Source organism: Pseudomonas sp. SJZ077 (assembly GCF_007993905.1).
Taxonomy (GTDB): domain Bacteria; phylum Pseudomonadota; class Gammaproteobacteria; order Pseudomonadales; family Pseudomonadaceae; genus Aquipseudomonas; species Aquipseudomonas mandelii.
Genome location: NZ_VIUJ01000011.1, coordinates 1 through 219,393, shown reverse-complemented (window position 1 = coordinate 219,393; position 219,393 = coordinate 1). Strand labels below are relative to the sequence as shown.

208 protein-coding genes, 4 tRNA genes and 1 pseudogene are annotated in these 219,393 nt (G+C 59.7%); 119 read left to right on the top strand and 94 right to left on the bottom strand.

Annotated elements, in window-relative coordinates:
• On the bottom strand, positions 1-1,115 hold a 1,115-nt coding region (locus FBY01_RS18345; RefSeq protein ID WP_145308864.1), incomplete at its 3' end, for an aldehyde dehydrogenase family protein.
• Between the two features lie 316 nt (positions 1,116-1,431).
• On the opposite strand from FBY01_RS18345, the gene FBY01_RS18340 reads away from it, so the two are divergent.
• The 4 genes from FBY01_RS18340 to FBY01_RS18320 all read left to right on the top strand — a co-directional run bounded on the left by FBY01_RS18340 (position 1,432) and on the right by FBY01_RS18320 (position 5,784).
• A complete protein-coding gene (locus tag FBY01_RS18340) occupies positions 1,432-3,345 on the top strand; it encodes a sigma-54-dependent Fis family transcriptional regulator (protein ID WP_010467347.1) in 1,914 nt (637 codons plus the stop codon).
• Positions 3,346-3,528: 183 nt separating this feature from the next.
• The gene (gene mpl, locus FBY01_RS18330) at positions 3,529-4,878 is read left to right on the top strand and encodes a UDP-N-acetylmuramate:L-alanyl-gamma-D-glutamyl-meso-diaminopimelate ligase (protein ID WP_145308862.1); all 1,350 of its coding nucleotides are present in this window, start codon (positions 3,529-3,531) and stop codon (positions 4,876-4,878) included.
• Complete coding sequence (ubiX, locus tag FBY01_RS18325; protein ID WP_010467349.1) at positions 4,875-5,507, top strand: flavin prenyltransferase UbiX; 633 nt, start codon at positions 4,875-4,877, stop codon at positions 5,505-5,507. The genes mpl and ubiX overlap by 4 nt, the downstream gene beginning before the upstream one ends.
• Positions 5,500-5,784 (top strand): YceK/YidQ family lipoprotein, encoded by a 285-nt coding sequence (locus FBY01_RS18320; RefSeq protein ID WP_083375680.1) that lies wholly within the window; start codon positions 5,500-5,502, stop codon positions 5,782-5,784. Before ubiX ends, FBY01_RS18320 begins: the two co-directional genes overlap by 8 nt.
• A gap of 117 nt (positions 5,785-5,901) precedes the next feature.
• Here FBY01_RS18320 and FBY01_RS18315 read toward each other — a convergent pair whose 3' ends face one another.
• From FBY01_RS18315 to FBY01_RS18305, 3 genes are all read right to left on the bottom strand, one after another.
• Positions 5,902-6,543: an oxidoreductase gene (locus tag FBY01_RS18315; RefSeq protein ID WP_010467351.1), complete on the bottom strand. Its 642-nt coding sequence runs from the start codon at positions 6,541-6,543 to the stop codon at positions 5,902-5,904.
• Positions 6,544-6,570: 27 nt separating this feature from the next.
• Entirely contained in the window at positions 6,571-8,289 is a 1,719-nt protein-coding gene (locus tag FBY01_RS18310) for a C13 family peptidase (RefSeq protein WP_077749937.1), read from the bottom strand.
• A gap of 115 nt (positions 8,290-8,404) precedes the next feature.
• Positions 8,405-8,860, bottom strand: a complete 456-nt coding sequence (locus FBY01_RS18305) for a MaoC family dehydratase (protein ID WP_010467353.1) — start codon at positions 8,858-8,860, stop codon at positions 8,405-8,407.
• A 197-nt stretch (positions 8,861-9,057) separates the two neighbouring features.
• On the opposite strand from FBY01_RS18305, the gene FBY01_RS18300 reads away from it, so the two are divergent.
• From FBY01_RS18300 to FBY01_RS18280, 5 genes are all read left to right on the top strand, one after another.
• Entirely contained in the window at positions 9,058-9,420 is a 363-nt protein-coding gene (locus FBY01_RS18300; protein WP_010467354.1) for a CidA/LrgA family protein, read from the top strand.
• Complete coding sequence (locus FBY01_RS18295) at positions 9,417-10,133, top strand: LrgB family protein (protein ID WP_010467355.1); 717 nt, start codon at positions 9,417-9,419, stop codon at positions 10,131-10,133. Before FBY01_RS18300 ends, FBY01_RS18295 begins: the two co-directional genes overlap by 4 nt.
• A gap of 10 nt (positions 10,134-10,143) precedes the next feature.
• The gene (locus FBY01_RS18290) at positions 10,144-10,734 is read left to right on the top strand and encodes an LON peptidase substrate-binding domain-containing protein (protein ID WP_145308860.1); all 591 of its coding nucleotides are present in this window, start codon (positions 10,144-10,146) and stop codon (positions 10,732-10,734) included.
• A 112-nt stretch (positions 10,735-10,846) separates the two neighbouring features.
• Complete coding sequence (locus FBY01_RS18285) at positions 10,847-11,062, top strand: hypothetical protein (protein ID WP_102594344.1); 216 nt, start codon at positions 10,847-10,849, stop codon at positions 11,060-11,062.
• Between the two features lie 88 nt (positions 11,063-11,150).
• A complete protein-coding gene (locus FBY01_RS18280) occupies positions 11,151-11,729 on the top strand; it encodes a hypothetical protein (RefSeq protein WP_145308858.1) in 579 nt (192 codons plus the stop codon).
• Positions 11,730-11,782: 53 nt separating this feature from the next.
• Here the strand turns inward: FBY01_RS18280 and FBY01_RS18275 are convergent, their stop codons facing one another.
• Both FBY01_RS18275 and FBY01_RS18270 read right to left on the bottom strand, forming a co-directional pair.
• A complete protein-coding gene (locus FBY01_RS18275; RefSeq protein WP_010467359.1) occupies positions 11,783-13,099 on the bottom strand; it encodes a bifunctional DedA family/phosphatase PAP2 family protein in 1,317 nt (438 codons plus the stop codon).
• Positions 13,100-13,275: 176 nt separating this feature from the next.
• Positions 13,276-13,974 (bottom strand): DNA-3-methyladenine glycosylase, encoded by a 699-nt coding sequence (locus FBY01_RS18270; protein WP_145308856.1) that lies wholly within the window; start codon positions 13,972-13,974, stop codon positions 13,276-13,278.
• Positions 13,975-14,163: 189 nt separating this feature from the next.
• On the opposite strand from FBY01_RS18270, the gene FBY01_RS18265 reads away from it, so the two are divergent.
• From FBY01_RS18265 to FBY01_RS18205, 13 genes are all read left to right on the top strand, one after another.
• Positions 14,164-15,435, top strand: coding sequence for a glutamate-5-semialdehyde dehydrogenase (locus FBY01_RS18265; RefSeq protein ID WP_102594339.1), 1,272 nt, complete (start codon positions 14,164-14,166; stop codon positions 15,433-15,435).
• 1 nt (position 15,436) lies between these two features.
• Positions 15,437-16,126, top strand: a complete 690-nt coding sequence (gene nadD / locus FBY01_RS18260) for a nicotinate-nucleotide adenylyltransferase (RefSeq protein ID WP_178113266.1) — start codon at positions 15,437-15,439, stop codon at positions 16,124-16,126.
• Between the two features lie 73 nt (positions 16,127-16,199).
• Positions 16,200-16,694 carry a ribosome silencing factor gene (rsfS, locus tag FBY01_RS18255; RefSeq protein WP_010467363.1) on the top strand — a complete coding sequence of 165 codons (495 nt, stop codon included), beginning with the start codon at positions 16,200-16,202 and terminating at the stop codon, positions 16,692-16,694.
• Positions 16,695-16,703: 9 nt separating this feature from the next.
• Positions 16,704-17,171, top strand: a complete 468-nt coding sequence (rlmH, locus tag FBY01_RS18250; RefSeq protein WP_007937439.1) for a 23S rRNA (pseudouridine(1915)-N(3))-methyltransferase RlmH — start codon at positions 16,704-16,706, stop codon at positions 17,169-17,171.
• A gap of 10 nt (positions 17,172-17,181) precedes the next feature.
• Positions 17,182-19,077, top strand: coding sequence for a penicillin-binding protein 2 (gene mrdA, locus FBY01_RS18245; RefSeq protein ID WP_010467364.1), 1,896 nt, complete (start codon positions 17,182-17,184; stop codon positions 19,075-19,077).
• 31 nt (positions 19,078-19,108) lie between these two features.
• On the top strand, positions 19,109-20,212 hold the full coding sequence (gene rodA, locus FBY01_RS18240) for a rod shape-determining protein RodA (RefSeq protein WP_049870746.1): 1,104 nt from the start codon (positions 19,109-19,111) through the stop codon (positions 20,210-20,212).
• A gap of 17 nt (positions 20,213-20,229) precedes the next feature.
• Positions 20,230-21,240 carry a lytic murein transglycosylase B gene (gene mltB, locus FBY01_RS18235; protein WP_010467366.1) on the top strand — a complete coding sequence of 337 codons (1,011 nt, stop codon included), beginning with the start codon at positions 20,230-20,232 and terminating at the stop codon, positions 21,238-21,240.
• Positions 21,240-22,250, top strand: a complete 1,011-nt coding sequence (locus tag FBY01_RS18230; RefSeq protein WP_102594337.1) for a septal ring lytic transglycosylase RlpA family protein — start codon at positions 21,240-21,242, stop codon at positions 22,248-22,250. The genes mltB and FBY01_RS18230 overlap by 1 nt, the downstream gene beginning before the upstream one ends.
• Positions 22,251-22,431: 181 nt before the next feature.
• Positions 22,432-23,589 (top strand): D-alanyl-D-alanine carboxypeptidase family protein, encoded by a 1,158-nt coding sequence (locus FBY01_RS18225; RefSeq protein ID WP_010467368.1) that lies wholly within the window; start codon positions 22,432-22,434, stop codon positions 23,587-23,589.
• Positions 23,590-23,669: 80 nt separating this feature from the next.
• Positions 23,670-23,945 (top strand): DUF493 domain-containing protein, encoded by a 276-nt coding sequence (locus FBY01_RS18220; RefSeq protein WP_010467369.1) that lies wholly within the window; start codon positions 23,670-23,672, stop codon positions 23,943-23,945.
• Complete coding sequence (gene lipB, locus FBY01_RS18215) at positions 23,945-24,592, top strand: lipoyl(octanoyl) transferase LipB (RefSeq protein WP_145308852.1); 648 nt, start codon at positions 23,945-23,947, stop codon at positions 24,590-24,592. The genes FBY01_RS18220 and lipB overlap by 1 nt, the downstream gene beginning before the upstream one ends.
• Before the next feature lies 1 nt (position 24,593).
• Complete coding sequence (gene lipA / locus FBY01_RS18210) at positions 24,594-25,619, top strand: lipoyl synthase (protein ID WP_010467371.1); 1,026 nt, start codon at positions 24,594-24,596, stop codon at positions 25,617-25,619.
• A gap of 162 nt (positions 25,620-25,781) precedes the next feature.
• Positions 25,782-26,732, top strand: coding sequence for an LD-carboxypeptidase (locus tag FBY01_RS18205; protein WP_077749945.1), 951 nt, complete (start codon positions 25,782-25,784; stop codon positions 26,730-26,732).
• 93 nt (positions 26,733-26,825) lie between these two features.
• Here the strand turns inward: FBY01_RS18205 and FBY01_RS18200 are convergent, their stop codons facing one another.
• The 5 genes from FBY01_RS18200 to leuS form a co-directional block, all read right to left on the bottom strand.
• The gene (locus tag FBY01_RS18200; RefSeq protein ID WP_010467373.1) at positions 26,826-28,148 is read right to left on the bottom strand and encodes a lytic murein transglycosylase; all 1,323 of its coding nucleotides are present in this window, start codon (positions 28,146-28,148) and stop codon (positions 26,826-26,828) included.
• Positions 28,149-28,210: 62 nt separating this feature from the next.
• On the bottom strand, positions 28,211-28,375 hold the full coding sequence (gene arfA / locus FBY01_RS18195; protein WP_003176285.1) for an alternative ribosome rescue factor ArfA: 165 nt from the start codon (positions 28,373-28,375) through the stop codon (positions 28,211-28,213).
• Positions 28,376-28,585: 210 nt separating this feature from the next.
• Complete coding sequence (holA, locus tag FBY01_RS18190; protein ID WP_010467374.1) at positions 28,586-29,623, bottom strand: DNA polymerase III subunit delta; 1,038 nt, start codon at positions 29,621-29,623, stop codon at positions 28,586-28,588.
• Positions 29,624-29,662: 39 nt separating this feature from the next.
• Positions 29,663-30,268, bottom strand: a complete 606-nt coding sequence (lptE, locus tag FBY01_RS18185; RefSeq protein ID WP_102594334.1) for an LPS assembly lipoprotein LptE — start codon at positions 30,266-30,268, stop codon at positions 29,663-29,665.
• An 89-nt stretch (positions 30,269-30,357) separates the two neighbouring features.
• Positions 30,358-32,964 carry a leucine--tRNA ligase gene (leuS, locus tag FBY01_RS18180; RefSeq protein ID WP_145308850.1) on the bottom strand — a complete coding sequence of 869 codons (2,607 nt, stop codon included), beginning with the start codon at positions 32,962-32,964 and terminating at the stop codon, positions 30,358-30,360.
• 279 nt (positions 32,965-33,243) lie between these two features.
• On the opposite strand from leuS, the gene FBY01_RS18175 reads away from it, so the two are divergent.
• Both FBY01_RS18175 and FBY01_RS18170 read left to right on the top strand, forming a co-directional pair.
• Positions 33,244-33,564, top strand: a complete 321-nt coding sequence (locus FBY01_RS18175) for a hypothetical protein (protein ID WP_010467377.1) — start codon at positions 33,244-33,246, stop codon at positions 33,562-33,564.
• 104 nt (positions 33,565-33,668) lie between these two features.
• Positions 33,669-34,427 (top strand): YdcF family protein, encoded by a 759-nt coding sequence (locus tag FBY01_RS18170; RefSeq protein ID WP_010467378.1) that lies wholly within the window; start codon positions 33,669-33,671, stop codon positions 34,425-34,427.
• A gap of 140 nt (positions 34,428-34,567) precedes the next feature.
• Here the strand turns inward: FBY01_RS18170 and lnt are convergent, their stop codons facing one another.
• From lnt to miaB, 5 genes are all read right to left on the bottom strand, one after another.
• Positions 34,568-36,091: an apolipoprotein N-acyltransferase gene (lnt, locus tag FBY01_RS18165; RefSeq protein ID WP_077749950.1), complete on the bottom strand. Its 1,524-nt coding sequence runs from the start codon at positions 36,089-36,091 to the stop codon at positions 34,568-34,570.
• 14 nt (positions 36,092-36,105) lie between these two features.
• On the bottom strand, positions 36,106-36,945 hold the full coding sequence (locus FBY01_RS18160; protein WP_010467380.1) for an HlyC/CorC family transporter: 840 nt from the start codon (positions 36,943-36,945) through the stop codon (positions 36,106-36,108).
• Between the two features lie 5 nt (positions 36,946-36,950).
• Positions 36,951-37,445: an rRNA maturation RNase YbeY gene (gene ybeY, locus FBY01_RS18155; RefSeq protein ID WP_010467381.1), complete on the bottom strand. Its 495-nt coding sequence runs from the start codon at positions 37,443-37,445 to the stop codon at positions 36,951-36,953.
• Positions 37,438-38,442: a PhoH family protein gene (locus tag FBY01_RS18150; protein ID WP_010467382.1), complete on the bottom strand. Its 1,005-nt coding sequence runs from the start codon at positions 38,440-38,442 to the stop codon at positions 37,438-37,440. The genes ybeY and FBY01_RS18150 overlap by 8 nt, the downstream gene beginning before the upstream one ends.
• A gap of 206 nt (positions 38,443-38,648) precedes the next feature.
• Positions 38,649-39,977 carry a tRNA (N6-isopentenyl adenosine(37)-C2)-methylthiotransferase MiaB gene (gene miaB / locus FBY01_RS18145; RefSeq protein WP_010467383.1) on the bottom strand — a complete coding sequence of 443 codons (1,329 nt, stop codon included), beginning with the start codon at positions 39,975-39,977 and terminating at the stop codon, positions 38,649-38,651.
• A gap of 134 nt (positions 39,978-40,111) precedes the next feature.
• Between miaB and FBY01_RS18140 the strand changes: the two genes are divergently transcribed.
• Positions 40,112-40,441, top strand: coding sequence for a DUF1820 family protein (locus FBY01_RS18140; protein ID WP_007894425.1), 330 nt, complete (start codon positions 40,112-40,114; stop codon positions 40,439-40,441).
• A gap of 179 nt (positions 40,442-40,620) precedes the next feature.
• Here the strand turns inward: FBY01_RS18140 and FBY01_RS18135 are convergent, their stop codons facing one another.
• The 4 genes from FBY01_RS18135 to FBY01_RS18115 form a co-directional block, all read right to left on the bottom strand.
• Positions 40,621-41,175: a tetratricopeptide repeat protein gene (locus FBY01_RS18135; protein ID WP_010467384.1), complete on the bottom strand. Its 555-nt coding sequence runs from the start codon at positions 41,173-41,175 to the stop codon at positions 40,621-40,623.
• Positions 41,176-41,401: 226 nt separating this feature from the next.
• Entirely contained in the window at positions 41,402-42,685 is a 1,284-nt protein-coding gene (hemL, locus tag FBY01_RS18125) for a glutamate-1-semialdehyde 2,1-aminomutase (protein ID WP_010467385.1), read from the bottom strand.
• 15 nt (positions 42,686-42,700) lie between these two features.
• Complete coding sequence (gene thiE, locus FBY01_RS18120; RefSeq protein WP_010467386.1) at positions 42,701-43,324, bottom strand: thiamine phosphate synthase; 624 nt, start codon at positions 43,322-43,324, stop codon at positions 42,701-42,703.
• A gap of 32 nt (positions 43,325-43,356) precedes the next feature.
• On the bottom strand, positions 43,357-44,154 hold the full coding sequence (locus tag FBY01_RS18115) for a hydroxymethylpyrimidine/phosphomethylpyrimidine kinase (RefSeq protein WP_145308848.1): 798 nt from the start codon (positions 44,152-44,154) through the stop codon (positions 43,357-43,359).
• A 417-nt stretch (positions 44,155-44,571) separates the two neighbouring features.
• Here FBY01_RS18115 and FBY01_RS18110 point away from each other — a divergent pair, with 417 nt between their 5' ends.
• The 4 genes from FBY01_RS18110 (at position 44,572) to FBY01_RS18095 (ending at position 51,071) form a co-directional block, all read left to right on the top strand.
• On the top strand, positions 44,572-46,956 hold the full coding sequence (locus tag FBY01_RS18110; protein WP_145308846.1) for a hybrid sensor histidine kinase/response regulator: 2,385 nt from the start codon (positions 44,572-44,574) through the stop codon (positions 46,954-46,956).
• A gap of 73 nt (positions 46,957-47,029) precedes the next feature.
• Positions 47,030-48,679 (top strand): acyl-CoA dehydrogenase family protein, encoded by a 1,650-nt coding sequence (locus tag FBY01_RS18105; protein ID WP_145308844.1) that lies wholly within the window; start codon positions 47,030-47,032, stop codon positions 48,677-48,679.
• Positions 48,680-48,859: 180 nt separating this feature from the next.
• Entirely contained in the window at positions 48,860-50,359 is a 1,500-nt protein-coding gene (amn, locus tag FBY01_RS18100; protein WP_169858286.1) for an AMP nucleosidase, read from the top strand.
• A 70-nt stretch (positions 50,360-50,429) separates the two neighbouring features.
• On the top strand, positions 50,430-51,071 hold the full coding sequence (locus FBY01_RS18095; RefSeq protein ID WP_145308842.1) for a pseudouridine synthase: 642 nt from the start codon (positions 50,430-50,432) through the stop codon (positions 51,069-51,071).
• On the opposite strand, the gene FBY01_RS18090 is transcribed toward FBY01_RS18095, so the two are convergent.
• Together FBY01_RS18090 and FBY01_RS18085 are read right to left on the bottom strand one after the other, a co-directional pair.
• Positions 51,066-51,275 (bottom strand): DUF2788 domain-containing protein, encoded by a 210-nt coding sequence (locus tag FBY01_RS18090; RefSeq protein WP_010467392.1) that lies wholly within the window; start codon positions 51,273-51,275, stop codon positions 51,066-51,068. The two genes, FBY01_RS18095 and FBY01_RS18090, sit on opposite strands and share 6 nt — an antisense overlap.
• Positions 51,276-51,469: 194 nt before the next feature.
• The gene (locus tag FBY01_RS18085) at positions 51,470-51,949 is read right to left on the bottom strand and encodes an Lrp/AsnC family transcriptional regulator (protein WP_007894448.1); all 480 of its coding nucleotides are present in this window, start codon (positions 51,947-51,949) and stop codon (positions 51,470-51,472) included.
• Between the two features lie 435 nt (positions 51,950-52,384).
• Here FBY01_RS18085 and FBY01_RS18080 point away from each other — a divergent pair, with 435 nt between their 5' ends.
• Positions 52,385-53,401: a DUF6515 family protein gene (locus FBY01_RS18080; protein WP_145308840.1), complete on the top strand. Its 1,017-nt coding sequence runs from the start codon at positions 52,385-52,387 to the stop codon at positions 53,399-53,401.
• On the opposite strand, the gene FBY01_RS18075 is transcribed toward FBY01_RS18080, so the two are convergent.
• Together FBY01_RS18075 and FBY01_RS18070 are read right to left on the bottom strand one after the other, a co-directional pair.
• Positions 53,386-54,291: a cation diffusion facilitator family transporter gene (locus tag FBY01_RS18075; RefSeq protein WP_010467394.1), complete on the bottom strand. Its 906-nt coding sequence runs from the start codon at positions 54,289-54,291 to the stop codon at positions 53,386-53,388. The genes FBY01_RS18080 and FBY01_RS18075 overlap by 16 nt on opposite strands.
• 29 nt (positions 54,292-54,320) lie before the next feature.
• Positions 54,321-54,740 (bottom strand): hypothetical protein, encoded by a 420-nt coding sequence (locus FBY01_RS18070; protein WP_010467395.1) that lies wholly within the window; start codon positions 54,738-54,740, stop codon positions 54,321-54,323.
• Between the two features lie 109 nt (positions 54,741-54,849).
• Between FBY01_RS18070 and hrpB the strand changes: the two genes are divergently transcribed.
• Positions 54,850-57,366: an ATP-dependent helicase HrpB gene (hrpB, locus tag FBY01_RS18065; RefSeq protein WP_145308838.1), complete on the top strand. Its 2,517-nt coding sequence runs from the start codon at positions 54,850-54,852 to the stop codon at positions 57,364-57,366.
• 170 nt (positions 57,367-57,536) lie between these two features.
• Here the strand turns inward: hrpB and FBY01_RS18060 are convergent, their stop codons facing one another.
• A complete protein-coding gene (locus FBY01_RS18060; protein WP_083377264.1) occupies positions 57,537-58,457 on the bottom strand; it encodes a LysR substrate-binding domain-containing protein in 921 nt (306 codons plus the stop codon).
• Positions 58,458-58,682: 225 nt separating this feature from the next.
• On the opposite strand from FBY01_RS18060, the gene FBY01_RS18055 reads away from it, so the two are divergent.
• From FBY01_RS18055 to FBY01_RS18035, 5 genes are all read left to right on the top strand, one after another.
• The gene (locus FBY01_RS18055; protein ID WP_145308866.1) at positions 58,683-60,176 is read left to right on the top strand and encodes an aldehyde dehydrogenase; all 1,494 of its coding nucleotides are present in this window, start codon (positions 58,683-58,685) and stop codon (positions 60,174-60,176) included.
• A 31-nt stretch (positions 60,177-60,207) separates the two neighbouring features.
• Positions 60,208-61,578 (top strand): aspartate aminotransferase family protein, encoded by a 1,371-nt coding sequence (locus FBY01_RS18050; RefSeq protein WP_145308836.1) that lies wholly within the window; start codon positions 60,208-60,210, stop codon positions 61,576-61,578.
• A gap of 393 nt (positions 61,579-61,971) precedes the next feature.
• Positions 61,972-62,958 carry an ABC transporter substrate-binding protein gene (locus FBY01_RS18045; protein ID WP_010467401.1) on the top strand — a complete coding sequence of 329 codons (987 nt, stop codon included), beginning with the start codon at positions 61,972-61,974 and terminating at the stop codon, positions 62,956-62,958.
• A 9-nt stretch (positions 62,959-62,967) separates the two neighbouring features.
• Positions 62,968-63,771 carry an ABC transporter permease gene (locus tag FBY01_RS18040; RefSeq protein WP_010467403.1) on the top strand — a complete coding sequence of 268 codons (804 nt, stop codon included), beginning with the start codon at positions 62,968-62,970 and terminating at the stop codon, positions 63,769-63,771.
• Positions 63,759-64,595 carry an ABC transporter ATP-binding protein gene (locus tag FBY01_RS18035; RefSeq protein WP_010467405.1) on the top strand — a complete coding sequence of 279 codons (837 nt, stop codon included), beginning with the start codon at positions 63,759-63,761 and terminating at the stop codon, positions 64,593-64,595. Before FBY01_RS18040 ends, FBY01_RS18035 begins: the two co-directional genes overlap by 13 nt.
• Positions 64,596-64,644: 49 nt before the next feature.
• On the opposite strand, the gene FBY01_RS18030 is transcribed toward FBY01_RS18035, so the two are convergent.
• Together FBY01_RS18030 and FBY01_RS18025 are read right to left on the bottom strand one after the other, a co-directional pair.
• On the bottom strand, positions 64,645-65,724 hold the full coding sequence (locus tag FBY01_RS18030) for an endonuclease/exonuclease/phosphatase family protein (protein WP_010467407.1): 1,080 nt from the start codon (positions 65,722-65,724) through the stop codon (positions 64,645-64,647).
• A 67-nt stretch (positions 65,725-65,791) separates the two neighbouring features.
• On the bottom strand, positions 65,792-66,466 hold the full coding sequence (locus FBY01_RS18025) for a YciC family protein (RefSeq protein WP_042933001.1): 675 nt from the start codon (positions 66,464-66,466) through the stop codon (positions 65,792-65,794).
• Between the two features lie 178 nt (positions 66,467-66,644).
• On the opposite strand from FBY01_RS18025, the gene FBY01_RS18020 reads away from it, so the two are divergent.
• From FBY01_RS18020 to FBY01_RS18010, 3 genes are all read left to right on the top strand, one after another.
• Positions 66,645-67,412, top strand: coding sequence for a DUF2076 domain-containing protein (locus FBY01_RS18020; protein ID WP_083375696.1), 768 nt, complete (start codon positions 66,645-66,647; stop codon positions 67,410-67,412).
• Between the two features lie 196 nt (positions 67,413-67,608).
• Entirely contained in the window at positions 67,609-68,088 is a 480-nt protein-coding gene (locus tag FBY01_RS18015; RefSeq protein ID WP_010467410.1) for an NYN domain-containing protein, read from the top strand.
• A 22-nt stretch (positions 68,089-68,110) separates the two neighbouring features.
• Positions 68,111-68,722 (top strand): PolC-type DNA polymerase III, encoded by a 612-nt coding sequence (locus FBY01_RS18010; RefSeq protein ID WP_077749914.1) that lies wholly within the window; start codon positions 68,111-68,113, stop codon positions 68,720-68,722.
• Between the two features lie 651 nt (positions 68,723-69,373).
• Here the strand turns inward: FBY01_RS18010 and FBY01_RS18005 are convergent.
• Positions 69,374-70,593, bottom strand: a protein-coding gene (locus FBY01_RS18005; RefSeq protein ID WP_372241875.1) for an IS3 family transposase whose coding sequence is annotated in 2 segments (ribosomal slippage) — positions 69,374-70,248 and positions 70,248-70,593 — 1,221 coding nt in all. Because the reading frame shifts where the segments join, the coding sequence is not laid out codon by codon here.
• Between the two features lie 72 nt (positions 70,594-70,665).
• Here FBY01_RS18005 and FBY01_RS18000 point away from each other — a divergent pair.
• Entirely contained in the window at positions 70,666-71,196 is a 531-nt protein-coding gene (locus tag FBY01_RS18000; protein ID WP_145308834.1) for a Bro-N domain-containing protein, read from the top strand.
• A 288-nt stretch (positions 71,197-71,484) separates the two neighbouring features.
• Here FBY01_RS18000 and FBY01_RS17990 read toward each other — a convergent pair whose 3' ends face one another.
• Positions 71,485-71,940: an Lrp/AsnC family transcriptional regulator gene (locus FBY01_RS17990; RefSeq protein ID WP_010467415.1), complete on the bottom strand. Its 456-nt coding sequence runs from the start codon at positions 71,938-71,940 to the stop codon at positions 71,485-71,487.
• Positions 71,941-72,103: 163 nt separating this feature from the next.
• Between FBY01_RS17990 and yedA the strand changes: the two genes are divergently transcribed.
• The gene (gene yedA, locus FBY01_RS17985; protein ID WP_145308832.1) at positions 72,104-73,030 is read left to right on the top strand and encodes a drug/metabolite exporter YedA; all 927 of its coding nucleotides are present in this window, start codon (positions 72,104-72,106) and stop codon (positions 73,028-73,030) included.
• A 77-nt stretch (positions 73,031-73,107) separates the two neighbouring features.
• Complete coding sequence (locus tag FBY01_RS17980; protein ID WP_010467419.1) at positions 73,108-74,442, top strand: DEAD/DEAH box helicase; 1,335 nt, start codon at positions 73,108-73,110, stop codon at positions 74,440-74,442.
• A gap of 117 nt (positions 74,443-74,559) precedes the next feature.
• Here FBY01_RS17980 and FBY01_RS17975 read toward each other — a convergent pair whose 3' ends face one another.
• Positions 74,560-75,801 carry a TIGR03862 family flavoprotein gene (locus tag FBY01_RS17975; protein WP_178113264.1) on the bottom strand — a complete coding sequence of 414 codons (1,242 nt, stop codon included), beginning with the start codon at positions 75,799-75,801 and terminating at the stop codon, positions 74,560-74,562.
• A 282-nt stretch (positions 75,802-76,083) separates the two neighbouring features.
• Positions 76,084-77,004 (bottom strand): histone deacetylase, encoded by a 921-nt coding sequence (locus FBY01_RS17970; protein ID WP_010467425.1) that lies wholly within the window; start codon positions 77,002-77,004, stop codon positions 76,084-76,086.
• A 73-nt stretch (positions 77,005-77,077) separates the two neighbouring features.
• On the opposite strand from FBY01_RS17970, the gene FBY01_RS17965 reads away from it, so the two are divergent.
• The 3 genes from FBY01_RS17965 (at position 77,078) to FBY01_RS17955 (ending at position 79,210) form a co-directional block, all read left to right on the top strand.
• Positions 77,078-77,647, top strand: coding sequence for a GNAT family N-acetyltransferase (locus FBY01_RS17965; protein ID WP_010467427.1), 570 nt, complete (start codon positions 77,078-77,080; stop codon positions 77,645-77,647).
• 103 nt (positions 77,648-77,750) lie between these two features.
• Positions 77,751-78,620 carry an acyl-CoA thioesterase II gene (tesB, locus tag FBY01_RS17960; protein WP_145308828.1) on the top strand — a complete coding sequence of 290 codons (870 nt, stop codon included), beginning with the start codon at positions 77,751-77,753 and terminating at the stop codon, positions 78,618-78,620.
• Positions 78,617-79,210, top strand: coding sequence for an HAD family hydrolase (locus FBY01_RS17955; protein WP_010467429.1), 594 nt, complete (start codon positions 78,617-78,619; stop codon positions 79,208-79,210). The genes tesB and FBY01_RS17955 overlap by 4 nt, the downstream gene beginning before the upstream one ends.
• A gap of 98 nt (positions 79,211-79,308) precedes the next feature.
• On the opposite strand, the gene FBY01_RS17950 is transcribed toward FBY01_RS17955, so the two are convergent.
• Entirely contained in the window at positions 79,309-80,268 is a 960-nt protein-coding gene (locus tag FBY01_RS17950; protein WP_145308826.1) for an alpha/beta fold hydrolase, read from the bottom strand.
• Complete coding sequence (locus FBY01_RS17945) at positions 80,269-81,162, bottom strand: neutral zinc metallopeptidase (RefSeq protein WP_077749423.1); 894 nt, start codon at positions 81,160-81,162, stop codon at positions 80,269-80,271.
• Between the two features lie 253 nt (positions 81,163-81,415).
• Between FBY01_RS17945 and FBY01_RS17940 the strand changes: the two genes are divergently transcribed.
• The gene (locus tag FBY01_RS17940) at positions 81,416-82,192 is read left to right on the top strand and encodes an IclR family transcriptional regulator (RefSeq protein WP_010467435.1); all 777 of its coding nucleotides are present in this window, start codon (positions 81,416-81,418) and stop codon (positions 82,190-82,192) included.
• Positions 82,193-82,419: 227 nt separating this feature from the next.
• Entirely contained in the window at positions 82,420-83,298 is an 879-nt protein-coding gene (locus FBY01_RS17930; protein WP_010467437.1) for a DMT family transporter, read from the top strand.
• 49 nt (positions 83,299-83,347) lie between these two features.
• Here FBY01_RS17930 and FBY01_RS17925 read toward each other — a convergent pair whose 3' ends face one another.
• Positions 83,348-84,649 (bottom strand): MFS transporter, encoded by a 1,302-nt coding sequence (locus FBY01_RS17925; protein ID WP_010467439.1) that lies wholly within the window; start codon positions 84,647-84,649, stop codon positions 83,348-83,350.
• 386 nt (positions 84,650-85,035) lie between these two features.
• Between FBY01_RS17925 and quiC the strand changes: the two genes are divergently transcribed.
• A complete protein-coding gene (gene quiC, locus FBY01_RS17920; protein ID WP_145308824.1) occupies positions 85,036-86,937 on the top strand; it encodes a 3-dehydroshikimate dehydratase QuiC in 1,902 nt (633 codons plus the stop codon).
• A gap of 102 nt (positions 86,938-87,039) precedes the next feature.
• Complete coding sequence (locus tag FBY01_RS17915; RefSeq protein ID WP_042932539.1) at positions 87,040-87,717, top strand: TetR/AcrR family transcriptional regulator; 678 nt, start codon at positions 87,040-87,042, stop codon at positions 87,715-87,717.
• A gap of 71 nt (positions 87,718-87,788) precedes the next feature.
• Here the strand turns inward: FBY01_RS17915 and FBY01_RS17910 are convergent, their stop codons facing one another.
• From FBY01_RS17910 to FBY01_RS17900, 3 genes are all read right to left on the bottom strand, one after another.
• Positions 87,789-88,643 (bottom strand): shikimate dehydrogenase, encoded by an 855-nt coding sequence (locus tag FBY01_RS17910; protein ID WP_145308821.1) that lies wholly within the window; start codon positions 88,641-88,643, stop codon positions 87,789-87,791.
• A 5-nt stretch (positions 88,644-88,648) separates the two neighbouring features.
• Positions 88,649-89,089 (bottom strand): type II 3-dehydroquinate dehydratase, encoded by a 441-nt coding sequence (aroQ, locus tag FBY01_RS17905; RefSeq protein WP_077749419.1) that lies wholly within the window; start codon positions 89,087-89,089, stop codon positions 88,649-88,651.
• Between the two features lie 140 nt (positions 89,090-89,229).
• Positions 89,230-90,141 carry a LysR family transcriptional regulator gene (locus FBY01_RS17900; RefSeq protein ID WP_010467449.1) on the bottom strand — a complete coding sequence of 304 codons (912 nt, stop codon included), beginning with the start codon at positions 90,139-90,141 and terminating at the stop codon, positions 89,230-89,232.
• Between the two features lie 115 nt (positions 90,142-90,256).
• Between FBY01_RS17900 and FBY01_RS17895 the strand changes: the two genes are divergently transcribed.
• The 3 genes from FBY01_RS17895 to FBY01_RS17885 all read left to right on the top strand — a co-directional run bounded on the left by FBY01_RS17895 (position 90,257) and on the right by FBY01_RS17885 (position 91,546).
• The gene (locus FBY01_RS17895) at positions 90,257-90,463 is read left to right on the top strand and encodes a 4-oxalocrotonate tautomerase family protein (RefSeq protein WP_010467451.1); all 207 of its coding nucleotides are present in this window, start codon (positions 90,257-90,259) and stop codon (positions 90,461-90,463) included.
• 211 nt (positions 90,464-90,674) lie between these two features.
• Positions 90,675-91,103: a DUF4160 domain-containing protein gene (locus FBY01_RS17890; RefSeq protein ID WP_145308820.1), complete on the top strand. Its 429-nt coding sequence runs from the start codon at positions 90,675-90,677 to the stop codon at positions 91,101-91,103.
• Positions 91,100-91,546, top strand: coding sequence for a DUF2442 domain-containing protein (locus FBY01_RS17885; protein ID WP_145308818.1), 447 nt, complete (start codon positions 91,100-91,102; stop codon positions 91,544-91,546). Before FBY01_RS17890 ends, FBY01_RS17885 begins: the two co-directional genes overlap by 4 nt.
• Positions 91,547-91,600: 54 nt before the next feature.
• Here the strand turns inward: FBY01_RS17885 and trmA are convergent, their stop codons facing one another.
• The gene (gene trmA / locus FBY01_RS17880; RefSeq protein ID WP_145308815.1) at positions 91,601-92,680 is read right to left on the bottom strand and encodes a tRNA (uridine(54)-C5)-methyltransferase TrmA; all 1,080 of its coding nucleotides are present in this window, start codon (positions 92,678-92,680) and stop codon (positions 91,601-91,603) included.
• Positions 92,677-93,972 carry an NCS2 family permease gene (locus tag FBY01_RS17875; RefSeq protein WP_010467459.1) on the bottom strand — a complete coding sequence of 432 codons (1,296 nt, stop codon included), beginning with the start codon at positions 93,970-93,972 and terminating at the stop codon, positions 92,677-92,679. The genes trmA and FBY01_RS17875 overlap by 4 nt, the downstream gene beginning before the upstream one ends.
• 215 nt (positions 93,973-94,187) lie before the next feature.
• On the opposite strand from FBY01_RS17875, the gene FBY01_RS17870 reads away from it, so the two are divergent.
• From FBY01_RS17870 to FBY01_RS17850, 5 genes are all read left to right on the top strand, one after another.
• Positions 94,188-94,646, top strand: coding sequence for a DUF4879 domain-containing protein (locus FBY01_RS17870; protein ID WP_145308813.1), 459 nt, complete (start codon positions 94,188-94,190; stop codon positions 94,644-94,646).
• A 67-nt stretch (positions 94,647-94,713) separates the two neighbouring features.
• Positions 94,714-95,265: a DJ-1 family glyoxalase III gene (locus FBY01_RS17865; RefSeq protein WP_145308811.1), complete on the top strand. Its 552-nt coding sequence runs from the start codon at positions 94,714-94,716 to the stop codon at positions 95,263-95,265.
• 182 nt (positions 95,266-95,447) lie between these two features.
• A complete protein-coding gene (locus FBY01_RS17860) occupies positions 95,448-95,978 on the top strand; it encodes a (2Fe-2S)-binding protein (RefSeq protein WP_145308809.1) in 531 nt (176 codons plus the stop codon).
• Positions 95,975-96,964 (top strand): xanthine dehydrogenase family protein subunit M, encoded by a 990-nt coding sequence (locus tag FBY01_RS17855; RefSeq protein WP_145308807.1) that lies wholly within the window; start codon positions 95,975-95,977, stop codon positions 96,962-96,964. Before FBY01_RS17860 ends, FBY01_RS17855 begins: the two co-directional genes overlap by 4 nt.
• Entirely contained in the window at positions 96,961-99,162 is a 2,202-nt protein-coding gene (locus FBY01_RS17850) for a xanthine dehydrogenase family protein molybdopterin-binding subunit (RefSeq protein WP_145308805.1), read from the top strand. The genes FBY01_RS17855 and FBY01_RS17850 overlap by 4 nt, the downstream gene beginning before the upstream one ends.
• Here FBY01_RS17850 and FBY01_RS17845 read toward each other — a convergent pair.
• On the bottom strand, positions 99,159-100,397 hold the full coding sequence (locus FBY01_RS17845) for an MFS transporter (protein ID WP_083375710.1): 1,239 nt from the start codon (positions 100,395-100,397) through the stop codon (positions 99,159-99,161). The two genes, FBY01_RS17850 and FBY01_RS17845, sit on opposite strands and share 4 nt — an antisense overlap.
• Before the next feature lie 486 nt (positions 100,398-100,883).
• On the opposite strand from FBY01_RS17845, the gene FBY01_RS17840 reads away from it, so the two are divergent.
• From FBY01_RS17840 to FBY01_RS17830, 3 genes are read left to right on the top strand one after another with little or no spacing between them, the layout of a single operon-like run.
• On the top strand, positions 100,884-102,323 hold the full coding sequence (locus FBY01_RS17840) for a cytochrome ubiquinol oxidase subunit I (RefSeq protein WP_145308803.1): 1,440 nt from the start codon (positions 100,884-100,886) through the stop codon (positions 102,321-102,323).
• Between the two features lie 3 nt (positions 102,324-102,326).
• Positions 102,327-103,334, top strand: a complete 1,008-nt coding sequence (gene cydB, locus FBY01_RS17835; protein WP_083375711.1) for a cytochrome d ubiquinol oxidase subunit II — start codon at positions 102,327-102,329, stop codon at positions 103,332-103,334.
• A 57-nt stretch (positions 103,335-103,391) separates the two neighbouring features.
• Positions 103,392-103,559, top strand: coding sequence for a DUF2474 domain-containing protein (locus FBY01_RS17830; protein WP_010467474.1), 168 nt, complete (start codon positions 103,392-103,394; stop codon positions 103,557-103,559).
• Between the two features lie 79 nt (positions 103,560-103,638).
• Here the strand turns inward: FBY01_RS17830 and FBY01_RS17825 are convergent, their stop codons facing one another.
• Both FBY01_RS17825 and FBY01_RS17820 read right to left on the bottom strand, forming a co-directional pair.
• Complete coding sequence (locus FBY01_RS17825) at positions 103,639-104,763, bottom strand: class I SAM-dependent methyltransferase (protein ID WP_145308801.1); 1,125 nt, start codon at positions 104,761-104,763, stop codon at positions 103,639-103,641.
• A 188-nt stretch (positions 104,764-104,951) separates the two neighbouring features.
• A complete protein-coding gene (locus FBY01_RS17820) occupies positions 104,952-105,662 on the bottom strand; it encodes an autoinducer binding domain-containing protein (RefSeq protein WP_077749409.1) in 711 nt (236 codons plus the stop codon).
• Between the two features lie 345 nt (positions 105,663-106,007).
• Between FBY01_RS17820 and FBY01_RS17815 the strand changes: the two genes are divergently transcribed.
• Positions 106,008-106,784, top strand: coding sequence for a ferredoxin--NADP reductase (locus FBY01_RS17815; protein ID WP_010467481.1), 777 nt, complete (start codon positions 106,008-106,010; stop codon positions 106,782-106,784).
• Between the two features lie 47 nt (positions 106,785-106,831).
• Here the strand turns inward: FBY01_RS17815 and mscL are convergent, their stop codons facing one another.
• Positions 106,832-107,245: a large-conductance mechanosensitive channel protein MscL gene (gene mscL / locus FBY01_RS17810; protein WP_010467482.1), complete on the bottom strand. Its 414-nt coding sequence runs from the start codon at positions 107,243-107,245 to the stop codon at positions 106,832-106,834.
• Between the two features lie 285 nt (positions 107,246-107,530).
• Between mscL and katB the strand changes: the two genes are divergently transcribed.
• The 3 genes from katB to radA are packed head-to-tail and all read left to right on the top strand — an operon-like array spanning position 107,531 to position 111,088.
• On the top strand, positions 107,531-109,072 hold the full coding sequence (gene katB / locus FBY01_RS17805; protein WP_145308799.1) for a catalase KatB: 1,542 nt from the start codon (positions 107,531-107,533) through the stop codon (positions 109,070-109,072).
• Between the two features lie 60 nt (positions 109,073-109,132).
• Positions 109,133-109,675 (top strand): ankyrin repeat domain-containing protein, encoded by a 543-nt coding sequence (locus tag FBY01_RS17800; RefSeq protein ID WP_145308797.1) that lies wholly within the window; start codon positions 109,133-109,135, stop codon positions 109,673-109,675.
• A gap of 45 nt (positions 109,676-109,720) precedes the next feature.
• Positions 109,721-111,088 (top strand): DNA repair protein RadA, encoded by a 1,368-nt coding sequence (gene radA, locus FBY01_RS17795; protein ID WP_010467488.1) that lies wholly within the window; start codon positions 109,721-109,723, stop codon positions 111,086-111,088.
• Positions 111,089-111,216: 128 nt separating this feature from the next.
• Here the strand turns inward: radA and FBY01_RS17790 are convergent, their stop codons facing one another.
• A complete protein-coding gene (locus FBY01_RS17790) occupies positions 111,217-111,585 on the bottom strand; it encodes a PilZ domain-containing protein (RefSeq protein ID WP_010467490.1) in 369 nt (122 codons plus the stop codon).
• Between the two features lie 159 nt (positions 111,586-111,744).
• Here FBY01_RS17790 and FBY01_RS17785 point away from each other — a divergent pair, with 159 nt between their 5' ends.
• The 3 genes from FBY01_RS17785 (at position 111,745) to yjiA (ending at position 115,154) form a co-directional block, all read left to right on the top strand.
• Positions 111,745-113,811: a carbon starvation CstA family protein gene (locus tag FBY01_RS17785; protein WP_145308794.1), complete on the top strand. Its 2,067-nt coding sequence runs from the start codon at positions 111,745-111,747 to the stop codon at positions 113,809-113,811.
• A gap of 14 nt (positions 113,812-113,825) precedes the next feature.
• Entirely contained in the window at positions 113,826-114,023 is a 198-nt protein-coding gene (locus tag FBY01_RS17780; protein ID WP_010467494.1) for a YbdD/YjiX family protein, read from the top strand.
• 162 nt (positions 114,024-114,185) lie between these two features.
• Entirely contained in the window at positions 114,186-115,154 is a 969-nt protein-coding gene (gene yjiA / locus FBY01_RS17775; protein WP_145308792.1) for a GTPase, read from the top strand.
• Positions 115,155-115,253: 99 nt separating this feature from the next.
• On the opposite strand, the gene FBY01_RS17770 is transcribed toward yjiA, so the two are convergent.
• From FBY01_RS17770 to FBY01_RS17745, 5 genes are all read right to left on the bottom strand, one after another.
• Complete coding sequence (locus tag FBY01_RS17770; protein WP_145308790.1) at positions 115,254-115,937, bottom strand: GntR family transcriptional regulator; 684 nt, start codon at positions 115,935-115,937, stop codon at positions 115,254-115,256.
• Positions 115,938-115,962: 25 nt separating this feature from the next.
• Complete coding sequence (locus FBY01_RS17765) at positions 115,963-116,667, bottom strand: FadR/GntR family transcriptional regulator (protein WP_010467500.1); 705 nt, start codon at positions 116,665-116,667, stop codon at positions 115,963-115,965.
• Between the two features lie 67 nt (positions 116,668-116,734).
• Positions 116,735-118,048 carry a C4-dicarboxylate transporter DctA gene (locus FBY01_RS17760; RefSeq protein WP_010467502.1) on the bottom strand — a complete coding sequence of 438 codons (1,314 nt, stop codon included), beginning with the start codon at positions 118,046-118,048 and terminating at the stop codon, positions 116,735-116,737.
• 254 nt (positions 118,049-118,302) lie between these two features.
• Entirely contained in the window at positions 118,303-119,556 is a 1,254-nt protein-coding gene (glyA, locus tag FBY01_RS17750) for a serine hydroxymethyltransferase (protein ID WP_102593912.1), read from the bottom strand.
• 217 nt (positions 119,557-119,773) lie between these two features.
• Positions 119,774-123,622 (bottom strand): bifunctional diguanylate cyclase/phosphodiesterase, encoded by a 3,849-nt coding sequence (locus FBY01_RS17745; RefSeq protein ID WP_145308788.1) that lies wholly within the window; start codon positions 123,620-123,622, stop codon positions 119,774-119,776.
• A gap of 286 nt (positions 123,623-123,908) precedes the next feature.
• Between FBY01_RS17745 and ettA the strand changes: the two genes are divergently transcribed.
• Positions 123,909-125,573: an energy-dependent translational throttle protein EttA gene (gene ettA, locus FBY01_RS17740; RefSeq protein ID WP_145308786.1), complete on the top strand. Its 1,665-nt coding sequence runs from the start codon at positions 123,909-123,911 to the stop codon at positions 125,571-125,573.
• Positions 125,574-125,740: 167 nt separating this feature from the next.
• On the opposite strand, the gene FBY01_RS17735 is transcribed toward ettA, so the two are convergent.
• From FBY01_RS17735 to FBY01_RS17720, 4 genes are all read right to left on the bottom strand, one after another.
• Complete coding sequence (locus tag FBY01_RS17735) at positions 125,741-126,235, bottom strand: GreA/GreB family elongation factor (protein ID WP_145308784.1); 495 nt, start codon at positions 126,233-126,235, stop codon at positions 125,741-125,743.
• A gap of 70 nt (positions 126,236-126,305) precedes the next feature.
• Complete coding sequence (locus FBY01_RS17730; RefSeq protein WP_145308782.1) at positions 126,306-126,662, bottom strand: hypothetical protein; 357 nt, start codon at positions 126,660-126,662, stop codon at positions 126,306-126,308.
• Positions 126,663-126,782: 120 nt separating this feature from the next.
• On the bottom strand, positions 126,783-128,636 hold the full coding sequence (locus FBY01_RS17725; RefSeq protein WP_010467514.1) for a DUF4105 domain-containing protein: 1,854 nt from the start codon (positions 128,634-128,636) through the stop codon (positions 126,783-126,785).
• Between the two features lie 93 nt (positions 128,637-128,729).
• A complete protein-coding gene (locus FBY01_RS17720) occupies positions 128,730-129,218 on the bottom strand; it encodes a DUF3015 domain-containing protein (protein ID WP_010467516.1) in 489 nt (162 codons plus the stop codon).
• A 276-nt stretch (positions 129,219-129,494) separates the two neighbouring features.
• On the opposite strand from FBY01_RS17720, the gene FBY01_RS17715 reads away from it, so the two are divergent.
• Positions 129,495-131,933, top strand: a complete 2,439-nt coding sequence (locus FBY01_RS17715) for a Lon protease family protein (RefSeq protein ID WP_010467518.1) — start codon at positions 129,495-129,497, stop codon at positions 131,931-131,933.
• Between the two features lie 317 nt (positions 131,934-132,250).
• Positions 132,251-132,571 (top strand): hypothetical protein, encoded by a 321-nt coding sequence (locus tag FBY01_RS17710; RefSeq protein WP_010467520.1) that lies wholly within the window; start codon positions 132,251-132,253, stop codon positions 132,569-132,571.
• Between the two features lie 24 nt (positions 132,572-132,595).
• Here the strand turns inward: FBY01_RS17710 and FBY01_RS17705 are convergent, their stop codons facing one another.
• Positions 132,596-134,425 carry a hypothetical protein gene (locus tag FBY01_RS17705; protein WP_145308780.1) on the bottom strand — a complete coding sequence of 610 codons (1,830 nt, stop codon included), beginning with the start codon at positions 134,423-134,425 and terminating at the stop codon, positions 132,596-132,598.
• 171 nt (positions 134,426-134,596) lie between these two features.
• Between FBY01_RS17705 and FBY01_RS17700 the strand changes: the two genes are divergently transcribed.
• The 3 genes from FBY01_RS17700 to FBY01_RS17690 all read left to right on the top strand — a co-directional run bounded on the left by FBY01_RS17700 (position 134,597) and on the right by FBY01_RS17690 (position 136,344).
• Positions 134,597-135,085: a TIGR00645 family protein gene (locus tag FBY01_RS17700; protein WP_007943976.1), complete on the top strand. Its 489-nt coding sequence runs from the start codon at positions 134,597-134,599 to the stop codon at positions 135,083-135,085.
• 209 nt (positions 135,086-135,294) lie between these two features.
• A complete protein-coding gene (locus tag FBY01_RS17695) occupies positions 135,295-135,600 on the top strand; it encodes a DUF6482 family protein (RefSeq protein WP_145308778.1) in 306 nt (101 codons plus the stop codon).
• 126 nt (positions 135,601-135,726) lie between these two features.
• Positions 135,727-136,344: an FKBP-type peptidyl-prolyl cis-trans isomerase gene (locus FBY01_RS17690; protein ID WP_010467525.1), complete on the top strand. Its 618-nt coding sequence runs from the start codon at positions 135,727-135,729 to the stop codon at positions 136,342-136,344.
• Positions 136,345-136,460: 116 nt separating this feature from the next.
• Here FBY01_RS17690 and FBY01_RS17685 read toward each other — a convergent pair whose 3' ends face one another.
• The 3 genes from FBY01_RS17685 to FBY01_RS17675 form a co-directional block, all read right to left on the bottom strand.
• On the bottom strand, positions 136,461-136,718 hold the full coding sequence (locus FBY01_RS17685) for a hypothetical protein (protein WP_010467526.1): 258 nt from the start codon (positions 136,716-136,718) through the stop codon (positions 136,461-136,463).
• Positions 136,719-136,923: 205 nt separating this feature from the next.
• A complete protein-coding gene (locus FBY01_RS17680; protein WP_010467527.1) occupies positions 136,924-137,265 on the bottom strand; it encodes a zinc ribbon domain-containing protein YjdM in 342 nt (113 codons plus the stop codon).
• Positions 137,266-137,445: 180 nt separating this feature from the next.
• Positions 137,446-138,414, bottom strand: coding sequence for a polyprenyl synthetase family protein (locus tag FBY01_RS17675; protein ID WP_010467528.1), 969 nt, complete (start codon positions 138,412-138,414; stop codon positions 137,446-137,448).
• Positions 138,415-138,654: 240 nt separating this feature from the next.
• Here FBY01_RS17675 and rplU point away from each other — a divergent pair, with 240 nt between their 5' ends.
• From rplU to FBY01_RS17650, 5 genes are all read left to right on the top strand, one after another.
• Complete coding sequence (gene rplU / locus FBY01_RS17670; protein WP_003176051.1) at positions 138,655-138,969, top strand: 50S ribosomal protein L21; 315 nt, start codon at positions 138,655-138,657, stop codon at positions 138,967-138,969.
• Between the two features lie 34 nt (positions 138,970-139,003).
• A complete protein-coding gene (gene rpmA, locus FBY01_RS17665; protein WP_003215862.1) occupies positions 139,004-139,279 on the top strand; it encodes a 50S ribosomal protein L27 in 276 nt (91 codons plus the stop codon).
• Between the two features lie 193 nt (positions 139,280-139,472).
• Positions 139,473-140,696, top strand: coding sequence for an Obg family GTPase CgtA (gene cgtA / locus FBY01_RS17660; protein ID WP_010467530.1), 1,224 nt, complete (start codon positions 139,473-139,475; stop codon positions 140,694-140,696).
• 123 nt (positions 140,697-140,819) lie between these two features.
• Complete coding sequence (gene proB, locus FBY01_RS17655; RefSeq protein WP_010467532.1) at positions 140,820-141,938, top strand: glutamate 5-kinase; 1,119 nt, start codon at positions 140,820-140,822, stop codon at positions 141,936-141,938.
• A gap of 12 nt (positions 141,939-141,950) precedes the next feature.
• Positions 141,951-142,415, top strand: a complete 465-nt coding sequence (locus FBY01_RS17650; RefSeq protein WP_010467533.1) for a CreA family protein — start codon at positions 141,951-141,953, stop codon at positions 142,413-142,415.
• 184 nt (positions 142,416-142,599) lie between these two features.
• Here FBY01_RS17650 and rpsT read toward each other — a convergent pair whose 3' ends face one another.
• Complete coding sequence (rpsT, locus tag FBY01_RS17645) at positions 142,600-142,878, bottom strand: 30S ribosomal protein S20 (protein ID WP_008154937.1); 279 nt, start codon at positions 142,876-142,878, stop codon at positions 142,600-142,602.
• Positions 142,879-143,130: 252 nt separating this feature from the next.
• Between rpsT and murJ the strand changes: the two genes are divergently transcribed.
• From murJ to ispH, 6 genes are all read left to right on the top strand, one after another.
• Positions 143,131-144,669, top strand: a complete 1,539-nt coding sequence (gene murJ, locus FBY01_RS17635; protein WP_145308776.1) for a murein biosynthesis integral membrane protein MurJ — start codon at positions 143,131-143,133, stop codon at positions 144,667-144,669.
• 129 nt (positions 144,670-144,798) lie between these two features.
• On the top strand, positions 144,799-145,749 hold the full coding sequence (ribF, locus tag FBY01_RS17630) for a bifunctional riboflavin kinase/FAD synthetase (RefSeq protein WP_010467535.1): 951 nt from the start codon (positions 144,799-144,801) through the stop codon (positions 145,747-145,749).
• Positions 145,750-148,581 carry an isoleucine--tRNA ligase gene (ileS, locus tag FBY01_RS17625; RefSeq protein ID WP_010467536.1) on the top strand — a complete coding sequence of 944 codons (2,832 nt, stop codon included), beginning with the start codon at positions 145,750-145,752 and terminating at the stop codon, positions 148,579-148,581.
• Positions 148,574-149,086 carry a signal peptidase II gene (gene lspA, locus FBY01_RS17620; protein ID WP_010467537.1) on the top strand — a complete coding sequence of 171 codons (513 nt, stop codon included), beginning with the start codon at positions 148,574-148,576 and terminating at the stop codon, positions 149,084-149,086. The genes ileS and lspA overlap by 8 nt, the downstream gene beginning before the upstream one ends.
• Positions 149,087-149,093: 7 nt before the next feature.
• Positions 149,094-149,531, top strand: a complete 438-nt coding sequence (gene fkpB / locus FBY01_RS17615; RefSeq protein WP_010467538.1) for an FKBP-type peptidyl-prolyl cis-trans isomerase — start codon at positions 149,094-149,096, stop codon at positions 149,529-149,531.
• A gap of 157 nt (positions 149,532-149,688) precedes the next feature.
• Positions 149,689-150,636 (top strand): 4-hydroxy-3-methylbut-2-enyl diphosphate reductase, encoded by a 948-nt coding sequence (gene ispH, locus FBY01_RS17610; RefSeq protein ID WP_145308774.1) that lies wholly within the window; start codon positions 149,689-149,691, stop codon positions 150,634-150,636.
• Here the strand turns inward: ispH and FBY01_RS17605 are convergent.
• Positions 150,605-151,162, bottom strand: coding sequence for a GspH/FimT family pseudopilin (locus FBY01_RS17605; protein ID WP_145308772.1), 558 nt, complete (start codon positions 151,160-151,162; stop codon positions 150,605-150,607). The two genes, ispH and FBY01_RS17605, sit on opposite strands and share 32 nt — an antisense overlap.
• 131 nt (positions 151,163-151,293) lie before the next feature.
• On the opposite strand from FBY01_RS17605, the gene FBY01_RS17600 reads away from it, so the two are divergent.
• The 7 genes from FBY01_RS17600 to thiO are packed head-to-tail and all read left to right on the top strand — an operon-like array spanning position 151,294 to position 158,062.
• Entirely contained in the window at positions 151,294-151,767 is a 474-nt protein-coding gene (locus FBY01_RS17600) for a GspH/FimT family pseudopilin (RefSeq protein WP_077749393.1), read from the top strand.
• Positions 151,764-152,213, top strand: a complete 450-nt coding sequence (pilV, locus tag FBY01_RS17595) for a type IV pilus modification protein PilV (RefSeq protein WP_077749392.1) — start codon at positions 151,764-151,766, stop codon at positions 152,211-152,213. Before FBY01_RS17600 ends, pilV begins: the two co-directional genes overlap by 4 nt.
• A complete protein-coding gene (locus tag FBY01_RS17590; RefSeq protein ID WP_077749391.1) occupies positions 152,210-152,923 on the top strand; it encodes a PilW family protein in 714 nt (237 codons plus the stop codon). The genes pilV and FBY01_RS17590 overlap by 4 nt, the downstream gene beginning before the upstream one ends.
• Positions 152,920-153,390, top strand: coding sequence for a PilX N-terminal domain-containing pilus assembly protein (locus FBY01_RS17585; protein WP_042932549.1), 471 nt, complete (start codon positions 152,920-152,922; stop codon positions 153,388-153,390). Before FBY01_RS17590 ends, FBY01_RS17585 begins: the two co-directional genes overlap by 4 nt.
• Entirely contained in the window at positions 153,377-156,487 is a 3,111-nt protein-coding gene (locus tag FBY01_RS17580; RefSeq protein ID WP_145308770.1) for a pilus assembly protein, read from the top strand. The genes FBY01_RS17585 and FBY01_RS17580 overlap by 14 nt, the downstream gene beginning before the upstream one ends.
• Before the next feature lie 14 nt (positions 156,488-156,501).
• Complete coding sequence (locus FBY01_RS17575) at positions 156,502-156,903, top strand: type IV pilin protein (RefSeq protein ID WP_145308768.1); 402 nt, start codon at positions 156,502-156,504, stop codon at positions 156,901-156,903.
• A gap of 58 nt (positions 156,904-156,961) precedes the next feature.
• A complete protein-coding gene (thiO, locus tag FBY01_RS17570) occupies positions 156,962-158,062 on the top strand; it encodes a glycine oxidase ThiO (protein ID WP_010467551.1) in 1,101 nt (366 codons plus the stop codon).
• Between the two features lie 129 nt (positions 158,063-158,191).
• Here thiO and FBY01_RS17565 read toward each other — a convergent pair whose 3' ends face one another.
• The 4 genes from FBY01_RS17565 to FBY01_RS17550 all read right to left on the bottom strand — a co-directional run bounded on the left by FBY01_RS17565 (position 158,192) and on the right by FBY01_RS17550 (position 162,483).
• Positions 158,192-159,532, bottom strand: coding sequence for a sigma-54 dependent transcriptional regulator (locus tag FBY01_RS17565; protein ID WP_010467552.1), 1,341 nt, complete (start codon positions 159,530-159,532; stop codon positions 158,192-158,194).
• A 2-nt stretch (positions 159,533-159,534) separates the two neighbouring features.
• Positions 159,535-161,124, bottom strand: coding sequence for a PAS domain-containing sensor histidine kinase (locus tag FBY01_RS17560; protein WP_010467553.1), 1,590 nt, complete (start codon positions 161,122-161,124; stop codon positions 159,535-159,537).
• The gene (locus FBY01_RS17555; protein WP_010467554.1) at positions 161,114-161,347 is read right to left on the bottom strand and encodes a PP0621 family protein; all 234 of its coding nucleotides are present in this window, start codon (positions 161,345-161,347) and stop codon (positions 161,114-161,116) included. Before FBY01_RS17555 ends, FBY01_RS17560 begins: the two co-directional genes overlap by 11 nt.
• Before the next feature lie 113 nt (positions 161,348-161,460).
• On the bottom strand, positions 161,461-162,483 hold the full coding sequence (locus FBY01_RS17550; protein WP_010467556.1) for an outer membrane protein assembly factor BamD: 1,023 nt from the start codon (positions 162,481-162,483) through the stop codon (positions 161,461-161,463).
• 151 nt (positions 162,484-162,634) lie between these two features.
• Between FBY01_RS17550 and rluD the strand changes: the two genes are divergently transcribed.
• The 7 genes from rluD (at position 162,635) to FBY01_RS17515 (ending at position 167,749) form a co-directional block, all read left to right on the top strand.
• Positions 162,635-163,597: a 23S rRNA pseudouridine(1911/1915/1917) synthase RluD gene (gene rluD / locus FBY01_RS17545; protein WP_007942311.1), complete on the top strand. Its 963-nt coding sequence runs from the start codon at positions 162,635-162,637 to the stop codon at positions 163,595-163,597.
• Positions 163,594-164,313: a peptidoglycan editing factor PgeF gene (gene pgeF, locus FBY01_RS17540; RefSeq protein WP_077749385.1), complete on the top strand. Its 720-nt coding sequence runs from the start codon at positions 163,594-163,596 to the stop codon at positions 164,311-164,313. Before rluD ends, pgeF begins: the two co-directional genes overlap by 4 nt.
• Positions 164,314-164,469: 156 nt before the next feature.
• On the top strand, positions 164,470-167,034 hold the full coding sequence (gene clpB / locus FBY01_RS17535) for an ATP-dependent chaperone ClpB (RefSeq protein ID WP_010467561.1): 2,565 nt from the start codon (positions 164,470-164,472) through the stop codon (positions 167,032-167,034).
• Positions 167,035-167,334: 300 nt separating this feature from the next.
• A tRNA-Asn gene (locus tag FBY01_RS17530) sits at positions 167,335-167,410 on the top strand.
• 9 nt (positions 167,411-167,419) lie between these two features.
• Positions 167,420-167,496 (top strand) — tRNA-Pro (locus tag FBY01_RS17525).
• A 5-nt stretch (positions 167,497-167,501) separates the two neighbouring features.
• Positions 167,502-167,577, top strand: a tRNA-Lys gene (locus tag FBY01_RS17520).
• A 95-nt stretch (positions 167,578-167,672) separates the two neighbouring features.
• Positions 167,673-167,749: transfer RNA gene (locus tag FBY01_RS17515), tRNA-Pro, on the top strand.
• Between the two features lie 162 nt (positions 167,750-167,911).
• Here the strand turns inward: FBY01_RS17515 and FBY01_RS17510 are convergent.
• Together FBY01_RS17510 and FBY01_RS17505 are read right to left on the bottom strand one after the other, a co-directional pair.
• The gene (locus FBY01_RS17510) at positions 167,912-168,310 is read right to left on the bottom strand and encodes a hypothetical protein (protein WP_010467563.1); all 399 of its coding nucleotides are present in this window, start codon (positions 168,308-168,310) and stop codon (positions 167,912-167,914) included.
• A 304-nt stretch (positions 168,311-168,614) separates the two neighbouring features.
• Positions 168,615-168,923, bottom strand: a pseudogene (locus tag FBY01_RS17505) (FAD-dependent oxidoreductase); the annotation flags it as partial.
• Positions 168,924-169,113: 190 nt separating this feature from the next.
• Here FBY01_RS17505 and FBY01_RS17500 point away from each other — a divergent pair.
• Positions 169,114-169,434, top strand: coding sequence for a hypothetical protein (locus FBY01_RS17500; protein ID WP_145308766.1), 321 nt, complete (start codon positions 169,114-169,116; stop codon positions 169,432-169,434).
• A 75-nt stretch (positions 169,435-169,509) separates the two neighbouring features.
• On the opposite strand, the gene FBY01_RS17495 is transcribed toward FBY01_RS17500, so the two are convergent.
• The 4 genes from FBY01_RS17495 to FBY01_RS17480 are packed head-to-tail and all read right to left on the bottom strand — an operon-like array spanning position 169,510 to position 172,244.
• The gene (locus tag FBY01_RS17495; RefSeq protein WP_145308764.1) at positions 169,510-170,808 is read right to left on the bottom strand and encodes an NAD(P)/FAD-dependent oxidoreductase; all 1,299 of its coding nucleotides are present in this window, start codon (positions 170,806-170,808) and stop codon (positions 169,510-169,512) included.
• Positions 170,809-170,868: 60 nt separating this feature from the next.
• Positions 170,869-171,042, bottom strand: a complete 174-nt coding sequence (locus FBY01_RS17490; protein WP_008028730.1) for a DUF3094 domain-containing protein — start codon at positions 171,040-171,042, stop codon at positions 170,869-170,871.
• Positions 171,043-171,093: 51 nt separating this feature from the next.
• On the bottom strand, positions 171,094-171,621 hold the full coding sequence (locus tag FBY01_RS17485) for an MOSC domain-containing protein (RefSeq protein WP_010467568.1): 528 nt from the start codon (positions 171,619-171,621) through the stop codon (positions 171,094-171,096).
• Positions 171,618-172,244: a DUF1780 domain-containing protein gene (locus FBY01_RS17480; RefSeq protein ID WP_007970534.1), complete on the bottom strand. Its 627-nt coding sequence runs from the start codon at positions 172,242-172,244 to the stop codon at positions 171,618-171,620. Before FBY01_RS17480 ends, FBY01_RS17485 begins: the two co-directional genes overlap by 4 nt.
• 130 nt (positions 172,245-172,374) lie before the next feature.
• Here FBY01_RS17480 and FBY01_RS17475 point away from each other — a divergent pair, with 130 nt between their 5' ends.
• The 3 genes from FBY01_RS17475 to FBY01_RS17465 all read left to right on the top strand — a co-directional run bounded on the left by FBY01_RS17475 (position 172,375) and on the right by FBY01_RS17465 (position 173,807).
• On the top strand, positions 172,375-172,842 hold the full coding sequence (locus FBY01_RS17475) for an FAD/FMN-containing dehydrogenase (RefSeq protein WP_145308762.1): 468 nt from the start codon (positions 172,375-172,377) through the stop codon (positions 172,840-172,842).
• Positions 172,839-173,528 (top strand): energy-coupling factor ABC transporter permease, encoded by a 690-nt coding sequence (locus FBY01_RS17470; RefSeq protein ID WP_083375730.1) that lies wholly within the window; start codon positions 172,839-172,841, stop codon positions 173,526-173,528. Before FBY01_RS17475 ends, FBY01_RS17470 begins: the two co-directional genes overlap by 4 nt.
• A 63-nt stretch (positions 173,529-173,591) precedes the next feature.
• Positions 173,592-173,807, top strand: a complete 216-nt coding sequence (locus FBY01_RS17465; RefSeq protein ID WP_145308760.1) for a hypothetical protein — start codon at positions 173,592-173,594, stop codon at positions 173,805-173,807.
• A 3-nt stretch (positions 173,808-173,810) separates the two neighbouring features.
• Here the strand turns inward: FBY01_RS17465 and yacG are convergent, their stop codons facing one another.
• The 5 genes from yacG to pilB are packed head-to-tail and all read right to left on the bottom strand — an operon-like array spanning position 173,811 to position 178,422.
• Positions 173,811-174,011 (bottom strand): DNA gyrase inhibitor YacG, encoded by a 201-nt coding sequence (gene yacG, locus FBY01_RS17460; RefSeq protein WP_077750267.1) that lies wholly within the window; start codon positions 174,009-174,011, stop codon positions 173,811-173,813.
• Positions 174,008-174,631: a dephospho-CoA kinase gene (coaE, locus tag FBY01_RS17455; protein ID WP_145308758.1), complete on the bottom strand. Its 624-nt coding sequence runs from the start codon at positions 174,629-174,631 to the stop codon at positions 174,008-174,010. Before coaE ends, yacG begins: the two co-directional genes overlap by 4 nt.
• Positions 174,628-175,500 (bottom strand): A24 family peptidase, encoded by an 873-nt coding sequence (locus FBY01_RS17450; protein WP_145308756.1) that lies wholly within the window; start codon positions 175,498-175,500, stop codon positions 174,628-174,630. Before FBY01_RS17450 ends, coaE begins: the two co-directional genes overlap by 4 nt.
• 1 nt (position 175,501) lies before the next feature.
• A complete protein-coding gene (locus tag FBY01_RS17445) occupies positions 175,502-176,719 on the bottom strand; it encodes a type II secretion system F family protein (RefSeq protein ID WP_010467583.1) in 1,218 nt (405 codons plus the stop codon).
• Between the two features lie 2 nt (positions 176,720-176,721).
• Positions 176,722-178,422: a type IV-A pilus assembly ATPase PilB gene (pilB, locus tag FBY01_RS17440; RefSeq protein WP_083375734.1), complete on the bottom strand. Its 1,701-nt coding sequence runs from the start codon at positions 178,420-178,422 to the stop codon at positions 176,722-176,724.
• A 225-nt stretch (positions 178,423-178,647) separates the two neighbouring features.
• Here pilB and FBY01_RS17435 point away from each other — a divergent pair, with 225 nt between their 5' ends.
• Together FBY01_RS17435 and FBY01_RS17430 are read left to right on the top strand one after the other, a co-directional pair.
• Positions 178,648-179,055 (top strand): pilin, encoded by a 408-nt coding sequence (locus FBY01_RS17435; RefSeq protein ID WP_145308754.1) that lies wholly within the window; start codon positions 178,648-178,650, stop codon positions 179,053-179,055.
• 312 nt (positions 179,056-179,367) lie between these two features.
• Positions 179,368-179,721 carry a BON domain-containing protein gene (locus FBY01_RS17430; protein ID WP_010467586.1) on the top strand — a complete coding sequence of 118 codons (354 nt, stop codon included), beginning with the start codon at positions 179,368-179,370 and terminating at the stop codon, positions 179,719-179,721.
• Between the two features lie 285 nt (positions 179,722-180,006).
• Here the strand turns inward: FBY01_RS17430 and FBY01_RS17425 are convergent, their stop codons facing one another.
• The 15 genes from FBY01_RS17425 to dksA all read right to left on the bottom strand — a co-directional run bounded on the left by FBY01_RS17425 (position 180,007) and on the right by dksA (position 199,931).
• Positions 180,007-180,303 carry a DUF2845 domain-containing protein gene (locus tag FBY01_RS17425; RefSeq protein ID WP_083375735.1) on the bottom strand — a complete coding sequence of 99 codons (297 nt, stop codon included), beginning with the start codon at positions 180,301-180,303 and terminating at the stop codon, positions 180,007-180,009.
• Positions 180,303-183,257 (bottom strand): DUF748 domain-containing protein, encoded by a 2,955-nt coding sequence (locus FBY01_RS17420; RefSeq protein WP_145308752.1) that lies wholly within the window; start codon positions 183,255-183,257, stop codon positions 180,303-180,305. The genes FBY01_RS17425 and FBY01_RS17420 overlap by 1 nt, the downstream gene beginning before the upstream one ends.
• Before the next feature lie 104 nt (positions 183,258-183,361).
• Complete coding sequence (locus tag FBY01_RS17415) at positions 183,362-184,378, bottom strand: class I SAM-dependent rRNA methyltransferase (RefSeq protein WP_145308750.1); 1,017 nt, start codon at positions 184,376-184,378, stop codon at positions 183,362-183,364.
• A gap of 174 nt (positions 184,379-184,552) precedes the next feature.
• The gene (acs, locus tag FBY01_RS17410) at positions 184,553-186,490 is read right to left on the bottom strand and encodes an acetate--CoA ligase (RefSeq protein ID WP_010467593.1); all 1,938 of its coding nucleotides are present in this window, start codon (positions 186,488-186,490) and stop codon (positions 184,553-184,555) included.
• Between the two features lie 143 nt (positions 186,491-186,633).
• Positions 186,634-188,298 carry a glucose-6-phosphate isomerase gene (pgi, locus tag FBY01_RS17405; RefSeq protein ID WP_010467595.1) on the bottom strand — a complete coding sequence of 555 codons (1,665 nt, stop codon included), beginning with the start codon at positions 188,296-188,298 and terminating at the stop codon, positions 186,634-186,636.
• A 225-nt stretch (positions 188,299-188,523) separates the two neighbouring features.
• The gene (gene panD, locus FBY01_RS17400) at positions 188,524-188,904 is read right to left on the bottom strand and encodes an aspartate 1-decarboxylase (protein WP_003228271.1); all 381 of its coding nucleotides are present in this window, start codon (positions 188,902-188,904) and stop codon (positions 188,524-188,526) included.
• Between the two features lie 194 nt (positions 188,905-189,098).
• On the bottom strand, positions 189,099-189,959 hold the full coding sequence (panC, locus tag FBY01_RS17395; RefSeq protein WP_083375737.1) for a pantoate--beta-alanine ligase: 861 nt from the start codon (positions 189,957-189,959) through the stop codon (positions 189,099-189,101).
• The gene (gene panB / locus FBY01_RS17390; RefSeq protein ID WP_010467597.1) at positions 189,956-190,756 is read right to left on the bottom strand and encodes a 3-methyl-2-oxobutanoate hydroxymethyltransferase; all 801 of its coding nucleotides are present in this window, start codon (positions 190,754-190,756) and stop codon (positions 189,956-189,958) included. The genes panC and panB overlap by 4 nt, the downstream gene beginning before the upstream one ends.
• A gap of 364 nt (positions 190,757-191,120) precedes the next feature.
• On the bottom strand, positions 191,121-191,606 hold the full coding sequence (folK, locus tag FBY01_RS17385) for a 2-amino-4-hydroxy-6-hydroxymethyldihydropteridine diphosphokinase (protein ID WP_083375738.1): 486 nt from the start codon (positions 191,604-191,606) through the stop codon (positions 191,121-191,123).
• A 3-nt stretch (positions 191,607-191,609) separates the two neighbouring features.
• Positions 191,610-193,010 (bottom strand): polynucleotide adenylyltransferase PcnB, encoded by a 1,401-nt coding sequence (locus tag FBY01_RS17380; protein ID WP_010467601.1) that lies wholly within the window; start codon positions 193,008-193,010, stop codon positions 191,610-191,612.
• Positions 193,011-193,748: 738 nt separating this feature from the next.
• A complete protein-coding gene (locus tag FBY01_RS17375) occupies positions 193,749-195,185 on the bottom strand; it encodes a sigma-54 dependent transcriptional regulator (protein ID WP_010467604.1) in 1,437 nt (478 codons plus the stop codon).
• Positions 195,186-195,207: 22 nt separating this feature from the next.
• Positions 195,208-198,162 carry a sensor histidine kinase gene (locus FBY01_RS17370; protein ID WP_031319123.1) on the bottom strand — a complete coding sequence of 985 codons (2,955 nt, stop codon included), beginning with the start codon at positions 198,160-198,162 and terminating at the stop codon, positions 195,208-195,210.
• Complete coding sequence (locus FBY01_RS17365) at positions 198,146-198,322, bottom strand: hypothetical protein (RefSeq protein WP_003176118.1); 177 nt, start codon at positions 198,320-198,322, stop codon at positions 198,146-198,148. The genes FBY01_RS17370 and FBY01_RS17365 overlap by 17 nt, the downstream gene beginning before the upstream one ends.
• Before the next feature lie 77 nt (positions 198,323-198,399).
• The gene (gene gluQRS / locus FBY01_RS17360; RefSeq protein WP_145308748.1) at positions 198,400-199,296 is read right to left on the bottom strand and encodes a tRNA glutamyl-Q(34) synthetase GluQRS; all 897 of its coding nucleotides are present in this window, start codon (positions 199,294-199,296) and stop codon (positions 198,400-198,402) included.
• A 194-nt stretch (positions 199,297-199,490) separates the two neighbouring features.
• The gene (gene dksA / locus FBY01_RS17355; protein ID WP_007902025.1) at positions 199,491-199,931 is read right to left on the bottom strand and encodes an RNA polymerase-binding protein DksA; all 441 of its coding nucleotides are present in this window, start codon (positions 199,929-199,931) and stop codon (positions 199,491-199,493) included.
• Between the two features lie 333 nt (positions 199,932-200,264).
• Here dksA and FBY01_RS17350 point away from each other — a divergent pair, with 333 nt between their 5' ends.
• Together FBY01_RS17350 and sfsA are read left to right on the top strand one after the other, a co-directional pair.
• Positions 200,265-201,437, top strand: coding sequence for a pyridoxal phosphate-dependent aminotransferase (locus FBY01_RS17350; protein WP_010467611.1), 1,173 nt, complete (start codon positions 200,265-200,267; stop codon positions 201,435-201,437).
• Positions 201,437-202,150 (top strand): DNA/RNA nuclease SfsA, encoded by a 714-nt coding sequence (sfsA, locus tag FBY01_RS17345; protein WP_010467613.1) that lies wholly within the window; start codon positions 201,437-201,439, stop codon positions 202,148-202,150. The genes FBY01_RS17350 and sfsA overlap by 1 nt, the downstream gene beginning before the upstream one ends.
• Here the strand turns inward: sfsA and FBY01_RS17340 are convergent.
• Positions 202,147-202,464, bottom strand: a complete 318-nt coding sequence (locus tag FBY01_RS17340) for a Rieske (2Fe-2S) protein (RefSeq protein WP_145308746.1) — start codon at positions 202,462-202,464, stop codon at positions 202,147-202,149. The two genes, sfsA and FBY01_RS17340, sit on opposite strands and share 4 nt — an antisense overlap.
• A gap of 166 nt (positions 202,465-202,630) precedes the next feature.
• Between FBY01_RS17340 and FBY01_RS17335 the strand changes: the two genes are divergently transcribed.
• From FBY01_RS17335 to FBY01_RS17320, 4 genes are read left to right on the top strand one after another with little or no spacing between them, the layout of a single operon-like run.
• Positions 202,631-203,503, top strand: a complete 873-nt coding sequence (locus FBY01_RS17335) for a hemin ABC transporter substrate-binding protein (RefSeq protein WP_145308744.1) — start codon at positions 202,631-202,633, stop codon at positions 203,501-203,503.
• Entirely contained in the window at positions 203,500-204,537 is a 1,038-nt protein-coding gene (locus tag FBY01_RS17330) for an iron ABC transporter permease (protein WP_145308742.1), read from the top strand. Before FBY01_RS17335 ends, FBY01_RS17330 begins: the two co-directional genes overlap by 4 nt.
• Positions 204,537-205,304, top strand: a complete 768-nt coding sequence (locus tag FBY01_RS17325) for a heme ABC transporter ATP-binding protein (RefSeq protein ID WP_010467621.1) — start codon at positions 204,537-204,539, stop codon at positions 205,302-205,304. Before FBY01_RS17330 ends, FBY01_RS17325 begins: the two co-directional genes overlap by 1 nt.
• A 19-nt stretch (positions 205,305-205,323) precedes the next feature.
• The gene (locus FBY01_RS17320; RefSeq protein ID WP_145308740.1) at positions 205,324-206,175 is read left to right on the top strand and encodes a ChaN family lipoprotein; all 852 of its coding nucleotides are present in this window, start codon (positions 205,324-205,326) and stop codon (positions 206,173-206,175) included.
• Positions 206,176-206,440: 265 nt separating this feature from the next.
• On the opposite strand, the gene FBY01_RS17315 is transcribed toward FBY01_RS17320, so the two are convergent.
• From FBY01_RS17315 to FBY01_RS17305, 3 genes are all read right to left on the bottom strand, one after another.
• On the bottom strand, positions 206,441-206,713 hold the full coding sequence (locus FBY01_RS17315; protein WP_010467623.1) for a TfoX/Sxy family protein: 273 nt from the start codon (positions 206,711-206,713) through the stop codon (positions 206,441-206,443).
• A 243-nt stretch (positions 206,714-206,956) separates the two neighbouring features.
• On the bottom strand, positions 206,957-207,301 hold the full coding sequence (locus tag FBY01_RS17310) for a pentapeptide repeat-containing protein (protein ID WP_010467624.1): 345 nt from the start codon (positions 207,299-207,301) through the stop codon (positions 206,957-206,959).
• Between the two features lie 90 nt (positions 207,302-207,391).
• Positions 207,392-208,948: a bifunctional aminoglycoside phosphotransferase/ATP-binding protein gene (locus FBY01_RS17305; protein ID WP_145308738.1), complete on the bottom strand. Its 1,557-nt coding sequence runs from the start codon at positions 208,946-208,948 to the stop codon at positions 207,392-207,394.
• Between the two features lie 118 nt (positions 208,949-209,066).
• Between FBY01_RS17305 and mrcB the strand changes: the two genes are divergently transcribed.
• The 3 genes from mrcB to FBY01_RS17290 are packed head-to-tail and all read left to right on the top strand — an operon-like array spanning position 209,067 to position 212,477.
• Positions 209,067-211,391 (top strand): penicillin-binding protein 1B, encoded by a 2,325-nt coding sequence (gene mrcB / locus FBY01_RS17300; protein WP_077750439.1) that lies wholly within the window; start codon positions 209,067-209,069, stop codon positions 211,389-211,391.
• 16 nt (positions 211,392-211,407) lie between these two features.
• Positions 211,408-212,142, top strand: a complete 735-nt coding sequence (locus FBY01_RS17295) for a tetratricopeptide repeat protein (RefSeq protein ID WP_145308736.1) — start codon at positions 211,408-211,410, stop codon at positions 212,140-212,142.
• Positions 212,142-212,477, top strand: a complete 336-nt coding sequence (locus FBY01_RS17290; RefSeq protein ID WP_010467628.1) for a YqcC family protein — start codon at positions 212,142-212,144, stop codon at positions 212,475-212,477. The genes FBY01_RS17295 and FBY01_RS17290 overlap by 1 nt, the downstream gene beginning before the upstream one ends.
• 18 nt (positions 212,478-212,495) lie before the next feature.
• Here the strand turns inward: FBY01_RS17290 and FBY01_RS17285 are convergent, their stop codons facing one another.
• Positions 212,496-212,909 (bottom strand): DUF4124 domain-containing protein, encoded by a 414-nt coding sequence (locus FBY01_RS17285; protein ID WP_145308734.1) that lies wholly within the window; start codon positions 212,907-212,909, stop codon positions 212,496-212,498.
• A gap of 399 nt (positions 212,910-213,308) precedes the next feature.
• On the opposite strand from FBY01_RS17285, the gene FBY01_RS17280 reads away from it, so the two are divergent.
• The 6 genes from FBY01_RS17280 (at position 213,309) to msrQ (ending at position 219,292) form a co-directional block, all read left to right on the top strand.
• Complete coding sequence (locus tag FBY01_RS17280) at positions 213,309-215,033, top strand: acetolactate synthase 3 large subunit (RefSeq protein ID WP_010467631.1); 1,725 nt, start codon at positions 213,309-213,311, stop codon at positions 215,031-215,033.
• A gap of 2 nt (positions 215,034-215,035) precedes the next feature.
• Positions 215,036-215,527, top strand: coding sequence for an acetolactate synthase small subunit (ilvN, locus tag FBY01_RS17275; protein WP_003205610.1), 492 nt, complete (start codon positions 215,036-215,038; stop codon positions 215,525-215,527).
• A 48-nt stretch (positions 215,528-215,575) separates the two neighbouring features.
• Complete coding sequence (gene ilvC / locus FBY01_RS17270; RefSeq protein WP_007948647.1) at positions 215,576-216,592, top strand: ketol-acid reductoisomerase; 1,017 nt, start codon at positions 215,576-215,578, stop codon at positions 216,590-216,592.
• A gap of 145 nt (positions 216,593-216,737) precedes the next feature.
• Positions 216,738-217,595 (top strand): CDP-diacylglycerol--serine O-phosphatidyltransferase, encoded by an 858-nt coding sequence (pssA, locus tag FBY01_RS17265; protein WP_010467638.1) that lies wholly within the window; start codon positions 216,738-216,740, stop codon positions 217,593-217,595.
• 63 nt (positions 217,596-217,658) lie between these two features.
• A complete protein-coding gene (gene msrP, locus FBY01_RS17260; RefSeq protein ID WP_145308732.1) occupies positions 217,659-218,672 on the top strand; it encodes a protein-methionine-sulfoxide reductase catalytic subunit MsrP in 1,014 nt (337 codons plus the stop codon).
• Complete coding sequence (msrQ, locus tag FBY01_RS17255; protein WP_010467642.1) at positions 218,672-219,292, top strand: protein-methionine-sulfoxide reductase heme-binding subunit MsrQ; 621 nt, start codon at positions 218,672-218,674, stop codon at positions 219,290-219,292. Before msrP ends, msrQ begins: the two co-directional genes overlap by 1 nt.
• The last annotated feature ends 101 nt before the right edge of the window (positions 219,293-219,393 follow it).

Here is a 219,393-nt window from a genome sequence, read left to right as displayed (position 1 = left end):
ACCTTGCCGCCGGTCAGCAGCTCGGCGCCTTCGCCCTTGGCGATTTCCAGGTACGACAGGATTTTGTCGAATTGCTGCTCGGACGCCTGGGCGCCGACCATGGTGTCGGTGTCCAGCGGGTCGCCACGTTTGATCGACAGGACTTTCTTCATCACCACTTTCATGAAGTCGTCGTAGATCGACTCCTGCACCAGCGCGCGGGAAGGGCAGGTGCAGACTTCGCCCTGGTTGAAGAACGCCAGCACCAGGCCTTCAGCGGCTTTTTCGATGAAGGAAGGTTCGGCCTTCATGATGTCTTCGAAGAAGATGTTCGGCGACTTGCCACCCAGCTCCACGGTGGACGGAATGATGTTTTCGGCGGCGCATTTCATGATGTGCGAGCCGACCGGGGTCGAGCCGGTGAAGGCGATCTTGGCGATGCGTTTGCTGGTGGCCAGGGCTTCGCCGGCTTCTTTGCCAAAGCCTTGAACGACGTTCAGCACGCCCGGCGGCAGCAGGTCGCCGATCAGCTCCATCAGCACGGTGATGCCCAGCGGGGTTTGCTCGGCAGGCTTGAGCACCACGCAGTTACCGGCGGCCAGGGCCGGGGCGAGTTTCCAGGCGGCCATCAGGATCGGGAAGTTCCAGGGGATGATTTGCCCGACCACGCCCAGCGGTTCGTGGATGTGATAGGCCACGGTGTTGCCATCGATCTCGGCGGCGCTGCCTTCCTGGGCGCGGATGCAACCGGCGAAGTAGCGGAAATGGTCGGCGGCCAGCGGGATGTCGGCGTTGAGGGTTTCACGCACGGCTTTGCCGTTGTCCCAGGATTCGGTGATTGCCAGGACTTCCAGGTTCTGTTCAATGCGGTCGGCGATTTTCAGCAGCACCAGCGAGCGCGCCTGGGCGGACGTGGCGCCCCAGGCATCGGCAGCGGCGTGGGCGGCGTCCAGGGCTTTGTCGATGTCTTCGGCCGTGGAGCGCGGGAATTCGGCAATCGGTTGGCCATTCACTGGCGAGGTATTGGTGAAGTACTGACCTTTGACAGGCGCGACGAACTCGCCGCCGATGTAGTTACCGTATTTGCTCTTGAACGAAACGATAGCGCCTTCAGTACCGGGGTGAGCGTAACGCATGGTGATTTCTCCTTGGCTTTTTGTGCTTATAAGGGAGAGCGCATGTGCGCTTGCTATAAGCGTAGAGCAAAGGTCGGGCCACTGCCCTGCAGGTCAGGCAAATCAAGGTCTTGCGCGTTTTTTGTCGGACGGGCGGGCGGCGTCTGTGACGCTATCGGTACAGCCCTCGTGACACTTTGTACCGCTTGTGGCACAGCTTGTGACCGGGCGGTCTTGCCAGCATTGCAATGCGCCGATGGCTGGAGGATGCTGGGCCACAAGATGTGTGTCAGCCCTTGATGGGGTTCAGCACAGCTCTCGGAGAGAACAATAAGAAATGCACGACAACCATTTGAGTCGCCATGCCCAACAAGTCTTGACCGTCACCCAGGGCAAATCCCACCTGCACGGTCCTGGCAGCGACCCGTCCATCGCCCGTTCATGGCTGCGCTGCCTTGAGGATTATCACCTCGACCCGGCCCTGACGATGGCGCCGACGGTGCTGGAACACGGCCGGGTGCTGGAAAGCCGCGAACGCTTGCAGCAAGTGCTGCACATCGCCGGCAGCGAAATGACCAGTCTGCATCAGCAACTTTCCGGCGCCGGCCACGCCGTGCTGCTCACCGACGCCCGTGGGGTGATCCTCAACTGCGTCACCGCACCGGCCGAACGGAAAATCTTCGAGCGCGCCGGCCTGTGGCTTGGCGCCGACTGGAGCGAAGCCTGCGAAGGCACCAACGGCATCGGCACCTGCCTGGTGGAGCGCCAGTCGCTGACCATTCACCAGGATGAACACTTTCGCGGCCGCCACACCGGCCTGACGTGCTCGGCGAGCCCGGTGTTCGACCCTCACGGCGAGCTGCTGGCGGTTCTCGATGTGTCCTCGGCGCGTCACGAAGTCTCACGTCAAAGCCAGTTCCACACCATGGCCCTGGTCAATCTCTCGGCGAAGATGATCGAGAGCTGCTATTTCCTGCGCTACTTCGACAATCAATGGTTGCTGCGCTTTCACCTGCAAGCCGAATCCGTCGGGCTGTTCAGCGAAGGCTTGCTGGCGTTCGACGGGGAGGGGCGGATCAGCGCGGTCAACCAGAGTGCGCTGAACTTGCTGGGGCATATTCGCGGTGGATTGCTGGGCAAGCCGGTGGAGGCGTTTTTCGATTGCTCGCTGGATGACTTGCTCGGCCGCGCCAGTGTCAACGCCAGCGCCAGTTGGCCGTTGCGCACCCGTGATGGGCGGAGTCTGTTTGCCGTGTTGCGCGGGCAGCCGCGCAGCATTCCGGTGCCGGTGGTGCCAGGTCCGACAATTGCCGAGCGTCCGCGCCTGTCGGGCATCTGCCTGGGCGACGCCGCGTTGCAGGAAGATTTCCGAAAATCCTTGAGAGTTTTCGAGCGAGACGTGCCGCTGTTGATCAATGGCGAAACCGGTTCCGGCAAAGAAGCCTTTGCCAAAGCCGTGCATCAGGCCAGCCAGCGGGCCGACAAGGCCTTCGTCGCCCTTAACTGCGCGGCGATCCCTGAAAGCCTGATCGAGAGCGAACTGTTTGGTTATCGCGGCGGCAGCTTTACCGGCGCGCGCAAGGAAGGCATGCGCGGCAAGTTGCAGCAGGCGGACGGCGGCACACTGTTCCTCGATGAAATCGGCGACATGCCGTTGGCGTTGCAAACCCGGCTATTAAGGGTGCTGGAAGATCGTCAGGTGGTGCCGATTGGCGGCGAGCCGGAGTCGGTCAATGTGCGGATCATCAGCGCCACTCACCGCCATTTACTGGAGCGGGTGCAGGACGGCAGCTTCCGCGAGGATTTGTATTACCGGCTCAATGGGCTGGAGATCGCATTGCCGGCGTTGCGTGAGCGAAGTGATAAATCGCAGTTGCTTGATTTTCTGCTGGCCGAGGAAGCGGGCGCAGAGACGGTGCTGATCGATGAGCCGGCCCGGCAAGCCTTGTTGGGTTTCGCCTGGCCGGGGAACGTGCGGCAGTTGCGCAATGTGCTGCGCACCTTGGCGGCGTTGTGTGACGACGGGCGGATCGGGCTGGAGGATTTGCCGGTGATGATTCGTCAGGTTCGACCGGTGCCGGTTGTGGCCGTTGAAGAGACTTCCGAACATCCGCTGGACGATGCCGAGCGGCTGGCGTTGCTCAATGCGCTGGAACAGACCCGTTGGCACATGACCCATACCGCCGAGCAGCTCGGCGTCAGCCGTAACACCCTCTATCGAAAACTGCGCAAACACGGCATCGCCCGCTAGGCCCGCCGTCACACTGCAGGAGCGAGGCTTGCCCGCGAAGAACGATTACGCGGTGTACTGGCGGAATCGTGTTATGGGCTTCGCGGGCAAGCCTCGCTGCTGCGGGTTTTGCGTTGACCCGAAACAAAGGTGCGAATTTTCCCACCCTACGCTAACCTGCGGCCATGTTTTACGAGGTCGACTATGCATATTCATATTCTTGGTATCTGCGGCACTTTCATGGGTTCGATGGCGGTTCTGGCCAAAGAGCTGGGCCATCACGTGACGGGCTCCGATGCCAACGTCTATCCGCCGATGAGCACTCAGCTTGAAGCGCAGGGCATTGAGTTGACCCAAGGCTACGACCCCGCCCAACTCGATCCGGCGCCGGATCTGGTGGTGATCGGCAACGCCATGTCGCGCGGCAACCCGGCCGTCGAATACGTGTTGAACAAAGGCCTGCCCTACGTCTCCGGCCCGCAATGGCTGGCCGACCACGTGCTGCAAGGTCGCTGGGTCCTGGCCGTCGCCGGCACCCATGGTAAAACCACCACCAGCAGCATGCTTGCCTGGGTCCTGGAGCACGCGGGCATGAGCCCGGGCTTCCTGATCGGCGGCGTGCCGCAGAACTTCTCGGTGTCGGCGCGTCTGGGTGACACACCGTTCTTCGTCATCGAAGCCGACGAGTACGACAGCGCGTTCTTCGACAAGCGCTCCAAGTTCGTTCACTACCGCCCGCGCACGGCCATTCTGAACAACCTGGAATACGATCACGCCGACATCTTCCCGGATTTGCCCGCCATTGAGCGGCAGTTCCACCACTTGGTGCGAACCATCCCGAGCGAAGGCCTGGTGATTCACCCGACCACCGAGCCAGCGTTGCAGCGCGTCATCGAGATGGGCTGCTGGACCCCGGTGCAAACCACCGGTGCCGGCGGTCAGTGGCAGGTCAAGCTGCTGAGCGAAGACGGCTCCAAGTTCGAAGTGATGTTCGAAGGCGTTGCCCAAGGCGTCGTCGATTGGGACATGACCGGCCAGCACAACGTCGCCAACGCCCTGGCCACCCTGGCGGCTGCTCGCCACGTCGGCGTTGTACCGTCGATGGGCATCGCTGCATTGAGCGTCTTTAAAAGCGTGAAACGCCGGATGGAGAAAGTCGCCGAGGTTCGCGGCATTACCATCTACGACGACTTCGCTCACCACCCGACGGCCATTGCGACGACCCTCGACGGCCTGCGCAAACGCATCGGTGATGCGCCGTTGATTGCGATCATCGAGCCGCGCTCCAACTCCATGAAGCTCGGCGCTCACCGCGACGGCTTGCCGGAAAGCGTGGTCGATGCCGATCAAGTGATCTGGTATGCCCCCGCCAACCTCGGTTGGGACCTGGGCGCGACCGCCGCGTTGTGCACGGTGCCGTCGGTCGTCAGCGACTCCCTGGAAGGCATCATCGAGCGCGTGAAGAGCCAGGCCCAGCCCGGCACCCACGTGGTGATCATGAGCAACGGCGGCTTCGGCGGCCTGCACGGCAAACTCGCCGAGGCGCTGCAATGAACAACGGCCCGGAACGCATCACCCTCGCGATGACGGGCGCTTCGGGCGCCCAGTACGGTTTACGTCTGCTCGACTGCCTGATCCGCGAAGACCGCGAGGTGCATTTCCTGATCTCCAAGGCGGCGCAACTGGTGATGGCTACCGAGACTGACGTCACGCTGCCGGCCAAACCGCAGACGATGCAGGCTTTCCTCACTGAATACACCGGCGCGGCCGCCGGGCAGATCAAGGTGTACGGCAAGGAAGACTGGATGTCGCCAGTGGCCTCGGGGTCTGGTGCGCCCGCGGCGATGGTGGTGGTGCCGTGTTCCACCGGAACCTTGTCCGCGATCGCGACCGGTGCCTGCAACAACCTGATCGAGCGGGCTGCCGACGTGACGTTGAAAGAGCGTCGCCAGCTGATTCTGGTGCCGCGTGAAGCGCCGTATTCGAGCATTCATCTGGAGCATATGCTCAAGCTGTCGAACATGGGCGTGACGATATTGCCGGCGTCGCCGGGCTTTTATCATCAGCCGCAGACGATCGATGACTTGATCGACTTTGTCGTGGCGCGGATTCTCAATCTGCTGAACATCCCGCAAGACATGCTGCCGCGTTGGGGCGAACACCATTTGAGCAGCGATGAATAAGCTGCTGATTGTTCTGCTGGCCCTGCAATTGGGGGGCTGCGCCACGGCGCGCACGCTGGACGCGGCCAAGCCTGGGGCGCCAGTGGTGTACGCGGGGACGCGCCTGGATTTGTATGCCATGAATGGCGGTTGTTGCGCGATGGACCGGTTTGGCGCCGAAGCGCCGAGCTACCCCGGCGTCGACCTGCCGGCCAGCGCGTTGCTCGACACGCTGTTATTGCCGTTGTCATTGCTGACGGTGATCGGGGTGAGTTTCCAGGCGACGGGCGGGTTGTAGCGTTCGGCTTTGAATCGGTGTGCGCCCTTCGCGGGCAAGCCTCGCTCCTACGGGTTCTCCGTTGCCTGTGTAGGAGCGAGGCCTGCCCGCGAAGGCGCCCTCTCAGACACCAAAGGATTATTTGCCTAGCTTGCGCAGTTCATCCGATTCGACAATCCGTACCCCATCCTGCTCTTCCAGCGCCAGTCTCCACATGGCGCGAGCCAGTTGGCAGGCTTCGATGCCGCGGTACTTGCCAGGGATCAAGCGCGACAACGGCCCGACGAGTTGCTCGGCCGTGCGCGGTTCCAGTCGATCGCCCAGCAACAACGAAGGTCGGCAAATGGTCAGCTGCGGCCAGTCCTGCGCGCGCAATGCGTACTCCATCTCGCCTTTGACCCGGTTGTAGAAAATCGAGGATCTGCGATCGGCCCCCAGGGCACTGATCACGATCAGGTGCCGGGCACCCATTTCCCGTGCACGTTTGGCGAACGCCACCACCATGTCCAGGTCGACCGCACGAAAGGCTTGTTCGGAGCCAGCCTGCTTGATTGTGGTGCCGAGGCAGCAGTAGGCGATGTCGACGCGACCGTTCAGTTGCGGCAGAAACGCCGCCGCGTCGCCGACCGGGTTTTCCAGATGGGGATGCTCGGCCAGTGGCCGGCGTGAGGGGGCCAGTACCCTTGAAATCGTTGGCTCATTGAGCAGGCGATCAAGCAGATGTTCGCCGGTCAACCCGGTAGCTCCGGCAAGCAGTACATGCTGAGGCGTCAAGTACATAGTGTTTCCCCCTTGATACTGTTCAGCTTAGTTGCTCTTTGCATCCTTGCTGCTGATAGAGACACTTTGTAGCGCTTTTCGTGCCTGCTGTTTGCGCAAGAGTTGCCAGTGCGAGAGGACCGTTTTCGGCGCCCAGAGCTGCGGTTCAGAGGCCTCGAAGCCGTCAGCGAGTTCACGCTCTGCCACCGTGGCCTTGGCCAGCTTAAAGGCATGCTCCAGGTCGTCGGTCTGGTTCAGCGCCTGGGCGAACAGCGCGTCGCCGAAGTAGGTGAAATTGGCTTCTTCCGAGCAACCGAAGGACACCCGATCAGCGCGCGAGGCGGTCATGATCAGCGTGCGTTCATCCTTGAGCGCGGGGATGAAGCCGCCGGAATAGCAGGACGAAATCACCACAATCTTGTCGCGGTTCTTCAAGGGCGCGAGCACGGCGGCGAGTTCGTCGGCCGGCAGGTCGGCCAGCTCCATGCGCGGCTGGTCGAGCACCAGTTCATGTTCGCTGCTGCCATGGCTGGTCAGGTAGATGAAGATCAAGTCTTCCGGGCCACTGCGTTCGGCCAGGGTCATCGCGGCGCGGCGCAGGTTTTCCCGGGTGGCCATCGGCCGGTCGACGAGGTGATCGCGATGGTTCACCAGGCGGATCTGGCCGAAGGCGCCGAAGCGGCTGCTGAGCATGTTGCTGACGTAATCGGACTCGCGCAGGAACACGCTCTGCTTGCCGTCGCCGCCCAGGGTCAAGGTGTACAGCTCGACCATCGGGGTCGAGGCTGGCACGTTGGACAGAGCGTCATCGAGTAACCGGCCCTGGGCCAGCAAGCCGAGCTCCAGGGTGTCGGGCAGCAACTTGCCGTCGGCATCGCGAACACGCTGGCCATTGACCCACGTTCCGCTTTGCACCGTGCCGTCGGTGAGCACCAGGGTGCCGCGCCCCGAGTAGCTGTCATTGTCGAACTGGCCGATGTAGAAGCTGCCGTCGGGCAGGTTCAATCGACCCTGGCCGGTAAAACGCCAGTCGCTGAACTGGCCGATGTAATGACTGCCGTCAGCGCCGATCAACTCGCCCTTGCCGTTCAGCGAGCCTTCCTTGAACTGGCCCAGCCAGACATCGCCGTCGGCGTTTTCGTAGCGGCCCTTGCCGTGCAGTTGATTGTTCTTGAAGCCGCCGACATAGATGTCGCCGTCGGCGCTGTTGAAGGTTCCGTTGCCTTCCAGCTGACCGTCCTTGAAGTGCCCGGTGAACTGATTGCCACTGGCGTCGCCGCGCTGCCCTTCACCGTTGGGTTTGCCATTGGCGAACTGGCCCTGGTAGGAACTGCCGTCGTCGAGTTCGAGACGCCCGAGCCCTGAATATTGATCGGCCTTGAATTCACCGCGATAGGTCATCGCGTTTTCTTTTAGCGTGCCTTCACCGTCACGGCGGCCGAGTTTGAATCCGCCGGTGTAGCTGCTGCCGCTGGTGGTCAGTGTGCCCTTGCCGTCAAACAGGCCTTGATTGAATTGGCCCCGATAGACTTCGCCGTTGCTGCCATGCCACTCGCCCTGGCCATGCCATTGCCCCTTGTCGAACTCGCCGGCGTACCAACTGCCGTTGGGGTAGTCGATGCGGCCCTGGCCTTGCAACAAGCCGTTGACCAGATCACCGCGATAGCGCCCGCCGTCCGGCAAGCGGGCATCCGGGGGCAGCAGCGATTCGCCATCGCCGCAAGCGGTGAGCAATAGGGTCAGGGCGAGGAGTGCAAGTGAGCGCATAGCGGGATCCGGGCAATTATGCGACGGAGTATGCCGCAGCTATGTGTCGCATTTATAGAGACACGGCAGAGACACGGCGCGAAACAGCGTGAGCTGTTTCGCAATCAGACCTGTGTCAGACGAAACAGAGGGACAGCGGCTCGGCGATATACGCTGGTTTGTCCGAGCCTTCGATTTCAAGCGTGGCGGTGGCTTTGAGCAGCCATTGGCCGGGTTTTTTCTCGATGACTTCGTTCATGTCGACCTTGAGCCGAACCCTGGAGTTGACCTTTACTGGCTGGATGAAGCGCACGCTGTCCAGGCCATAGTTGACCACCATCTTCGCCCCTTGAGGGAGGATCAGGATGTCTTCCATCAGTTTCGGGATCAGCGACAGTGACAGGAATCCGTGTGCAATGGTGCTGCCAAATGGCGTTTGCGCGGCTTTGACCGGGTCGACGTGAATAAACTGATAATCGCCTGTGGCTTCCGCGAACAGGTTGATGCGCTCCTGATCGATGGTGAGCCATTCGGAACGTCCGAGTTCCTTGCCGACATAATCTTTGAGCTCTGCAACGGGAACATAGGGCATTGAGACTCTCCTTGGGTTTCATCGGATTTATAGTTTTTCGAGTGGGGGGATTTGGCCTCCCTGTGAACCACTTTAGATCAACATGGCAAATTGCTCCGGTCAACTGACCATGCTTTTGGCGAATGCCGATCCATAGCGTTGACGTGCTTATAATGCCCGGCCCCTTTTTTGTGGGGCGCGCGTGCGGGAGATGCTGGATGTTGTTACGTGGCCTGACCTGGCTGGTGCTGTTCCAATTGCTGGGCACAGCCATCAACCATTTGTTTTTACCGGTACTGCCCGGGCCGATTGTCGGCCTGCTGCTGTTGCTGGTGTACCTGATTTCGCGCGGGCAAGTCGGCGAGCCGTTGAACCTGGCCGCCAGCAGCCTGCTGCGTTATTTGCCTTTGCTGTTGGTGCCGCCGGCCGTGGGCGTGATGGTTTACGCCAAGGACATCGCCGCAGACTTCTGGGCCATTGCCGGCGCGCTGGTGTTGTCGCTGGTGCTGTCCATGGCGTTTGTCGGGGTGCTGATGCAGCGCATGGTCAAGCGTCATGCCCATCGCGGAGATCGCTCATGATCCTCGATTGGCAGGGTGCGCTGGACTCGGTGATTCATCACCCGTTGTTCGGCCTCGGCATTACGTTGGGCGCTTATCAACTGGTGCTGGCAGCCTTTGAAAAAACCCGCTGGATCTTTCTGCAACCGGTGCTGGTCTCCATGCTGTTGGTGATCGGTGTGCTGACGGTCTGTGGGATCACGTTTGTCGAGTACCGCAAGAGCACCGAGATCCTCAGCATCTTGCTCGGACCTGCGACCGTTGCGCTGGCAGTGCCGCTGTATCTCAATCTGCGACGCATTCGGCAGTTGTTCTGGCCGATTTTTACTACGCTGGTGATAGGCGGCGTGGTTGCCACGGGCATGGGCGTGTTGCTGGGTTGGTGGTTTGGCGCCGAACACATGATCCTGATGACGATGGCGCCGAAGTCAGTGACGTCGCCGATTGCCATGTTGGTGGCTGAGCAGATCGGTGGTGTCGCGGCGTTGGCCGCGGTGTTCGTGTTGATCACCGGCGTGATCGGTGCGATCTTCGGTCCGAGTATGCTGACCCGGCTGGGCGTGCACAGCCCTGAAGCCCGGGGCATGGCGCTGGGCATGACCGCCCATGCAGTCGGCACCTCGGTGGCCTTGCAGGAAAGTGAAGAATGCGGCGCTTTCGCGGCGCTGGCGATGAGTCTGATGGGCGTGGCCACGGCGGTGTTCCTGCCGTTGGCGGTGTCGATGGTGGTTTAAGGATATGTCTATGAGCTTGCCGCTTTTTCCGCTGAACACTGTGCTGTTTCCTGGCTGCATCCTCGACTTGCAGATCTTCGAGGCGCGCTACCTGGACATGATCGGCAGTTGCATGAAAAAGGGCGTCGGCTTCGGCGTTGTGTGCATTCTCGACGGCGAAGAAGTGGGCATCGCACCTGCGGGCTATGCGCTGGTCGGCTGCGAAGCGTTGATCACTGATTTCAAACAACAGGACAATGGCCTGCTGGGCATTCGCGTGCAGGGCGGACGGCGTTTTCATGTGTTGCGCACCGAGGTACAGCGCGATCAATTGACCGTCGCTGACGTCGAGTGGCTGGAAGACGAACCTGAACAGCCGCTGCAGGATGAGGATGCGGACCTGGTCGCCCTGCTCAAGGCATTGGCCGAACACCCGATGGTCGAAGCCTTGAACATGGGCACCGAAGCGACCGGGCAACAGTCACTGGCCAATCAGCTGGCCTATCTGCTGCCGTTTGCCGAAGTGGACAAGATCGACCTGCTGCAACTCGATGATCCCCAGCAGCGGCTGGATGCGATCCAGGCGCTGTTGGACGAGTTGCAAGGTGAGTTGTTTGCCTAGTTGTACTTTGTATTAAGTTCTTCGGTTCGCCACTATTGTCTTCGTAAAGCTCAGTCAGTAGTTTGCAGTTATTCGCATGGAGCGGATAACGGTTAACTATATGGATGTGGTTATGACGCTATATGAAGATGAATGGATGTTCTGGGATGATATTGCCGGGCGCTATATTTTAAAGCACGCGAGCAACGATCCGAATACGGCTAATATTATTGATGCCGCTGCTTACTATGCCGATTCAATGGTTGTCGCTCGACGTAAGCGCAAGCGCGTAAAACTTCCAGTCTCCGGTACTGCCGTCGATACTTCAAACGCTCCGACGGCTCTTTAGTACACGACTTATAAACTATTCGGCAACGGACTGGGTTTTGCGCGTCTTGCTGAAAAAAAATTGAGTGAACAGCATCTTGAGGTGATTGATGTCCCTGGAAAATCAAAGCAGTGCATTTACCGCTAACCTTTACGTCAACGGCACGCCGGTGGTGCTCAACCAGCAGCGCCTGAAGCTTAGGCTGCGTGACCCGCGAATCACCCGGCGCGAACGCCTGGACGTGGAGGTGGCATTGGCGAGTGACGACAGCACAAGTATTCTGACGCTCGCCGATCATGAGGATGATAAGCCTCTATTGTTGAAGTTTGTGCCCAAGGCTGGCAAGTATGAAGTGCTGGCCGTTATTCGAGGCGCCTATGAAGGTGGTCATTTGACGGTTAATGTCGGAACCCGTCATCTATATATGAATAGCGCTTCGGAAGGTGCCAGGTTTTCGATACGTAAGCATGGGGTGGACCAAGCGAGTTTTGATGATTTTGCTGCCGGTCCAGGGTATGTGCAGCTCGTGAGTGAGCTTAATGGTCGGCCGCTCTATCTGGCAAACGACAAGGGGAAAGTGCATTTTAAAGATGTTGATCCTAATACCTCCAAGCATGATGCGTTCAACAATGATCCCGTCAACTTCGTGATCAAGATTGTTGATAAGCCGGGTGAGGAGCGCAAATAAAAAAACGCCATCAGTTTTGCAAGCTGATGGCGTGTACCTCATCAGGCAACAGCCTAATACGCATATCTCAACATTGCATTCGGCAAATGTCGCAATGCAAAGAACCCGAACAACGCCACCATCGCCGGCAATACCAGCCACCAGATCTTGGGTGGCATGGCATTGAGCGGTGTCTGGCGCTGGCTCAGCCACAAGCTGGCGGCACACACGCACGCCGCCAGCATCGCACCGGCCAATATATCCGTTGGCCAATGTGCGCCCAGGTACACCCGGGACAGGGCGATTGTCAGGGCCGGCAAACAACCCAGCAGCAACCAGGTCAGGCGCATCCGCGGCGGCTGACCGCGACCGGCCAGCACGGCGAGGGTCAGGAACAACGCGAAGGCGCCCGATGCATGGCCGCTGGGCATGCTGTAGCTGGTCAGTGGATCGCTCAGTACTTCCGGGCGCACGCGGGCGAAAAATTGTTTGGTGAACGTGTTGCCGAGCGCGGTGAAGAGCAGGGTGCCACCGGCGAAAATCGCCTGGCGCCACTGCCGGGTGAGCAACAGCAAGCCGGTCAGCAGGGCGCTGAACACCAGCATGTTGCGGAATTCGCCGATCAGCGTGAAGGTGACGGCCAGTTCATCGAGCATCGGGCTGCGATGTTCCTGCACCAGGGTCATCACGCCTTGGTCGAGCGCGGTGAGGTGCGGGTAGCCGATAAACAGCCCTGCCAGAATTAACAGGCCGAGGCCGGCTATATAGGCGGTGGCGTGGCGATGGCGGCGCAGGCTGCTGGTCACGCTCAAGCCGATCATTACCGCAATGCTGCCGGCGACGATCCCTGCCTCAGGCCAGAACCCGTCGGGCAATGGCAAGCGAATCGCTGCGCCCGTGGCCCAGCCAGGCAGTAAGTAAGCGACGCTCCAGCCCGCGGCGGCCAGCAAACTTACAGCGGCGAAACGCGGGAACGGCATGTCGAACATCCCGGCAACCATCGGCAGCATCGGGCGTAGCGGGCCGATAAAACGTCCGACCAACAGGCTGGCAATACCGTATCGCTGGAAATACGCCTCGGCGCCGGCGATCCATTCCGGATGGTGGCGTAACCCCGGCAGGCGCCGGATATTCTGGTGAAAATGTCGACCGATGAAGTACGAAACGATGTCGCCCAGCACGCCAGCGGTAAACCCCAGCAATAGCGTTTCGCTCAATGACAGCGCCCCGCTGCCGGCCAGTACCGCCACGGCGAACAGCAACACCGTGCCGGGCACAATCAGCCCGGCAATCGCCAGGCACTCCACGAATGCCACGATGAACACCGCCGCGGCCAGCCATTGCGGGTTAGCCGCCAGCCAACCGGTCACGCTATCGAGCCATGGGCCCATAAAAACAACTCCCTCTGATGTTCAATTGGGCTCGAAAGGCGCGCACGCAACCTTCCAGGCACCACAAGTCCCCTGTAGGAGCGAGCCTGCTCGCGATAGCGGACTGACATTCGAAACCGATGTCGCCTGATACTTGCTATCGCGATCAGGCTCGCTCCCACAGCGATTTTCCATCTTCAAGTCAGCAAAAAATAATCGCGACCTTCGACCTGCCCCCGTCGTAGCGGGTTCCGCGTGCAATGTGGCGCGTAAGCCGCATCGACGAAGCGATACATCAAATGTTCGTCGCGTCCGTGGGGAATGCCCAGGCGCGTGGTCTGGATGATGTGAGCAGGCGCCGGGCCGACGTCTTCGACCAGCAACACATCATGGTCAAAACGCTTGGCATCCCAGACGGGCACCTTCAACCCCAGCGACTTGCACAACAACGTCTGCCCGGCGCAGAGCTTTTGCGTCGGGCGAGGACGACCCTGGGCGTCGGGATTGTTCAACAGCATCTGCGCCAGGCTCGCTGGCCCGCTTAGCTCGTCGACCCACGGATAGGCAGATTTGATCAGCACCGCGTTGCCCGGCCCCTGGGCGCTGAAGTTCAGGGAATCACCGCCGCGGGCGTAATACATATAGATGTGCCCGCCATCCAGAAACAAAGCCTTACGCTTTTCTGTGTAGCCGAGGGACGCGTGACTGCCTTTTTCTTCGCAGTAATAGGCTTCGGTTTCGATAATCCGGGCGCTCAGCCACAGGTCGCCGACCCTATGACGGATGACCTTGCCCAGTAAATCCCGGGCCAGGGTTTGCGCATCGCGGTCAAAAAATGCGTCCGGGAGCCCCATGGGCAGGCGTGCAGCGGACGCTCGAACAGTCAGGTTGGACATGATGAACGGTGTTTATCAAGGCTGATTGAGTCGTGATGATAACAATGTGCAGCTTAATCCCGGCTGAACGTCGGCAAATTGCCCTCCATTTCGACCATCCGCCCGTCACCGCTGTTAGTCCCGGGACGCGACAGCTATAATCTGCCGCTTTACTCTTTACCAAGACCTTAGCAAAGACCCCCACAGACCATGACTGAGTCCGTTCTTGACTATATGACCCGCCTGGGTCGCGCCGCCCGCGAGGCTTCTCGCGTCATTGGCCGTGCCAGCACTGCGCAGAAGAACCGCGCGTTGCAGGCGGCTGCCAATGCGCTGGACGCTGCACGCGCCGAGCTGACGGCTGCCAATGAACTGGATTTGGCCGCAGGCCGCGCCAATGGTCTTGAGCCGGCATTGCTTGAGCGTCTGGCGCTGACCCCGGAGCGCATCGACGGCATGATCGTCGGTTTGCGTCAGGTGGCGGCACTTCCGGACCCGGTTGGCGCGATTCGCGACATGAGTTTCCGGCCGTCGGGCATCCAGGTCGGCAAGATGCGCGTGCCGTTGGGCGTGATCGGGATCATCTACGAATCCCGGCCGAACGTAACCATCGACGCTGCGAGCCTTTGCCTGAAGTCGGGCAATGCGACGATCCTGCGTGGCGGTTCCGAGGCAATCAATTCCAATCGCGCCATTGCCGCCTGCATCCAGCGCGGCCTGGCCGAAGCCGAGCTGCCGGCTGCCGTGGTGCAAGTGGTCGAAACCACCGATCGTGCGGCCGTTGGCGCGTTGATCACCATGCCGGAATACGTCGACGTCATCGTGCCCCGTGGTGGCCGTGGCCTGATCGAACGCGTCAGCCGCGATGCCCGCGTGCCGGTGATCAAACACCTGGACGGTATCTGCCACGTCTACGTCAGCGCCCACGCCGATCTGCCGAAAGCCCAGCGCATCGCCTTCAATGCCAAGACTTACCGTTACGGCATCTGCGGTGCGATGGAAACGCTGCTGGTGGATCAAGCCGTTGCCAAGGATTTCCTGCCGTCGATGGCTGCACAGTTCCGCGAAAAAGGCGTCGAACTGCGCGGTTGCGAACGTACCCGGGCGATCATCGATGCCGTGGCGGCCAGCGAAGAAGACTGGAGCACCGAATACCTGGCGCCGATTCTTTCGATCCGCGTCGTTGACGGGCTGGACCAGGCGATCGAACACATCAATCAGTACGGTTCGCATCACACCGACTCGATCGTCAGCGAAAACCTCGCTGACACCCGGCGTTTTGTGGCGGAGGTCGATTCGTCATCGGTGATGATCAACACGCCGACCTGCTTCGCCGATGGCTTTGAATACGGATTGGGTGCCGAGATTGGCATTTCTACTGATAAGCTGCACGCCCGCGGCCCGGTGGGTCTCGAAGGTCTGACCTGCGAGAAGTACATCGTGGTCGGTGATGGCCAGTTGCGCGGCCAGGCGTCGGTCTGACTTGGGCGACCTCAAACCGTCAGCACCGCAAGCTGCCAGCGAGCCTGCGCCAAGACGCATTGGCGTGCTGGGCGGGACGTTCGACCCGGTGCACATCGGCCATTTGCGCGGTGCGCTGGAAGTCGCCGAGTCGCTGTCGCTCGATGAGTTACGCCTGACACCCAGTGCCAGGCCGCCGCATCGCGGTACGCCGCAGGTGTCGGCAAAGGACCGTCTGGCGATGGTCGAGTGCGCGGTGGCCGGTGTGGCGCCGTTGGTGGTGGACGCCCGCGAATTGCAGCGGGACAAACCGTCCTACACCATCGACACCCTGGAACTGATGCGCGCCGAACTGGCCGTCTCTGACCAGGTTTTTCTACTTTTGGGCTGGGACGCATTTTGCGGCCTGCCCACTTGGCACCGCTGGGAAGAGTTGCTCCAGCATTGCCACATCCTGGTGCTGCAACGCCCGGATGCCGACAGCGAACCGCCGGATGCCTTGCGCAATCTGTTGGCGGCACGCTCGGTGAGCGACCCGCTGGCCCTCAAAGGGCCGAGCGGACAGATTGCATTCGTCTGGCAGACGCCGCTCGCGGTATCCGCCACCCAGATCCGTCAACTGCTGGCCAGCGGTAAGTCGGTACGTTTCCTGGTGCCCGACGCGGTCCTGGCCTACATCGATGCGCACGGTCTCTACCGTGCGTCGAACTGAAAAGAGGGCACGCTTCCAGGCACGTAATGACGTGTATTGAAGCGCCCGAACATACGAGCAAAACGAGTTTTATATGACGAACAAAGACGTAACTAAAGTAAAGCGCAAAGGCACGTTCAAAAGCGCCCCGCTGCCTGAGCCGGTTCTCACCACTGAACCTCTGAAAGGTGACGAGCTGGTCAAGGTGGCCGTAGCCGCCCTGGAAGACGTGAAGGGCCAGGACATCCAGGTCATCGACGTTCGTGAAAAGCAGAGCATCACTGACTACATGATCATCGCGACCGGTACCTCCAACCGCCAGATCGGCGCGATGCTGGACAAGGTTCGCGAAGCCGTCAAAGCCCTGGGCGTCAAGCCACTGGGTGAAGAAGGCAAGGGCGACAGCGACTGGGTGCTGCTGGATATGGATGATGTCATCGTGCACATGATGACCGCCTCGGCTCGTCAGTTTTACGACCTCGAGCGTCTGTGGTCCGGTGCAGAGCAGAGCCGTGCTCTGAACGCGGCTCACCACAGTCCGGAAAACACCCATGAGCACTTCGTCAAGCTCAACAAAGACCAGCAATAAGGGACCGCTGTGCGACTGCGACTGATCGCCGTCGGCTCCCGCATGCCCAAGTGGGTGGAAGAAGGCTGGCATGAATATGCCAAGCGTCTTCCGTCCGAGCTGGCGCTGGAACTGGTGGAAATACCGCTCAACACCCGTGGCAAGAACGCCGACGTGGCGCGCTTCATCCGTCAGGAAGGCGAAGCCATGCTGGCCAAGGTCGGGCCGAATGAGCGTGTTGTGACCCTGGAAGTCCACGGCAAGCCTTGGAGCACCGAGCAGTTGGCGGTCGAGCTCGATCGCTGGCGGCTGGACTCGCGCACGGTGAACTTCATGGTCGGCGGCCCCGAAGGGCTGGCGCCGGAAGTCTGTGCGCGGGCCGATCAGCGCTGGTCGTTGTCGCCGTTGACGTTGCCGCACCCGCTGGTGCGGATTCTGATCGGTGAACAGCTGTATCGTGCCTGGACAGTTCTGTCCGGCCACCCTTACCACAAGTAGTTCTGCCCTCATGCCCCAGCCGATCCGCATCAAGGACCACGAAAAAGACGCCCGTCTGGTGCGTGGCCGCGTCGTGTTCGGGGCTATTGCGGTGGTATTGCTGATCTGCGTGCTGATCGCGCGGCTGTATTTCCTCCAGGTGATTCAATACGAGTACCACTCGACCCTGTCGGAAAACAACCGCGTCCACGTACAGCCGATTCCGCCGACCCGCGGGTTGATCTTCGACCGCAATGGCGTGGTGGTGGCCGATAACCGGCCCAGCTTCAGCCTGAGCATGACCCGCGAACGGTCCGGTGACTGGCAGCAAGTGCTCGACGTGATCGTCGAAGTGCTGGAGCTGACGCCCGAGGACCGGGTGATCTTCGAGAAGCGCATGCGTCAGGGGCGTCGTCCGTTCGAGCCGGTGCCGATCCTGTTCGAGCTGTCAGAGGAGCAGATCGCCCGTATCGCGGTGAATCAGTTCCGTCTGCCGGGCGTGGAAGTGGTCGCGCAGTTGGTGCGTCACTACCCGCAGGGCCCGCACTTTGCGCACTCGGTGGGTTACATGGGGCGGATCAACGAGAAAGAGCTGAAGTCTCTCGATCCGGTCAATTACAGCGGCACGCACCACATCGGCAAAACCGGCATCGAGCGTTTCTACGAGCCGGAGCTGCACGGTCAAGTGGGCTACGAAGAAGTCGAAACCAACGCTCGCGGCCGCGTACTGCGCGTACTCAAGCGTACCGATCCGATTCCCGGCAAGGACATCGTCCTGAGCCTGGACATCAAATTGCAAGAAGCCGCCGAAGCCGCACTTGGCGGTCGTCGTGGCGCCGTGGTGGCGCTCGATCCGAAAACCGGCGAGGTGCTGGCGATGGTCAGTGCGCCGAGTTTCGATCCGAACCTGTTCGTCACCGGCATCAGCTTCAAGGCCTATGCCGAACTGCGCGATTCCATCGACCGGCCGCTGTTCAACCGCGTGCTGCGCGGTTTGTACCCGCCGGGTTCGACCATCAAGCCGGCGGTGGCGATTGCCGGCCTGGATGCCGGTGTCGTGACTGCATCAAGTCGGGTGTACGACCCCGGCTACTACCAGCTGCCCAACTATGACCACAAATACCGTAACTGGAACCGTACCGGTGACGGCTACGTGGACCTCGACACGGCGATCATGCGGTCCAACGACACCTATTTCTACGATCTGGCTCACAAACTGGGGATCGATCGGCTGTCGGCTTATATGAGCAAGTTCGGTATCGGCCAGAAGGTTTCGCTGGACATGTTCGAGGAGTCGCCGGGGCTGATGCCAACACGTGAGTGGAAGCGTGCAACCCGGCGTCAGGCCTGGTTCCCGGGCGAAACGCTGATTCTCGGGATTGGTCAGGGCTACATGCAATCAACGCCATTGCAATTGGCCCAAGCCACAGCGCTGGTCGCGAGCAAGGGTGTCTGGAACCGTCCGCACCTGGCCAAGACCGTCGAAGGCGAGCGGCCGAAGGATGACAACCCGATGCCGGACATCATCCTGCGCGACCCGTCCGACTGGACCAAGGTCAACCATGGCATGCAGCAGGTGATGCACGGCGCCCGGGGTACGGCGCGCAAAGCGGCGATCGGTGCGCAATACCGCATCGCGGGCAAAAGTGGTACGGCCCAGGTGGTCGCGATCAAGCAGGGTGAGAAGTATGACCGCTCCAAGGTTCAGGAGCGCCATCGTGACCACGCCTTGTTCGTCGGCTTCGCACCGGCTGACAACCCGCAAATCGTGGTGTCGGTGATGGTCGAGAACGGCGAGTCCGGTTCCGGCGTCGCAGCGCCTGTGGTGCGTCAGATCATGGACGCCTGGCTTCTGGACCAGGACGGTCGGTTGAAGGCCGAATACGCCAGCCCTATCAGTGCGGAGGCTACGGCCCGTGAAGAGTAATTTCGATCGCATCCTCTCCAGTGAGGATGTGATGCGTCGCCGTGCGACGCTGTTGCAACGCATGCACATCGACGGCCCGTTGCTGATCCTGTTGCTTACCCTCGCCGCCGGCAGTCTGTTCGTGCTGTATTCGGCCAGTGGCAAGAGCTGGGACCTGCTGGCCAAGCAAGCCACTTCGTTCGGCATCGGCCTGGTGTCGATGATCGTCATCGCCCAGTTCGAGCCGCGATTCATGGCGCGTTGGGTGCCGGTCGGTTACGTGATCGGCGTGCTGTTGCTGGTGGTGGTGGACGTCATGGGCCACAACGCCATGGGCGCCACGCGCTGGATCAACATCCCGGGGGTGATCCGTTTCCAGCCTTCGGAGTTCATGAAGATTCTGATGCCGGCGACCATCGCCTGGTACTTGTCCAAGCGCACGTTGCCGCCGCAGCTCAAGCATGTGGGGGTCAGTCTGTTCCTGATCGGCTTGCCCTTCATCCTGATCGTGCGTCAGCCGGACCTCGGCACTTCGCTGCTGATTCTCGCCGGTGGCGCCTTCGTCTTGTTCATGGGCGGGTTGCGCTGGCGCTGGATTCTCAGCGTGATTGCTGCCGCCGTGCCGGTGTCTGTGGCCATGTGGTACTTCGTGATGCACGACTACCAGAAGCAGCGCGTCCTGACGTTCCTTGATCCCGAGAGCGATCCGCTCGGCACCGGCTGGAACATCATTCAATCGAAAGCCGCCATCGGTTCCGGCGGCGTGTTCGGCAAAGGCTGGCTGCTCGGCACTCAGTCGCACTTGGACTTCCTGCCGGAAAGCCACACCGACTTCATTATTGCAGTGATGGGCGAAGAATTCGGCCTGGTGGGCATCTGCGCACTGCTGTTGATTTACCTGTTGTTGATCGGTCGTGGGCTGGTGATAACCGCCCAGGCCCAGACATTGTTCGGCAAATTGCTCGCGGGCAGCCTGACCATGACGTTTTTTGTTTACGTTTTCGTCAACATCGGTATGGTCAGTGGCCTGTTGCCGGTCGTGGGGGTGCCGTTGCCGTTCATTAGCTACGGAGGAACTTCGCTGGTGACGCTGCTGTCAGCGTTTGGGGTTTTGATGTCGATCCATACCCATCGTAAGTGGATCGCACAGGTTTGAATAAGGTGAAGATGTCAATGCAAGTAATGCGCGGCTGGGCGACTCGATACGCGCCATGGGTCGGCCTGGTAAGCATCCTTGGCACAACGCAGGACGCGTTGGCCGGCGATTACGAAGGTTCACCCCAGGTGGCCGAATTCGTCGGTGAAATGACCCGCGACTACGGTTTTGCCGGTGAACAGCTGATGGGCGTGTTCCGCGAAGCCGAGCGCAAGCAGTCGATTCTGGACGCGATCTCGAAACCCGCCGAGCGGGTCAAGCAGTGGAACGAATATCGCCCGATGTTCATCACCGACGCGCGCATCGCCCGTGGTGTGGACTTCTGGCGTCAGCACGAAGCGGTACTGGCCCGTGCCGAGCAGGAGTATGGCGTGCCGGCTCAGGTTATCGTCTCGATCATCGGGGTTGAGACCTTTTTCGGCCGCAATACCGGCAATTTCCGGGTAATCGACGCTTTGTCGACCCTGGGTTTCGACTATCCTCCCCGTGCCGAATTCTTCCGCAAGGAGTTGCGTGAGTTCCTGTTGCTGGCCCGTGAGGAGCAGGTCGATCCGCTGACTCTCAAAGGCTCTTACGCAGGCGCCATGGGTTTGCCGCAGTTCATGCCGAGCAGCTTTCGCGCCTATGCGGTGGACTTCGACGGTGACGGCCACATTAATATCTGGACCAACCCGGACGATGCCATCGGCAGCGTCGCCAGTTATTTCAAGCGTCACGGCTGGGTCGCCGGCGAGCCGGTGGTCAGTCGCGCGGATGTGCGTGGCGAGCAAGTGGATGAAGGTTTGACGACGGGCATCGAGCCGACTAAAACGGTCGGGGAGTTGCGAGCCTTGGGCTGGTCGAGTCATGATGCGCTGCGCGATGATATGCCGGTCACGGCTTTCCGCCTGGAAGGTGACAATGGCCCGGAGTACTGGATGGGCCTGAAGAATTTTTACGCAATCACGCGATATAACCGCAGCGTGATGTACGCCATGGCGGTACATCAACTGTCTGAACAGCTGGTCCAAGCACGGGGCGTCAAGTAATGCGGGCATTGCCTATGAATAAACCCCTGAAGCTGATGGCATTCGCCGCGTTGGCGGTGCTGGTCGCCAGTTGTTCGACCAGCCGCGCGCCGACGCAAAAGCCTTCAACGGCTGTGCGCGCAACGCCTGGCCTGGACATCAACCGTGCGCACAAAGACGGCGCGCCATGGTGGGACGTCGACGTATCGCGCATCCCGGATGCCACGCCGACCCTGCACTCCGGTCCTTACAAAGCCAATCCTTACACCGTGCTGGGCAAGACTTACTTTCCGCTGCAAGAATCCAAGACCTACGTCGCCTCGGGCACGGCGTCCTGGTACGGCACCAAATTCCACGGTCAGAACACCGCCAATGGCGAGGTGTACGACCTGTACGGCATGAGTGCCGCCCACAAGACATTGCCACTGCCAAGTTACGTCCGGGTGACCAACCTGGACAACCACAAGACCGTGATCCTGCGGGTCAACGACCGCGGGCCGTTCTACTCGGACCGCATCATCGACTTGTCCTACGCCGCCGCGAAAAAACTCGGTTACGCCGAAACCGGCACCGCACGGGTGAAAGTCGAGGGTATCGATCCGCAACAGTGGTGGGCACAAAAGGGCCGTCCGGCGCCTTTGATGCTCAACGAACCGCAAGTAGCGCAAAATGCCGCGCCGACGATTACCGCTTCGGCGGGCACCGTCGAGCAATGGACGCCACCGCCGCAGCAACACGCGGCGGCCGTGGTGCCCGTGCAGATTGATGCAAAAAAAAACGCTTCTGTACCAGCCTCTGGCCAGTATCTGCAGGTGGGCGCGTTCGCCAACCCGGACGCTGCAGAGCTCCTGAGATCGAAGCTCAGCGGGATGGTGAGCGCTCCGGTGTTCATCAGCTCGATCGTGCGTAATCAACAGACGCTACATCGGGTGCGCCTGGGGCCGATCGGTTCGCCGGGTGAAATCCAGCAAGTGCAGAACAGTGTGCGCCTGGCCAATCTCGGTTCGCCGAGCGTGGTCACCGCCGAATAATACGTAGTACTTGATTGACGGTTCGCTTGCGGTTTGGGGGGTGGACCTGGTTGTTGGCTCGTTGAAGAACAAAAGCCCGGCAAGGGTTCTGAGTGAGCAACTGAACACGCGATGGCCCGTTAGAAGGCCATCTGATTAGTTTTGCCTTCGGGCAGTTTCCATTAGCGATTTCGAGAGACGGATGAACATCACCACCTTTGCCAAACGCCTGTGTCTGCTAGTCCCGCTGCTCCTCTCGCCTGCCGCGTTCGCGGTCGAGATGATGCCGTCGCCACCACAACTGGCCGCTAAATCCTACGTACTCATGGACGCCAGCAGCGGCAACGTGCTGGTCGAGAACAACGGTGACCAGCGTCTGCCACCGGCCAGCCTGACCAAGCTGATGACCGCGTACATCGCGACCCTGGAAATCCGTCGTGGCCAGATCGGTGAAAACGATCCGGTGACCGTCAGCGAAAACGCCTGGCGTACCGGCGGTTCGCGGATGTTCATCAAGGTGGGTTCGCAAGTCACTGTCAGCGACCTGCTGCACGGCATCATCATCCAGTCGGGTAACGACGCCAGTGTTGCGCTCGCCGAGCACATCGCCGGCAGCGAAGACGCGTTCGCCGACATGATGAACAAAACCGTGGCCGATCTGGGCATGACCAACAGCCACTTCATGAACCCGACCGGTCTGCCGAACCCTGAGCACTACTCGTCGGCACACGACATGGCGGTGCTGGCTCGCGCGATCATCCACGAAGACCCGGCTCACTATGCGATCTACTCGCAGAAAGAGTTCTTCTGGAACGGCATCAAGCAGCCTAACCGCAACCTGCTGCTGTGGCGTGACAAGACTGTCGACGGTCTGAAAACCGGTCACACCGACGAAGCCGGCTACTGCATGGTGTCTTCGGCTGTACGTGATGGCATGCGCCTGATCGCCGTGGTGTTCGGCACCAACAGCGAAGTGGCCCGTGCTTCTGAAACCCAGAAGCTGCTGACCTACGGTTTCCGCTTCTTCGAAACCCAGACCTTCTATCAGAAAGGCGCCGAGCTGGCTCAGGCCCCTGTCTGGAAAGGCAGCACCAATCAAGTCAAGGCCGGCCTGGCTGAAGACCTGACCATGACCCTGCCAAAAGGCCAGCTGAAAAAGCTCGCCGCCAGCATGACCATGAACCCGCAACTGGTTGCGCCTATCGCCAAGGGCGACGTAATCGGTAAAGTCGAAGTGAAACTGGACGACAAAGTGGTGCATAGCGCCGACCTGATCGCCCTGGACGCTGTCGAGGAGGGTGGTATCTTCCGCCGCATGTGGGATAGCATCCGTCTATTCTTCTACGGCTTGTTCAACTGAATTAGTGTGGACTTGCATGGCCCCGTTCCAATCCGGAGCGGGGCCATGTCCGTTGCCACGGCTTACGAGGCCGTTACGCCATGACAGATACCGAAGTAAAGGCGCCAAAGATCGAATTTCCTTCCAATGATTACCCGATCAAAGTGATCGGCGACACCATTGTGGACATCAAGCAAAAGATCATCGATATCGTTAAGAAGCACGCAACGATCAACGATGAAAGGGTGGACGAACGCCAGAGCAGCAACGGCAAGTACACCACCATCCAGTTGCACATCATCGCCACCGGTCAAGACCAGCTGTACGACATCAACAGCGAACTGCGGGCTACCGGTTTCGTGCACATGGTGCTGTGATGTCTGGCACGCTGGGCTTTCGCGAGCTCGGCCAGATGGCTTACGAGCCGGTCTGGCATGCCATGCAACGCTTCACCAACGAACGCGGCAGCAATGCCGCGGACGAGATCTGGCTGGTCGAACACCCGCCGGTGTTCACCCAGGGCCAGGCCGGCAAGGCCGAGCACTTGCTGCTGCCGGGGGATATCCCGGTGGTGCAGGTCGATCGCGGTGGTCAGGTGACTTACCACGGTCCCGGCCAGTTGGTGGCCTACCTGTTGCTCGACGTGCGCAAACTGGGTTTCGGCGTGCGTGACCTGGTCACCCGCATGGAACACTGCCTGATCGAGCTGCTGGCCAGCTATGGCGTGACCGCAGCGGCCAAGCCTGATGCGCCGGGTGTCTATGTCAATGGGGCGAAAATCGCCTCCCTGGGTCTGCGGATCCACCACGGTTGTTCCTTTCATGGCCTGGCCCTGAACGTGGACATGAACCTGGAACCGTTTCGACGGATTAATCCCTGCGGCTACGCCGGGCTGGCGATGACCCAGCTGAGCGATCACGCAGGATCGATTGAATTTGCCGAGGTAAGTGCCCGGCTGCGCGCGCAGCTCGTCAAACACCTCGACTATGCTGAGCAGACGACCCTAACGGGCGGAATCGACTGATATGACTACTGATGCAGTGCAAACCATGATCCCGACGCTGGATGTTACCGAGCGTCCGGCCCCGCGTGCCAAGGTTGAAGCCGGCGTCAAGCTGCGCGGCGCCGAGAAGGTTGCACGTATCCCGGTAAAGATCATTCCGACCACCGAACTGCCGAAAAAACCTGACTGGATCCGCGTGCGCATCCCGGTTTCGCCGGAAGTCGACCGCATCAAGGCCCTGCTGCGCAAACACAAGCTGCACAGCGTGTGCGAAGAGGCGTCCTGCCCGAACCTCGGCGAGTGCTTCTCCGGCGGCACCGCGACCTTCATGATCATGGGCGACATCTGCACCCGTCGCTGCCCGTTCTGCGACGTTGGCCACGGTCGTCCGAAGCCTCTGGACGTCAATGAGCCGGAAAGCCTGGCCATCGCCATCGCCGACCTGAAACTCAAGTACGTGGTGATCACCTCGGTCGACCGCGACGACCTGCGTGACGGCGGTGCCCAGCACTTTGCCGACTGCATCCGCGAGATCCGCAAACTGTCGCCGAACGTGCAGCTCGAAACTCTGGTCCCGGACTACCGCGGCCGCATGGACGTTGCGCTGGAAATCACTGCCGCCGAGCCACCGGATGTGTTCAACCACAACCTGGAAACCGTGCCGCGCCTGTACAAGGCTGCGCGTCCGGGTTCGGATTACCAGTGGTCGCTGACCCTGCTGCAACGCTTCAAGCAGATGATGCCGCACATTCCGACCAAGTCCGGCCTGATGCTGGGTCTGGGCGAAACCGACGAAGAAGTCATCGAAGTCATGAAGCGCATGCGCGAACACGACATCGACATGCTGACCCTCGGCCAGTACCTGCAACCGTCGCGCAGTCACTTGCCGGTGGAGCGTTTTGTGCATCCGGATACCTTCGCCTGGTTCGCCGAGGAAGGCTACAAAATGGGCTTCAAAAACGTCGCTTCCGGCCCGTTGGTGCGTTCCTCGTACCACGCCGACGAGCAGGCGAAGCTGGTCAAAGCTGAACTGATGTCGTCTCTGTAATAAAGCGCCCGCAAGGCTTTTCAGCCTTGCGGGCGTTTTTGTTGGCCGTGCCTACGGCCGCAACCGTCTTTTCCTGCAACCTGCGGGGCGATTGATCCTCTTCTGTTTGTCCCCGTTCCTGACTACTGTGTGCTGAAGCTTTTCACGCAGGGAGATTCATGGATGACTGTTCGACCGACCCACACGTTGTTTCCTCACTCAGCCGTTCCGGCCTTGCCCTCGGAAGGGCTGATCGGCGTGATTGCGCCCGCCGGGCCTGCCGGGCTGGACACCGATAAAGCCGTTGCCTGGATGCGCGCTCGCGGTTATGCGCTGCGGATATTTCCCGGGGTGTACGAACAGGATGGCTACCTGGCCGGCAGCGACGACGTGCGGCTCAATGACTTGCACGCCGCGTTCGCCGACACGGAAGTCGACGCGATCATTTGCCTGCGGGGCGGTTACGGTACGCCGCGTTTGCTCGATCGTATCGATTTCGAATTGCTGCAAAACAACGCCAAGCCGTTTATCGGCTACAGCGACATCACTGCGCTGCACGTGGCGATCAGCCGTTACGCCGGTTTTGTGACCTTTCATGGTCCTCTGCTTAATGCCGATTTGCTGGGCGAGAAGCAAAAACCGACCGAGTCTTCGTTTTTCAACATGCTCAGAGGGCAGGTGAAGGCGGGCAGTGTGCTTTCGCACCCGGTGGCCTGGCCGCTGACCACGATCGAGCCCGGCATCGCTCACGGCCGGTTGCTGGGGGGCAATCTGTCGATGATTGCCGCAACCATGGGCACGCCATTTGAGATGGAGGCTGAAGGCGTCATTCTTTTCATTGAGGACATCAACGAACCGCTGTATCGCATCGACCGCTTGCTGACTCATCTGCGCCTGGCCGGCACGCTGGGCAAGTTGCGTGGGGTGCTGGTGGGCGACGTGGCGGGGGTTGATACGGTTGCGCTGGAGCGGTTGCTCAAGCAGACGTTCGAGCCGTTGCGGATACCGGTGTTGGCAGGGTGGCGCAGCGGGCACTGCGATCCGAACCTGACGTTGCCGATGGGCGCGCTGGTTCGGCTGGATGCGGGGAAGAAGGAATTGGTGTTGGAACAGGATGTGGTCGTCAAGCGGTAGTGCGATAGCGCCTGTCAGTAAGTCTTCGCGGGCAAACCTCTCTCCTGCAGGATAGTGTGATCCCGTAGGAGCGAGGCTTGCCCGCGAAGCTTTTTAGCGGTTACGCAGGCCTTCAAGCAACTTGTGCGTCGGATACCCATCCGCCGGCCAACCAAACGACTGCTGGGCACTGCGGATCGCCTTGCGAGTGTTCGCGCCGATGATCCCGTCAGCCGTGCCCGCATCGTAATTCTGCGCACTCAGCAGGCTTTGCAGTTCGATTCGCTCAGTGCGGCTCAACGGCAAGTCATCTTTTGGCCACGTGCCATTGATCAGGCCGCCGCCACTGAAACGCTCGGACAACAGGCTCACCGCCAATGCATAAGACGACGAGTTGTTGTACTTGAGGATTGCGCGGAAGTTGTCGAGCACCAGGAACGCCGGGCCACGATAACCGGCCGGCAGCAGCAGGGCGGCGGACAGGTGTTCGGAACCTGCCGGAACCTGGGCGCCATTAGGCAGCGAGACCCCCAACTGTTGCCATTCGGCGACGCTCTTGCGAATCGTACCGTCGGCCAGGACGTAGTTGAAACTGCCTGGTAGCTGCACTTCAAAGCCCCACGGTTGGCCTTTCTGCCAGCCGGAGCTTTGCAGATAGTGCGCCGTCGAGGCCAGCGCATCGGCCGGGCTGCCCCAGATGTCGCGGCGGCCGTCACCGTCGAAATCCACGGCGTGGGTGTTGTAGGTGGTCGGGATGAACTGGGTCTGACCCATGGCGCCGGCCCAGGAACCGAGCATTTTCTCCGGTTCGATATCGCCTTGTTGCAGGATTTGCAGGGCGGCGATCAGTTGCGCATGAGCAAAGCCCGGACGCCGGCCTTCGTAGGCCAGGGTCGCCAGGGAGTTGATCACTGACTTGTTGCCCTGGAACTGCCCGAAATTACTCTCCATGCCCCACACCGACACCAAGGCCTGGCGATCGACGCCGTAGCGCTGCTCGATGCTTTGCAGAATGTCAGCGTATTGGCCGACCAGCGCCTGACCTTTGCGTACCCGCAGCGGCGACAGGGCGCCGTCGAGGTATTCCCACACCGGGCGGGAGAACTCGGGTTGGCTGCGATCGGCACGGATCACGCTGGTGTCGAGGCTGACATTGGCGAAGGCGCGGTCGAAGAGATCGGCGCGGATGCCGGCGGTTAGCGCGTCTTTGCGGAAACCCGCCTGCCATTCGGCGAAGGTCTGGGTGGGCTGGAGGTCGAGGTTTTCACCGGTCGGCACCACGGGCGGAATGACCGCAGGGGCTGTCGATACGGGAAGGGTCTGAAGCGGCTGGGCGTCGGCGGCGGTCGGTTTTTCCGCGCAGGCGACAAGCAAAATGAGGCTGGAGGCAGCGATCAGTTGGCGCAGGGGCCAACGACGGGAAATACAAAGGGGCATGCACAGGTCCAGGGAATACGAATCAGGTGCAGACCTTAACATGTTGAGCGATGGCTTGCCTTTCAGGCCGCCAGAAAGTAAGAAGCCTCCCAGCTATTAGACTGGAAGGCTTCGCGGCGGTAGCTGCCTTTGCCCTTGCCGGCTCGTTCCTGACGGCTGCGGAACAGTGGCTGGGCGATGATGGATTTGGCCTTGTTGGGGCCATGCTTGGATGGCTTTTTGCTCATGATCAGATCTCTCGATTGAGTGGGTTTTGCGGGGGAAATAATCTGCTGAAGTTGGGGTTCTGTCTAGTCCCCACATTGCGTAGGACCTTTCGGATGCGTTCGCGGGCAAGCCTCGCTCCTACAGGTTGGAGTCGTACACATAATGATGGGCCGACTGAGGCCTGTAGGAGCGGGGCTTGCCCGCGAATGGCCGTTATGCGTTCGGAAAGCTCACTCGGCGGGTAGCGACAATCTCTGGCCTGCCATCAACAACGACAACCGACTCAAACTCATCCACGGTGACCCGGCAGCCTGACCCTTGATCTGCGCATCAATCCGCTGCGCTTCCAGCAACAACTGCGCCCAGCGTTGCGCCGGATAGCGTTGCAGGGCTTTGCTCATCAGCGGTTTGCGCTTGTCCCAGACCGGCGGTCGAGCCTGGCTGAAGGCTTTGTCCAGCGGCACACCCTGGCTGTATTGCAGCGAAAGGTTGGCCAGCAGACGCAGCTCCCGGGCCAGCGCCCAGAGAATCACCGGTGGCTCGACGCCTTCACCCCGCAACCCTTCAAGGATGCGCAGGGCATGGGCGGCTTCGCCGTTGAGAATCGCGTCGGTCAGGCCAAACACATCGAAGCGCGCACTGTCGGCCACTGCTGCTTGCACGGTTTCGACGGTGATCTGGCCACCTTCGGCCATCAGCTTGAGCTTTTCGATTTCCTGGGCGGCGGCCAGCAGGTTGCCCTCGACCCGCGCGGCAATCAGTTCCACGGCGTCCTGGCTGGCGGAAAGCCCGGCCTGGGACAACCGTTGACGAATCCAGCTGGGCAACTGGTTGGCATCCACCGGCCAGATCTGCACGAACTGCGTCTGCTGCCCTTCGACCAGCGCCTTGCCCCACTTGGTCTTCTGTGCACTGCCATCCAGCTTGGGCAGGCTGATCAGCAGCACCGTGTCTTCGGCCGGGCGCGAGCAGTACTCGATGAAGGCAGCGGCGCCTTTGTCACCGGGTTTGCCGGATGGCAACCGCAGCTCCAGCAGGCGCTTTTCAGCGAACAGCGACATGCTTGCACCGGCTTGCAGCAACGTCCCCCAGTCGAAACTGGCGTCGGCGGCGAAGACCTGGCGTTCGTCGAAACCCTGTTGGCGAGCGGCGGCACGAATGGCGTCGGCGGCTTCCTGGCACAGCAACGGGTCATCGCCGCTGATGACGTAGACCGGCGCGAGGGCACCTTGCAGGTGTTTGGCGAGTTGGGCGGGGGCGAGTTTCATAAGAAAGGGCGAACGGGGCGCCTGGGCGCCCCGTAAGTCTTATTGCTGCGGGATTTCGATAGGCGACTGACGCGGGGTTTCCGCTTCAGCTTTCTGCGCCGCTTCCAGTGCCTGGGCTTCGGCTTTTGCCTTGGCGTCGGCGGTCTGTTGCAACTGATCCAACTGAGTCGGCGTGAGTTGTGACAGGCGCAGCATCATGCGTTGAACCAACTCGCGACGGGTTTCTGTGCGAGCCGTATTGGCTTCCTGGTCGGAACCCACCAGGTTGTTGCCGTCGTGGATGAACATCTTCTGCACTTCGAGCTTGTCGCTCAGCAGCGGCAGGCCTTGCGCACCCCGGATGTCGTAGCTCAGCACGGTGCTCACCTGATACTCGCCAGTACGGCCGGCACCGGCGTAGCTGAGGATGCGCTGGCTTTCCTGCTCATCCGTCAACACAAGCTTGTACGGCGCTCCGGCGTAAACCTTGACGCCGCTGCTTTGCAGTACCTGACGCAATTGCGTCACGGTTTCGCCGTAGGCGTTGCGGGCGCTCAGATCGAGCTCCCTGATCGCCATTTCATTGGTGCCGGTGCCGCGCAGCTGGAACCCGCAGGCGCTCAACAGGACCGCGAGGCCCATCACCAGCAAATTGCGTTTGATCATCTTGTTGCTCCCCTTGAAACCATGTGGGCCGATCGTGCGGCCCGAAAGGTTTTACTCGGCGCCAGGCTCACCTGGCGCCTGATCCAATTTTAGCTGGCGACGATATTGACCAGTTTCCCGGGCACTACAATCACTTTACGAATAGTCAGGCCGTCGACGAAGCGCAGCACGTTCTCGTTGACCCGGGCAGCGGCTTCGACTTCTTCGCGAGTCGCGGTCGCCGGCATTTCGATCTGGCCGCGCAGCTTGCCGTTGACTTGGATGACCAGCGTCAGGCTGTCCTGCACCAGCGCGGTTTCGTCCACCACCGGCCAACCGGCGTCGATCACCGGGCCAGCGTGACCCAGTTGATGCCACAGCTCGTGGCTGATGTGCGGGGTGATCGGAGCCAGCAGCAACGTCACGGCTTCCAGACCTTCGTGAACCAGTGCGCGATCCTGTTCGGTGCCTTGTGCGGCTTTCTCCAGCACGTTCATCAGCGTCATCACTTGGGCGATGGCGGTGTTGAATTTGTGGTTCTGGCCGACGTCGTGGCTGGCCTGCTTGATGGCCAGGTGGATCGAACGACGAATGGCTTTCTGCTCGTCGTTCAGGCTGGCGACGTCCAGTTTGCCCGGCAAACCCTGAGTGACATGGGCTTGAGCCAGGCGCCAGACGCGCTTGAGGAAACGGTGCGAACCCTCGACGCCAGAGTCGGACCATTCCGCGCTCATGTCAGGTGGCGAGGCGAACATCATGAACAGACGGCAGGTGTCGGCGCCGAACTGGTCGATCATCGACTGTGGGTCGACGCCGTTGTTCTTCGACTTGGCCATCTTCTCGGTGCCGCCGATTTCCACCGGCAGACCGTCTGCAATCAGCTTGGCGCTGATGACCTTGGCCTTGCTGTCGCGTTCGAGTTCGACGTCCGCCGGGTTGAACCAGGTGTAAGCACCGTTGGCTTCACGACGGTAGTAAGTCTCGGCGATCACCATGCCCTGGGTCAGCAGGTTCTTGAACGGCTCGTTGGAGCTCACCAGGCCTTCGTCGCGCATCAACTTGTGGAAGAAACGCGCGTACAGCAGGTGAAGAATGGCATGTTCGATACCGCCGATGTACTGATCCACCGGCAACCAGTGGTCAGCCGCCGATTTTTCAACCAGACCGTCTTCATAGTGTGGCGAGGCGTAACGGGCGTAGTACCACGAGGACTCGACGAAGGTGTCCATGGTGTCGGTTTCACGCTTGGCCGGTGCGCCACATTTCGGGCAAGCGCACTCGTAGAACTCAGGCATGCGCGCCAATGGCGAGCCCGCGCCGTCCGGCACCACGTCTTCCGGCAGTACCACAGGCAGTTGATCTTCCGGGACCGGCACATCACCGCAGGTGGTGCAGTGGATGATCGGAATCGGGCAGCCCCAGTAACGCTGACGGCTGATGCCCCAGTCGCGCAGGCGGAACTGGGTGCGCGAGGCGCCGAGGTTTTTCTTGATCAGCGCAACTTCAATGGCGTCGAACGCGCCAGCGAAGTCGAGGCCGTCGAACTCGCCGGAGTTGATCAGCGTGCCGTGCTCGCCGTAGGCGTCCTGCCATGGAGCCGGGTTGGTATCACCTGCGCTTGTGCGCACCACGGACTTGATCGGCAGGTTGTACTTGGTGGCGAACTCGAAATCACGTTCGTCGTGAGCCGGAACCGCCATCACCGCGCCATCGCCGTAGTGCATCAGCACATAGTTGGCGACCCACACCGGGAGTTTTTCACCGGTCAGCGGGTGCTCGACGAACAGCGAGGTCGGCAGGCCTTTTTTCTCTTGGGTGGCGACGTCGGCTTCGGCAACGCTGCCGCCCTTGCATTCAGCGATGAACGCTTGCAGCTCAGGGTTGTTCTGCGCGGCCAGGGTGGCCAGCGGGTGTTCGGCGGCCACGGCGACGTAAGTCGCGCCCATCAGGGTGTCTGGACGGGTGGTGAAGACTTTAAGCGCGCCGGTTTCGCCGATGGAATCGACGTGGTACGGGAACTGCACTTCCATGCCGCGGGATTTGCCGATCCAGTTGCGCTGCATGGTCTTGACCTGTTCAGGCCAGCCCGTCAGTTCGTCGAGGCTCTCCAGCAGCTCATCCGCGTAGGCGGTGATCTTGAAGTAGTACATCGGGATTTCGCGCTTCTCGATCAGCGCGCCGGAACGCCAGCCGCGACCGTCGATCACCTGTTCGTTGGCCAGGACGGTCTGGTCGACCGGGTCCCAGTTCACGGTGCCGCTTTTCTTGTAGATCACGCCTTTTTCGAACAGGCGAGTGAACAGCCATTGTTCCCAGCGGTAGTAATCAGGCTTGCAGGTGGTCACTTCGCGGGACCAGTCCACCGCGAGACCCAGGCTGCGCAGCTGGGTTTTCATGTAGGCGATGTTTTCGTAGGTCCACTTGGCGGGCGCTACGTTGTTCTTCATCGCGGCGTTTTCCGCCGGCATGCCGAAGGCGTCCCAACCCATGGGTTGCAGGACGTTCTTGCCTTGCATGCGCTGGTAGCGGGAGATCACGTCGCCGATGGTGTAGTTGCGCACGTGCCCCATGTGTAGCTTGCCGCTGGGGTAAGGGAACATCGACAGGCAGTAGAACGTCTCCTTGCCTGGCTGTTCACTGACTTCAAAGGACTTTTGCTCGTCCCAGAACGATTGGGCGGCGGCTTCGATTTCACGGGGCTGATATTGTTCGTGCATGGCTACTTTTGAACTGAATAGGGGTGGCCTAATCCTCTTCAATGCAACGCTGGACGGTGACGACGCCAAATCGACGTTTCAGTGCCCGAACGAGCTGGAAGTGGAGTTACAGGAAGCGCCGTAGCATACATGACCGCACTCTACCGAGGGAAACCCTGATTACTGCCGCGCGTCTTGCGAAAACTGCCGCGAGGGCCGTTGGTCGCGGCATCCAGCCGGTTTGTTCATGGAAGCTAAGCTCTAAATGGGGAGCGAGTCTTATCTTCAATGAGGTGAGGGATGGTTGAGTCACAGCAAAAAGTCACGAAACCGCAGCTGTACGAAAGACTGATCGATCGTCTGGGGATGGCCCTGGACGCTGCAAAAACCGCTGACCGGCTACGCGATGAGCGTCCCCTGGAGCTGGAACTGCGTGGTTTGAGCCCCGCAGAGTTTGCACTGGTCAAAGCCTATCTGGATCGCAGTGAACGTGAGACGCACGGATGCTTGTCTGCAGCAGTGAAGCAACTCGACGCACCACGTTCGGCCAAGATCATCTGGCTCAAGGACAAGGCACCTGGCAGGGACGCGGAAAAGGTCCGGTCTCTGCAATTCAAATAACGGCTGCAAGCCATTACCCATGTTTTTTAAAGCATAGTCCTTCCGCATTTGTTGTCGCATTGCGTCAACCCACTTAGGCTTCGGGCATCTTATGGAGATGCTCGATGCCTTTTCGTTATTTCGTGAAACAACTTCTGTTGCCTCCCGGCATTCTTTTGCTGCTGTTGATGCTCGCGTGGTGGTTGCGCCGCTCAAGGCCGCGGCTTGCGGGTGTGTGCTTTGCCTTGGGGTTCGGCGGCTTCCTGTTAATGAGTTTGCCGGTGGTGGTGCAGTGGGGCGCCAAGGCCCTGGAAAGTGAGCCGCCACTGGCGCGCGAGGAATGGGCCACTCTGAGTCAGCGTGCGGATGCGATTGTGGTGTTGGGTTCGGGGCGTGAGCGGGGCGATATTGCCTGGGGGGCTGATCAGCCGACAGGCGTAGGTCTTGAGCGCGAACGGTATGCGGCACGCCTGGCCAAGGCCTCCGGGTTGCCCATTCTTACCAGCGGCGGCCTGCATTACGGTACGCCGCCGACCGAAGCGAAGTTGATGGCGGATTCATTGCTTGATGATTTTGGCGTCACCGTGCGCTGGCAGGAAGGGCGCAGCCGCACGACGTGGGAGAACGCGCAGTTCAGCGCCGAGGTGTTGCTGCCGCAGGGAATCAAACGGGTGGTGGTGGTGACGCAGGCCTGGCACATGCCGCGATCAGTCTGGAGCTTTCAGCAGGCGGGATTTGAAGTGGTGCCGGCACCGGTGGGCTTTTTAGGCGTGGACAACGCCCGGCCACTGGGCGGCTGGATGCCGGAATTCAAGTCGATCTGGCAGAGCGGGCAGTTGCTGAATGAGGCGGTGGGGCAGATCGGGTATTCAATGTTTTACTGATGACCTGTGGCGAGGGAGCTTGCTCCCGCCGGGCTGCGAAGCAGCCCTGAGTCCGGCTAATCCATTTCTGGCTGACAAAGCGCATTAACCGGTATTGCGGCTGCTGCGCAGCCGAGCGGGAGCATGCTCCCTCGCCAGAGTCAGACGGTCTTGGCCATCCGGTTCGCCACCAGTGCCCAGCCAAACAACAACACACAAACGATGATCAGCGGCCACGAGCGCCATTGCAGGTAAGGCGTCAGGTTGTGCATCGGCACGACTTCGCCGTACAGGATGCCGCGTTCGAACTGCGGGATCTGCACCGTGATCTGCCCGAACGGGTTGATCAGGCCGGTGACGCCGTTGTTGGTGGCGCGGATCATCCAGCGGCCCGCCTCCAGTGCGCGCATCTGCGCCATCTGCAAATGTTGCAGCGGGCCGATGGAGGTGCCGAACCAGGTGTCGTTGCTGATGGTCAGCAGCAATTCACTGCGGGCCGCCAGGCTGGCGGCGAATTCCGGGTAGACCACTTCGTAGCAGATGAACGGCGCGATCTGATAACCCTTGGCTTGCAGCATCGGCTGGTCAGCCGGGCCACGGGCAAAGTCGGACATCGGCAGGTCGAAGAACGCGATCAGCCCACGCAGTACTTCCTGCAACGGAACATATTCGCCAAACGGCACCAGCTTCTGCTTGAGATAAGTGCCGTCGCCTTCACCGAGGACGGTGATGCCGTTGAAGAAGCGCTTCTCGTGTCGGACTTCCTGACGGATCGGTACGCCGGTAATCAGCGCAGATTTACGCTCGGCGGCGAAATTCCCCATCATGTTCAGGTATCCCTCGGCGGACTCCTTGAGCACCGGGACGGCTGTTTCCGGCCAGATCAGCAGGTCGACCCGTTTGGAGCTGAAACTCATGTCACGGTACAGCGCCAGCTGCGCGTTGAGCTGCGCCGGGTCCCACTTCATGCTTTGTTCGATATTGCCCTGAAGGGCGGCAACGCTCAGCGCCGGGCCCGCCGGGCTGGTCCAGGCGTGTTCCTTCAGCGCCATGCCGGCCACCCAGGGGCCGACCAGCAGCAATACGCCAGCGGCGATGAAACCTTTACGGCCCGTGCGCACCAGGCGCATGGCGTTATAGATCAGCGCCGCCGTCAGGGCCAGGGTGAAGGAAATCAGCCACATTCCGCCGACGGGTGCGAGCCCCGCCAATGGGCCGTCGAGCTGGCTGTAACCGGAATAGAGCCATGGGAAACCGGTGAGAAACCAGCCACGAAAAGCTTCCTGGCCAACCCACAGCGCGGCAAACGCCAAGGCATCGGCCAGCGGCGCTTCGTTGCGACGCAGCCAGCGCGCCCAGATCCAGGCGGGCAGGGCGAAGAACCAGGCAATCGCGGCCGTGAAGATCAGCATCAGGAAACCGGCCAGCAGCACTGACGCGCCGCCGAAGTGGTGAATGCTGTAATAGATCCAGCTGGTACCCGCGCCAAACAAGCCAAAACCGAAACACCAGCCACGGCCCAGGGCCTGACGGGGACTCAGTTCGCGCAAACCGGCATAGAAGAACCCGACCGCCAGCAACGCCAACGGCCAGATATCGAACGGCGCCAGGGCCAGGGTGGTGAGTGCACCGGCCGCCACGGCCAGCAGGTTACCGGGCCAGCCGGGGCGGGTCATACGATGCATTTCAATCCTTGGATTTATCGGGCGATAGGGGTCAGGCGCAGCAAGTGAATCCGACGGCTGTCGGCGTTCAGGATGCGGAAGCGATAAGGGCCGATTTCAGTGATTTCGTTGCGTTTTGGCAAGTGCCCGAACGCGCTCATCACCAGGCCGCCAACGGTGTCGAATTCGTCGTCGGAGAATTCGCTGTCGAAGAACTCGTTGAAGTTCTCGATCGGCGTCAGGGCCTTGATCAGGAAGTCACCGCTGGGCAGCGGCTTGATGTAGCTGTCTTCTTCGACGTCGTGCTCGTCTTCGATGTCGCCGACGATCTGTTCCAGCACATCTTCAATGGTCACCAGGCCTGCCACACCGCCGTATTCGTCAATGACGATGGCCATGTGATTGTGGTTGGCGCGGAACTCGCGCAGCAGCACATTCAGGCGCTTGGACTCGGGCACGAAGGTCGCCGGACGCAGCAGGTCCCTGATGTTGAAGCTGTCACCGTTCTCCTTGAGGATCAGCGGCAGCAAGTCCTTGGCCAGCAACACGCCCATCACATCATCGTGGCTTTCGCCGATGACCGGGTAGCGGGAGTGGGCCGAGTCGACCACGGCAGGCAGGAACTCGCGAGGTGTCTGGGTCGCCTTGATGCTGATCATCTGCGAGCGCGGGACCATGATGTCCCGTACTTGCAGGTCAGCGACCTGGATGGCGCCTTCGACGATGGCCAGCGCTTCGCTGTCCAACAGTTTGTTCTGGTGTGCGTCGCGCAGCAGCTCCAGCAGCTCCTGGCGGTTCTTCGGCTCGTGGGCAAAAGCCTGGGTGAGCTTACCCAGCCAAGACTTTTGCCCGTTGCTCGATCGATCTTCGCTCATAGCGATTACTCTGAATCCTTTGTTGTAACGATAGGGGTTGTGTCTGTTTCGTCGTCCGCATAAGGGTCGGGAAAGCCCAACTCGGCAAGCAACGTTCGTTCCAGTGCTTCCATTTCTTCGGCTTCGTCATCATCTATATGGTCGTAACCCAGCAGATGCAAGCAGCCATGAATCACCAGATGCGCCCAATGGGCCTTTAGTTCCTTGCCCTGTTCGGCGGCTTCGCGCTCGACCACGGCCACGCAGATCACCAGATCGCCCAGCAGCGGGATGTCGAGAAACTCGTCAGGCACATCGGCCGGAAACGACAGGACGTTGGTGGCGTAATTCTTTTGCCGCCAGGTGTGGTTCAGCTCGCGGGCCTCTTCGTCATCGACCAGGCGAATGGTCATTTCAGAGTCGGCAGTGCGCTGGCGCAGGGCCAGTTCGCACCATTGGCGGAACTCGGCTTCGCTGGGTGCAGGCGCCTCGGTAGCCAGTTGCAGATCAAGCTCAAGCATCGCGGCGACTGTCCTTTGGTGTTTCATCTGCCGCGCGATTCTCGAAGCGCTCGTAGGCTTCGACGATACGTTGCACCAATGGATGGCGCACAACGTCCTTGGGCATGAAATGGGTGAAGCTGATACCCGGCACGTCTTTGAGTACTTCAATCACATGGTGCAGCCCGGACTTGGTGCCTTTCGGCAGGTCGACCTGGGTGATGTCACCGGTGATGACGGCCGTGGAGCCGAAGCCGATCCGGGTCAGGAACATCTTCATCTGCTCGACGGTGGTGTTCTGGCTTTCGTCGAGGATGATGAAACTGTTGTTCAGCGTGCGACCGCGCATGTAGGCCAGTGGCGCAACTTCGATCACCTGGCGTTCGATGAGCTTGGCGACGTGTTCAAAGCCGAGCATCTCGTAGAGTGCGTCGTAGAGCGGGCGCAGGTATGGGTCGATCTTTTGCGACAGGTCGCCGGGCAGGAAGCCAAGCTTCTCGCCCGCTTCAACCGCCGGACGCACCAGCAGGATGCGGCGAATCTGCTCGCGTTCCAGCGCGTCTACCGCACAGGCAACGGCCAGATAGGTCTTGCCGGTACCGGCCGGGCCGATGCCGAAATTGATGTCGTTACCGAGGATTTCCTTCACGTAGCGCAGCTGATTCAAGCCGCGAGGGCGAATCATGCCTTTTTTGGTGCGCAGGGCGACGGAGGGTTCGGACGGGGAGACGTTGTCCAGCTCTTCGACGGCCGATTCCTGCAGGAACAGGTGAACCGTGTCCGGCGACAGCTCTGTACCTTTGGTTTCCCGATACAGACGACGAATCAGATTTTCCGCGGAGGTGGTGTGTTTGGGCTCGCCGATCAGCTCGAACTGGTTTCCGCGGTTGCGGATCTCGATGGTCAGGCGCTGTTCGATCAAGCGCAGATGCTCGTCGAATTGCCCGCACAGATTGGCGAAGCGACGGGCCTCAAAGGGCTCGAGGATAAAACGATGTGGTTCTATGGGTGCGTTCAAGGTCGTATTTAGCCGCCCTGGGGCAATTAAGATGAAATCAAGGATAACGCCAGTGGGCTGGGTGCGAAAGCTCTTAAATAATCCAGCGCCAAACACCGGCCCTGTAGGAGCGAAGCTTGCCCGCGAAGGCGGTATTTCAGACGACTCATGTGGTGAGTGTCAGTCCGCCTTCGCGGGCAAGCCTCGTTCCTACAGGTTTTACGGTGTTACGAAATCAGCGAGCCCCGCAGCGAGTGCGGCTGTGCGGCGTCGATGTGCACGTCGGCGAACTGGCCGATCAAGGTCGGATTGTCGCAGCGGAAGTTGACGATCCGGTTATTCTCGGTCCGGCCTTGCAGTTCGCCGGGGTCTTTTTTCGAATAATCCGTGACCAGAATCCGCTGGATCGAACCGACCATTTGTCGGCTGATCTCGAAACCTTGCTGGTTCAAGCGATGTTGCAGCGCGTTCAACCGTTCTTTCTTCAGTTCTTCCGGCGTCTCGTCGGCCAGATCCGCAGCCGGGGTGCCAGGGCGCTGGCTGTAGACGAACGAGTAGGAGAAGTCGAAACCGACGTCTTCGATCAGCTTCATGGTCTGTTCGAAGTCTTTCTCGGTCTCGCCCGGGAAGCCGACGATGAAGTCCGAACTGATGCAGATCCCTGGGACAGCTGCCCGCAGCTTGCGCAGTTTGGATTTGTATTCCAGCGCGGTGTGATTGCGTTTCATCGCCGAGAGAATGCGGTCCGAGCCCGATTGCACCGGCAAGTGCAGGTGTTTTACCAGTTCCGGCACGTCGGCGTGGGCCTGGATCAGGCTGTCGGAGAACTCCAGCGGGTGCGAGGTGGTGTAGCGAATCCGGTCGATGCCATCGACGGCGGCCACCACACGAATCAGCTCGGCCAGATCGGCCAAACGTCCGTCGTGCGTGGTCCCGCGATAGCCGTTGACGTTCTGGCCCAGCAGTGTCACTTCGCGCACGCCGTTTTCGGCCAGGTGCATGATCTCGGCAATGACGTCATCAAACGGCCGACTGACTTCTTCACCGCGGGTATAAGGCACCACGCAGAAGGTGCAGTATTTGCTGCAGCCTTCCATGACCGACACATAAGCGCTCGGGCCATCGATGCGCGGCTCGGGCAGATGGTCGAATTTTTCAATTTCCGGGAACGAGACGTCGACTTGCGGCAGCTTGGTGGCGCGCGCGGCGTCGATCATTTCCGGCAGGCGATGCAGGGTTTGCGGGCCGAACACCACGTCCACATACGGCGCGCGATCGCGAATGGCCGCGCCTTCCTGGCTGGCCACGCAGCCGCCGACGGCGATCACCATGTCCGGGTTGGCCAGTTTCAGTTCGCGCCAGCGGCCGAGCTGGGAGTACACCCGGTCCTGGGCGCGTTCACGAATGGAGCAGGTGTTGAGCAGGATCACGTCGGCGTCTTCAGCGCGAGCGGTCACTTCCAGGGCCTGATGTTCACCCAGCAGATCGACCATGCGCGAGCTGTCGTACTCGTTCATCTGGCAACCGTGGGTTTCGATGTAAAGCTTCTTGGCCATGGACAGAGTCATCACGTGATTCAAAGAACCGCGCATTATAGGGAACATGTCCCAAGGTTCCTACCGCTGTGCGTCCGGCGGCTATGCTATAGTTCGCGCCCTCATTTTTATCCCCTATGTGTTGCCCGCCCACCATGACCAAACGTGAAGCCCCAATCTACAAGGTGATTTTCCTCAACCAGGGCCAGGTGTACGAAATGTATGCCAAGCAGATCTATCAAAGTGATCTGTGGGGCTTCCTGGAAGTGGAAGAGTTCGTCTTTGGCGAGCGCACGCAAGTGGTCGTCGACCCGAGCGAAGAGAAGTTGAAAGCTCAGTTCGAAGGCGTGGTGCGCAGTTTTGTGCCGATGCATTCGATTGTGCGCATCGACGAAGTGGAACGCCTCGGCACACCGAAAATCAGCGAAGCCCGCGGCGCGGTCGGCAATGTCATGCCGTTTCCGATGCCGATGCCTGAGAAGTAAGCAGGAAAGCTTTTGAAATGAACTGGGTTGTTTGTGGCGAGGGAGCTTGCTCCCGCTGGGGCGCGAAGCGGCCCTAAACTCTGCAAACACCGTTTTTCTGATTCACCGCATTGTTTGACGTTACGACTGCTGCGCAGCCGAGCGGGAGCAAGCTCCCTCGCCACAGGGGCCTGCGTCAATCAGGGCAGTGGCGAAAACGGCGTACGCCCATCGGCGCTCTGCAATTCCATCAGGTATTTACGGAAGATTTGCCCAAGCACCTGAGTCGCCATTTCAAGGTCTTCGCGGGGCATCTTCTCGGCCACTTCGTCGGCCGTATCCAGTGCCTCTTCAGCACCGTTGACCGCGGCCATTTTCAGCACGATATACGCCTGAACGTTATTGGCCGGTACGCCTTCGCCGTGAAAGAACATGGTGCCGAGTTTGAATTGCGCTTGGGCGTGGCCTTGCAACGAAGCTTTTTCAAAATAGCCCAGGGCCTTATTGAGGTCGCGCGGGGTGTTTTTGCCGTCGTAGTAGAACTCACCTAACTCGTATTGCGCTTGTGCATCCCCTTCATCCGACGCTTTCTGGCAGGCAGCGAGCGCTTGCGTCAGGTCTTGCGGCTGAGTATTGAGGGTGCAGCGACCCATCGCTGGGATTAACAACGAGTTGCCGCCTGCTTGTGCGAGCGCGAGCAGGGGCTGAAGGAGCAACAGGCAGCCCAGTGCAAGGGCGCGGCCGGTGCGGTTCATGGGAATCGACTTACCTCTGAAGGGCGCGCGGACCCATCGAGGGGATCCAATAAGCGCGCATTATGAAATAAGCAGGGCCAACCTTACAAAGTCTTTACTCGTTTTTCTGCTGCACGGGGAATATATCGCCCGATTGACGGGGGATTATTAGCAGAAGCGTAGGAATAAAGGTGTAAATCCAGGTGAAAGCTGACGCTGGCAATCGCCAACGTCAGCGGGCACAGCGTTATTTCAATGCGGCGAAGGCACGCTCGGCGGCATCCAGCGTCAGTTTCAACTCGGCTTCGCCATGAGCGATCGAGGTGAAGCCGGCTTCGAAAGCGCTCGGCGCCAGGTACACGCCGCCCTCGAGCATCAAGTGGAAGAAACGACCGAACAGCTTGGCGTCGCTGGCCATCACGTCATCGAAAGTCACGATGTCGTCGGCACCGCTGAAGTACAGGCCAAACATACCGCCAGCCTGCGTGGTCACGAACGGAATGCCAGCGGCATCGGCGCGCTGTTGCAGGCCATCGAGCAAGCGGCTGGTGTAGTCGGTCAGCTCGTCGTGGAAACCGGGACGGCTGATCAGGCGCAACGTCGTCAGGCCCGCAGCCATTGCCAATGGGTTACCCGACAAGGTGCCTGCCTGATACACCGGACCCAGTGGCGCGATGTGCGACATGATTTCGCGCTTGCCGCCGAAGCAGCCGACCGGCATGCCGCCACCGATGATCTTGCCAAAGGTGCTCAGGTCCGGCGTCACGCCGAAGTGCGCTTGTGCACCGCCGAGGGCAACTCGGAAACCGGTCATCACTTCGTCGAAAATCAGCACTACGCCGTGTTTGTCGCACAGGGTCCGCAGGCCTTCGAGGAAACCTGGCGCCGGCGGAACGCAGTTCATGTTGCCGGCCACCGGCTCAACGATGATGCAGGCCACGTCCTGGCCGACGTCAGCGAGCATGGCTTCGACCGCGTCGATGTCATTGAACGGCAGAGTCAGGGTGTGCTTGGCGAAATCCGCCGGCACACCGGCCGAGCTCGGCACGCCTTGGGTCAGCGCGCCGGAGCCGGCCTTGACCAGCAGGCTATCGGAGTGACCGTGATAGCAGCCTTCGAACTTGATGATGTTGTCGCGACCGGTGAAACCACGGGCCAGACGGATGGCACTCATGGTCGCTTCGGTGCCGGAGCTGACCATGCGCACCATTTCCATCGACGGCACGATCGAGCAGACCAGGTCGGCCATCTCGGTTTCCATCGCGGTCGGGGCGCCGTAGGACAAGCCGTGCTCCAGTTGTTTACGCACAGCGTCCAGCACGTCCGGGTGGCTGTGACCGAGAATCATCGGGCCCCAGGAACCGACGTAGTCAACGTAACGCTTGTCGTCTTCGTCGGTGACGTAGGCGCCTTCGGCGTGTTTGAAGAACAGCGGCGTGCCGCCCACACTTTTGAACGCGCGAACAGGCGAGTTCACGCCACCGGGGATGTGTTTCTGGGCGTTGGCAAACAGGGTTTCGGAACGAGACATGATCGGGCTCTCAAATCAGATTTTCAGTAATTCGTTAAAGGCGCGGGCACGGCGTGTCACTTCAGCCGTGCTCTCGGCGCCAAACAGGCCATGCACCACCGCCAGCAAGTCGACCCCGTGGGCCACCAGCGGGGCGGCGTTGTCGAGGGTGATGCCGCCGATCGCGCAGATCGGCAGGTGCAGTTTGCTGCGGGCCTGGTCCAGCAGTTCGAGGCTGCAGGTCGGTGCGCCGGGTTTGGTATTGGAATTGAAGAAGCGGCCGAAGGCGACGTAACTGGCGCCTTCCTTGGCTGCTTGCTCGGCGAGTTCGAGTTGCGCGTGACAGGTCGAACCGATGATTGCCTGGCGACCGAGCAGCGCACGGGTCGGCGACAGCGGGCCATCGGTCTGGCCCAGGTGTACGCCGACGTTCAAGCGAGCGGCCAGTTCGGCGTCGTCATTGATAATCAGCTGAGTCTTGTAGCGGTCGCACAGATTGCGCAGGGCTTCGGCCTCACGCAAACGTCGGGCCTCGTCGCTGCTTTTGTCGCGGTATTGCAGCAGGGTGACGCCGCCTTCCAGCGCCGCTTCCACGTACGAAAGAAATTTACCGGCCAGCAACTGGCTGTCGGTAATGGCGTACAGGCCACGTAGTTTCATCGGACAAGCCTCACCGCAGTGCGAATAGAAAGTTACGAACAGAAATCCAGCGGCAGGCGACGCGGCACGAACTGGCCTTTGCCCAACTGCTCGGCATCCCGCAGGGTACGCCACGTGTAGTTAAGCGCGGTCTGCACGGCACTGACGAGATTTTCACCCTGGGCCAGACGACCGGCCAGGGCACTGGCCAAGGTGCAACCGGAGCCGTGATAACTGCCGGGCAAGCGTTGGCAAGTAAAGGTTTTGCGGTGACCATCGCGGCTGTACAGGCGATTGTGGATTTCGTGTTCGTCGCCATGGCCGCCGGTGATCAGCAGGTGCTTGACGAACGGCAGGAGTTTTTCAGCGCACTCGTCCGCGGTGCCTTCGGGCAGTTCGGCGAGGATGCGGGCTTCGGGCAGGTTAGGGGTGGCGATGATGGACAGGGGCAGCAGGCGTTCGCGCATGGCGTAGCCGACTTCATCCTTACCCAGGCGTCCGCCGCCACCGGCGCGCAGCACCGGGTCGCAGACCACCGGCAAGTGCGGGTGCGCCGAGAGCAGTTCGACCACGGTGTCGACCATCTCCAGGGAACCGAGCATGCCCAGTTTCACGGCAGCGACTTCGGAGTCGTTGAGCACGGCGTTGGCCTGGGCCAGCACCCACTCGCGGTCGAGCACGCGAAAGTCAGTGACGTTGACCGTGTCTTGCACGGTCAGGGCGGTGACGGCCGGGGCCGCATGACAACCCTGGGCGAGCAGGGCTTCGATATCTGCCTGCAAGCCGGCGCCACCACTGGGGTCGTGGCCGGAGAGACAGAGGACAACGGGGCGAGAGCTGTAGATATTCATGGTGCGCGAGCTTACCACCAAACATCGATTTTCGGGTGCAGTGGTCGCCAGGTCTGCCGATACATTGTGGTGAGAGGGCTGGCCCCGTTCCGCTGCGAAGCCGTGGTGAATCTGGCGACGCAATGTTACCGACCGAATGCAAAGGGTGGGGCGCTGCGCACCTCAATGTGAGCAAGCTCCCTCGCCTCAGGTGTTGCATATAGCCATAAGCTGACCGTGTAAACAGATTTTCCTGAAGTTCGTCGCTGGAACGCCCGTACTAGAGCCCTTGTAGGAAAAATTTCAATGGTGCTCAATGGCCATCAGCGGCTATGCTAGAGTGGATCCAAACCAATAACAGGTAATACCGGTTTTACGTCTACTCAAAGGGAATGAGGGGCTTCCTGAGATAACCGGACAGGCCACGCTGGGGCTTAAATGCGCTATTTGCTGATGTTGCTGTTGTGCTTGCCCCTCATGGCGAGCGCCGTCGAATTCGATGAATTCACCCAGAGCCTTCCCCTGGGCCGAACCCTGCAGGTCTACGAAGACGCGGGCGGTCAGGCGACCATCGCCGATGTCCGTGCGCAAGCCGCGGCCGGTAACTTCAAGCCCCACGATAAAGCCACCCTCAACGCCGGTTACTCGCGTTCGGTGTTCTGGCTGAAAATCGATCTGCATTACCGTCCGTCGAACCCGGCGGCGCAACGGACCTGGCTGCTGGAACTGGCCTATCCACCCCTCGATCACCTCGATCTCTACTTGCCCGATGCTGGCGGTGACTTTCGATTGGCCCGGCAAACAGGCGATGCGTTGCCGTTTGCCAGTCGCGAGTTCCGCCAGAACAACTACCTGTTCGATCTCGATTTCCTGCCTGACCAGGCGCAAACCGTGTACTTGCGCCTGCAAAGCGAAGGGTCGATCCAGGCGCCCGTCACCTTGTGGTCGAGCACCGCTTACCTCGAAGAACAGCCGGTCCGCCTTTATGTGCTGGGGCTGATTTATGGCGTGTTGTTGGGGATGCTGGTCTACAACCTGTTCATCTACCTCAGCGTGCGCGACACCAGCTATCTCTATTACATCTTCTACATCGCTTCCTTCGGCCTGTATCAACTGTCAGTGAACGGCGCAGCCGTGGAGTATTTCTGGCCGGACAATCCGTGGTGGGCCAACGCCGCGACGCCATTCTTCATCGGTTGTGCTGGACTGTTCGGCAGCCAGTTCGCCCGCAGCTTCTTGCAGACGGCCAACCACAGTCGCTGGCTCGACCGTTTACTGTTGGCGCTGGTGGCGTTCAGTGCGCTCGTGGTCGGGTTGTCGTTGATGACCAGCTACGCCTTGGCCTTGCGCCTGGCAACAGCCTTGGCGTTGGTTTTCACCGTGGCGATTTTCATCGCCGGGCTATGCGCCTGGCTGGGTGGCTTGCGGGTGGCCCGATATTTCATCATTGCCTGGTCGGCCTTCCTGCTCGGCGGCATCGTCAACACCCTCATGGTGTTGGGATACCTGCCGAACGTGTTCCTGACCATGTATTCCAGCCAGATCGGTTCGGCCATCGAAGTGGCGCTGCTGTCCCTCGCCTTGGCCGACCGCATCAACGCCATGCGCGAGCAGCAAGCGCAGACGCTGTTCGATGCCGGTCAGAAACTCGAGGTGCTGAACCAGCAACTGGCCCACAGTAACAAGCTCAAGGATGAATTCCTCGCCACCCTGACCCACGAATTGCGCACGCCCATGAACGGTGTGATCGGTTCGCTGGAGTTGATGCAAACCGTCGAGATGGACCCGGAGCTGGAGCAATACCAGCAAACTGCCGCCGGTTCCGCGCGGGACATGATGCGCATGGTCAACGGCATCCTGACCCTCACCGAGTTGCAGGCCGGCAAGCTTAAAGTCATCCCGGCAACGTTCAGTCTGCGTGGCGTGGTCGACACCTTGCGCACCCAATTCGAGGGCAATGCTTCAGGCAAGTCCCTGGACTTCAAAGTCGAAGTGATGCCGGGCCTGCCGGATCGCTTGAACGGTGACAGCGCCAAGTTGGCGCAATGCCTGGAATGCCTGCTGGATAACGCCATCAAATTCACCCGGGTCGGTGGGCTGGCCCTTCGCGTGACGGGCAAACCGGTGGAAACCGGCCGGGTGTCGCTGTCGTTTGCGGTGATCGACACCGGTATCGGTTTTACCGATCTGGGAGAGGCGACGCTGTATCAGCGCTTCTTCCAGCTCGACGGCTCGATGACCCGTGAATACGGCGGTCTGGGCGTAGGCCTGGCGATCTGTCGGCAACTGGTCGAATTGCTCGGCGGGCGCCTGACCCATCGATCCGAGCCCGGCAGCGGCAGCCGTTTCCAGTTGGACGTCGAGTTCGAACTGCCTGTGGTCGAGCGGCCGGCAGTGCCCTTGATGACCCGCGAGTTTCCGCGTCTTCGATTGCCACAGGACTGCACGGTGCTGCTGGTGGATGACAACAGCATCAATCAATTGGTGATGCGTGGCATGTTGCTCAAGCTCGGGTTCCGGGTGCGCGCCACCGACAGCGGCGCTGCCGCGCTCGACCTCTTGCAGCGTGAAAGCTTCGATGCTGTCCTGCTCGATGGTCAGTTGCCGACGCTGGATGGCACCGCCTTTTGCTGCCAGATCCGCGGCTTGCCGGGCTGTGCCGACTTGCCGGTGTTCGTGATTGCCGTGAGCGCCGACCGGGAACGCTGCCCGACGGGAGCCTTGATCGATCACCTGAGCAAACCGGTGAAATTCGAGGATCTGCAAGCGGCGCTCTATCGCCGGGTACTCTGTTCGGGGCAAGGCGAAAGCGCCGACATTTAGGCGGGTATGACACTTTGTTCGGCCAAGAGGCGGTGCTTAACTGAATCCCTTGGCTGACCAAAGGAGCCCCGTCATGAACCTGCATCAGTTCGCCGAAACCCACGAAGTCACCAATCAGCCCCCGTCGCTGGACGGCGCCAACCTCTATCGCATCGACCTGCCTTTGCAAGAATGGTCTCGGCGTTTCGGGGCGGGTTGGGCCGAGTCGCGGATCGACGCTTATGGTGCATTGGCCGGCGGGCCGCTGATGGAAGCAGGATTCCTGGCCAATCAGAACAAACCGGTGTTCGTCAGCCATGACCGATACGGGCATCGCATCGACCTGGTGGAATTTCACCCGGCGTATCACCAGTTGATGCGCACGGCGGTCGAGCACGGCTTGACCTCATTACCTTGGGCACATCCGCAACCTGGCGCCCATGTGGCTCGCGCATCGATGACGTACCTGCACAGCCAGGCCGAAGCCGGCAGCGGTTGCCCGTTGACCATGACCTTCGCCAGCGTCCCGGCGATGCGCCTGCAACCGGACCTGGCCAAGCAATGGCTGCCGAAAATCCTCTCGACCGAATACGACCCGCGCAATGTCGGCATGGCCCACAAGGCCGGTGTCACCATCGGCATGGCGATGACCGAGAAACAGGGCGGCACCGACGTGCGGGCCAACACCACCAAGGCGTACCCGGTCGGCGCCAGTGGCCCGGGCCAGGCTTATGAATTGGTCGGGCACAAGTGGTTCTGTTCCGCGCCGATGTGCGACGCCTTCCTGACGTTGGCGCAGACGGACAAGGGTTTGACCTGTTTCCTGCTGCCACGCCATCGCCCGGACGACACGCGCAATCAGTTCTACATCCAGCGCCTGAAGAACAAACTCGGCAACTGCTCCAATGCCTCCAGCGAAGTGGAGTTCCGCGGCGCGCTGGCGTGGATGGTCGGTGAAGAAGGGCGCGGGGTTCCGACCATCATTGAGATGGTGGCGATGACTCGCTTCGATTGCATGGTCGGTTCCAGCTCGCTGATGCGTCAGGCGCTGACCCAGGCCAGCCATCACTGCGCACATCGCATGGTCGGCGGCAAGTTGCTCAGCGAACAGCCGTTGATGCAAAACGTACTCGCTGATCTGGCGCTGGAAAGCGAAGCGGCCCTGGCCTTGAGCCTGCGCATGGGCAAGGCGCTGGATCATCTGGATGACAGCCACGAAGCCAAATTCGCCCGGTTGGTGACGGCGGTGGGCAAGTACTGGATCTGCAAGCGCGCCCCGGCAATGATCAACGAAGCCGCCGAATGCATGGGCGGTGCGGGCTATGTCGAGGAAAGCATCCTCCCGCGCCTCTACCGTGAGGCACCGGTCAATTCGACGTGGGAAGGTTCCGGCAACGTGCAGTGCCTGGACGTGCTGCGGGCGCTATCGAAGGAGCCAGGTGTGCTTGATGTGTTGTTCAGCGAGTTGGGTGATGGTCACGGTGATAAGCGCCTGGCTGCGCACATCAGCCAGTTGCAGACGGCGTTCAAGGACACCAGCGACATTCAATACCGTGCGCGGCAGCTGACTGAAGACATTGCGCTGGGGCTTCAGGCCAAACTGTTGCTGGAAGCCGGCAACTCGGCAGTCAGCGATGCGTTCATCGCCAGTCGCCTCGGCTCGGCCGGTCGGGTGTATGGCGCGTTGCCGCGTGGGCTGGAAGTGGAAGCGATCGTCGCCCGCTCGACTCCGCAGGGTTTTTGACCACGATGGCATGAACCACACAGAACCCCTGTAGGAGTGAGCCTGCTCGCGATAGCGTTGGCACATCCAACATCTATGTGACTGACAAGCCGTTATCGCGAGCAGGCTCACTCCTACAGGGGCTATCAGTGACATATAGCCAACACGCCACTGTTCCCGTGAAGCGACGATGCAGGCAAGATGAAGCTCTGCAAGTCAGAACACAGGATGCTGATCGTGACCGAAGCTTTTATTGTCGTTCAAACCGCCGAGCAAGCCGTGGACCGGCTTGCGCTCTTGCACAATCGTGCAACCACTGCGCTGAACCAGGCGCTCAAGCGTTATCTCAAGGACCGAGTCGAGCCGGACGCTGAACAGCGTGCGATGTTTCGTTATCCCGAACTGCGTCTGACCTACCACTGCCAGGGCGAAGTCCCACAGACCACCCGCGCTTACGCCAAGGTTCAGCTGCCTGGGACCTACAGTGTCACCGTCACCCATCCGGCGGCGTTCCGTAAATACCTGCTGGAACAACTCGTGCCGTTGATGCACGACTTCACCGTGACCGTCGAAGTCGGCATCAGCCAGCAAAACATTCCTTATCCTTACGTGGTCGAGCAGGGCGATGAACTGGCCGGCTCCGGCGTCACCGCCGCCGTGCTGGCGCGGGTGTTCCCGAGCACCGACTTGTCCGCCGCGACCGACGGCATTGCCGATGGCTTGTACGACTGGGAGAACACCGATCCGCTGCCACTGGCCCTGTTCGATGCCGCGCGGGTGGATTTCTCCCTGCGTCGACTGGTGCATTACACCGGCAGCGACTGGCGTCATGTGCAGCCGTGGATTCTGCTGACCAACTACCACCGGTACGTTGACCAATTCATCGTCCATGGTTTGGAGCAGTTGCGCAGTGACCCGCGTTTCGTGCGCATGGTATTGCCCGGCAACGTGATCATCGAAAAGAGCATGGACCACGGCGAAGCCTCGGCGATTGCTGCGGGCGTGGTGTGGCACCGCTATCAGATGCCGGCCTATCACCTGATTGCCAGCGATGGCCATGGCGTGACCCTGGTGAACATCGGCGTCGGTCCATCCAACGCCAAGAACATCACCGACCATTTGGCGGTGTTGCGTCCACATTGCTGGTTGATGATCGGCCACTGTGGCGGTTTGCGTCAGTCGCAGACCATTGGCGACTACGTGTTGGCGCACGCTTACATGCGTCGTGACGGGATTCTCGACCGGGTGGTGCCGCCGAACATTCCGATCCCGGCCCTGGCCGAAGTGCAGATGGCCTTGCAGCAAGCGGCCGCCAACATTACCGGCGAAAAGGGCGACGAGCTGAAAAAGCGCCTGCGCACCGGCACCGTGTTGACCTACGACGACCGTAACTGGGAATTGCGCTGGGCCCAGGAGCGTCCGCTGATCAACTTGTCCCGCGCCGTGGCGGTGGACATGGAAAGCGGCACCATCGCCGCCCAAGGCTATCGCCTGCGGGTGCCCTATGGCACGTTGCTCTGTGTGTCGGACAAACCGCTGCACAGCGAAATCAAGCTGCCGGGTTCGGCCAACGCCTTCTATGAGCGCGCGGTCAGCCAGCACTTGAAGATCGGCATCGAGGCGGTGGATCTGTTGCGCACCGAACTCAACTCGTTGCACTCGCGCAAACTGCGCAGCTTCGACGAGCCGCCGTTCCGCTGATTCGTGATGGTCATTTGACGGTCAGGGCACTAGCATTGGCAGCCCTGACCGTTAGATGCTCCTCTTTCCCATGTCCCGTCCACAACGTCCCGTTTCTCGCCGCCCTGGCGCGAAGCCTGCGCCATCCTCCCCAGCCCCGCGCCGTGTCGCCAAAGCGCCGCCGGCCGAGCCGAAGCTGATCCTGTTCAACAAACCCTTCGATGTGCTGACCCAGTTCAGTGACGAAGGAGGGCGGGCGACGCTCAAGGATTACATCGAGATTCCGGGGATCTATCCGGCAGGACGGCTGGACCGCGACAGCGAAGGATTACTGCTGCTGACCAACGATGGCCAGCTGCAAGCGCGAATCGCCGACCCGAAACACAAATTGGCCAAGACCTATTGGGTGCAGGTGGAGGGTGAGCCGAGCGCTGAGCAGTTGCAGCGTTTGCGTGACGGCGTCGAACTGAATGACGGCATTACCTTGCCGGCCGAGGCGCGGCAATTGGAGGAGCCCGAGCTGTGGCCACGCAACCCGCCGGTGCGCTTTCGCAAAAGCGTGCCGACCAGTTGGCTGGAGTTGGTGATTCGCGAGGGGCGCAACCGTCAGGTGCGGCGCATGACAGCGGCCGTCGGCTTGCCGACGTTGCGCCTGGTACGGGTCAGAATCGGCGACTGGACAATCGAAGGACTCGATCAGGGCCAGTGGAAGGAAGTGCCGGCGCGCTTATAACGTGCCGGTTTCGATCAGGCCGATGACCACGCTTTTGATCACGAACGCAGCCACGCCCAGACCCAGTACGAAGAACAGAATGAACGAGCCAAAACGTCCGGCCTTGGATTTTTTCGCCAGATCCCAGACGATGAAACCCATGAAAATGATCAGGACGCTGACCAGTCCGGTCATCATCCACTCTTCGAGTACGGCAGGATCCATTGAATATCTCCAGCGCGGGCGGGGCTAAAAGGCGCTGGAGTATACGGCATGGGGACGGGCTGGAGGATTGACCTGCGGCAGTGTGTCGCAGTCATTCGTCGCCTGTGCCGGCCTTATCGCGAGCAGGCTCCTACAAGGGGTCTTCGGTGTTCAGGAGATCCACTGTAGGAGTGAGCCTGCTCGCGATGGGGACATCAGCTGCGCAGATGAGTTAACGGCAGCTCGGTACTATTGAGCACCTGATTCAACACAAAACTCGAACGAACGCTGGTCACCCCTTCAATCCGGGTCAAATGCCCCAGCAGCAGTTTCTGGTAGTGATCCATATCCGGCACCACAACCTTGAGTTGATAATCCGCATCCATCCCCGTCACCAAGCTGCATTCCAGCACCTGCGGCAACGTTCGAATCGCGGCTTCAAAGTTCTCGAAACGCTCCGGCGTATGGCGGTCCATGCCGATCAGCACGTAAGCCGTGAGGCTCAAGCCGAGCATCTTGCGGTCCAGCAGCGCCACCTGGCGGGTGATGTAGCCGTCGTCTTCCAGTTGCTTGACCCGGCGCGAGCAAGGCGAAGGCGACAGGCCGATGCGTTCGGCCAGCTCCTGGTTGGAGATGCGCGCGTCACGCTGCAATTCCGCCAAAATGCTCAAGTCGTATCGGTCGAGTTTGCTCATCAATCAGGCCTTTGTCATAACTATTGCGGCAGATTATCTATCCAGGGTTAAAAATTGCGCAAGTGATGTTTAATTGAGCAATCTTCGCAATCCTATGCCGGCACTCGCGGCCTATTCTTATCACCAGAATCACTGCTCGGACAAACAGTCCATAGCCGCTCGCCGAATCAGGCCGGCGGCGGCCGCCACCCCCACAGGGGATGTGCCGGCCTCCGAGCTACACACTGTCCAGAAGACGGCGTGAGGTGAGCCGACGTCATAAGCGTCGAGCACGGACGAAGTTCTCTAAGGGAGGCCGACGGGTCTCCCTTTTCTTTTGCCTGGAATTTGAGAGCGGCCCTCAATAAATAAGTTGCGCGACTGATAACCTGTTGCAGAACCGCCCTGTACTTTCCCAGTCTTACGTACAGGCTCTAACCCGCAGTGAGGAAAAGCATGAAGTCGCGCATCTGGCGTTTGGCCGGTGTTGGTTTGCTGTGTGTGAGTGTCACTGCGCAATCGCTGGCCGATGATCAGCAAAACCGTGGTCCCGATGGCGGGCAACGTGGATCGGACGGCCATCAGGGCAACAATCAGGGGCATGGCGGCAATAATCAGCCGCGCCCGCAGGACAACGACATCATTCGTGGCGACAACAGCCGCCAGTTCGAGCACAACGGCCAGACTCAGAACAATGGCCAATGGCAGAACCGTCCGCAGCCCGACTACAACAATCCTGTTCGCTCACCGCCACCACCCCCGCAGCTCCCGGCCAATGACCTGCCGATCCAGGGTCGCCCCGACGCGGTGCGCCAGACCCAGCAGCCACAGCGTGGTTACTATCAGGACAATCCACAGCGCAACAATTACAACCAGCAATGGCAGAACAACGGTCCGCGTCCCGATGATCGTCGTTGGGCGGGTCGTCCGGATGGGCACGGTAATGGCTGGGGCCCCGGCCCGCAATATCGCCCGGGTCATGTGATCGACCGCTTCCCGGACCGTGACTACCGCGTGCCTTACGGTGGTCGGGATTATTTCTATTCCGGCGGCTATTGGTATCGCCCACAAGGCCCGCGTTATGTGGTGGTTCAACCGCCTCGCGGGATTCGAGTCAGTTACTTGCCCGATTACGCGCGTGAGGTGTGGATCGGCGGGGCGCTGCTGTTCCTGGCGGCTGGTTCGTATTACGCCTACCAGGAAAACACTCAGGACTACGTGGTGGTCGAGCCGCCGGTGCAAATGCAGCCGCAGCCGGTCAGCAACAGCTACGACGTGGAGGCCTATCCGGCCAACGGCCAGTCGCCGGAGCAGGTCAACCAGGACGGTTACGAGTGTTATCAATACGCGGTGCAGCAAAGTGGCTTCAATCCGCGGACGGCCACCTACCAGCCAGACCCGTCGGTGGTGCAAGCCTACCGCCAGGCTCAAGGTAACTGCCTGAGCAGTCGCGGCTATCAGGTTTCTTTCTGAGTCTTTGCCGCCAGTACCACTTCCTGCGGGTCGGCGTGCACCAGCACTTCGGCTCGCGGGTAAGCGGCGTGAATCGCATCGGCGGCCTGATCGCTGATGCCGTGGGCGACTGACAGGGTCAGGTCCCCCGGCAATTCCAGGTGCAACTGCACGAACCACTGGTTGCCGGAAATCCGCGTGCGCAGGTCATGCGCGCCCAGCACCCCCGGAACGCCGCAGGCCAGCTCAAGCATGTGCTGGCTCACCTCCGGCGGCAGTTCCTCATCCATCAGCACCGTAAAACTTTCCTTGGCGATCTGAATCGCGCTCCAGAAGATGTACGCAGCGATTGCCAGGCCGAACCAGGGGTCGACCTGATGCCAGCCAAACCCGGCCAACACCAGCGCCAGCAGAATGCTGCCATTGAGCAGCAAGTCCGAGCGGTAGTGCAGGGAGTCGGCGCGCACCGCGTTGGAGCCGGTGGCCTTGACCACCCGATGTTGCAACATCAGCAACGCCACGGTCAGCGCCAGGGAGAACACAATCACGCCGATGCTGATCCACGGCGCGCCCACCGGTTCCGGATGTTTCAGCCGCTCGATCGCCTGCAAAGAAATCAGCACCGCACTGCCGCCAATGAACAACGCTTGAGCCATGCCCGCCAGCGACTCGGCCTTGCCGTGCCCGTAACGGTGATCGTCATCGGCCGGGCGCAACGCGTAATGCACCGCCAGCAGATTGAGCAAGGAGGTGACGCCGTCGAGCGCCGAGTCGGTCAACCCGGCGAGCATGCTCACCGAACCGCTCAACCACCAGGCGATGGCTTTGGCGACGATCAGCGTACACGCCACCGCCACCGAGGCACGAGTCGCCAGCCGCAGCAGGCGGGCGTGTTCGGAGCTGGAAATCATAGGGGCGGCTATTCCTTTACGTGCACGGATTACGCGGCGGGTTGCAGGCCTAACAGGGCCAGTTGCTGGGTGCTGCCTTTGTGTTGAATCAGGCGTGGGTCATCCAGCGGGAAGCTGCGGCCCAACTCGGTTTCGAGAATAGTCTGCAACTTATGGTTATCAACTTTGCCGTCGGCGCCGATCGCTTCCTTGAGTTTTTCCGGGGCCACCTGCGCGGTCTCACCGGGCGCGTAGTAAATCGCGCCAGTGGCGAAGTCCACGGCGAACGCGATCAGGCCGGGGATGATGTAGAACAGCAGGCCCACGGCATCGAGCGCGGCGATGGCCGGGTCGATCTTGCCGTCAATCTGACCACGACGGTCAGGGTAGAAAATCGATCCGCAAGCCGTCACCTGGGTCAGCAACGTCGCGACCAATACACCGCCAATCAAGCGAAAGGGAACACGCATATGAAATCTCCTGGATAATTTCAAAACGAAAGGACGCCTGTATGAATTAGGACCGTCATTAACGCCGAGCAGTTCGCCGTTATACTCGCCGCTCTGTTTTGGAGCCAGCATGATTTCTTTGCCGATTGATGAAGTTTTACCCGCCCTGCGTGAAGCCTTGGCTACACGTCACGAAGCCGTGCTCGAAGCACCGCCCGGCGCCGGTAAAACCACCCGTGTTCCGCTGGCCTTGCTCAACGAGCCGTGGCTGGCCGGGCAGACCATTCTGATGCTTGAGCCGCGCCGTTTGGCAGCGCGGGCGGCGGCGGAGCGTTTGGCCAGTGAGCTGGGCGAGAAGGTCGGTGAAACCGTTGGCTACCGGATCCGGCTGGACAGCAAAGTCGGCCCCAAGACCCGTATTGAAGTGGTCACTGAAGGCATTCTCACCCGACGTTTGCAGGATGACCCGGCACTCGACGGCGTTGGCCTGCTGATTTTCGACGAATTCCACGAGCGCAGCCTCGACGCGGACCTGGCATTGGCCCTGAGCCTGAATGGCCGGGAGCTGTTTCGCGACGACCAGCCGCTGAAAATCCTTTTGATGTCTGCAACGCTTGAAGGCGAACGCCTGGCCGGGTTGCTCGATGACGCGCCGATCCTGCGCAGTGAAGGCCGTATGTACCCGGTGGCGATGCGCTGGGGTCGGCCGTTCCAGCCCGGCGAATTCATCGAGCCGCGCCTGGTGCAGACGATTCTCGAAGCCTTGAATGATGAGACCGGCAGCGTGCTGGTGTTCCTGCCGGGGCAGGCGGAAATCCGTCGCGTGCATCAACAATTGGCGGATGCGCTGGGCGAGAGCACACAGGTGTTGCTCTGCCCGTTGCACGGTGAACTGGACCTCGCCGCCCAACGCGCGGCAATCGATCCGGCACCGGCGGGCAAGCGCAAAGTGGTGCTGGCGACCAACATCGCCGAGACCAGCCTGACCATCGACGGCGTGCGTGTGGTGATTGATGCCGGGCTGGCGCGGGTGCCGCGTTTCGATCCCGGTAGCGGCATGACCAGGCTCGATACCCAACGAATTTCAAAAGCCAGTGCCACTCAACGTGCCGGCCGGGCAGGGCGCCTGGAGCCGGGCGTGTGTTATCGGTTGTGGTCGCAGGATCAGCACGAGCAATTGGCGGCCTATGCCAGCGCGGAGATTCTCTCGGCCGACCTTGCCGGTCTGGCCTTGCAGCTCGGGCGCTGGGGCGTGACACCGACGCAATTGGTGTGGCTCGACGTGCCGCCCGCCGCCGCTTATGCACAGGCTCAGGATCTGCTTGATCGTCTGGGCGCATTGGACGGCGACGCGCTGACCCGTCACGGTCAGGCCATGGCCGAATTGCCGGCGCATCCGCGCATCGCCCATTTGTTGTTGCGCGGTCAGGCGCTCGGTTTGGCCGACATGGCCTGCGATGTTGCGGCATTGCTCGGTGAGCGGGACATCTTGCGTGGCGCCGGAGCGGATCTGCACAGCCGATTGGTGCTGTTGTCCGGCGAAGAGCGTGCGGCTCGCGGTGCTCAGGGTGGCGTGCAACGTGCCCGGCAACTGGCGCGGCAGTATCGCGGTTACCTGCGTGGCAAAGCGTCGGAGCCGGTCAGCGATCCGGATCATCCGCGCTGGCTCGGCGCCCTGTTGGCGTTGGCCTATCCAGACCGTGTCGCCCAGCAACGCCGCGCCGGTGGCGCTGAATATCGCCTGGCCAACGGCCGTGCGGCGTTGTTCGCTGAAGCAGACAGTCTGATGAAGCAAGCGTGGTTGGTGATTGCGGATCTGGGCAGTCGTCAGGGGCAGCGCGAGGAACGGATTTATCTGGCGGCGGATTTTGATCCGGCGCTGTTCGATTCCGTACTGGCCGAGCAAGTGCGCGTGGTCGATCAACTGGATTGGGATGAGCGCGAAGGTGTGTTGCGCGCCGAGCGTCAGCGCAAGGTTGGTGAATTGATCCTCAGCCGTGAGCCGCTGACCGGCCTCGACGAAACAGCGCGCAGCCAGGCGCTGGTCAATCTGGTACGCCGCAAGGGGCTGGAGTTGTTGCCGTGGACCCCGGAGCTGCGTCAGTGGCAGGCGCGAGTGGCATTGCTGCGACAGCTGGACCTCGGCAGTAAGGGTGAAAGTGAATGGCCGGATGTCAGCGATGCCGCACTGCTCAAAAACCTTGAGCACTGGCTGATGCCGTACCTGGGCAAAGTCTCACGCCTCAGTCATTTCGCCAATCTGGACCTGTCGAGCATCGTCCATAACTTGCTGCCCTGGCCGCTGCCGCAACGGCTGGATGAACAGGCGCCGCATCACCTGAGTGTGCCGTCGGGTTCTTCGATTCGTCTGGACTACAGCGAACAGCCGCCGATTCTGGCGGTGCGTTTACAGGAGCTGTTCGGCCTGTCCGATACCCCGCGCATTGCCGGGGGCCGGCAAGTGGTGAAGCTGCATCTGCTGTCCCCGGCGCGGCGGCCGGTGCAGGTGACTCAGGACTTGGCGAACTTCTGGCGCAGTACCTACGCCGAGGTGAAGAAGGATTTGAAGGGGCGGTATCCGAAGCATTATTGGCCGGATGATCCGTTGGTGGCCGAAGCCACCGCTCGGATCAAACCCCGCAAGTAACTCTTGGGGTAGAACACAAAAACTGTGGCGAGGGAGCTTGCTCCCGTTGGTCCACGAAGCGGCCCCATAATCGGCCGCCTGAATGTGTCAGATACACCGCATGCAATGGAGATGCGACTGCTGCGCAGTCGAACGGGAGCAAGCTCCCTCGCCACAGGATTTCACTTGTCTCATGTGCTTGCCCCGGCCTTGGCAGTGAGTTGCTCCCGGCAATAATCGGCAAACAACTGCGCCGGTTTGGTCAGTTGCCCGCGCTTCAACCATGCCGCCACCAATCCCGAACCAGTGACCTCTTCGACGATATCCACGCACACCACTTTCTTCCCGTCGTAAGTGCATTCCGAATGCGGCCGCGTCACCAGGATCGAGAAGCCGAACCCTTGCCCGACCATCCCCCGCACCATCTCGATCGACGGTGAGCTGAAGGCGATGTTCGGTGACAGGTTCAGTTCTTCGAACAGGCTGACGAAGTAGGTCCGGCTCGGTTGCACGTCCAGCAGAATCATCGGTTCCAGGCACAGATCACGTAGTGATACTTGTTTGAGCTGGGCGAAGCGATGGTCCGCCGGCAGCAACGCATAAGGCCGTTGCGCCGGCATCAGCGGTTCGGTCTGAATGGTGGCGTCGAGCTCGTGCTCATACAGAATCGCCAGGTCGAAGGTGCCCGACGTCAGGCCTTGCACCAGCTCTTGCTGCTCGCCGTCGCGGATGCGGATTTTCACCCCCGGATACAGCGCCGAAAACCCGGCAATCAGTTGCGGCAGGTACAGCGGTGCGACCGTTTCGAAGCAGCCGATATCGATTTGCCCGGCCACCACGTCGTTGTCGGCGAGGGCGTTCTGTTCGAACTCCTTGGCCATGCGCAGCAGTTCCTGGGCTTTGCGATAGAAGCGTGCGCCGCTTGGTGTCAGGGACACGCCCTGAGCGTGATGGCGGATCAGCAGTTGCACGCCGAAGCTGTCTTCCAGGCCTTTGATCGCCGTGGAGATCGCCGGTTGGGCGATGTACAGCTTGCGCGAGGCCTCGGCGACGCTGCCGCATTCGACGGTGGTGATGAAGTATTTCAATTGACGCAGGTTGTAGGCAGCCACGGCAAACCTCGGGGTGGATGGACTCGACATCCAGGCAATTTTCGCGCCGACTGCATCCGTTCTGACGACGGTGTTGTTGTGCCTGAACAATAACCACATACCGCGCCACCGGGGAGATTGGCTGCCCAGTTTTTTCATGGTCTGCGAAGACATTTTTATTATTTTTACTGGACTCGGGCCTGGGCCACCATTCAGACACAAGAAAAGCCCATGGAGCATCTGAACGTGTTCGAGCTTGCATATTGGCAAAACAAAGCCGCCGCGCTGCGGTTTCCCGACCAGGCCCTGATCGACGGCAAACCCCGTTCGGCGCAGTCGGGTCAGACCTTCACAGCAATCGACCCCGCCACTGGCCAACGTCTGGCGAACGTGACCGCTTGCGGTGATGAAGAGGTGGACGCGGCGGTACGCAATGCGCGGGGGGTATTCGAAGCCGGCACCTGGTCGGCGCGTTCGCCGAGCGAGCGCAAGCACGTGTTGCTGCGTCTGGCGGAGCTGATCATGACCCACCGCGAAGAACTGGCGCTGCTCGACTCGCTGAACATGGGCAAGCCGGTGATGGACGCCTACAACATCGACGTGCCGGGCGCCGCCGGGGTGTTTCGCTGGTACGCCGAAAGCCTCGACAAACTCTACGACCAGATCGCCCCCAGTGCGCAAAACGTGCTGGCGACCATCACCCGCGAAGCACTGGGTGTGGTCGCTGCGGTGGTGCCGTGGAATTTCCCGTTGGACATGGCCGCGTGGAAACTCGCGCCAGCCTTGGCCGCAGGCAATTCGGTGATCCTCAAGCCCGCCGAGCAATCACCGTTCTCCGCCCTGCGTCTGGCTGAGCTTGCATTGGAAGCCGGTCTACCACCGGGCGTGCTCAACGTGCTGCCGGGCCTCGGCGAGCAGACCGGCAAAGCCCTCGGTCTGCACTCGGATGTCGATTGCCTGGTGTTCACCGGCTCCACCGAAGTCGGCAAGTATTTCATGCAGTATTCGGCGCAATCGAACCTGAAACAGGTGTGGCTGGAGTGCGGCGGCAAGAGCGCCAATCTGGTGTTCGCCGATTGCCAGGACCTGGACCTGGCCGCCGAGAAAGCCGCGTTCGGCATCTTCTTCAATCAGGGTGAAGTCTGCTCGGCCAACTCACGCTTGCTGGTGCAGCGTTCGATTCATGATGAGTTCGTCGAGCGCCTGAAAGTGCAGGCCGAGCGTTGGCAGCCGGGGGATCCGCTGGACCCGTCGAGCAGCGCCGGGGCAATCGTCGACAGCCGTCAGACCGCGCGCATCATGAAGTTCATCCAACAGGCCGAACGCCTGGGCGCGACCAGGGTTTGCGGGGGCAGGCAGTCGATCTTCAACGGCTCCGACAACTTCATTCAGCCGACGATTTTTACCGGCGTGCGCCCGGACATGCCGCTGTTTCGCGAGGAAGTGTTCGGCCCGGTGCTGGCGGTCACGGCGTTCGACGACGAGGCCCACGCCTTGCAACTGGCCAACGACAGCGTCTACGGCCTGGCGGCTTCGCTGTGGACCGACGACCTCAACCGCGCCCACCGTGTGGCGCGGCAATTGCGAGCGGGCACGGTGTCGGTCAACAGCGTCGATGCACTGGACGTGACCGTGCCTTTTGGCGGCGGCAAACAGTCCGGATTCGGTCGCGACCTGTCGCTGCACTCATTCGATAAATACACCCAGTTGAAGACCACCTGGTTTCAGCTGCGCGCATAACAGCCGCTCATAACAAAACGGAGAACTGGCGATGACCACACCACGTGAAACCCGCGACTACCAGGCCGCCGACGCTGCGCACCACATCCACGCATTCGTCGATCAAAAAGCACTCAATGACGAAGGGCCGCGGGTGATGGTCCGCGGTGAGCGCCTGCACCTGTGGGACAACGATGGTCGGCGTTACCTCGACGGCATGTCCGGGTTGTGGTGCACCAACCTCGGTTACGGCCGCAAGGATCTGGCGGCTGCGGCGACCCGGCAGCTTGAGCAGTTGCCGTACTACAACATGTTTTTCCACACCACTCACCCGCAGGTGATCGAGCTCTCGGAGCTGCTGTTCAGCCTGTTGCCGGGGCACTACAGCCACGCGATCTACACCAACTCCGGTTCCGAAGCCAACGAGGTGCTGATCCGCACTGTGCGGCGTTACTGGACGATCCTCGGCAAGCCCGAGAAGAAAATCATGATCGGTCGCTGGAACGGTTACCACGGCTCGACCCTGGCGGCGACGGCGCTCGGCGGCATGAAGTTCATGCATGAAATGGGCGGCATGATCCCCGATATCGAACACATCGACGAGCCGTACTTTTTCGCCCACGAGGGCAATCTGACCCCGGCCGAATTCGGCGTGCGGGCGGCGCAGCAACTGGAAGCGAAGATTCTCGAACTGGGTGCGGACAAGGTCGCCGGGTTTATCGCCGAACCGTTCCAGGGCGCCGGCGGAATGATCTTCCCGCCTGAGAGTTACTGGCCGGAAATTCAGCGGATCTGCCGCAAGTATGACGTGCTGTTGTGCGCCGACGAAGTGATCGGCGGCTTCGGTCGTACCGGCGAATGGTTCGCTCACGAGCACTTCGGTTTCGAGCCGGACACGCTGTCGATTGCCAAGGGTTTGACCTCCGGTTACATCCCCATGGGGGGGTTGATTCTGTCGAAGAAAATGGCTCAGGTGTTGGTGGAGCAGGGCGGGGTATTTGCCCACGGTTTGACTTACTCCGGGCACCCGGTGGCGGCGGCGGTGGCGATTGCCAACCTCACGGCGTTGCGCGATGAGGGCGTGGTGACGCGGGTCAAGGATGACATCGGACCGTACCTGCAACAGTGCCTGCGCGAGGTGTTCGGCAATCACCCGTTGGTGGGCGATATTCAGGGTGTCGGCATGGTCGCGGCGTTGCAATTGGCCGAGGACAAAAGCAGTCGCAAGCGTTTTGCCAATGAGAACGACATTGCCTGGCGTTGCCGCACGATTGGCTTTGAGGAAGGGGTGATTATTCGTTCGACGCTGGGGCGGATGATCATGGCGCCGGCGTTGATTGCCAGCCGGGAGGAGATTGATGAGCTGGTGGGCAAGACCTTGAAAGCGATTGATCGGACGGCTCAGGAATACGGCCGGCTTTGATCTTGTAGCGCTCTTGTGATCCTCTTCGCGGGCAAGCCTCGCTCCTACAGGTTATGTGTCGTGCCCAATTCCGCGGCCGACATAAACCCTGCAGGAGCGAGGCTTGCCCGCGAATGCTGTGGTCGATTCAACACTCATTTCATGTTTTGCACCTCCCCCGTGCATCCCCGCCAACCCCGCCCTTTTACGGCGCGCGCTACCCAGTTTTTTCATCACTCCCAACGACATATTTCCTGATTTTCCTTATCCCGCCCCTGGTCCAACATCGACTTCGCCAGTCAGCCGAATGCTGACCACCGAAAGGTCCATCAGAGACCACCGGTGGCAACTGATCCAAGGCCACTGGCCGTACTGCCCATGACAAAACTAAATCAACAGCTTTGGGAGTGCTCCATGATCAAGTCCTTGCTTAACCGCGTCGCTCATCCACTGGCGATCACCGCCATCGCCGCCACGGTCGCCACCAGCGCCCAGGCCGGCACCCTGTCCATCGGCCACACCACGTGGGTCGGCTACGGCACGCTCTACCTGGCCCAGGATCTGGGTTACTTCAAGGAAGGCGGTTTGACCGTCGAATTGCCCGTCGTTGAAGAAGCTTCGATGTACATGGCCGCCCAGGCTTCGGGCGAGTTGTCGGGCTCGGCGTCGACCATCGACGAAGTGCTCAAGTACCGCCCGCAATTCTGCTTCAAGGCCGTCGCCGCACTCGATGACAGCCATGGTGGCGACGGTGTTCTGGTGGGCAAGGACGTCAAGAGTTTGCAGGAGCTCAAAGGCAAGGCAGTGGCGGTGAACGAAGGGTCGACCTCGCAGTTCTGGCTGTCGTACCTGCTGAAAAAACACGGCATGAGCATGAGCGACATCACCGTGCAGAACATGACGGCCGATGACGCTGCCACCGCGTTCATCGCCGGCCGTGTGCCGGCCGCCGTGACCTGGGAGCCGCACCTGTCGATGGTCCGCAACAAGCAACAAGGCAAAGTGCTGATCGACAGCAGCAGCACGCCGGGAGTGATTGTCGACGTGGTCGCGCTCAACTGCACGGTCATCGAGAAGCAACCGGAAGACGTCAAGGCCTTGGTTGCCGGTCTCTACAAAGCGGTGCAGTACACCAAGGACCATCCGAAGGAAGCTTACAAAATCATGGCCAAAGGCGTCGGCGGTTACCTCGCCGATCCGAAGGAACTGGAAGCCGCCGCGCAAGGCGTGCGCTTCTACGATCAGGCCATGAGCGAAAAGCTCTTGGGGTCTCCGGGTAAGCCGGGCGACAGCGAGCCACTGATCAAACTGGCCAACGAAACCGCCAGCGAATTGCAGGGCAAGCCCTACAACGTCAGCAATGACGACCTGATCGACAACCGCTTCGTCAGCCCGCTGTAGGAGGTCCGCATGTTCAAGCGCAATTCATGGCTGAGCCGCTGCATCACGCCCAAGACCGGCCTCCCGGTGCAGGTGATCTGGAGCGCGAGCGGCCTGGCCTGGGTGTTGTTGATCGGCCTGTGGGCCGGGTTGTCCTACGGCGGCGTGGTGCCAGGCATGTTCCTGCCGACACCGGGGGCGGTGGCCGAAGCCGCCGTGCGCCTGAGCCGCGACGGCACCCTTGGCCTGCATGTGTGGGCCAGCCTCGAAGTGGTGATGGTCGGCTTCATTGTCTCGTCGCTGGTGGCGGTGCCGTTGGGGTTGCTGATGGGCAGCTTCCGCATCGTCCAGGCGTTCCTTGAACCGATGGTCAATTTCATCCGCTACCTGCCGGTGACCTCGTTCGTGCCGCTGTTCATTCTGTGGATCGGCATCGGTCTGGAACAGCGGGTGTCGGTGATCATCTTCGGCGTGTTTTTCCAGCAACTGGTGATGATCGCCGACGTGTCCAAGGGCATCTCCAAGGACCTGATCAACGCGTCGTACACCTTGGGTTCGACCCGCCGCGATGCGGTGCTGCATGTGATTGCCCCGGCGTCGTTGCCGGGTGTGCTCGACACGTTGCGTGTGACCATGGGCTGGGCCTGGACCTATCTGGTGGTCGCCGAGCTGGTCGCCGCGTCCAGTGGCCTGGGTTACTTAAGCCTGAAAGCCATGCGCGGTTTTCAAGTGGATGTGATTTTCCTCGCCATCGCAATCATCGGCCTGCTGGGCCTGGTCACCGATCAACTGTTCCGTTTTCTCCGTCTGAGGATTGCCGCATGGGCTCAGTAAGCGCCGTCAACCCGCGTTTCATCACACCCACGGCCGCCCCGGTGCAAGCCGCGCCACGGCTGCAGGTGGACAAGGTCAGTCTGCGTTATCAGAAACCTGACGGCGGCATGTTCACCGCGCTGGAGCAGGTGTCGTTCGAAGTGCCGGATCAACAATTCGCCGTGCTGGTCGGGCCGTCTGGCTGTGGCAAGTCGAGTCTGCTGTACCTCACGGCCGGCCTGAACGAGCCCACGGAAGGCGAGATTTATGTCGGCGGCCAGCAAGTGCAGGGGCCGGGTGCGGATCGGGGTATGGTGTTCCAGAGCTACACGCTGTTCCCGTGGCTGACCGTGCGGCAGAACGTCGAGTTCGGCCTCAAGCGGCGCGGCATGGCGGCCGCTCAGCGCAAGGAGATCGTCGATTACTACGTCAATGAAGTGGGGCTGACCGGGTTCGCCGACAACTACGCCAAGCAGTTGTCCGGCGGCATGATGCAGCGCGTGGCGATTGCCCGGGCCTTGGCCAATGACCCGCAAATCCTCTTGATGGACGAACCCTTCGGCGCGCTCGACAGCCAGACGCGCCTGCAAATGCAGCAGCTGTTGTTGCGGGTCTGGGGCAACAGCAAGAAGACCGTGCTGTTCGTGACCCACGATATCGATGAGGCGATTCTGTTGGGGGATCGGGTGTACGTGATGGGCGCCAGGCCCGGGCGGATCAAGCAGATCCTGGACGTGCCGATCGAACGCCCGCGTAACCTGGACATGGTCATGGAGCGCTCGTTCATCGACATGAAACGCAAGATCTTCGGGCTGTTGCATGACGATCTGGAAGAGGTTCATTGAGCCGATTTACCGTCATGCCCAAATCCCCTCTGGGAGCGTTGATCCGGCTCTATGGGGCCGCAGGCAGGAGGAACCGCGCAATCACCGGCAAATGATCGGAGATCCGCAAGGTATCGTCCTGCCTCACCATCGCCTCGACCCGTTTGATCCGCGGGCTGTAGAACAGGTAATCAACCGTCCGGTCCGGGCCATTCAAGCCTGGATCGTTCGGGTAGTGGGTCAGCCACCGCGCCCGGTCGATCCCGCTGGCTTCGTTGTTGGTCGGGATCATCGGGTATTTGTCCCACAGCACATGCAAGGCACTGTCGACGGAGTAGGGCGTGCGTTGTTCGTCGGGCAGGCGTCGATACTGACCCAGCGGCAACAGGTTGAAGTCGCCACCGATCAACCACGGGGTGCCATGGCTTTCATATTTGTCGAGCACCTTGGCCACGGCGGTCACTTGGGCCAGCAGGGTTTCATCAGGTTGGATGACGCGGTCCAGATGGGTATTGAGTACCGCGATCTGCCCACCGCCGCCCAATGGCAGGTAAGTCGCCAGCAAGGCGTTTTTCGGTGTGAACTGACGGCTGATGAAGTTGGCCGACGCGATCGGCAATTGCAGGCGTTCGGCGTGTTCGATCTGGTATCGGCTGAGGGTTGCCAGTTGTCGGCCGACACTGCCGAAGATGTGCGGCAGCGGCACAAAGTCAGCTTTCCAGTCGAAGGCATGAGCGCTGCACGGATAAAGGTCGGCGACCCGTTCCTGAAGCAACTTGAACTGGTTTTGATAATCGCTGGCCTTGGCGCCGTCATCCAGCTCCTGCAACAGCACAATGTCCGGTTGCTCGTCACGAATGACCCGTGCCACCTCATCGAGGCTGAAGGCCATGTCTTCGGCGGTGGGGCGGTCGTCGTCGCCTTTGGCCAGGTCATTCCAGAACACGTAGCGCTTGCCCGCCAGGTACTGGACGTTCCAGGTCATGACTTTCAGGGCCTGGCCGGGGACCAGCGTGGGCGCCTGAGCGCTGCAGCCGACCGGTGCTGCTTCTTTGGCACCGGGACGCCAGGTCAGGTTGTAAATCAGCAAGGCAATCAGGCCCGCCGCGATCAGCAGGCCCAGCAGGGTGTAGCGCAGTAGACGGGTCATGGCTCGGCTTATAGCGTTACAAAAGATGAACCCGAGCATAACCGAGCGTCGGGCTTAAGCCCATGGGTCATAGCGGCCCGTCAATTTTCTCGGGGGCATCGGCAATCAGCATGAACAGGCGGAACAGCACCACGCTGGTGAACAGTTGCAAAAAGCTGTGCGCGCTGTCGATCAGCAGCGAAATCACCGGGTTCTGCGGATCCGGGTAAATCGAAAGGGTCGCGCCCTTGAGCACCCACAACGGGCCCATCACACACAGAATGCACACCAGGATGCGCAGGAAATGGCCGCGGGTCAGACGCAGGCTTTCCTTCATCGCCGCCAACGGGGCCAGGCCGCGCAGCACCAACAGATACTCGCCGAACGCCAGGGTCACCATCAGCCAGATGCCCGGCAGGAAATACAGCGACAAGCCAATCAGGATCAGCAAGGTGTTGAGGGCGGTGAGCAGGGCGAAGCGCGGCCACAGATAGGCCGACCTCGACAGCAACTCGCGGGTGCTCGGTGATTCGCCACGGCTGCGTGCATCGAGAAACAGGATCAGTGCGGCGGTGTACAGCGGATAGACCAGCAAGCCGACCATCACGCTGATGCCGGGGAAACTGTCCGGCTCGGTGGAGCGATCGACCACCTGTTGCAGCAGCGCCTCGAAAATCACCAGCGGCAGGCACAGGCGCACGATCTGGCCCAGATTGCGCTTGAAGAAATACAGAGAGTCACGCAGTACATCGAACGAATTCATCAGTCGGTATCGCAGGTTGAAAGCAGTGGCCCACTTTAACCGATGAAGCCCTTTGGGGCGCAAACGTAAACGTTCGGTAAAGGTCATTGAAACAACTTGTTTCAGCCTCCATTAAGGTCGAGCACCTTATCCTCTTTGGTAAAGGTCAACGATTTCTCCGGCAATCTACGAGGTCGCCATGAACAGCGAAGAACAAACCCTGATCGATGGACTGTTTTCCCGGTTGCAACAAGCCGAAACGGACTCAGCCCCGCGTGACGCCCAGGCTGAAGCGCGGATCAAGGAGCACCTGACTCGCCAACCGGCGGCAGGTTATTTCATGACCCAGGCGATTCTGGTTCAGGAAGCGGCCATCAAAAGCCTCGACGCGCAGAACAAGCAACTCGCTCAGCAAGTTCAGCAATTGCAGGCCGAGCTGCAATCGGCCAAGGCTCAGCCGTCGGCGCCTGCCAGCGGTGGTTTCCTGTCGAGCATTTTCGGTGGCGGTTCACGTGATCCGCAGCCCGCACCGACGCAAAGCGCGCCGTCCTCCAATGGTGGATGGCGTGAGCAGGGGCGGCCGTCGTTCAATTCGCAGCCGCCGCAGCAACAGAACTTCGGTGCTGCACCGCCACAGCAGAATTACGCGCCGCAGCAGCAAGCCCCCGGGATTGGCAGTGGTTTCCTTGGCGGCGCACTGAAAACCGCCGCCGGTGTGGCCGGTGGCGTGATGCTGGCGCAAGGCATCAGCAGCCTGTTCCACAGCAATCAGCAACCGCAGGAAGTCGTCGAAGTCATCAAGGAAGAACCGGCTCAGGTCAATGATCAGAGCGACAGCGGCAACGGTTGGGGCAACGACGAGCGCGTGGCTGACAACAACGCCAACGATCAGGGAGGCTTCACCGACGCCGACTACAGCGATGACAGCTCTTCGTTCTTTGGCGGCGACGACGATTCCTTCGTCTGATTCAACGTTACAGGTGTAACACTGAACCCGTGGTCAGGGAGCTTGCTCCCTCGCCACAGGTTGCCATTCGTCCGAGGCTCCAAGAGGCTTCGGGCCGATTATTCGCGGAACAATCCTTCAGGCTGGCATACTGGGCCACTTTTCGGGCCTGGTGCCTGACCCAGCCTGCGCGCGACTGCGCCAAAGAGGATGCACGGTGAAAAAAATCGCAGTGTTCGCCGACGTTCAAAACCTCTATTACACCGTGCGTCAGGCCTATGGTTGCCACTTCAACTACGCCGCGCTGTGGGCTGATATCAGCAAACAGGGCGAGATCGTCGAGGCCTACGCCTACGCGATTGATCGCGGCGACAGCAAACAGCAGCAATTCCAGCAGATCCTGCGCAACCTCGGCTTCATCGTGAAGCTCAAGCCCTACATCCAGCGCAGCGACGGCTCGGCCAAAGGCGACTGGGACGTGGGCATCACCCTCGACATCATGGACGCCGCCGATCATGTCGACGAAGTGGTGCTGGCTTCCGGCGACGGTGATTTCGACATGCTGCTGGAACGCATCATCACCAAGCACGGGGTGCAAGCCGTGGCTTACGGCGTGCCGGGCCTGACGGCCAACTCGCTGATCCGCGCCGCCAGCCGCTACGTGCCGATCGAAGGCGCGTTGCTGCTCAAGAATTGATTTTTACGGAGTTGAAACAGGTTTGGAACGCATAGCAGTCATCGACTTTGAAACCACCGGGATCTCCCCGAGCAGCAGCTGCCGGGCCACGGAAATTGCCGTGGTGATCCTTGAACAGGGGCGCATCGTCGAGCGTTACCAGAGCCTGATGAACGCCGGCGTGCGCGTCCCGGCCTTCATCGAACAACTGACCGGCATCAGCAACGCCATGCTGCGCACCGCGCCCTCGGCAGAGCAGGTGATGAACGAGGTCAACGAATTCGTCGGGATCACGCCGCTGCTGGCACACAACGCCGCGTTCGACCAGAAGTTCTGGGACTTCGAACTCAGCCGCATCAAGCGCACCCGCTTGCAGAACTTCGCCTGCTCGCTGCTACTGGCCCGCCGCCTGATGCCCGCCGCGCCGAACCACAAACTCGGCACCCTCACCACCTTCGCCAGCCTGCCCAACACCGGCAAGGCCCACCGGGCCATGGCCGATGCCGAAATGGCGGCCAACCTCACGGCGCACCTGGCGCAAGAGCTGCGGCACAAGCACGGGTTGCGCGAGTTGTCCCATGATTTGCTGGTCAGCTTGCAGAAAGTGCCGGCGGCGAAGATCAACGAACACCTCAAGCGCCATCGCGGATTCTGAAGACGCCGCAAATCCCCTGTGGGAGCGAGCCTGCTCGCGATAACGGAGTGTCAGTCGACATAACTGTTGAAGATGAACCGCTATCGCGAGCAGGCTCGCTTGTATGTTTAGACTTGAAGGGGTGGGTGGGACTAAAGCTCGTCATCTGACTCTAACCAGTACAGACCGTGGGAGACTTCGTCCCACCCCTTCAAGTCTAAACATACAAGATTCTATGTTTGGGGGGAACACCCAAACATAGAATCTCCCACAGGTCGGTGTTCGATCTCAATCCTTGTGTTTAACCACGCCTCAAAATCGACGATTGCTCCTACCAAATATTAGGAATTTGTCCGTCTTGCCCCGTACCTGTCGCATCGATAACCTCTGGGACGTCGCTGCCAATTCAGCGACCGGGTCTGCAAGCCCGCCGATAATTTGTTAGGCGCCTACCGGCGCACCTATAATCGCGTCGCTTTACCTAGCGACCATCGATTTATGGTGGCTGTGTGCGGGAGACCTTCGGGTCTGCCGAGGTTGCCTAACGACTCGGTCTTGCAGACCCGCACACAGCTGCCACCCATCATCTGCAAGTGATGCTGGCATCCCCAACGTTCGTTAGGATATTCGCCATGTGGACTTGCCCCTACCAAAACGGACACCAACTCCCCGTTAAATTGATGCCACTGCTAAGCGCCTGAACTCCCTCGGTGAGCGATAGTTCAAGGCGCTGTGCGGATGCTGCTCGTTGTAATGTTCGAAGGCAATGGCCAGGTTACGCAGCGCCGTTTCTCGATCCGGCTTGGGCATGTGCGCCACGTAATCACGTTTGATCGTCTTCACGAAGCTCTCGGCCATGCCGTTGCTCTGCGGGCTGCGTACTGGGGTGGTCACCGGCTGCAAGCCGATCTGTCGAGCAAACAGGCGCGTCTGTTCGGCGGTGTAGGCCGAACCGTTATCGCTGAGCCACTGCACCGGCGTTGCAGGCAGTTGATCACCGAAGCGCTTCTCCACGCTTTCCAACATCAAGTCGCGGATGTCATCGCCGCTGTACCCGGTTGGGCTGGCGACCCAGCCGATGGCTTCGCGGTCACAGCAGTCCAGGGCGAAGGTCACGCTCAGTTTGGCGCCGTCCTCACAACGGAATTCAAAGCCGTCCGAGCACCAACGCGTATCGCTGGTTTGCACCGCAATACGGCCTTCGTGCCGACGCGGCACGCCGGGTTGTTTGATCCGGCGTTCAAGTAGCAGGTTGTGATCACGCATCACCCGGTAAACCCGCTTCACGTTGATCGCGGGTAGCAACTGGGTTTCACGGGCGCGACGCAGCAATCCCCAGACTCGACGGTAGCCATAGCTGGGCAGTTCACTGACCTGTTGCTGGATTTCGGCCACCAACTCAGCGTCGTTCACAGGCCTGCTTCGCCGTGTCTTGGGCGATACCGATTGCTTGATTCGAACCGTTAATTGCGAGCGCGCCACACCGAGACATTCGCTGACCAGCTTCACTGGTCGTCCCCCGGCAACAAGGGTGAGTGCGCAATCCATTTTCGCGACCGGGCGATCTCCACGGCCTCTTTGAGGATTTCTGCTTCCATCGTTTTCTTGCCCAGCATCCGTTGCAGTTCACGGATCTGCTTGAGCGCATCGCTCAACTCGGAGGCAGGCACCACGGCTTCGCCGGCACTGACCGCCGACAGGCTGCCGTCCTGATAAAGCTTGCGCCACAGAAACAGCTGATTGGCATTGATGCCGTTGCGCCGAGCGACGACCGACACACTTTGTCCTGGTTCAAGGCTCTCGCGAACCATGGCCAGCTTTTGCTCTGGGCTCCAGCGGCGCCGCCGCTCCTGGCCCAAAAGCTCCCCACTCTTATCGTTGCTGTTAGTCATAAACATAACCGTTTGCCTATCCCTTATCGTAAGGGGGAAACGGTGTCCTGTCTTTCATGGGGCTCGTTCACCATGATCAAAGTTACCCCCAATCCCCCTGAAGATTTAGATCAGTCCTTAATACTGCAAACAGCTGCATGCGCAGCTCACTTCACCCACAAAACATTCATCCGTCACCACATCCAGCTGCGCGCACTGTTGATGCACGCAGAGCCCTGGTTTTGCGCCCGCGATATCGGTCGATTGATGGGGGTGGACATAAATGGAAGGCAAGTGCTCAAGCTTGATGCGGATCAGAAGCAACTGATGTGTCTGTCCGGAAATGATGACCTCGAAGAGACCTTGATGCTGAGTGAATCGGGCGTATACGCGATGTTGGTGTACCACTACTGCCCGGAAAACCGCCATTTACGACGTTGGCTGACCCACGACGTGGTGCCGATGTTGCGGGAGGAAGTCGGGTCCATTTCGAATCAAGCGCCGCATATGCGGGCGATGGAATGGGCGGGCGGAACGCTGCGACTGCTGCATTGGCGCAAAGAACCTTGGGTGCGCCTGCGGGATATGCCGGGCTTGTTGCCTGCAAGTTACTGCGGCGTCTGACAGATCGCTTCGCGGGCAAGTCGAATCGTCGCACCGCCGCTCCCACAGGAATCAGGTGACATCCGTGGGGGTGGGGTTGTGGACAGGCTCACCGGGCCATGGCCGATGCTGAAATGGCGGCCAACCTGACGTCGCACCTGGCCTTAAGCGTCATCGCGGGTTCTAAGTACGCTGCAAATCCCCTGTGGGAGTGAGCCTGCTCGCGATAGCGATTTATCATTCAACGTTGATGTCGACTGATACTCCGCTATCGCGAGCAGGCTCGCTCCTACAGGGACTGCGCCGTTTTCAGACTTTGCTGTTGCCTTCCAATTGCCCCAGCGGCACGCGCTTCTCTATCGCGCTCGACAGCACAATCGAGGTCTTGCTGAACCCGAACTTGGCGATCCGGTTGATCAGCTCTTCCAGCTCCGGCATCGAGCCCACCGCAGCCTGCATGATCACGCACGGATCACCCGTGACCCGGTGGCATTCAGTTAGCTGTGGGATTTTGATCAGGTCGTCGTAGGCTTTTTGATTTCCATGCTGGTTCAAACGCAACTCGATCACGCACTGGATCGGCAGCCCAAGCTTGGCCATGTCGACTTTCGCCTGGTAACCGGTAATTACCCCGCTGGCTTCGAGTTTGGCCACGCGCTCGGCCACGGCCGGGGCGGACAGGTTGACCTTGCGCGCCAGGTCGGCGTAGGACGCACGGCCGTTTTCCAGCAGGGCGCTGAGCAGCATGCGGTCGTATTTATCCATCGTCGTATACCTGAAAAATGACTGACTTTCGAAAACACGGCTTATAGCGTCAATCTCCGTGTTTTGAAAAGTGTACCGGCGCTATAAACAGGTTTTGTAACTTATTTTAAGCCGCTGGCCTTTCTAGAATAGCCGTTCACATTGTCCTGTCATCGAGCTGCCCATGCCTGGCTTACGTCGTTTCCCCTTACCGTTGATCGCCGCCTTTTTCGCGTTGTACGTGATTTGGGGCTCGACTTACCTGGTGATCCGCATCGGCGTGGCGTACTGGCCGCCGTTGCTGCTCGCCGGCATCCGTTTCGTGATCGCCGGGAGTTTGATGTACGCCTTCCTGCGCTGGCGCGGGGCACCGGCCCCGACCTGGGCGCAGTGGAAAGCCGCCGGGATCATCGGGATTTTGCTGCTGACGTGCGGTAACGGCGCGGTCAGTGTGGCCGAACACACAGGTGTCGCTTCCGGTGTCGCGGCACTGGCGGTGGCGACAGTGCCGCTGTTTACCTTGCTCTGCGGCTATTTCTGGGGCGCGCGCAATACCCGTCTCGAATGGGCCGGCATTGTGCTCGGGCTGATCGGCATCGCCATGCTTAACCTCGGTTCCAACCTGCAATCGAGCCCGCTGGGTGCGGCGTTGCTGGTGTTCGCGGCCGCGTCCTGGGCGTTCGGCTCGGTCTGGAGCAAACAATTGCCATTGCCTCAGGGCGCCATGGCCAGTGCCGTGGAAATGCTGGTGGGCGGCGTGGCATTGCTGATCGGCAGCGCGCTGAGCGGCGAGCATCTGCAGGCGATGCCGCCGATCGAAGGCTGGGCAGCCCTGGCCTACCTGACCTTCTTCGGTTCGATCATCGCCTTCAACGCTTACATGTACCTGTTGAAAAACGTGCGTCCGGCGGCGGCGACCAGTTATGCCTACGTCAACCCGGCGGTCGCGGTGTTGCTGGGGATCGTATTTGCCGGGGAGACCATTGGCATCGAAGAAGCGCTGGCCATGTTGGTGATTATCAGTGCCGTGGTGTTGATCGGATTGCCGCAGTGGCGTGGGGCACCGGAACGACCTGCTGCTGTGGTGCAGACAGAATCGAGTGTGAATTAGGGTAAACTGCGCGCCATTGCATCTTTTTCGCACACTTGTTTTGAAAAACCCGCGCTGAATTTTCCTACGGTAATCCCATGACTTTCGCCACCCTTGGCCTGATCGAACCCTTGCTGCGCTCTCTCGAGACGCTCGGCTACCAGACCCCGACGCCGGTTCAGGCGCAAGCCATTCCGGCGGTGCTGGCCGGTCGCGACCTGATGGCCGCCGCCCAGACCGGCACTGGCAAGACCGCCGGCTTCGCGCTGCCGCTCCTGCAATTGTTGGCCATGGAAGGGCCGAAAGTGGCGTCTAACTCGGTGCGCGCACTGATCCTGGTGCCGACCCGCGAACTGGCCGAACAGGTTCACGAAGCCGTGCGTCAGTACGCCGAGAACCTGCCGTTGAGCACTTATGCCGTGTACGGCGGCGTCAGCATCAACCCGCAAATGATGAAGCTGCGCAAGGGTGTTGACGTGCTGGTGGCGACGCCGGGTCGTTTGCTCGATCTGTATCGCCAGAAGGCCCTCAAGTTCAATCAGCTGCAAACCCTGATTCTGGATGAAGCCGATCGCATGCTTGATCTGGGTTTCTCCGAGGAGCTGGGGAATATCTACCGCGTGCTGCCCAAGCAACGTCAGACGCTGCTGTTCTCCGCAACGTTCTCCGACGCGATCCGCTTGCTGGCTGGACAAATGCTCAACGATCCGCTGAGCATCGAAGTCAGCCCGCGCAACGTCGCTGCCAGCACCGTCAAGCAGTGGGTCGTGGTGGTGGACAAGAAGCGCAAGCCTGAACTGTTCGTTCACTTGATGCGCAAGGGCAAGTGGAAGCAGGTGCTGGTGTTCGCCAAGACCCGCAATGGTGTGGACGCGCTGGTGGAAAAACTCCAGGGCCTGGGCATCAATGCCGACGGCATCCACGGCGACAAACCGCAGGCAACCCGTCAGCGTGCGCTGGACCGGTTCAAGGCCAGTGAAGTGCAGATTCTTGTGGCCACCGACGTTGCGGCCCGTGGTCTGGATATCGAAGATTTGCCATTGGTGGTCAACTTCGACCTGCCGATCGTGGCGGAGGACTACATCCACCGGATCGGTCGTACCGGTCGCGCGGGTGCAAGCGGGCAGGCCATTTCGCTGGTGTGTGCCGATGAAGTGAATCTGCTGTCGGCCATCGAGACGTTGACCCGTCAGACATTGCCACGGCAGATGGAACATGACTTCGAACCTGAGCACCGGGTGCCGGATACCGACGCCAGCGGTCAGGTCGTCAAGAAGCCGAAAAAACCGAAGAAGCCGAAGACCTCCGGTGGCGGTAAACGCAATCTGGGTAAGTGGGTCGAGAGTGGGGATGCTTCGGCGCCGGAGCCTTCGATCAAGCCTGTGCGCAAAGTGCCGGTGTTTAACACTGGGCCGCGTAAGCGTAAGCCTTAAAAAGCTTCGGCGTCTGTCAGGACGCCTTCGCGAGCAGGCTCGCTCCCACAGGGGATTTGTGAACGACACAGATCCAGTGTGGAAGTGAGCCTGCTCGCGATGGGCACGACTCGGTCTTCAAGCCTTGCGCTTCAACCACTCCACCATCCCCAACCCCGCCGCACGCCCACTGGCGAAACACGCGGTCAGCAGATAGCCACCGGTCGGCGCTTCCCAATCGAGCATTTCCCCCGCGCAGAACACCCCAGGCAATTGCTTGAGCATCAGCCGTTCATCCATCGACTCGAACATCACGCCTCCGGCGCTGCTGATGGCCTCGTCCAGTGGACGGGTTTTAACCAGCATCAGGGGCAACGCCTTGATCGCCCTGGCCAGCAACGCCGGATCAGCAAAGCTTTCGGCCGGTGTGAGTTCGCGTAGTAACGCCGCTTTCACCCCATCGATCCCGAGCTGGCTGTGCAGGTGTTTGGACATGGAGCGGGAGCCACGGGGTTTGCTCAGCGCCGCCTGAACTTTATCCACAGGCCGGCCCGGCAACAGGTCAAGATGAACGGTGGCGGAGCCGTGCTGATTGATGGCCTCGCGAATCGGTGCCGAGAGGGCGTAGATCAAGCTGCCTTCGATCCCGGTCGCGGTGATCACGCATTCGCCCAAGCGCGGCACGTCGTCATTGAGACCGATGGCGATGTTCTTCAGCGGCGCGCCAGCAAATTTGCTGACCATCAACTCGCTCCAGGCCTGCACCTCGAAGCCGCAATTGCTCGGTTGCAACGGCATCAGTCCTACGCTTCGCTGCTCCAATGGCAGCATCCACGCGCCGTCCGAACCGAGGCGTGACCAGCTGCCTCCGCCGAGGGCCAGCAAGGTGGCGTCGGGCTTGATGATGGTTTCGCCGTCGGGGCTGTCGATGCGTAACCCACCGTGGTCATCCCAGCCGAGCCAGCGGTGGCGGGTGTGGATAACGACGCCGGCCTCGCGCAGACGCTTGAGCCAGGCGCGCAACAGGGGGGCCGCTTTCATGTCGGTCGGAAACACCCGGCCGGAGCTGCCGACGAAGGTTTCGATGCCCAGGTCTTGAATCCACTGGCACAACGCATCAGCGCCGAATGAGCGAAGCAGCGGGGCAATCTGCGGCGCGCGTTCGGCATAGCGCGAGAGAAACGCCGGGTAGGCTTCGGAATGGGTGATGTTCATGCCGCCGACACCGGCCAGCAGGAATTTTCGCCCCACCGACGGCATGCCGTCGTACAGGTCGACCTTGATCCCGGCCTGGCTCAGCACTTCGGCCGCCATCAGACCGGCGGGGCCGCCGCCGATGATGGCGACGTGAGAAGGGGAGGAGGTCGAGGGCTGGGTCATGGAGTGCGCTGCGGTTCGGCGGAATAAGCCGGGCATTCTATCAGCACAGATCCCTGTGGGAGTGAGCCTGCTCGCGATGGCCGTGGGTCAGTCAAAATCGATGTTGGATGTGATGGACTCATCGCGAGCAGGCTCGCTCCCACATTGGTTCCGGGGTGTTCATAAAATAGTGATCAAAAAACAACCAGTGCTCTGCATGCTATATGAAGCATGGCCTGCAGACCCTTTCACTCAGGTTATCCACAGGCAGTTCCACAGGCATTGTGGGTAAAGACTCACACCTCAATGACACCCTGATGACTGCCAGACCCGTTGCGCGCTGTGATGCAGGATGCCGTGGCGGCGCGCCAGGGCCTGGCGGTCCTTGCTGTAGCCGCCGCCAATCACTCCTACCACCGGAATATCCCGACCCAGGCAGTGGCGCATCACGCTTTCATCGCGAGCGGCCACGCCTTCGTCGGTCAGCTTCAGGTAACCGAGGGCGTCGTCCTTGTGCACGTCGACGCCGGCGTCATACAACACCAGATCCGGTTGGTAGAGCGGTAGCAAATAATTCAGCGCGTCATCCACCACCTTCAGGTAATCGGCATCGCCCATGCCTTTTGGCAGCGGGATGTCCCAGTCGCTTTCAGCCTTGCGTGCAGGAAAATTCTTTTCGCAGTGCAGGGAAACAGTCACCGCCTCCGGGGTGTTGTGCAGAATCCGTGCAGTCCCGTCGCCCTGGTGCACGTCGCAATCGAAGATCAGCACCCGATTCACACGGCCGCTTTCCAGCAGGAAATGGCTGATCACCGCCAGGTCATTGAAGATGCAGAAACCCGCCGGATAGTCGTAATGCGCGTGATGGGTGCCTCCGGCCAAATGACAGGCCAGCCCATGTTCCAGCGCCTGTTCTGCCGCAAGCAACGATCCGCCGACCGCCCGCACGGTGCGTCGGGCCAGCGCTTCGCTCCAGGGCAGGCCGAGGCGCCGCTGGTCTTCGCGGGACAACTCGCCGCTCATGTAGCGTTCGATATAGGCAGCGTCATGGGCGAGGGCGAGAATCTCCGGGGGGCAGAGCTCCGGGCGCAGCAGGTCGGCGTCCCGGGTCAGGCCGCTGTCCACCAAGTGATCGCGCAGCAGGCGAAATTTGTCCATGGGGAAGCGGTGATCCGCCGGGAATTCGGGGCTGTAGTCTTCGTGGTAGATCAGCGGCAGCGGCATAACGAATTCAGGTAGGAATGAGTGAAGGATCCTACCAGCGTTGTAGACTTGCGGCATGGAAAGGGGAGGAAAGATGGAGCCGATACTGGAACTCGAGAGCGCACGACTGCTGTTGCGGCAGTGGCGCGATGAGGATTTGCCGGAGTTTGCGGCGATGTGCGCCGATCCACAGGTGATGCGATATTTTCCGGCGCCTTTAAGTCGTCTGGAAAGTGCGTCGCTGATCGGACGGATTCGCGGGCATTTTGCCGAACATGGCTTTGGTCTCTGGGCGCTGGAGCGCAAGGACACCGGGGCATTCATCGGTTTCACCGGCCTCGGTGTGGTTGGTTTCGATGCGCCGTTCACCCCGGCGACCGAAATCGGCTGGCGCCTGGCGCGCGAGCATTGGGGCTTGGGTTATGCCAGTGAGGCGGCGTGGACCGCTCTGCGCTGCGGCTTTGATCGGTTGGCGCTGCAAGAAGTCGTGTCGTTTACCGCCAAAGACAACCTGCCTTCGGAAAAAGTCATGCAGGCGATCGGCATGCACCATGATTCAGCCGATGACTTTGACCATCCCAAGCTCGCGGCTGATCATCCCCTGCGTCACCATGTGCTGTATCGCATCTCCCGTGAACAATGGCTGCAAACCTTGCATGGATAAGCAGTCACGGACGTTTACAATGGCTGCCATGGGCCCTGGCCATAAACTGAATCGACCGCCGCAGCCAAGACTGCGCGGCAAGCTTTGTGTGAGGAGAGTCTGAATGAGCCAAGTGTTGGATGATCTGGTCGATTTGCTGACCCTGGAACCGATCGAAGAAAACCTGTTTCGTGGCCGCAGTCAGGACCTGGGTTTTCGTCAGTTGTTCGGCGGTCAGGTGATCGGTCAGTCGTTGTCGGCGGCCAGTCAGACAGTCGAAGAAGCGCGCCATGTGCATTCGATGCACGGTTATTTCCTGCGCCCGGGCGATTCCGCGTTGCCTGTGGTGTATCAGGTTGACCGGGTGCGTGATGGCGGCAGTTTCAGCACGCGTCGGGTGACGGCGATCCAGAAAGGCAACCCGATCTTTACCTGCAGCGCCTCGTTCCAGTACGACGAAAAAGGCTTCGAGCATCAGGCCGAGATGCCGACCGTGGTCGGCCCGGAAAACCTGCCCTCGGAACTGGAACTCGCCCAGCAGCGTGCGCACCTGATCCCTGAGCACATGCGCGAGAAATTTCTGTGCCCCAAGCCGATCGAATTCCGACCGATCACCGAGAAAGATCCCTACAACCCGCAACCGTCAGATCCGATCAAGTACGTCTGGTTTCGCGCCGACGGTGCTTTGGCCGACTCTCCGGCGTTGCACAAATACCTGCTGGCCTATGCCTCGGACTTCGGTCTGCTGACCACCTCGATGCAGCCCCATGGAAAATCGGTCTGGCAGAAAGACATGCAAGTCGCCAGCCTCGATCACTCGCTGTGGTTCCATGCGGACCTGCGCGCCGATGACTGGTTGCTGTACGCGATGGACAGCCCCTGGGCCGGCAATTCTCGCGGGTTCACCCGTGGCAGCGTGTTCAACCGTGCCGGGCAACTGGTGGCGTCGGTGACGCAGGAAGGCTTGATCCGTCACCGCAAGGATTGGGCATGAGCCTGGCCGAGGTGCGGCACTGGGTGTTCGACATGGACGGCACCCTGACGGTGGCCGTGCATGACTTCGCGGCGATCCGCGTGGCGTTGGCGATTCCCGCCGAAGACGACATCCTGACCCACCTCGCGGCGCTGCCGGCCGATGAAGCGGCCGCCAAGCATGCTTGGCTGCTGGAGCACGAACGGGACTTGGCGCTGGGTTCGAAACCGGCGCCGGGTGCGGTGGAGCTGGTGCGGGAGTTGGCCGGGCGCGGTTATCGTCTTGGCATTCTCACGCGCAATGCTCGGGAGCTGGCGCACGTAACCCTGGAAGCGATCGGCCTGGCTGACTGTTTTGCCGTGGAGGATGTGCTGGGGCGTGATGAAGCACCGCCTAAACCGCATCCCGGTGGTTTATTGAAACTGGCCGAGGCCTGGCACGTGCCGGCGAGCGAGATGGTGATGGTCGGTGATTACCGCTTTGATCTGGATTGCGGCCGAGCGGCGGGGGCGCGGACGGTGTTGGTGAATCTGCCGGATAACCCTTGGCCGGAGCTGACGGATTGGCATGCGGCGGATTGTGCGGTGTTGCGGGAGATGCTTTCGGCTTGAGGGCCCCTTCGCTGGCAAGCCTCGCTCCTACAGTGGGGCGCGCTGCCTTTGTAGGAGCGAGGCTTGCCCGCGAAGATGTCAGATCAGGCCATACAAACTCACTGACCAAACAATACCTTCTGCCCCTCCGGTGACGTCAGCATCCCATCCCCGTTATGCCCGACCCCTGGCACTTCAACCAGCCGCTGATTCACCCCTTTCGGATTACGACGCAGCAGGTAATTGAAAAAATTCTTCCCGCGAACCAGACGATAAGCACCTTGGGCTTCGGCCTCGCAACTTTTGTCCAGCGCCGGATGCTGCGGGTCGGTGTCTTGCTGCCCGAGCAGATAAGTCACGTCCCGTTTGACGTAATTTCCTTCAATCTGTGGTGCCGTTTGCCCACTGGCATATACCGGTAAATCCGTCAGCCCGTATTTCCAGCGATTGAAACCGGGGCACGCCGCATGGTTGAACGCCACTGGCCGCTGCTCATTGAAATACGCATAGGACGAAGCGTTGGCGACCACGTAGCGAAGCTTCACGCCGGCGGCCGTCAAGGCCGGTTGCTCGCGGGCCAGCAACGCATATCGCTGCACCACCTGAGCGCCACCGGAGTGGCCTGCGAGGATGATTTCCTTCACGTCCGGAAACTGTCGATGGTCGCCGACTCGCTCGATGATTTGATCGAGGGCTGCAAAGGAACTCAGCGCAAAAGGAGCGGTGGATAAACCTCCTGCCATCCAGTCATTGCCCTGCCAGCGCAACACCGTGTCTGCCACAGGATGAAGTGCGATGTCGGTTTCGTTGAGGAATTGCGGCGCGATCACCAGGGTGCTTGCACTTTGCCCGGCCAGTTCCGCTGCGCGCTCGGCGCTCTGGCGATAGGTTTCAGCGTTGCGCAGACGACCATGGATGATGATCAGCACGCGTTCGATTTTCGCGGGCGCCGGGCCGAGGCTCACTGCCATCTCACCTTCTTTCAACAACAACCGCCCGGGGCTGAGCTCTTTGACGCCATGCTCCGCAGCCTGGGTGCTCGCGCAGGTGAACAACAACATCAACAACCACTTATTCATTTAAAGGTTTTTCGCCGCAAAGGTATCGCACTGGCCCACCTGGCCTTGCGCAAATCCGGTTTTGAACCAGCGCACCCTTTGCGCCGATGTGCCATGGGTAAACGAGTCCGGTACCACCCGACCCTGCCCCTGTTGTTGCAAACGGTCATCGCCGATGGCGTTGGCCGCGTTCAAGGCTTCTTCGATGTCACCCGGTTCCAGCCAGTTCAGACGCTGCTGCGCATTGTTGGCCCAGACGCCGGCCAGGCAATCGGCCTGCAACTCCTGACGCACCAACAAGCCGCCATCACCTTCCATCTGCCGGCCTTGCTGGCGAGCTGTCTGAATTTTCGCGGAAACGCCGAGCAATGTCTGAACGTGGTGTCCGACTTCATGAGCGATCACGTAGGCCTGGGCGAAGTCACCGGCCGCGGAAAAGCGTTGCGACATTTCCTGGAAAAAAGCCATGTCCAGGTAGACCTTCTGGTCGGCCGGGCAATAGAACGGTCCGGTCGCCGATGTCGCCAGACCACAGGCCGAATTAACCCGGTTGCTGAACAGCACCAGCGTCGGGTTTTTATACTGCCGACCGGCCTGCTGGAAAATCTGGCCCCAGGTGTCTTCGGTATCGCCGAGGATCGAGCGCACGAATTCGGCGCCTTCATCATTGGCCGGCGGCGCCTTGCGGCTCTGGTTGGTGGCCGGTGCCGATTGCTCGGTCATTTGTCCGGTCAGTTGCCCGAGGATTTGCATCGGGTCCTGGCCGGTGAGCCAGCCGATCCCCACAATCAGGATGATCGCGGTCAGGCTCAGGCCTTTGCCGCCACCAAAACGCATCCCACCGCCACCGCTGCCGGCATCATCACCACGGGCGTCGACCACGTTGTCGCTGCGTCGGCCTTTTTTCCATAGCATGTGGGAATCCTCTGATTGTCCGTGGTGATGAGTGTTGCTGGTGTGGGGGGGCGGCGCCAGTCCGGCTGTCCGGCATTTCGTTCACTGGCCGGAAGAATCGCTGACTGTAGGAACATGGATCACCCATTGAATTCCGTCAGGGCGCGGATTTTTATCGAACGGGCGACCCGCGGGTCTGTCGAGCATCGGGTTCCAGATTTCGCATTACAGGGTTCATCTTCTAGAATCAGGCAAATTGTAGGTGGAACCTCCCATGGCCGGCAGTCAGATCGAACGTGTCTTCAATGTGCTCGAAAGCCTCACCAGTGACCCTCGCGGTCTGCCGATGCAGATGCTCGCGGAGCAACTGGACATCCCGAAAAGCGCAACTCACCGCCTGCTCGCGGAACTGATCAGGTTGGGTTATGTGCGGCAGAATCCGGAGAACCTGCGGTATCACTTGTCCACCAAACTGGTGGCGATGGGGTTTCGTTATTTGTCGGGCAGCGGCGCCGATATCGTTCAGCCAGTGCTGGATCGCCTGGCCCAGGACACCGGGGAGTTGGTGCGTCTGGGGGTGATTGAAGGTGAGCGGCAGATCTGGATTGCCAAGTCCCAGGGGGCCCGTTCCGGCCTGCGCTACGACCCGGAAATGGGCCGCGATGCGCCGTTGTTTTATACCGCGTCGGGCCATGCGTGGCTGGCGTGCATGAGCGATGCCGAAGCGTTGTCGCTGGTTGAGCGCCAGGGCGGCGAGCAGCCAAAAGACCTCGGGCCGAATGCTCCGCGATCCAACATTGAACTGCTCGAACGTCTGCGTTTGGCGCGGGAGCAGGGCTATGCCTGGGTCGAGGAAAGCTCGGCGGTGGGCACCTCGGCGATCGCGGCGGTGGTGCGGCACCCGAGCGAGGGTCGTGTGATCGGTGTGCTGAGCATCGCCGGACCGAGTGCGCGGATGCCGGGGGCGCGGTTGCATGAATTGGCGCCGCTGTTGTTGAGGTATACCGAGGAATTGGCGGCGGCGAGTCTGGCGTCGGAGTTGTTCAGCTAATTTACGGGGAGCGAGCCTGCTCGCGAAAGTGAACTTTCAAATAGCTCAAATGTTGAATGTCAGTCCGCCATCGCGAGCAGGCTCACTTCCACGGTTGATTTTTATTGATCGTGAAACTGTGCGGTATTCGAACACTTTCGGCTGAAGCTTGTGTTGGAATCTGGAACCAGGTTCTAAATTATTGGAACTCGCCGCCCGAGACACGTTGCACTTCTCAAGGGAAACCCATGACCGCCAGCACTCCGCTCTCCGGCGTTAACCAGCCCTTCAAAGGGATTTTGCTGATTGTCGTCGCCACTTTCCTGTTTTCCAGCCATGACGCCTTTTCGAAATACCTCTCGGGCTTCTATCCGATCGTGATGGTGGTCTGGGCTCGTTATGTGGTGCACACCTTGTTGATGGCCGGGATTTTTCTGCCGCAGTCCGGGTTGCGCGTCCTACGGACCAAACGACCGATGCTGCAGTTGGTGAGGGCGTTGTGCCTGTTGGGCACCAGTTTGTTTTTTACCACCGGCCTGCAGTACATCCCGTTGGCTGAAGCGACGGCGGTCAACTTTCTTGCGCCGGTTCTGGTGACTGCGCTCTCGGTGCCGCTGTTGGGGGAGCGCGTGACACGTGGCCAATGGATCGCGGTGATTTGCGGGTTTGTCGGCGTATTGATCATCGTCCACCCCGGTGGCGATCTGTTCACGCCGGCGGTGCTGCTGCCGCTCTGTTCAGCGCTGTTTTTCTGCTTTTATCAGTTGCTTACTCGCAAGCTCAGCAACATCGACAGCCCGACCACCAGCAACTTCTTCGCCGGCTTGTGCAACACCCTGGTGATGAGCGCGCTGGTGCCGTTCTTCTGGCAAGTGCCGACACTGGGGCATGGTTTCATGATGGTGGCGCTGGGGACCTGCGGGATGACCGCGCATTTGTTTCTGACTCAGGCCTTCCGCCACGCCGCGCCCGCGTTGTTGGCGCCGTTCGGTTACTGCCAGATCGTCTTTGCCGGTTTGCTGGGCTGGCTGCTGTTCTCCCACACACCGACCCTGACCACGGTGATCGGGATCGCGGTGATTTGCTGCAGCGGGTTGGCGGCGGCGTGGCAACAGAGTCGTCGGTAGGAAAATCAAACAGGCAGGCCTGGAACCAGGCCTGCCAAGGGAGGGGACTTTACTCGGTGACAGTAGGAATCTTGCGCGGTGCCATGAAGTACATCCAGGTCAGGGCAATGAAGTACATCGCCGGAATCAGGGTGAACAGCACGGTGTAGTTGTTGTTGGTGACCGTCAGGATGTGGCCGACCAACTGAGTCATGAACATACCGCCGATGGCTGCGCACATGCCGCCGAATCCAAATACCGTACTCATCATGTGTTTAGGCGTGTAGTCCATCACCAGGCTCCAGATGTTGGCGGTCCAGGCCTGGTGCGCACCGATGGCCAGGGAGATGGCGAACACCGCGACCCACAGACTGCTCGAACCCGCCGCCATGATTACGCCGACGATGCAGCAGGCGAACAGGAACATGGACAACAGGCGCGCCTTGATCGGATTCATGCCGCGGCCGATCAGGAGCGAGGACAGGATCCCGCCGCCGACGCTGCCGAAGTCTGCAGTCAGGTAGATGATGATCAGCGGGATACCCATCTGGGTCACGTTGATCCCCAGGTTGTATTGCTGATTGAGAAACGGCGGCAGCCAGTACAGGTAGAACCAGAACACCGGTGCGGTGATGGAGTAGGCGAGGGCGAAGGCCCAGGTGCCACGCATGCGCAGGATTTTCGAGAACGGTACACGGGTCTGCTCCGGCTCGACTTCCTTCTGGATGTAGTCCAGTTCCGATTGTTTGACGCTCGGATGGTCTTCCGGGTTGAAGTACTTCAAACCCCAGAACAGCAACCAGATCCCGCCCAGTGACGCCATGCACAGGAACGCGGCTTGCCAGCCCCACACGTGCAGGATCAGCGGCAGCAGCATCGGCGTGAACATTGCGCCGACGTTGGTGCCGGCGTTGAAGATGCCGGTGGCCACGGCGCGCTCGCCGGCCGGGAACCACAAGCGCGTGGTTTTCACGCAAGCCGGGTAGTTGGCGGCTTCGGTCAAACCGAGGATGAACCGGCAGACCATGAAGCCGACCGCCGACGTGGCCAGGCCGTGGGCGCCGGTCGCCAGGCTCCAGAGCAACACTGCGCAGAAGAACACGCGCTTCACACCGACCCGATCGATCAACCGGCCTTGCAGCACGAAACCGATGGCGTAGCCGACCTGGAACCAGAAGTTGATGTTGGCGTAGTCCATCGCCGTCCAGCTCATTTCCTTGGCGAGGATAGGCTGCATGACGCCCAGTGCAGCGCGGTCGATGTAGTTGAGCGTGGTGGCAAAAAACACCAGTGCCAGCATGCCCCAACGGGTCTTGCCGACCGCCATGGCGCCGCGAATCTTGTCGCCGATACCGCCGCTGGCAGGAGTCATGGAGGAACGCTCCACGGGAGAGCTTTGAGAAGGAGTCATGTAGGCCACCGATTATTTTTATGTGGTGTTCTGAGTCTTTGGTCATCGAGACCGATGTGTGTGACCGGGCTCAATGTGTCGTCGATGTTGGGCAGTGGACGAAAAATCGTCAATTCGCCAAGGGCCATTGTGTTCGATAATCGCACGCAAAACTAACTGGGTAGTACACTTTAAATTGCTGTGTTCGACTGCCAAGCCAATAATTCCCCCGAGAGAAACGCGATCCCTGTAGGAGCCAGGCTTGCCGGCGATGGCGTCCTCAAGATCGCCTTCGCGAGCAAGCTTCGCTCCTGCAAAAAGGGTGCGACGCCTTTAATAAGATTGTCTCCACCACCGGGAGCCGAAATATGCAGCGTTCCATTGCCACCGTTTCCTTGAGCGGTACCCTGCCGGAAAAACTCGAAGCCATTGCCGCCGCCGGGTTCGACGGGGTGGAGATCTTCGAAAACGACCTTCTCTACTACGACGGCAGCCCGCGGGAAATCAAGCAGATGTGCGCCGATCTCGGGATCGCGATCACACTGTTTCAACCCTTTCGGGACTTTGAAGGCTGCCGCCGCGACCGTTTGCATCGCAATCTGGAACGGGCCGAGCGCAAGTTCGACCTGATGCAGGAACTGGGCACCGACCTGGTGCTGGTGTGCAGCAACGCGTCCGCCGATTCCATCGGTGATGAAAATATCCTCATCGACGACTTGCGCCTGCTGGCCGAACGCGCCGGCGCACGCGGGTTGCGGATTGGCTACGAAGCGCTGGCCTGGGGCCGGCATGTGAACACCTGGCAACAGGTGTGGAACATCGTCCGTCAGGCCGATCACCCAAGCCTCGGTGTGCTGCTGGACAGCTTTCACACGCTGTCGCTCAAGGGTGATCCGAGTTCGATCGCCGAGATCCCTGGCGATAAAATCTTCTTCGTACAAATGGCCGACGCACCGATTCTGGCGATGGACGTGCTCGAGTGGAGCCGGCATTTCCGCTGCTTCCCAGGTCAGGGCGAATTCGATTTGCCGGGCTTCCTGGCTCCGATCATCAAGAGTGGGTACACCGGGCCGCTGTCGCTGGAAATCTTCAACGACGGTTTCCGTGCCGCGCCGCCTCGGGCCAATGCCGCCGACGGTTTGCGTTCGTTGCTGTATCTGGAGGAGAAAACCCGTCAGCGTCTGGCACAGGAAACGACACCGGCGGTCAGCCTCGACATACTGTTCGAAACGCCCAAGGCCAGCGAATACAACGGCATCGAGTTTCTCGAATTCGCTGTGGACGAAAGCCTTGGCGCCAAGCTTTCCCATTGGCTGGAGCGACTGGGTTTCGTCAAAGCCGGGCAACATCGCTCCAAGAGCGTGAGCCTGCTGCGTCAAGGTGACATCAACCTGATCCTCAATTCCGAGCCTTACTCGTTTGCCCACAGTTTTTTCGAAGCGCACGGTCCGTCGCTGTGCGCCACCGCCGTGCGGGTCAAGGACAGCGCCTGTGCGCTCGCTCGGGCCGTGGCTTACAAGGGGCAACCGTATCGCGGACTGGTCGGTCCCAATGAACTTGAGCTCGCTGCCGTGCGCGCACCGGATGGCAGCCTGATTTATCTGGTGGATCAGGACGCCGATGTCTACGGCACTGATTTCCATCTGCAACCGGCTGCCGTGGCCGGTGGTGGCCTCAAACGCATCGACCACATGGCGATGGCATTGCCGGCCGACAGTCTCGACAGTTGGGTGCTGTTCTATAAGAGCCTGCTGGATTTCGAAGCCGATGACGAAGTGGTGCTGCCCGATCCTTACGGTTTGGTGAAAAGTCGAGCGTTGCGCAGTCGTGACAGTTCGATTCGCCTGCCGCTGAACATTTCCGAAAACCGCAACACCGCGATCTCACACGCGCTGTCGAGTTATCGCGGCTCCGGCGTGCATCACATCGCGTTTGATTGCGATGACATCTTTGCCGAAGTCAGTCGTGCCAAAGAGGCGGGCGTGCCGCTGCTGGATATTCCGCTCAACTATTACGATGACCTCGCTGCACGGTTCGATTTCGACGACGAATTCCTCAGTGAACTGGCGTATTTCAACGTTCTTTATGACCGCGATGCCCAGGGCGGCGAGCTGTTCCATGTGTACACGGAGCCGTTCGAAGGGCGGTTCTTCTTTGAAATCATCCAGCGCAAAAATGGCTACGCCGGTTACGGTGCGGCCAATGTGGCGGTACGCCTGGCGGCCATGGCCAAGTCCCGAAGTGGTGCGGTACGTCCGGCAAAGTTGTAGGAAAATCGTAAACACGGCGACAAACCGCTGCCGCGCGGCTTCCTTCACTGTGCGGCGCGGCCCATAATCGCCAGCCTGTGCAGTGATGGCCGTGAGCCCGCAATGACGATAACTTCAGAACTCTCCGCAGTGCCCGCCGAACCGATTGCCGGGCCGCGCAAGAGTCGCAAGAACAACCCGGAAAAGACCCGCGAGAACATCCTTCAAGAGGCGATTGTCGAATTCGTCCAGCAAGGGCTTTCCGGTGCTCGCGTCGATGCCATCGCCGAGCGCATCCACACTTCCAAACGCATGATTTATTACTACTTCGGCAGTAAGGAACAGCTGTACGTCGAGGTGCTGGAGAAACTCTACGGCGACATCCGCAACACGGAAAACCATCTGCACCTGGCCGAACTGGCGCCGGTGGAGGCGATTCGGCGACTGGTGGAATTCACCTTCGACCACCATGACCGCAACGTCGATTTCGTGCGCATCGTCAGCATCGAGAACATTCACAACGCGGAGTACGTGAAGCGTTCCGATGCGATCAAGGCGATGAACAACACCATCCTCGATTCCCTGGGCGTGATTTTGCGTCGCGGGGCTGAAGAGGGCGTGTTCCGTTCAGGGCTTGAGCCGCTGGATGTGCATCTGCTGATCAGCTCGTTTTGCTTTTATCGCGTGTCCAACCGTCATACCTTCGGTGAGATTTTTCAGATCGACTTGCCGGACGAAAGCATCAAGCAGCGTCATCGGGAGATGATCTGCGAGTCGGTCTTGCGATACCTGCAAGCCTGACCTGTGGCGAGGGGGCGTCGGAACACCGCATCGCCCCGTTGGGCTGCGATGCAGCCCTCATACTTTCAACCTTAGCCATTCATGCTCTGAAAATGCGCCAACATCCGCTGCGCATCCGGCACCACGCCACTGAACAACTCAAACGCCTTCACCGCCTGAAACACCGCCATGTTGCCGCCATCCAGCGTTCGGCAACCCAAGGCGCGGGCATTGCGTAGCAACTCGGTTTCCAGCGGAAAATAAACAATCTCCGCCACCCACAATTCACTTCGCAGCAACTCCACGGGCACCGGCATGCCCGGCAGTTTCTTCATGCCCATGGGCGTGGTGTTCACTAACCCATCCGCCTGGCCCAGCGTGCTCGGCAAATCATGCCCCGCCACGGCCCGGCCAGCGCCGAAGTGTTGATTGAGATTGTCCGCCAAGGACTGCGCACGGCTGATTTCCACATCGAAAATACTCAGCAGCTGTACGCCTTCACTCAATAGCGCATGGGCCACTGCCGCCCCGGCCCCGCCAGCGCCCATCTGGACCACACGCTCGCGGGCAACGTCCTTCAAGCCCCGGCGAAAACCCTCGGCAAAACCGAGGCAATCGGTGTTGTGGCCGATGCGCTTGCCGTCCTTCAGCACGACCGTGTTCACCGCCCCGATGCCGCGAGCTTCCGGCGACAATTCGTCGAGCAACGGGATGATCGCCTGCTTGCACGGGAAGGTGATATTCAGGCCGGTGAAGTTCATGCGTTCGGCGGCCATCAACAGATCGGGCAGGGCGCTGCTGTCGAGTTTCAACTGATCGAGGTCGATCAAGCGATACAGATAACGCAAACCCTGGGCATCACCTTCATGCTCGTGCAGTGCCGGAGTACGGGAAGCCTGGATGCCGGCGCCGATCAGCCCGGCCAGTACCGCGTTGTTCTGAGTCACGGTGCTTACCCCTTCAAACGTTGGCTGAAGTAATCCAGCGCCAGGCGATAACCATGGCTGCCGAAACCGGCCATCACCGCTGTGGCAATGGCGGAAACGAAGGAGTGATGCCGGAAGGGTTCGCGGGCGTGAACGTTGGACAGGTGAACTTCGACCACTGGCAATTCGCTGGCGACCAAGGCATCGCGGATCGCGACTGACGTGTGCGTCCAGGCCGCCGGGTTGATGACAATCCCGGCGCAACGGCCACGGGCCGCGTGAATCCAGTCGAGCAATTCGCCTTCATGGTTGGTTTGGCGAAACTCCACTGCCAAGCCGAATTCTTCGGCGGCGCGTCCGCACAGGGCAGAGATATCGGCCAGGGTTTCGTGACCATAAGTCGCCGGTTCGCGGGTGCCAAGCAGGTTCAGATTCGGGCCGTTGAGCACCAGAACGATAGGGGACATCGAAGTCTCTCCACATATTATTTTTGGAATGGGCTGAGGTGATCAGCCTGTGGAGATAAATTGTACTAGCTGGTTAGTTCGGTCAATTGAAGAGCGGTTTCAGTGAGGTTTTGTGTGCGGTGATCGGACAGTCGCACGACTTATCGCGGCAGATGCTCGACCAGGAAATCGATAAATGCCCGCAGTCTAAGCGGCATATGACGGGTCTGTGGATAGAGCAGGGTGAAGGGGCGCGAGCGTCCGCCATACGGCTTGAGCACTTCCACCAATGAGCCATCGGCCAGTTCGTTTTCAACGATGAAGCGGTAGGTTTGAAAAAGCCCCGCCCCGTGTTTGGCCAGGGTCACGCCGCCGAGTACGTCGTCAGAACAACTGAGGCTGCCCTCGGCAAGAATCTCCCGCGGGACGCCGTCGTCGTTGAACAGCCAGGCAATGCGCCGACCGCTGCTGGGCAATTCGTATTGAATGCATTCGTGCTGCGCAAGGTCGTCCAGGCTTTGCGGGGTGCCCGCGCGCTTCAGGTAATCGGGGCTGGCAATCATCACCAGGGCGGCGTCCTCAAGGTGCCGGGCGATGAGCCCGGAATCCGGAATCGCCCGCACGCGGATCGCCATGTCATAGCCTTCGCCGACAAAATCGATGTTGCGATTGCTGATGTGCGATTCGACTTTCACGTCTGGAAAACGCGCCCGGAATGCCGGCAACAACGGCAAGATCCGATGGTGCGCATACGTCGTGGGAATACTGATGCGCAGTGTCCCGGACGGTTGCTGTTGCTGGCCCATGACCTCGCGCTGAGCCTCCACCAACTGCGCCAGGGCCTGACGACATTCCTCGTAATAGCGCCGACCGCTGTCGGTCAGCTTGACGCTGCGGGTGGTACGCGCAAACAGCCGCACGCCCAGACGTTCTTCCATGCGCGACACCGATCGACTCACGGCGGCCGGTGTGACGCCCGCCACCAACGCGGCCGCCGTAAAGCTGCCGGCCTCGGCGGCGAGGCAAAACAGTTCGATGCTGCCCAGCTGAAGATCGTCGAATACTCGCTGCATGATGGATGACACCGGGGGTCAATGAGGGACTGGATTTCGCCACTGTAGATGAAATCGGCCCGGCGGTGCTTTACTTGACCGGCGTCTTCCTTGATAACCGGCCAGGAGCAGCATCATGCCTTTCGTCAGCGTGCGTATTACCCGTGACGGCGTCACCCGGGAGCAGAAAGCCCAAGTCATCGCCGAGATTACCGACACCTTGGAGCGAGTCCTCGGCAAGGATCCGAAATTGACCCACATCGTGATCGAAGAAGTCGACACCGATAACTGGGGTTATGCCGGCATGACCACCACCGAGTATCGAAAAAACCTGCCGGGATGAGGGTGTTACACGCCCGCAGAGCCGTCCTCGTGACGGCTTTTTTGTGGGCGCGGCGAAAGGATTGCTTACTATTTTGCGCCGTTATCCACCGGTCCAAGGCGAGGCTTGGCGCTAGTCTCAGAGGCGTAAAGGCGATTTGGCGTCGCGCCAATTGTCGGTTTTCCAGGGAATGTCGGGTCTTCGGATTCCTTAACCTAACGGATGGGTTGGTATGCGGTTATTCAGCTACAAAGGGTTTTCAATGGTGATCATGTTGCGTGATGAGCACTGTCCGCCTCACGCACATGTGGACGCCGGAAGCTGGAGCGCACGCTTCAAATTCTGCTTTTGGCACAACAGTGTCGAGCTGTGGGATGTGATTCCTCATTCAAATCGGCCGCCAGTGGCCGTGCTGGAAGGATTGCGTCACGCACTCGGCCAACCCGCCCACTTGCGCCGCGCCCGTGCCATCTGGTGGGGCGAGTTGCACACGGTCTGTCTTGATCATCAGATTTGGGACTGGCAGGCCAGCGAAGTCGTGGTGATAAAAAGGATTGCGAGTACGACCTGGATGATTGGCTCGGCTTGCTATGAACCCGAGACGAACAAGACCCTGTTGGCGCTGATCGGCGCTCCTGAGGGTGTGGAGATCCAACTATGAAAACGATACAGGCAGGCATGCTGGTCGATCGGCCTGTCACCGAGGCCGTGCTGGATGAAGCCATCCAGCGCGGGCAAGTGCGCCAGAAGAGCGGATTGCAGGCGACTTCGGTGAGGTTTGTGGAGCCTTGTCTGGCGGTCAGTTTCATTGATGGCAGTGGCGTGCTGCTGCCCGTGCAGCACTATCCGGAATTTGATGATTTTGACGTCGAGGATTTCGCAGACCTCAAAGTCGGCTTTTCCGGAACCGCCCTGTGCCATGAGGGCAAGGATCTGCACGTGTCCATCGCTGGGATGATTTCGGCGAGCAAGCCGTTGATGGACATGGCTGCCTCGGTCATCGCCTCGCGCAATGGTCGCCAAAGCAGCGCCGCCAAAGCCGAGGCCGCGCGGGCCAATGGCCGAAAAGGCGGGCGTCCGCGCAGGACAGATGTCACCGATTGAGCACCCACAAAAAAGCCGTCGTGATGACGGCTGATTTGTCTAAGCGACTGACCTTCAACGACGGGTCAGCAACACCCCGGATTCCATGTGATGTGTCCACGGAAACTGGTCGAATATCGCGCACTGGGTGATGCGATGGGTGTCGTGCAACTGGGCGATGTTGGCGGCCAGGGTTTCCGGGTTGCAGGAGATATAGAGGATGTTGTCGAAGCGCCGGGTCAGTTCGCAGGTGTCCGGGTCCATGCCGGCGCGAGGCGGATCGACGAAGACGCTACCGAATTCGTAGCTCTTCAGGTCGATCCCCTGCAGGCGACGGAACGGGCGAACTTCGTTCAGGGCTTCGGTCAGCTCTTCTGCGGACAACCGCACCAGGGTTACGTTATCCACAGCGTTTTCGCTGAGGTTGCTCAGTGCGGCGTTGACCGAAGTCTTGCTGATTTCCGTGGCCAGCACTTTGCGCACACGGGTCGCCAGCGGCAGGGTGAAGTTGCCGTTGCCGCAATACAGCTCCAGCAAATCGTCAGGGCGATCGCCGAGGGCGTCGTAAGCCCAGTTGAGCATCTTCTGGTTCACGGTGCCGTTGGGCTGGGTGAATGCACCTTCGGGCTGGCGGTAGCTGAACGTGCGGCCACCGACGTCGAGTTTCTCGACCACGTAATCATGGCCAATCACTTCGCGTTTGCCTTTCGAACGACCGATAACGCTGACGTTCAGGTCGGTGGCCAGTTTCGATGCCGCCGCGTGCCAGTGTTCATCCAGTGGACGGTGATAGCACAAGGTGATCATCGCATCGCCGGCCAGGGTGGTCAGAAACTCCACCTGAAACAGCTTGTGGCTCAGCGCCGCACTTGCCTTCCAGGCCGCCTTGAGCTGCGGCATCAGTTCATTGATGCGCAGGCTGGCGATCGGGAACGCTTCGATCAGGATCGGCGTGCGTTTGTCTTCCTGGGAAAACATCGCGTAATGCCGATCGCCGCCTTCGCGCCACAGGCGGAATTCGGCACGCAGGCGGAAATTTTTCAGCGGCGAGTCAAACACCGCAGGTTCCGGTGCATCGAACGGAGCCAGCAGATCGCGCAGGCGCGTGACCTTTTCTTCGAGCTGAACGGCGTAGGCCTGGGAATCAAAAGTCATGCGTTGAACCAACCCAACTTGATCACAAACAGAATCGAAAGAATCACCAGCGCCGGGTTCAGCTCACGGCCGCGGCCGGACAGCAACTTGATCGCGGTCCAGGAGATGAAACCGAAGGCGATGCCGTTGGCGATGGAGTACGTAAACGGCATGGCCAGCGTAGTGACCACGACCGGTGCGGCGACGGTGATGTCATCCCAGTCTATTTCGGCCAGACCGGATGTCATCAACACCGCGACGAACAGCAGCGCCGGTGCGGTGGCGAACGCCGGAACACTGGCGGCCAACGGCGAGAAGAACAGCGCAAGCAGGAACAGGATCGCCACCACGACGGCCGTGAGGCCGGTACGGCCACCGGCACTCACGCCAGCGGCGGATTCGATGTAGCTGGTGGTGGTCGAGGTGCCCAGCAGCGAACCGGCCATGGCCGCGGTGCTGTCGGCGATCAGGGCGCGGCCCATTTTTGGCATGTGGCCGTCCTTGCCCATCAGGCCGGCGCGCTTGGCGACGCCGATCAGGGTGCCGGAGTTATCGAACAGGTCGACGAACAGGAAAGCGAAAATCACGCTGACCAGACCGATGTCGAGCGCACCTTTGATGTCCAGTTGCAGGAAGGTCGGCGCCAGGGACGGCGGCATCGACATCACGCCGCCGAACGGCGTGAAGCCCAATGCGATGGACGCGATGGTCACGACCAGAATGCCGATCAGCACCGCACCGCGCACGGCGAGCGCTTCGAGGGCAACGATCAGGGCAAAACCGAGGGTCGCGAGGATCGGAGCGGGTTGCTTCAAATCACCGAGGCCAACCATGGTCGCCGGGTTGCTGACGACGATGCCGGCGTTATGCAGGGCGATCAGCGCCAGGAACAGGCCGATACCGGCGGCAATCGCTGAGCGTAGCGGCAGCGGTATGCTGTTGATGATCCATTCGCGGATGCGGAAGATCGACAACAGGAAGAACAGCACCGCCGAGATGAACACCGCCCCCAGCGCCACTTGCCAGGTGTGGCCCATGTGCAGGACCACGGTGTAGGTAAAGAAGGCGTTCAGGCCCATGCCCGGCGCGAGTGCGATCGGGTAGTTGGCGATCAGGCCCATCACCGTGGAGCCGATGGCTGCTGCCAGGCAGGTCGCGACAAACACCGCGCCCTTGTCCATGCCGGTCTCGCCGAGGATGCTCGGGTTGACGAACAGAATGTAGGCCATGGCCAAGAAGGTCGTGACGCCCGCCAGAATCTCGGTCCGCACGTTGGTGTTGTGTGCCTTGAGTTGAAACAGCCTTTCCAGCATGTCTGCTCCCCGTGGCGCGCCGGGCGCCGTGAATGTATCGACCTCAACAGCAAAGCACAGACCGCTGATAGCGCCTGGTAATTTTCTGTGGGCCGGAAAAAGCCGCGCATCATACCAGCAGCGTGGGGCTATGGCTGCTTATGGCTGCGATCGTCGTCGATGTTTTGCCGTAAAGCGAAGTGAGCCATACTGCGCGCTGGTTTTGGGGGGGCGTTATGAAGTGCATTAAAAAGCGTGGGATTGCGGTGGTGGGCGTCGCGATGGCGTTGTGGCTGGGGGCGCAAACTGCTTCGGCGGCGATGGCGGCTCCGTTGAGCCAGGTGAAAGTGATCAAGGTCCAATCGCCGGGCTGTGGTCTTGAAAACATTGTCGAGAAACAGGAGCAGACGAGCTGCGACCACAGTGGTCCGGACATCAAGGTCTACGTTCTGGAAATTGGATATGGCAGCCTTAGTCCGCACGTCGCGCTGGATGGTTTTAACGTAGACGGCACCCGGACGGCGGTGTGTGCCTATCAAACCGGCAACCTGAGGGAGTGCGCATCCGGAGAAACAACCGTCGGCTATCTGTACATCTTCGATCTGAAGGGCAAGCAGGACGGCATCTTCACCTTCAGCAACACGTCCATCAACGCGCCCCGCAACACGATGTCGACACAGCTTTACATCAAGTAACGGCTGCGTTCGAACAAGGGTCAGGAAAGCTGACTACGCTTTAAAGATCATTCTGTGGACCGCGCCCATGACCTTTAGAGCTTTGATTACCCTCGCCGAGGGCATCGACGACCTGCAAACCGTCACCCTGATCGATGTATTGCGCCGCGCCAAGGTTGAGGTGGTGGCGGCGAGCATCGAGGGGCGACGCATGATCACTTGTGCCCGCGGTACCCGCCTGACCGCCGATGCAATGCTGGTGGACTTGCTGGCCCAGCCGTTCGACCTTCTCGTATTGCCTGGAGGCGAGGTGGGCTCCCAGCACCTCGCCGCACATCAACCCCTGCAACAGTTGATCAAGGACCAGGCCGCCGCCGGGCGTCTGTTCGCCGGCATTGGTGAATCCCCCGCGCTGGCGTTGCAAGCCTTTGGCGTCTTGCGTCAGCGGCGCATGACCTGCCTGCCATCGGCCAGCCATCAATTGTCGGGCTGCAATTTTGTCGACCAGCCCGTGGTGGTCGACGGCAATTGCATCACTGCCCAGGGATCGGGGGCGGCGCTGCCGTTTGCGCTGGCGCTGGTGGAGCAACTGTGCGGTAAAGCTGCTCGGGCTGCGGTGGCGGTTGAGTTGGTGGTCTGACTGTTCGTGGTTTCAAGTTGCGCGAACCTTTTAATAACAGCCAAACGAACACTTCGCCCGCTCCAATACTGGTCTTTCCGCGCCCATCAGTTTCCTTGAACACTCTCGCCACCCCGAAGTCGTACCCCTTATGACGGCGGTTTGCCAAAACGCCGCTTATTACGACTAACCGTGAGGTGTTTATGAGTGCGACCACCCCCGAGGCGGCGCAGCCGTCCTTCGTTCGTCACCCGTTACGCCTGACCCTCAACGGTCAGGAGCGTCAACTGGAGGTCTTGCCCTGGACCACGCTTTTGGACCTGCTGCGCGAGCAATTGGACCTGATCGGCACCAAAAAAGGTTGCGATCATGGCCAGTGTGGCGCCTGCACGGTGTTGCTCAACGGCAAGCGGGTGAACGCCTGCCTGACGCTGGCGGTGATGTGCCACGGCGCAGAGCTGGTCACCATTGAAGGGCTGGCAAACGGCGATGAGTTACACCCCATGCAGCAAGCCTTCATCAAGCACGATGCCTTTCAGTGCGGTTATTGCACGCCGGGGCAGATCTGTTCGGCGGTCGGTCTGGCGAATGAAGGGCGGGCGCACTCCCGCGCGGACATTCAGGAGCTGATGAGCGGAAACCTCTGCCGTTGCGGTGCCTACAACAATATTCGCGATGCCATCGAAGAGGTACTTCCCTCCTGCCGCCAGCCTGGGCAAGGAGGTGGTCAATGAATCCTTTCCACTACAGCAAACCCGATTCGGTGCAGGACGCCGTGCACCTCGCCAGTCCGGCGTCGCGCTTCATCGCCGGCGGTACGAATCTGCTGGATTTGATGAAAGAGAACCTCACTCGCCCCGAACATTTGATCGATATCACCGGTTTGCCACTACGCGAGGTCAAGGAAACGGCCAGCGGAGGCGTGATGATTGGCGCCTTGGTCAGCAATGCCGATCTGGCCTGGCATCCGCTGATTGAACAGCGTTACCCGCTGTTATCCCAGGCGATCCTGGCAGGCGCTTCGCCGCAATTGCGCAACATGGCCAGCACCGGCGGCAATCTTCTGCAACGCACTCGCTGCTATTACTTCTACGACGCCAGCGTGCCGTGCAATAAGCGGGAGCCCGGCAGTGGTTGCCCTGCACGGGACGGTCTCAACCGGATTCACGCGATCCTCGGCGCCAGTACGCATTGCGTCGCCACCCATCCTTCCGACATGTGTGTGGCGTTGGCGGCGTTGGAGGCAATCGTCCACGTCCAGGGGCGCGACGGTGCCAGAACCATTGCGTTTGCCGACTTCCACCGATTGCCGGGCGATGCCCCTGAGCGCGATAACCAACTGGCCGACGATGAACTCATTACCGCAGTCGAGTTGCCCGCCGCCGGTTTTGCCGAGTACAGCCATTATTTGAAGATTCGCGATCGCGCCTCTTACGCCTTCGCCCTGGTGTCGGTCGCCGCAGCGCTGGACTTGTCCGGGCCGGCCATTCGCGAAGCGCGTTTGGTCCTCGGTGGCGTGGCGCACAAACCGTGGCGTGACAATGCCGTCGAGCAATGGCTGGAGGGTAGGGCGGCCAACCATGAAACCTTCTGCGCCGCTGCCGACATGCTCCTGCAAAAGGCCGAACCGCTCGAACATAACGCCTTTAAGGTCAAACTGGCGCGAGAGGCAATTGTTCGCGCCTTGAGCGATGCCGCGCGAGGAGGGCAAGCCCGATGAACACATTTACCTTACCCATGGGCCAACCACTGGACCGGGTCGACGGTCCTCTCAAAGTTACCGGCCAGGCCCGCTACGCCGGTGAGTTTCCTGAGGAGGGCCTGCTCCACGGCAGCGTTGTCTCAAGTTCTATCGCCTGCGGTCGCGTGCTGAGCATTGACGCCTCCGAGGCGCTGGCATTGCCCGGTGTTGTCGCGGTGATCGATCACCTCCAGCGTCCGACAATCGCCAGTTATGACAAGGATTACGAAGACGCCGACTCGGCTGAGGGATCGCCGTTTCGTCCGTTGTACAACGATAAGGTCCTGTACAGCGGCCAGCCGCTGGCGCTCGTCGTTGCGGATAACCTTGAGTTGGCGCGTTATGCCGGTTCGCTGGTAAGGATTGAATACGACACCGAGTCTCATCAGACCGATCTGTTGAGCCTGCAAGGCGAAGCCAAACCGGCACCCGCCGAACTGCCTGAACCTCGTGGGAACTTCCAGGCCGAATTTGCCGGTGCCGCCCTGAGTCTGGATCTGAACTACAGCACGCCGATCGAACACCACAACCCGATGGAACCGCACGCCAGCACAGTGCTTTATCAGGCGGATGGCAGTCTGCATATCCATGACAAGACTCAGGGTCCGCAGAACTGTCAGTCATACGTGCAAAAGGTGTTCGGGCTTGAGAAAGAGCAGGTCAGAATTTTCGCCGCGTATGTCGGCGGTGCGTTTGGCTCTGGCCTGCGTCCGCAGTACCAACTGGCGCTGGCCGTGATGGCCGCGCTGCACCTCAAGCGTTCGGTGCGAGTGACATTGACTCGGCAGCAGATGTTCACCTTCGGCTACCGTCCGCGCACTTTGCAACGTTTGCAATTGGGCGCTGCGGCCAATGGACGCTTGTTGGCGGTGGCTCATACCGCCATCGGCCAGACCTCGCGTTTCGAGGATTTCACCGAGCATGTGGTGGAGTGGAGCGGCATGCTCTATCACTGCGACAACGTGCAGTTGACCTACAAACTTGTGCCACTGGACGTGTTCACGCCCCTCGACATGCGAGCGCCAGGCGCGGCGCTGGGGTTGATTGGCCTTGAATGTGCGATGGACGAACTGGCCTGTGCGTTGGCTATCGATCCGGTGCAGCTGCGGTTGATCAATTATTCCGAGCGCAATCAGAACGAAGACAAACCGTATTCCAGCAAAGCCTTGCGCGAATGTTACGCCCAAGGTGCCAAACGTTTTGGCTGGGATCAGCGCGATCCCGAACCGCGCAGCATGCGTCAGGGTCGACAGTTAGTGGGCTGGGGCATGGCCGGCGGTGTCTGGGAAGCGATGCAGCAGAAGGCCAGCGCCAAGGCTTCGCTTGATCACAACGGCAAGCTGATCGTCAGTAGCGCCACCACCGATATCGGCACGGGCACCTACACGGTCATGACGCAAATTGCCGCGCAGGCGTCAGGCGTTTCGGTAGAGGATGTCACTTTTATCCTTGGCGACTCTTCATTGCCAACCGCGCCATTGCAGGGCGGATCGTTCACGGTGTCGTCGGTCGGCACGGCCGTTCAGCAGGCTTGCGAAGCCTTAAAGGAAAAGCTGCTCGCCGTTGCGCGGCAAACCTCACCCGCGTTCAGTGGTGTGACCTCGGAACAAGCGGCTTTTGAAGACGGATATCTGACATTTGGCGATGCGCGGGTAAAACTGGCCGACCTGGCCCGGGACTGCGGCGAAGACACCCTCGAGGTTCAGGTTGATGCCGAGCCTGACGAGAAGCGCGAAGCCTACGCCACCGCCACCCATTCAGCGGTGTTCGTCGAAGTGCTGGTGGATGAGGACTTGGGCACGGTGAAGGTGAACCGGGTGGTCAGCGCGATTGCGGCGGGTCGAGTGGTCAATCCGAAAATGGCCCGCAGCCAGATTCTCGGTGGCGTGGTGTGGGGCATCGGCATGGCCTTGCACGAGGAGACGCAGACCGACCATGCGCTGGGTCGTCACATGAATCACAGCCTGGCCGAATACCACATTCCGGTAAACGCTGATATCGGCGACATTGACGTGCTGTTTGTCGAAGAACACGACGAGATCGTCAATGCCCTGGGTTCCAAGGGCGTGGGCGAGATCGGCATCGTCGGCGTGGCGGCAGCGGTAGCCAATGCGATCTATCACGCGACTGGCAAACGGGTGAGGGATTTCCCCATCACCCTGGACAAACTGCTCTAGGCCTTGGCTTCTTCGATTGGCACATGCATACGGTCGCGGTTGGCCAGGGTCGGGAACAATTTGATCCACGCCCCCGTCACCACCAGCGTGCCGATACCGCCCATGACCACCGCCGGCACGGTGCCGAACCAATGGGCGGTGAGGCCGGATTCGAACTCGCCCAACTGGTTCGAAGCACCGATGAACAAACCGTTCACGGCGCTGACCCGGCCGCGCATTTCGTCCGGGGTTTCCAGTTGCACGAAGGAGGCGCGGATCACCATGCTGATCATGTCCGCTGCGCCCAACACCACCAGCACGGCCAGGGAAAACCAGAACGAAGTCGAGAGGCCGAACGCGATGGTCGCGACGCCGAACACGCCGACGGCCGTGAACATTACCCGCCCGACTTGGCGCTCCACGGCAAATCGCGCCAGGTACAGCGACATCAGCAGCGCACCGACGGCCGGGGCTGAGCGCAACAGACCCAGGCCCCAGGGGCCAGTCAACAAGATGTCTTTGGCGAACACCGGCAGCAGTGCCGTTGCCCCGCCGAGCAATACCGCAAACAGGTCCAGGGAAATCGCCCCGAGAATGTCCGGCCGACTGCGAATGAAGCGGATGCCTGCGAGCAATGAGTCCAGCGTCGCCTTGCCCTTGTTCAACGGTGTTTGCCGGGCGGGCAGGTTGAGCATCAACAAGCAGGCAATGAGGTAGAGGATCACGGTCGGGCCATACACCCAGACGCTGCCGAAGGCATAGAGCAAACCGCCAAGGGCCGGGGCGACGATGGTGGCTGATTGTTGAGCCGACTGCGCGGCGGCGACGGCGCGGGGGAACAGCGCGCTGGGCACGATGCTCGGCAGCAGGGCCTGAGTGGTCGGCATCTCGAAGGAGCGTGCGGCGCCGAGCAGGAACGCGAGGATGAAGATCATCTCGCGGGTGACATGGTCGGTTGCGCTGCCGATGGCCAGGGAGAGGGCAATCAACGCTTGAAGAGACTGGCAGATCGCCGCGACCTTGCGCCGGTCGTAGCGGTCCGCGACATGCCCGGTGTGCAACATGAACAACACCCGAGGGGCAAATTCCACCAGCCCTACCAGGCCCAGGTCGAGCACATTGCCGGTCAGTTGATACAGATTCCAGCCGATGGCCACGGTGAGCATCTGAAAACCGCTGGCGGTAAACACCCGAGCCAGCCAGAACGCGATAAAAGGGCGGTGATGGCGTAACAGCAAGGGCGCTTGGCTGGGCATCTGAGGGCAGGTCTTGAGCGAGGTGAGGGTCGAGATTATCACCAAGCTGTAACCAGAAGTTGCAGGCTGGGAAAATTTAGTTAGCTAGACACCGATCTCCAAAAACACCGACATTCCCCTTTGGGAGCGAGCCTGCTCGTGATGATGGAGTATCAGTCGACACCTCTGCTGCCTGACACACTGCTTCGCGAGCCGGCTCGCTCCCACCGGTAATGTGTTTCAGTTCATGAGCAGGGCTATGAGGCAACCTGTCACGCGGCAAAAGACCACACCGTCCATCGTCAAAAATGGGACTACTCTTTTAACCATTGCTTGATCCAGATCAAGACCCTTGTGGAAATGATCCGGTGGCCAGATGGCCAGACTCCCTACGTTGTGACGTTTGTAAAAAAAGAACGAATTCTAATTCGCCACACTCCATATCCGTGGGGGCAGTGGGTGCAGGCCGCAAGCCTTCAGCCGGTATTACCTGACAGAGGAAGACTTATGTTCGGTTTGGAGGCGCTTGATCTCGCCCGAATTCAGTTTGCGTTCACCATCTCGTTCCACATCCTGTTCCCGGCTATCACCATTGGCCTGGCGAGTTACCTGGCGGTACTCGAAGGTTTGTGGCTGAAGACGAACAACGACACTTACCGCGATCTGTACCATTTCTGGTCGAAGATCTTTGCCGTCAACTTCGGCATGGGTGTGGTGTCCGGGTTGGTCATGGCGTATCAGTTCGGCACCAACTGGAGCCGCTTCTCGGATTTCGCCGGTTCCGTGACCGGGCCGTTGCTGACGTACGAAGTCCTCACAGCGTTCTTCCTTGAGGCCGGTTTCCTCGGCGTCATGCTGTTCGGCTGGAACAAGGTCGGGCGCAATCTGCACTTCTTCGCCACGGTCATGGTTGCCATCGGCACGCTGATATCGACCTTCTGGATTCTCGCCTCCAACAGTTGGATGCAGACCCCGCAAGGATTCGAAATCATCAATGGCCAGGTCATTCCCACCGACTGGTTCGCCGTGATCTTCAACCCCTCATTCCCCTACCGTCTGATGCACATGGCGACGGCCGCGTTCGTCGCGACTGCCTTCTTCGTCGGCTCTTCCGCGGCCTGGCATTTGCTGCGCGGCAAGGACAACCCGGCGATCCGCACCATGCTCTCGATGGCCATGTGGATGGCATTGATCGTGGCGCCGATTCAGGCGGTCATCGGTGACTTTCACGGGCTCAACACGCTCAAGCACCAGCCGGCGAAAATCGCTGCGATCGAAGGTCACTGGGAAAATCACGGCGATGAGCCGACCCCGCTGATCCTGTTCGGCTGGCCCGACATGAAAGAAGAGCGGACCAAATACGCGGTAGAAATTCCCTACCTGGGCAGCCTGATCCTGACCCATTCCCTGGACAAGCAAGTGCCGGCGCTCAAGGACTTCCCGCCTGAAGACCGGCCGAATTCCACCATTGTGTTCTGGTCGTTCCGGATCATGGTGGGTCTGGGCATGCTGATGATCTTTACAGGATTGTGGAGCCTGTGGCTGCGCAAGCGCGACAAGTTGTACACCTCGCGTCCGTTCCTATATCTGGCGTTGTGGATGGGCCCATCCGGCCTGATCGCGATCCTCGCGGGCTGGTTCACCACTGAAATCGGTCGTCAGCCGTGGGTGGTCTATGGGCTGATGCGCACGGCGGATGCGTCCTCCAATCACAGCTTCCTGCAGATGAGCATCACGCTAGTCCTGTTCGTGGTGGTGTATTTCGCGCTGTTCGGTGCCGGTCTGGGCTACATGATGCGCCTGGTGCGCAAAGGGCCGAAGATCGACGAAGGCAAGGAAACGCCCGAAGGTGGTCCAGGCAAGAAGCGCACGCCGGCCCGTCCGCTGTCCGCCGCCGACGATTCCGCCGACGACGACCACGGTCCCAGCCTGACCAAGGAGATTTGAGTCATGGGTATTGATCTTCCGCTGATCTGGGCCGTGATCATCATCTTCGGCATCATGATGTACGTGGTCATGGACGGTTTCGACCTGGGGATCGGGATTCTCTTCCCGTTCATCCCGGGCAAGACCGACCGTGACGTGATGATGAACACCGTCGCCCCGGTCTGGGACGGCAACGAAACCTGGCTGGTACTGGGTGGCGCGGCGTTGTTCGGCGCGTTCCCGCTGGCCTATTCGGTGGTGCTCTCGGCGCTGTACCTGCCGCTGATTTTCATGCTGATCGGGCTGATTTTCCGGGGCGTTGCGTTTGAGTTCCGCTTCAAGGCCAAGGACGACAAGCGTCATCTGTGGGACAAGGCGTTTATCGGTGGTTCGATTGCTGCAACCTTCTTCCAGGGGGTGGCCCTGGGGGCATTCATCGATGGGTTGCCGGTGGTCAATCGCCAGTTTGCCGGTGGTTCACTGGACTGGCTGACACCGTTCACCCTGTTCTGCGGCCTCGCGCTGGTGGTGGCTTATGCGCTGCTGGGTTGCACCTGGCTGATCATGAAGACCGAAGGCAAGTTGCAGCAGCAGATGCATGATCTGGCGCGGCCGTTGGCGTTCGTGGTGTTGGCGGTGATCGGTATCGTCAGTATCTGGACCCCGTTGGCCCATGCCGAGATCGCGGCTCGCTGGTTTACCCTGCCGAACCTGTTCTGGTTCCTGCCGGTACCGATCCTGGTGCTGGTGACCATGTACGGTCTGATCCGCGCCGTGGCCCGCAATGCGAACTACACACCATTCCTGCTGACGTTGGTGCTGATCTTCCTCGGCTACAGCGGTCTGGGCATCAGCCTGTGGCCCAACATCGTACCGCCTTCGATCTCGATCTGGGACGCTGCTGCACCGCCGCAAAGCCAGGGCTTCATGCTGGTCGGTACGCTGTTCATCATCCCGTTCATCCTGGGTTACACCTTCTGGAGCTACTACGTGTTCCGCGGCAAGGTGACCCACGAAGACGGTTATCACTAGCGCACACGACAATGGCGCAGGGCTTGAACCTGCGCCGTTTCAGAGGAGGTCAAGATGATGGCTGGCAAACATTCCCTGGAGGAAATCAAGGCGGCAGAGAAAAAACCGCTTTGGCAGCGGCTCGGTTGGTTGGCCTTGATTTGGGTCGGTAGCGTGGGGGCCCTGTTTATCGTGGCCAGCCTGATGCGCATGTTCATGAACGCCGCAGGTCTGTCCACGCACTGAAACACCCGACATTCCCATCCCCGTTGCCTTGCGGCACGGATTCAAACCCTCCTGTACGGAGGGTTTTTTTTACCTGCGATTATTTGCGGGCTTTGAGAATGACGAATTTCGGCGTGGCCGCCACTTGCTCGACGCCACGGAACAGCCGCGCGAGCTTGCTGTGGTAACCCAGGTGACGGTTGCCGACGATGTACAGCGCACCGCCGGTTACCAGAGCTTCGCGCGCTTGCTGGAACATCCGCCAGGCGAGAAAGTCGCCTACGACTTGTTGCTGGTGAAACGGTGGATTGCACAGCACCACGTCCAGCGATTGCGGTTCTTGTCCGGCCAGGCCATCGTCGGCGCGGACGATCACGTCACGATCACCCAGTGCTGCGCGCCAGTTTTCGGCGGCCGATTGCACCGCCATGAATGACTCGTCCACCAGCGTGTAATGGGCCTCAGGGTTTTGCAGAGCGCTGGCGATTGCCAGTACGCCGTTACCACAACCGAGATCGGCAACGCGGGCTGTCCCGAGGTTCTGTGGCAAGTGTGGAAGAAATGCGCGAGTGCCGATGTCCAGCCCTTCGCGGCAGAACACATTGGCGTGGTTCAGCAGTTCGATCGCCGGTGTGTCGAGTTGATAGCGTGAAGGGTAGGGGGACACGGCTGGGCTTTTGGCTTCAGGCGTTGCGATCAGCAGCCGGGCTTTTTTCACCGCCAACGAGGCTTGCACCGGGCCGATGTAACGCTCCAGCAGATCACCGGCGGCACGGGGCAGATGCTTGACCATCGCTGCTGCAATCACCTGAGCACCCGGGGCCAGTTGGCTTTGCAGGCGAATCAGTTGCTCTTCCAGCAAGGCCAGGGTTTTCGGCACCCGGATCAACACGCGGTCAAACGGCCCCGCAAAGGCTTCGTTGGCCGGTACGCTCGGCACGGCATCAAAGGCCTGGCCGTTGCGGATCAGATTCTTTTCCAGGCCCTGGAAGGCCAGAAACGAGTCGCCGCTGCTGGTCACCACAACGCGCCCCGCCAGGCTCGCGGCCAACGCGCCGAAGCTATCGTTGAGCACCAGCACGCGGGTGTCCGCGGCCGGTTGCTGCTCGGCCAGATAATTGAGCATGTACTCGTCTGCGGCATCGAAAGCTTGCAGTGGTTCGTTCTGCTGTTCTGGCTGACGGATCAGATCGAGTTGGGCGAAGGGCGTTTCGAGCAGGGGCATGAGGCGGGGCTCTGGGTAGTCAACGGGTGTGGTGTCCCGCTGCCTGAAGCGTTGTAGCGGGCGGGACCGTCCGAGTGGACTGCGACGTAATGGTGCATTCGTCAACACTCTGGAGGAGCCGCAAATGGTACGTTTTTTTCTTTTGGATTACCCGCAGGTTTTTCCTCCTGGGTATTCGGGCGTACTGCTCAGATCAAGCACGCCCTGGTGGCTGCGACCACTGCCGCAAGCTTGTTGTTGACGCCCAGTTTCATTATTACTCGGTGAATATGAAAATTCGTGGTGCGTTCAGTGATGCATAGGATGATGCCTATCTCGTAGGCGGTTTTGCCATCGGCTGACAGTTTCAATATCTCGATCTCGCGTGCCGATAAATGCGGTTTGCAGTAATCCTTCACGCGATCAGGCAATTTTTTAGCGACGAGCCCATGCAGGTGGTTGCTGATGAACATCGTGTAGCCCAGTTTTTCATACCATTCATAAGGGGTGATGGGGCAGTCGCTTCTTGCCAGGCTGAGCATGCTGCGCAGCCCGTTGTCGCCATGGAGCGATTGCGACCAGCCATACTGCAAACCGAGTTGTTTCTGTGCTTGCCACAGCGTTGGTGTCTTCGAATAAACCTTCTCTTCCCATAAAATGGGCATTGTTGAATGATTGCAATGAGCTACTACTGGGTCTATTTCTCTGAAGTGATTTTGTTCATATTCCGCGTTCCAGCCACTTGGGTAGTTGTTGAAATTCACTCTATCGAAGTGTGGGCCTCGCAAGTGAGAAGTGATTGAAAATGCACAAAAATTAAAGCCAAGGCTTTTGACGAAATCCAGTGATATCTCATAGGCATCTCCAACGTCTCTCGCTTCAGATATCTGTCTTAAACGTGATTCCTTCCACATTTCCATTGGCGTAACTCCATACGGGGTATCTGGGGGGTGCACATTGGATCCGAAATCCGGCACGTCACGAGTGTAGGAGTATTCCTACGAAGAGGCTGCAATTTTTTTGCTCTTGAAAAGGTTGAAAAGTAAATAACTGGTTCTTAGTCAGGATTAACAACGTTATATGTTGTACCCAATGCTTCTATTGAATTTTGTGTTGTACCCTTTGGTTAGTGTGACAGGAGGGGCACTTACAATCGCATCAGTAACCCCAGGACATGGGTGCCTCGTCTAAAGCCACTACAAATCACCGGTGTTTACATCACTCGCTTTGCGGGACACTGGGGCATCTGTTGAATGGAGCACCCCATGACCGCCAGCGCAGAAAAATTCACTCGCCAGACCCTGACCGACGTTCAGCCGTTGACCCCCAACCTGTTCACGTTGCGGGCCACCCGAGACCCCGGTTTTCGTTTTCGGGCGGGGCAATTTGCCCGGTTGGGCGTTACCCGGACCGATGGCAGCACGGTATGGCGCGCCTATTCAATGGTCTCCTCGCCCCATGACGAATTTCTCGAGTTCTTTTCCATCGTGGTGCCAGGCGGGGAGTTCACCAGCGAACTGAGTCGGCTGGAGGTCGGCGATACGCTGTTGGTGGACCGTCAGGCCTTCGGCTACCTGACGCTGGATCGTTTCGTCGACGGTCGTGATCTCTGGTTGCTATCCACTGGCACCGGCGTGGCGCCATTTTTGTCGATCCTGCAGGACTTTGAGGTGTGGGAGAAATTCGAGCGGATCATCCTGGTGTACAGCGTAAGGGAAGCCCGCGAGCTGGCTTATCAGGCGCTGATCGCGGGGCTGGCGCAGCGCGACTATCTGGCCGAATACGCGCACAAGTTGCAGTTCATCGCGACCGTCACGCGCGAGGAGCACCCCGGCGCCCTTAACGGGCGAATCACGACGCTGATAGACAACGGAGAACTGGAGCGGGTGGCGGGGGTGGCGCTGACGCCCGAGCACTCGCGGGTCATGCTCTGCGGCAACCCCCAGATGATCGATGACACACGCAAGCTGCTCAAGCAGCGGGACATGCACTTGAGCCTCAGTCGACGACCCGGCCAAGTGGCGGTGGAGAACTTCTGGTAAAAAAAACGGCGCCCCGAAGGCGCCGTTCTTTTGCACGCAACCAGCCTTCAGGGCTGATTGTTCTGGGCCTTGAGCAGGTCACGAATCTCGCTCAACAGCTCTTCTTCCTTGGTTGGAACCGGCGGCAGGGTGGGCGCCACGGCCTCCTCGCGTTTCAGACGGTTGATGGCTTTGACGCCCATGAAGATCGCGAAGGCGACGATGATGAAGTCGATCAGGCTCTGGATGAACTTGCCGTAGGCCAGCACCACCGCCGGGATATCGCCGTTGGCTGCCTTGAGGGTAACCGCCAGGTCACTGAAGTCCACCCCACCGATCAGCAGGCCGATTGGCGGCATCACCACGTCGCCGACAAACGATGAAACGATCTTGCCGAACGCGGCGCCGATGATGATACCGACGGCCATGTCGACCACATTACCTTTGACCGCGAAGGCCTTGAACTCACTTATCACGCCCATAGGTTATTTCCTTGTTACAGATGAGGTTGGTGAACGCAGTGTAAATCAGCAAATCCTGTCCTGCTCGAAACGCCTTCTTACAATGCCCATGTTTATCGACACATTTGCAGGTATTTAGTTTGCAAAGTGCCAGCAATCGCGCGCGAACTACGCGCTAACAGGCTGATTAGCCACACAATTCTCTGAATCATCGCATTACGTTCTTTCTATTTATGTTCTGCGCTCCGGGCCACTAGCCTCTGGGCAGCGCACTTGGAGTGCGCCTTGAAAACAGAGGAACCTGATATGACTTCGACCCTTGGCCTTGGGGCTTTCCCCCATCGGCGTACCCTTGGCGTATTAACCGCCAGCCTGCTGACCTTCTCCGTTCACGCTGCCCCCCTGACCCGCGATAACGGTGCTGCCGTCGGCGACAACCAGAACTCGCAAACCGCCGGTGCCAATGGCCCGGTGCTGCTACAGGACGTGCAACTGATCCAGAAGCTCCAACGCTTTGATCGTGAGCGCATTCCCGAGCGCGTCGTGCATGCCCGCGGCACCGGTGCCCACGGCACCTTCACTGTGACGGACGACCTGAGTGACCTGACCAAGGCCAAGGTGTTCGCTGGCGGTCAAAGTACGCCGGTGTTTGTGCGTTTCTCGGCGGTCGTCCACGGCAACCATTCGCCAGAAACCCTGCGTGACCCCCGGGGCTTTGCCACCAAGTTCTATACGGCGGACGGCAACTGGGACCTGGTCGGCAACAATTTTCCGACCTTCTTCATTCGTGATGCCATCAAATTCCCGGACATGGTCCACGCCTTCAAGCCGGACCCACGTACCAACCTGGACGATGATGCCCGCCGCTTCGATTTCTTTTCCCATGTTCCAGAGGCCACTCGCACGCTGACGGAGTTGTATTCCAATTCCGGTACACCCGCCAGTTATCGGGAAATGGACGGTAACGGTGTTCATGCTTACAAGTTAGTTAATGCCAAGGGTGAAGTTCACTACGTGAAGTTTCACTGGAAAAGTCTGCAGGGGATTAATAACCTCGATCCAAAAGCAGTAACCAACGTTCAAGGTCGAGACTACAGTCATATGACTAATGATTTGGTGTCTCATATTAACAAGGGTAACTTTCCAAAATGGGACTTGTACGTCCAGGTGTTAAATCCTAAAGACTTGTACAAGTTTGATTTCGATCCATTGGACGCAACCAAAATCTGGCCCGGAGTTCCTGAACGAAAAGTTGGACAAATGGTGTTGAACCGAAATCCGGCAAATGTCTTCCAGGAAACAGAACAAGTTGCCATGGCACCGGCCAATCTTGTTCCTGGCATCGAACCTTCCGAAGATCGCTTATTACAAGGACGGGTGTTCTCTTATGCCGATACTCAACTGTATCGCCTGGGCGCCAATGCACTGCAGTTGCCAATCAATGCACCCAAGGTCGCCGTGAACAACGGTAATCAGGATGGCGCGATGAACATCGGCCATAGCAGCAGCGGCGTGAATTATCAGCCGAGCCGTTTACTGCCTCGTGGCGAGCCGCAAACCGCACGTTACAGCCAGTCGGCCCTGTCGGGCAGCACGCAGCAGGCGAAGATCCAGCGTGAGCAGAACTTCAAGCAAGCCGGCGATCTGTATCGCTCGTTCAGCAAGAAAGAACGCAAGGACCTGATCGAGAGCTTCGGCGGCTCACTGGCCACCACCGATGACGAGAGCAAGCACATCATCCTGTCCTTCCTTTATAAGGCCGACCCGGAATACGGGAGCGGCGTGACCAAGGTGGCCAAGGGTGATCTGGGCCGGGTCAAGGCACTGGCGGCCAAGCTGGCGGACTGATCGCATTTGCCTGAAAAAGCGGGGCCTCTGACGAGGTCCCGTCAGACCAAGGAGCTTGCCATGCGTTTTTGTCTATCGCTGTTTCTGGCGTGCGTGTCGTTCAGCGTATTCGGCGCGCCGGCCGAAGATCCCGCAGCGCTGAAGGCTCAACTGAAAAATTATTACTTCGACGCCGCCCGCCGTGGCGATGTGCCGATGCTCGATACCTTCATTGAGGCTGGTTACGCCCTCGATACCCGCGACAGCAAGGGTTACACCGCGCTGATTCTTGCGGCCTATCATGGCCAGACAGCCGCCGTGGACCGTTTGCTCGCGGCCGGGGCCGACGCCTGCGCGCAGGATCAGCGCGGCAACACCGCCCTGATGGGCGCCATTTTCAAGGGCGAAATCCAGATCGCCAAAACCCTGTTGGCCGCCCATTGCAGCCCCGACCAACGTAACGGCGCTGGCCAGACGGCCGCGATGTACGCGGGACTGTTCAAGCGAGTCGAATTGCTGGATGAGCTCAAGGCCAAGGGCGCCGACCTGAATGCCGAAGATCCGTTGGGCAACAGCGCCGCGCGTCTGGCCAACGGTGAAATCCGCACAGCGGTGCCGCGCTGATCCGCGTCAGCTGAGCTATCATCGCGGTTTTTGCCGGGAGTTCAGATGGCCAAGGCCAAGCGCATGTACGGCTGCACCGAGTGCGGCTCAACCTTCCCCAAGTGGGCCGGCCAGTGCGGCGAGTGCGGGGCCTGGAACACGCTGACCGAAACCATGGTCGAGAGCGGCGGCGCCGCAGCACCCAGCGGTCGCACCGGTTGGACCGGCCAGCAGGCTCAGATCAAGACCCTGGCCGAAGTCAGCGTCGAAGAGATTCCGCGCTTCTCTACCGCGTCCAGCGAACTCGATCGGGTGTTGGGCGGTGGGCTGGTGGATGGTTCGGTGGTGCTGATCGGCGGTGATCCGGGCATCGGCAAGTCGACCATTCTCCTGCAAACCTTGTGCAACCTCGCCAAAGTCATGCCGGCGCTGTACGTCACCGGTGAAGAATCCCAGCAGCAGGTGGCCATGCGCGCCCGACGTCTGGGCCTGCCGCAGGATCAACTGCGGGTGATGACCGAAACCTGCATCGAAACCATCATTGCCACCGCCCGGGTCGAAAAGCCCAAGGTCATGGTGATCGACTCCATTCAGACCATCTTCACCGAACAACTGCAATCGGCACCGGGCGGCGTGTCGCAGGTGAGGGAAAGTGCCGCGTTGCTGGTGCGGTATGCCAAGCAGAGCGGCACAGCGATTTTCCTGGTCGGCCACGTGACAAAAGAAGGCGCCTTGGCCGGGCCGCGCGTGCTGGAGCACATGGTCGATACGGTGCTGTATTTCGAAGGCGAATCCGATGGACGGCTGCGTCTGTTGCGCGCGGTGAAAAACCGTTTCGGCGCTGTCAACGAGTTGGGCGTTTTCGGCATGACCGACAAGGGCCTGAAAGAAGTCTCCAACCCGTCAGCGATTTTTCTCACTCGTGCGCAAGAAGAAGTTCCCGGCAGCGTGGTCATGGCGACGTGGGAAGGAACGCGACCGATGCTGGTGGAAGTCCAGGCGCTGGTGGATGACAGCCATTTGGCGAACCCGCGTCGGGTCACGCTGGGGCTGGATCAGAATCGTCTGGCGATGTTGCTGGCGGTACTGCATCGTCACGGCGGAATTCCGACCCACGATCAGGACGTCTTCCTCAACGTGGTCGGCGGGGTGAAGGTGCTGGAAACGGCCTCCGACCTGGCGTTGATGGCCGCGGTCATGTCCAGTTTGCGCAACCGCCCGCTGCCCCATGATTTGCTGGTGTTCGGTGAAGTCGGGCTGTCAGGCGAAGTGCGCCCGGTGCCGAGTGGCCAGGAACGCTTGAAGGAAGCCGCCAAGCACGGCTTCAAACGCGCCATCGTGCCCAAGGGCAATGCGCCCAAGGAAGCGCCGCCGGGGTTGCAGATTATTGCCGTGACCCGTCTGGAGCAGGCCCTCGACGCATTGTTCGAGTAGTCGCAGGCAGCGCACAATCCTGTGGGAGCGAGCCTGCTCGCGATAGCGATCTGACATTCAACATTTATGTCGACTGGCATTCCGCTATCGCGAGCAGGCTCGCTTCACATTGGATCAGTGTTGAGCCTTCAGACTTCTATGAGCGCGCCCAATTCGCGCTCCAGTTCCTTGGGATCGCCCAGGTTGAACTCGATCAACCGCCGCAGGCGTTCAATCGATTCCAGGCTGATGTGTTTGCAGACGAACCCGAGTTGACCATGATCATCGTGGGTCAACATCACATCCATCTTGATCTCGACGTCTTCGTTAAGATGAATATCGACCAGGAAATGCCAGTCCGGATTACCCAGCCACGGCTCGGGCTTCTCGATCAGCAGTCCCTTGAGTGACAGGTCGATCAGCTTCACCGGCCAGGTGAACTCTCCCTGGCTCAGCTCTGTTCTGGCATCGAACGCAATACGTTTGAAGCGGCGGCGATCGGCGGGGAGCTCACTCATGGCGCAATCCTCTTGATGTTCGCTGACTATAGACCGCCACGGTCAAAGCCTGCCAGTGAGGACAGTCGTCTAGACCAATGTCGGGGTATGGCCTTTGCCGTCAGGCGAGCTAAACTCGGGGTGGCTGTCTTTCTTGTCCACCCTGGCTGGAATCATAAAATGAAAAATAATAATAGCCTGCTACGCCATCTACCCTGGCTGCTGCTGGCAATCGTGGGAGCGTGCGCCCTTGGTGTCGTGGCATTGCGTCGAGGCGAGGCGATCAACGCCTTGTGGATTGTGGTCGCAGCCGTGGCCATTTATCTGGTTGCATACCGTTACTACAGTCTGTTCATCGCCAACAATGTGATGCAACTCGACCCGCGACGGGCCACCCCCGCCGTGCTCAACAATGATGGTCTGGACTACGTCCCCACCAACAAACACATTCTTTTTGGTCACCACTTCGCTGCCATCGCTGGCGCGGGGCCGCTGGTCGGTCCGGTATTGGCTGCACAGATGGGCTATTTGCCCGGTACGCTGTGGCTGATTGCCGGCGTGGTCCTGGCCGGTGCGGTTCAGGACTTTATGGTCCTGTTCATGTCCACTCGCCGCAACGGCCGTTCCTTGGGCGACATGGTCCGTGAAGAAATGGGCCGCATCCCCGGGACCATTGCGCTGTTTGGCTGCTTCCTGATCATGATCATCATCCTCGCGGTGCTGGCATTGATTGTCGTGAAAGCTCTGGCCGAAAGTCCTTGGGGCATATTCACGGTGATGGCGACCATCCCGATCGCGATGTTCATGGGCATTTACATGCGCTACATCCGCCCGGGCCGCATTGGCGAAATCTCCGTGGTCGGGGTGCTGTTGCTGCTGGGCTCGATCTGGCTCGGTGGGCAGATTGCCGCCGATCCGGTCTGGGCCAAAGCCTTTACCTTCACTGGCGTACAGATTACGTGGATGCTGGTCGGTTATGGTTTTGTAGCCGCCTCGCTGCCGGTCTGGCTGATTCTGGCACCGCGCGACTACCTCTCGACCTTCCTGAAAATCGGCACCATCGTGGCCTTGGCGATCGGCATCCTGGTCACCATGCCTGAGCTGAAAATGCCGGCACTGACCCAGTTCATCGACGGCACTGGCCCGGTGTGGAAAGGCGGGTTGTTCCCGTTCCTGTTTATCACTATCGCCTGCGGCGCGGTCTCGGGTTTCCACGCGCTGATCTCCTCCGGCACCACGCCGAAATTGCTGGATAACGAAGTCAACGCCCGTTACATCGGTTACGGCGGCATGCTGATGGAATCCTTCGTCGCCATCATGGCGATGGTGGCGGCTTCGGTGATCGAGCCAGGTGTGTATTTCGCCATGAACAGCCCGGCGGCAGTCGTCGGCGGCGATGTGGTGACCGTGGCCCAAACCGTCAGCAGCTGGGGCTTTGCAATCACCCCGGAAGCGCTGCAAGCGGTGGCCAAGGACATCGGTGAAACCACGATCCTGGCCCGTGCCGGCGGTGCGCCGACCCTGGCGGTCGGTATCGCGCAGATCCTGCACAGTGTCCTGCCGGGTGAAAACACCATGGCGTTCTGGTATCACTTCGCGATTCTGTTTGAAGCGCTGTTCATCCTGACGGCCGTTGATGCCGGCACCCGTGCCGGGCGTTTCATGCTGCAGGATTTGCTCGGTTCCTTCGTGCCGGCGCTGAAACGCACCGAATCCTGGACCGCCAACCTGATCGCGACCGCTGGTTGCGTGGCGATGTGGGGCTGGTTGTTGTACCAGGGCGTCATCGATCCACTGGGCGGCATCAACACCTTGTGGCCGTTGTTCGGTATCTCCAACCAGATGCTGGCCGGTATCGCGCTGATGCTCGGCACCGTTGTGCTGATCAAAATGAAACGCCAACGTTACGTCTGGGTGACCATGCTGCCAGCCGTGTGGCTGCTGATCTGCACCACCACCGCCGGTTTCATCAAGCTGTTCGACGCCAACCCGGCGATCGGCTTCCTGTCGCTGGCGAAAAAATACAGCGATGCGCTGGCCAACGGTCAGATCCTCGCCCCGGCCAAGGACATCACTCAGATGCAGCACGTGATCTTCAACGCTTACACCAACGCAACGCTGACCGCGCTGTTCCTGTTCGTGGTCTTCAGCATCCTGTTCTATGCGCTCAAGGTCGGTATCTCCGCCTGGGGCAGCAAAGGACGCACGGATAAAGAAGCACCGTTCCAGGCGGTGCCAGATGCGTAATCGAGGATTGCACCATGTTCAATGACCTGAGTCGCCTCGGTAAATACCTCGGTCAGGCCGCGCGCCTGATGGTCGGCATGCCCGACTACGACAACTACGTCGAGCATATGCAAACCAAACACCCGGACAAACCGATGATGAGCTACGAGATGTTCTTCCGGGAACGCCAAGAGGCTCGTTACGGTGGCAAGGGTGGGCCGAAGTGCTGTTGACCCGGTTGTCGGGTTAACTGCAATCCTTGTGGGAGCTAGCCTGCTAGCGATGGCGGCTGAACATTCAACATCACTGTTGATTGACAGTCCGCCATCGCTGGCAGGCTAGCTCCCACATTTGTTTTGTGTTGCTTTTTAATTTTGTGAAACAGGAGATTCCAGTTGTCCTCTCCCATCCCGGTAACCATCCTCAGCGGCTTCCTCGGCGCCGGTAAAACCACGCTGCTGCGCCACCTGCTCAAAGCCGAGCACGGCCTGAAAATCGCGGTGATCGAGAACGAATTCAGTGACGCCGGTATCGACACCCAGCTGTTGGGCGATGAACCGGTGCAAGTGATGACGCTGTCCAACGGCTGCGTCTGCTGCACCATCCACACCGACCTGACCAAGGCCTTGTACCTGCTGCTCGAACGCCTGGACAGCGGCGAAATCGCCTTTGACCGTCTGGTGATCGAATGCACCGGCCTGGCCGACCCGGCGCCAGTGGCGCAAACCTTTTTCATCGATGAAGAGCTGCGCGAGCGTTACATCCTCGACGGCATCATCACCCTGGTAGACGCGGCGCACGCCGACACTCACCTGACGCAAACCATCGCCCAGGCGCAAATCGGTTTTGCCGACCGCGTGCTGGTGAGCAAGCGCGATCTGGTGGACGAAGCGACGTTTACCGCGTTGAGCGAGCGCCTGACCCGCATCAACCGTCGCGCGCCGATTCGAGTGGTCGAACACGGCAAGATCGACCTGGCCGAATTGCTCGACGTGCGCGGTTTCAACCTGAATGCCGACCTCGGCGGCGTCAGCCTGCGTCCGGTGACCAAGGCGCCCTCCATCGACCGGATCTCCAGCCTGGTGCTGCGCACCGACAAGCCGCTGGATATCGACAAGCTCAGCGAGTTCATGAACGAGCTGCTGGAAGACCATGGCAAGCAATTGCTGCGCTACAAAGGTGTATTGAGCATTGTGGGCGAGCCGCGGCGCATGGTGTTTCAGGGCGTGTTGAAGCTTTACGGATTCGACTGGGACACCGAATGGGTAGAGGACGAGGCCCGCGAAAGCGTGATCGTGTTCATTGCCGATGATTTGCCGGAAGAGAAAATCCGTGAGGGGTTTGCGCGGGTGGCGGCGGATTGAAAGAGTGTGTTCATCGGTGATGACGCCTTCGCGGGCAAGCCTCGTTCCTACAGGTTCTGCGTAGCCCTTGTAGGCGCGAGGCTTGCCCGCGAAGGCGATCTAACCGGCAACACGATTTTTGCCAGGGATGGGTACCGGATCTAGCAACATCTGTTCAAGAATATCGAGGTGGCGGTTTAGCAAAGCCTCGGCAGTCACCGCATCCCCACGCTCCAGCGCATTGATAATGTCCTCATGCCACGCGCAAGGGGCCTCCATCTGCGCATCAAACTGCGCAATCGCCAATGAAGTCAGCGGCACCAAGCTGCCAAGAAAATGCGCCAATGGTGCATTTCCCGCCATTTCCGCCAACAGCAAATGAAACTCCCCATACAACCGGATCGCCGGGCCGCGCTCTGTACAGTGGCGTTCGCGTTCAAGCAGGGCATGCAGGCGGTTCAAGGGTTGCGCACGAGGTTGTCGGCAGGCCAGCCGCACCAAGGTGGTCTCGGTCAGTCGTCGGGCATGCAGCGTCTGCCGAGTCTGTTCTGCATCGAGCGTGGCAACGCGGGGCCGATGGTTCGCCCGAAGGACGATGATTTGTTGATGAGACAGACGCGTCAGCACGCCACGAATGTCACTGCGTCGAACGCTGAACATCCGCGCCAGGCTTTCTTCGGTAAAGCGGCTGGACGCATTGAGGCGCTGTTCGAGAATGGCGTCGAAGATCCGCGAATAAAGATCTTCCGCCCGCGGTGGAAGGGGCAGGGCAGTGAGTGTTTGCGGTGAAGCGAAGCTGTTCATGGCCTGTCTCCGGTTCGAAGAAGTTTTAACTGCCGAAGTTGTCGTCTGGAATATTCAGTTCTATGCCCATCCGCTGGCCTTCCCGCAGGATGTGCCGACGCATCTCGGCACTGGCCTGGGCGCTGTTTTTGCTGCGAATCGCGCGCACCACGGCTTCGTTCTCCTCAAGGCGCTCAGCCAGATGCTCGGGGGAGTTGCGCAGCACCTCGGCGCTTTGCTTGAGGGCATTGCTGGTCTGCTGCACCACGCTCTGGAAAATCGGGTTCGAGGTCAGCGTGAACAGTTCTTCGTGGAACGCGATGTAGGCATTCACCCCGGCCTCGCTGTCGTTGGCCTCCAGCGCTTCGCGCATGTCCATCAAGGTCAGGCGCAGTTGCCCGACCTCCTTGCTGCTGATCGACTGCGCGACCAGGCCGACGATGAACGGCTCGAGGGTGTAGCGCAGTTGCAAGACATCTTCCAGGCTGGCGCCGGCGACCGCGCTGTCATGGCTTTGGCTGTCGCTGAGATGGGCGTCCAGCACCACCACGCCTTTGCCGGGCATCGAGCGCACCAGGCCAAGGGTTTCCAGCACGATCACCGCTTCACGCAGGCTCGGGCGGCTGATGCCCAGTTGTTCGGCCAGCTCACGCTGCCCAGGCAGCATTTCGCCGGAGCGCCACTGACCACGGGCCAAAGCGGCCCGGAGTTTTTCTACGACTGAGTTCACAACGGTCGACGAGGTAATCACTGTTCGCTCCATGAGCATCCAAAACGGTTGTTGACCGTGCCTGCCCGAAGACAGGCACGGCGTTTATTCAGAATTCCTGCTGATGTGCCGGGGCGACGGGTTTTCTCGGCTGGAAGGTATACCCCACCTGGCCGGAAAGCACTTTGTTCGCCCGTTGAATATCGATGTCCTTCTCCCAGCGGGCGATGGCCACGGTGGCGACGCAGTTGCCGATCAGGTTGGTCAGCGCCCGGCCGATGCCCATGAACCAGTCCACCGCCAGCACCAATACCAGGCCGACCACCGGAATCGCCGGGATCGCCGTGAGTGTCGCTGCCAGAATCACCAGCGCCGAACCGGGAATCCCGTGGGCCCCTTTTGAGGTAATCAGCGAGACCAGCAGAATCGTCAGCAAGTCGGTCATGGCCAGCGGCGTGCCGGTGGCGTTGGCGATGAAGACGATGGCGAGGGTCAGGTAGATCGAGAACCCGTCGAGGTTGAACGAGTAACCCGTCGGAATCACCAACCCCACTGTCGAACTGCCGATGCCCAGATGCTCAAGCTTGCGCATGATTTGTGGCAGCACGGCGTCGGACGAAGCGGTGCCCATGACGATCAGCAGTTCTTCGCGCAGGTACTTGAGCAACGGCCACATCTTCAGGCCCGAAAGGCGCATCACCAGGCCGAGAATCAATGTCACAAACGCCACGCAGGTCAGGTAAAACAGGCCGACCAGGCTGCCCAGGTGTTGCAGGGAATCCAGGCCATATTTGCTGGTGGTGAAGGCGATGGCGCCGAACACGCCGATCGGCGCCAGGCGCACGATCATGCCCATGATGCGGAAGATTACGTGGCTCAGCTCATTGATCAGCCGGGAAATCCCCGACGCTGCTTCGCCCACCAGGTTCAGCGCACTGCCGAACAGCACTGAAAACAGCAGGACTTGCAGGATGTTGTTCTCCGCGAAGGCGCCGATGACCGAGGTGGGGATCAGGTTCATCAAGAACTGGGAGGTGGTTTGCATGTGCTGGCCGCGCTGGGCGATGTCGCCCATGTCGGCAGCGGAAAGCTGATCCAGATGAATGTTCGCGCCGCTGCCGATGCCGGTGGTGAATGCGAACACCAGACCAATCACCAGGGCGATGGTGGTCAGGATTTCGAAGTAGATCACCGATTTCAGGCCGATGCGCCCGACCTTCTTCAAGTCGCCGGCACCGCTGATACCGCTGACCACTACGCAGAACACAATCAGGCCGATGAGCATCTTGATCAGTTTGATGAAGCCATCGCCGAGCGGTTTGAGCTGGGCGGAGTATTCAGGAAGGGTCAGCCCGCAGACGATGCCGAGCACCAGTCCGAGAACCACTTGGAGGAAGATTGAACGCGAGCACCATCTGAGCATGGGAGGAATCCTGGTCGGTGTCCTGGCTGCCGTGCGCTTGAGTGGGCGCATCAGATTCAGGACTTAATTATTGTGGTCTTACCGGTATGTCCAGTGCAGGCGCAGTCTAGGCGCTGTTTTTGGGTGATCGCAAGCGGAAATTACATAATTGGCATGACCGGTCTGACCAGTGGTGCAGACTCCTACAAATCCAGGGCGAAAAAAAACCGGCCATCACGTGGCCGGTTTTTTATGGCTGCGGTTTAGCGCCGCAATTAAGCGCCGTACACCGGCAGTTTCTTGCAGATGGCCTTGACCTTCTCACGAACGGCATCGATCACCGCTTCGTTGTTCAGGTCAGCCAGGATGTCGCAGATCCAGCCGGCCAGTTCTTTGCACTCTGCTTCCTTGAAGCCGCGAGTGGTCACAGCCGGAGTACCGAAGCGCAGGCCGGAGGTGACGAACGGGGAGCGTGGGTCGTTTGGCACGGAGTTCTTGTTCACGGTGATGAACGCTTTGCCCAGAGCGGCGTCGGCGTCTTTACCGGAGATTTCCTGCTTGATCAGCGACAGCAGGAACAGGTGGTTCTTGGTCCCGCCGGAAACCACATCGAAACCACGTTCGATGAACACTTCGGCCATGGCCTGGGCGTTTTTCACCACTTGTTGCTGGTAGGTCTTGAACTCAGGCTGCAGCGCTTCCTTGAAGCAGATCGCTTTGGCGGCGATCACGTGCTCCAGCGGGCCACCCTGGGCGCCCGGGAATACCGCGGAGTTCAGCTTCTTCTCGATGTCGGCGTTGGCGCGAGCCAGGATCAGGCCGCCACGTGGACCGCGCAGGGTCTTGTGCGTGGTGGTGGTCACGACGTCAGCGAACGGAACCGGGTTCGGGTAGACGCCAGCGGCGACCAGACCGGCCACGTGGGCCATGTCGACGAACAGGTAGGCACCGACTTTGTCAGCGATTTCGCGGAAACGCGGGAAGTCCAGAATCTGCGAGTAGGCAGAGAAACCGGCCACGATCATTTTTGGCTTGTGCTCAACCGCCAGACGCTCGACTTCGTCGTAGTCGATCAGGCCGTTGGCGTCGATGCCGTATTGAACGGCGTTGTACAGCTTGCCGGAGGAGGAAACGCTGGCGCCGTGGGTCAGGTGACCGCCGTGGGCCAGGCTCATGCCCAGGATGGTGTCGCCCGCTTGCAGCAGTGCCAGGTACACGGCGCTGTTGGCTTGGGAACCGGCGTGTGGCTGAACGTTGGCGTAATCGGCGCCGAACAGTTCTTTGGCGCGGTCGATGGCCAGTTGCTCAACCACGTCGACGAACTCGCAACCACCGTAGTAGCGCTTGCCCGGGTAGCCTTCGGCGTACTTGTTGGTCAGTACCGAGCCTTGAGCTTCCATCACCGCTGGGCTGGTGTAGTTTTCCGAAGCGATCAGCTCGATGTGTTCTTCCTGGCGCTGAGCTTCTTGCTCCATGGCGGCAAAAAGATCGGCGTCGTACTTGGCAATAGTCAAATCACGGCTGAACATGGCGGTCCTCAAGGATCGGGGCAGAAAAGGGGGGCATTCTAACTCAACCGCTTTTAGATGGCATATGAAAGGACATCATGTCGCAGACGAAAGGAATTCAGCTTCTGGCTGTAAGCCTCAAGCGGCAAGTCAAAAGCGGACCGGCCACTGCTTGAAGCTTGCCACTTGAAGCTTCCAGCTTTCTTCATGTTTGATTGATTGGAGCTGTTGACTCCAATCAATCAAACATGAAGAGCGCATCATTGCTGAACTGCGCCTCAAACCGGCTCGCCGGCATCGGCCGGCCGAACAGATACCCCTGAACCTCATCGCAACCATGCTCACGCAGGAAATCGAGCTGCTCGTGGGTTTCCACGCCTTCGGCGATCACCGCCAGATTCAGGCTGTGGGCCATCGCAATGATCGCCCGGGCAATCTGCGCATCCTGTTCACCCGACGGCAGGCCATCTACGAAGGTGCGGTCGATTTTCAGCACGTCGATCGGGAATTGCTTGAGGTAGTTGAGCGAGGAATACCCGGTGCCGAAGTCATCGACCGCAATACTCAGGCCGAGGTTTTTCAATCCGGCGAGGATCTGCATCGCTTCGCTGACTTCGCGCATCAGGATACTCTCGGTCAGCTCCAGCTCCAGGCACGCCGGCGGCAGGCCGGTCTCCTTGAGGATGGTGGCAATCCGCGTCCCGAGTTGGCCGTCGGAGAATTGCCGGGCCGAAATGTTCACCGACACCTTAGGCACCCGCACCTTGGCCTGATGCCAGGTCTTGAGCTGACGGCAGGCTTCGCTGATCACCCAGTCACCGACATCCACCACCAGCCCGAGCTCTTCGAGCACCGGAATGAAATCCCCCGGCGGCACCAGGCCGCGACGTGGATGACGCCAGCGCAGCAGCGCTTCGGCGCCGGTCAGGCGTTTGCCGTCGCCGCTGAACTGCGGCTGGTAGTACAGAACGAATTCGTCTTGTTCCAGGGCATGGCGCAAGTCGCTTTCCAGCTCCAGGCGCTCCAGGGCGCTGGCGTTCATGTCCGCCTGATAGAACTGGAAGTTGTTCTTGCCGCGCTCCTTGGCGTGGTACATCGCGGTGTCGGCGTTTTTCATCAGCTGACTGAGTTCGTTGCCATCCTGCGGGCTCAGCGCGATGCCGATACTGGCGGTGACGAAGAACTCGCGGCCTTCCAGCACGAACGGTTTCACCAGGCTGGCGAGGATCTGCTCGGCGACATGGATCGCCCGGTTCAAGGCGACCTCACGGTTGGCCCGCGGTTGGAGCAGCAAGGTGAATTCATCGCCGCCCATGCGCGCCACGGTGTCGTCATCATCGACGCAACCGAGCAGGCGCGTGGCCATTTCCTTGAGCATGCGGTCGCCGGCGGCGTGGCCGAGGGAGTCGTTGATCGGCTTGAAACGGTCGAGGTCGAGGAACATCAGCACGACCCAGGACTTCTGCCGCTCGGCCGATTGCAGCGCGGTGTGCAGGCGGTCCTGGAACAGCGTGCGGTTGGGCAGGTGGGTCAGGGCGTCGTAGTAGGCGAGGCGGTGAATCCGCTGTTCGCTGGCCTTGCGCTCGCTGATGTCGCTGAAGAAGCACACGTAACTGGCCAGGTCACCTTCATCGTCGAGCACCGCCGTTATGCCGACCCAGGCCGGGTAATGCTCGCCGTTGCGCCGCTTGAGCCAGACTTCGCCTTCCCAGGTGCTGTTCTGATGCAGTTGTTTGAGCACATAACGCAGATGGGCTTCCTGCTGCTCGTCGACGGTCAGCATGTTTGGCAACTGGTCCAGCACCTGCTCCACGGCATAACCGCTGACCCGACTGAACGCTTCGTTGGCCTGGACGATGTAGCCGGCCGGGTCGGTGATCAGGATCGCCGACGTCGAATGTTCGAAAACCGTGGCCGCCATGCGCAGGTCTTTTTCGGCCCTGCGTTGCTGGCTGATGTCGCGTCCGACGCCGAGCACGCCTTCGAAGGCCCCGTGTTCGTCCCAGACCAGCACCAGCCGTAGCTCGATCGGGATCTTGCGCCCGTCGGCCCGCAGGCAATCGAACAGGAACAGTTGGGTCTGCACCTGAGTGCGCAGCAGCGCCAGTTGCTCGGGTTTATCCAGCGCTTTGCTGACCCGATCCATCAGGCCGTAAATGCCGGTCAGTTGCTGCGGGTTGGCGATGGTCGATTGCCAGCCGTTCTGGAAGATCCACTCGGCGTCGTAGCCCAGCACGGCATGCACCGACGGGCTGACGTAATTGAGTGCCATTTTGCTGTCGGTGGAGAAAATCACGTCGCTGATGCTTTCGGCGAGCATCCGGTAGCGCTGCTCGCTGTCACGCAGGGATTCACTGGCTTCGATCTGTTCGGTGATGTCCTTGGCCACGCCGATGATCCGCGTGACTTGATCGTGTTTGTCCCGCGCCAGTGCCTGTTCGCGAATGTCGAAACGCCGCCACTTGCCGTCACGATGACGGAACCGCAACTGGCATTGCAGCAATTGGGTGTAACCCCCGTGACGCTGGGCCTGGCGCGAGCGGTGGTAGTCATCGGCATCTTCGGGGTGCAGGAGGATTTCCCAGAAGTACTCGCCCATCTGGTGCAACTCGGTACGGTTGTAACCGAGGGTCTGGCCCAGGTGGTGGTTACTGAAAATCATCCGCTGGCTGATCACGTCCTGCACGTACAGGTGGTCCGGCACAGTGCGCACCACATCGGACCAGAACCCTTCGCGTTCCAGCAGCGACAGTTCGATGAGTTTACGGCTGGTAATGTCGGTGATGCTCAGGATCACCGCTTTATAGTCGGCGTAATCTTCCGGCAGGCGCAGCACCAGCCACAGGTGCTGGTCGCGGCCATTGAGGTCCTGGAGTTTGATTTCCAGCTCGAGCTGTCTCTGCTGGTTGAACACCGTTTCGATCACTTGGTGGCCGATGGCGGTGCCGTCCAGCGGGCAACCGTCAATCAACAGTTTCCAGGCCTGAGCGCAAGAGTTGACGTTGAGCAGTTGCAGGGCGACCTGGTTGACCTCGGTGATGCGCAGTTCCTGGAGCAGTTGCTCGCGTTGCTCCGGTATGTCGAGCCACGCCTTGAGTTGCTCGCTGCTGTGCAGTTGGGCTTTGTCGAAGAAGGTCTTGAGCCCGGAGACGTCCAGTACGCACAGGGCAACGCCCGTGCCTTCGAAAATATCGTGATAGCGGCGGCGGCCTTCATGCAACTGGCGCTGACGGCGGCGAATGTTCAGCAACACGATGAACGGCAGCAGGGAGAAGGCCAGGCCCAGCAGGCATTTGCCGATGAATGCCGGCAACAGTTGTTCGAGCACTTGCTGGCGATCGAACAGTCCGCGCAGTTGCCAGTCGCTGCTGCTCAGGGGCACTGTCAGCACACTTTTGGCCAGATCGTCGGGGGATAACGCGCTCGGTTTGACCGAAGGCGACGCTTCATCGCGGCTGATGATCTGGTGATTGACCCGGTTTTCCACCAGCCACAGCGGACGGATGCCGGCTTCGTTTTGTTTGGTCAGTGACGAGAAAAACGTCGGTGTCAGGCGCAGGGCCCAGTAGCCACGACTGCTGCCGCTGGCTTGATGCAGCAGCAGATGCACCACTGAACCGTCGTCGGCATTGCTGAAATAGTGGGCCTGGGCGCGGCTGCGCCGGACCAGTTCACCCAGGTAATCGGCATCCTGGGCGTCGGCGGCGCTGTCACTGAGGACTTTGCCGGAAGGACTGAGTAGCGCCAGGCTGCGCAGGTCAGGCAGCGATTGTTGCAGTTTGCGCAGTAGCGCCTGCTGTTCGTCGGCACTTTGCGGTTGTTCGACGATCGGTAGCAGGTTCAGTGCAATCTGGGCGTTGAGCGCCATGTTCAGGCTGACTTGCGCGGCCAGATCGGCGGTGTAGTCGATGGTGTATTGCCGCTGGTGCTTCTGTGTTTCGCGCAGCTGATCCAGCAGCTGCCAGAACAGCAAGGCGAGCAACAACAGCACGAGTATCGCCAGCGCACCCTTCAAGGATCCGCGCAGGGGCGCGCCGGGCGCAGGATGAGGTGCGCTCACGGACGAAGGCGGAGAGACATTGGACAAACTGTAATCCTGCGGTTTGGCTGGACTGGCGCGACGTGCACTATAAGCCGGACGCCCGGAGGGCGGCTAGCATGCCTTGTGTTGTGGCGAAGTGCCAGCCCCTGCCGGCTGGACTGCCATCTGTCATTCAGGTAGCTTTGCCGGTTACGCGGGAGCGTTCCAGCTCCTAGACTCAGACTTTTTCAGCGCTCATGCATTGATACATTATCAATCTGACGACGCGCACAGTCTGGCCAGGCATCGCCTGCGCTCCAATCATTCATCTGTCACTGACCCAAGGTTCTCCATGGCTCAATACGTCTTCACCATGCATCGGCTGGGCAAAGTTGTTCCGCCGAAGCGGGAAATCCTGAAAAATATTTCGCTGTCCTTCTTCCCCGGCGCCAAGATCGGCGTGCTCGGCCTCAACGGTTCGGGTAAGTCCACGCTGTTGAAAATCATGGCGGGCGTCGACACCGAGTTCGAGGGCGAAGCGCGTCCGATGCCGGAGCTGAACATCGGCTACCTGCCACAAGAGCCGATCCTGGACCCGACCAAGACCGTGCGTGAAGTGGTCGAGGAAGCGGTCAGCGTGATCAAGACCGCCCAGGCTCGCCTGGACGAGGTCTACGCCGCTTACGCTGATGAAGATGCCGACTTCGACAAACTGGCCGCCGAACAGGCCAAGCTCGAAGCCATCCTGCAAGCCAGCGACGGTCACAACCTGGATCGCCAGCTGGAAGTCGCCGCCGATGCGCTGCGTCTGCCGGCCTGGGATGCCAAGATCGAATTCCTCTCCGGTGGTGAGAAGCGTCGCGTGGCCCTGTGCCGCCTGCTGCTGTCTGCTCCGGACATGCTGCTGCTCGACGAACCGACCAACCACCTGGACGCCGATTCCGTCGCCTGGCTGGAGCACTTCCTGCACGACTTCCCGGGCACCGTAGTCGCGATCACGCACGACCGGTACTTCCTGGACAACGTCGCCGGCTGGATCCTCGAGCTCGACCGCGGCGCCGGTATCCCTTACGAGGGCAACTATTCGGGTTGGCTGGAAGCCAAGTCCGACCGTCTGGCTGCCGAATCCAAGCAGCAGTCGGCCCACGAAAAAGCCATGAAGGAGGAACTGGAGTGGGTGCGTAAAGGCGCCAAGGCCCGCCAGTCCAAATCCAAGGCTCGTCTGCAACGCTTCGAAGAAATGCAGTCGCAGGAATTCCAGAAGCGCAGCGAAACCAACGAGATCTACATCCCGGCCGGTCCACGCCTGGGTGACAAGGTCATCGAGTTCAAGAACGTTTCCAAGGGTTACGGCGATCGCGTGTTGATCGACAACCTGTCGTTCTCCATGCCCAAAGGCGCCATCGTTGGCGTGATCGGCGGTAACGGTGCCGGTAAATCGACCCTGTTCCGCATGTTGATGGGCAAGGAAACGCCGGATTCGGGCAGCATCGAAGTCGGCGAAACCGTGCAGCTGGCGTGCGTCGATCAGAGCCGCGAAGACCTGGACGGCAGCAAGACGGTGTTCCAGCAAATCTCCGACGGCTCCGATCAGATCCGCATCGGCAACTACGAGATCCCGTCGCGTACCTACGTCGGTCGCTTCAACTTCAAGGGCGGCGACCAGCAGAAGTTCGTCAAGGACCTGTCCGGTGGTGAGCGCGGTCGCTTGCACCTGGCCCTGACCTTGAAAGAGGGCGGCAACGTCCTGCTGCTCGACGAACCGTCCAACGACCTCGACGTTGAAACCTTGCGTTCCCTGGAAGAAGCCCTATTGGACTTCCCGGGCGCCGCGATTGTGATCTCTCACGATCGGTGGTTCCTTGACCGCGTCGCGACGCACATCCTGGCTTACGAAGACGACTCGCAAGCGGTGTTCTTCGAAGGTAACTACACCGAGTACGAAGCCGATCGCAAGAAACGCCTCGGCGAAGCGGCTTCCCAGCCGCATCGTGTACGGCACAAGAAACTGGCCTGATATCGGGCGGGTTGCATGAAAAAACGGAGCCTTCGGGGCTCCGTTTTTTTATGGGTTTTTGCGACACCGCGGCGCGGCCATCGCCAGCAGGCTGGCTCCCACAGGGGATATGTGAGCGGCACAAATCCACTGTGGCAGCTAGCCTGCTAGCGATGACGGCCTGACGATCACTCGATCTCTATGCTCAACACCTCAATCATCAAATCCCCCACCGGCCGCTTCCACACCACTTCATCCCCGACCTGCGCGCCCAACAACGCCCGCCCCAGCGGCGAGCCCCAGTTGATCAGCCCACTCGCCGCATCCGCCTGATCCTCACCCACCAACTGCACGCGCTGTTCGTGGCCCTGTTCATCGGCAAACGTTACCCACGCGCCAATCTGGACTTTATCGGTCGAGGAGGCCGGTACGACTAACTGAGCGCTTTGCAGACGTTGATTGAAATATCGCCAGTCACGCTCCAGATCGGCCTGGCGCTGTTTGTCCGCGAATTCGCCTTTCGCACTCTGTCCATTGAGCAGGTTTTGCACTTCGGCGACTTTCGCCTGAAGCTGCGCCAGCCCGGCGGGCGTGACGTAATTGGGCTGTGTGCTGACTTGCCGTTCGACCGGCTGATCGGCTTGCGCGGCGGCGTTATCTTCATTGACGAAAGCGCGACTCATGGTTTTCTCCCGTTATAGGGTTTGGGCCATGGTTGCAGGCTTTTAGTTTCGATGGATGTCTGTCCGCGACTCATTGCGAGCGATAGGCACGGGCGGCGTCCTGGTCCTTTTGTTGCTGCCAGGCTTTGTCGCGCTCGTCCCAGTGGTGGCTGCGATAGTCCTCGCGATCCTCGCTTTCGCGCATGGCCTGGCACTGGCGAAAACCGTCGCTCCAGCCTTCGGCGTACTGCTTGTCCTTGAGATAACGCGGGACGTTCTTGCGAAATTCCCCGGTGATTGCCCCGGCAGCTTGTCGGCCACTGCTGCAACCGTCATCGAAACCATCGGCGAACGCCGGTGGATAACCCTTGGCGATCAAATCCTCGTGGGTCGTCTGGCAACCCGCGATCAACATCAACAATCCCAGCACACCTGCGCAACGCCACATCTGCGACTCCCGTGCCGTTGGACGGCCTATGGGTGAAGTCTAGGAGTGGATTCGTGAGGCAGTTGTGAAAGGTGTGTGATTAATCTGTTGGCCACCCCACAGGGACGGTGGGGTGTCAGGTCAATAGTGGTACCACTTCACCTCAAGCATCACTTCGTTCTCGGGCGAGGCGAGGTGGCTGAATTCGCGCTGGGCACTCAGGCGCAGGCCCAGGTTGCGCGACAGTTCCCACTGCTGGTTGAGGCTCACACTGCGGCGCACCTCGCCGTTGGTGAAGAAATCGCCCTTGGTTTCCAGGCTGAAGTTGCCCAGTGGGTTTTTCCACAGCAGACCGCTATTGAAACCTGCCGCCGGTGCGATAAAGCCCGCGAAGTCGTTGTTGTGTTCGACACGCACGGTGCCCAGTGCAAAGCCGAGCATGTCTTCACCCAACTGCCAGGTGCCGCCACCACCACCGTTGACGTGGCTGACCAGCGTTTCATCGTCATGCTTGCCTGGCACGCGTTCCAGGCCGCCCGTGACTTGCCACGATAATGGCTTCAACAACTCATTGCGAGGCGTCAGGGAGCGAATGGTCGCCAGGTCCAGTTGCTGGAACTGCCAGTCATTGCCTTCGTACTGGCGCAGTTTCATCTGCAGGATTTCGATCTGCGCACCGAGCGGGAAGCTCTCGGCGTTATCGTTGAGGTCGTGATACGCCATGCGCAGGCCATATTCGCCAAAGGCCTTGTCGCCCCGGGTGCCGATGCCGGCCTGCCAGGTGCGGGATTCATGACCGTCCTCGGGCAGGCCTGGCCTCGGGATGTCCAGCTCAGGGGCGGGGTTCTGGTTGATCGCCCGCAGCAGTTCGAAACTGCGTTGCGCCCTCTCAGGATCGCGCTCCTGACCGTTGGCGCGATAGCGTTCGAGGCGGTAAGACGCATCGATGATCAGCGCCTGGCGGTCGCGCGGTTGAGCCTTGAACGCCGGTGTCTGCAATTGCTTTTGGTCGGCGCTGACTTTCAGCACCCACTCCTGTTCTTCGTCAGTCAACGGCTCGGCGCGGCTCAGCAGTTCCCGTTCACGGGACGGACGATACTGAATGGATTCCACCAGCCCGGCTTCTTTCACCGCTTTGACGGTATCGGTCGGAATGGCCGTCAGTGGAAACTGTTCGGTCAGGCGCAGGCTTGGCCGCGCCACCTGCAGCAGCTCAAGCAGGCGATAGGAGCAGTTTTCGTCGAAAAAGAAATAGTCGAACTGGATCTGCTTCAACTCCCAGACGTGCTCGACCATGCGCTCGGTTTCTGCCTGCGTCAGGTTCAGCCGGTACTCCCACAGGTCCCGGTTTTCGAGGCTGCGGTATTCCGAGAGTTTTTCCTGATACGGCACCAGCGCGAACAGCCCCGGATAGCCGCCCATCAAGCCTTTCCAGGCGTAGAGGATGCTGTTGTCCGAACCTTCGATGTAGGCGCCGAAGTTGATCGCGTAACTGAGCAGCGCGGTGTGATCACTCTGCACATCGGCCTGGTCGATGCGCAGCAAGGTATGGCCGAACATCGATGACGGACTGTTCAGGTAAGCCGCCGGGAAAATCATCACCGCGCTATGGGGCGAGACATCCTTGAACCATTGCTTGAACTCAGTGCAATCGAGCGCCGGCAAATCAGTCAGGTTGAGCTGCGCTTTCAACCAGCGGGTGCGCGCCGGGTACACACATTGGGCATGTTGTTCGCCCGCACTGGCCGGGGCGTACAGCGCCTGCACGGTGGCCGCCAGTTCGCGGTCGGGGTGTTCGTTACCGTCGGGTGCGAGAAAGAACTTTTTGTCGCTGACATAGCTGCGCCAGCCGCCCAGCTTGGCGGTTTCGTAATGGCCCAGGGAAATCCAGAAAGGGTCGTTGGCCAGTTGCTGCAAACGTTGATTGTCGACATGTGGCGCGGCGGACAGCGGGGCGCAGACACAGAGCGCCAGCCAGGCAAGGCGTTTGAGCATAGTGAGCAACTTAAGTCGAAAAAAAATAAAGACCCAAGGGGGGCAGGTCCAAAAAATAAAACCCGCCCCCCGAAAGGAGCGGGTGGGTCGAGCTTAAGCTTGAGTAGCGTACTTGGCCAGACGTGGATCGTTCTTCAGAACGGCCAGGGTGTTGGTATGCACGTCGTCAGCGGTCACGTCAGCCTTGCTGAAGATCTGCTGGAAGTGCTGGTGAGTCACAGCGGCGAAGTGCGCACGGTCTTCCGGCGCCACGCCCAGTACCACGGCATAGGTCGTCAGCGCTTCGCCGTTACCTTTGGCCATGTCTTCGGACAGCTCGTTCATCATGCCATTCATGGCAAACCAGGATTTGCCGCCATAAGTCAGCGACGCATTAGTCGAGCAACCGTTGGTACCAGAAGTCATACCGAACGTTGCGTTACCGGAAGTGCCGTTGGTGGTGGATGCCAGGAAGTGAGCCGGGGTGCCACGCTGACCTTCGAACAGCATGTTGCCCCAACCGCAATCCGGGCCGCCTGGCGCTTGGGCCATGGCGTTGATGGATACAGCGGTGAAGAGAGTACCGAGAAGAATCCGTTTCATAGCTTTGTTCTCTTTATGTGCATACCAATGGACAAGGGGTCTGGCCCAATCCGGCGCCAGTGGGCCAGTTATTAATCCAGCCGCGCAGTTTGGAGTTTAGGCACGTTCCCGGGGTTCCGTGATTTTTTGCAAAACATTCGTTGAAATCATTGATTTGTCCCCGGCCGGCCTGGAGATGACGGTTTGTCTATGCTTTGGCTGGAGGCGCGCCTTGCAAGTGAGGTATGGGCAGCGCCAGAATGCCGCTATCTGCCCCGCCTGATGTAAGGAAGCCCGATGCCTGATCCTGTTGCTGCCAGCTTGCGTCTAGCGCCTGAAGCGCTGACCCGTCCGTTTTCCGCTGAACAGTTCAGCTTCTCTACCACCAATGATCTGGAGCCCTTTCGCGGTGTGCTTGGCCAGGAACGTGCGGTCGAAGCCTTGCAGTTCGGCGTGGCCATGCCACGCCCCGGTTACAACGTATTTGTCATGGGTGAGCCCGGCACCGGCCGGTTTTCGTTCGTCAAACGCTACCTGAAAGCCGAAGGCAAGCGCCTGCAGACCCCGGCCGACTGGGTCTACGTCAATAATTTCGATGAGCCTCGCGAGCCTCGTGCACTGGAATTGCCATCGGGCACTGCTGGCGCCTTCATCGGTGACATCAACGGCTTGATCGACAACCTGCTGGCGACTTTTCCGGCAGTGTTCGAGCACCCGTCCTACCAGCAGAAAAAAAGCGCCATCGACCGCGCCTTCAACCAGCGCTACGACAAGGCACTGGACGTGATCGAGCGCCTGGCGCTGGAGAAGGAGGTCGCGCTTTACCGCGACGCCAGCAACATCGCGTTCACGCCCATGAGCGAAGGCAAGGCCCTGGACGAAGCGGAATTCGCCCAGTTGCCGGAAGCCGATCGCGAGCGTTTCCACGACGATATTTCCGGTCTGGAGGAGCGACTGAACGAAGAGCTCGCCAGCCTGCCGCAATGGAAGCGCGAGTCGAGCAATCAGCTGCGCCACCTCAACGAAGAAACCATCACGTTGGCCTTGCAGCCGTTGCTGTCGCCGTTGTCGGAGAAATACGCCGAGAACGCCGCCGTTTGCGGTTACCTGCAAGCCATGCAGGTCTACCTGCTCAAGACCGTGGTCGAGCAACTGGTGGACGACAGCAAGACCGACGCCGTCGCCCGCAAATTGCTGGAAGAGCAATACGCCCCGAGCCTGGTGGTCGGTCATTCGTCCAGCGGCGGTGCGCCGGTGGTCTTCGAGCCGCACCCGACTTACGAAAACCTGTTTGGCCGCATTGAATACAGCACCGATCAGGGCGCGATGTACACGACCTATCGGCAACTGCGGCCGGGCGCATTGCACCGGGCCAACGGCGGTTTTCTGATCCTTGAAGCGGAAAAAATGCTCAGCGAGCCGTTCGTGTGGGATGCGCTCAAGCGCGCCCTGCAATCGCGCAAGCTGAAGATGGAATCGCCGCTTGGTGAGCTGGGCCGCCTGGCCACCGTGACCCTGACGCCGCAACACATTCCGTTGCAGGTCAAAGTCGTCATCATCGGTGCGCGTCAGCTGTATTACACGCTGCAAGACCTCGATCCGGACTTCCAGGAGATGTTCCGCGTCCTGGTGGATTTCGACGAAGACATCCCGATGGTCGACGAGAGCCTGGAGCAGTTCGCCCAGTTGCTCAAAACCCGCACCTCGGAAGAAGGCATGGCGCCGCTGACGGCCGATGCCGTGGCGCGCCTGGCGACTTACAGCGCGCGCCTGGCCGAACACCAGGGGCGTTTGTCGGCGCGCATCGGTGATCTGTTCCAACTGGTCAGCGAGGCGGACTTCATTCGTCACCTGGCGGGGGACGAGATGACCGATGCCGGGCATATCGAACGGGCGCTAAAGGCCAAGGCCACCCGTACCGGGCGGGTCTCTGCGCGGATTCTCGATGACATGCTCGCCGGGATCATCCTGATCGACACGGACGGCGCCGCCGTCGGCAAGTGCAACGGGCTGACCGTGCTGGAAGTCGGCGACTCGGCGTTCGGTGTGCCGGCGCGGATTTCCGCCACGGTCTACCCGGGCGGCAGCGGCATCGTCGACATCGAGCGCGAGGTCAACCTCGGCCAGCCGATCCACTCCAAGGGCGTGATGATCCTCACCGGGTATCTGGGCAGTCGTTACGCCCAGGAATTCCCGCTGGCGATTTCCGCGAGTATCGCGCTGGAGCAGTCCTACGGTTACGTCGATGGCGACAGTGCGTCGCTGGGCGAGGCGTGCACGCTGATTTCGGCCCTGTCGAAAACGCCGCTCAAGCAATGCTTTGCGATCACCGGCTCGATCAACCAGTTCGGTGAAGTGCAGGCGGTAGGCGGGGTCAACGAGAAGATCGAAGGCTTCTTCCGACTCTGCGAAGCCCGTGGGCTGACCGGTGAGCAGGGGGCGATCATTCCTCACGCCAACGTCGCTACGCTGATGCTCGACGAGAAGGTGCTCTCGGCGGTGCGTGCGGGGCAGTTCCATGTCTACGCCGTGCGCCAGGCTGACGAGGCGTTGAGCCTGTTGGTTGGCGAACCGGCCGGTGCACCGGATGCCGATGGCCAGTTCCCCGAAGGCAGCGTTAACGCACGGGTGGTGGAACGCTTGCGCGTGATCGCGGAAATGATCAGCGAAGAAGACCTCAAGGAAGCCGAGAAGGAAGCGGCGCTGGAAGCCCTGGTGGAGGCCAAACCGGCCTGACCGATCTGAGGATCACCCCGATCCACAGTGGGAGTGAGTCTGCCCGCGATGTGGCACTTTCATCCAACACATGTGTTGGCTGAAAGTTCGCTATCGCGGGCAGGCTCAGTCCCACATTTGTGATGTGTCCACTTCAAGAAAGTGCCATCACTCTGACGTCAATATTCACACAATGACCATTCGGCGCCTTCTGGTCTGACTTGACGTGCTAGTCAGACTTTTCTTCTATTCTCAGCTCAAGGATATCGACAGTAATCACTGGATCGAGACAGCCTTCCCGTGGGGGCTGAACACCGGATCTACCGAGGGTCGCCGCCATGTCGCGCAACCTCTGCCTCACCCGTCAATGCCTGGGCCTTGTGACCCGTATCGAGTGTGCCATCCGTCCGTTGGCGGGGGATACGGGCATGTGGACCTTGCTCTTCGCCGCCGGAATGGCCGGCGAACAACCTTCCGCCATCAAGGCGCAGGGACCGTTTCATGGGCCTTTCGTGGCGGAGTCCATCCTCGACACGATTGTTGAAAGCCTGACGCTGCATGGCTACGAACTGGCCGATGACCCACAAATCTGGTGCCTGCACCTGCAAGCCCAGCTGCGGGAAATCAACGGGGGCCGTTGCCGCAACCTCAATGGCTGAGTTCGGCGCGGCCACTGAAACCGGTTATTGATCAAGGTGGCTCAAATCCGCCTTGGTCAGTTTGACCTCGAAACCATATTGCACCGTGGTGAGGTCGGTTCGCTGATAGGTTTCCAGACGTGTTGGCTGGCCATAGAAGTAATGCACGGCAAATAGCGCCGGGCCTTCTGCGCTCGCGTCGTGAGTGACCGAAAGGATTTCTTTCAGATAGTTTCCAGAGTCGTCCTTGGCGAAAAAACGCCACTCCTGGGCAGGAAACAGCTTCAAATCAACCACCAAGGCATTGCCTTTGAGTTCCAGGCCTTTGGGCAACGTATGGGCGTCGAGCGTTTGTTTGGCCACCGTCGCCAGAAACAGCGGCATGGAGCCCACTGCATAGGCCGGTGTTTCCGGAAACAGGTTCAAGTCATAGGTGATGGCGCCACGTAGCGGATCGACCTCGTAAGCCTCAAGCGGCAGCTCGATCGGCCCATCGCGCTTGCCACTGCCATCCTCCGTAAAGAACGTGACCGGGCTATCGCCAGCGCTGAACGATGTACCGAGCATCTCGTCATTGAAGCTTCTGGGGTGGTCGAATTCAATGCGTGCGGCGCTGGGGTCATCCACCGACTGACTGACGATGATGCCCTTCTTCAGCTGTTCCTCACTCAATGTCGCGCCCTTGAGCCAGGTCGGGGCCTGATCGTCATACACCACCACCGGTAGGGTCAGTGGCTGGATGGTTTTTGCCGTGGTGTGTGAGTCGAAGCGGCGCACCGGCAGGTTCAGGTCCTTGTGGGTCACCGTGACGGCCGAGAAATCCAGAACGCTCACTTCAACGGTTTCGACCGGACCGTTGAAATACACTTTGGTGTAATGATTCTTCTGCTGCGCCTCGAAGGTGCGCTGTTCTTCGTCGATCTGCTTTTCGAAAGTCTCGCTCCAGGCTTTCTGCTGCTGAATTTTCGCCAGTTGTTTTTGATAGAAGGCAATTTGCGCAGCGGTTTCGTTGATCGAACCCGATCGCGAGAGGAATTGCCCGGTGATGTCCCTGGCCTGGACGATCAGCGGATTCAACGGTGTTTCGCTGACTTCAGGAGCCAGTGGTGCGCTGTTGTTGAATTCGATTTCGGCGTAGTTGTTGCCCAGTTTCAGCAAGGTGACGCTGAGGTTGTCGTTGGTGCGGGTCTGGCCAACGTCTTTTTTCTTCAGGTCGAAGGTGTAGAGCCGGCGCGGGGCGATGACCTCGACCTTGCCTTGCAGGCTCACCGGTTGAGGCTGGTTCTTGTTGTCCATGTCCAGACCGTCGATGAACGGATAGGTCACCGTCAGATCATCCGGGTTGGTCAGGTTGGAACTGGAGGGGCTCAGTTGAATGCCGGGATCGGTTTCCGACCATTCCGGCTGGAACGCGATGACGCGCTTGTTGCTCAAGGTCACCGATTGCCATTCCAGGCCATGGGGAAAGAGAAACGCTGCCGGAATGTTGAAGTTGAAAGGGAACACCGGTTGCAGGTCGGTCAGGTAGTCGGAACTGGAATCCTTGTGCAGCACGAACAGGCCGTTGATGTAGGTGTCGACCAAAGCCTGAGGCGTGGGGTAGTGCTTGAGCACGGCGAGAACGTCTTCGCCGTATTCGGTTTCCACGGGTTTGCTGTCGAGCTTGAGTTGCGCACGCTCGAGCAACAGCAGTGAACCGCCGAGTTCGGCAACGGCATCCTTGAGCTTTGGATCCTCAATCGCATCCAGAGACTTCTCGAACTGCGCGGTCTTTTCCTCGAGGCTAGTCTGGCGCTTCTCATCGCTGGGTGAGCAGCCGCCCAGCAGCAGAGCCAGGCAAATGCCGGCACTCGTTATTGGCAATCGCACATCCATTTCCAGTCTTCCTGTCCGATGTCGCTGAGCTGTCAATAGTCTGGACACTAGCAGAAAAACTTTGTGGCACACGCGCAGGTCGCGGATTTGCCGAAGGTTTCTGGCTGCTTCAGGGTATAGACAGGGGGCTGGTATACTTGCGGCCATTTTCAACATCACGTGTGAGATTCAATGGAACGCTTTATCGAAAATGCAATGTATGCCTCCCGCTGGCTGCTGGCACCGATCTACTTCGGTCTGTCCCTTGGGCTACTGGCGCTGGCGCTGAAATTCTTCCAGGAAGTTTTCCACGTCATTCCCAACGTATTCTCGATGGCCGAGTCGGACCTGATCCTGGTGCTGCTGTCGCTGATCGACATGGCACTGGTGGGTGGCTTGCTGGTGATGGTGATGATCTCCGGTTACGAGAACTTCGTTTCCCAGCTGGACATCGACGACAGCAAGGAAAAGCTCAACTGGCTGGGCACCATGGATTCGTCTTCGCTGAAGATGAAAGTGGCGGCCTCCATCGTGGCGATTTCGTCGATCCACCTGCTGCGGATCTTCATGGACGCCAAGAACGTCGATCCCGAGCATTTGAAGTGGTACGTGATTATTCACATGACGTTCGTCGTGTCGGCGTTTGCCATGGGTTATCTGGATAAGCTGACCAAGCACTGACGCTCACAAAGCCCTGTAGGAGCGAGGCTTGCCCGCGAAGGGGCCGTGTCAGTCGATACAGTTGTTGCCAGTCACACAGCCTTCGCGGGCAAGCCTCGCTCCTACAGTCAGGTGCAAACAGACGGGCGGTGTCGTTTGTGGCTTGTACTTTGAGGTGCCGAAGCCTATGCATGTATTGATATTGGCTTGACACCGTATGAGGTGCATTCATGAACCTTGTTGAATTACGTGCATATGCCATCGCAGGGAAAGTCGATGAGCTGAACCTGATTTCTATGGAAGGCGGGATCTACCTGCTGGAGGCGCGCATGCATGGGGCGGCGTATCCGTTAAGTGATGCCCACGACCATATGCTCCACCTGCGTTCGGTGGAGCATGCGCGTCAAGTGCTGCACCGCTTCCCCACCTTGCCTTTCAACCTTGTGCACACGTCGGTCCATGATGAAATGTGCGGACTCGGTGCCAGTGCAGAAGAGGGCCTGAAGGTGCCGATCGCCTTCAGTTCTCGCTGGTAGCAATGACCCCCTGATCAGCGCAACGGCATCTGTGCTAGTCTGCTGGCCCTTTTGGTTCCGGGCGCTCCGGGACGCGCTGTGCACGCACGGCAAGTTCCCGGGCCGTCCGCACAGCGGAGCAGTGTCATGTCCGAAGTAAATCTGTCCACCGACGAAACCCGCGTCAGCTACGGCATTGGCCGTCAGTTGGGCGACCAACTGCGCGACAACCCGCCACCGGGCGTTAACCTGGACGCGATCCTGGCTGGCCTGACCGACGCGTTCGCCGGTAAGCCTAGCCGTGTAGGTCAGGAAGAAATGTCCGCCAGCTTCAAGGTGATCCGCGAAATCATGCAGGCCGAAGCAGCTGCAAAAGCCGAAGCGGCCGCTGGCGAAGGCCTGGCTTTCCTGGCTGAAAACGCCAAGCGTGACGGCATCACCACCCTGGCCTCGGGCCTGCAATTCGAAGTGCTGACTCAAGGTGAAGGCGCCAAGCCAACCCGTGAAGATCAAGTGCGCACTCACTACCACGGCACCCTGATCGACGGCACTGTGTTCGACAGCTCCTACGATCGTGGCCAGCCTGCAGAATTCCCGGTTGGCGGCGTGATCGCTGGCTGGACCGAAGCCCTGCAACTGATGAATGCCGGTAGCAAATGGCGCCTGTACGTGCCGAGCGAACTGGCTTACGGCGCTCAAGGCGTTGGCAGCATTCCGCCGCATAGCGTTCTGGTATTCGACGTCGAACTGCTCGACGTTTTGTAAGCTCTTGATTCTGTAGGAGTGAAGCTTGCTCGCGAATGCATCACCTCGGTTTCAAGTCAGAACCGAGTTGTCAGGTTCGCGGGCAAGCCTCGCTTCTACGGGGTTTGTAGTGCTACTCATACTTCGATCTTGTGGTTCAGATCGCTCGTCGGGCGCAACGCCCGGGCGTAGCAGAACAGAAACAGATTGCGCACCAGTTCCTTGAGCACCACCGGCTCGCAGGAACTCAAGCCATTGACGTCCAGATCACCCTGATCCTGCAGCTCGTTCAAGGCTTCTTCTTCAAGTACTGCACAGACTTCCCCGGTTTCCCGATGCAGGATCCTGAGGTAGGGGTGTGGGCGGTCCAGCCAGGCATCGATCAAATAAGTCATGGGTCTCATCTCCATTGATGGGTTTCAATGAGAATAATTCTTATTCATCAAATAGCAAGGACCTATTGGCGGTTTGTGATTTATTCCGGGTAAAGATTGCGTAAGGTCAAAACGGCTGGCGTTTGGCTATTGCGAGGATATGTGGGGAGAGGCGGGGCGGGTGAAGCACCATCCCACGCAGGGCGCGGGATGGAAGACAACAGAATCAGACTTTTCTGACGAACTCGGACTTGAGCTTCATCGGGCCGATGCCGTCGATCTTGCAGTCGATGTCGTGATCGCCATCGCACAGGCGGATGTTCTTGACCTTGGTGCCGACCTTGACCACCAGCGACGTGCCTTTGACCTTCAGGTCCTTGATCACGGTTATGGTGTCGCCGTCCTGCAGGACGTTGCCGACCGAATCTTTTTTCACGGTGTCATCGGACGCCGCTTCGGCTTCGCCGCTGGCGGACCACTCGTGGGCGCACTCGGGGCAGATCAGCTGAGCGCCGTCTTCGTAGGTGTATTCGGAATTGCATTTTGGGCAGGGTGGCAACGTGCTCACTAAAGCTCCTTGGATTCAGGATCGCTAAAAAGCGCACATTATATAGGGTTTTAGCTGGGAGGGGGGCGACGCCAAAAACTGTGGGAGCGAGCCAGCTCGCGAAAGCGGTGTGCCAGTCAGCATTCGACTGACAGATTGCTTTCGCGAGCAGGCTTGCTCCCACAGGGTATTACGGTGCAGTTAGTGCGTACGGGCGACCGCAAACTCACTGAGCTCAACCAATGCATCGCGGTATTCGCTGGCGGGCAACGCGTCGAGGCATTTGATTGCACGGGCTACGTAATCGCGGGCCAGTTGCGCGGTGTAATCCAGCGAACCGGACGCTTCCACGGCTTCGCGGATGCTTTCCAGGTCTTCGATACCGCCTTTCTGGATCGCCTTGCGCACCAGTGCAGCCTGCTCCGGCGTGCCTTCGCGCATGGTGTAGATCAGCGGCAGGGTCGGCTTGCCTTCGGCCAGGTCGTCACCGACGTTCTTGCCCAGGGTTTCCGCGTCGCCACGGTAGTCCAGCAGGTCGTCGACGAGTTGGAAGGCCACGCCCAGATGATCGCCGAAGGTGCGTAGCGCTTCGCTCTGTTCCGGTGTGGCACCAGCCAGGGCTGCCGCACTGTGGGTCGAAGCTTCGAAGAGCATCGCGGTTTTGCCGCGGATGACTTCCATGTAGGTTTCTTCGGTGGTGCTGGCATCACGCACTTTGGACAGCTGCAACACTTCGCCTTCGGCGATGATGCGCGTGGCTTGCGAAAGGATCTTCATCACCGGCATGGAGCCCAGTTCGACCATCATTTCGAAGGAACGCGAATACAGGAAGTCGCCCACCAGCACGCTTGGCGCGTTGCCCCACATGGCGTTGGCGGTCGAGCGGCCACGGCGCATGCCGGACATGTCGACCACGTCGTCGTGCAGCAGGGTGGCGGTGTGCAGGAACTCGATGGTCGCGGCCAGCAGGCGCAGGTCATCGCCTTCGCGACCCAGTGCCTTGCCACACAGCAACACTAATAGAGGACGCAGGCGTTTACCGCCAGCCGAGGTAATGTAATCGCCGATTTTCGATACCAGCGGCACTCGGGAAGTCAGCTGCTTCTTGATGATGCCGTCGACGGCGCTAAAATCGTCCGCCACCGCGCGGTAGAAAGCTTGGGGTTGCATCAGCGACAGTTGCTCCAGAAGGGTTGCGCGGCATGCTAGGACCCACGTCGGCGGGTGTCAAGGCACGATGGACGGCCTCTTGCATCGCCCCGGCAGCTTGCGTACAATCGCGCACCCTGAACTTCCTGGGCAGCACCTGCCTTACGCAATTGCAAACAGGCCTTCCAGCCTTATGCAGCCATGCCAGCCAATACCTCTTCTTATAAAGAGCTGGGTGAGCAGGATTATCGGAGAAATACCATGTCGTACGCAGTAATTGTTACTGGTGGCAAGCAATACAAGGTCGCCCCAGGTGAATACCTGAAGATCGAAAAACTGGAAATCGCTACCGGCGAATCCGTTACTTTTGATCGCGTTCTGTTGGTCGCCAATGGCGATGACGTGAACATCGGCGCTCCAGTTGTTGCTGGCGCTACCGTTGTGGCTGAAGTGATCTCCCAAGGTCGTCACGATAAAGTCCGCATCATCAAGTTCCGTCGTCGTAAGCACCACATGAAGCGTATGGGCCACCGCCAGTGGTACACCGAGATCAAAATCACCGGTATTCAGGCTTAATTTCAGCCTAATTCCTCACTAGGAGAATTGACTCATGGCACACAAAAAAGCTGGTGGTAGTACCCGTAACGGTCGCGACTCAGAAGCCAAACGCCTTGGCGTGAAGATGTATGGCGGCCAGGTTATCATTCCGGGCAACATCATCGTGCGTCAGCGCGGCACCCAATTCCACGCCGGTTACGGTGTTGGCATGGGTAAAGATCACACTCTGTTCGCTAAAATCGACGGCGTGATCAAGTTCGAAGTAAAAGGCGCTTTCAACCGCCGTTACGTGAGCATTGTCCCGAAGACTGAAGTCGTCGCGGCATAATTGCGTAGTTGCTGGAAAAGCCCTGTCTCGCGACGGGGCTTTTTCGTTTGTGGGGTGAGTCTCTTGCAAAGCTGTTTGTGATGGGCTCCAGCGCTGGATTTGCGGTCGTTGATTGAGGTCGCTGCGCTCATTTTTGCAAGAGTCTTATGTCTAGATTTTTTCGGCTCGTCCGTATGACGAGAGGCGTTTTGTTATGAAGTTTGTTGACGAAGTATCGATTCGAGTAAAAGCCGGTGACGGCGGCAACGGTTGCATGAGCTTCCGTCGCGAGAAATTCATTGAAAACGGCGGCCCGAACGGCGGTGACGGTGGTGATGGCGGCTCGGTCTACATGATCGCCGACGAAAACCTCAACACCTTGGTGGACTACCGTTACACCCGGCACTTCGATGCCGAGCGCGGTTCCAACGGCGGCAGCACCGACTGCACCGGCAAGAAAGGTGAAGAGTTGGTGCTGCGTGTTCCGGTTGGCACCACCGTCATCGACTCCGCCACTCAGGAAGTGATCGGCGACCTGACCAAGGCTGGCCAGAAACTGCTGGTGGCTCATGGCGGCTGGCACGGTCTGGGTAACACCCGTTTCAAATCCAGTACCAACCGTGCTCCGCGCCAGACCACTCCGGGTAAACCGGGCGAGGCGCGTGATCTCAAGCTGGAAATGAAAGTATTGGCTGATGTCGGTCTGCTGGGTTTGCCGAACGCCGGTAAAAGTACCTTCATTCGCTCCGTATCGGCCGCCAAGCCGAAAGTCGCCGACTACCCGTTCACCACGCTGGTGCCGAACCTGGGTGTGGTCAGCGTCGATCGCTGGAAGAGCTTCGTGGTCGCGGACATTCCGGGCCTGATCGAAGGTGCTTCCGATGGCGCTGGCCTGGGGATTCGCTTCCTCAAGCACTTGTCGCGTACCCGTTTGCTGTTGCACCTCGTGGACATGGCGCCGCTGGATGACGCCAGCGCTCCGGATGCTGCTGAAGTGATCGTCAGCGAGCTGACCAAGTTCAGTCCGTCCCTGGCTGAGCGTGATCGCTGGTTGGTGCTGAACAAGTGCGACCAGATCCTTGAAGAAGAGCATGACGCTCGCGTCAAGGAAATCGTTGATCGCCTGGAGTGGACCGGTCCGGTCTATGTGATCTCCGCCATCTCCAAGCTGGGCACCGAGCGTCTGTGCCACGACATCATGCGTTACATGGAAGATCGTGCTGACCGTCTGGCTAACGACCCGGTTTACAAGGAAGAGCTGGCCGAGCTCGATCAGCGCATCGAAGACGAAGCCCGTGCCCAGTTGCAAGCGCTGGATGACCAGCGTGCCCTGCGTCGCAGCGGCGTGAAGTCGGTCCATGACATCGGCGACGATGACTGGGACGAAGAAGATGTGGATGACGAAGACGGTCCGGAAATCATTTACGTGCGTGACTGATTCGTTGCAGTAAACTTAAGCGCCGCTCAATCGAGCGGCGTTTTAGTATCTGGAAATCGGTAGTCACGAATAACGTTACGGGCGGCGCTGGGTCGCGCTGCCCTCAAGCTAAGGTTGAAGATGATGCGGAGCAAGGTGACAGGTGCGCAGCGTTGGGTCGTGAAGATCGGCAGCGCTTTGCTGACGGCTGACGGCAAGGGCCTGGATCGCGCGGCAATGAGTGTCTGGGTCGAGCAGATGGTGGCTTTGCATGAGGCGGGCGTCGAACTGGTGCTGGTGTCCTCCGGGGCAGTAGCGGCGGGGATGAGTCGCCTGGGCTGGACCGTGCGACCCAGTGCAATGCACGAGCTGCAGGCCGCTGCCGCTATCGGTCAGATGGGTCTGGTGCAAGCCTGGGAGTCGAGCTTTGCCGAGCATGGCCGGCATACCGCGCAGATTCTCCTGACGCACGATGACTTGTCTGACCGCAAGCGTTACCTGAATGCCCGCAGCACCCTGCGTGCGTTGGTCGAGCTGAAAGTGATCCCGGTGATCAACGAAAACGACACCGTGGTCACCGACGAGATCCGCTTCGGCGACAACGACACCCTGGCGGCGCTGGTGGCCAACCTGGTTGAGGCTGACTTGCTGGTGATCCTTACCGATCGCGACGGCATGTTCGACGCCGATCCGCGCAACAACCCCGACGCCAACCTGATTTACGAGGCGCGTGCGGATGATCCGGCGCTGGATGCCGTCGCTGGCGGTACCGGTGGTGCGTTGGGTCGGGGCGGCATGCAGACCAAATTACGTGCCGCACGTCTGGCGGCGCGTTCCGGTGCGCACACCATCATCGTCGGTGGGCGCATTGAACGTGTGCTGGATCGCCTGAAGGCGGGCGAGCGCATCGGCACCTTGTTGTCACCTGAGCGCGGCATGCTGGCGGCGCGCAAGCAATGGCTGGCCGGTCATCTGCAGACCCGTGGCACCCTGGTGCTGGATGCGGGTGCAGTGACCGCGCTGTCCCAGGGCAACAAAAGTTTGCTGCCGGTTGGCGTCAAACTGGTTCAAGGCAGTTTCCGGCGCGGTGAAATGGTGGTGTGCGTGGCGCCGGACGGTCGTGAAATTGCCCGTGGCCTGGCCAACTACAGCGCGCTGGAAGCACAAAAAATCATCGGTCAGTCGTCTGAGGCGATTGTCGGTCTGTTGGGTTACATGGCGGAGCCGGAACTGGTTCACCGCGATAACCTGATTCTGGTCTGAAGGAATATTTGAATGCGTGTGGCAAAAGGATTGTTGGGTCTGCTGTTGGCAATGCCGCTGCTGGCTTCGGCTGAGGAGATTGGCCAAGTGTCGACGGTGTTCAAGTTCGTCGGCCCGAACGACCGTATCGTCGTCGAGGCGTTCGATGATCCGAAGGTCGAGGGCGTGACTTGCTACCTCTCGCGGGCTAAGACGGGCGGTGTGAAAGGTGGGCTGGGTTTGGCGGAAGATCGCGCTGAAGCGTCTATCGCGTGCCGTCAGGTAGGTCCGATCAGCTTCAAGGGTGAGCTGAAGGATGGCGATGAGGTGTTCAAGGAGCGCACGTCGCTGGTGTTCAAGACCATGCAGGTGGTGCGCTTCCTCGACAAGAAGCGCAATACGCTGGTGTATCTGGTCTACAGCGATCGCTTGATCGAAGGCAGCCCGCAGAATGCGGTGACGGCGATCCCGATCCTGCCGTGGACGCACGCCCAATAAGCTGGCGCAAATCGAAATGTGGGAGTGAGTCTGCTCGCGATAGCGGTGTAACAGTCGGCATCAATGTTGAGTGTTGCACCGCTATCGCGAGCAGGCCCACTCCCACATTTTTTTACGCGGCGTTTACCAAATCGCAGGCAATAAAAAACCGACCCTGAGGTCGGTTTTTCAACAAGCTTATCGCTTATGCGGCTACAGCAAGGTTCAGAGCCTTGACGTGACCGTTCAGGCGGCTCTTATGACGAGCTGCCTTGTTCTTGTGGATGATGCCTTTATCGGCCATACGGTCGATAACTGGCACAGCCAGAACGTAAGCTGCTTGAGCTTTTTCAGCGTCTTTTGCGTCGATGGCCTTAACTACATTCTTGATGTAGGTACGAACCATGGAACGCAGGCTGGCGTTGTGGCTGCGACGCTTCTCAGCCTGTTTTGCACGTTTTTTGGCGGAAGGTGTGTTGGCCACCGTCGAGCTCCTCGAAAGACTTTTTAGGAAATAGCAAACAAAATAGGCCGCGAATCATGCCGATGAGTTGATGTCTTGTCAAGGGCGGTTGAGACGTTCCGCTAAGTGGTAGGTATAAAGAGGCGGGATATTTATTTCCGGCGCTTGACCTGTAAACTCGCGAGCTTTGGCTCTGTGCTGCTGCGGCGCGGAGTATCGCATAAGTAGGCGCTTTGTTCGCCTGCTGTTTATCGACAGGCACAAACTCTTTCAATGAATCTGCTCAAATCGTTGGCCGCCGTCAGCTCTATCACGATGCTTTCCCGGATTCTGGGGTTCGTTCGTGACACCCTCATCGCACGCACATTTGGCGCCGGGATGGCGACGGACGCCTTCTTTATCGCCTTCAAACTGCCCAATCTGCTGCGAAGAATCTTCGCCGAGGGTGCCTTTTCCCAGGCATTCGTGCCGATTCTTGCTGAATACAAGAGCCAGAAGGGCGAGGAGGCGACGCGAACGTTCATCGCTTACGTGTCTGGCTTGCTGACGCTGGTACTGGCCCTGGTTACCGCGCTGGGCATCCTCGCCGCGCCGTGGGTCATCTGGGCCACCGCGCCGGGTTTTACCGATACCCCGGAAAAATTCGAGCTGACGACCGATCTGTTGCGCGTGACTTTTCCTTATATATTGTTGATCTCCCTGTCTTCATTGGCCGGTGCGGTCCTCAATACGTACAACCGATTCTCGGTGCCGGCTTTCGTGCCGACGTTGCTCAACGTCAGCATGATCGTCTTTTCGGTATTCCTCACGCCATACTTCGACCCTCCCGTCATGGCCTTGGGTTGGGCGGTACTGGTGGGTGGCCTGGCGCAGTTGCTTTATCAGCTGCCCCACCTGAAAAAGATCGGCATGCTCGTGCTGCCACGCCTGAATCTGCGTGACAGCGGTGTCTGGCGGGTGATGAAGCAGATGTTACCGGCGATTCTCGGCGTGTCAGTGAGCCAGATTTCCCTGATCATCAACACCATCTTCGCCTCGTTCCTGGTCGCCGGCTCCGTGTCGTGGATGTATTACGCCGACCGTTTGATGGAGTTGCCGTCCGGCGTACTGGGCGTAGCGTTGGGCACCATTCTGCTGCCGACCCTGGCCAAGACCTACGCCAGCAAAGATCGCCACGAATATTCGCGAATCCTCGATTGGGGCCTGCGTCTGTGCTTCGTGCTGGTGTTGCCGTGTTCTCTGGCACTGGGGATTCTGGCCGAGCCGCTGACCGTTTCGCTGTTCCAGTACGGCCAATTCAGCGCGTTTGATGCCTCCATGACACAGCGGGCGTTGATCGCTTATTCAGTCGGTTTGCTCGGGATTATCGTGATCAAAGTGCTGGCGCCGGGCTTTTATGCGCAACAAAACATCCGCACTCCGGTAAAAATCGCGATTTTCACCCTGGTCGTTACTCAGCTGTTCAACCTCGTGCTCATCGGCCCGCTGGCTCACGCCGGTCTGGCCCTGGCCATCAGCATCGGTGCCTGCATCAACGCCGGGCTATTGTTCTATCAACTGCGCAAGCAGCAGATGTATCAGCCGCAACCGGGTTGGGCCAAATTCGGCCTGAAGCTTGTGATTGCGGTGTTGGTGATGTCTGCTGTCCTGCTGGCCGGGATGCACTTCATGCCGGCCTGGGATCAGGGGCATATGCTGGAGCGGTTCCTGCGCCTGGGCGCGTTGGTCGCTGCCGGGGTGATCAGTTATTTCGGCATGCTGCTGTTGATGGGCTTTCGTTTGCGCGACTTCAATCGCAAGGCGCTGAGCTGAGGCTTGGGCCTCGATAAACATGGGCGAACCGGCAGTTTTGTCGGCTCGATTACTTTGGGTTACGGTGTTGCCTGTCGTCGGCCGCCGGGTGTGGTTATAATCGACCACTTTATGAGCAAGAAGCGCGTTATGCAGCTGGTTCGAGGCCTCCACAACCTGCGCCCCCAGCATCGGGGCTGTGTCGCCACTATTGGCAACTTTGACGGTGTTCACCGTGGCCACCAGGCTATCCTGGCGAGGCTGCGTGAGCGCGCTATCGAGTTGGGCGTGCCTAGCTGCGTGGTGATTTTCGAACCACAGCCGCGAGAGTTCTTCGCCCCGGACACGGCCCCGGCCCGTCTGGCCCGGCTGCGGGACAAACTGCAGCTGCTGGCCGACGAAGGTGTCGACCGGGTCCTGTGCCTGGCCTTCAACCACCGGCTGAGCAAGCTCAGTGCCAGTGAATTCGTCGATGCCATTCTGGTCGACGGTCTCGGCGTCCAGCACCTGGAGGTCGGTGACGACTTCCGGTTCGGCTGTGACCGGGTAGGGGATTTCGATTTCCTGCAGCAGGCTGGCATCGTTCAGGGCTTTACCGTTGAAGCGGCGCAAACCGTCGAGCTGGACGGCATTCGCGTCAGCAGCACGCAGGTCCGCAATGCCCTGGCCGCTGCCGATTTTGCCTTGGCCGAGCGGCTGCTCGGGCGTCCGTTCCAGATCACCGGGCGGGTCCTTCATGGCCAGAAGCTGGCGCGCCAACTGGGTACGCCCACCGCCAACATTCAACTCAAGCGTCGTCGCGTGCCCTTGACCGGGGTGTACCTGGTCAACGTCGATATCGACGGCAAGACCTGGCCCGGCGTCGCCAACATTGGCGTGCGGCCCACGGTACAAGGTGATGGCAAAGCCCACCTCGAAGTGCACCTTTTAGATTTTGCCGGCGATCTGTATGACCGGCGTTTGACGGTGGTTTTCCACCACAAGCTGCGTGAAGAGCAGCGTTTCGCCTCTCTGGAGGCGCTTAAGACGGCGATCAATGCGGATGTTGCCGCCGCCCGTGCCCTGTCGCACCTAGCGCCAATCGCTAATGAAGAGCCTTAAATGACCGACTATAAAGCCACGCTAAACCTTCCGGACACCGCCTTCCCAATGAAGGCCGGCCTGCCTCAGCGCGAACCGCAGATTCTGCAGCGCTGGGACAGCATTGGCCTGTACGGTAAGTTGCGCGAAATTGGCAAGGATCGTCCGAAGTTCGTACTTCATGATGGTCCTCCTTACGCCAACGGCACGATTCACATCGGTCATGCGCTGAACAAGATTCTCAAGGACATGATCATCCGCTCGAAAACCCTGTCGGGGTTCGACGCGCCTTATGTTCCGGGCTGGGATTGCCACGGTCTGCCGATCGAACACAAAGTCGAAGTGACCCATGGCAAAAACCTGGGCGCGGACAAAACCCGCGAACTGTGTCGCGCCTACGCCACCGAGCAGATCGAAGGCCAGAAATCCGAATTCATCCGTCTGGGCGTGTTGGGCGACTTCGCCAACCCGTACAAGACCATGGACTTCAAGAACGAGGCCGGTGAAATCCGCGCGCTCGCCGAAATCGTCAAGGGCGGTTTCGTGTTCAAGGGCCTGAAGCCCGTGAACTGGTGCTTCGACTGCGGTTCAGCCCTGGCTGAAGCGGAAGTCGAGTACGAAAACAAAAAGTCCTCGACCATCGACGTGGCCTTTCCGATTGCCGACGAAGCCAAGCTGGCTGCCGCTTTCGGTCTGGCGTCCCTGGCCAAACCTGCCTCGATCGTGATCTGGACTACCACCCCGTGGACCATCCCGGCCAACCAGGCGCTGAACGTTCACCCGGAATTCAACTACGCCCTGGTCGACGTCGGCGACAAACTGCTGGTGCTGGCTGAAGAGCTGGTCGAGTCGTGCCTTGCCCGCTACAGCCTGGAAGGCTCGGTCATCGCGACCACCACCGGTAAAGAACTGGAACTGATCAACTTCCGTCACCCGTTCTACGATCGCCTGTCGCCGGTTTACCTGGCCGATTACGTTGAGCTGGGCGCTGGCACCGGCGTGGTTCACTCCGCCCCGGCCTATGGCGTGGACGACTTCGTGACCTGCAAGAAGTACGGCATGGTCAACGACGACATCCTCAACCCGGTACAGAGCAACGGCGTCTACGTGACATCGCTGGAGTTCTTCGGCGGCCAGTTCATCTGGAAAGCCAACCCGGCCATCGTCGACAAACTGACCGAAGTCGGTGCGCTGCTGCACACCACCATCATCGAACACAGCTACATGCACTGCTGGCGTCACAAGACCCCGCTGATCTACCGCGCCACCGCGCAGTGGTTCATCGGCATGGATAAAGAGCCTGTCAGCGGCGACACCCTGCGCAAGCGCGCACTGAAAGCCATCGAAGAGACTCAGTTCGTCCCGGCCTGGGGCCAGGCACGTCTGCACTCGATGATCGCCAACCGTCCAGACTGGTGCATCTCCCGTCAGCGCAACTGGGGCGTGCCGATCCCGTTCTTCCTGAACAAGGAAAGCGGCGAGCTGCACCCGCGCACTGCCGAGCTGATGGAAGAAGTCGCCAAGCGTGTTGAAGTCGAAGGCATCGAAGCGTGGTTCAAGATGGACGCTGCCGAACTGCTGGGTGACGAGGCGCCGCTGTACGACAAGATCAGCGACACCTTGGACGTCTGGTTCGATTCGGGCACCACGCACTGGCACGTCCTGCGCGGTTCGCACCCGATGGGCCACGAGACCGGCCCGCGCGCCGACTTGTACCTGGAAGGTTCGGACCAACACCGTGGCTGGTTCCACTCGTCCTTGCTGACTGGTTGCGCCATCGACAACCATGCGCCGTACCGCGAGCTGCTGACCCACGGTTTCACCGTCGATGAGTCCGGTCGCAAGATGTCCAAGTCGCTGGGCAACGTGATCGCGCCGCAAAAGGTCAACGACACCCTGGGCGCCGACATCATGCGGCTGTGGGTGGCTTCCACCGATTACTCGGGTGAAATGGCGGTTTCCGAGCAGATTCTGCAACGCAGTGCGGACGCCTACCGGCGTATCCGTAACACCGCGCGCTTCCTGCTCTCCAACCTGACCGGGTTCAATCCGGCCACCGACATCCTGCCGGCCGAGGAAATGCTCGCCCTGGACCGTTGGGCCGTGGACCGCACCCTGCTGCTGCAACGCGAGTTGCAAGAGCACTACGGCGAATACCGCTTCTGGAACGTCTACTCCAAGATCCACAACTTCTGCGTGCAGGAGCTGGGCGGTTTCTACCTCGACATCATCAAGGACCGTCAGTACACCACTGGCGCCAACAGCAAGGCGCGCCGCTCGGCGCAAACTGCGCTGTACCACATCTCCGAAGCGCTGGTGCGCTGGATCGCGCCGATCCTCGCCTTCACCGCCGACGAGCTGTGGGAATACCTGCCGGGCGAGCGCAACGAATCGGTGATGCTCAACACCTGGTACGAAGGCCTGACCGAACTGCCGGACAACGTCGAACTGGGCCGCGCCTACTGGGAGCGGATCATGGCGGTGAAGGTCGCGGTCAACAAGGAAATGGAAATCCAGCGCGCGGCCAAGGCCGTCGGTGGCAACCTGCAAGCCGAGGTGACGCTGTTCGCCGAAGAAGCGCTGAGCGCCGACCTGGCCAAGCTGAGCAACGAACTGCGCTTCGTGCTGATCACCTCGACCGCCAGCGTGGCGCCTTTTGTTCAGGCACCTGCGGACGCGGTAGTCACCGAAGTCAGCGGCCTGAAGCTGAAAATCGTCAAGTCGGCCTTCGCCAAGTGCGCCCGTTGCTGGCACTGCCGTGAAGACGTCGGCGTGAACCCGGAGCATCCGGAAATCTGCGGTCGTTGCGTCGACAACATCAGCGGTGCGGGCGAGGTTCGTCATTATGCCTAACGCTGCTGGCCGTTTCGGACGGCTGAGCTGGCTCTGGTTGAGCTTGCTGGTCCTGGTCATCGACCAGGCCAGCAAGTTCTACTTCGAAGGCTCGTTGAAGATGTACCAGCAAATCGTGGTGATTCCCGATTATTTCAGCTGGACCCTGGCCTACAACACCGGCGCGGCATTCAGCTTCCTGGCCGACAGCTCCGGCTGGCAGCGCTGGTTGTTTGCCCTGATCGCCGTGGTGGTCAGTGCGGTGCTGGTGGTGTGGCTCAAGCGTCTGGGGCGCAACGAAACCTGGCTGGCCGTCGCTTTGGCGCTGGTGCTGGGCGGGGCGCTGGGCAATCTGTACGACCGCATCGCCCTGGGCCATGTGATCGACTTCATTCTGGTGCATTGGCAGAACCGCTGGTATTTCCCGGCGTTCAACTTTGCCGACAGCGCCATCAGCGTCGGGGCCGTTATGCTCGCGCTGGACATGTTCAAAAGTAAAAAGACCGGAGAAGCCGTTCATGACTGAACAGGTATTGGCTGAGCAACGCATCCGCCAGAACACGGAAGTCACTTTGCACTTTGCACTGCGCCTGGAGAACGGCGACACCGTCGACAGCACCTTCGACAAAGCCCCGGCGACCTTCCAGGTCGGCGATGGCAACCTGTTGCCAGGTTTCGAAGCAGCGCTGTTCGGCTTCAAGGCAGGCGACAAGCGCACGCTGACGATTCAGCCGGAAAACGCGTTTGGCCAGCCGAACCCGCAAAACGTGCAGATCATCCCGCGTTCGCAGTTCAAGGACATGGAACTGTCGCCGGGTTTGCTGGTGATCTTCAACGATGCGGCCAATACTGAGCTGCCTGGCGTGGTGAAGGAATTCGATGACGAGCAAGTGACCATCGACTTCAACCACCCGCTGGCCGGCAAGACATTGACCTTTGACGTAGAAATCATCAGCGTCAAATCGCTGTAACTGACCGAATGCGGTCCAATGTAGGGGCAGAGCTTGCTCGCGAAGGCGTCATCACATTCACCATCAATGTCGACTGACACACCGCTTTCGCGAGCAAGCTTCGCTGCTACAGGGATGTAATGTTCTAATTTCTTGCGCGCAAGACACGAGGCACAGCATGCAAATCAAACTCGCCAACCCCCGTGGCTTCTGCGCCGGCGTGGACCGGGCGATCGAAATCGTCAACCGCGCCCTGGAAGTCTTCGGGCCGCCTATCTATGTGCGCCACGAAGTGGTCCACAACAAATTCGTCGTCGAGGACCTGCGTGCTCGCGGGGCGATCTTCGTCGAAGAACTGGATCAGGTGCCGGACGATGTCATCTTGATCTTCAGTGCCCACGGGGTTTCCCAGGCTGTGCGTACCGAAGCCGCTGGCCGTGGCCTGAAAGTGTTCGACGCGACCTGCCCGCTGGTGACCAAGGTGCACATCGAAGTCGCGCGTTACAGCCGTGACGGCCGTGAATGCATTCTCATCGGCCACGCCGGTCACCCGGAAGTCGAAGGCACCATGGGGCAGTACGATGGCAGCAACGGTGGTGCCATCTATCTGGTTGAAGACGAGAAAGACGTCGCCGCGCTGCAGGTGGTCAATCCCGAAAAACTCGCGTTCGTGACCCAGACCACGCTGTCCATGGACGACACCAGCCGCGTGATCGACGCTCTGCGTGCACGCTTCCCGGCGATCGGTGGTCCGCGCAAGGACGATATCTGCTACGCCACGCAAAACCGTCAGGACGCCGTCAAACAACTGGCCGACGAATGTGACGTGGTCTTGGTGGTCGGCAGCCCGAACAGCTCCAACTCCAACCGCTTGCGTGAACTCGCCGAGCGCATGGCCACCCCGGCTTATCTGATCGACGGCGCCGAAGACCTGCAAAAAAGCTGGTTCGACGGTGTCGAGCGTATCGGCATCACCGCTGGCGCCTCCGCACCGGAAGTGCTGGTGCGTGGCGTGATCCAGCAGTTGCAGGCCTGGGGTGCTACCGGGGCCGATGAATTGGCGGGTCGCGAGGAGAACATCACGTTCTCCATGCCTAAAGAATTGCGCGTGCGCTCCCTGCTTTAATTTTTTTTCCTCCCGGACATAGCGCCTGCTCAGCCTTATCGCTGCGCAGGCTGACGCGACCGGTCGCGGCCAGCACCACCTGAAGCTGGCTAACCGGTTCGCGGACTGTGCAAACGTGCAGCGTCCCCGCTTGAAACGCCCGGCCAGGCATCTGTGGCTCGCCGATACGGCTGAAACGGATGTATCGTCTGACCGGCCAATTGCCAACAATCGGCACCCGAGCGCCACTCACGCGCTCAATCAGCAGCGGATTGCTGCTGTCCTCCGGCCCTTTGCCGCTGATATCCAGAATGATGCGCCAGCCCTGACCCCAGTCGTCGTTGATGCCATGAATGACGATGGTCTGATTTCGCGCGAGAGCTTCGCTTCTGGCGCTGCGAATACCACTGGCAAGAGACTTTGCCGCCGCCTCGCGATGATTCGATTCTGTAAGGGCCGCGAACGCCGGACTGACCAACAGCAGAACAATCCCGGCAATTGTCAGTCCCATGAGCAGTTCGATCAGGCTGAAACCTCGCTGATGCATGTCATCTCCCTCCGTGGAGTGCTGCGGCCCGCGCATTCCGTGCGCGAGTAATGGCAAATCAACCGCACGCCGGGCGGTCGAATGTTCTAGCGTGTAGAAGCAGGTATAGCCGACGGCAACGGAGGGCATCGATGGATCATCGTACAAAAGGTTTCACGCTGATCGAGCTGCTGGTCTCGCTCGCGGTCTTTTTGATCCTGATCACCCTGGCCGTACCGGCGTTCACCCGGTCGGTGCAAGGCACCAAGGCAGACACCGAAATCGGCGACCTGCAACGCGGCCTCAATTTCGCACGACTTGAGGCCATCGACCGGGGCGTCTCCATTCGGGTTCGTCCGATCGCTGTTGGTGGCGCCTGGACCGGTGACTTGGCGGTATATGACAGTACGAACACCCCGGCCAATGTATTGCGGGTTGTTCCAGCACTGAGCAGCGGCGCGAGTCTGACGCTACCCTCAGGAGTGACCGCCATCGATTTCAACAATCTGGGTGGTTTGTCAGCGCCAGCCACACCCGTGGTGATCAGCTATGTATTGGGGGCGCAAACCAGGACGCTGAATGTGTGTTTGAACGGACGAATTCTATTGGGTGGAAGTTGCGGATGAGGGAACGGGGCAAACATGCACAGGAGGGCATGACGCTGATCGAAGTGCTGGTCGCGTTGGTGATTCTGACCGTGGGGCTGCTGGGCGCGGCGGCGATTCAGCTCAATGCGCTGAAATACACCGACAGCTCGCGGATGACCAGCCAGGCGAGTTTTATCGCCTACGACATGATGGACCGTATCCGCGCCAATTCCGGCGCCGACTACACTGTGACGCCTCCGACGTCGGGCAACCTGAACGTCGCCCGCGATCAGGACCTCTACGACTTCACCACCAATATCGTCAATTTCGGCGGTGCGACGGCCACTGGCACCATTACGCTGAATCAGCGCGTGTACACCATCACCATCACCTGGGATGACTCGCGCGCCGCCAATATCGCCAACTCGCGCCGCAGCTTTGTCTTGACCAGTCGCGCCACGGTCGACCCGGTGGCAACTCCATGAGGCGGTCCAGCAGAGGTTTCGGGCTGATCGAGTTGTTGATTGCCCTCGCGTTGAGTTTGATTGTGGTGCTGGGCGTGGCGCAGATCTTCATCGCCGCCAAGAACACCTACATCAGCCAGAACGCCGCCGCCGCCATGCAGGAAGATGCGCGTTTTGTGCTCAGCAAGATGATTCAGGAAATCCGCATGGTCGGCATGTTTGGCTGCCTGGGGACGATCACCGATTCAAGTACAGGGGGGAGCTTCGCTGCCAGTCAGATAACGCCGATCAGCTGGGATAATGCCAACCAGAAATTGACCCTGGTGGCCGCCGATGTGGGAGCGGGTGGCGGGGCGCCAGCCTGGACAGTGGTTTCCGACTGTCGAAATACGGCGACGGCGTATACGAATCCACCGGCGCTGACATCGGGGCAGTTGGCGTTTCCGATACGGCGGCTGATCTACAGCTTCAGCAATAACAAAATCATGATGGGCTCCGGTCCCGGCACGCCGGCCCAGTTCGTACTGGTCGATAACGTCAGTGCCTTCAGCGTGCTCTTCGGCCTCGCCAATTCGGCCACCGATGTAGCCGCTTCCAGCTACAGCGCCAACCCGTCCGACCCCGCGCGAATTCGCAGTGTGCGCCTGACGATGACTCTCTACGACCCGAACAGTCGGGTTAAAAATCAAACCTTCACCGTGGTTGCCGCCTTGCGCAACAGGTTGCCATGAGGGAGGCCTCCATGACGTTTCATGCCCAGCGGGGTATGGCGCTGCTGGTCAGCCTGGTGTTTCTGCTGTTGCTGACCTTGATCGGTCTTTCATCGATGCAGAACGCCACGCTGCAGGAAAAAATGGCCGGCAGCGTGAGCTTGCGCAACCAGTCGTTCCAGGGCGCCGAAGCTGCATTACGCGTGGGAGAAAGCGCGGTGCAACTGGACAGCTATTCATTGCCGGTCTGCAGCCAGTGCGCGCCACCGTCGGACGCGTTGACGGTCACTGCCGCCGGCCCCGGTTCGACCCCCGGCGTGACCTGGATCGCCTCGGGCAAGGGCTTTTACGGGGTGCAGAATATCGGCACTACGGTCAACGCCGTGAATGTGCCGAGCAACACCTCGGCGACGCTTTACCGGGTGACCGCTGTCGGCATCGCGGGCAACTCGCGCAGCGTCGTGGAGAGTATTTATGCGAAGTACTGAAGGGCGCCGTGGCGTGTGGCAGCTGCTTTACGGCGTGGTACTGGGGCTTTACCTGTCCGCACCGGCGTATGCCTTCACGCCGTCGGATTCACCGCTGTTGAGCGGCGCAGCCGTCCCTCCGAACGTCATGCTGCTGATCGATGACTCGGGGAGCATGAACAATATCATTTGGGCGTCGGGGTTCAATCCGGCGGCCAACTATGGGCAGATCGCGATTTGCAGTTCCAACACCTCCTGTTTAAGCGGTCAGAACCTGAACATGAGTGATACCAATATTTTGCTGTCGAGCCTCAATCGCGGCGGTTGCTCGACCAACGGCAACTGGTACGGTTTTTATCGCGGCTTTCTCGGTTTGACACCCATCTGTCTGAAGCTGCCGGATCCGGTGGGCAATGAAAATACGCGCTACACCGCCGACTACCTGGCTTATCTGCTGGGGTTGGCCAACGGTTCGAGCAAGGATTTCACCACGGGCGCCAGCGCGATCCCCAATGAATACCGGATCAGCGTGGCCCAGGATGTCTCCACAAGCCTGGTCTCCAGCAATCGCTCGCTGCGTATAGGTCTTGCGACGTTCAATCCGCCTACAACCAGCAACTCCGGTGGTGGTGGCTTTATCGCCCGATCGATCAGCGATCTCTCTGCGGTGAGCGGCAGCGTCACCCAATCCCAGGCGGATACCAACTACAACAACCTGATCTCTGCCATCAACGGCTTGAGTGCCGTGGCCAATACACCGCTGGCGGAAACCTACTATGAAATAAACCGTTATTTTCGAGGCCTGGCGCCGGTCTACAACTCGACACCGGCGACTTACAGCAGCCCGATCCAGTATCGCTGCCAGAAAAACTATGGCGTGGTGATCACCGATGGCTTGCCGACCTTTGACCGGACTTTTCCGGGCACCGACCCACTGGCGGGCGCTCGCCTTCCAAACTGGGATGGCGTGAATAACGATGGCGACAACCTCAATGGTGATGGAGAAGGCGACACGCTGTATCTGGACGACATCGCCAAGTTTGGCTTCGACATCGACATGCGTTCCACGGGAACCGATCTGGCAGGCAAAAGCTGGAACGCTGGGGATTTTCCCAAGCAGAACATCAACACCTATACCGTGGGCTTCACCGCCGCGAACCAAATGCTGTCGGACGCCGCCAACTACGGACAGGGCAAGTACTACCAGGCGACCGACAGCGCAGGACTCAGCAGTGCGCTGTCCTCGGCGCTGAGCGACATTACCTCCAAGGCCGGTTCCGGTGGCAGCGGCGTCACAAGCGGCACCACCCTGGCCAGCAATTCGAGTTACTTTCAGACCATTTATGACCCCAAGGACTGGCGCGGCACGATCAAGTCCTTTGGCTTCACCTCGGCGGGTATCGTAAATACCTCTGCGACACTCTGGACCACCGACACCACGATCGTCCCAGGTGCCACAGCGCCGACTTACCAGTCCTGGAACACCCTGACCAACGCCGCAGTCACCTTGGCGTATGCCAGTTTTTCCCCGGCACAACAGACCTCCCTCAGCCAAAGCCTGCCCACCGGCATTACCGGCAGCGATCTGGTGGAGTGGAGCAAGGGCACCAACAAAACCGGGCTCAAGGTGCGTAGCGTGCTGCTCGGCGACATCATCAATTCACCCCTCGTGCTGGCGTCACCCACGGACAAGACCGCCTCTGATCTGGTGGGGGACACCACTTACAGCACCTACCTGACCACCAAAGCCTCCACCATGAGTCCCAGCCTGGTGGTGAATGCCAACGACGGGTTTGTGAATGTCATCAACTCGGCCAATGGCACCCGGCGTTATGCCTACATGCCGTCCAGCGTGTTGCCATCACTGCGCTACATCGCCGACCCGACCTACATCAACGGTGTGAGCCACAAGTTTCTGGTCGACGGTCAGGTCGGGGTGTTCGATGCCCAGTTCAGCAGCGTCTGGAAAACCCTGGCCATTGGCGGAACCGGGGCTGGCGGCAGGACTTTTTATGCGTTGCAGCTGTTCGATGCGTCAGCGGGCAACGTGTTCAAGGCGCTGTGGGAAATCAGTGCGCCGGCCACGGCCAGTACTGCGAACGCTTTCAATGATCTGGGTTATGCCTATGCACGGCCGGAAGTGGCACGCTTGGCCGACGGTCGCTGGGCCGCGTTCATTTCCAACGGTTATGGCAGTAACTCCGGAGTGGCGGCGTTGTACGTGGTGGACGTTCGTGACGGCTCGTTGATCAAGAAAATCGTGGTCGACAGCGCCGACACCAACAATGGCCTGTCGTCGGTGAAGCTCAGGGTCAACTCGCAGAATGTGGTGCAGGCCGCCTATGGTGGCGACCTGAAAGGGCGGTTATGGAAGTTCGATTTGAGCGCTACCGCCCCCGACTCCTGGGGCGTGGCATTCTCCGGCAAGCCGCTGTTTACCACGGCGGGCGGTGCCACTCAGCCCATTACTGTGCAGCCGTTACTGGCGGACAATTCATTGGGCGGCAAGGAAGTGTTTTTCGGCACCGGCAAATTCAACGAGACTGCCGACAAGACCAACAAGGATTTGCAGGCGTTCTACGCGGTGTGGGATGCGGAAGGCGGCGCGGGTCAGATCACCGTGTCCAGTTTGCAGGCACAAGCGGTGACCGGTGTGTTCTCGGGCAGCACCGGACAGTTCATCACCACCAGCCAGAACGACGTGACCTATCCGGGGGAGAAGGGCTGGTACTTGCCGCTGGTGTACAACAGCGTGTTGACGGGGGAGCGGGTGATCAATCAGGCCAGCCTGGTGCTGGGACGGATCGTCTTTACCACGGCGAGTGTGGACACCACTGACCCGTGTGCCAGCTTTGGTACCGGCAAACTGGTCGAACTGGATGCGTTCAGCGGTAAGATGCTCAATTATGCGGTGCTCGACACCAATAACGACGGGACGGTCGACAGCACGGACACGGTGTCCAGCGGAGTGATTTTCACCGGTGGCATCCCGACCCTGAACGCCATCGTCAACGGCGCGACCCGCAAGGTCGTGAACGATTCCAGTGGCGGCATCAGCACCCTGGTGGAAAAATCTGGCGGCGGCAGCCGTCGCATCATGTGGCGACAAATACAGTAAGTGAGAGTGAAGGAATGCGTAGATCCAACCGAGGTTTCACCCTGATCGAAATCATGATCGTGATTGCGATCATCGGGATCGTCATCACCATTGGTGCCCCGAGCCTCACCGAGTACGTGAAAAAGGGCCGCCGCACCGAAGTGGCCGGGCTGCTCTCCGAGCAGGCACAGATCCTTGAGCGGTTCTACTCGAAGAACAATGTCTATACCGCTGCCACCGGACTGAGCGCCGGCAACGATTTTTACACCATCACCCCGACCCTGGCCGATCAAACCTTTTTGCTGACGGCAACGCGCAAGACCGGCGCTGCAATGGCGACTGACAAGTGCGGGGATTTCACCCTCACCAACACCGGCGTCAGAAGCATGGTCAATGCGACGTCCGGGTTGGTGACCAAAGATTGCTGGGGTCGCTGAGTTCCTTTTTCGGGCGCCTTTTTTGCGCCCTCTGTCTATTTACCGGTTGGATCAGAACATGAGCAGGCAACAGCAAGTGGTGATTGTCGGCGGCGGCGTGATTGGGCTGCTGACGGCGTTCAATCTCGCATCCGAAGTGCAAAGTGTTGTGTTGCTGGATCGTTCGAGCGTGGGGCAGGAATCGTCATGGGCCGGTGGCGGGATTGTTTCCCCGCTCTATCCATGGCGCTACAGTCCGGCAGTCACCGCGCTGGCGCATTGGTCCCAGGATTTTTATCCGCAGCTCGGTGAGCGACTGTTCGCCGCAACCGGGGTTGATCCCGAAGTGCATACCACCGGCCTTTACTGGCTGGATCTGGATGACGAGGCCGAGGCGTTGGCCTGGGCCGAGCGGGAAAACCGTCCGTTGCGGGCTGTGGATATCTCGGCGGCACACGATGCCGTACCAGTGCTGGGCCCCGGGTTTTCCCGGGCGATCTATATGGCTGATGTGGCCAACGTGCGTAATCCACGGCTGGTAAAGTCCCTGAAGGCTGCATTGTTGGCGCTGCCGAACGTGACGATTCGTGAGCAGTGCGAAGTCAGCGGGTTTATTCGCGAAGGCGACAGGGTTGTCGGCGTGCAGACTTCGGTGGGCCCCATACACGGTGATCAGGTGGTCCTGACGGCTGGCGCCTGGAGTGGTGACTTGCTCAAGAGTCTGGACCTTGAGTTGCCGGTCGAGCCGGTCAAAGGGCAGATGATTCTGTACAAATGCGCAGCGGACTTCCTGCCGAGCATGGTGCTGGCCAAGGGGCGTTATGCGATTCCCCGGCGCGACGGACACATTCTGATAGGCAGTACGCTGGAGCATGAAGGCTACGACAAGACGCCGACCGACTCGGCGCTGGAGAGTCTGAAGGCATCAGCGGTAGAGTTGATTCCTGCGCTGGCAGAGGCCGAAGTGGTGGGGCATTGGGCTGGATTGCGCCCGGGTTCGCCGGAGGGTATTCCCTACATTGGCCGAGTGCCGGGGTTCGATGGACTTTGGCTCAACTGCGGGCATTACCGTAACGGGCTGGTACTGGCGCCGGCGTCGTGTCAGTTGTTTGCGGATGTGATGTTGGGCAGGGCGCCGATTATTGATCCTGCGCCGTATGCGCCGACCGGGCGGATCTGACAGCAAGATTCTTTATTGCCTGCCAGATCGCTTTCGCGGGCAAGCCTCGCTCCTACAGGTTTGAGTCGTTCAATACACTTGCGAACGACACACCCCCTGTAGGAGCGAGGCTTGCCCGCGAAGGAGCCCTCAATCCAGACCCAACTTCTTGAGCCGATATCGCATCGATCTGAATGAAAGATTCAACCGCTGAGCCGCCGCCGTGCGGTTCCAGCGGGTTTCCTCCAGTGCCTGGAGGATGAGTTTGCGTTCGACGTTTTCCAGATAATCTTCCAGGTTGTCGATTTGCGTCAGGTCCGGCACGCCGCTCTCTGCCGTGCAGTTACCTTCGGCCAGTCGCAGGTCGCTGGCTTCAATCTGCTTGTCCTCGCACAGGGTGTAAGCCCGCTCCAGTACGTTCTCCAGCTCCCGTACGTTGCCCGGAAAACGGTAACTTTTCAGCGCATCCAGGGCGAGTGGATGGAGTTTTGCGGCGGGTTGACCGCTGCCGGCCGCCAGGCGCTTGAGCACATGGCTGGCCAGCGGTTCGATGTCGTCGCGGCGCTCGCGCAAAGGGGGGACGCGCAGTTCGATCACGTTCAACCGGTAGTACAAATCCTGGCGAAAGCGTTCGGCGGTGACTTCGGCATCGAGGTCTTTGTGGGTGGCACAAAGGATGCGGACATCAACCACCATTTCTTGCTGACCGCCGACACTGCGAATGGCTTTCTCCTGAATGGCTCGGAGCAGTTTGACCTGCATCGCCAAGGGCAGATCGGCCACTTCGTCGAGAAACAGTGTGCCGCCGTGGGCGGCCTGGAACAGCCCTGGTTTGTCTTCGATGGCGCCGCTGAAACTGCCTTTGCGATGGCCGAAGAATTCGCTCTCCATCAACTCTGACGGAATTGCCCCGCAGTTGACCGGGACGAACGGTTGATTAGCCCGCGGGCCCTGCTCGTGGATCAGTCGGGCGACCAATTCCTTGCCACTGCCGGATTCGCCGCTGATGTACACCGGGGCCTGACTGCGTGCGAGTTTGTCGATTTGTTTGCGCAGGTTGCGCATGGGCAGTGAATCGCCCAGCAACCGGCGATCGATGGCGGTACTGGCGCCACCCGGTGCCGGCAAGCGCAGGGCGCTGGTGACCAGTTCGCGCAGGCGCGTCAGGTCAACCGGCTTGGTCAGGAAGTCGAAAGCCCCTGCCTTGAGGGCGTTGATTGCTGTTTCGAGGCTGCCGTAAGCGGTGATCATCGCCACCGGCACGTGTGGGTAACGTTGCTGGATGTACTGCACCAACTCAAGGCCGGTGCCGTCGGGCAGGCGCATGTCGGTCAGGCACAGGTCGAATGTCTCGCGCATCAACAAGGCTTGGGCTTCGCCAAGGTTGCGGGCACTGTAGGTATCGAGTTTCATCCGTCCCAGGGTGATTTCCAGTAGTTCGCGGATATCCGGTTCGTCGTCGACGATCAGGACTTTTGGCCGTGGGCTCATGTTCAACTTTGTTTCCGTCCGTGAGCAAAAGTGATGCGAAAGCAGCCGCCGCCTTGGCGTGGTTTGAAGTCTAGGCGGGCCTGGTTGCTTTCGCACAGCTCACGGGACAGATAAAGCCCCAGGCCTGTGCCCTGGCTACTGGTGGTGAAGAACGGTTCGAACAAATGCGTCTGTTGGTCCGGCGCCACGCCGGGGCCGTTGTCCCGGACTTCGAGCGTCGGCAACTGGCTGTCGGGCTCGACAAACAACTCGAGCCAGGCCTGCGCCAGGTCGTGATTCAGGGCGCTATGGCGCCAGGCATTGCGCAACAGATTGTCGAGAATCTGAGTCAGCTGATTCGGGTCCATCAGGGTTTTGAAGTCGCCCGGGCCGATGTGCAGGTGAATCAACTGGCGATCGGTCGCGCCTTCACGGGTTTCGGCGACGAAATGCTCCAGCCACGGCTTCAGATCGAGCCGTTGCGGTACGGTTTGCTGGCGGCGGGACAGTTGCAGGACGTTTTCGATAACCCGATTCATTCGCTGAGAGTGGTCTTGAATAATCTGCGTCAGACGCCGATCCGCGCCGTTCAGTTCCTCGGATTCCTGCAATAGCTGCGCGGCATGACTAACGGCGCCCAGTGGATTGCGGATTTCATGGGCGATACCCGCCGTCAGGCGCCCGAGTGCGGCGAGCTTCAGTTGCTGCGCTTGTTGAGCGATCTGGGCGAGGTCCTCCAGAAATACCAGGGTGTGGTGGTTCGGGCTTTGGTCCAACGCAATGAAGCTGGGTTGCAGTTCTATGCCACTGCTGGCGATTTTCAGGCTTTGCGGTCGCAGCGATGGATTGTTGAACCACAGCTGAAGGCGTTCGACCAAGGCCGGCGAATAGTCGTCGATCAACTGACCATCGAGGTCGTTCTGCCCCAGTAAGGTCAAGGCGCTTTGATTGGCCAGTCGCACCCGCCGCTGGTCGTCCAGCACCAGAATGCCCGTGCGCATGCGGTGCAGGATCAGCGCATTGAGCGCTTCCAGGCCAAGCACTTCACTGGCTCGCTGTTCGGCGAGGTTTTCGCTGACTTCCAGTCGCCTGATCAGACCTTGCACGAGCAACGCCGCGGCAAAACACAGCGCGCCGAGAGTGCCGACTTGCAGGTACTCGCCGGGACTGATCGGGTGACTGAAACTCAGGAGGAAGCCAAGGCCGACGATGCCAAGGGCGGCGACCGCCGCGATCAACAAGCCGATACGTCCGCGCAACAGGGTGTTGCTAATGGCCACCGAGACAATGAGCAGGTTGCCGATGGCGCTGGCCACACCGCCCGCAGCATAGAACAGACCGCACAGCAGAAGGACATCGACCAATGCGAGGCTGAAAAGCTGTGCCGGCCGTCGGGTGTTCTGCCAAAAGACCACCAGCAGGATGTTCAGCACCAGGTACAACCAACTGCCACTGCGCAGCAGGTCATCCTGGGCGAAGGCCAGCAGCTGGTTGTCCATGTTGCTGGAAATCAACAGTACGAGGGTGATGCCGACGCTTAAACGGTAGAGATGGTAAAGACGCAGCAGTCGCTGTGCCTGTTTGCCGCCGGGAGTGGACGTCTCAGCGACCACTTGGGCCCGGGCCTTGCTCTAGGTGAGCCTGGCTGCAATACCACTGTTGTTGAAGGCTCAGCGCGCGATCGCGGGGCAGGTGTACGCCGCAATGCGCGCAGCGGACCATCGGTGCGGCATCCAGCTCGGCGGAGGACCTGGGCGCGGAATTCGAAGCCTTGAACTTGCGCCAGAACCATACCGCAGCGGCAATCAGGGCGATCCAGAACAGTAAACGAAGCATGGTGAGCTGCTTTATTGGCTAATGAGCAGGCAGTTTAGCCAAGGACCTGACCTGCGCACAGCGCAATAAAAAAGGGAGACTCAAGAGTCTCCCTTTTTGCATAACCCGATGTGTCAGTCGAACACGCCGAAGGTCATGTAGCTGAACCACGAGCGGTCTTCGCTGTTGGCTTCGGACTCGTGTTCCTCTTCTTCGATCACGTCGCCATCTGCATCTTTAGGCTTCAGATCGTTCGGAATCGCGTCCTTGGCATCCTGGAACTGCTTCTGCACGTCCTGGTTGGCGCGGGTTTCGCCCGGCGGCAGAGGAGGACGGGATTCGATCAGGCCCAAGGTGGCCTTGCTCAGCCACGAACGGTTGTCGGCTTCGTCGACCGAAGGCTTGAACTGACCGTCTACCAGGCTTGGGTGGTTCGGGTAGTTGAGCTTCAGGGTTTCAAGGCTGGTGGCTGCCAGGTCGTCGAGGTGCAGACGTTGGTAGGCTTCAGTCATCACCGCCAGGCCGTCACCGACCGAAGGGGTTTCCTGGAAGTTTTCCACTACGTAACGGCCACGGTTCGCAGCGGCGACATAGGCCTGACGGGTCAGGTAGTAGTCGGCAACGTGAATCTCGTAGGCCGCCAGCAGGTTGCGCAGGTAGATCATGCGCTGCTTGGCGTCCGGCGAGTAGCGGCTGTTCGGGAAACGGCTGGTCAGCTGGGCGAACTCGTTGTACGAGTCGCGGGCCGCACCCGGGTCACGTTTGGTCATGTCCAGCGGCAGGAAGCGCGACAACAGGCCGACGTCCTGGTCGAAGGAGGTCAGGCCCTTGAGGTAATACGCGTAATCCACGTTCGGATGCTGTGGGTGCAAACGAATGAAACGCTCGGCAGCAGACTTCGCAGCCTCAGGCTCGGCGTTCTTGTAGTTGGCGTAGATCAGCTCGAGTTGAGCCTGATCGGCGTAGCGCCCGAACGGATAACGCGACTCCAGCGCCTTCAGCTTGGCTGTGGCGGCAGTGTAGCTATTGTTGTCCAGGTCGGTCTGAGCCTGCTGGTACAGCTCGACTTCGCTAAGGTTTTCGTCTACGACTTCCTTCGATGAGCAAGCAGCGGTCAATGCGAGGATGGCGATCAGCAGCAGGTGTTTCACTTGCATGGCGGCTTGCGTCCCTATGACGGCCGCTGTCTTGGGCGGGGCCGTCCTGTTATGATGAGCGCCCCGTTGAATAGCCTCGGGGCAAAAGACGCCGTATTTAACCACAAGCGCGCAGCCGAAACCAAAGGCTGTGCCGACGCCTAGTCTGAGCATGTCCGATAAAATTGAACTTCGCGCAGAGGTGCCGTCCGAATTGGGCGGCCAACGCCTCGATCAAGTCGCCGCACAATTATTCGCTGAGCACTCGCGCTCGCGCCTTTCCGCCTGGATCAAAGACGGCCGCCTGACTGTGGATGGGGCGGTTATCCGCCCGCGAGACATCGTTCATGGTGGCGCCATTCTTGAACTGACTGCCGAGCAGGAAGCTCAGGGCGAATGGATCGCTCAAGACATCGAGCTGGACATCGTCTATGAAGACGATGACATCCTGGTGATCAACAAACCTGCGGGCCTGGTGGTGCATCCTGCCGCCGGTCACGCGGATGGCACCTTGCTCAACGCCTTGCTGCACCACGTGCCGGACATTATCAATGTGCCCCGCGCCGGTATCGTGCATCGTCTGGACAAGGACACCACCGGTCTGATGGTGGTGGCCAAGACCATTCAGGCGCAGACACAGCTTGTCACGCAATTGCAGAGCCGTAGCGTAAGCCGGATCTACGAATGCATCGTGATCGGTGTGGTGACGGCCGGCGGCAAGATCAATGCGCCGATCGGTCGTCACGGCCAGCAACGCCAGCGCATGGCCGTGATGGAAGGGGGCAAGCAAGCCGTCAGCCATTACCGCGTACTTGAGCGTTTCCGCTCTCACACGCACGTGCGGGTGAAGCTGGAAACCGGTCGTACACACCAGATTCGCGTGCACATGGCCCACATCAACTACCCGTTGGTCGGAGATCCTGCCTACGGCGGTCGCTTCCGCATTCCACCGGCCGCCAGTGTGACCATGGTCGAATCGTTGAAGGCGTTCCCGCGTCAGGCACTGCATGCGCGGTTCCTGGAGCTGGATCACCCGACCACCGGTAAACGCATGAGCTGGGAATCGCCATTGCCGGATGATTTCGTCTGGTTACTGACGCTGCTCAAGCAAGACCGCGAGGCGTTCATCGGATGAGTGACTGGCTGATTCCCGACTGGCCTGCGCCTGCCGGGGTGAAAGCCTGCGTTACCACCCGTGCGGGCGGCGTCAGTCTGGCGCCGTTCGACAGCCTCAACCTTGGCGATCACGTCGGCGACAACCCGGAAGCGGTTGCCGAAAATCGCCGACGCCTCACCGATCATTTCTCTATTCAGCCGGCCTGGTTAAAGCAGGTTCACGGCATTGCCGTGGCCCATGCCGACCCCAATATCACGGCAACCGCTGATGCCAGTTGGACGACAACCCCCGGCATTGCCTGCGCGGCAATGACCGCCGATTGCCTGCCAGCGCTATTTTGTGACCGCGCCGGTACTCGCGTCGCGGCGGCCCATGCCGGTTGGCGTGGATTGGCGGCAGGTGTGCTCGAAGCGACGCTCGACAGCCTGGCGGTGCCTCCAGAAGACGTGCTGGTCTGGCTGGGCCCGGCCATTGGCCCGCAAGCCTTTGAAGTCGGCCCGGAAGTGCGCGAGACCTTCGTCCAGCAACTGCCCGAAGCGGCCAAAGCCTTTGTGCCCAGCCAAAACGCTGGCAAGTTCATGGCCGACATCTACGAACTGGCGCGTTTGCGCCTTGCTGTGCGCGGTGTCACCGCTGTTTATGGTGGCGGTTTCTGCACCGTGACCGATCCTCGCTTCTTTTCTTACCGCCGCAATCCACGCACGGGTCGGTTTGCCTCTCTTATCTGGCTGTAGTGCCCTGTCTGGGGTACGAACGCTAGACTTCTCTGATCTACATCAATTCCAAGACGCTTGAATCTCCCAGAATCGACCACATCTAATGAGGTATCTGGCAGGTTTCTTCATTCAGGATGTTTTATAGGTCCGGCCTGCTCAAAAGGAAGGTGACCCATGCGCATAGATCGTTTAACCAGCAAATTGCAGTTAGCTCTATCCGACGCCCAATCGCTGGCCGTCGGCCTTGACCATCCCGGCATCGAGCCGGCGCACTTGATGCAGGCCATGCTTGAACAGCAGGGTGGTTCGATCAAGCCCCTGCTGATGCAGGTCGGTTTTGACGTCAACAGCTTGCGTAAAGAGCTGACCAAAGAGCTCGACCAGCTCCCGAAAATCCAGAACCCGACCGGCGACGTGAACATGTCGCAGGATCTGGCGCGCCTGCTCAATCAGGCCGATCGCCTGGCCCAGCAGAAGGGCGATCAGTTCATCTCCAGTGAGTTGGTATTGCTCGCCGCGATGGACGAGAACAGCAAGCTCGGCAAATTGCTGCTCGGTCAGGGCGTCAGCAAAAAAGCCCTCGAAAACGCGATCACTAACCTGCGTGGCGGCGAAGCGGTCAATGACGCCAATCACGAAGAGTCGCGCCAGGCGCTGGATAAATACACCGTCGACCTGACCAAGCGTGCCGAAGAAGGCAAGCTCGACCCGGTGATCGGCCGTGACGACGAAATTCGCCGGACGATCCAGGTCCTGCAACGTCGCACCAAGAACAACCCGGTGCTGATCGGTGAGCCTGGCGTGGGTAAAACCGCCATTGCCGAAGGCCTGGCCCAGCGCATCATCAACGGTGAAGTGCCGGACGGTCTCAAGGGCAAGCGCCTGCTGTCCCTGGACATGGGGTCGCTGATTGCCGGTGCCAAGTACCGCGGCGAGTTCGAAGAACGCCTGAAATCGCTGCTCAACGAGCTGTCGAAGCAGGAAGGTCAGATCATTCTGTTCATCGACGAACTGCACACCATGGTCGGCGCCGGTAAGGGCGAAGGCTCGATGGACGCGGGCAACATGCTCAAGCCTGCGTTGGCACGCGGCGAATTGCATTGCGTTGGTGCAACCACGCTGAACGAGTACCGCCAATATATAGAGAAGGATGCGGCACTCGAACGGCGCTTCCAGAAAGTCCTGGTTGACGAGCCGAGCGAAGAGGACACCATCGCGATTCTGCGGGGCCTCAAAGAGCGTTATGAGGTTCACCACAAAGTCGCGATCACCGACGGTGCCATCATTGCCGCGGCCAAGCTCAGCCATCGCTACATTACCGACCGTCAATTGCCGGACAAGGCCATCGACCTGATCGACGAAGCGGCCAGCCGTATCCGCATGGAGATCGACTCCAAGCCGGAGGTCCTCGACCGTCTGGAGCGCCGTCTGATTCAGCTGAAGGTGGAATCCCAGGCGCTGAAGAAAGAAAGCGACGACGCGGCGAAGAAACGTCTGGAGAAGTTGCAGGAAGAAATCGTTCGCCTCGAACGTGAGTATTCGGACCTCGAAGAAATCTGGAACTCGGAAAAAGCCGAGGTACAGGGTTCTGCGCAGATCCAGCAGAAAATCGAACAGTCCCGTCAGGAACTGGAAGCCGCGCGCCGTAAAGGTGATCTGAACCGCATGGCCGAGCTGCAATACGGGGTGATCCCGGACCTGGAGCGCAGCCTGCAAATGGTCGACCAGCATGGCAAAAGCGAAAACCAGTTGCTTCGCAGCAAGGTGACTGAAGAAGAAATCGCTGAAGTCGTCTCGAAGTGGACCGGCATTCCGGTGTCGAAAATGCTCGAAGGCGAGCGCGACAAGCTGATGAAGATGGAAAGCCTGTTGCACCAGCGTGTGATTGGTCAGGACGAAGCGGTGATCGCCGTTTCCAACGCGGTGCGGCGTTCCCGGGCCGGGTTGTCCGACCCGAATCGTCCGAGCGGTTCGTTCATGTTCCTCGGCCCGACCGGTGTCGGTAAAACCGAGCTGTGCAAGGCGCTGGCCGAGTTCCTCTTTGATACGGAAGAGGCGATGGTGCGGATCGACATGTCCGAGTTCATGGAGAAACATTCCGTGGCCCGGCTGATCGGTGCGCCACCGGGCTACGTGGGCTATGAAGAGGGCGGTTACCTGACTGAGGCGGTGCGTCGCAAGCCTTACTCGGTGATCCTCCTGGACGAGGTCGAGAAGGCCCACCCGGATGTGTTCAACATCTTGCTGCAAGTGCTGGAAGATGGCCGCTTGACCGACAGCCATGGCCGCACGGTAGATTTCAAGAACACCGTGATCGTCATGACCTCCAACCTGGGCTCGGTGCAGATCCAGGAACTGGTCGGTGATCGGGAGGCGCAACGCGCGGCGGTGATGGATGCGATTTCCACGCACTTCCGGCCGGAGTTCATCAACCGGGTCGACGAAGTGGTGATCTTCGAGCCGTTGGCGCGGGATCAGATCGCGGGCATTACCGAGATCCAGTTGGGTCGTCTGCGCAGTCGCCTGACTGAGCGCGAGTTGAAACTGGAGCTGAGTCCAGAGGCCATGGACAAGCTGATCGCGGTAGGTTACGACCCGGTGTACGGCGCACGACCGCTCAAACGAGCGATTCAGCGCTGGATCGAGAACCCGCTGGCACAGCTGATTCTGTCCGGTCGATTCATGCCTGGCGACACGGCTGTCGGCAAGGTGGAGAACGACGAGATCGTATTTGCCTGACCCGTCACGGCGGTGAAATAAACAAGGCCTCGCATTGCGAGGCCTTTTTTTCGTCAGGTTGTTGAACTGAAAGGAAAAGGCTTGTAAAGTGCGCCCCGCAGTAAGTCGCCCGTAAGGGTTTCTGCTCCCCAAGCAGAAATCTGAAATAAGTTGCAAATCATTAACTTGAATGCAATTTAAGGGGTTGACAGAGGTGCTTAAGATTGTAGAATAGCGCGCCTCAGACACACGAACGCAGCGATGCGAACGGGTCGAAGAGAGTGCAACAAAGCGTCAAACGTTGTAATTGAAATATGTAGTTCCGTGATAGCTCAGTCGGTAGAGCAAATGACTGTTAATCATTGGGTCCCAGGTTCGAGTCCTGGTCACGGAGCCAATTTCAAACCGGGGTATAGCGCAGTCCGGTAGCGCGCCTGCTTTGGGAGCAGGATGTCAGGAGTTCGAATCCCCTTACCCCGACCATTTTTGGGTCGTTAGCTCAGTTGGTAGAGCAGTTGGCTTTTAACCAATTGGTCGTAGGTTCGAATCCCACACGACCCACCATTTTTGAAACCAGTTAACGCTGGGATCAGATCTTAAGATCAGACGCCAAAAGCTCTGTTCGCAGAAGGCGCCTTTAAAAGGTGCCTTTTTTTTACCGGGGTATAGCGCAGTCCGGTAGCGCGCCTGCTTTGGGAGCAGGATGTCAGGAGTTCGAATCCCCTTACCCCGACCATATTAAAAATCCTCGTATCGAAAGATACGGGGATTTTTTTTGTCTGCAAAAAACAACACTTCAGTTATCGTATAACTCCAGGGCAGCGCTTCCAGGTGTAAATCGCCAGCCGAAAAAAAACCGCGTTTCTCGAAGGAAAAACGCGGTTTGATTCCTGAAGGCTTAGGCGCCGTCTTGGTCTTTCAAATGTTCGAACAGACCTTTTGGCATTTTCTTGCCATTGGCTTCGAAGTTGGCTTTTACGTTGTCGTAAGCCTCTTGCTCGTCGATGAAGCCGTCATGGTTGGTGTCGATCTTGTCGAAATTGGACTTCGGCGCGACTTTCTGGAATTCGGCGCGGGAGACCTTGCCGTCGCCATCGGTATCGGTCTTCGCCATCGACGCATCGCCACACTTGCCTTCGCCACATTTGCCTTCAGGGGTTTTCACCACTTGCTCAGCCGAGGCCAGCAAATAGCCTTGGGTCAACGGTTGCGCAGCGAATACGGAACCGGACAACATCATGCCGCCGGCCAGAACAGCGCCGAGCAGGCCAATAGTGTTTTTGGTAGTACGGGACATTTCAATACTCCTGGGTTGCACGACACAACCGTTCGATAAAGGACGCCACGTGAGTGCGGCGATAACCGTAGCGGGCGAGTTGCCTTGCTCGGATGTGGCCATTTAAGGGGCGGGGTGTATCGCTACTGTGTCGCGCAAGGGGGAGTTTGTAAGCGAAGGGGAGGAATCGTGGGGGGAGATACAGTGGGACACACAAGTGGACCGAGGTGCCTCATTCGCGGGCAAGCCTCGCTCCTACAGATCGGTGGTTAACTTGTAGGAGCGAAGCGTGCCCGCGAAGAGGCCCTAATGGACGCTGAAGATGTTAATGCAGTTTGAGTCGCGGCTCAGTCCCGCGCCCAATCTTGCTGCCGAGCATCAACATCGCCGTGCGAAACGCGCCATACAGCGCCATCTGGTGCATGCGATACAGCGACACGTAAAACATCCGCGCCAGCCAGCCTTCGAGCATCACGCTTCCGGTCAGGTTGCCCATCAAGTTACCCACAGCCGAAAAACGCGACAGTGAGATCAGCGAGCCGTAGTCGGTGTATTTGTACTCCGGCAACGCCTTGCCTTCGATCCGCAGTTTCAGCGATTTGGCCAGCAACGACGCCTGCTGGTGCGCAGCCTGGGTGCTACTGATGTGCCGTAGGGGGGAGTGAAGGGATGAAGTTGTGCGGGAAATACAGTAGGGGCAACTATCTAATCTTTCTGCACCGTTAGTCGGTACTGTCATTTATGACAGGTGTAATGAGCTCGCAATCAGACTAAAAACATATTGCAGTTGGCCTCTCTTACTTATTTGAATAAGGAAATTAATCATGTCCAACGAATTCCCCGGTGGTCCTAATCCTCCTCCAAAACCAGTATCTCCGCCCTACGTCACATCGCCAGCCGAAAACACCAAAGTGGGTCAGAACTTTCGCGTTCAAGGGGGGGGGCACGCTCGTCACCGTGTGCGAGTGGTAACCCCGGGAAAGGAAGATGCTTTGAGTGCTGAGCAGCTTATGGAAGGAAACGGTCATTTCAATTTGCAGATCAATAAACCGTTATCGAACGGTCAGTTTTGCTTTCAAATTTTGTTATGGAAGGATGGTAATGCGTTGGCACGTAGTCCTACGCACTGTGTTGAAGTGATCTGATGACGTGCTGCATCAGCAAATAAAACGCCCGGTTGTAAAACAACCGGGCGTTTTCATTAGTAACGCACTTACGTACTAGTGCAGCTTCAGCCGCGGCTCAGTCCCGCGCCCAATCTTGCTGCCGAGCATCAACATCGCCGTGCGAAACGCGCCATACAGCGCCATCTGGTGCATGCGATACAGCGACACGTAAAACATCCGCGCCAGCCAGCCTTCGAGCATCACGCTTCCGGTCAGGTTGCCCATCAAGTTACCCACAGCCGAAAAACGTGACAGTGAGATCAGCGAGCCGTAGTCGGTGTATTTGTACTCCGGCAACGCCTTGCCTGCGATCCGCAGTTTCAGCGATTTGGCCAGCAACGAAGCTTGCTGGTGCGCAGCCTGGGCGCGCGGCGGTACGTTGCGATCGGTGCCCGGTTGCGGGCAGGCCGCGCAGTCACCGAAGGCGAAGATGTTTTCATCGCGGGTGGTTTGCAGGGTCGGCAGCACTTGCAGCTGGTTGATGCGGTTGGTTTCCAGGCCATCGATGTCCTTGAGGAAGCCCGGCGCACGAATGCCGGCGGCCCAGACTTTCAGGCTGGCGTTGATCACGTTGCCATCGGCGGTGATCAAGCTATCAGCGGTCACTTCGCTGACGGCGGCATTGGTCATCACATTGACCCCGAGTTTCTCCAGGGTTTTATGCACAGGCCCGCCGATGCGTTCCGGCAGGGCTGGCAGCACTCGTGGGCCGGCTTCGATCAGGGTGATGTGCATGTTTTCCGGTTTGATCCGGTCCAGGCCATAGGCCGCCAGCTCGTGGGCGGCGTTGTGCAGTTCTGCTGCCAGTTCGACACCGGTGGCACCCGCGCCAACGATGGCGACGCTGATCTGCTCGACCTTGTCGGTCTGCCCGGCATGGGCGCGCAGGTAGTGATTGAGCAGTTGCTGGTGGAAACGCTCGGCCTGTTTGCGGGTGTCGAGAAACAGGCAATGCTGCGCCGCGCCCTGCGTGCCGAAATCGTTGGTGGTACTGCCGACGGCAATCACCAGCGAGTCGTAAGCCACTTCACGCGCCGGTACCAGTTCCAGGCCGGCTTCGTCGTAAGTGGCGGCCAGCTGGATTTTCTTCTGCTCGCGATCGAGGCCACTCATGCGCCCCAGCTGGAACTCGAAGTGATTCCATTTCGCCTGGGCAACATAGTTGAGTTCGTCTTCGGAAGAGTTCAGCGACCCGGCCGCCACTTCGTGCAACAACGGCTTCCAGATGTGGGTCAGGTTCGCGTCGACCAGCATCACACTGGCCGTGCCACGTTTGCCCAGAGTCTTACCCAGACGGGTAGCCAACTCCAGACCGCCGGCGCCGCCGCCAACGATGACAATACGATGAGTCATAGGGATATCTCGCAAGGCTAAAAGAAATCGGTGCAGTCAACCGAGCGAGCGCGAGGCAGCTCATAGCGTCAGGTAACTGATAAATCGGCTCAACAGGCCTAAACCAATGGTCACTGCCAACACCACCACCAGGAGCATCCACGGCCGGAAAGGTCGGCGCTCGACTCGGTGCTGGGACAGGTGCAGGTACTCTTCGACATGCTTCTGGTCGTCGGGGTTCAGGCGGCTGGTCATATTGGGCCTCGTCAGGTAGACGTTGCTGAAGGTGTAGAAGCTACAGGCTGATTAACGAACGTTGAACGGAGCATAGCCGCTGTCGGGAATGGGCTCGACGCTCACCCTGTCGTCCAGGCGAATGATTCCACCTTGTAGCACTCGGGCCGTGATTCCGCCATGTCCGCGCACAGCCTGAAACGTCCCGGGGCCGAGGTTGTTTTGCAGGCGCGCGCAAGGCTGGCACCAGCCGGTGGTTTCGAAAATTGCCTGGCCGATACGGAAGCGACGACCCTTGAGGCTGAACAGGTTGATACCACTGATAACGAGGTTGCGCCGCAAATCTTCAGGCAAGACCGGTTTGTCGTGCGGGCGGCCCATCAGCGAACTGATCACCGCCAGATGCTCCCACTGAATCAACGTCACTTGCCGTGCGTTACGGACTCCCGGGCGGGCTCGATCGCCGGTCAGGCCGGCTTCAAGTCGCGCCTCAACGGCATCCAGTTCGATCATCGGCACGTGAGGTTCCGGGCGCACGCCGATCCAGCGCACGCGGCCGGCTTGCGGGACTTCGGCGATTAATGCCTGCAATGGGCTCACAGGCTGATCCCGACGTCGAAGACGATGCTGCGGCCAAGGTTACTGCGCAGGAAGTCCGGAGCGTCCGGATGTGCAAACAGCACTCGGGCGAAGGTCGGACCGACCAACGACAGCGAGCGCCAGCCCTGGCGCAAGTATTCGGTCGGCGGCGGAAAATGGCTGTTGAGGTCCAGCACTTCACGCTTGAGGCTGGCGAACGCAATGATGTCCAGTTCCCCCAGGTCCATGCCGCGTTCTTTGTAGTTGTGGGCTTTTTTACGCAAGGTCGGCGCCAGTCTCAGCAGGAATTCATTGGCGGGAATGCGTCGGGGCTTGGCCTCGCGACGCACCAGTTGGCTCAGGGAAAACGCGCTGCGCCGGCGTTGCAGTTCATCGCGCCATTCGTCGTTGAGGCGCCGCCCCTCGTCGAGGACGAAGAACACCTCGAAACTGGCGTCTCGAAACAGCACGTCCGGCGGCTCCCCGGCAGGCGCGAACTCGTCGGCGCGATAGGGAATGTTCAGGCCTTGCAGCAGGCGCTGACAAACCCAACGCTCACGCTCCCATTTGCGGGCATTGGACAGAAAGGCGTTGGCTTGCTCGGCCGCGATGGTCAGCAGGCGTAAATAATCTGAGTCATCCATAGGCCCAAGCTTAGCGTTCAAATGCGACAAGCAGAAAGCGTTTACCGGTAAAGGAGGTCACTGGGCAGTCGGATCGGGCGGTGTAGACTGATGGCCACTGTGTGTAATTGATCCGACAAGGGGGTTTAACGTGAAATATTGGCCGGTGTTACTGCTCAGTCTTCTGCCCTTATGGGCCCAGGCGGCGGAGGTGGGTGAGCGACTGGCGCCCTGGACCTTGCTCGATCAATTCGACCAGGCCTACACGCTCGATAATCAGACTCAGACGTTGCTGGTGGCGCGAAGCATGGACGCCGCGAAACTGGTTGACGCTGCGCTGAAAGGCGAGCCCAAGGGTTATCTGGAGGCGCGCCACGTTGTGTTTTTAGCGGACATCCAGCGCATGCCACGGCTGATCGCGAAGATGTTTGCCGTTCCGGCCATGCGTGATTATTCCTATCGGGTCATGCTGGACCGCGAGGGGCGTGTGGCGCCGCGTTATCCCGGGGCTGTGGATAAAGTGCTGTGGCTGCAACTCAAAGACGGCCAGTTGGTTGCGCAACACGAATATGCCACGGCCGCGCAGTTGCATGAGGCACTGGAGAAGGCTGGACCATGATCGGTGCCGAGCTGCTGTCCCAGCAAACGCTGACAGTCGGCTGGCTGATTTATGTGTCCGTGCTGCTCTGGGCCCTCTGGCGTGCGCCGTGGGTTGAGCTGTTCACCGACAGCCGCCGTCAGCATTTGCTGTTTGGCACAGTGTTCGCGCTGTTCATGCTGTGGCTGGTGCGACGTGATTTCGATACAGGCGTGTCGTATCACTTCATCGGCATGACGGCTGTGACGTTGCTGCTGGACTGGCCACTGGCGATCGTCGGTGCCTTGGTGGCGCAATGCGGGCTGGTGCTGCTCGGGCGTCAGGACCTGGCGGCCGTCGGGGTCAACGGTGCGCTGCTGATTGTGCTGCCGGTGCTGGTGACCGAATGCTGTGCGATCCTGGTCGAACGCGCGCAGCCACGTAATCCCTTTGTGTATATCTTCGTTTCCGGCTTCTTCGCCGCGGCGTTGTCAGCGTTGCTATGTCTATTGCTGGCGCTGTGGCTGTTGTGGTTCAACGAACGTTTCGAGATGCCGTACTGGCTGGAAGATTTTGTCGGTTATCTGTGGCTGCTGATTTTTCCCGAAGCCTTCATCAACGGCATGATTGTCAGCGCGCTGGTGGTGTTCAGCCCGGAATGGCTGGAGACCTTCAACCGCACGCGCTACCTTTCGGCGCCCTGGAAAGACGACGATCCCAAATCTTGATCCACATCAAATCGATAAAACGCTGACGCTTTCATGCTCCACAAAACCTACAGGAGCATCGAAATGAGTGTGTACGAATGGGCAAGGCAGGAACTGCGTCAGAGTCTGGGTAGTGCACAGGAAGTGGGGTTTGATCCGGGATTGAGCCTGCGCGCCTTGCTCAGCGCGGTGGTGCAGCAGAGCAAGGCGGTGCGCAGTGCCGAAGACCTGGCCGACGAGTTGCGCTTTCTGGCGGAAAACCTCGATGAAGACCAGGACTACGGCTTTATGCGGCCCTGAGTGTCAGTGACGCGGGTCGAAGTCTTCGCTGAACATCTCGTCTTCGGCGTCCGGGCTGACCGGAATCTTGTGTTCTTCCGACGCCCAGGCGCCCAGGTCGATCAGTTTGCAACGGTCAGAACAGAATGGCCGGAATTTGTTTTCGGGACTCCATTCAACAGGGGCTCCGCAGGTTGGGCAATCGACGGTTGGGGTTTGGCTCATGACTGGCCTCCACGCAATGTAAGGTAAAAGTGATGCAGGCGTTCGACCTCGCTGTGCAGCCAGGCGAGGTCGCGGTCGTTGACCACCACATCGTCGGCGTGGCTCAAGCGGTCCTGGCGGCTGGATTGCGCCTTGAGGATCGCCTGGACCTGTTGCTCGCTGGTCTGGTCACGCTGCAAGGTGCGTTCGATCTGTAGCTGTTCCGGGGCATCGATCACCAGGACCCGTTGGGTCATGGCGTACTGCCCGGACTCGATCAGCAACGGCGAAACCAGAATCGCGTAAGGCGATTGTGCCTTGGCCAGGTGATCGGTGATTTCCTTGGCGATCAGCGGATGCAGCAACGCTTCGAGCCAGCGGCGTTCCTCCGGCACCTCAAAGATCAGTTTGCGCAACGCCGCGCGATCCAGTTGTCCTTCGGCTTGCAATACGCCGGGGCCGAAATGTTCAGCGATCTTCGCCAGCGCCGGGCGCCCCGGCTCCACCACCCAACGGGCTGCGTGATCGGCGTCCACCACGTGCACGCCCAGGTCGATGAAGTGCTGGGCAGCCGCGCTTTTGCCGCTGCCGATGCCGCCGGTCAGGCCGAGAATCCAGGGTTTTTCCACAGGGGTATTCATTTCAAACCGACAAACTGCCAATAGAAGCCGGTTATTTGACCACCCCAGAGCAAGGCAATCCAGCCGGCAATTGCCAGAAAGGGTCCGAAGGGGATCGGAGTCGAGGTTTGCGCGTTGCGCAGTCGCAGCAAAATCACCCCGATGATGGCCCCCACGAGCGATGACAGCAGAATGGTCAACGGCAATATCTGCCAACCGCCCCAGGCCCCGAGCAGGGCCAGTAACTTGAAATCGCCGTGGCCGATGCCGTCCTTGCCGGTGAGCAGCTTGAACAGCCAGAACACCGACCACAAGGTCATATAACCGGCCACTGCGCCCCACAATGCCTCATGCAGTGACACGAACAGCCCGAAGCTGTTGACGATCAACCCCAGCCACAGCAGTGGCAGTACCAGCACATCCGGCAACAGTTGATGCTCGGCGTCGATCAGACTCATCGCCAGCAGGCCCCAGGTCAGCACCAGCACCATGCAGGCCTGCCAGCCGAAGCCGAAATGCCAGGCGATAAACCCCGAGAGCAGACCGCAGGCCAGTTCAGTCAGCGGATAACGTTTGCTGATTGGCGCGGCGCAGTTCGAGCATCGACCCCGTAAAAACAGATAACTGAGCAGCGGGATGTTTTCCCAGGCGCGGATTCGATGGTCGCACTGCGGGCAGTGGGAATGAGGCAGCATCAAGTTGTAGGCGGTGCCCGGTGCCTCGGGCGGAAAACCCAACACGTCATGGGCTTGCAGCCGCCATTCGCGTTGGAGCATTTTCGGCAGGCGCCAGACCACCACGTTGAGGAAACTGCCTACCAGCAGGCCGACTGCCAAGGCGATGACCACGAACACCAGCGGGTAGAGGATCAGGACTTCGTTCAAGGGCATGTCAGATCGCTGAGCCGAGTTGGAAGATGGGCAGGTACATCGCAACCACCAGGCCACCGACAATAACACCCAGCACCACCATGATGAACGGCTCCATCAAGCTGGTGAGGTTATCGACCATATTGTCCACTTCGTCCTCGTAGAAGCTCGCGACCTTATCGAGCATGTCGTCCAGAGCGCCGGACTCTTCGCCAATGGCGGTCAACTGGATCGCCATACTGGGAAAGATGCCGGAGGTGCGCATCGAGAAATTCAGCTGCATGCCGGTCGACACGTCCTGCTTGATGCGCAGCACCGCCCGCTTGAACACGATGTTGCCGGTCGCGCCCGCCACTGAATCCAGGGCTTCGACCAACGGCACGCCGGCGGCGAATGTGGTCGACAGGGTGCGGGCGTAACGGGCCACGGCGGACTTGTACATCAAGGTGCCGATCAGCGGCAGCTTCAGCAGCCAGGTGTCCGTGCGGTCCCGAAAGGCCTCGGATGTTTTAAAGGCGTGGCGCACACCGAAGATCGCGGCGATCAACGCGCCAAGCATCATCCACCACCAGGCCTGCAAGAACTCCGACAAGCCGATGACCATCACGGTGAAGGCCGGCAACTCGGCGCCAAAGCCCTTGAACACCGACTCGAACTGCGGCACCACCTTGATCAGCAGAATCCCGGTGACAATGATCGCCACAAAGACCACGGCCAGCGGGTAGGTCATGGCTTTCTTGATCTTGGCCTTGAGGCTTTCGCTCTTTTCCTTATAGGTCGCCACCCGTTCCAGCAGGGTATCCAGAGCGCCAGCCTGCTCACCTGCGTCGACGAGGTTGCAGTACAGCTCGTCGAAATACTGCGGCTTTTTACGCAAGGACGCGGCGAAGCTGTTACCCGCCGCGACTTCCTGCTTCACCTCGTCCACCAGTTTGCGCATGGCCGGGTTGTCGAAGCCTTCACCGATGATGTCGAACGATTGCAGCAGCGGCACGCCGGCTTTCATCATCGTTGCCATTTGCCGGGTAAACAGGGCGATTTCCTGAGCCTTGATCCGATTGCCGAAACTGAAAATCGAGGCGGATTTCTTGCGCACCTTGCCGGGGTTGATCCCCTGCTTGCGCAACTGAGCCTTGATCAAGGCCGGGTTGAGACCGCTCAACTCGCCGGTCATCTTTGATCCTTTCCTGTCCGTGCCTTCCCAGGCGTAGACGCTGATTTTTGCTGCTTTGACCGCCATGTTCAGTCCTTGGTGACCCGGTTGATTTCTTCAAGGCTGGTGACGCCTTGCATGGCCTTGATCAAGCCCGAGGTGCGCAAGTCATTAAAGCCGTCCTTGCGCATCTGAATGTCGATTTCCAGGGAATTGCCTTCGGCCATGATCAGCCGTTGCAGGTCCGGTGTGTTTTTCACCACTTCATAAATCCCCACTCGCCCCTTGTAACCGCCGTTGCATTGATCGCAACCGACCGGCTCATAGATCGTGAACGAGCCGATGCGTTCCTCGGGGAAGCCTTCCTTGAGCAACGCCTCGCGGGGAATCTCGATGGGTTTCTTGCAATGGCTGCACAGTTTGCGCGCCAGCCGCTGGGCGATGATCAGGGTGACCGAGGTGGCGATGTTGAAGCCCTGAATGCCCATGTTGTGCAGGCGGGTCAGGGTTTCCGCGGCGCTGTTGGTGTGCAGGGTGGAAAGCACCATGTGCCCGGTCTGGGCGGCCTTGATGGCGATTTCGGCGGTTTCGAGGTCGCGGATCTCACCGACCATGATCACGTCCGGGTCCTGACGCAGGAACGAGCGCAGAGCCTGGGCGAAATCCAGCCCTTGCTTGGGATTGACGTTGACCTGATTGATGCCTTCCATGTTGATCTCCACCGGGTCTTCGGCGGTGGAGATGTTGATGTCCACGGTGTTGAGGATATTCAACCCGGTGTAGAGCGACACGGTCTTGCCCGAACCGGTCGGCCCGGTGACCAGGATCATGCCCTGTGGCTGCTTCAGTGCAGCCATGTACAAGGCTTTCTGTTCAGGCTCGTAGCCGAGGGCGTCGATGCCCATTTGTGCGCTGGACGGGTCGAGGATCCGGATCACCACTTTCTCGCCCCACAGGGTCGGCAGGGTGTTGACCCGGAAGTCGATGGACTTGGTCTTGGACAGGCGCATCTTGATCCGTCCGTCCTGGGGTTTGCGCCGCTCGGAGATGTCGAGGCTGGCCATGACTTTCAGCCGCGCCGCAATGCGGTTGGCCAGTTGGCTCGGCGGCTTGGCGACTTCTCGCAGCATGCCGTCGGTGCGCATCCGCACCCGGTAGGTTTTTTCGTAGGGCTCGAAATGCAGGTCGGAAGAGCCGCTCTTGATCGCATCGAGCAACATCTTGTGGACGAAGCGCACCACCGGCGCGTCATCGGCATCCTGGCCGGCGATGGCGTCCTTTTTGTTGTCGTCGACCGACTCGATGTCCAGCCCGTCAAGGTCAACATCGGCCATGTCTTCCAGGCCGGTTGCTTGGTTGTCGAAGAACTTCTCGATGGCATCGCCGAGCTTATCGTCCTCTACCAGAATGGCTTCGGTGTTCAGACCGGTGCTGAACTGGATGTCATTGATGGCTTGATGATTGGTCGGGTCGGAAACCCCCACGAACAGTTTGTTGCCACGGCGCCAGAGGGGCAGGGCGTGGTGCTGACGGATCAGTTTCTCGCTGACCAACCCTCGAGGCTGGGCTTCCTTGTCCAGGCAATTGAGGTCGAGCAGCGCCATGCCGAAATGCTCCGAGGCAATCTCGGCAACCTGCCGGCTCTTCACCAGCTTGTTCTGCACCAGGTAACTGACCAGGGAGATTTTGCTGCGTTGGGCATGCAGATACGCCTGTTGCGCGCTTTGCTCAGTGAGCAGTTCGGCCATGACCAGTTGCTTGGCCAGACCGCTTAGGGCGATGTCATTCATGGGGATACCGGACGCAGACAGTTCATGACTTATAGCCTAGTCAAGGCGCTGAGCCAAACCAGCGGCCGTCAGGTGACAAATAGTGTCAGATAGTGCGGATCCTGGGGGTAGGAAAGGTCCCTGACCTGGCTTCACGCCCCGCCAACTGGGGGCGCAGCGCTTGGCACGGGCTGTGCTGAAGTTCATTCAGATCATGAGATTTCGACTCATGCATGGAGCCTGTCTATGAATACTCAAAAAGGTTTTACCCTGATCGAACTGCTGATCGTGGTGGCGATCATCGGGATTCTGGCGACGTTTGCGTTGCCGGCTTATTCGAAGTATCAAGCGCGTGCCAAGGTGACGGCCGGTCTGGCAGAGATCACGGCGTTGAAAGTCCCGTTTGAGGACCTCATGAACTCTGGTACCAATCCGGATCTGGAAAAAGTGGGCGGAACTGTTACTACCTCCAATTGCACAACCACGGCAGCGGGTGTCGCGACTGATGGTACCGGCACCATTGGTTGCACGATCCTCAACGCTCCAGGTCCGGTCTTGAGCAAAACCATTACCCTGACGCGCTCTCTGACTGGCTGGACTTGCGCCACCACAGTGGCTCAGGAGTACGCACCTAAAGGCTGCACAGGCGTATGATACTTGCGGTTAACAAATGCCCCGCCTTTCACGAGGTGGGGCATTTTTTTGTCTATTGAAGGGAAAAACACGTTAAAGATAGAAATTCTCGACAATTCATGGCCTTAGGCCCACGTCAAAACCCGCAACTTGCATGTAGAGAATAACAAAGTCATGCATTTTGCATGATTCCGAAAATCAGGTGTTTTTATAAGTTATTGTTTTATAAGGATTTATTGGCTGTCTCAAAGTTGGCACAGCGTTCGCAATATACCCAGTAACCCTGCTGACAAGACACGCAGCAGACTTTCTAGAAAAACAGGAGTTACTCGTATGAAGAAGTTCGCTATCGCTGCCGCTACTGCTACCGCGCTGACCCTGACCATGGCCAACGCTGCATTCGCTCAAACCCAAGCGACTCAGGCTCCAATGGTCCTGGCCGCCGGTGAAGTGACCCAAGCCAAAGAAGCTACCTCCGATACCTGGATCACCACCAAAGTCAAAGCAGACCTGGTAACCGAAAAAGGCATTCCTGGTACCGACATCAAGGTTGAGACCAACAAAGGTGTTGTTTCCCTGTCGTCCACTGTTGCAGTGACTGAAGCACAGAAAACCACCGCCGTGGCCATCGCCAAGAAAATCAAAGGCGTCCAGGCGGTCTCCGCTGACGGCCTGAAAGCCGAGTAAGGCAAGACTTCTCGCCTGGACTGGGAGAAGGCGCGGCAGGCGGGCCGAGCAATACGCCAGCCGCATCTGGAGAGTTCATGCGAAAGGCCACAAGGATGTGGCCATTACAGGCCTCCGACATTCGTGTCGGGGGCCTGTTCTATTGTGGGCGTCGCACAAACCAATGTGGGAGTGAGCCTGCTCGCGATAGCGGTGTGTCAGCCAACATCAATGCTGCATGACACACCGCTATCGCGAGCAGGCTCGCTCCCACATTTTGTGATGTAACCACTCCGGATCGGAGGTTCAGTTACCGCGCTTGCTGGTGATCTGTTTCAGGCGATTACCTTCAAACCGCAGGTATTGATACATCCCGCCATTGGGCCCGTAGGTCCATTCCTCGACCTGAAACTCTTCCCGTCGGTTGGCGCTGCGCTTGTAGCCCAGCAGATCGCGGCTGACCGGTTCACCGCACTTCTGCAGCACTTCGCTGGACCTGTCCCCGACGCTGACCAACTGACTGCCACAGCGCAGGGTATCGGCCGCCGAGGCCTGACTGGCCGCCAGCGCCAGGGTCAGGCTGATCAACACTTGTCTGATCATCACTCGGCATCCAGGTGCATCGGCGTTACCACCCGACCGTCACTTTCCGCCTCGCCCAGTTGGGCGTCGATGAAGTAGACACGGTCATCGGCCATCTGGGCCTTGTCCACCAGGTAATCCTTGATGCTGCTGGCGCGTTCCTGACCCAGTTGACGCAGCAACACGTCGCTGGTGCTCCAGAATTTGATCACGTCTGCGCGCATTTTGGCGGTGCGCTCTTCCTTGCCCAGATCCTTCCACTCAGCCGGTGGCTGGGTCTTCAGGCGCGTGCGGTAGATCCCTTCCAGCAACGGACCTTTCTCGCCGTCCGGCACTTGCAGCAATGAAGCCTGGGCCGGAACCTTGTCACCGCGTCGCTGGAGCATTTTGTAGTAGTTGTACTGGTATTCGCGCTCAAGCCGTTGCTCGGCAATCAGCGGACCGTCGCTGCTGGCGGCTGCGGTGCCTTCGATTTCCAGGCGCAGGGCAGGGCGTTCCTTGAGGGCCTGGGACAGTTTGATCAACGAACCCTCGGCGTCCTTGCTCAGCTCACTGGAGCCCGGCGCAAACGAGACAGTGCCCAAATCTTCTGAACCCCCGCCACTGACCAGCCCACCTATCATTTTGAACGGTGCGGCAGCCGCCTTGACGATCAGGTTGCGCAGGGTCTGCCAGACAATCGGCATGACGCTGAACTGCGGGTTATTCAGGTCGCCGGTCACCGGCAGCTCAATTGAAATCTTGCCGTCGACGTCCTTGAGCAACGCGATCGCCAGCTTCAGCGGCAGGCTCACAGCGTCCGGACTGTCGACTTTTTCACCCAATTGCAGTTGCTCGACCACCACTTTGTTTTCGGCCTTGAGCTGGCCCTTGACGATGATGTAGTGCAGGTCGAGATTGAGCCGGCCCTTGCGGATGCGGTACCCGGCGAACTTGCCGGAGTAGGGCGTCAGCGTGGTCAGTTCCACACGTTTGAAACTGGTGGCGATGTCGAGGCTGGCCATCGGGTCGAACGGGTTGACCGAGCCCTTGATGGTCACGGGCGCGTAACGGTCGACCTTGCCTTTGATATCGACGCTGGCCGGTTTCGCCTGACGGCTGTCGATGGTGCCGATCTGACCGTTGAGTTGTTGCACCGCCGTGGCGAAGTTCGGGGTCAGGCTGAAGTCGGCGAAGTTCGCCGAACCGTCATTGATGGCAATGCCGCCAATGTGGATGCCCAGCGGTTTGTCCTTGCTGGCGGGTTTGCTGGCGGCTGTCTTGGCAGCTGCGGTGTCGGCCGGTTGCGGGATCAGCAGGTCATCGATGTTGGTGGTGCGGTCATCGTTGATCATGAAACGCACGTAAGGCTGGAACAGGTTGACCTTGTCGATCGACAGGCTGTCGCCATGCTGATAGTTCAGACCTTCGAGCACCAGCTGCTGCCACTTGAGGAAGTCGCGGGTCTTGAGGGTGTCGAGGGTGTGCAGTTGATCGACCTGCGCTTTACCGGTGACGCTGAATGCCAATGGCTCGGTGCTTTTCAGATCGACCGCCAGATCACTGCCGAGCATGCCGCTGCGCAGCTCCAGGCGAATGAACGGGTTGATGTAGGACTGGGCGACACGCAGGTCGATGTCTTTGGTTTGCACATTCAGTTTGGCGCTGACCGGTGCCAGATTGACCACGCCGTCGGCCATGAGCTTGCCCTGTTTGCCCACGCCGGTGTCGAGCTTGAGGTTGAAAGGCGAGCCGTTGAGGCTGTCGAAATTCTGCAAATCGAGGTTCAGCGGACCGACATCCAGTGCCACGGCCGGTTGTGCCTTGCGGTCGGCCAGATGAACCTGGTAATTGCGCAGTTGCACGTCTTTGAGCAGGACTTGCCACGGTTTGCTCGGTGGCGCGGGTTCGGCTTCAGGCGAATCGGCTGCCGCCGGAGTTGTCGCTGGTTCGGCGTTGGCTTTTACTGCAGCTTTGGACGGTTGGCTGGCGAACAGTTTTTGCCAGTCGAGTTGTCCGTCTGCTTCCAGGGCGGCCCAGGTTTCCAGTTTATTGCTACGGATCTTGCCGACCACCACTTGCTGTTTGGCCAGGTCCACCGTGGTTTCACTGATGTCCAGGCGCTCGAGTTTGGCCAGTGGTCGACCGTCCGGGGCCTTGATGGCAAATGGCGCGACGCTGACGGCGACGTTGCTCAGCAGCAGCTCGGTTTCCTTGGACAAGTTGAGCTTGTAGTCAGTGCTCAGGTTGACGACACCGTCTTCGAGCACCAGGGGCAACGCGTCACGCACATAGGGCCAGAAGGCTTTCATCTTGCCGTCGGTGATCTTGAGCTTACCTTCGGAGGCAATCGGGATCAGGCTGAAGTTACCGGTCCAGTCGAGCTGCCCACCGCCCGGGCCGATGGCCACCAACGTCATGTCGGCACTGTCTTCGGGCAGGGTGCTGAGGTTCTTCAGCTCGAAGTCGAGTTTGTCGTAGAGGAATTCGATGGGTTCGCTGGGGCGCAAATCCTGAAAGTGCACATTGCCGCCCGCCAGTTTGATCCGCTCGATACGCAACGGGAACGGCTTGGCTTCCGGGTCGGCCGGGGTCGGTTCGCTGGCGGGGATCTTGAACAGGCCCAGCAGATTGAGCTTGCCGTCCTTGCCGAAAAGGATTTCGGTCTTGGGTTTGTCCATTTCGATATCGGACAGGTGCAGCGCCTTGGTCCACAGGCTGTCGATCTGCAGGTTGGCGTACAGGCGTTCGAAACCGACCTGTTCTTTGCCCGGCTCGCCGATGACCAGGCCCCAGAGGGTCACTTCCAGGCTGAAAGGGTTGAGTTCGATCCGGGAAATCGTCGCGGGCATCGTGGCGTAATTGGCCAATTGCTGGTTGGCGACCCGCAACGCGATGCCCGGCAAAATCAGAAACCCCAGCAGGCTATAAAGGGCCAGAGCAGTCAACAATGCGCCAATAGCGCGAATCAATCCTTTGGGCATGTGTGGCTTCATCTGTCTGAATCGGAGTGCGTTGGAGTATGGCACGCGATTCCGGTTCCGAAGTGAACGCACTCTTCTGGTTTTTCAGAAATTTGCGTAGGAAATTTCCTGCGTGATCAGAGTTGCAGAATCAACGTCTTCAGCGGCGGCTGTTGATCCATCGACGGGAAATCGCCGCCCGGTTTCATCACCGTCCACTCACGCACAGGCCGCCCGGCCTTCTCTGCGCAACGTAAAACCTGCTCGCGCCAATCGTCCATGCTGACTTTTGCCAGGTTGTTGCAGCAGATCAGCACGCCATTGTCGGCGGTGGTCAGCAGCGCGGGTTTGAGCAGGCTCTGGTAGTCGCGCAGCAGGTCGACCGTGCCGAACGCGCTCTTGGCCCAGGCGGGTGGATCGAGCAGCACCAGGTCGTACTGACGCTGGTCGAGACGCGTGTAACTCGGCAGTTTCTGCCCGCGTCGCTGACTGATCGGCAGCCCCGCCAGTTGGCGGATGGCCGGGAAGTAATCGGACTGGATGAACTCCATTGCAGGCAATTGCGGATTGAGCAGACCGTTCTCGCGGCCGACCGCCAGATTGCCCTCGGCGAAATCCAGGTTGCACACCTCACTTGCCCCACCGGCCGCAGCACTCAGGCCGACACCACAGGTGTAGGCGAAGAGGTTGAGCACGCTTTTGTTTTTGCTGTGCTCCTTGACCCAGCCGCGCGTGTTGCGCAGGTCGAGAAACAGCAGCGGATCCTGGCCGGCATGACGACCGCGAACCCGATAGTTCAGGCCCCATTCATGGCCGATCAAGTCTTGCAGGGCTGCCTCGTCGGCGCGGTAGACGGTGTCTTCGCGGTCGATACGCGAGTTGCCCCGGGAACGGTCGTTGTAGACCAGCAGCGTATCGAGGCCCAGGTGTTGATTGACGGTCTCGTGCAGTTGCAGCAGTGCGTCACGTTCCAGCGCCTGGTGGAAGCTTTGTACCAGCAGTTGCGGGCCGTAGCGGTCGATGGTCAGGCCGCCGGCGCCTTCCTGGCTGCCGTGGAACAGGCGATAGCAATCGGTGCCTTGCTGATGCAGCTCGGCGAGCAGGTCCTGGCGATGATCGAGGGCGGCGCGCAGCGCCTGATTCAAGGAAGACATGCTGTGCGCCTTGCAGGAGGGAATTTGGCGCGGGAGTTTAACAGCATTGACGGGAAGTCGAGGTGTTGCCATCGCGAGCAGGCTCGCTCCCACAGAGTTAATTGTTGGCTAGCGTTTTGCGTTTCGCACTAAGCCAATGTGGGAGCGAGCCTGCTCGCGATGCTGTCAGGTGCGTTACTGGTTCAGACGTTTGTCGATCAGCCCCTGCACCACGCTTGGATCGGCCAGTGTCGAGGTGTCCCCCAGACTGTCCAGTTCGTTGCACGCGATCTTGCGCAGGATGCGCCGCATGATCTTGCCCGAACGGGTTTTCGGCAAGGCCGGGGCCCATTGGATCAAGTCCGGTTTAGCAAAACTGCCAATCTCCTTGCTGACGTGCGCCAGCAGTTCTTTTTTCAGTTCGTCATTGGCTTCGGTGCCGTTCATGGGCGTGACGAAGGCATAGATGCCCTGGCCCTTGAGGTCGTGGGGATAACCGACCACGGCGGCCTCGGCGATGCTGTCGTGCAGCACCAGCGCGCTTTCTACCTCGGCAGTGCCGATGCGGTGCCCGGAGACGTTGATCACGTCGTCGATGCGCCCGGTGATCCAGTAATCGCCATCCTCATCACGCCGCGCGCCGTCGCCGGTGAAGTAGTAGCCGGGGTAGGGCTTGAAGTAGGTGTCGACCATCCGTTGCGGGTCGCCATAGACGCTGCGGATCTGCGCCGGCCAGCTGGATTTGATCGCCAGCACGCCGCTGCCGGCGCCTTTGATTTCCTTGCCCGTTTCATCCAGCAGCACCGGTTGCACGCCGAACATCGGTTGGGTGGCGCAGCCGGGCTTGATCCGTTGCGCGCTGACCAGCGGGCTGAGCATGATGCCGCCGGTTTCGGTCTGCCACCAGGTGTCGACGATCGGACAACGCTGTTCGCCGACGACGTTGAAGTACCAGTCCCACGCCTCCGGGTTGATCGGCTCACCGACGCTGCCGAGTAATCTGAGGCTCTGGCGAGAAGTATCCTTCAACGGCTCGGGGCCTTCACGCATCAGCGAGCGCAGCGCAGTCGGGGCGGTGTAGAAAATGTTGACGTGGTGTTTGTCGATCACCTGCCAGAAGCGCGAACTGTTCGGGTAACTTGGCACGCCTTCGAAGATCAGCGTGGTCGCGCCGTTGGCCAGCGGGCCATAGACGATGTAACTGTGGCCGGTGACCCAGCCGACGTCGGCGGTGCACCAGAAGACTTCACCATCGCGGTAGTCGAGCACGTACTTGAAGGTCATCGCCGCTTGCAGCAGATAGCCGCCGGTGGTGTGCAGTACGCCTTTGGGTTTGCCGGTGCTGCCGGAGGTGTAGAGGATGAACAGCGGGTCTTCGGCGTCCATGGGCTCTGGCGGGCAATCGTCGCTGACGTCGCGTAGCGCCTGGTGATACCAGAGATCGCGACCTTCAACCCAGTCCACTTTGCCTTGGGTGCGCTCGACGACGATGACGGTGCTGACGTTCGGGCAACTTTGCAGCGCCTCGTCGACCTTCTGCTTGAGCGGCACGAATTTGCCGCCGCGCACGCCTTCATCGGCAGTGATCACCGTGCGGCAATCGGCGTCGAGAATCCGGTCGCGCACAGAGTCTGGAGAGAAGCCGCCGAACACCACCGAATGCACCGCGCCAATCCGCGTACAGGCGAGCATGGCGTAGGCCGCTTCGGGAATCATCGGCATGTAGATGCACACGCGGTCACCCTTTTTCACGCCACGGCTTTTGAGCACGTTGGCCAGGCGACAGACGTTGTGATGGAGTTTCTTGTAGGTGATCTGCGCGGATTCGGCGGGGTCGTCGCCTTCCCAGAGGATGGCGATCTGATCGCCGCGTTTTTCCAGGTGACGGTCGATGCAGTTGTAACTGACGTTCAACTTGCCACCGGCAAACCAGCTGGCCTCGCCGGTCTTCAGGTTATAGCGCTGGACGGTGTCCCACGGCGTGCTCCAGTCGAGAAAGCGGGTGGCCTGCTCGGCCCAGAACTCACTGGGGTGCTCGATGGATTGACGGTAGAGGCGGTGGTAGTCGTCTTGACTCAAGTGTGCAGCCCGGCGGACGGCATCGGCTTTGGGGAACGTGCTGATATCGAACATGACGGTTCCTTATTCTTGTTTTGCGACAAGTAATAAAGATGCGCCGAGTAGCGAAAGGGTTCAAGCCAGACACAAAACAACGGTAGGAGTGGTGTTGCCCACAGCATTTGTGTTTGGCACAAACCCTGTGGGCGGGCGTCAGATCAACCGCGGTGACGACCGCGGAAGTAGTTGATCAGGCCTTGGGTGGAAGCATCGTCAGCCGGGGATTCTTCGCTGCCGACCAGGCGGTTGTAGACGCCTTTGCCCAGCTCCTTGCCCAGCTCCACGCCCCACTGGTCGAAGGCATTGATGCCCCAGACCACGCTTTGCACGAAGACTTTGTGTTCGTACATCGCCACCAGCGCACCGAGACGACGGGGGCTGATGCGCTCGACCACGAGGGTGTTGCTCGGACGGTTGCCCGGGATCACCTTGTGCGGCGCGATTTTATGCACGTCTTCTTCGCTCATGCCTTTGTCACGCAGTTCGGCTTCGGCTTCGACAAGGGTCTTGCCGAGCATCAGAGCCTGGCTTTGCGACAGGCAGTTGGCGTACAGCCACTGGTGGTGGTCGGAGACCGGGTTGAAGCTGACAATCGGCACGATGAAGTCGGCCGGAATCAGTTGGGTGCCTTGGTGCAGCAACTGGTGATACGCGTGCTGACCGTTGCAACCCACGCCACCCCAGATCACCGGGCCGGTATCGGTGGACACTGGCGTACCGTCTTGGCGCACGCTCTTGCCGTTGGATTCCATGTCCAGCTGTTGCAAGTGCTTGGTGATGTTGCGCAGGTAGTGGTCGTAAGGCAGGATCGCGTGGCTTTGCGCACCCCAGAAGTTGCCGTACCACACGCCGAGCAACGCCAGCAGCACCGGCATGTTCTGTTCGAATGGCGCGCTCTGGAAATGCTGGTCCATGGTGTAGGCACCGGACAGCAGTTCCTTGAAGTTCGACATGCCGATGGCCAGTGCGATTGGCAAACCGATGGCCGACCACAGCGAGTAACGGCCGCCGACCCAGTCCCACATCGGGAAGATGTTTTCTTCGCGGATACCGAACGCCACGGCCGCCGCGTTGTTGCTGGATACGGCGATGAAGTGACGATACAGCTCGGCTTCCGAACCGCCCTGAGCCAGGTACCAAGCGCGAGCGGCCTGGGCATTTTTCAGGGTTTCGAGGGTGTTGAAGGATTTCGACGACACGATGAACAGCGTGGTTTCAGCGCGCAGCTTCATGGTCAGTTCGTGGAACTCACTGCCATCGATGTTCGCCAGGTAATGGCAACGCACGCCTTTCTGGGCGTAGGACAGCAGCGCTTCAGACACCAGCTCAGGGCCGAGGAACGAGCCACCGATGCCGATGTTCACCACGTCAGTGATCGGCTTCTCGGTGTAGCCACGCCACAGACCGTCATGGATGCGGCCGACGAGGTCGGTGATCTGGTTCAGCACTTTGTGCACTTCTGGCATCACGTTGACGCCATTCACCGACAGCTTGTCGCCAACCGGGCGACGCAGTGCGGTGTGCAGGGCTGGACGACCTTCCGACGAGTTGACGATTTCGCCGTCGAACAGCGATTTGATCGCGCCCTTGAGGTCTACTTCATTGGCCAGGCCCACCAGCAGATTGCGGGTCTCGGCGTTGATCAGGTTCTTCGAGTAATCGAGAAACAGGCCGCAGCTGCTGAGGGTGAATTGAGTAAAACGCTGCGGATCGGCATTGAAGGCCTCGCGCATGCTGAAATCCTGCATGGCTTGGCGGTGGTCATTCAACGCTTGCCAGGCGGGCAGAGCGGTCACGTCGTGAGGAGTGCGGTAGTACGCCATCGCTGCGGGTTTCCTTTTTACTTGAACGGCTTTTTTGAACACTGAAAATCCCGGCGCGCCGTAGGCAGGCGTCCGGTCAACTGCGTCGACACGATTTCAATGACACAGGGCGAATACAGTAAACCTCGCGCTGCGATCTGTCTTGACTTTGTCTAACACGTTCCCGGTACTTTTTTATACACAAAGCAGGGAACGGTTCGACAAACGGGAGGGGCGTCGGTTCGATCAGGCGACCTGAACCGGAATGGCATTGCTGGTGTGGCTCAGTTCATTGCCCGGTGCCATGTAAAGCATGCGCGGTTTGAAGTTGAGCAGCTCGGCTTCGCTGTAATGGGCGTAGGCGCAGATGATCACACGGTCACCGACCTTGGCCTTGTGCGCGGCAGCACCGTTGACCGAGATCATCCGCGAGCCTTCTTCGCCACGAATCGCGTAGGTGGTGAAGCGTTCGCCGTTGTCGACGTTATAAATCTGGATCTGTTCGTACTCACGGATGCCGGACAAGTCCAGCCATTCGCCGTCGATGGCGCAGGAACCTTCGTAATCGAGTACGGCGTGAGTGACTTCGGCGCGATGCAGCTTGGCTTTGAGCATGATGGCGTGCATGAGTGTTTTCCCAGGTCGGAATCGAACGGCGGGCAGTTTGCCCGAAGGCATAAAAGGCAGCAATAAGGGAGCGAAGCCACGCAATTTTCTGTCGGAGCGAAGCTTGCTCGCGAACGCGGCGTATCAGTCGACACAAATGTCGAATGTGACAGCCTCTTCGCGAGCAAGCTTCGCTCCTACATGGGGGGCGGTGCTTAGGCGGGGGCGTCGAGGTTCAGGTGCAGGTTGTCGATCAACCGTGTGGTGCCCAGGAACGCCGCAACCAATATCACCAGGTCCCGATCTTCCGGAGTCGCTGGGCGCAAGGTTTGTGCGTGACGAATCTCCAGGTAATCGGGGCGCAACCCGGCTGCTTCAAGCTGCTTGATCTGTGCGTCGATCAGCGCCGGGAAATCCCGCTCGCCCTGTTTGATCGCCTCGGCAATCTGGCACAGGCCGCGATACACCACCGGCGCAATGGCGCGCTGCTCTTCGCTGAGGAAACCATTGCGCGACGACAGCGCCAGGCCATCGGCTGCCCGAACGGTCGGTTCGCCAATGATCTGCACTGGCATGTTCAGGTCATGGACCAGGGATTTGATCACCGCCAGTTGCTGGAAATCTTTCTGGCCGAAGACCGCCAGGTCCGGCTGGACCATGTTGAACAGCTTGCTGACGACCGTCGCGACACCTTCGAAATGCCCGGGACGGCTGGCGCCGCACAGGCCTTCGGAGAGTTGCGGGACGCTGACGCGGGTCTGGCCGGCCATGCCGTCGGGGTACATTTCTTCGACGGTGGGCGCGAACAGCAAGTGGCAACCGGCCTGGAGCAGTTTCTCCTGGTCAGCCGCCAGGGTCCGCGGGTATTTGTCGAGGTCTTCGCCAGCGCCGAATTGCAGCGGGTTGACGAAAATGCTGGCGACTACGAAATCCGCCCGTTGGGTCGCTTTGGTAATCAGCGCGACATGACCGCTGTGCAGGTTGCCCATGGTCGGCACGAAGCCGATGCGCTTGCCTTCGCTGCGGGCACGGGCCACGGCGGCCCGGAGTTCGCGTACTGTTTTTACGGTGTTCATGCAGAGAATCCGTGTTCGATCCCAGGGAAAGAGGCGGCTTTGACTTCACTGACGTAGGCGCTCAGAGCTGCGTGAATGCTGGTCTGGCCGTTCATGAAGTTCTTTACGAATTTAGGTACGCGACCGGTAATGGACAGGCCGAGCATGTCGTGCAGGACCAGGACCTGGCCATCGGTGTCACTGCCGGCACCGATGCCGATCACCGGAATGCCCACTGCCTGGGTAATTTCCTGGGCCAATTCGCTCGGTACGCACTCAAGCAACAGCATGGCGGCACCGGCCTGTTCCAACGCGATGGCGTCGGCGCGCATCTGTCGCGCCTGGTTTTCGCTGCGGCCCTGGACTTTGTAACCGCCCAGCATGTTCACCGATTGCGGTGTCAGGCCCATGTGCGCGCACACAGGGATGCCTCGTTCGGCCAGCAGGCGGATCGAGTCGGCGAGCCACAATGCGCCTTCAACCTTGACCATGTGCGCACCGGCCTGCATCAACAGGGCGCTGTTGCTCATGGCTTGTTCGGTGGTGGCGTAGGCCATGAACGGCAGGTCGGCGAGGATCAGCGCATCGGCGTTGCCGCGTTTGACGGCTGCCACGTGGTAAGCCATTTCCGCGGTGGTCACCGGCAGGGTGCTGTCGTGACCTTGCAAAACCATGCCGAGGGAGTCGCCCACCAGCAGCACTTCGACGCCAGCCTGATTGCAGGCGTGGGCGAAGGTCGCGTCATAGCAGGTCAGCATGGTGATTTTTTCACCTTTTTGCTTCAAACCTTGCAGAGTGGTCAGGGTGATGGCTGGCATGAAAAGTTCCTCATTCAGGCGCTTGGAAACTACTGCGAGTAACGCGCGTGATTCTTCGTTAAATACAGGCGCACGCTCTGATGTCGTGCTTTTAAGGCCTGGATTGCGCCCTTCAACGCCGTGTTGGCGGCAGCGGGACGCCTATAGTCGTGAGGAGAACTCGGGAAGTCAATTGCATGTGTTACCGCATTGTTACGCGGGGGGTGTTACCGGGGTAACTGATGCGATTCAGCAGCGGATTCTATGTTCAACACAAAAACCGATGTGGGAGTGAGCCTGCTCGCGATTGCTTCCTGACAGTCAACATCTTCGGTGAATGTTAAGTCGCTATCGCGAGCAGGCTCACTCCCACAGGGGGTTCGCATTAATTCGGAGGGAGGCGTTCCAGGCCGACGAACGGGCAGGCTGCGAGTAATGCCTTCAGGCTGCGGCCATCGGCCAGACGCAAATCCGCAGGCGCCAGTTCGGCCAGCGGATACAGAACGAAGGCCCGCTCCTGCATATGGTAGTGCGGCACCTTGAGGCGCGGTTCGTCGATCAGCCGGTCGCCAAACAGCACGATGTCGAGGTCCAGCGTTCGTGGACCCCAACGCTCAAGACGCTCGCGGCCTTGTCCGTTCTCGATGGCTTGCAGCGCATCAAGCAGGTCCAGTGGCGGGAGCGTGCTGTCGAGGGCGGCGACCGCGTTGGTGTAACGCGGCTGGCCGGGCAGAAGCGAGTCGCTTTGATAAAACCCGGACACCCCGACCAGTTGGGTTTGCGGCAACTGCGCCAGCGCCTCGACGGCGCTGCGCAATTGTTCGGCGGGGTCAGCCAGATTGCTGCCCATGCCGATGTAGATGCGTTCCATGGATTACTCGCCCGTAGCACTCGGTGCGCCGGCCGCGCGTTTGCGCTTGGCGCCACCGCTGCGACGCCGTTTGCGGGGTGCACCGGTGCCTTCATCCTTGCCGCTGAGGTCGCGGATCATGTCCCGACGCTCACTGTCATTGGCGTCCTGATAGTCGGTCCACCATTCGCCCAGGCCATCGGTCTGCTCGCCAGCGCTTTCTCGCAGCAGCAGGAAGTCGTAACCGGCACGGAACCGCGGGTTGTCCAGCAACAGGTCGGCACGCTTGCCGCTGCGGCGCGGAAGACGCTCCTGCATGTCCCAGATCTCGCGGATCGGCATGGTGAAGCGTTTCGGAATCGCGATCCGCTGGCACTGCTCGGCAATCAGCTCGTGAGCGGCTTCCTGCATCGCCGGAATCGGTGGCATGCCACGTTCTTGCAGGCGCAGGACGCGGGCCGGCAGGGCAGGCCACAGCAGGGCTGCAAACAGGAACGCCGGGGTCACCGGTTTGTTCTGTTTGATCCGCAGGTCGGTGTTGATCAACGCTTCGCTGATCAAAGTGTGGGTGTACGTCGGGTTGTATTCCAGCGCCTCGGCACTGGCCGGGAACAGCGGATCGAACAACTGCAGGTCGACCAGCATCTCGAAGGTGTCCGCGGCATGGCCGGAAAGGAACAGCTTGAGCACTTCTTCGAACAGACGGGCTGACGGGATCTCGCGCAGCATCGGCGCCAGGTCGCGGATCGGCAGGGCGCTGTGTTTTTCGATGCCGAAATTCAGCTTGGCGGCGAAACGCACGGCCCGCAGCATCCGTACCGGGTCTTCCTGGTAGCGTTGCTTCGGGTCGCCGATCAGGCGGATCAGGTGATTGCGGATGTCGTGTACGCCATTGGCGTAATCGAGAATGCGCTCGCTGACCGGGTCGTAATACAAGGCGTTGATGGTGAAGTCGCGGCGTTGCGCGTCTTCTTCCAGCGTGCCGTAGACGTTATCGCGCAGGATGCGCCCGCTCTCGTTACGGGAAGACTGGTTGCTGTCTTCTTCCTCGTCGTTTTGCGGGTGATTGGCGCGGAAGGTCGCGACTTCGATGATTTCGCGGCCAAAGTGGATATGCACCAGCTTGAAGCGGCGACCGATGATCCGCGCGTTGCGGAATTCGGCCCGCACCTGCTCAGGCGTGGCACTGGTGGCGACGTCGAAATCTTTTGGCGTGATGCCAAGGAGCATGTCACGCACACAGCCGCCGACCAGGTAGGCCTGGTAACCGGCGTTCTGCAGGCGTTCGACGATGTTCACCGCGTAACGGCTGAATTGGGCCTTTTGCAGCGAATGTTGGCCGCTGTTGAGCACTTCAGGCGTACTGCGAATGTGTTGCGTATGACGCTTGGGAGAACGGAATGACTGGAACAACTTCTTCAGCATGGGATGCACTGTTTGAAGGAATGTTCGGCCATAACGAAGAATGACCGCATGATGGGCGGGGATTCTAGCATTTAGTCAGGGGATGGTGTAGGACACAGCAGATATGAGCTGTAAGCCGCAGGCTTCAAGCGGAAAACAAAGCAGATTTGGGTAGGTTTTTCGAATCGTAGAAACTACAAGGGGAGCCGAAGCTCCCCAAGAAAGTAGTTGCATGCTCTATTTTTATTTTTGAGTCGGGCTTTTTGTTTTTATTAAGTGCCCTCGCCATGAAGTGTTTCCTTCATGGCCCTCCCAATCGGGAGCCAAGAGCAAACGGATTGCTTTGGTCGCTGTGCTGCAGTGATCGTTCGATCCAACCAGTTCAGGCACTGTCTTGGGACAGTTTTTTATTATTCTCGGCCTGGTCGTGGGGCAAGCCCCAAATACAACGCCTCTCCAAAAGAATCAGTTAGCTGCGCCTCTCGCCGTCTTGTTTTTATTGTGCGTGAGTCGATTCGTCTTATTTTTATTGTCTTGTGCATTGCTTGTTATTGTTCTTGTACTAAACATATAGCAGGGTGCGTGCCAACTTTTGTGAGGTCCAGCAAAACAAGGGGTTAGGCGGGCTGGCAGGGTTTTCGAGGCCGAAAAAAAGCCGGGACTTCGTTACCGTAAGCCCCGGCTTCTGTTACGTGAAACGACTGAGGTAACAGTTTTTTCACAAAGTCATGTGTTACCCGCACATCAGACAGGCGCGGTTCAGCTCTCGCTGGCAACCCCGGTCTTGCGCCGCGGGATACCCAGGCGCTGACGACGTTCCCACAGGCACTTGCGACTCACCCCGAGTTTGCGGGCCAGCTCGGTTTCCGTCATGTGGTCCTGATGCTCAAGCACGAAGTGCTGGAAGTAGTCTTCCAGCGACAGGTCTTCGGTCGGCTCATGATTGTTGTTGCTGGCGCCGTTGCCCTGTTGCGGCGGCAGACCAATGAAGTCGTCGTCTTCCAGGTCGCTCAGTTCGATGTCGATCCCCAGCAGCTCGGCGGAAATCTCCGGGCTCTCGCACAGGATGACGGCGCGCTCTACCGCGTTTTCCAGTTCACGAACGTTACCCGGCCAGGAGTAATGACGGATCGCCTGTTCGGCATCCGCCGCGAATTTCAGGTCGGTGCGGTTGACCCGCGCGCTCTGTCGCGCCAGGAAGGCATTGGCGATCTCGTTGACGTCGGCACCGCGCTCGCGCAGTGCCGGCAATTTCAGGGCGATCACATGGAGGCGGTAATACAAGTCTTCACGGAACTGACCGATCTTCGCCAGGCTCTTGAGGTCCCGGTGAGTCGCGGCGATCAGGCGCACATCGACTTTCTGTGACTGGACCGAACCGACCCGGCGGATTTCGCCTTCCTGCAACACGCGCAGCAAGCGGGCCTGGGCTTCCAGTGGCAGTTCGCCGATTTCGTCGAGGAACAAGGTGCCGCCGTCCGCCGCTTCCACCAGACCGGCACGCCCGGCGCTGGCGCCAGTGAACGCGCCTTTTTCGTGGCCGAACAGTTCGGACTCGATCAGGCTTTCCGGGATGGCTGCACAGTTCACCGAAATCATCGGTGCCTTGGCGCGTTTGGACAGGTTGTGCAGGGCGCGGGCCACCAGTTCTTTACCGGTACCGGATTCACCCTGGATCAGGACATTGGAATCGGTCGGCGCGACTTTGCGGATCTTGCTGTACAGGTCCTGCATCGGCGGGCACGAACCGATGATGCCGATTTCGCCGTTGCTGTTATCAACACCCGGTTTCGCCGCGCCATTGGCCGCTTTGCCGGTGGCAGGTTCACCGCCGGCCGGCAGCGATTGGCGGTCACGCAGGATACGGGCGACAGCCTGGAGCATTTCGTCGTGATCGAAAGGCTTGGCGATGTAATCCACCGCGCCCATCTTCATCGAGTCGACGGCCGAACGCAGGCTGGCGTAGCTGGTCATGATCAGCACCGGAGTGCCCTGGCCGAGTTTGATCAACTCGGTGCCCGGAGCGCCCGGCAGACGCAAGTCGCTGACGATCAGGTCGAACGTGGGAATGGTGAAGCGTTCTTGTGCTTCCTGCACTGAACCGGCTTCGCTGACCTGGTACTGGTTACGTTCCAGCAGGCGGCGCAAGGCGGAGCGGATAATTGTTTCGTCTTCGACGATCAAAATGTGCGGCATTGATTCGATACTCTCGACGGTCTCAGTTCACAGCGGACGTCGCTTCGACATGACGCGGCAAGGTCACCCGAATACGGGTGCCGCGTTGGCTTTGTACATCAGCCGGGCTGTCGATGGTGATTTGTCCATAATGCTCTTCAACGATGGAATAGACCAGTGCAAGGCCCAGACCGGTGCCTTCGCCAGGATCCTTGGTGGTGAAGAAAGGTTCGAACAATCGGTCCATGATGTTCTTCGGAATACCGCTGCCTTCGTCTTCCACGATCAGATCGACCGTGTGTTCGCCGGCTTCGCTCTTGACCCGCACCGCACTGCCGGGAGGCGAGGCGTCACGGGCGTTTGAGAGCAGGTTGATCAATACCTGGGCGAGGCGTTGCGGATCGCCTTCGACCCAATGATCGGGGTCGCACAGGTTATAGAACTGCACTTCGAAATTGCGTCGGTTCAGGGCCAGCAAACCGATGGCATCCTGAGCCACTTCAGCCAGACAGACGGGCTCGTCGCTGTGCTGGTGACTGCCGGCGTGGGCGAAGCTCATCAGCGACTGAACGATGCGCGAAACGCGTTTGGTCTGCTCGAGGATCTGACCGCTGATTTCCTTCAGTTCGCCATCGTCTTCGCGTTCTTCGCGCAGGTTCTGCGCCAGGCACGCGATGCCGGTGATCGGGTTGCCGATTTCATGGGCCACACCCGCCGCGAGTCGCCCGATGCTGGCCAGGCGCTCGGAGTGCACCAGTTTGTCTTCGAGCATCTGGGTTTCGGTCAGATCTTCCACCAGCAACACCAGGCCACTGTTACCCGGTGCGAGCGGTTCATCAATGGCCGCTTTGTGCAGGTTCAGCCAGCGGGTCTGGCCATCAAGGGCCAGGTGCTGTTTGTGCAAATGCTCGTCCGGCAGATTGATGAAGCCTTGCAGCAGTTCTTTCCACGGATCGGCGATGGTGCTCAGGCGCGAACCGACCACACGCTGCGCGGCAATCCCGGTCAGCTCCTCCATGGCTTTGTTCCACATGAGGATTTCCTGATCCTTGGCCAGCGAGCAAACGCCCATCGGCAATTCCTGCAGGGTCTGGCGGTGATAGCGGCGCAGGGCATCGAGTTCGGCGGCAAGGCCGGTGAGGCGGGAGTGGTAGTCCTCGAGACGGCTTTCGATGAAGTGGATGTCTTCGGTGACGTAGTTTTCGCCGCCAGCCTTGTACGGCAGGAAGGTCTCGACCATGTCCTGCGCCACGCTCGGGCCCATCAGGCCGGAGAGGTTGGCTTCGATCCGGTCGCGCAAACGGCGCAAGGCATAAGGCCGGCGCTCGTCGAACGGCAGATAGAGATCACGCAGGGCCTGCTCGACTTCTTTCTGTGCGGCCTTGGCACCCAGGGGCTTGGCCAGTTGCGTGGCGAATTCCTGAGGTGAGGCGGCGTGCAGTTCGCGGCGTTGCGGGCGACGCACGTTGTCCACGGCGCAGGCTTCGGCGGCGCTGGCCTCTTCGGGGCTGGCGTTGGTGAACAGCGAGATCAGGGTGAACATCAGCACGTTGGCGGCCAGGGACGCGATCGCGGCCATGTGCCAACTGGTATCGTCCAGCACGTAGATCATGTTCAACAGCGGAATGTAGAAGCCCTGCAGATTGCCGACCAGCGGCAACAACATGGTCACCAGCCACACCAGGATCCCCGCCAGCAAACCGGCGATGAAGCCGCGGCGGTTGGCGGTCGGCCAATACAGGACCGACAGGACCCCCGGAAGAAATTGCAGCGTGGCCACAAACGCGACGATGCCGAGGTTGGCCAGGTCCTGTTCGGCGCCCAGCAACAGGTAGAAACCGTAACCGGCCATGATGATCGCAACGATCAGCGCCCGGCGGGTCCACTTCAACCAGCGATAGATGTTGCCTTCGGCCGGCGGTTGGTAGAGCGGCAGCACCAGATGGTTCAGCGCCATCCCGGACAGCGCCAGGGTGGTGACGATGATCAGTCCGCTCGCGGCCGACAACCCGCCGACATACGCCAACAACGCCAAGGCTTTGCTGTTGGCGGCGATGCCGATGCCCAGGGTGAAATATTCCGGGTTGGTGGTGGCGCCGAGTTTCAGTCCGGCCCAGAGAATCAGCGGCACCGCCAGGCTCATCAGCAGCAGGAACAGCGGCAGACCCCAGCTGGCGCTGACCAGCGAGCGCGGGTTGAGATTCTCGGTAAAGGTCATGTGGTACATGTGCGGCATCACAATCGCCGAGGCGAAGAACACCAGCAGCAGCGTTCGCCACGGGCCTTCCTGCAAGGGCGTGTGCAAGGCAGCGAGGGCGGTCTGGTTTTGCAGTAGCCACAGTTCCAGCTGTTGCGGGCCGTCGAACACGCCATAAAGGGCATAGAGGCCGACACCGCCAATGGCGATCAGCTTGATCACCGACTCGAAGGCAATCGCGAACACCAAGCCTTCATGTTTCTCGCGGGTGGCGATGTGGCGCGAGCCGAAGAAGATCGTGAACAGGGTAATCAGCGCGCAAAAGCTCAGGGCCACGCGATGCTGCACCGGCTCGCGGGTCAGGATGCCGATGGAGTCGGCCACCGCCTGGATCTGCAACGCCAGCAATGGCAGCACGCCGATCAACATGAAAATCGTGGTCAGCGCTCCGGCCCACGTGCTGCGGAAACGGAATGCGAACAAGTCGGCCAGCGACGACAGTTGATAGGTGCGGGTGATTTTCAGGATCGGGTACAGCAACACCGGCGCCAGCAAAAACGCCCCGGAGACCCCGAGGTAACTGGACAGAAAACCGTAGCCGTACTGATAGGCCAGGCCCACCGTGCCGTAAAACGCCCAGGCACTGGCGTACACCCCCAGCGAAAGGGTGTAGGTCAGCGGGTGGCGAATGATCGCCCGGGGGATCATGCCCCGTTCGCTGATCCAGGCGACGCCGAACAGCACCGCCAGGTACGCGGCGCTGATCAGGATCATCTGGGTCAGGCTAAAGCTCATCGGCATCTTTTTGGCTCTGCAGGATGAAGGTCACGACGATCAGAATCAGCCAGAGCAGATAAGGGCGATACCAGGCGCCAGTGGCGTCGATCCACCAATCCATGATGGCCGGGGAGAACAGGTAAATCCCCACTACCAGGAGCAGGACCAAGCGATAGATGTACATCCCGGCCTCTCTTTTTTATGCGCGTGCCCGAAAACGTGCGGCGATGGTAACGGATGGGCGCGCCACTGCAAGTGTGATCACTGTAGTTGCGCTTCGGGCAGGGTCAGTGTGCGCGGGATTAATAGCGCATCCCAGTGGGCGATGCCCCAATCCAGCACTTCCCGGGGGGTGGCGTAAACCAGTTCAGCACCGGGGTTTTGCCCCAATGCGCGCAACGCACGCAGCAACAGAGGGGTTGCCTGATCTTCGGTCAATGGCGGTGAGCGGTAGGACTTGCCGAGTTTATTGCCATCGGGCTGGGTAATCAGCGGGATGTGCAGATAACGCGGTTGTGGCAGGCCGAGCAGTTCTTGCAGGTAAAGCTGGCGCGGCGTGGAGTCGAGCAGGTCAGCGCCACGGACGATATCGGTGATGCCTTGCCAGGCGTCGTCCAGCACTACCGCCAGTTGATAGGCGTAGAGCCCGTCGCGGCGCCGGATCACGAAATCGCCGACGTCCCGGCCCAGGTGCTGGCGATATTCGCCTTGCACCCTGTCGATGAAGTGGTATTCCAGTTCGGGGACGCGCAAGCGAATCGCGGCATCTTCGGTGCCATGGCCGGCGTTGCGGCACAAGCCCGGGTAGATGCCGTGATACGGCTCCAATTGCTTGCGCGAGCAGGTGCAGGCGTAAGCGAGGCCTTGATTGAACAGGCGATTGAGGACTAAGGCGTAGGCGTCATGCCGATCGCTCTGGCGGACCACTTCCCCGTCCCACTCGAAACCGTAGCTTTCCAGGGCTTTCAAGATGGCTGCCTGGGCGCCGGGTTCTTCCCTTGGCGGATCGAGGTCTTCCATGCGCATCAACCAGCGACCGCCCACCGCACGCGCGTCGAGGTACGAGGCCAGCGCCGCGACCAGCGAACCGAAATGCAGGTGGCCGCTGGGCGTGGGGGCGAAGCGGCCGATGTAGGTGGGGGAGGCGATGGCGGTCATAAGGCGGTGTCAGGCTGTCCAATCGTTTCGAGCATGGCTTGAAGCCGCCGTCGCGAGCAAGCTTCGCTCCTACAGAAGATCGTGCCAGCCTTTGTAGGCGCGAAGCTTGCTCGCGAAGGCAATGCCGAAGACGCAATAAATATCAGAAACAAAAACGGAGCGTTCGCACGCTCCGTTCTTCGTTCAAGGCGACATTACTTGCCGACTTGCTTTTCCTTGATTTCCGCCAGGGTCTTGCAGTCAACGCACATGTCGGCGGTAGGGCGGGCTTCCAGTCGCTTGACGCCGATCTCGACGCCGCAGGACTCGCACCAGCCATATTCTTCGTCTTCGATCAGCTGCAGCGTCTTGTCGATCTTCTTGATCAACTTGCGCTCGCGGTCGCGGGCACGCAGTTCAAGGCTGAACTCTTCTTCCTGGCTGGCACGGTCGGCCGGGTCAGGGAAGTTGGCCGCTTCGTCTTTCATGTGATCAACCGTGCGGTCGACTTCCTGCATCAAGTCCTGTTTCCACTTATTCAGGATCTTGGTGAAGTGAGCGCGCATGGGCTTGCCCATGTACTCCTCGCCCTTTACTTCTTTGTAGGGTTCGAAGCCGCTGATCGACTGGTTTTGCTGCTTTGCTTGGGTGGGCATGAAATGGACCGCCTCTACTCTTGTAATCCATTGCGCAGGATTGCTCCATCACCGACACCTGCCGGCCCTGCGGCTGCAAGCGGGCGAACTTACCAGATCAAATCGGGCCGCGCTACTCCCGGATGTCGAGGTAGTGGCCCAAAGGGCTTGCAAATGATCGCAAAGCCTTGTCTGGCGGCGATGGAGACCTGATCAATTATTGATTTTAGTCAAACCTGAGGTACACGCTTGAGTCGTTTACGGCCAAGTTATAACGCGTCTGACCGCTTTAGGTTCTCGCTCGTTCCAACGCTTGGGTAGAATCGATTTTTTTCTCCGTTGTAAGGAAGGCTAATGGCTCAGTCCTACAGTGCCCGCAGTCGCGCGATCGAACCTTTCCATGTCATGGCGCTGCTGGCGCGGGCCAATGAACTGCAAGCCGAGGGTCACGATGTGATCCACCTGGAAATCGGCGAGCCGGACTTCACCACCGCCGAGCCGATCATCCAGGCCGGCCAGGCAGCACTGACGGCGGGGAAGACCCGTTACACCGCTGCGCGCGGTATCCCCGAGTTGCGTGAGGCCATTTCGGGCTTTTATCAGCAGCGTTACGGGTTGAACATCGACCCGCAGCGAATCCTCATCACGCCTGGCGGTTCCGGCGCCTTGTTACTGGCCAGCGCCTTGCTCGTCGATCCGGGCAAACATTGGCTGCTGGCGGACCCGGGTTATCCCTGCAACCGGCATTTCCTGCGGTTGGTCGAAGGCGCCGCGCAACTGGTGCCGGTCGGCCCGGACGTTCGCTATCAGCTGACGCCGGACCTGGTGGCGCGCCATTGGGATCAAGACAGCGTCGGCGCCTTGGTGGCCTCACCCGCCAACCCGACCGGGACCATCCTGACCCGTGACGAACTGGCGGGCTTGTCGGTTGCGATCAAGGAGCGACACGGTCATCTGGTGGTGGACGAGATCTACCATGGCCTGACGTATGGCACCGATGCCGCCAGTGTGCTGGAAGTCGATGACAGCGCCTTTGTCCTTAATAGTTTTTCCAAGTATTTCGGCATGACCGGATGGCGGCTGGGATGGCTGGTCGCCCCTGAAGCGGCAGTCGGCGAGCTGGAAAAACTTGCGCAAAACCTCTACATCAGCGCCCCGAGCATGGCCCAGCACGCCGCGCTGGCCTGCTTCGAGCCGGCCACGATCAGCATTCTGGAAGAGCGTCGGGCCGAATTCGGTCGTCGACGGGATTTCCTGTTGCCGGCTCTGAGAGAGCTGGGCTTCGGGATCGCCGTCGAGCCGGAAGGCGCGTTTTACTTGTACGCCGATATCAGCAAGTTCGGCGGCGATGCCTTCGCATTCTGCCGACATTTCCTCGAAACCGAGCATGTTGCAATTACCCCGGGCTTGGACTTTGGACGTTATCAGGCTGGGCACCATGTGCGTTTTGCCTACACCCAAAGCCTGCCGCGCCTGGAAGAAGCGGTCGAGCGGATCGCACGTGGATTGCGGAGCTGGCAAGGCTGATGCGTTTTCATCCTCCCCTCGAAGAAGGTCGCCTGATCCGTCGTTACAAGCGTTTTCTCGCCGATATCGAAACCGTTGGCGGTGAGTTGCTGACGATTCACTGCCCCAACACCGGCTCGATGCTCAATTGCCAGGTGGAAGGCGGGCAGGTCTGGTTCAGCCGCTCCGACGACCCAAAACGCAAATTGCCCGGCACTTGGGAAGTCGGCGAAACCCCGCAAGGCCGGTTGTTTTGCGTGAACACCGGGCGCGCCAACGGGTTGATCGAAGAGGCGTTGCGGGCGGGCGTGATTACCGAACTGAACGGCTTTACCGAGTTGAAACGCGAAGTGGCCTACGGGCAGGAAAGCAGCCGCATCGATTTCCGTCTCGATTACCCGGGCGGGCCGGCGTATGTAGAGGTCAAAAGCGTGACCCTGGGCTTCGACGGTTCATCGGTGGCGGCATTTCCCGATGCAGTGACGCAACGGGGCGCCAAGCATTTGCGGGAACTGGCTCACTTGGCTCGGGACGGGATTCGCGCGGTGCAGTTGTATTGCGTCAACCTGACCGGCATTGAAGCGGTGCGTCCGGCAGAAGAGATCGATTCGGCCTACGCAGTGGCATTGCGAGAGGCGGTGGCATGCGGCGTCGAGGTAATGGCCTATGGCGTGCGATTGACCCATGAAGAGATGGTGGTCGATCGACGCCTGGAGGTGCTGCTGAACAGTTAAAGGTCGATCCAGATACCTTGTTCGTCTTCGCGGCAGGCAACGGGGGTGAGGGATTGCCCGGCGCACGGGCCGGCGACGCATTCGCCGTCTTCGATCAGGAACAGTGCGCCGTGGGTTGCACACTGGATCAGGCTGTTGCTGGGGTCGAGAAACTGATCGGGTTTCCATTCCAGCCCGACACCCCGGTGCGGGCAGCGATTGATGTAGACGTACACTTGGCCGCCCCGGCGCACAGCAAAAAGTTTCTGACTGTCGATGTCGAATCCGCGACTGCTGTTGTCAGCCAGTTCGGCACCTGTACAAATCAACTTCATGTCTATCCTCAGTTTCGGCGGCTCGTGACCGGATATGTCCGAGCTTGACGTTCAAATGCAAACAATTATCAAATGGCCGCTTCGCCCCGTTGGGTGCAGGTGCCGGATGCCGAGGATACTTGGCCTGTCATCTCGATGCCTGGGAAAACTTAGAAGGAAGCTGTTTATGCGCCTGAGTACCCGCGTTGTTGCGCTGTGTGTCGGACTCCTCGTCAGCCACCATGCCGCAGCGGCCGAGTTGCCACAGCGTTGGGTCAGTGCCGGTGGCGCCTTGTCGGAGTGGGTGAGCGCGCTGGGCGGTGAGTCAAAATTGGTCGGTGTCGATACCACCAGTCAGCATCCGGCCTCGTTGAAGGCGCTGCCGAGCATCGGTTATCAGCGGCAACTGTCGGCGGAGGGCATCTTGAGCTTACGCCCGCAGATCCTGGTCGGTACCGAAGAAATGGGGCCGCCGCCGGTGCTGTCGCAGGTTCGTAGCGCGGGCGTGCAGGTCGAACTGTTCTCGGCCCAGCCTGATCTGCCGACGCTGCGGGGCAATCTTGCGCATCTGGGCAAGTTGCTCGGTGCTGAAGACCGGGCTGCGCAATTGCTCCAGACCTACCAGCAGCAACTCGAACAGCAGAAGGTCCGGGTCACTCGCGCACAGTTGAAGGAAAAATCGCCGGGCGTGCTGTTGCTGCTGGGCCATGCGGGCGGCAAGCCGCTTATCGCCGGCAAAGACACCGCCGCCGATTGGCTCATCCAAAAGGCCGGCGGGCACAATCTGGCCACGCACACTGGCTACAAACCCTTTTCCATTGAGTCGCTGGTCAGTCTTGACCCCGACGTGCTGGTGTTTGCTGACCGAGCGATGACCGGCGATGCCGCGCGCGCGGCGTTGTTCAAGGAAAACCCGATTCTGTCCTCGACCCGTGCGGCCAGGGACGGGCGCGTCATGGAGCTCGATCCGACCTTGTTGGTAGGTGGATTGGGGCCTCGTTTGCCCGATGCGTTGAAAACGCTGTCTGATGGTTTCTTCCCAGGCAATACGGCCCAATGACCGTTCTGGTTAAACCCCGTGCGTTGTTCATTGGCCTGAGCCTGCTGTGTTTAGTGGCGATCTGGCTGTCCTTGGCGCTGGGGCCGGTCAGCCTGCCTTTATTCGATACCCTACGTGCGGCGTTGCGCATGATCGGCCTGCCCATTGCCCCTGATGGGCTGGAGCAGGCCGAGCTGATCCTCGGGCAAATACGCCTGCCTCGAACCTTGTTGGGCTTGGCGGTGGGCGGCGTACTGGCGTTGTCCGGCGTGGCGATGCAGGGATTGTTTCGTAACCCGCTGGCTGATCCGGGGTTGGTCGGGGTGTCCAGCGGTGCTGCGCTGGGTGCTGCGATCGCGATTGTCGGTGGTTCTGTGTTTGGCGGTCTGCCTGAATCGTTCGGGCCTTATCTGTTGTCGGTGTGCGCATTTCTCGGCGGGTTGGGTGTGACGGCGCTGGTGTATAGGCTGGGTCGCCGCAATGGGCAGACGAACGTCGCGACCATGCTCCTGGCCGGTATTGCGTTAACGGCGCTGGCGGGGTCGGCGGTCGGTTTGTTCACCTATCTGGCCGACGACGCAACCTTGCGCACCCTCACGTTCTGGAACCTCGGCAGCCTGAACGGCGCCAGCTATTCACGGCTCTGGCCTTTATTGCTGGTGAGCGCCGGTGTGGCGCTCTGGTTGCCGCGTCGGGCCAAGGCCTTGAATGCGTTGCTGCTGGGCGAGTCGGAGGCCGGTCATCTGGGCATTGACGTCGAAGGGCTCAAGCGCGAATTGGTGTTTTGCACCGCGCTGGGGGTTGGCGCGGCCGTGGCGGCGGCGGGGATGATCGGGTTTGTCGGTCTGGTGGTGCCGCATCTGGTGCGCCTGCTGGCCGGTCCTGATCATCGGGTGTTGTTGCCGGCCTCAGTGCTGGCCGGTGCCAGTCTCCTGCTGTTTGCCGACCTGGTCGCAAGGCTGGCCCTGGCGCCAGCAGAGTTGCCGATCGGAATTGTCACGGCCTTCATCGGTGCGCCGTTCTTTCTGTATTTACTGCTCAGAGGGCGTGCCTGATGTTGCGAACCCAGAGCCTGCAAATCCGTCGAGGCGCAAAAATCGTACTGACGGACATCACGCTTGAGCTCAGGCCGGGTGAAGTGCTCGGCGTGTTGGGCCCCAACGGTGCTGGCAAAAGCACCTTGCTCGGCGCCTTGTGCGGCGAGTTGAAGGCTGACCACGGCAGCGTCTGGCTCGATGAGCGCGAATTGAGCCATTGGACCGGCGCGCAGCGAGCCCAGCGACTGGCGGTCTTGCCGCAGGTGTCGACCCTGGACTTCGCCTTCCGTGTGGAGGAAGTGGTCGGCATGGGGCGTTTGCCTTATCAAAGCGGGCGGGTCCGGGATGACGAGATCGTCGCCGCCGCCTTGCACGCTGCCGATGCGGGACACCTGAGTGGCCGCAGCTATCTGGCGCTGTCCGGCGGCGAGCGGCAGCGGGTACACCTGGCGCGGGTACTGGCGCAGCTCTGGCCGGGGGAGGTGGGGCAGACGCTGTTGCTCGATGAACCGACTTCGATGCTCGACCCGCTGCACCAGCACACCACCCTGCAAGCAGTGCGCGAGTTCGCCGATCATGGCGCTGCGGTGCTGGTGATCCTGCATGATCTGAATCTCGCGGCGCGCTATTGTGATCGCCTGTTACTGCTCGAAGGTGGGCGGCCCGTGGCGCTGGACACCCCTGAGCACGTCTTGCGCCCGGAACCACTCAAAGCGGTATTCGGGCTGGAAGTGCTGGTGCAGCGGCATCCAGAGCGTGGTCATCCGCTGATCATCGCCCGCTGAGAATGACATCGAGGTGAGCATGCGAGGAATTTTGCTACTGGCGGTCGTGTTGTTGAGTGCCTGCCAGCACGTTTCGGCACCGCCTCCGGTCGTCGGTGATATTCAGGACCTGCGCAGTGGCCAGATCCTGACACCCGCGGAATTGGTCGAACGGTTGGCCGTGCCGTCGCGGCTGATCGTCGGTGAGCAGCACGACAATTCTGATCACCATCAACTGCAATTGTGGTTGCTACAGGCGTTGGGCGAACGTCGACCCCAAGGCAGTCTGTTGCTGGAAATGCTCACGCCGGATCAACAATCGCGCGTCGATGACATTCGCCGTGCCTCGACGCTACCCGCAGATCTTCCCGGCGCGTTGAACTGGCAGTCGGGGTGGGACTGGAATCTGTACGGGCCGATCGTGCGCTTTGTGCTGACTCAACCCTACCCGCTGTTGGCGGCCAATCTGGACACTCTTGAAGTCCGTACCGTTTATGCCAAGCCCCCGACATTAAACGGTCGGCTTTCCAATGCTCCGTCGGTCAAGGATGAGTTGCTGGCGCAGATCAACGACTCCCATTGCGGCTTGCTGCCCACCTCGCAGATGCCCGCGATGCTGGCGGTCCAGCAACAACGTGATCGTCGGATGGCCGAGCGCTTGTTGTCGGCACCGACGCCTTCGCTGCTGTTTGCCGGCGCTTACCACGCGCGCAAGGATGTTGGCGTGCCGATCCACGTCCTTGATCTTGGCGAGCCTGAAGCACTGAAGGTGTTGATGCTGGCGGAGGAGGGGGGTGAGGTCACGTCGGCCATGGCTGATTACGTCTGGTACACGCCTGCCACGCCGGCTCAGGATTACTGTGCGCAAATGCGTAAGCAGTTCGGCAAGTAAACAGACGACTTTTCCACAGGCAAAAAAAGACCCGGCAAGAGCCGGGTCAAATAACCGTGATTAGCCTGATGAGGAGATATCTGAGAGTCCGAACCAAGGGCTTTTCAAATATCGACCAGTCTCGCGACCAGTTGTGATAATCATAGCGATTCTCATTACCAAGTCAACTGCTGTTTTTTTGATTTCTTTGCATTCCCCTTTTTCCTTGCGCGAAAGCCCGTAATCATTGCGCCTGAGTCGGTAATCCTGAGGCGAATCTGCCTGTTCAGTTCTTGTGACGGGACGAGATGGCTTCCAGTTGTTTGTTCAAGGCTTCTTTGCGATCAGCTGGAATGTCGTTCCAGTGCACGTCCATCAGCGCGCCTTCGATCGCATACAACAACACCTTGGACGCCCGGAACCCGCGCGTACGCACGGCCCGATAAGCATCCACCGCTCCCAGGCGGCGCAAGTCCGACGCGCTGTGGATGCCCACGGCATGCAGCCACTGTGCCGACGTCTTGCCAAGATTCTTCAGGTGTTGCAGTTCATCATTCATCAAGCCTCCTTGCGACGGCCGAACGGTGCGTGGGCGAGCCTCTCAGGAGTGTAGCCATCAGTAGGAAAAGCGTGATTGTTTGGTCGGTTTCGACGCAAAAGCTTCTAAGAGGAAGACTCAGATAGCTGCGTGAAGGTCTGCGGGAGCAGTCGGAGGAAGCGCGGAGGAATCAACTTTCCCGACAAAAAATCCAGCGCCCAGCGCGAAGCGGGGGCGCTGGACTTGTCAGGTAGAACGTCGTTTTTAGCGGGTGCGATAACGCAGGCGAGTACCGAAATTCATCGACATCAGGATCTCGTCAGCACTCAGTTCTGGCGGAAAGTAGGCGCCGGAGATCTGTGCGTGAGCCAGGCTTGCGCCTTCCAGGCAGGAGTTGCGGAAGTCGATGCCACGCAAATCGGCGGAGCGGAAATAGGCATCGGTGAAATCGACGCCATCGGCGTTCAGCTCACGCAGGTCCAGACCACGAAAATCGCCGCCGACCATGTCGACAGAGGCATGACTGGCGCGCTCGGCATTGAAGCCTGCGATGTCGTCTTTGTGCAGCAAGGCATAAAGCGGGGTGTCGAGAAGTTTCGGCTGGCTCATGTCGCATCACCTGATGGTTTTATGACGCCAGTATAGTGCCACTATTTGGCAGCCGTGAAGCCGGCGATGGCTTCACGGCTGAAATAGTTTTTACAGGCCCGGCATGCGCTGGCGAATCTGTGCAACAACGGTGTCGAGCGTCCCGCTTTCATTGGTCTGGACGCGTTTGCTGCACAGAATTTCTGCTGGCGTCAGGGGCTCACGGCTCGCCTGCTGGGCGGCGATAACAGCGAGGTTGGCGTCGGACGGATCCTTCTTGTCTGCCTGACGCAAGGCCAGCCAGCTCTCGATGACTGCCTGTGGTGCATTGCAATCGAGGATCAGGAACGGTGCCCCGGTGGCTTCGGCGATTTTCGCCGCGCCGTCGCGCTGAGTGCGCTTGAGGTATGTCGCATCGATGACCACCGGGAAACCGGCGCGCAGGATCACCGCGGCAATCTCATGCAGGCGGCTGTAAGTGGCGGCGCTCGCGTCGGCACTATAAATGCCGGCCTGCGGGTCATTCGGTACGGTTTGCTCGCCGAACAAACGCTTGCGTTCAACATCCGAACGCAGGCGAATGGCGCCCAGCGCTTCCACCAGACGCATGGCGACGTGGCTTTTGCCGACAGCGGAAACGCCGTGGGTAATCGCCATGAACCGCGAAGGAATGGTGCTGTAGCTTTCTGCCAGGTTGGCGTAGTTGCGGTACTGACGCAGGGTGGTGGCGCGTTGCACCGGGTCGGCTTCGGCCGGCATGCTGAACAGGCTGACCTTGGCGCGAACCAGTGCGCGGTACGCTTTGTAGAAGTTCAGCAGCTCAAGGCCCTGATAGTCACCGGTCAGTTCCAGGTACTGGCTGATGAAACGACGCGCCAGGCTTTTCAGGCCGCGATCTTCCAGGTCCATGGCCAGGAAACCGGTGTCGGCATAAACGTCGGTGAAGCGGAACGGTTCGTTGAACTCGATGCAGTCGAAGATCACGACCTTGCCATCGATCACGGTGGCGTTGCCCAGGTGGATGTCGCCGTGGCATTCGCGGATGAAGCCTTCAGCCTTGCGCTGGGCGAACAGCGGCTTCAGGCGTTCGAAGCTGCTTTCGGCCCAGGCTTGCAACGCATCAAGTTGCAGCAGATCGGCCTTGTCGCTGAGGAACGGGCGGATCTGTTCGAAGTTCTGGCGTACCGGTGCCATCACGCTGTCCGGGGTGCCGGCTTCGTGTTCGCCAGGCACTTTCGGTGCAGTGAGGTGGAATTGGGCAATCTGTGCGGCCATTTCGTCGATGTGCGCGGTGGTCAACTCACCATTGGCTTGCAGGGTGCTGAGCAACTGGCTTTGTGGGAATTGACGCATTTTCAGTGCGAAATCGACAACCGGACCTTCGCCGCCCAGTTGTGGCGCAGCTTCGCTGCCGGTAATAGGCAACACTTCCAGGTACAAATCGTGGGTCAGGCGCTGGTTGAGGCGCAGCTCTTCGCCGCAGAAATGCTCGCGAGCGTCGAGGCTGGTGAAGTCGAGGAAGCCGAAATTCACGGGCTTCTTCACTTTATAAGCAAAGGGACCGGTGAGGATGACCCAGGAGATGTGGGTCTCGATGACCTGGAACCCGTCGACAGGATGCGGGTAGAGGGCCGGGTTTTGCAGGGCGGCGATCAGGGACTGGCTCACAGGCGATCCTTCAGAGTCTGGGGAAAATTCACGGCCGCCATTATGGCTGCAAGTCCGTCTGACGCAAACCTCGGAGGGCTCCTGTTGAGTATGAATAAAGTGCGTATAATCCGCCGCCATGACTCGTACTCGATCCCCCCGTACCCCCAAAAAACCACCTTCCCGGGGCTTGAGCCCCTGGCTGGGCTGGGCCCTTAAACTCAGTCTGGTCGGCCTCGTGGTGCTCGCCGGATTCGCGGTTTACCTCGACGCCGTGGTCCAGGAGAAGTTCTCCGGCAAGCGCTGGACCATCCCGGCCAAGGTGTATGCGCGCCCGCTGGAGCTGTTCACCGGCCAGAAACTGAGCAAGGAAGACTTCCTCACCGAGCTCGACGCCTTGGGCTATCGCCGCGAAGCCGTGAGCAACGGCCCCGGCGCAGCGGCGGTCAACGGCAACACCGTCGACTTGAATACCCGTGGCTTCCAGTTCTATGAAGGCCTGGAAAAAGCTCAGCCGGTGCGCGTGCGTTTCTCCGGCGATTACGTGGCTGACCTTTCGGCGACCAACGGTTCGAAGCTTTCTGTCGTGCGTCTGGAGCCTCTGCTGATCGGCGGCATTTACCCGAAAAATCTTGAAGACCGCATTCTGATCAAAATCGATCAGGTCCCGCCGTACCTGCTGGAAACCCTGGTCGCCGTGGAAGACCGGGATTTCTATAGCCACTGGGGCGTGTCGCCCAAGTCGATTGCCCGCGCCGTGTGGGTCAACACGTCCGGCGGCAAGATGACCCAGGGCGGCAGTACGCTGACCCAGCAGTTGGTGAAGAATTTCTACCTGACCAGCGAACGCAGCCTGACCCGCAAACTCACCGAAGCCATGATGGCGATGCTGCTTGAGCTGCATTACGACAAACGGGAAATTCTTGAGGCGTACCTCAATGAAGTGTTCGTCGGTCAGGATGGGCAGCGCGCGGTGCACGGTTTCGGCCTGGCCAGCCAGTTCTTCTTCGGGCAGCCATTGTCCGAGCTGAAACTGCATCAAGTCGCCATGCTGGTGGGGATGGTCAAGGGGCCGTCCTATTACAATCCGCGTCGCAACCCGGAACGGGCGCTGGAGCGGCGCAATCTGGTGCTCGATGTGCTTGAGCAACAAGGCGTCGCCACCGCCGAGCAGGTCGCAGCGGCGAAGAATATGCCACTGGGCGTGACGACGCGCGGCAAGCTGGCGGACAGTTCATTCCCGGGCTTCCTCGACCTGGTTAAACGTCAGCTGCGCGAAGACTATCGCGACGAAGACTTGACCGAAGAAGGCCTGCGGATCTTCACCAGTTTCGACCCGATCCTGCAGATGAAAGCCGAAGCGTCGGTCAACGACACCTTTAAACGCTTGTCCGGACGCAAGGGTTCCGATGAGGTTGAGGCGGCGATGGTCGTGACCAACCCGGAAACCGGTGAAGTCCAGGCCATGATCGGCAGCCGTCAGGCAAGTTTCGCCGGCTTCAACCGGGCGCTGGATGCAGTGCGACCAATCGGTTCGTTGATCAAGCCTGCGGTTTATCTGACAGCCCTTGAGAAGCCGAGCCAGTACACGCTGACCAGTTGGCTGTCGGACGAATCCTTCTCGGTCAAAGGCGCGGACGGTCAGGTCTGGAAACCCCAGAATTACGATCGCCGTTCCCACGGTACGGTTTTCCTGTACCAAGGCCTGGCCCATTCCTACAACCTGTCAACGGCGCGCCTCGGGTTGGCGGTTGGCGTGCCGAATGTCCTGAAAACATTGGCGCGCCTGGGTGTCAGTCGCGAGTTCCCGGCGTTCCCTTCGATGTTGCTGGGGGCTGGTGGTCTGACGCCGATCGAAGTGGCGACCATGTACCAGACGCTGGCCAACGGCGGCTTCAATACGCCGATGCGCGGGATTCGTAGCGTATTGACCGCCGAAGGCGAGCCGCTCAAGCGTTATCCGTTCCAGATTGAGCAGCGTTTCGATCCGGCCTCCATTTACCTGATCCAGAGCGCCATGCAGCGAGTCATGCGTGAAGGTACCGGCAGTTCGGTTTACAACGTGCTGCCGAAAACCCTGACCCTGGCGGGTAAAACCGGTACCAGTAACGACTCGCGAGACAGCTGGTTCGCCGGTTTCAGCCAGGACTTGCTGGCGGTGGTGTGGCTGGGACGCGATGACAACGGCAAGACCCCGTTCACCGGTGCCACCGGTGCATTGCAGGTCTGGACCAGTTTCATGCGCAAGGCCGATCCATTGCCGCTGGACATGCCGCAACCGGACAATGTTGTTCAGGCCTGGGTCGATTCGCGGACCGGGCAAGGTTCCGACGGCAGCTGCCCAGGTGCCGTGCAGATGCCGTATATTCGCGGCAGCGAACCGCCTCCCGGCGCGGCTTGCGGTGGCGACAGTCCCGCATCCGGCGAAACGGTGATGGATTGGGTCAAGGGCTGGATGAATTAAGCAAAGAGGGTTTCAAGTGAACAAGTGGTTGATTCCAGCGGTTACCGCCGTGGCTTTGCTCAGCGGTTGTTCCTCCGTACAACGCGGTTCGATTCCGGTTGTGGACTCTGGCAGTGCTGTCTCCAACAGTGAGCGAGTGTCGGCAAATGGCGGTTTCCGCAAGACGACGACTAAACGTCCTGTGCAAGCCCAGACTCAAGCGATTCCGCAAGGTGACACGGGTGTCGTCGTGATGGTGCCAGGTGGCGGCGCAGTGGCGTCGGCCCCGATCAGCACCGGTCCGATTACGCCTGGCCCGATTACCCCAGGGCCGATCGACACCTCGCCGGTACAGTCGGCACCGATCAATCAGGGCAGCTACAGCATGCCGTCGACGCCGAGCGGGATTCCTTCGGCGAGCTCCGGTGGATTGTCTGCCGATGAGCAACTGGACGGTCCGGTGCTGGCGCTGTTGACCACTGCTCAGCAGCAACAGGCCAGCGGCGATCTCAACGGTGCGTCCTCCAGCCTTGAGCGCGCCCAGCGAGTTGCACCGCGTGAGCCGCAAGTGCTTTATCGTCTGGCTCAGGTGCGCATGGCCCAAGGCGATGCTCCACAGGCTGAACAGTTCGCCCGTCGTGGCTTGACGTTCGCCAATGGTCGTCCGGCGCTTCAGGCCAGCCTGTGGGAACTGATCGCCCAGGCGCGTGAGAAACAGGGTGATTCCGCAGGTGCGGCACTGGCCCGTCAGAAGGCCAAGGTTGTGTCGTGATGGACGCACGCTTCCCCAAGATTGCCGAGCAACTGCTGTTGATCGAGCGTGAGCTACGGGTTCAGGGTTGGTGGGATGACGTTTCACCATCCGCTGAAGCGTTATCCAGCGTTGAACCGTTTTCGGTCGATACGCTCGATTTCGAGCAGTGGCTGCAATGGATCTTCCTGCCGAAGATGAAGGTCATCCTCGAACAGGATCTACCGCTGCCCAACGCATCGGGGATTCAGGAGATGGCCGAAATGGTCTTCGCCGCCCGCAATGTCCAAGGCAGGGACCGGCAGTTGCAGGTCTTGCTCAAAGAGTTCGATCTGCTGATCACCGCCTCTCGCTGAACCGGAAACTGCCAGTGTCTACTGGCAGTTATCCGCAATCTGTTTCTGTGCTTCGGTAGTGCGCTCCTGACGTTGTTCATCGGTCAGGCGGCGCCTCTCACCGTCCACGTCCTCACGCAATCGCGGATTGTTCTGCAGCTGGGCCAGGTTCGTTCGCGCCTGCTCGCAGAATACCTTTAGCTGGGCTTGCTGCTCGGCAACCTGCTTTTTCACTGTGTTGTCGATGGCCTGTTGATCGCCAATCGCCGTGCTGCGCGTTGGTGCGGCGGGTTTGCCGGCAGGCGGGGAGGGCGTCACCACGGTGGTGGCCTCCTGGCCTTGAGGCGGTTGCGCGTCGAAGTGGGTAACGCCTTGGGCGTCGACCCATTTATAGATCTGAGCGGCCATACACAAAGGGCTGATCAGCAAAGTGACCATTAAGAACGTTCGCATGCCATTTCCTTGCCAGAGTTGCGCAATTGAAGCTAACACAGTTGCGGTTTAGCGGTTTTTTCTTGCTTTCTCATGTGCTTACTTCAATAAAGCACATAGACGGCTTGACTTGCAGAGGACGAAACAGAAGAATCCAAAGTCCGCTGTAGAGGGACTGCCAGAAGCAGACCCACTCAGCAGATCATGAGGCGCACATCCGCGCCGACCTGTTACACCCGCAACGCGTTACCTCGCGCTGGGTGGGAAAGGCCCGCAACACTTGGGACGATCCCAATACTTGCTCAGTCAGTGCTGACGTAGTCGGCGACCACCGTCGCTCATGCTCTGCTGAGAAGTAAACCTATTAAGACCCGTCCCCGTTTATGTGGGCGGTATTCTGGCGTTTTAGAGGTGAGCAACGTGGAGCTTTTATCTGGCGGTGAGATGCTCGTCCGCTTTTTGCGTGACGAAGGCGTTAAATATATCTATGGGTACCCAGGTGGTGCCGCATTGCATATCTACGACGCGCTGTTCAAAGAACCAGCCGTTCAACATATTCTCGTTCGTCATGAGCAGGCTGCCACTCACATGGCTGACGGCTATGCGCGCGCCACCGGCAAGGCAGGCGTTGTACTGGTGACCTCCGGTCCCGGTGCGACCAACGTCATTACCGGCATTGCTACCGCGTACATGGACTCGATTCCGATGGTGATCCTGACCGCCCAGGTGCCTAGCACCATGGTCGGGACCGATGCCTTCCAGGAAACCGATATGATCGGTATCTCCCGGCCGATCGTGAAACACAGTTTCATGATCAAGCATGCTTCGGAAATCCCGGAGATCATGAAAAAGGCTTTCTACCTCGCGCAATCGGGTCGTCCTGGTCCTGTCGTTGTCGACATTCCGAAAGACATGACCAACCCGGCCGAGAAGTTCGAATATATCTTCCCGAAAAAAGCCAAGCTGCGCTCCTACAGCCCAGCGGTTCGTGGCCATTCGGGCCAGATCCGCAAAGCGGTGGAAATGCTGTTGGCGGCCAAGCGGCCGATCATCTATGCCGGCGGCGGCGTCATTCTGGGCAACGGCTCCGCGCCATTGACCGAACTGGCGCAACTGCTTAACGTGCCGGTCACCAATACCTTGATGGGCCTCGGCGCCTATCCGGGCAGCGACCGTCAGTTCCTTGGCATGCTCGGTATGCACGGCAGCTACACCGCCAACCTGGCGATGCACCATGCGGACGTGATCATGGCCGTGGGCGCGCGTTTCGATGACCGTGTTATCAACGGTGCATCGAAGTTCTGCCCAAGCGCCAAGATCATCCACATCGACATCGACCCGGCTTCGATCTCCAAAACCATCAAGGCCGACGTTCCAATCGTAGGCCCGGTGGAAAGCGTACTGACCGAGATGGTCGCTACCTTCAAGGAAATCGGCGAGACCCCGAACAAGGATTCGGTGGCTGCCTGGTGGAAGCAGGTTGAAGAGTGGCGCGGTGATCGCGACATGTTCCCTTACAACAAAGGGGACGGCAGCATCATCAAGCCGCAAACCGTTATCGAAACCCTGCACGAAGTGACCAAGGGCGATGCCTACATTGCGTCCGACGTGGGTCAGCACCAGATGTTCGCGGCGCAATACTACCGCTTCAACAAGCCTAATCGCTGGATCAACTCCGGCGGCCTGGGCACGATGGGCTTCGGTTTCCCGGCAGCAATGGGCGTCAAACTGAGCTTCCCGGAAGCCGATGTGGCTTGCGTGACCGGTGAAGGCAGCATCCAGATGAACATCCAGGAGCTGTCCACTTGCCTGCAACATGACCTGCCGGTGAAGATCATCCTGCTCAACAACGGCGTGCTCGGCATGGTCCGTCAGTGGCAGGACATGAGTTACGGCGCGCGTCACTCGCACTCCTACATGGAATCGTTGCCGGACTTCGTCAAGTTGGCTGAAGCCTACGGTCACGTCGGCATGCGCATCACGGACTTGAAGGATTTGAAGCCGATGATGGAGCAAGCCTTCGCGATGAAGGATCGTCTGGTGTTCATCGACATCAAGGTCGACGCAGCTGAACACGTCTACCCGATGCAGATCAAAGACGGCTCCATGCGCGATATGTGGCTGAGCAAGACGGAGCGTACTTAATCATGCGACATATTATTTCCCTGCTTCTGGAAAACGAACCCGGCGCTCTGTCTCGTGTAGTCGGCCTGTTCTCGCAGCGCAACTACAACATCGAAAGCCTGACCGTGGCCCCTACCGAAGACCCGACCTTGTCGCGTCTGACGCTGACCACTGTCGGCCACGATGAAATCATCGAGCAGATCACCAAAAACCTGAACAAGCTGATCGAAGTGGTCAAACTGGTCGACCTGTCGGAAAGTGCTCACATCGAGCGCGAACTGATGCTGGTCAAGGTCAAGGCTACCGGCGCCCAGCGCGCCGAGATCAAGCGCACCACCGATATTTACCGTGGACAGATCGTCGATGTCAGCGCCAGCGTTTATACCGTTCAATTGACCGGTACCAGCGACAAGCTCGACAGCTTCATTCAGTCCATTGGCACCGCCTCGATCCTGGAAACCGTCCGTAGCGGCGTAACCGGTATCGCTCGCGGCGACAAAGTACTCAGCATCTAAACCAAATTAGCGAACGGCCTGAACGGCCTGGATATATAGGGGAATTTCATGAAAGTTTATTACGAAAAAGACTGCGACCTGTCGATCATCCAGGGCAAGAAAGTTGCCATCATCGGTTACGGTTCCCAGGGCCACGCTCAGGCGTGCAACCTGAAAGACTCCGGCGTTGACGTGACTGTCGGTCTGCGCAAAGGTTCGGCCACTGTTGCCAAAGCCGAAGCTCACGGCCTGAAAGTGACCGACGTTGCTTCCGCTGTTGCAGCTGCCGACCTGGTCATGATCCTGACCCCGGACGAGTTCCAGTCTGCCCTGTACAAAAACGAAATCGAGCCGAACATCAAGAAAGGCGCCACCCTGGCCTTCTCCCACGGCTTCGCGATCCACTACAACCAGGTTGTTCCGCGTGCTGACCTCGACGTGATCATGATCGCGCCGAAAGCACCGGGCCACACCGTGCGTTCCGAGTTCGTCAAAGGCGGCGGTATCCCTGACCTGATCGCTATCTATCAGGATGCTTCGGGCAACGCCAAAAACGTTGCACTGTCCTACGCCGCAGGCGTCGGTGGCGGTCGTACCGGCATCATCGAAACCACCTTCAAGGACGAGACCGAAACCGACCTGTTCGGCGAACAAGCCGTTCTGTGCGGCGGTACCGTTGAGCTGGTCAAAGCCGGTTTCGAAACCCTGGTTGAAGCTGGCTACGCGCCGGAAATGGCCTACTTCGAATGCCTGCACGAACTGAAGCTGATCGTTGACCTCATGTACGAAGGCGGTATCGCCAACATGAACTACTCGATCTCCAACAACGCTGAATACGGCGAGTACGTGACGGGTCCGGAAGTGATCAACGCCGAGTCCCGTCAGGCTATGCGCAACGCCCTGAAACGTATTCAGGACGGCGAATACGCCAAGATGTTCATCAGCGAAGGCGCGACCGGCTATCCTTCGATGACCGCCAAGCGTCGTAACAACGCCGCTCACGGTATCGAAATCATCGGCGAGCAACTGCGCTCCATGATGCCGTGGATCGGTGCCAACAAGATCGTCGACAAAGCTAAAAACTAAGTCGCGCACTTGTACGAAAAACGCGGCTTAGGCCGCGTTTTTTCGTTTGGGCTGAAAGGTTCTGGTATAAAGCTGCATCGTTTGCGGCCGAACCGTCGTCCCAGACACCTGTCGAAACTTTCCACCCCGTTGCAAGGTAATGTCCATGAGCGAACGTCCCGAAGAGCCAAACAAGGCTTCTGACGCCGAAAGCCTGCTGCCCATCGATGAACACATCGAGGAAGGGCATGACGCTGAAGGTCGTAAAGTCCGGCATCGTGGTATCTATCTTCTGCCGAATCTGTTCACCACCGCGAACCTGTTCGCAGGGTTTTATTCCATCATCAGCTCGATGAGCGCCCAGAGTGCGTTGAGTGCCGGTGATTCGATTGGCGCGAGCAAGTATTTTGCGTTTGCCGCGATTGCGATTTTCGTCGCCATGGTGCTCGACGGCCTTGATGGTCGCGTTGCCCGCATGACCAATACCCAGAGTGCCTTCGGCGCCGAGTACGATTCGCTGTCGGACATGGTCGCTTTTGGTGTCGCGCCGGCGTTGCTGGCGTTTGGCTGGGCGTTGGGCGACATGGGCAAGGTCGGCTGGATGGTTGCCTTCATCTATGTCGCGGGTGCAGCGTTGCGCCTGGCACGCTTCAATACGCAAGTCGGCACCGCGGATAAACGCTACTTCATCGGTCTGGCCAGTCCGGCTGCAGCGGGTGTTGTCGCGGGGATTGTCTGGGCGTTCAGTGACTACGGCATTCAGGGTTCCAAGATGTCGTTCCTGGTTGCGCTGATGGTGGCCGCCGCCGGCATGCTGATGGTCAGCAACATCAAGTACAACAGCTTCAAGGAGCTGGACTTGAAGGGGCGAGTGCCCTTTGTCGCGATCCTCGCGGTAGTCCTGGTGTTTGCCGTGGTCTTCAGTGATCCGCCGCGCATTCTACTGCTGGTTTTTCTCGCTTACGCGGCGTCTGGTCCGGTGCAATACCTGTTGCATCTTCGTCGGCACAAAAACGCCGAGTGATGTAATTTCCCTCATACTCCGCAGTCTATTGGTGCATCTGTCCTCCAATGCTGCGGAGTTGCCATGCTGATTAAAGTCCCCAAAGCGTCTGACTGTCACGAGTCGGACGTCACGCCTGAATCCTTCTATTTTTCTCGACGCAATCTACTGGGTGCAGCCGTTGCCGGTCTGGCCGTGAGCAGTCTGCCGCGCTGGGCCAGTGCTGACGAAGCCGCTCGTTACGCAGATGTCGAGCCAGGCAAGGCGCCTTCCTGGTTTGCCGAAAAGCTTCCTGCCACTAAATGGGGGGCAGTCAACGTCAAGGATGAGGCGATCACGCCATTCAAGGATGCGACCCACTACAACAACTTCTACGAATTCGGCACTGATAAAGGCGACCCTGCCGCCAATGCCGGTTCGCTGAAGACTGAGCCTTGGACCGTGGTGGTGGATGGAGAGGTAGGTAAGCCGGGGCGGTATGCGCTGGAAGACTTCATGAAGCCCTATCAACTGGAGGAGCGTATTTATCGTCTTCGCTGTGTTGAGGCCTGGTCGATGGTTATTCCCTGGATTGGTTTTCCTCTTTCGGCGTTGCTGAAGCAAGTCGAGCCGACATCGAAGGCCAAGTTCATCCGCTTTGAAACGCTGCAAGATCCCAAGAGCATGCCTGGGCAGCGCTCTGGTTTTGCCTTGATCGAGTGGCCCTATGTAGAGGGTTTGCGCCTGGATGAGGCGATGAGTCCGTTGGCCATTCTTGCGGTGGGCATGTATGGGCGTGAACTGCCGAATCAGAACGGGGCGCCTCTGCGTTTGGTGGTGCCCTGGAAGTATGGCTTCAAGAGCGTCAAATCCATCGTGCGGATCAGTCTGGTCAGCGAACAGCCGAAAACCACCTGGCAGAGCATTGCCGCGGATGAATACGGCTTTTACGCCAACGTGAACCCTACAGTTGATCACCCGCGCTGGACTCAGGCTCGTGAGCGTCGTTTGCCGAGCGGCCTGTTCAAGCCCAATGTTCGGGACACACAGATGTTCAACGGCTACTCGGATGAAGTCGCTTCTCTCTATACAGGGCTCGATCTGCGGAAGAACTACTGATGCGTTATCCGTTTTGGCGAATTGGCGTCTTTATAGCGGCGGCGGTCTGGCCGCTGCTTTGGTTGTATCAGGCCTGGCAGGATGTGTTGGGTCCCGATCCGGGCAAGGTCCTGGTTGATCGGCTGGGGCTGGGGACGCTTATCCTGCTGCTAATAACGTTAAGCATGACGCCTCTGCAGAAACTCACCGGTTGGGCGGGGTGGATCGCTGTGCGCCGGCAGCTGGGGTTGTGGTGTTTCGCTTATGTGGTTCTGCATCTGAGCGGCTACACGGCGTTCATTCTTGGATTTGATTGGTCGCAGCTGGGTGTTGAGTTGCGCAAACGGCCGTACATCATTGTCGGGACGTTGGGGTTTCTCTGTTTATTGGCATTGGCGATGACTTCTAATCGTTACAGTCAGCGCCGGCTGGGTGTTCGTTGGAAGAAGCTGCATCGGCTGGTGTATGTCATTCTCGGGCTTGGATTGCTGCATATGTTGTGGATCGTTCGTGCCGATCTCAAGGAATGGGCGATCTATGCTTCTATAGGTGCGCTGCTATTAGTGTTGCGCATTCCGCCTGTGGCCCGTCGAATCCCGCGTTTAATAGCCAAAAAAGCGCCTTCTGCAAGAAAAGCATAAATAGGTGTTGACGGCAGATTCTGGAAGTCTATAATTCGCCCCACTTCCGGCGCAGTCGAAACGGAAAACTCCTTGGTAAACAAAGAGTTACGCAGTTTTCG

What these genes read in the sequence shown, in the direction of transcription:
- ilvC (WP_007948647.1), top strand. Translation starts at nt 215,576, where the DNA reads ATGAAAGTTTATTACGAAAAAGACTGCGACCTGTCGATCATCCAGGGC.
- FBY01_RS17895 (WP_010467451.1), top strand. Translation starts at nt 90,257, where the DNA reads ATGCCTTTCGTCAGCGTGCGTATTACCCGTGACGGCGTCACCCGGGAG.
- FBY01_RS17600 (WP_077749393.1), top strand. Translation starts at nt 151,294, where the DNA reads ATGGATCATCGTACAAAAGGTTTCACGCTGATCGAGCTGCTGGTCTCG.
- FBY01_RS17315 (WP_010467623.1), bottom strand. Translation starts at nt 206,713, where the DNA reads ATGAATGATGAACTGCAACACCTGAAGAATCTTGGCAAGACGTCGGCA.
- FBY01_RS18265 (WP_102594339.1), top strand. Translation starts at nt 14,164, where the DNA reads ATGACTGAGTCCGTTCTTGACTATATGACCCGCCTGGGTCGCGCCGCC.
- FBY01_RS18140 (WP_007894425.1), top strand. Translation starts at nt 40,112, where the DNA reads ATGACCAAACGTGAAGCCCCAATCTACAAGGTGATTTTCCTCAACCAG.
- FBY01_RS17820 (WP_077749409.1), bottom strand. Translation starts at nt 105,662, where the DNA reads ATGGAAATGTGGAAGGAATCACGTTTAAGACAGATATCTGAAGCGAGA.
- ettA (WP_145308786.1), top strand. Translation starts at nt 123,909, where the DNA reads ATGGCTCAATACGTCTTCACCATGCATCGGCTGGGCAAAGTTGTTCCG.
- FBY01_RS17320 (WP_145308740.1), top strand. Translation starts at nt 205,324, where the DNA reads ATGCGAGGAATTTTGCTACTGGCGGTCGTGTTGTTGAGTGCCTGCCAG.
- FBY01_RS17970 (WP_010467425.1), bottom strand. Translation starts at nt 77,004, where the DNA reads ATGCCGCTGCCGCTGATCTACCACGAAGACTACAGCCCCGAATTCCCG.
- FBY01_RS17900 (WP_010467449.1), bottom strand. Translation starts at nt 90,141, where the DNA reads ATGCAGCGAGTATTCGACGATCTTCAGCTGGGCAGCATCGAACTGTTT.
- acs (WP_010467593.1), bottom strand. Translation starts at nt 186,490, where the DNA reads ATGTTCGATATCAGCACGTTCCCCAAAGCCGATGCCGTCCGCCGGGCT.
- ribF (WP_010467535.1), top strand. Translation starts at nt 144,799, where the DNA reads ATGCAGCTGGTTCGAGGCCTCCACAACCTGCGCCCCCAGCATCGGGGC.
- FBY01_RS17465 (WP_145308760.1), top strand. Translation starts at nt 173,592, where the DNA reads ATGAGTGTGTACGAATGGGCAAGGCAGGAACTGCGTCAGAGTCTGGGT.
- FBY01_RS18020 (WP_083375696.1), top strand. Translation starts at nt 66,645, where the DNA reads ATGAACAGCGAAGAACAAACCCTGATCGATGGACTGTTTTCCCGGTTG.
- FBY01_RS18025 (WP_042933001.1), bottom strand. Translation starts at nt 66,466, where the DNA reads ATGAATTCGTTCGATGTACTGCGTGACTCTCTGTATTTCTTCAAGCGC.
- FBY01_RS17865 (WP_145308811.1), top strand. Translation starts at nt 94,714, where the DNA reads ATGACCTTTAGAGCTTTGATTACCCTCGCCGAGGGCATCGACGACCTG.
- FBY01_RS17685 (WP_010467526.1), bottom strand. Translation starts at nt 136,718, where the DNA reads ATGACTTATTTGATCGATGCCTGGCTGGACCGCCCACACCCCTACCTC.
- FBY01_RS17850 (WP_145308805.1), top strand. Translation starts at nt 96,961, where the DNA reads ATGAACACATTTACCTTACCCATGGGCCAACCACTGGACCGGGTCGAC.
- FBY01_RS17950 (WP_145308826.1), bottom strand. Translation starts at nt 80,268, where the DNA reads ATGAATAAGTGGTTGTTGATGTTGTTGTTCACCTGCGCGAGCACCCAG.
- FBY01_RS18085 (WP_007894448.1), bottom strand. Translation starts at nt 51,949, where the DNA reads ATGAGCAAACTCGACCGATACGACTTGAGCATTTTGGCGGAATTGCAG.
- FBY01_RS18230 (WP_102594337.1), top strand. Translation starts at nt 21,240, where the DNA reads ATGCGGGCATTGCCTATGAATAAACCCCTGAAGCTGATGGCATTCGCC.
- FBY01_RS18205 (WP_077749945.1), top strand. Translation starts at nt 25,782, where the DNA reads ATGACTGTTCGACCGACCCACACGTTGTTTCCTCACTCAGCCGTTCCG.
- FBY01_RS17770 (WP_145308790.1), bottom strand. Translation starts at nt 115,937, where the DNA reads ATGAACAGCTTCGCTTCACCGCAAACACTCACTGCCCTGCCCCTTCCA.
- cgtA (WP_010467530.1), top strand. Translation starts at nt 139,473, where the DNA reads ATGAAGTTTGTTGACGAAGTATCGATTCGAGTAAAAGCCGGTGACGGC.
- FBY01_RS17930 (WP_010467437.1), top strand. Translation starts at nt 82,420, where the DNA reads ATGACCGCCAGCACTCCGCTCTCCGGCGTTAACCAGCCCTTCAAAGGG.
- cydB (WP_083375711.1), top strand. Translation starts at nt 102,327, where the DNA reads ATGGGTATTGATCTTCCGCTGATCTGGGCCGTGATCATCATCTTCGGC.
- FBY01_RS17955 (WP_010467429.1), top strand. Translation starts at nt 78,617, where the DNA reads ATGAGCCTGGCCGAGGTGCGGCACTGGGTGTTCGACATGGACGGCACC.
- FBY01_RS18220 (WP_010467369.1), top strand. Translation starts at nt 23,670, where the DNA reads ATGACAGATACCGAAGTAAAGGCGCCAAAGATCGAATTTCCTTCCAAT.
- FBY01_RS17720 (WP_010467516.1), bottom strand. Translation starts at nt 129,218, where the DNA reads ATGAAACGGATTCTTCTCGGTACTCTCTTCACCGCTGTATCCATCAAC.
- FBY01_RS17590 (WP_077749391.1), top strand. Translation starts at nt 152,210, where the DNA reads ATGAGGCGGTCCAGCAGAGGTTTCGGGCTGATCGAGTTGTTGATTGCC.
- yacG (WP_077750267.1), bottom strand. Translation starts at nt 174,011, where the DNA reads ATGAGCCAAACCCCAACCGTCGATTGCCCAACCTGCGGAGCCCCTGTT.
- FBY01_RS17330 (WP_145308742.1), top strand. Translation starts at nt 203,500, where the DNA reads ATGACCGTTCTGGTTAAACCCCGTGCGTTGTTCATTGGCCTGAGCCTG.
- FBY01_RS17415 (WP_145308750.1), bottom strand. Translation starts at nt 184,378, where the DNA reads ATGTCTTCCTTGAATCAGGCGCTGCGCGCCGCCCTCGATCATCGCCAG.
- pgi (WP_010467595.1), bottom strand. Translation starts at nt 188,298, where the DNA reads ATGGCGTACTACCGCACTCCTCACGACGTGACCGCTCTGCCCGCCTGG.
- FBY01_RS17470 (WP_083375730.1), top strand. Translation starts at nt 172,839, where the DNA reads ATGATCGGTGCCGAGCTGCTGTCCCAGCAAACGCTGACAGTCGGCTGG.
- pgeF (WP_077749385.1), top strand. Translation starts at nt 163,594, where the DNA reads ATGAGTGACTGGCTGATTCCCGACTGGCCTGCGCCTGCCGGGGTGAAA.
- FBY01_RS17700 (WP_007943976.1), top strand. Translation starts at nt 134,597, where the DNA reads ATGGAACGCTTTATCGAAAATGCAATGTATGCCTCCCGCTGGCTGCTG.
- rodA (WP_049870746.1), top strand. Translation starts at nt 19,109, where the DNA reads ATGCGTCGCCGTGCGACGCTGTTGCAACGCATGCACATCGACGGCCCG.
- ileS (WP_010467536.1), top strand. Translation starts at nt 145,750, where the DNA reads ATGACCGACTATAAAGCCACGCTAAACCTTCCGGACACCGCCTTCCCA.
- FBY01_RS17705 (WP_145308780.1), bottom strand. Translation starts at nt 134,425, where the DNA reads ATGGATGTGCGATTGCCAATAACGAGTGCCGGCATTTGCCTGGCTCTG.
- FBY01_RS17845 (WP_083375710.1), bottom strand. Translation starts at nt 100,397, where the DNA reads ATGCCCAGCCAAGCGCCCTTGCTGTTACGCCATCACCGCCCTTTTATC.
- FBY01_RS18105 (WP_145308844.1), top strand. Translation starts at nt 47,030, where the DNA reads ATGAACCTGCATCAGTTCGCCGAAACCCACGAAGTCACCAATCAGCCC.
- FBY01_RS17860 (WP_145308809.1), top strand. Translation starts at nt 95,448, where the DNA reads ATGAGTGCGACCACCCCCGAGGCGGCGCAGCCGTCCTTCGTTCGTCAC.
- FBY01_RS18275 (WP_010467359.1), bottom strand. Translation starts at nt 13,099, where the DNA reads ATGGGCCCATGGCTCGATAGCGTGACCGGTTGGCTGGCGGCTAACCCG.
- FBY01_RS17790 (WP_010467490.1), bottom strand. Translation starts at nt 111,585, where the DNA reads ATGAGTGAGCTCCCCGCCGATCGCCGCCGCTTCAAACGTATTGCGTTC.
- FBY01_RS17980 (WP_010467419.1), top strand. Translation starts at nt 73,108, where the DNA reads ATGACTTTCGCCACCCTTGGCCTGATCGAACCCTTGCTGCGCTCTCTC.
- clpB (WP_010467561.1), top strand. Translation starts at nt 164,470, where the DNA reads ATGCGCATAGATCGTTTAACCAGCAAATTGCAGTTAGCTCTATCCGAC.
- panB (WP_010467597.1), bottom strand. Translation starts at nt 190,756, where the DNA reads ATGCCAGCCATCACCCTGACCACTCTGCAAGGTTTGAAGCAAAAAGGT.
- FBY01_RS18160 (WP_010467380.1), bottom strand. Translation starts at nt 36,945, where the DNA reads ATGAGCGAAGATCGATCGAGCAACGGGCAAAAGTCTTGGCTGGGTAAG.
- FBY01_RS17565 (WP_010467552.1), bottom strand. Translation starts at nt 159,532, where the DNA reads ATGAGCCCACGGCCAAAAGTCCTGATCGTCGACGACGAACCGGATATC.
- FBY01_RS17365 (WP_003176118.1), bottom strand. Translation starts at nt 198,322, where the DNA reads ATGTACATCTATCGCTTGGTCCTGCTCCTGGTAGTGGGGATTTACCTG.
- FBY01_RS17925 (WP_010467439.1), bottom strand. Translation starts at nt 84,649, where the DNA reads ATGACTCCTGCCAGCGGCGGTATCGGCGACAAGATTCGCGGCGCCATG.
- lptE (WP_102594334.1), bottom strand. Translation starts at nt 30,268, where the DNA reads ATGATCAAACGCAATTTGCTGGTGATGGGCCTCGCGGTCCTGTTGAGC.
- FBY01_RS17500 (WP_145308766.1), top strand. Translation starts at nt 169,114, where the DNA reads ATGTCCAACGAATTCCCCGGTGGTCCTAATCCTCCTCCAAAACCAGTA.
- radA (WP_010467488.1), top strand. Translation starts at nt 109,721, where the DNA reads ATGGCCAAGGCCAAGCGCATGTACGGCTGCACCGAGTGCGGCTCAACC.
- panD (WP_003228271.1), bottom strand. Translation starts at nt 188,904, where the DNA reads ATGCACGCCATCATGCTCAAAGCCAAGCTGCATCGCGCCGAAGTCACT.
- FBY01_RS18035 (WP_010467405.1), top strand. Translation starts at nt 63,759, where the DNA reads ATGGGCTCAGTAAGCGCCGTCAACCCGCGTTTCATCACACCCACGGCC.
- FBY01_RS18110 (WP_145308846.1), top strand. Translation starts at nt 44,572, where the DNA reads ATGCGCTATTTGCTGATGTTGCTGTTGTGCTTGCCCCTCATGGCGAGC.
- rsfS (WP_010467363.1), top strand. Translation starts at nt 16,200, where the DNA reads ATGACGAACAAAGACGTAACTAAAGTAAAGCGCAAAGGCACGTTCAAA.
- FBY01_RS18080 (WP_145308840.1), top strand. Translation starts at nt 52,385, where the DNA reads ATGAAGTCGCGCATCTGGCGTTTGGCCGGTGTTGGTTTGCTGTGTGTG.
- FBY01_RS17815 (WP_010467481.1), top strand. Translation starts at nt 106,008, where the DNA reads ATGACCGCCAGCGCAGAAAAATTCACTCGCCAGACCCTGACCGACGTT.
- FBY01_RS18115 (WP_145308848.1), bottom strand. Translation starts at nt 44,154, where the DNA reads ATGAATATCTACAGCTCTCGCCCCGTTGTCCTCTGTCTCTCCGGCCAC.
- FBY01_RS17735 (WP_145308784.1), bottom strand. Translation starts at nt 126,235, where the DNA reads ATGAGTCGCGCTTTCGTCAATGAAGATAACGCCGCCGCGCAAGCCGAT.
- FBY01_RS18040 (WP_010467403.1), top strand. Translation starts at nt 62,968, where the DNA reads ATGTTCAAGCGCAATTCATGGCTGAGCCGCTGCATCACGCCCAAGACC.
- FBY01_RS17310 (WP_010467624.1), bottom strand. Translation starts at nt 207,301, where the DNA reads ATGAGCCAGCCGAAACTTCTCGACACCCCGCTTTATGCCTTGCTGCAC.
- FBY01_RS18000 (WP_145308834.1), top strand. Translation starts at nt 70,666, where the DNA reads ATGATCAAAGTTACCCCCAATCCCCCTGAAGATTTAGATCAGTCCTTA.
- sfsA (WP_010467613.1), top strand. Translation starts at nt 201,437, where the DNA reads ATGCGTTTTCATCCTCCCCTCGAAGAAGGTCGCCTGATCCGTCGTTAC.
- FBY01_RS17290 (WP_010467628.1), top strand. Translation starts at nt 212,142, where the DNA reads ATGGACGCACGCTTCCCCAAGATTGCCGAGCAACTGCTGTTGATCGAG.
- mrdA (WP_010467364.1), top strand. Translation starts at nt 17,182, where the DNA reads ATGCCCCAGCCGATCCGCATCAAGGACCACGAAAAAGACGCCCGTCTG.
- FBY01_RS17760 (WP_010467502.1), bottom strand. Translation starts at nt 118,048, where the DNA reads ATGCTCAGATGGTGCTCGCGTTCAATCTTCCTCCAAGTGGTTCTCGGA.
- FBY01_RS17480 (WP_007970534.1), bottom strand. Translation starts at nt 172,244, where the DNA reads ATGGATGACTCAGATTATTTACGCCTGCTGACCATCGCGGCCGAGCAA.
- FBY01_RS18310 (WP_077749937.1), bottom strand. Translation starts at nt 8,289, where the DNA reads ATGCGCTCACTTGCACTCCTCGCCCTGACCCTATTGCTCACCGCTTGC.
- msrP (WP_145308732.1), top strand. Translation starts at nt 217,659, where the DNA reads ATGCTGATTAAAGTCCCCAAAGCGTCTGACTGTCACGAGTCGGACGTC.
- gluQRS (WP_145308748.1), bottom strand. Translation starts at nt 199,296, where the DNA reads ATGACCGCCATCGCCTCCCCCACCTACATCGGCCGCTTCGCCCCCACG.
- FBY01_RS17380 (WP_010467601.1), bottom strand. Translation starts at nt 193,010, where the DNA reads ATGCTGAAGAAGTTGTTCCAGTCATTCCGTTCTCCCAAGCGTCATACG.
- FBY01_RS18075 (WP_010467394.1), bottom strand. Translation starts at nt 54,291, where the DNA reads ATGATTTCCAGCTCCGAACACGCCCGCCTGCTGCGGCTGGCGACTCGT.
- ispH (WP_145308774.1), top strand. Translation starts at nt 149,689, where the DNA reads ATGCAAATCAAACTCGCCAACCCCCGTGGCTTCTGCGCCGGCGTGGAC.
- lipB (WP_145308852.1), top strand. Translation starts at nt 23,945, where the DNA reads ATGTCTGGCACGCTGGGCTTTCGCGAGCTCGGCCAGATGGCTTACGAG.
- FBY01_RS17425 (WP_083375735.1), bottom strand. Translation starts at nt 180,303, where the DNA reads ATGATCAGACAAGTGTTGATCAGCCTGACCCTGGCGCTGGCGGCCAGT.
- katB (WP_145308799.1), top strand. Translation starts at nt 107,531, where the DNA reads ATGACTTCGACCCTTGGCCTTGGGGCTTTCCCCCATCGGCGTACCCTT.
- FBY01_RS17435 (WP_145308754.1), top strand. Translation starts at nt 178,648, where the DNA reads ATGAATACTCAAAAAGGTTTTACCCTGATCGAACTGCTGATCGTGGTG.
- FBY01_RS18295 (WP_010467355.1), top strand. Translation starts at nt 9,417, where the DNA reads ATGATCCTCGATTGGCAGGGTGCGCTGGACTCGGTGATTCATCACCCG.
- FBY01_RS17450 (WP_145308756.1), bottom strand. Translation starts at nt 175,500, where the DNA reads ATGCCCTTGAACGAAGTCCTGATCCTCTACCCGCTGGTGTTCGTGGTC.
- FBY01_RS17695 (WP_145308778.1), top strand. Translation starts at nt 135,295, where the DNA reads ATGAACCTTGTTGAATTACGTGCATATGCCATCGCAGGGAAAGTCGAT.
- FBY01_RS18070 (WP_010467395.1), bottom strand. Translation starts at nt 54,740, where the DNA reads ATGCGTGTTCCCTTTCGCTTGATTGGCGGTGTATTGGTCGCGACGTTG.
- FBY01_RS17420 (WP_145308752.1), bottom strand. Translation starts at nt 183,257, where the DNA reads ATGAAGCCACACATGCCCAAAGGATTGATTCGCGCTATTGGCGCATTG.
- FBY01_RS18285 (WP_102594344.1), top strand. Translation starts at nt 10,847, where the DNA reads ATGACGCTATATGAAGATGAATGGATGTTCTGGGATGATATTGCCGGG.
- ubiX (WP_010467349.1), top strand. Translation starts at nt 4,875, where the DNA reads ATGAACAACGGCCCGGAACGCATCACCCTCGCGATGACGGGCGCTTCG.
- FBY01_RS17975 (WP_178113264.1), bottom strand. Translation starts at nt 75,801, where the DNA reads ATGACCCAGCCCTCGACCTCCTCCCCTTCTCACGTCGCCATCATCGGC.
- msrQ (WP_010467642.1), top strand. Translation starts at nt 218,672, where the DNA reads ATGCGTTATCCGTTTTGGCGAATTGGCGTCTTTATAGCGGCGGCGGTC.
- FBY01_RS17375 (WP_010467604.1), bottom strand. Translation starts at nt 195,185, where the DNA reads ATGCCGCACATTTTGATCGTCGAAGACGAAACAATTATCCGCTCCGCC.
- FBY01_RS17650 (WP_010467533.1), top strand. Translation starts at nt 141,951, where the DNA reads ATGCGTGTGGCAAAAGGATTGTTGGGTCTGCTGTTGGCAATGCCGCTG.
- hrpB (WP_145308838.1), top strand. Translation starts at nt 54,850, where the DNA reads ATGATTTCTTTGCCGATTGATGAAGTTTTACCCGCCCTGCGTGAAGCC.
- FBY01_RS17430 (WP_010467586.1), top strand. Translation starts at nt 179,368, where the DNA reads ATGAAGAAGTTCGCTATCGCTGCCGCTACTGCTACCGCGCTGACCCTG.
- trmA (WP_145308815.1), bottom strand. Translation starts at nt 92,680, where the DNA reads ATGACTTTTGATTCCCAGGCCTACGCCGTTCAGCTCGAAGAAAAGGTC.
- FBY01_RS17965 (WP_010467427.1), top strand. Translation starts at nt 77,078, where the DNA reads ATGGAGCCGATACTGGAACTCGAGAGCGCACGACTGCTGTTGCGGCAG.
- FBY01_RS17445 (WP_010467583.1), bottom strand. Translation starts at nt 176,719, where the DNA reads ATGGCGGTCAAAGCAGCAAAAATCAGCGTCTACGCCTGGGAAGGCACG.
- rplU (WP_003176051.1), top strand. Translation starts at nt 138,655, where the DNA reads ATGTCGTACGCAGTAATTGTTACTGGTGGCAAGCAATACAAGGTCGCC.
- quiC (WP_145308824.1), top strand. Translation starts at nt 85,036, where the DNA reads ATGCAGCGTTCCATTGCCACCGTTTCCTTGAGCGGTACCCTGCCGGAA.
- FBY01_RS17855 (WP_145308807.1), top strand. Translation starts at nt 95,975, where the DNA reads ATGAATCCTTTCCACTACAGCAAACCCGATTCGGTGCAGGACGCCGTG.
- FBY01_RS18340 (WP_010467347.1), top strand. Translation starts at nt 1,432, where the DNA reads ATGCACGACAACCATTTGAGTCGCCATGCCCAACAAGTCTTGACCGTC.
- yedA (WP_145308832.1), top strand. Translation starts at nt 72,104, where the DNA reads ATGCCTGGCTTACGTCGTTTCCCCTTACCGTTGATCGCCGCCTTTTTC.
- mpl (WP_145308862.1), top strand. Translation starts at nt 3,529, where the DNA reads ATGCATATTCATATTCTTGGTATCTGCGGCACTTTCATGGGTTCGATG.
- FBY01_RS17325 (WP_010467621.1), top strand. Translation starts at nt 204,537, where the DNA reads ATGTTGCGAACCCAGAGCCTGCAAATCCGTCGAGGCGCAAAAATCGTA.
- lnt (WP_077749950.1), bottom strand. Translation starts at nt 36,091, where the DNA reads ATGCATCGTATGACCCGCCCCGGCTGGCCCGGTAACCTGCTGGCCGTG.
- FBY01_RS17785 (WP_145308794.1), top strand. Translation starts at nt 111,745, where the DNA reads ATGAAAAATAATAATAGCCTGCTACGCCATCTACCCTGGCTGCTGCTG.
- FBY01_RS18315 (WP_010467351.1), bottom strand. Translation starts at nt 6,543, where the DNA reads ATGTACTTGACGCCTCAGCATGTACTGCTTGCCGGAGCTACCGGGTTG.
- mrcB (WP_077750439.1), top strand. Translation starts at nt 209,067, where the DNA reads ATGACTCGTACTCGATCCCCCCGTACCCCCAAAAAACCACCTTCCCGG.
- rluD (WP_007942311.1), top strand. Translation starts at nt 162,635, where the DNA reads ATGTCCGATAAAATTGAACTTCGCGCAGAGGTGCCGTCCGAATTGGGC.
- FBY01_RS17335 (WP_145308744.1), top strand. Translation starts at nt 202,631, where the DNA reads ATGCGCCTGAGTACCCGCGTTGTTGCGCTGTGTGTCGGACTCCTCGTC.
- FBY01_RS17490 (WP_008028730.1), bottom strand. Translation starts at nt 171,042, where the DNA reads ATGACCAGCCGCCTGAACCCCGACGACCAGAAGCATGTCGAAGAGTAC.
- FBY01_RS17710 (WP_010467520.1), top strand. Translation starts at nt 132,251, where the DNA reads ATGTCGCGCAACCTCTGCCTCACCCGTCAATGCCTGGGCCTTGTGACC.
- FBY01_RS18290 (WP_145308860.1), top strand. Translation starts at nt 10,144, where the DNA reads ATGAGCTTGCCGCTTTTTCCGCTGAACACTGTGCTGTTTCCTGGCTGC.
- miaB (WP_010467383.1), bottom strand. Translation starts at nt 39,977, where the DNA reads ATGGCCAAGAAGCTTTACATCGAAACCCACGGTTGCCAGATGAACGAG.
- FBY01_RS17550 (WP_010467556.1), bottom strand. Translation starts at nt 162,483, where the DNA reads ATGCAAGTGAAACACCTGCTGCTGATCGCCATCCTCGCATTGACCGCT.
- amn (WP_169858286.1), top strand. Translation starts at nt 48,860, where the DNA reads ATGAAGCTCTGCAAGTCAGAACACAGGATGCTGATCGTGACCGAAGCT.
- FBY01_RS17285 (WP_145308734.1), bottom strand. Translation starts at nt 212,909, where the DNA reads ATGCGAACGTTCTTAATGGTCACTTTGCTGATCAGCCCTTTGTGTATG.
- FBY01_RS18175 (WP_010467377.1), top strand. Translation starts at nt 33,244, where the DNA reads ATGGTTGAGTCACAGCAAAAAGTCACGAAACCGCAGCTGTACGAAAGA.
- FBY01_RS17830 (WP_010467474.1), top strand. Translation starts at nt 103,392, where the DNA reads ATGGCTGGCAAACATTCCCTGGAGGAAATCAAGGCGGCAGAGAAAAAA.
- mscL (WP_010467482.1), bottom strand. Translation starts at nt 107,245, where the DNA reads ATGGGCGTGATAAGTGAGTTCAAGGCCTTCGCGGTCAAAGGTAATGTG.
- FBY01_RS18200 (WP_010467373.1), bottom strand. Translation starts at nt 28,148, where the DNA reads ATGCCCCTTTGTATTTCCCGTCGTTGGCCCCTGCGCCAACTGATCGCT.
- leuS (WP_145308850.1), bottom strand. Translation starts at nt 32,964, where the DNA reads ATGCACGAACAATATCAGCCCCGTGAAATCGAAGCCGCCGCCCAATCG.
- FBY01_RS17340 (WP_145308746.1), bottom strand. Translation starts at nt 202,464, where the DNA reads ATGAAGTTGATTTGTACAGGTGCCGAACTGGCTGACAACAGCAGTCGC.
- FBY01_RS17840 (WP_145308803.1), top strand. Translation starts at nt 100,884, where the DNA reads ATGTTCGGTTTGGAGGCGCTTGATCTCGCCCGAATTCAGTTTGCGTTC.
- lipA (WP_010467371.1), top strand. Translation starts at nt 24,594, where the DNA reads ATGACTACTGATGCAGTGCAAACCATGATCCCGACGCTGGATGTTACC.
- proB (WP_010467532.1), top strand. Translation starts at nt 140,820, where the DNA reads ATGCGGAGCAAGGTGACAGGTGCGCAGCGTTGGGTCGTGAAGATCGGC.
- FBY01_RS18280 (WP_145308858.1), top strand. Translation starts at nt 11,151, where the DNA reads ATGTCCCTGGAAAATCAAAGCAGTGCATTTACCGCTAACCTTTACGTC.
- FBY01_RS17990 (WP_010467415.1), bottom strand. Translation starts at nt 71,940, where the DNA reads ATGGATAAATACGACCGCATGCTGCTCAGCGCCCTGCTGGAAAACGGC.
- FBY01_RS18135 (WP_010467384.1), bottom strand. Translation starts at nt 41,175, where the DNA reads ATGAACCGCACCGGCCGCGCCCTTGCACTGGGCTGCCTGTTGCTCCTT.
- ybeY (WP_010467381.1), bottom strand. Translation starts at nt 37,445, where the DNA reads ATGCTTGAGCTTGATCTGCAACTGGCTACCGAGGCGCCTGCACCCAGC.
- FBY01_RS17915 (WP_042932539.1), top strand. Translation starts at nt 87,040, where the DNA reads ATGACGATAACTTCAGAACTCTCCGCAGTGCCCGCCGAACCGATTGCC.
- FBY01_RS17555 (WP_010467554.1), bottom strand. Translation starts at nt 161,347, where the DNA reads ATGCTTCGTTTACTGTTCTGGATCGCCCTGATTGCCGCTGCGGTATGG.
- FBY01_RS17800 (WP_145308797.1), top strand. Translation starts at nt 109,133, where the DNA reads ATGCGTTTTTGTCTATCGCTGTTTCTGGCGTGCGTGTCGTTCAGCGTA.
- FBY01_RS17870 (WP_145308813.1), top strand. Translation starts at nt 94,188, where the DNA reads ATGAAGTGCATTAAAAAGCGTGGGATTGCGGTGGTGGGCGTCGCGATG.
- FBY01_RS18090 (WP_010467392.1), bottom strand. Translation starts at nt 51,275, where the DNA reads ATGGATCCTGCCGTACTCGAAGAGTGGATGATGACCGGACTGGTCAGC.
- FBY01_RS17605 (WP_145308772.1), bottom strand. Translation starts at nt 151,162, where the DNA reads ATGCATCAGCGAGGTTTCAGCCTGATCGAACTGCTCATGGGACTGACA.
- tesB (WP_145308828.1), top strand. Translation starts at nt 77,751, where the DNA reads ATGAGCCAAGTGTTGGATGATCTGGTCGATTTGCTGACCCTGGAACCG.
- FBY01_RS18320 (WP_083375680.1), top strand. Translation starts at nt 5,500, where the DNA reads ATGAATAAGCTGCTGATTGTTCTGCTGGCCCTGCAATTGGGGGGCTGC.
- FBY01_RS18270 (WP_145308856.1), bottom strand. Translation starts at nt 13,974, where the DNA reads ATGTCCAACCTGACTGTTCGAGCGTCCGCTGCACGCCTGCCCATGGGG.
- dksA (WP_007902025.1), bottom strand. Translation starts at nt 199,931, where the DNA reads ATGCCCACCCAAGCAAAGCAGCAAAACCAGTCGATCAGCGGCTTCGAA.
- FBY01_RS17350 (WP_010467611.1), top strand. Translation starts at nt 200,265, where the DNA reads ATGGCTCAGTCCTACAGTGCCCGCAGTCGCGCGATCGAACCTTTCCAT.
- FBY01_RS18095 (WP_145308842.1), top strand. Translation starts at nt 50,430, where the DNA reads ATGTCCCGTCCACAACGTCCCGTTTCTCGCCGCCCTGGCGCGAAGCCT.
- thiE (WP_010467386.1), bottom strand. Translation starts at nt 43,324, where the DNA reads ATGAAACTACGTGGCCTGTACGCCATTACCGACAGCCAGTTGCTGGCC.
- FBY01_RS18170 (WP_010467378.1), top strand. Translation starts at nt 33,669, where the DNA reads ATGCCTTTTCGTTATTTCGTGAAACAACTTCTGTTGCCTCCCGGCATT.
- lspA (WP_010467537.1), top strand. Translation starts at nt 148,574, where the DNA reads ATGCCTAACGCTGCTGGCCGTTTCGGACGGCTGAGCTGGCTCTGGTTG.
- FBY01_RS17885 (WP_145308818.1), top strand. Translation starts at nt 91,100, where the DNA reads ATGAAAACGATACAGGCAGGCATGCTGGTCGATCGGCCTGTCACCGAG.
- murJ (WP_145308776.1), top strand. Translation starts at nt 143,131, where the DNA reads ATGAATCTGCTCAAATCGTTGGCCGCCGTCAGCTCTATCACGATGCTT.
- coaE (WP_145308758.1), bottom strand. Translation starts at nt 174,631, where the DNA reads ATGAATACCCCTGTGGAAAAACCCTGGATTCTCGGCCTGACCGGCGGC.
- hemL (WP_010467385.1), bottom strand. Translation starts at nt 42,685, where the DNA reads ATGTCTCGTTCCGAAACCCTGTTTGCCAACGCCCAGAAACACATCCCC.
- aroQ (WP_077749419.1), bottom strand. Translation starts at nt 89,089, where the DNA reads ATGTCCCCTATCGTTCTGGTGCTCAACGGCCCGAATCTGAACCTGCTT.
- FBY01_RS17370 (WP_031319123.1), bottom strand. Translation starts at nt 198,162, where the DNA reads ATGCCGATGAGCTTTAGCCTGACCCAGATGATCCTGATCAGCGCCGCG.
- glyA (WP_102593912.1), bottom strand. Translation starts at nt 119,556, where the DNA reads ATGTTCAGCCGTGATTTGACTATTGCCAAGTACGACGCCGATCTTTTT.
- FBY01_RS17495 (WP_145308764.1), bottom strand. Translation starts at nt 170,808, where the DNA reads ATGACTCATCGTATTGTCATCGTTGGCGGCGGCGCCGGCGGTCTGGAG.
- FBY01_RS17510 (WP_010467563.1), bottom strand. Translation starts at nt 168,310, where the DNA reads ATGTCCCGTACTACCAAAAACACTATTGGCCTGCTCGGCGCTGTTCTG.
- FBY01_RS17780 (WP_010467494.1), top strand. Translation starts at nt 113,826, where the DNA reads ATGTTCAATGACCTGAGTCGCCTCGGTAAATACCTCGGTCAGGCCGCG.
- ilvN (WP_003205610.1), top strand. Translation starts at nt 215,036, where the DNA reads ATGCGACATATTATTTCCCTGCTTCTGGAAAACGAACCCGGCGCTCTG.
- FBY01_RS17875 (WP_010467459.1), bottom strand. Translation starts at nt 93,972, where the DNA reads ATGCTGGAAAGGCTGTTTCAACTCAAGGCACACAACACCAACGTGCGG.
- panC (WP_083375737.1), bottom strand. Translation starts at nt 189,959, where the DNA reads ATGAACACCGTAAAAACAGTACGCGAACTCCGGGCCGCCGTGGCCCGT.
- pssA (WP_010467638.1), top strand. Translation starts at nt 216,738, where the DNA reads ATGAGCGAACGTCCCGAAGAGCCAAACAAGGCTTCTGACGCCGAAAGC.
- FBY01_RS17715 (WP_010467518.1), top strand. Translation starts at nt 129,495, where the DNA reads ATGCCTGATCCTGTTGCTGCCAGCTTGCGTCTAGCGCCTGAAGCGCTG.
- FBY01_RS17675 (WP_010467528.1), bottom strand. Translation starts at nt 138,414, where the DNA reads ATGCAACCCCAAGCTTTCTACCGCGCGGTGGCGGACGATTTTAGCGCC.
- FBY01_RS17575 (WP_145308768.1), top strand. Translation starts at nt 156,502, where the DNA reads ATGCGTAGATCCAACCGAGGTTTCACCCTGATCGAAATCATGATCGTG.
- FBY01_RS17580 (WP_145308770.1), top strand. Translation starts at nt 153,377, where the DNA reads ATGCGAAGTACTGAAGGGCGCCGTGGCGTGTGGCAGCTGCTTTACGGC.
- folK (WP_083375738.1), bottom strand. Translation starts at nt 191,606, where the DNA reads ATGGAACGCATCTACATCGGCATGGGCAGCAATCTGGCTGACCCCGCC.
- FBY01_RS17730 (WP_145308782.1), bottom strand. Translation starts at nt 126,662, where the DNA reads ATGTGGCGTTGCGCAGGTGTGCTGGGATTGTTGATGTTGATCGCGGGT.
- rpmA (WP_003215862.1), top strand. Translation starts at nt 139,004, where the DNA reads ATGGCACACAAAAAAGCTGGTGGTAGTACCCGTAACGGTCGCGACTCA.
- FBY01_RS17585 (WP_042932549.1), top strand. Translation starts at nt 152,920, where the DNA reads ATGAGGGAGGCCTCCATGACGTTTCATGCCCAGCGGGGTATGGCGCTG.
- thiO (WP_010467551.1), top strand. Translation starts at nt 156,962, where the DNA reads ATGAGCAGGCAACAGCAAGTGGTGATTGTCGGCGGCGGCGTGATTGGG.
- FBY01_RS17825 (WP_145308801.1), bottom strand. Translation starts at nt 104,763, where the DNA reads ATGCCCCTGCTCGAAACGCCCTTCGCCCAACTCGATCTGATCCGTCAG.
- FBY01_RS17940 (WP_010467435.1), top strand. Translation starts at nt 81,416, where the DNA reads ATGGCCGGCAGTCAGATCGAACGTGTCTTCAATGTGCTCGAAAGCCTC.
- pilV (WP_077749392.1), top strand. Translation starts at nt 151,764, where the DNA reads ATGAGGGAACGGGGCAAACATGCACAGGAGGGCATGACGCTGATCGAA.
- FBY01_RS18225 (WP_010467368.1), top strand. Translation starts at nt 22,432, where the DNA reads ATGAACATCACCACCTTTGCCAAACGCCTGTGTCTGCTAGTCCCGCTG.
- FBY01_RS17690 (WP_010467525.1), top strand. Translation starts at nt 135,727, where the DNA reads ATGTCCGAAGTAAATCTGTCCACCGACGAAACCCGCGTCAGCTACGGC.
- pilB (WP_083375734.1), bottom strand. Translation starts at nt 178,422, where the DNA reads ATGAATGACATCGCCCTAAGCGGTCTGGCCAAGCAACTGGTCATGGCC.
- FBY01_RS18305 (WP_010467353.1), bottom strand. Translation starts at nt 8,860, where the DNA reads ATGCCCTATGTTCCCGTTGCAGAGCTCAAAGATTATGTCGGCAAGGAA.
- FBY01_RS18050 (WP_145308836.1), top strand. Translation starts at nt 60,208, where the DNA reads ATGACCACACCACGTGAAACCCGCGACTACCAGGCCGCCGACGCTGCG.
- holA (WP_010467374.1), bottom strand. Translation starts at nt 29,623, where the DNA reads ATGAAACTCGCCCCCGCCCAACTCGCCAAACACCTGCAAGGTGCCCTC.
- FBY01_RS17725 (WP_010467514.1), bottom strand. Translation starts at nt 128,636, where the DNA reads ATGCTCAAACGCCTTGCCTGGCTGGCGCTCTGTGTCTGCGCCCCGCTG.
- FBY01_RS17945 (WP_077749423.1), bottom strand. Translation starts at nt 81,162, where the DNA reads ATGCTATGGAAAAAAGGCCGACGCAGCGACAACGTGGTCGACGCCCGT.
- FBY01_RS17890 (WP_145308820.1), top strand. Translation starts at nt 90,675, where the DNA reads ATGCGGTTATTCAGCTACAAAGGGTTTTCAATGGTGATCATGTTGCGT.
- arfA (WP_003176285.1), bottom strand. Translation starts at nt 28,375, where the DNA reads ATGAGCAAAAAGCCATCCAAGCATGGCCCCAACAAGGCCAAATCCATC.
- FBY01_RS18045 (WP_010467401.1), top strand. Translation starts at nt 61,972, where the DNA reads ATGATCAAGTCCTTGCTTAACCGCGTCGCTCATCCACTGGCGATCACC.
- mltB (WP_010467366.1), top strand. Translation starts at nt 20,230, where the DNA reads ATGCAAGTAATGCGCGGCTGGGCGACTCGATACGCGCCATGGGTCGGC.
- FBY01_RS18300 (WP_010467354.1), top strand. Translation starts at nt 9,058, where the DNA reads ATGTTGTTACGTGGCCTGACCTGGCTGGTGCTGTTCCAATTGCTGGGC.
- FBY01_RS18030 (WP_010467407.1), bottom strand. Translation starts at nt 65,724, where the DNA reads ATGACCCGTCTACTGCGCTACACCCTGCTGGGCCTGCTGATCGCGGCG.